General features: G+C 72.1%; 201 protein-coding genes, 1 tRNA gene and 2 pseudogenes (1 of these 204 only partly in view). 80 read left to right on the top strand and 124 right to left on the bottom strand.

Annotated elements, in window-relative coordinates:
* The 6 genes from ACFC51_RS17415 to ACFC51_RS17390 form a co-directional block, all read right to left on the bottom strand.
* Positions 1-350, bottom strand: the 5' portion of a protein-coding gene (locus ACFC51_RS17415; protein WP_376529457.1) for an arginine repressor. The gene continues 196 nt to the left of window position 1, outside the view; the window shows 350 of its 546 coding nt (coding positions 1-350); it begins with the start codon at positions 348-350; its stop codon lies off the left edge, out of view.
* A 25-nt stretch (positions 351-375) separates the two neighbouring features.
* Positions 376-1,572, bottom strand: coding sequence for an acetylornithine transaminase (locus ACFC51_RS17410; RefSeq protein ID WP_376372495.1), 1,197 nt, complete (start codon positions 1,570-1,572; stop codon positions 376-378).
* Positions 1,569-2,495, bottom strand: a complete 927-nt coding sequence (gene argB, locus ACFC51_RS17405; protein ID WP_376372498.1) for an acetylglutamate kinase — start codon at positions 2,493-2,495, stop codon at positions 1,569-1,571. Before argB ends, ACFC51_RS17410 begins: the two co-directional genes overlap by 4 nt.
* A complete protein-coding gene (argJ, locus tag ACFC51_RS17400; RefSeq protein ID WP_376372500.1) occupies positions 2,492-3,646 on the bottom strand; it encodes a bifunctional glutamate N-acetyltransferase/amino-acid acetyltransferase ArgJ in 1,155 nt (384 codons plus the stop codon). Before argJ ends, argB begins: the two co-directional genes overlap by 4 nt.
* An 88-nt stretch (positions 3,647-3,734) precedes the next feature.
* A complete protein-coding gene (gene argC / locus ACFC51_RS17395; protein ID WP_376529455.1) occupies positions 3,735-4,763 on the bottom strand; it encodes an N-acetyl-gamma-glutamyl-phosphate reductase in 1,029 nt (342 codons plus the stop codon).
* 217 nt (positions 4,764-4,980) lie between these two features.
* Entirely contained in the window at positions 4,981-5,370 is a 390-nt protein-coding gene (locus ACFC51_RS17390) for a hypothetical protein (RefSeq protein ID WP_376372505.1), read from the bottom strand.
* 153 nt (positions 5,371-5,523) lie between these two features.
* Here ACFC51_RS17390 and ACFC51_RS17385 point away from each other — a divergent pair, with 153 nt between their 5' ends.
* Positions 5,524-6,156: an SRPBCC family protein gene (locus tag ACFC51_RS17385; protein ID WP_376529452.1), complete on the top strand. Its 633-nt coding sequence runs from the start codon at positions 5,524-5,526 to the stop codon at positions 6,154-6,156.
* A 291-nt stretch (positions 6,157-6,447) separates the two neighbouring features.
* Here ACFC51_RS17385 and ACFC51_RS17380 read toward each other — a convergent pair whose 3' ends face one another.
* On the bottom strand, positions 6,448-6,846 hold the full coding sequence (locus tag ACFC51_RS17380; protein WP_376372510.1) for a DUF5997 family protein: 399 nt from the start codon (positions 6,844-6,846) through the stop codon (positions 6,448-6,450).
* Between the two features lie 58 nt (positions 6,847-6,904).
* Between ACFC51_RS17380 and ACFC51_RS17375 the strand changes: the two genes are divergently transcribed.
* The 5 genes from ACFC51_RS17375 (at position 6,905) to ACFC51_RS17355 (ending at position 11,912) form a co-directional block, all read left to right on the top strand.
* The gene (locus ACFC51_RS17375; RefSeq protein WP_376372512.1) at positions 6,905-7,681 is read left to right on the top strand and encodes a LysR family substrate-binding domain-containing protein; all 777 of its coding nucleotides are present in this window, start codon (positions 6,905-6,907) and stop codon (positions 7,679-7,681) included.
* Between the two features lie 135 nt (positions 7,682-7,816).
* A complete protein-coding gene (locus ACFC51_RS17370; protein WP_376529449.1) occupies positions 7,817-8,776 on the top strand; it encodes an alpha/beta hydrolase in 960 nt (319 codons plus the stop codon).
* Complete coding sequence (locus ACFC51_RS17365) at positions 8,769-9,956, top strand: acyltransferase (RefSeq protein ID WP_376372515.1); 1,188 nt, start codon at positions 8,769-8,771, stop codon at positions 9,954-9,956. Before ACFC51_RS17370 ends, ACFC51_RS17365 begins: the two co-directional genes overlap by 8 nt.
* Positions 9,949-11,247: a sensor histidine kinase gene (locus ACFC51_RS17360; RefSeq protein WP_376529446.1), complete on the top strand. Its 1,299-nt coding sequence runs from the start codon at positions 9,949-9,951 to the stop codon at positions 11,245-11,247. Before ACFC51_RS17365 ends, ACFC51_RS17360 begins: the two co-directional genes overlap by 8 nt.
* The gene (locus ACFC51_RS17355) at positions 11,244-11,912 is read left to right on the top strand and encodes a response regulator (protein ID WP_376372519.1); all 669 of its coding nucleotides are present in this window, start codon (positions 11,244-11,246) and stop codon (positions 11,910-11,912) included. Before ACFC51_RS17360 ends, ACFC51_RS17355 begins: the two co-directional genes overlap by 4 nt.
* Here the strand turns inward: ACFC51_RS17355 and ACFC51_RS17350 are convergent.
* The 4 genes from ACFC51_RS17350 to ACFC51_RS17335 all read right to left on the bottom strand — a co-directional run bounded on the left by ACFC51_RS17350 (position 11,906) and on the right by ACFC51_RS17335 (position 15,700).
* A complete protein-coding gene (locus ACFC51_RS17350) occupies positions 11,906-13,069 on the bottom strand; it encodes a serine hydrolase domain-containing protein (RefSeq protein ID WP_376372521.1) in 1,164 nt (387 codons plus the stop codon). The genes ACFC51_RS17355 and ACFC51_RS17350 overlap by 7 nt on opposite strands.
* 95 nt (positions 13,070-13,164) lie before the next feature.
* Entirely contained in the window at positions 13,165-13,740 is a 576-nt protein-coding gene (locus ACFC51_RS17345) for a histidine phosphatase family protein (RefSeq protein ID WP_376372523.1), read from the bottom strand.
* A 32-nt stretch (positions 13,741-13,772) separates the two neighbouring features.
* Positions 13,773-14,243, bottom strand: coding sequence for a GNAT family N-acetyltransferase (locus ACFC51_RS17340; protein WP_376372526.1), 471 nt, complete (start codon positions 14,241-14,243; stop codon positions 13,773-13,775).
* The gene (locus tag ACFC51_RS17335; protein ID WP_376372529.1) at positions 14,240-15,700 is read right to left on the bottom strand and encodes a PLP-dependent aminotransferase family protein; all 1,461 of its coding nucleotides are present in this window, start codon (positions 15,698-15,700) and stop codon (positions 14,240-14,242) included. The genes ACFC51_RS17340 and ACFC51_RS17335 overlap by 4 nt, the downstream gene beginning before the upstream one ends.
* Here ACFC51_RS17335 and ACFC51_RS17330 point away from each other — a divergent pair.
* The gene (locus ACFC51_RS17330; RefSeq protein ID WP_376372531.1) at positions 15,699-16,670 is read left to right on the top strand and encodes a DMT family transporter; all 972 of its coding nucleotides are present in this window, start codon (positions 15,699-15,701) and stop codon (positions 16,668-16,670) included. The two genes, ACFC51_RS17335 and ACFC51_RS17330, sit on opposite strands and share 2 nt — an antisense overlap.
* A gap of 42 nt (positions 16,671-16,712) precedes the next feature.
* Positions 16,713-16,916, top strand: a complete 204-nt coding sequence (locus ACFC51_RS17325; protein WP_376372534.1) for a DUF1918 domain-containing protein — start codon at positions 16,713-16,715, stop codon at positions 16,914-16,916.
* 124 nt (positions 16,917-17,040) lie between these two features.
* On the opposite strand, the gene ACFC51_RS17320 is transcribed toward ACFC51_RS17325, so the two are convergent.
* On the bottom strand, positions 17,041-18,297 hold the full coding sequence (locus tag ACFC51_RS17320; protein ID WP_376372536.1) for a glycoside hydrolase family 10 protein: 1,257 nt from the start codon (positions 18,295-18,297) through the stop codon (positions 17,041-17,043).
* A gap of 198 nt (positions 18,298-18,495) precedes the next feature.
* On the opposite strand from ACFC51_RS17320, the gene ACFC51_RS17315 reads away from it, so the two are divergent.
* Complete coding sequence (locus ACFC51_RS17315; protein ID WP_376372538.1) at positions 18,496-19,356, top strand: 3-hydroxybutyryl-CoA dehydrogenase; 861 nt, start codon at positions 18,496-18,498, stop codon at positions 19,354-19,356.
* 395 nt (positions 19,357-19,751) lie between these two features.
* The gene (locus ACFC51_RS17310; protein WP_376372541.1) at positions 19,752-21,941 is read left to right on the top strand and encodes an NACHT domain-containing protein; all 2,190 of its coding nucleotides are present in this window, start codon (positions 19,752-19,754) and stop codon (positions 21,939-21,941) included.
* Between the two features lie 135 nt (positions 21,942-22,076).
* On the opposite strand, the gene ACFC51_RS17305 is transcribed toward ACFC51_RS17310, so the two are convergent.
* The 9 genes from ACFC51_RS17305 to infC all read right to left on the bottom strand — a co-directional run bounded on the left by ACFC51_RS17305 (position 22,077) and on the right by infC (position 31,968).
* A complete protein-coding gene (locus ACFC51_RS17305; protein ID WP_376372543.1) occupies positions 22,077-22,607 on the bottom strand; it encodes an NUDIX domain-containing protein in 531 nt (176 codons plus the stop codon).
* A gap of 87 nt (positions 22,608-22,694) precedes the next feature.
* Complete coding sequence (locus ACFC51_RS17300) at positions 22,695-24,035, bottom strand: transcriptional regulator (protein WP_376529444.1); 1,341 nt, start codon at positions 24,033-24,035, stop codon at positions 22,695-22,697.
* A 366-nt stretch (positions 24,036-24,401) separates the two neighbouring features.
* Positions 24,402-26,912: a phenylalanine--tRNA ligase subunit beta gene (gene pheT, locus ACFC51_RS17295; RefSeq protein ID WP_376372549.1), complete on the bottom strand. Its 2,511-nt coding sequence runs from the start codon at positions 26,910-26,912 to the stop codon at positions 24,402-24,404.
* Positions 26,912-28,039, bottom strand: coding sequence for a phenylalanine--tRNA ligase subunit alpha (gene pheS, locus ACFC51_RS17290; RefSeq protein ID WP_376372552.1), 1,128 nt, complete (start codon positions 28,037-28,039; stop codon positions 26,912-26,914). The genes pheT and pheS overlap by 1 nt, the downstream gene beginning before the upstream one ends.
* A 114-nt stretch (positions 28,040-28,153) precedes the next feature.
* A complete protein-coding gene (locus ACFC51_RS17285) occupies positions 28,154-29,308 on the bottom strand; it encodes an ATP-binding protein (RefSeq protein ID WP_376372555.1) in 1,155 nt (384 codons plus the stop codon).
* A 140-nt stretch (positions 29,309-29,448) separates the two neighbouring features.
* The gene (locus ACFC51_RS17280; protein WP_376372558.1) at positions 29,449-30,288 is read right to left on the bottom strand and encodes a TrmH family RNA methyltransferase; all 840 of its coding nucleotides are present in this window, start codon (positions 30,286-30,288) and stop codon (positions 29,449-29,451) included.
* A gap of 161 nt (positions 30,289-30,449) precedes the next feature.
* Positions 30,450-30,833, bottom strand: coding sequence for a 50S ribosomal protein L20 (gene rplT / locus ACFC51_RS17275; protein WP_003970214.1), 384 nt, complete (start codon positions 30,831-30,833; stop codon positions 30,450-30,452).
* Between the two features lie 112 nt (positions 30,834-30,945).
* Entirely contained in the window at positions 30,946-31,140 is a 195-nt protein-coding gene (gene rpmI, locus ACFC51_RS17270) for a 50S ribosomal protein L35 (protein ID WP_030918579.1), read from the bottom strand.
* 120 nt (positions 31,141-31,260) lie between these two features.
* Positions 31,261-31,968: a translation initiation factor IF-3 gene (gene infC / locus ACFC51_RS17265; RefSeq protein ID WP_376529442.1), complete on the bottom strand. Its 708-nt coding sequence runs from the start codon at positions 31,966-31,968 to the stop codon at positions 31,261-31,263.
* Positions 31,969-32,310: 342 nt separating this feature from the next.
* Here infC and ACFC51_RS17260 point away from each other — a divergent pair, with 342 nt between their 5' ends.
* Complete coding sequence (locus ACFC51_RS17260) at positions 32,311-32,676, top strand: DUF1844 domain-containing protein (protein ID WP_014157243.1); 366 nt, start codon at positions 32,311-32,313, stop codon at positions 32,674-32,676.
* 58 nt (positions 32,677-32,734) lie between these two features.
* On the opposite strand, the gene ACFC51_RS17255 is transcribed toward ACFC51_RS17260, so the two are convergent.
* Positions 32,735-33,499 (bottom strand): SseB family protein, encoded by a 765-nt coding sequence (locus tag ACFC51_RS17255; RefSeq protein ID WP_376529439.1) that lies wholly within the window; start codon positions 33,497-33,499, stop codon positions 32,735-32,737.
* A gap of 86 nt (positions 33,500-33,585) precedes the next feature.
* Between ACFC51_RS17255 and ACFC51_RS17250 the strand changes: the two genes are divergently transcribed.
* A complete protein-coding gene (locus tag ACFC51_RS17250; protein WP_376529436.1) occupies positions 33,586-34,494 on the top strand; it encodes a serine hydrolase in 909 nt (302 codons plus the stop codon).
* Between the two features lie 20 nt (positions 34,495-34,514).
* Here the strand turns inward: ACFC51_RS17250 and mycP are convergent, their stop codons facing one another.
* On the bottom strand, positions 34,515-35,759 hold the full coding sequence (gene mycP, locus ACFC51_RS17245) for a type VII secretion-associated serine protease mycosin (RefSeq protein WP_376529433.1): 1,245 nt from the start codon (positions 35,757-35,759) through the stop codon (positions 34,515-34,517).
* Complete coding sequence (locus ACFC51_RS17240; protein ID WP_376529666.1) at positions 35,756-36,619, bottom strand: hypothetical protein; 864 nt, start codon at positions 36,617-36,619, stop codon at positions 35,756-35,758. The genes mycP and ACFC51_RS17240 overlap by 4 nt, the downstream gene beginning before the upstream one ends.
* Positions 36,620-37,117: 498 nt before the next feature.
* Between ACFC51_RS17240 and ACFC51_RS17235 the strand changes: the two genes are divergently transcribed.
* Positions 37,118-38,320, top strand: coding sequence for an amino acid deaminase/aldolase (locus ACFC51_RS17235; protein WP_376372571.1), 1,203 nt, complete (start codon positions 37,118-37,120; stop codon positions 38,318-38,320).
* 142 nt (positions 38,321-38,462) lie between these two features.
* Here ACFC51_RS17235 and ACFC51_RS17230 read toward each other — a convergent pair whose 3' ends face one another.
* Genes ACFC51_RS17230 through ACFC51_RS17220 form a run of 3 tightly spaced genes read right to left on the bottom strand, consistent with a single transcriptional unit; the run spans position 38,463 to position 41,995 of the window.
* Positions 38,463-39,254 (bottom strand): 3-oxoacyl-ACP reductase, encoded by a 792-nt coding sequence (locus ACFC51_RS17230; RefSeq protein ID WP_376529430.1) that lies wholly within the window; start codon positions 39,252-39,254, stop codon positions 38,463-38,465.
* A 6-nt stretch (positions 39,255-39,260) separates the two neighbouring features.
* Positions 39,261-40,625 carry an aldehyde dehydrogenase family protein gene (locus ACFC51_RS17225; RefSeq protein ID WP_376372576.1) on the bottom strand — a complete coding sequence of 455 codons (1,365 nt, stop codon included), beginning with the start codon at positions 40,623-40,625 and terminating at the stop codon, positions 39,261-39,263.
* 8 nt (positions 40,626-40,633) lie between these two features.
* Positions 40,634-41,995: a glutamine synthetase family protein gene (locus ACFC51_RS17220; RefSeq protein ID WP_376372578.1), complete on the bottom strand. Its 1,362-nt coding sequence runs from the start codon at positions 41,993-41,995 to the stop codon at positions 40,634-40,636.
* A gap of 95 nt (positions 41,996-42,090) precedes the next feature.
* Here ACFC51_RS17220 and ACFC51_RS17215 point away from each other — a divergent pair, with 95 nt between their 5' ends.
* Entirely contained in the window at positions 42,091-42,828 is a 738-nt protein-coding gene (locus tag ACFC51_RS17215; protein ID WP_376529427.1) for a FadR/GntR family transcriptional regulator, read from the top strand.
* Positions 42,829-42,940: 112 nt separating this feature from the next.
* A complete protein-coding gene (locus ACFC51_RS17210; protein WP_376372583.1) occupies positions 42,941-43,654 on the top strand; it encodes a gamma-glutamyl-gamma-aminobutyrate hydrolase family protein in 714 nt (237 codons plus the stop codon).
* Between the two features lie 20 nt (positions 43,655-43,674).
* Here the strand turns inward: ACFC51_RS17210 and ACFC51_RS17205 are convergent, their stop codons facing one another.
* Positions 43,675-44,613 carry a LysR family transcriptional regulator gene (locus ACFC51_RS17205; protein WP_376529425.1) on the bottom strand — a complete coding sequence of 313 codons (939 nt, stop codon included), beginning with the start codon at positions 44,611-44,613 and terminating at the stop codon, positions 43,675-43,677.
* Between the two features lie 70 nt (positions 44,614-44,683).
* On the opposite strand from ACFC51_RS17205, the gene ACFC51_RS17200 reads away from it, so the two are divergent.
* Positions 44,684-45,838, top strand: coding sequence for a TDT family transporter (locus tag ACFC51_RS17200; protein ID WP_376529422.1), 1,155 nt, complete (start codon positions 44,684-44,686; stop codon positions 45,836-45,838).
* Here the strand turns inward: ACFC51_RS17200 and ACFC51_RS17195 are convergent.
* From ACFC51_RS17195 to ACFC51_RS17180, 4 genes are all read right to left on the bottom strand, one after another.
* Complete coding sequence (locus ACFC51_RS17195) at positions 45,777-46,481, bottom strand: helical backbone metal receptor (protein ID WP_376529419.1); 705 nt, start codon at positions 46,479-46,481, stop codon at positions 45,777-45,779. The genes ACFC51_RS17200 and ACFC51_RS17195 overlap by 62 nt on opposite strands.
* A 14-nt stretch (positions 46,482-46,495) precedes the next feature.
* On the bottom strand, positions 46,496-47,041 hold the full coding sequence (locus ACFC51_RS17190; RefSeq protein WP_376372592.1) for a helix-turn-helix domain-containing protein: 546 nt from the start codon (positions 47,039-47,041) through the stop codon (positions 46,496-46,498).
* A gap of 191 nt (positions 47,042-47,232) precedes the next feature.
* On the bottom strand, positions 47,233-49,860 hold the full coding sequence (locus ACFC51_RS17185; protein WP_376529417.1) for an ABC transporter permease/substrate binding protein: 2,628 nt from the start codon (positions 49,858-49,860) through the stop codon (positions 47,233-47,235).
* Positions 49,853-50,944, bottom strand: coding sequence for a glycine betaine/L-proline ABC transporter ATP-binding protein (locus tag ACFC51_RS17180; RefSeq protein ID WP_376372597.1), 1,092 nt, complete (start codon positions 50,942-50,944; stop codon positions 49,853-49,855). The genes ACFC51_RS17185 and ACFC51_RS17180 overlap by 8 nt, the downstream gene beginning before the upstream one ends.
* Before the next feature lie 263 nt (positions 50,945-51,207).
* Between ACFC51_RS17180 and ACFC51_RS17175 the strand changes: the two genes are divergently transcribed.
* Positions 51,208-52,116, top strand: coding sequence for a 5'-3' exonuclease H3TH domain-containing protein (locus ACFC51_RS17175; protein ID WP_376529664.1), 909 nt, complete (start codon positions 51,208-51,210; stop codon positions 52,114-52,116).
* A 65-nt stretch (positions 52,117-52,181) separates the two neighbouring features.
* Positions 52,182-53,024 (top strand): siderophore-interacting protein, encoded by an 843-nt coding sequence (locus ACFC51_RS17170; RefSeq protein ID WP_376414655.1) that lies wholly within the window; start codon positions 52,182-52,184, stop codon positions 53,022-53,024.
* A gap of 108 nt (positions 53,025-53,132) precedes the next feature.
* Here ACFC51_RS17170 and ACFC51_RS17165 read toward each other — a convergent pair whose 3' ends face one another.
* Positions 53,133-53,798 carry a MerR family transcriptional regulator gene (locus tag ACFC51_RS17165; protein WP_376369589.1) on the bottom strand — a complete coding sequence of 222 codons (666 nt, stop codon included), beginning with the start codon at positions 53,796-53,798 and terminating at the stop codon, positions 53,133-53,135.
* Between the two features lie 104 nt (positions 53,799-53,902).
* Here ACFC51_RS17165 and ACFC51_RS17160 point away from each other — a divergent pair, with 104 nt between their 5' ends.
* The 6 genes from ACFC51_RS17160 (at position 53,903) to ACFC51_RS17135 (ending at position 59,827) form a co-directional block, all read left to right on the top strand.
* A complete protein-coding gene (locus tag ACFC51_RS17160) occupies positions 53,903-54,865 on the top strand; it encodes a hypothetical protein (RefSeq protein ID WP_376529414.1) in 963 nt (320 codons plus the stop codon).
* The gene (locus tag ACFC51_RS17155; protein ID WP_376369591.1) at positions 54,862-55,332 is read left to right on the top strand and encodes an ABA4-like family protein; all 471 of its coding nucleotides are present in this window, start codon (positions 54,862-54,864) and stop codon (positions 55,330-55,332) included. Before ACFC51_RS17160 ends, ACFC51_RS17155 begins: the two co-directional genes overlap by 4 nt.
* Before the next feature lie 96 nt (positions 55,333-55,428).
* The gene (locus tag ACFC51_RS17150; protein ID WP_376369592.1) at positions 55,429-56,013 is read left to right on the top strand and encodes a sigma-70 family RNA polymerase sigma factor; all 585 of its coding nucleotides are present in this window, start codon (positions 55,429-55,431) and stop codon (positions 56,011-56,013) included.
* Positions 56,010-56,765, top strand: a complete 756-nt coding sequence (locus ACFC51_RS17145) for an anti-sigma factor domain-containing protein (protein WP_376529411.1) — start codon at positions 56,010-56,012, stop codon at positions 56,763-56,765. The genes ACFC51_RS17150 and ACFC51_RS17145 overlap by 4 nt, the downstream gene beginning before the upstream one ends.
* A 193-nt stretch (positions 56,766-56,958) precedes the next feature.
* Positions 56,959-57,477 carry an SRPBCC family protein gene (locus ACFC51_RS17140; protein ID WP_376529408.1) on the top strand — a complete coding sequence of 173 codons (519 nt, stop codon included), beginning with the start codon at positions 56,959-56,961 and terminating at the stop codon, positions 57,475-57,477.
* Positions 57,478-57,517: 40 nt separating this feature from the next.
* Positions 57,518-59,827 carry an FdhF/YdeP family oxidoreductase gene (locus ACFC51_RS17135; protein ID WP_376529407.1) on the top strand — a complete coding sequence of 770 codons (2,310 nt, stop codon included), beginning with the start codon at positions 57,518-57,520 and terminating at the stop codon, positions 59,825-59,827.
* On the opposite strand, the gene ACFC51_RS17130 is transcribed toward ACFC51_RS17135, so the two are convergent.
* Entirely contained in the window at positions 59,817-60,461 is a 645-nt protein-coding gene (locus ACFC51_RS17130) for a DUF1345 domain-containing protein (RefSeq protein WP_376529404.1), read from the bottom strand. The genes ACFC51_RS17135 and ACFC51_RS17130 overlap by 11 nt on opposite strands.
* 100 nt (positions 60,462-60,561) lie before the next feature.
* On the opposite strand from ACFC51_RS17130, the gene ACFC51_RS17125 reads away from it, so the two are divergent.
* Positions 60,562-62,358, top strand: a complete 1,797-nt coding sequence (locus ACFC51_RS17125; protein WP_376369601.1) for an FUSC family protein — start codon at positions 60,562-60,564, stop codon at positions 62,356-62,358.
* A gap of 37 nt (positions 62,359-62,395) precedes the next feature.
* On the opposite strand, the gene ACFC51_RS17120 is transcribed toward ACFC51_RS17125, so the two are convergent.
* The 5 genes from ACFC51_RS17120 to ACFC51_RS17100 form a co-directional block, all read right to left on the bottom strand.
* Positions 62,396-63,205 carry a DUF1295 domain-containing protein gene (locus ACFC51_RS17120; RefSeq protein WP_376369602.1) on the bottom strand — a complete coding sequence of 270 codons (810 nt, stop codon included), beginning with the start codon at positions 63,203-63,205 and terminating at the stop codon, positions 62,396-62,398.
* A complete protein-coding gene (locus tag ACFC51_RS17115; RefSeq protein WP_376529401.1) occupies positions 63,202-64,569 on the bottom strand; it encodes a class I SAM-dependent methyltransferase in 1,368 nt (455 codons plus the stop codon). The genes ACFC51_RS17120 and ACFC51_RS17115 overlap by 4 nt, the downstream gene beginning before the upstream one ends.
* Positions 64,566-65,792, bottom strand: coding sequence for a class I SAM-dependent methyltransferase (locus ACFC51_RS17110; protein ID WP_376369737.1), 1,227 nt, complete (start codon positions 65,790-65,792; stop codon positions 64,566-64,568). The genes ACFC51_RS17115 and ACFC51_RS17110 overlap by 4 nt, the downstream gene beginning before the upstream one ends.
* Before the next feature lie 95 nt (positions 65,793-65,887).
* Positions 65,888-66,613, bottom strand: a complete 726-nt coding sequence (locus ACFC51_RS17105) for a DUF1365 domain-containing protein (protein WP_376529661.1) — start codon at positions 66,611-66,613, stop codon at positions 65,888-65,890.
* Entirely contained in the window at positions 66,607-67,878 is a 1,272-nt protein-coding gene (locus ACFC51_RS17100; RefSeq protein ID WP_376369606.1) for an NAD(P)/FAD-dependent oxidoreductase, read from the bottom strand. The genes ACFC51_RS17105 and ACFC51_RS17100 overlap by 7 nt, the downstream gene beginning before the upstream one ends.
* A 248-nt stretch (positions 67,879-68,126) precedes the next feature.
* Here ACFC51_RS17100 and ACFC51_RS17095 point away from each other — a divergent pair, with 248 nt between their 5' ends.
* The 4 genes from ACFC51_RS17095 (at position 68,127) to ACFC51_RS17080 (ending at position 72,028) form a co-directional block, all read left to right on the top strand.
* A complete protein-coding gene (locus ACFC51_RS17095; RefSeq protein ID WP_376369607.1) occupies positions 68,127-69,662 on the top strand; it encodes a molybdopterin-dependent oxidoreductase in 1,536 nt (511 codons plus the stop codon).
* 69 nt (positions 69,663-69,731) lie between these two features.
* Positions 69,732-70,379: a fasciclin domain-containing protein gene (locus ACFC51_RS17090; RefSeq protein WP_376369609.1), complete on the top strand. Its 648-nt coding sequence runs from the start codon at positions 69,732-69,734 to the stop codon at positions 70,377-70,379.
* Positions 70,380-70,436: 57 nt separating this feature from the next.
* The gene (locus ACFC51_RS17085; protein ID WP_376369611.1) at positions 70,437-71,447 is read left to right on the top strand and encodes an ADP-ribosylglycohydrolase family protein; all 1,011 of its coding nucleotides are present in this window, start codon (positions 70,437-70,439) and stop codon (positions 71,445-71,447) included.
* Between the two features lie 89 nt (positions 71,448-71,536).
* Complete coding sequence (locus ACFC51_RS17080) at positions 71,537-72,028, top strand: SPW repeat protein (RefSeq protein WP_376369612.1); 492 nt, start codon at positions 71,537-71,539, stop codon at positions 72,026-72,028.
* A gap of 112 nt (positions 72,029-72,140) precedes the next feature.
* Here the strand turns inward: ACFC51_RS17080 and ACFC51_RS17075 are convergent, their stop codons facing one another.
* From ACFC51_RS17075 to ACFC51_RS17020, 12 genes are all read right to left on the bottom strand, one after another.
* Positions 72,141-74,969: a DEAD/DEAH box helicase gene (locus ACFC51_RS17075; protein WP_376369613.1), complete on the bottom strand. Its 2,829-nt coding sequence runs from the start codon at positions 74,967-74,969 to the stop codon at positions 72,141-72,143.
* A 50-nt stretch (positions 74,970-75,019) separates the two neighbouring features.
* Positions 75,020-75,910, bottom strand: coding sequence for a diacylglycerol kinase (locus ACFC51_RS17070; RefSeq protein ID WP_376369615.1), 891 nt, complete (start codon positions 75,908-75,910; stop codon positions 75,020-75,022).
* Positions 75,911-75,928: 18 nt separating this feature from the next.
* Positions 75,929-76,891 (bottom strand): twin-arginine translocase subunit TatC, encoded by a 963-nt coding sequence (tatC, locus tag ACFC51_RS17065; RefSeq protein ID WP_376529399.1) that lies wholly within the window; start codon positions 76,889-76,891, stop codon positions 75,929-75,931.
* A 49-nt stretch (positions 76,892-76,940) separates the two neighbouring features.
* On the bottom strand, positions 76,941-77,234 hold the full coding sequence (tatA, locus tag ACFC51_RS17060; protein WP_376369618.1) for a Sec-independent protein translocase subunit TatA: 294 nt from the start codon (positions 77,232-77,234) through the stop codon (positions 76,941-76,943).
* 214 nt (positions 77,235-77,448) lie between these two features.
* Positions 77,449-77,646: a hypothetical protein gene (locus ACFC51_RS17055; RefSeq protein WP_129261536.1), complete on the bottom strand. Its 198-nt coding sequence runs from the start codon at positions 77,644-77,646 to the stop codon at positions 77,449-77,451.
* A gap of 23 nt (positions 77,647-77,669) precedes the next feature.
* Positions 77,670-77,945: a hypothetical protein gene (locus ACFC51_RS17050; protein ID WP_376369620.1), complete on the bottom strand. Its 276-nt coding sequence runs from the start codon at positions 77,943-77,945 to the stop codon at positions 77,670-77,672.
* 36 nt (positions 77,946-77,981) lie between these two features.
* Complete coding sequence (locus tag ACFC51_RS17045; protein ID WP_329226975.1) at positions 77,982-78,938, bottom strand: WYL domain-containing protein; 957 nt, start codon at positions 78,936-78,938, stop codon at positions 77,982-77,984.
* A gap of 14 nt (positions 78,939-78,952) precedes the next feature.
* Positions 78,953-79,906 carry a helix-turn-helix transcriptional regulator gene (locus ACFC51_RS17040; protein ID WP_376369622.1) on the bottom strand — a complete coding sequence of 318 codons (954 nt, stop codon included), beginning with the start codon at positions 79,904-79,906 and terminating at the stop codon, positions 78,953-78,955.
* A 115-nt stretch (positions 79,907-80,021) separates the two neighbouring features.
* Positions 80,022-80,396, bottom strand: a complete 375-nt coding sequence (locus tag ACFC51_RS17035; RefSeq protein ID WP_376529397.1) for an FKBP-type peptidyl-prolyl cis-trans isomerase — start codon at positions 80,394-80,396, stop codon at positions 80,022-80,024.
* Between the two features lie 43 nt (positions 80,397-80,439).
* Positions 80,440-81,375, bottom strand: coding sequence for an FKBP-type peptidyl-prolyl cis-trans isomerase (locus ACFC51_RS17030; protein ID WP_376369625.1), 936 nt, complete (start codon positions 81,373-81,375; stop codon positions 80,440-80,442).
* Positions 81,376-81,497: 122 nt separating this feature from the next.
* Positions 81,498-82,859 carry a Pup--protein ligase gene (pafA, locus tag ACFC51_RS17025; RefSeq protein ID WP_329226983.1) on the bottom strand — a complete coding sequence of 454 codons (1,362 nt, stop codon included), beginning with the start codon at positions 82,857-82,859 and terminating at the stop codon, positions 81,498-81,500.
* Between the two features lie 9 nt (positions 82,860-82,868).
* Positions 82,869-84,128, bottom strand: coding sequence for an MFS transporter (locus tag ACFC51_RS17020; protein WP_376369636.1), 1,260 nt, complete (start codon positions 84,126-84,128; stop codon positions 82,869-82,871).
* A 129-nt stretch (positions 84,129-84,257) separates the two neighbouring features.
* Here ACFC51_RS17020 and ACFC51_RS17015 point away from each other — a divergent pair, with 129 nt between their 5' ends.
* Complete coding sequence (locus ACFC51_RS17015) at positions 84,258-85,286, top strand: LacI family DNA-binding transcriptional regulator (RefSeq protein ID WP_376369638.1); 1,029 nt, start codon at positions 84,258-84,260, stop codon at positions 85,284-85,286.
* A 150-nt stretch (positions 85,287-85,436) separates the two neighbouring features.
* Here ACFC51_RS17015 and prcA read toward each other — a convergent pair whose 3' ends face one another.
* From prcA to arc, 6 genes and pseudogenes are all read right to left on the bottom strand, one after another.
* The gene (gene prcA / locus ACFC51_RS17010) at positions 85,437-86,276 is read right to left on the bottom strand and encodes a proteasome subunit alpha (protein ID WP_376369640.1); all 840 of its coding nucleotides are present in this window, start codon (positions 86,274-86,276) and stop codon (positions 85,437-85,439) included.
* 55 nt (positions 86,277-86,331) lie between these two features.
* Entirely contained in the window at positions 86,332-87,177 is an 846-nt protein-coding gene (prcB, locus tag ACFC51_RS17005) for a proteasome subunit beta (RefSeq protein ID WP_376529395.1), read from the bottom strand.
* Positions 87,129-87,315, bottom strand: a pseudogene (locus ACFC51_RS17000) (endonuclease domain-containing protein); the annotation flags it as partial. The pseudogene ACFC51_RS17000 and the gene prcB, both read right to left, overlap by 49 nt.
* Before the next feature lie 95 nt (positions 87,316-87,410).
* A complete protein-coding gene (locus ACFC51_RS16995) occupies positions 87,411-87,629 on the bottom strand; it encodes a ubiquitin-like protein Pup (RefSeq protein ID WP_073751996.1) in 219 nt (72 codons plus the stop codon).
* Positions 87,630-87,749: 120 nt separating this feature from the next.
* On the bottom strand, positions 87,750-89,261 hold the full coding sequence (gene dop / locus ACFC51_RS16990) for a depupylase/deamidase Dop (protein WP_329226992.1): 1,512 nt from the start codon (positions 89,259-89,261) through the stop codon (positions 87,750-87,752).
* 228 nt (positions 89,262-89,489) lie between these two features.
* Positions 89,490-91,256: a proteasome ATPase gene (gene arc / locus ACFC51_RS16985; protein WP_376369643.1), complete on the bottom strand. Its 1,767-nt coding sequence runs from the start codon at positions 91,254-91,256 to the stop codon at positions 89,490-89,492.
* Positions 91,257-91,497: 241 nt separating this feature from the next.
* Between arc and ACFC51_RS16980 the strand changes: the two genes are divergently transcribed.
* The gene (locus ACFC51_RS16980; protein ID WP_376369645.1) at positions 91,498-91,809 is read left to right on the top strand and encodes a ferredoxin; all 312 of its coding nucleotides are present in this window, start codon (positions 91,498-91,500) and stop codon (positions 91,807-91,809) included.
* A gap of 25 nt (positions 91,810-91,834) precedes the next feature.
* Here ACFC51_RS16980 and ACFC51_RS16975 read toward each other — a convergent pair whose 3' ends face one another.
* The 3 genes from ACFC51_RS16975 to ACFC51_RS16965 all read right to left on the bottom strand — a co-directional run bounded on the left by ACFC51_RS16975 (position 91,835) and on the right by ACFC51_RS16965 (position 94,831).
* A complete protein-coding gene (locus ACFC51_RS16975) occupies positions 91,835-92,431 on the bottom strand; it encodes a hypothetical protein (RefSeq protein WP_376529392.1) in 597 nt (198 codons plus the stop codon).
* Between the two features lie 198 nt (positions 92,432-92,629).
* On the bottom strand, positions 92,630-93,538 hold the full coding sequence (locus ACFC51_RS16970) for a tRNA (adenine-N1)-methyltransferase (protein ID WP_376369648.1): 909 nt from the start codon (positions 93,536-93,538) through the stop codon (positions 92,630-92,632).
* Positions 93,539-93,580: 42 nt separating this feature from the next.
* Positions 93,581-94,831, bottom strand: a complete 1,251-nt coding sequence (locus ACFC51_RS16965) for a site-2 protease family protein (protein WP_376529659.1) — start codon at positions 94,829-94,831, stop codon at positions 93,581-93,583.
* A 170-nt stretch (positions 94,832-95,001) separates the two neighbouring features.
* On the opposite strand from ACFC51_RS16965, the gene ACFC51_RS16960 reads away from it, so the two are divergent.
* On the top strand, positions 95,002-95,847 hold the full coding sequence (locus ACFC51_RS16960; RefSeq protein WP_376369742.1) for a RecB family exonuclease: 846 nt from the start codon (positions 95,002-95,004) through the stop codon (positions 95,845-95,847).
* Positions 95,848-95,857: 10 nt separating this feature from the next.
* On the top strand, positions 95,858-96,529 hold the full coding sequence (locus ACFC51_RS16955) for a response regulator (RefSeq protein WP_376369650.1): 672 nt from the start codon (positions 95,858-95,860) through the stop codon (positions 96,527-96,529).
* A gap of 84 nt (positions 96,530-96,613) precedes the next feature.
* On the opposite strand, the gene ACFC51_RS16950 is transcribed toward ACFC51_RS16955, so the two are convergent.
* The 3 genes from ACFC51_RS16950 to metH form a co-directional block, all read right to left on the bottom strand.
* The gene (locus ACFC51_RS16950) at positions 96,614-98,206 is read right to left on the bottom strand and encodes an ABC transporter substrate-binding protein (protein ID WP_376369651.1); all 1,593 of its coding nucleotides are present in this window, start codon (positions 98,204-98,206) and stop codon (positions 96,614-96,616) included.
* 382 nt (positions 98,207-98,588) lie between these two features.
* The gene (locus ACFC51_RS16945; protein ID WP_376369653.1) at positions 98,589-99,287 is read right to left on the bottom strand and encodes an HAD family hydrolase; all 699 of its coding nucleotides are present in this window, start codon (positions 99,285-99,287) and stop codon (positions 98,589-98,591) included.
* Between the two features lie 140 nt (positions 99,288-99,427).
* Positions 99,428-102,940, bottom strand: a complete 3,513-nt coding sequence (metH, locus tag ACFC51_RS16940) for a methionine synthase (protein WP_376529390.1) — start codon at positions 102,938-102,940, stop codon at positions 99,428-99,430.
* Positions 102,941-103,181: 241 nt separating this feature from the next.
* On the opposite strand from metH, the gene ACFC51_RS16935 reads away from it, so the two are divergent.
* The 5 genes from ACFC51_RS16935 to ACFC51_RS16915 all read left to right on the top strand — a co-directional run bounded on the left by ACFC51_RS16935 (position 103,182) and on the right by ACFC51_RS16915 (position 109,025).
* Positions 103,182-103,946, top strand: coding sequence for an IclR family transcriptional regulator (locus tag ACFC51_RS16935; protein ID WP_376369657.1), 765 nt, complete (start codon positions 103,182-103,184; stop codon positions 103,944-103,946).
* Between the two features lie 265 nt (positions 103,947-104,211).
* A complete protein-coding gene (locus ACFC51_RS16930; protein ID WP_376369659.1) occupies positions 104,212-105,003 on the top strand; it encodes an MIP/aquaporin family protein in 792 nt (263 codons plus the stop codon).
* Positions 105,004-105,043: 40 nt separating this feature from the next.
* Positions 105,044-106,573 carry a glycerol kinase GlpK gene (gene glpK, locus ACFC51_RS16925; protein ID WP_376369660.1) on the top strand — a complete coding sequence of 510 codons (1,530 nt, stop codon included), beginning with the start codon at positions 105,044-105,046 and terminating at the stop codon, positions 106,571-106,573.
* Positions 106,574-106,585: 12 nt separating this feature from the next.
* The gene (locus ACFC51_RS16920; protein WP_376529387.1) at positions 106,586-108,196 is read left to right on the top strand and encodes an FAD-dependent oxidoreductase; all 1,611 of its coding nucleotides are present in this window, start codon (positions 106,586-106,588) and stop codon (positions 108,194-108,196) included.
* Positions 108,197-108,353: 157 nt separating this feature from the next.
* Positions 108,354-109,025 carry a FadR/GntR family transcriptional regulator gene (locus ACFC51_RS16915; protein ID WP_376369663.1) on the top strand — a complete coding sequence of 224 codons (672 nt, stop codon included), beginning with the start codon at positions 108,354-108,356 and terminating at the stop codon, positions 109,023-109,025.
* Between the two features lie 7 nt (positions 109,026-109,032).
* On the opposite strand, the gene ACFC51_RS16910 is transcribed toward ACFC51_RS16915, so the two are convergent.
* Entirely contained in the window at positions 109,033-109,812 is a 780-nt protein-coding gene (locus ACFC51_RS16910; RefSeq protein WP_376529384.1) for an SDR family NAD(P)-dependent oxidoreductase, read from the bottom strand.
* Positions 109,809-111,182, bottom strand: a complete 1,374-nt coding sequence (locus ACFC51_RS16905; protein ID WP_376529656.1) for an L-fuconate dehydratase — start codon at positions 111,180-111,182, stop codon at positions 109,809-109,811. The genes ACFC51_RS16910 and ACFC51_RS16905 overlap by 4 nt, the downstream gene beginning before the upstream one ends.
* A gap of 230 nt (positions 111,183-111,412) precedes the next feature.
* Between ACFC51_RS16905 and ACFC51_RS16900 the strand changes: the two genes are divergently transcribed.
* Positions 111,413-112,447: a PAC2 family protein gene (locus ACFC51_RS16900; protein ID WP_376369666.1), complete on the top strand. Its 1,035-nt coding sequence runs from the start codon at positions 111,413-111,415 to the stop codon at positions 112,445-112,447.
* Positions 112,448-112,561: 114 nt separating this feature from the next.
* Here ACFC51_RS16900 and mshC read toward each other — a convergent pair whose 3' ends face one another.
* The 4 genes from mshC to ACFC51_RS16880 form a co-directional block, all read right to left on the bottom strand.
* Positions 112,562-113,791, bottom strand: a complete 1,230-nt coding sequence (gene mshC / locus ACFC51_RS16895) for a cysteine--1-D-myo-inosityl 2-amino-2-deoxy-alpha-D-glucopyranoside ligase (RefSeq protein WP_376529382.1) — start codon at positions 113,789-113,791, stop codon at positions 112,562-112,564.
* A gap of 258 nt (positions 113,792-114,049) precedes the next feature.
* A complete protein-coding gene (locus tag ACFC51_RS16890; RefSeq protein ID WP_376369668.1) occupies positions 114,050-114,898 on the bottom strand; it encodes an SCO1664 family protein in 849 nt (282 codons plus the stop codon).
* A complete protein-coding gene (locus ACFC51_RS16885; RefSeq protein WP_329227024.1) occupies positions 114,862-115,452 on the bottom strand; it encodes a DUF3090 domain-containing protein in 591 nt (196 codons plus the stop codon). Before ACFC51_RS16885 ends, ACFC51_RS16890 begins: the two co-directional genes overlap by 37 nt.
* Positions 115,453-115,557: 105 nt before the next feature.
* The gene (locus tag ACFC51_RS16880) at positions 115,558-116,268 is read right to left on the bottom strand and encodes a histidine phosphatase family protein (protein WP_376529380.1); all 711 of its coding nucleotides are present in this window, start codon (positions 116,266-116,268) and stop codon (positions 115,558-115,560) included.
* 52 nt (positions 116,269-116,320) lie between these two features.
* Between ACFC51_RS16880 and corA the strand changes: the two genes are divergently transcribed.
* Positions 116,321-117,307, top strand: coding sequence for a magnesium/cobalt transporter CorA (gene corA / locus ACFC51_RS16875; protein WP_376529378.1), 987 nt, complete (start codon positions 116,321-116,323; stop codon positions 117,305-117,307).
* Between the two features lie 54 nt (positions 117,308-117,361).
* Here the strand turns inward: corA and ACFC51_RS16870 are convergent, their stop codons facing one another.
* Together ACFC51_RS16870 and ACFC51_RS16865 are read right to left on the bottom strand one after the other, a co-directional pair.
* Positions 117,362-118,150 carry a ferritin-like domain-containing protein gene (locus ACFC51_RS16870; RefSeq protein WP_376369673.1) on the bottom strand — a complete coding sequence of 263 codons (789 nt, stop codon included), beginning with the start codon at positions 118,148-118,150 and terminating at the stop codon, positions 117,362-117,364.
* A gap of 253 nt (positions 118,151-118,403) precedes the next feature.
* A complete protein-coding gene (locus ACFC51_RS16865; protein WP_376369675.1) occupies positions 118,404-119,456 on the bottom strand; it encodes an LLM class F420-dependent oxidoreductase in 1,053 nt (350 codons plus the stop codon).
* A 142-nt stretch (positions 119,457-119,598) separates the two neighbouring features.
* Here ACFC51_RS16865 and ACFC51_RS16860 point away from each other — a divergent pair, with 142 nt between their 5' ends.
* Positions 119,599-120,582, top strand: a complete 984-nt coding sequence (locus tag ACFC51_RS16860) for an aldo/keto reductase (protein WP_376369677.1) — start codon at positions 119,599-119,601, stop codon at positions 120,580-120,582.
* Positions 120,579-122,801 carry a helix-hairpin-helix domain-containing protein gene (locus tag ACFC51_RS16855; RefSeq protein ID WP_376529375.1) on the top strand — a complete coding sequence of 741 codons (2,223 nt, stop codon included), beginning with the start codon at positions 120,579-120,581 and terminating at the stop codon, positions 122,799-122,801. The genes ACFC51_RS16860 and ACFC51_RS16855 overlap by 4 nt, the downstream gene beginning before the upstream one ends.
* Positions 122,802-122,889: 88 nt before the next feature.
* Here ACFC51_RS16855 and ACFC51_RS16850 read toward each other — a convergent pair whose 3' ends face one another.
* Positions 122,890-123,552: a hypothetical protein gene (locus ACFC51_RS16850; protein ID WP_376369681.1), complete on the bottom strand. Its 663-nt coding sequence runs from the start codon at positions 123,550-123,552 to the stop codon at positions 122,890-122,892.
* 47 nt (positions 123,553-123,599) lie between these two features.
* Here ACFC51_RS16850 and ACFC51_RS16845 point away from each other — a divergent pair, with 47 nt between their 5' ends.
* A complete protein-coding gene (locus ACFC51_RS16845) occupies positions 123,600-123,788 on the top strand; it encodes a DUF5703 family protein (RefSeq protein WP_053930948.1) in 189 nt (62 codons plus the stop codon).
* 57 nt (positions 123,789-123,845) lie between these two features.
* Here the strand turns inward: ACFC51_RS16845 and ACFC51_RS16840 are convergent, their stop codons facing one another.
* The 3 genes from ACFC51_RS16840 to ACFC51_RS16830 all read right to left on the bottom strand — a co-directional run bounded on the left by ACFC51_RS16840 (position 123,846) and on the right by ACFC51_RS16830 (position 126,526).
* Entirely contained in the window at positions 123,846-124,643 is a 798-nt protein-coding gene (locus tag ACFC51_RS16840) for a chaplin (RefSeq protein ID WP_376529373.1), read from the bottom strand.
* Between the two features lie 139 nt (positions 124,644-124,782).
* On the bottom strand, positions 124,783-125,016 hold the full coding sequence (gene chpH, locus ACFC51_RS16835; RefSeq protein WP_329212748.1) for a chaplin ChpH: 234 nt from the start codon (positions 125,014-125,016) through the stop codon (positions 124,783-124,785).
* Between the two features lie 175 nt (positions 125,017-125,191).
* The gene (locus ACFC51_RS16830) at positions 125,192-126,526 is read right to left on the bottom strand and encodes a M20/M25/M40 family metallo-hydrolase (protein ID WP_376369685.1); all 1,335 of its coding nucleotides are present in this window, start codon (positions 126,524-126,526) and stop codon (positions 125,192-125,194) included.
* Between the two features lie 182 nt (positions 126,527-126,708).
* Here ACFC51_RS16830 and ACFC51_RS16825 point away from each other — a divergent pair.
* Positions 126,709-126,793, top strand: a tRNA-Leu gene (locus ACFC51_RS16825).
* A 356-nt stretch (positions 126,794-127,149) separates the two neighbouring features.
* On the opposite strand, the gene ACFC51_RS16820 is transcribed toward ACFC51_RS16825, so the two are convergent.
* Positions 127,150-127,392: a hypothetical protein gene (locus ACFC51_RS16820; protein WP_376369687.1), complete on the bottom strand. Its 243-nt coding sequence runs from the start codon at positions 127,390-127,392 to the stop codon at positions 127,150-127,152.
* 185 nt (positions 127,393-127,577) lie between these two features.
* Between ACFC51_RS16820 and ACFC51_RS16815 the strand changes: the two genes are divergently transcribed.
* Positions 127,578-128,516 carry a pseudouridine synthase gene (locus ACFC51_RS16815; RefSeq protein ID WP_376529370.1) on the top strand — a complete coding sequence of 313 codons (939 nt, stop codon included), beginning with the start codon at positions 127,578-127,580 and terminating at the stop codon, positions 128,514-128,516.
* Positions 128,517-128,528: 12 nt separating this feature from the next.
* On the opposite strand, the gene ACFC51_RS16810 is transcribed toward ACFC51_RS16815, so the two are convergent.
* The 4 genes from ACFC51_RS16810 to ACFC51_RS16795 all read right to left on the bottom strand — a co-directional run bounded on the left by ACFC51_RS16810 (position 128,529) and on the right by ACFC51_RS16795 (position 133,585).
* Positions 128,529-129,158: an MBL fold metallo-hydrolase gene (locus tag ACFC51_RS16810; RefSeq protein ID WP_376369690.1), complete on the bottom strand. Its 630-nt coding sequence runs from the start codon at positions 129,156-129,158 to the stop codon at positions 128,529-128,531.
* On the bottom strand, positions 129,158-130,243 hold the full coding sequence (locus ACFC51_RS16805) for an S-(hydroxymethyl)mycothiol dehydrogenase (RefSeq protein ID WP_376369691.1): 1,086 nt from the start codon (positions 130,241-130,243) through the stop codon (positions 129,158-129,160). Before ACFC51_RS16805 ends, ACFC51_RS16810 begins: the two co-directional genes overlap by 1 nt.
* 135 nt (positions 130,244-130,378) lie before the next feature.
* The gene (locus ACFC51_RS16800) at positions 130,379-132,019 is read right to left on the bottom strand and encodes an amidohydrolase (protein ID WP_376529368.1); all 1,641 of its coding nucleotides are present in this window, start codon (positions 132,017-132,019) and stop codon (positions 130,379-130,381) included.
* A 54-nt stretch (positions 132,020-132,073) separates the two neighbouring features.
* Positions 132,074-133,585 carry an APC family permease gene (locus ACFC51_RS16795; RefSeq protein ID WP_376529365.1) on the bottom strand — a complete coding sequence of 504 codons (1,512 nt, stop codon included), beginning with the start codon at positions 133,583-133,585 and terminating at the stop codon, positions 132,074-132,076.
* 100 nt (positions 133,586-133,685) lie between these two features.
* Between ACFC51_RS16795 and ACFC51_RS16790 the strand changes: the two genes are divergently transcribed.
* Positions 133,686-134,414 (top strand): TetR/AcrR family transcriptional regulator, encoded by a 729-nt coding sequence (locus ACFC51_RS16790; RefSeq protein ID WP_376529363.1) that lies wholly within the window; start codon positions 133,686-133,688, stop codon positions 134,412-134,414.
* Between the two features lie 106 nt (positions 134,415-134,520).
* On the opposite strand, the gene ACFC51_RS16785 is transcribed toward ACFC51_RS16790, so the two are convergent.
* The gene (locus ACFC51_RS16785) at positions 134,521-135,222 is read right to left on the bottom strand and encodes a FadR/GntR family transcriptional regulator (protein ID WP_376369698.1); all 702 of its coding nucleotides are present in this window, start codon (positions 135,220-135,222) and stop codon (positions 134,521-134,523) included.
* A gap of 144 nt (positions 135,223-135,366) precedes the next feature.
* Between ACFC51_RS16785 and ACFC51_RS16780 the strand changes: the two genes are divergently transcribed.
* Together ACFC51_RS16780 and ACFC51_RS16775 are read left to right on the top strand one after the other, a co-directional pair.
* On the top strand, positions 135,367-135,876 hold the full coding sequence (locus ACFC51_RS16780; RefSeq protein WP_376369700.1) for a gluconokinase: 510 nt from the start codon (positions 135,367-135,369) through the stop codon (positions 135,874-135,876).
* Positions 135,877-135,887: 11 nt separating this feature from the next.
* Positions 135,888-137,285: a GntP family permease gene (locus tag ACFC51_RS16775; RefSeq protein ID WP_376369701.1), complete on the top strand. Its 1,398-nt coding sequence runs from the start codon at positions 135,888-135,890 to the stop codon at positions 137,283-137,285.
* A 6-nt stretch (positions 137,286-137,291) separates the two neighbouring features.
* On the opposite strand, the gene ACFC51_RS16770 is transcribed toward ACFC51_RS16775, so the two are convergent.
* The 4 genes from ACFC51_RS16770 to ACFC51_RS16755 all read right to left on the bottom strand — a co-directional run bounded on the left by ACFC51_RS16770 (position 137,292) and on the right by ACFC51_RS16755 (position 141,274).
* Positions 137,292-137,957 (bottom strand): cytochrome b/b6 domain-containing protein, encoded by a 666-nt coding sequence (locus ACFC51_RS16770; RefSeq protein WP_376369703.1) that lies wholly within the window; start codon positions 137,955-137,957, stop codon positions 137,292-137,294.
* Positions 137,899-138,564, bottom strand: coding sequence for a molybdopterin-dependent oxidoreductase (locus ACFC51_RS16765; protein WP_376529653.1), 666 nt, complete (start codon positions 138,562-138,564; stop codon positions 137,899-137,901). The genes ACFC51_RS16770 and ACFC51_RS16765 overlap by 59 nt, the downstream gene beginning before the upstream one ends.
* Positions 138,565-138,710: 146 nt before the next feature.
* On the bottom strand, positions 138,711-140,273 hold the full coding sequence (locus ACFC51_RS16760; protein ID WP_376529360.1) for an APC family permease: 1,563 nt from the start codon (positions 140,271-140,273) through the stop codon (positions 138,711-138,713).
* Between the two features lie 35 nt (positions 140,274-140,308).
* On the bottom strand, positions 140,309-141,274 hold the full coding sequence (locus tag ACFC51_RS16755) for a hypothetical protein (protein WP_376369707.1): 966 nt from the start codon (positions 141,272-141,274) through the stop codon (positions 140,309-140,311).
* A gap of 241 nt (positions 141,275-141,515) precedes the next feature.
* On the opposite strand from ACFC51_RS16755, the gene ACFC51_RS16750 reads away from it, so the two are divergent.
* Entirely contained in the window at positions 141,516-141,941 is a 426-nt protein-coding gene (locus ACFC51_RS16750) for an ASCH domain-containing protein (protein ID WP_376369709.1), read from the top strand.
* Positions 141,942-142,035: 94 nt separating this feature from the next.
* Here ACFC51_RS16750 and ACFC51_RS16745 read toward each other — a convergent pair whose 3' ends face one another.
* The gene (locus tag ACFC51_RS16745; protein WP_376369711.1) at positions 142,036-143,691 is read right to left on the bottom strand and encodes an FAD-binding dehydrogenase; all 1,656 of its coding nucleotides are present in this window, start codon (positions 143,689-143,691) and stop codon (positions 142,036-142,038) included.
* A 154-nt stretch (positions 143,692-143,845) separates the two neighbouring features.
* Here ACFC51_RS16745 and ACFC51_RS16740 point away from each other — a divergent pair, with 154 nt between their 5' ends.
* Genes ACFC51_RS16740 through ACFC51_RS16725 form a run of 4 tightly spaced genes read left to right on the top strand, consistent with a single transcriptional unit; the run spans position 143,846 to position 145,980 of the window.
* Positions 143,846-144,763, top strand: a complete 918-nt coding sequence (locus ACFC51_RS16740) for a DMT family transporter (RefSeq protein ID WP_376369747.1) — start codon at positions 143,846-143,848, stop codon at positions 144,761-144,763.
* The gene (locus tag ACFC51_RS16735) at positions 144,750-145,280 is read left to right on the top strand and encodes an NUDIX hydrolase (protein ID WP_376529358.1); all 531 of its coding nucleotides are present in this window, start codon (positions 144,750-144,752) and stop codon (positions 145,278-145,280) included. Before ACFC51_RS16740 ends, ACFC51_RS16735 begins: the two co-directional genes overlap by 14 nt.
* Positions 145,277-145,672, top strand: coding sequence for a YidH family protein (locus tag ACFC51_RS16730; RefSeq protein ID WP_376529356.1), 396 nt, complete (start codon positions 145,277-145,279; stop codon positions 145,670-145,672). Before ACFC51_RS16735 ends, ACFC51_RS16730 begins: the two co-directional genes overlap by 4 nt.
* Entirely contained in the window at positions 145,669-145,980 is a 312-nt protein-coding gene (locus tag ACFC51_RS16725) for a DUF202 domain-containing protein (protein WP_376529354.1), read from the top strand. The genes ACFC51_RS16730 and ACFC51_RS16725 overlap by 4 nt, the downstream gene beginning before the upstream one ends.
* A gap of 54 nt (positions 145,981-146,034) precedes the next feature.
* Here ACFC51_RS16725 and ACFC51_RS16720 read toward each other — a convergent pair whose 3' ends face one another.
* Positions 146,035-146,970: an NADP-dependent oxidoreductase gene (locus tag ACFC51_RS16720; RefSeq protein WP_376529352.1), complete on the bottom strand. Its 936-nt coding sequence runs from the start codon at positions 146,968-146,970 to the stop codon at positions 146,035-146,037.
* Between the two features lie 192 nt (positions 146,971-147,162).
* Here ACFC51_RS16720 and ACFC51_RS16715 point away from each other — a divergent pair, with 192 nt between their 5' ends.
* The gene (locus ACFC51_RS16715) at positions 147,163-148,185 is read left to right on the top strand and encodes a phosphotransferase family protein (protein WP_376369719.1); all 1,023 of its coding nucleotides are present in this window, start codon (positions 147,163-147,165) and stop codon (positions 148,183-148,185) included.
* A 7-nt stretch (positions 148,186-148,192) separates the two neighbouring features.
* Positions 148,193-149,407 (top strand): acyl-CoA dehydrogenase family protein, encoded by a 1,215-nt coding sequence (locus ACFC51_RS16710; protein WP_376369721.1) that lies wholly within the window; start codon positions 148,193-148,195, stop codon positions 149,405-149,407.
* Between the two features lie 89 nt (positions 149,408-149,496).
* On the opposite strand, the gene ACFC51_RS16705 is transcribed toward ACFC51_RS16710, so the two are convergent.
* The gene (locus tag ACFC51_RS16705) at positions 149,497-150,804 is read right to left on the bottom strand and encodes a M28 family metallopeptidase (RefSeq protein WP_376369722.1); all 1,308 of its coding nucleotides are present in this window, start codon (positions 150,802-150,804) and stop codon (positions 149,497-149,499) included.
* Positions 150,805-151,191: 387 nt separating this feature from the next.
* Here ACFC51_RS16705 and ACFC51_RS16700 point away from each other — a divergent pair, with 387 nt between their 5' ends.
* On the top strand, positions 151,192-151,833 hold the full coding sequence (locus ACFC51_RS16700; protein WP_376529349.1) for a DUF642 domain-containing protein: 642 nt from the start codon (positions 151,192-151,194) through the stop codon (positions 151,831-151,833).
* 615 nt (positions 151,834-152,448) lie between these two features.
* On the opposite strand, the gene ACFC51_RS16695 is transcribed toward ACFC51_RS16700, so the two are convergent.
* Genes ACFC51_RS16695 through ACFC51_RS16685 form a run of 3 tightly spaced genes read right to left on the bottom strand, consistent with a single transcriptional unit; the run spans position 152,449 to position 155,508 of the window.
* Complete coding sequence (locus ACFC51_RS16695; protein WP_376369724.1) at positions 152,449-153,042, bottom strand: TetR/AcrR family transcriptional regulator; 594 nt, start codon at positions 153,040-153,042, stop codon at positions 152,449-152,451.
* Positions 153,043-153,079: 37 nt separating this feature from the next.
* A complete protein-coding gene (locus tag ACFC51_RS16690; RefSeq protein WP_376529346.1) occupies positions 153,080-154,747 on the bottom strand; it encodes a class I adenylate-forming enzyme family protein in 1,668 nt (555 codons plus the stop codon).
* Positions 154,744-155,508 carry an SDR family oxidoreductase gene (locus tag ACFC51_RS16685; protein ID WP_376369726.1) on the bottom strand — a complete coding sequence of 255 codons (765 nt, stop codon included), beginning with the start codon at positions 155,506-155,508 and terminating at the stop codon, positions 154,744-154,746. Before ACFC51_RS16685 ends, ACFC51_RS16690 begins: the two co-directional genes overlap by 4 nt.
* Positions 155,509-155,680: 172 nt before the next feature.
* Between ACFC51_RS16685 and ACFC51_RS16680 the strand changes: the two genes are divergently transcribed.
* Positions 155,681-156,940: an exo-beta-N-acetylmuramidase NamZ domain-containing protein gene (locus ACFC51_RS16680; protein WP_376529343.1), complete on the top strand. Its 1,260-nt coding sequence runs from the start codon at positions 155,681-155,683 to the stop codon at positions 156,938-156,940.
* A gap of 163 nt (positions 156,941-157,103) precedes the next feature.
* Here the strand turns inward: ACFC51_RS16680 and ACFC51_RS16675 are convergent, their stop codons facing one another.
* On the bottom strand, positions 157,104-159,932 hold the full coding sequence (locus ACFC51_RS16675; protein WP_376529341.1) for a penicillin acylase family protein: 2,829 nt from the start codon (positions 159,930-159,932) through the stop codon (positions 157,104-157,106).
* A 221-nt stretch (positions 159,933-160,153) separates the two neighbouring features.
* On the opposite strand from ACFC51_RS16675, the gene ACFC51_RS16670 reads away from it, so the two are divergent.
* Positions 160,154-160,768, top strand: a complete 615-nt coding sequence (locus ACFC51_RS16670; RefSeq protein WP_376369731.1) for a hypothetical protein — start codon at positions 160,154-160,156, stop codon at positions 160,766-160,768.
* A gap of 142 nt (positions 160,769-160,910) precedes the next feature.
* On the opposite strand, the gene soxR is transcribed toward ACFC51_RS16670, so the two are convergent.
* Entirely contained in the window at positions 160,911-161,381 is a 471-nt protein-coding gene (soxR, locus tag ACFC51_RS16665; protein ID WP_376369733.1) for a redox-sensitive transcriptional activator SoxR, read from the bottom strand.
* A gap of 181 nt (positions 161,382-161,562) precedes the next feature.
* On the opposite strand from soxR, the gene ACFC51_RS16660 reads away from it, so the two are divergent.
* Entirely contained in the window at positions 161,563-162,024 is a 462-nt protein-coding gene (locus ACFC51_RS16660) for a MaoC family dehydratase (RefSeq protein ID WP_376369735.1), read from the top strand.
* Positions 162,025-162,075: 51 nt separating this feature from the next.
* Here ACFC51_RS16660 and ACFC51_RS16655 read toward each other — a convergent pair whose 3' ends face one another.
* The 3 genes from ACFC51_RS16655 to ACFC51_RS16645 form a co-directional block, all read right to left on the bottom strand.
* A complete protein-coding gene (locus tag ACFC51_RS16655) occupies positions 162,076-162,699 on the bottom strand; it encodes a TetR/AcrR family transcriptional regulator (RefSeq protein WP_376529339.1) in 624 nt (207 codons plus the stop codon).
* Positions 162,700-162,783: 84 nt separating this feature from the next.
* Positions 162,784-163,074: a YiaA/YiaB family inner membrane protein gene (locus ACFC51_RS16650; protein ID WP_376373285.1), complete on the bottom strand. Its 291-nt coding sequence runs from the start codon at positions 163,072-163,074 to the stop codon at positions 162,784-162,786.
* Positions 163,075-163,228: 154 nt separating this feature from the next.
* Positions 163,229-164,380, bottom strand: coding sequence for an acyl-CoA dehydrogenase family protein (locus tag ACFC51_RS16645; protein ID WP_376529337.1), 1,152 nt, complete (start codon positions 164,378-164,380; stop codon positions 163,229-163,231).
* A gap of 65 nt (positions 164,381-164,445) precedes the next feature.
* Here ACFC51_RS16645 and ACFC51_RS16640 point away from each other — a divergent pair, with 65 nt between their 5' ends.
* The 4 genes from ACFC51_RS16640 to ACFC51_RS16625 all read left to right on the top strand — a co-directional run bounded on the left by ACFC51_RS16640 (position 164,446) and on the right by ACFC51_RS16625 (position 168,023).
* Positions 164,446-165,120 (top strand): TetR/AcrR family transcriptional regulator, encoded by a 675-nt coding sequence (locus ACFC51_RS16640; protein WP_376529335.1) that lies wholly within the window; start codon positions 164,446-164,448, stop codon positions 165,118-165,120.
* Positions 165,121-165,134: 14 nt separating this feature from the next.
* Positions 165,135-165,908 carry an ArsR/SmtB family transcription factor gene (locus ACFC51_RS16635; RefSeq protein WP_376373294.1) on the top strand — a complete coding sequence of 258 codons (774 nt, stop codon included), beginning with the start codon at positions 165,135-165,137 and terminating at the stop codon, positions 165,906-165,908.
* Positions 165,905-166,873 (top strand): DMT family transporter, encoded by a 969-nt coding sequence (locus tag ACFC51_RS16630; protein ID WP_376373296.1) that lies wholly within the window; start codon positions 165,905-165,907, stop codon positions 166,871-166,873. The genes ACFC51_RS16635 and ACFC51_RS16630 overlap by 4 nt, the downstream gene beginning before the upstream one ends.
* 160 nt (positions 166,874-167,033) lie before the next feature.
* Entirely contained in the window at positions 167,034-168,023 is a 990-nt protein-coding gene (locus ACFC51_RS16625; RefSeq protein ID WP_376529332.1) for an Acg family FMN-binding oxidoreductase, read from the top strand.
* 121 nt (positions 168,024-168,144) lie between these two features.
* Here the strand turns inward: ACFC51_RS16625 and ACFC51_RS16620 are convergent, their stop codons facing one another.
* The 7 genes from ACFC51_RS16620 to ACFC51_RS16590 all read right to left on the bottom strand — a co-directional run bounded on the left by ACFC51_RS16620 (position 168,145) and on the right by ACFC51_RS16590 (position 178,113).
* A complete protein-coding gene (locus ACFC51_RS16620) occupies positions 168,145-169,224 on the bottom strand; it encodes a Zn-dependent alcohol dehydrogenase (protein ID WP_376373301.1) in 1,080 nt (359 codons plus the stop codon).
* Between the two features lie 29 nt (positions 169,225-169,253).
* On the bottom strand, positions 169,254-170,648 hold the full coding sequence (locus ACFC51_RS16615) for an aldehyde dehydrogenase family protein (protein WP_376373303.1): 1,395 nt from the start codon (positions 170,646-170,648) through the stop codon (positions 169,254-169,256).
* Between the two features lie 146 nt (positions 170,649-170,794).
* On the bottom strand, positions 170,795-172,129 hold the full coding sequence (locus ACFC51_RS16610; RefSeq protein ID WP_376529330.1) for an ABC transporter ATP-binding protein: 1,335 nt from the start codon (positions 172,127-172,129) through the stop codon (positions 170,795-170,797).
* Between the two features lie 116 nt (positions 172,130-172,245).
* On the bottom strand, positions 172,246-173,595 hold the full coding sequence (locus ACFC51_RS16605) for an MFS transporter (RefSeq protein WP_376373308.1): 1,350 nt from the start codon (positions 173,593-173,595) through the stop codon (positions 172,246-172,248).
* Positions 173,595-175,025 carry a CitMHS family transporter gene (locus ACFC51_RS16600; RefSeq protein ID WP_376373310.1) on the bottom strand — a complete coding sequence of 477 codons (1,431 nt, stop codon included), beginning with the start codon at positions 175,023-175,025 and terminating at the stop codon, positions 173,595-173,597. Before ACFC51_RS16600 ends, ACFC51_RS16605 begins: the two co-directional genes overlap by 1 nt.
* A gap of 120 nt (positions 175,026-175,145) precedes the next feature.
* A complete protein-coding gene (locus tag ACFC51_RS16595) occupies positions 175,146-177,326 on the bottom strand; it encodes a molybdopterin oxidoreductase family protein (RefSeq protein WP_376373313.1) in 2,181 nt (726 codons plus the stop codon).
* A gap of 157 nt (positions 177,327-177,483) precedes the next feature.
* A complete protein-coding gene (locus ACFC51_RS16590; RefSeq protein ID WP_376373316.1) occupies positions 177,484-178,113 on the bottom strand; it encodes a TetR/AcrR family transcriptional regulator in 630 nt (209 codons plus the stop codon).
* A 137-nt stretch (positions 178,114-178,250) separates the two neighbouring features.
* Here ACFC51_RS16590 and hmgA point away from each other — a divergent pair, with 137 nt between their 5' ends.
* The 4 genes and pseudogenes from hmgA to ACFC51_RS16570 form a co-directional block, all read left to right on the top strand.
* The gene (gene hmgA / locus ACFC51_RS16585; RefSeq protein ID WP_376373319.1) at positions 178,251-179,570 is read left to right on the top strand and encodes a homogentisate 1,2-dioxygenase; all 1,320 of its coding nucleotides are present in this window, start codon (positions 178,251-178,253) and stop codon (positions 179,568-179,570) included.
* Positions 179,571-179,614: 44 nt separating this feature from the next.
* On the top strand, positions 179,615-180,388 hold the full coding sequence (locus ACFC51_RS16580; RefSeq protein ID WP_376529327.1) for a GntR family transcriptional regulator: 774 nt from the start codon (positions 179,615-179,617) through the stop codon (positions 180,386-180,388).
* A 127-nt stretch (positions 180,389-180,515) separates the two neighbouring features.
* The gene (locus ACFC51_RS16575) at positions 180,516-181,739 is read left to right on the top strand and encodes a type ISP restriction/modification enzyme (protein WP_376373324.1); all 1,224 of its coding nucleotides are present in this window, start codon (positions 180,516-180,518) and stop codon (positions 181,737-181,739) included.
* Positions 181,740-181,810: 71 nt separating this feature from the next.
* Positions 181,811-181,936: pseudogene (locus tag ACFC51_RS16570) on the top strand (CoA transferase); the annotation flags it as partial.
* Between the two features lie 49 nt (positions 181,937-181,985).
* Here ACFC51_RS16570 and ACFC51_RS16565 read toward each other — a convergent pair.
* A complete protein-coding gene (locus ACFC51_RS16565) occupies positions 181,986-182,249 on the bottom strand; it encodes a hypothetical protein (RefSeq protein ID WP_104790182.1) in 264 nt (87 codons plus the stop codon).
* A gap of 208 nt (positions 182,250-182,457) precedes the next feature.
* Here ACFC51_RS16565 and ACFC51_RS16560 point away from each other — a divergent pair, with 208 nt between their 5' ends.
* Positions 182,458-183,564, top strand: a complete 1,107-nt coding sequence (locus ACFC51_RS16560) for a serine/threonine-protein kinase (protein WP_376529324.1) — start codon at positions 182,458-182,460, stop codon at positions 183,562-183,564.
* Between the two features lie 81 nt (positions 183,565-183,645).
* Here the strand turns inward: ACFC51_RS16560 and ACFC51_RS16555 are convergent, their stop codons facing one another.
* Entirely contained in the window at positions 183,646-184,455 is an 810-nt protein-coding gene (locus tag ACFC51_RS16555) for an SGNH/GDSL hydrolase family protein (protein ID WP_376373330.1), read from the bottom strand.
* Between the two features lie 408 nt (positions 184,456-184,863).
* On the opposite strand from ACFC51_RS16555, the gene ACFC51_RS16550 reads away from it, so the two are divergent.
* Positions 184,864-185,958 (top strand): DUF5925 domain-containing protein, encoded by a 1,095-nt coding sequence (locus ACFC51_RS16550; protein ID WP_376373333.1) that lies wholly within the window; start codon positions 184,864-184,866, stop codon positions 185,956-185,958.
* A gap of 131 nt (positions 185,959-186,089) precedes the next feature.
* Here ACFC51_RS16550 and ACFC51_RS16545 read toward each other — a convergent pair whose 3' ends face one another.
* A complete protein-coding gene (locus tag ACFC51_RS16545) occupies positions 186,090-186,464 on the bottom strand; it encodes a GntR family transcriptional regulator (protein WP_376373336.1) in 375 nt (124 codons plus the stop codon).
* Positions 186,465-186,560: 96 nt separating this feature from the next.
* On the opposite strand from ACFC51_RS16545, the gene ACFC51_RS16540 reads away from it, so the two are divergent.
* Positions 186,561-187,481 (top strand): GNAT family N-acetyltransferase, encoded by a 921-nt coding sequence (locus ACFC51_RS16540; protein WP_376529321.1) that lies wholly within the window; start codon positions 186,561-186,563, stop codon positions 187,479-187,481.
* A complete protein-coding gene (locus ACFC51_RS16535; protein WP_376373342.1) occupies positions 187,462-187,962 on the top strand; it encodes a DUF402 domain-containing protein in 501 nt (166 codons plus the stop codon). Before ACFC51_RS16540 ends, ACFC51_RS16535 begins: the two co-directional genes overlap by 20 nt.
* 80 nt (positions 187,963-188,042) lie before the next feature.
* Here the strand turns inward: ACFC51_RS16535 and ACFC51_RS16530 are convergent, their stop codons facing one another.
* From ACFC51_RS16530 to ACFC51_RS16515, 4 genes are read right to left on the bottom strand one after another with little or no spacing between them, the layout of a single operon-like run.
* Positions 188,043-189,509, bottom strand: a complete 1,467-nt coding sequence (locus tag ACFC51_RS16530; RefSeq protein ID WP_376373344.1) for a trifunctional class I SAM-dependent methyltransferase/NUDIX hydrolase/VOC family protein — start codon at positions 189,507-189,509, stop codon at positions 188,043-188,045.
* Between the two features lie 34 nt (positions 189,510-189,543).
* A complete protein-coding gene (locus ACFC51_RS16525; protein WP_376529318.1) occupies positions 189,544-191,031 on the bottom strand; it encodes a tripartite tricarboxylate transporter permease in 1,488 nt (495 codons plus the stop codon).
* 3 nt (positions 191,032-191,034) lie between these two features.
* A complete protein-coding gene (locus ACFC51_RS16520) occupies positions 191,035-191,571 on the bottom strand; it encodes a tripartite tricarboxylate transporter TctB family protein (protein WP_376529316.1) in 537 nt (178 codons plus the stop codon).
* A complete protein-coding gene (locus ACFC51_RS16515) occupies positions 191,568-192,551 on the bottom strand; it encodes a Bug family tripartite tricarboxylate transporter substrate binding protein (RefSeq protein WP_376529314.1) in 984 nt (327 codons plus the stop codon). The genes ACFC51_RS16520 and ACFC51_RS16515 overlap by 4 nt, the downstream gene beginning before the upstream one ends.
* A 139-nt stretch (positions 192,552-192,690) precedes the next feature.
* Between ACFC51_RS16515 and ACFC51_RS16510 the strand changes: the two genes are divergently transcribed.
* From ACFC51_RS16510 to ACFC51_RS16495, 4 genes are all read left to right on the top strand, one after another.
* Positions 192,691-193,389, top strand: coding sequence for a response regulator (locus ACFC51_RS16510; protein WP_376529312.1), 699 nt, complete (start codon positions 192,691-192,693; stop codon positions 193,387-193,389).
* Positions 193,390-193,515: 126 nt separating this feature from the next.
* Positions 193,516-195,090 carry an alkaline phosphatase D family protein gene (locus tag ACFC51_RS16505; RefSeq protein WP_376373356.1) on the top strand — a complete coding sequence of 525 codons (1,575 nt, stop codon included), beginning with the start codon at positions 193,516-193,518 and terminating at the stop codon, positions 195,088-195,090.
* A 94-nt stretch (positions 195,091-195,184) separates the two neighbouring features.
* Positions 195,185-195,895 (top strand): hypothetical protein, encoded by a 711-nt coding sequence (locus tag ACFC51_RS16500; RefSeq protein WP_376529309.1) that lies wholly within the window; start codon positions 195,185-195,187, stop codon positions 195,893-195,895.
* Between the two features lie 221 nt (positions 195,896-196,116).
* Positions 196,117-197,154 carry a lytic polysaccharide monooxygenase gene (locus ACFC51_RS16495; protein ID WP_376529308.1) on the top strand — a complete coding sequence of 346 codons (1,038 nt, stop codon included), beginning with the start codon at positions 196,117-196,119 and terminating at the stop codon, positions 197,152-197,154.
* 47 nt (positions 197,155-197,201) lie between these two features.
* On the opposite strand, the gene ACFC51_RS16490 is transcribed toward ACFC51_RS16495, so the two are convergent.
* The 3 genes from ACFC51_RS16490 to ACFC51_RS16480 all read right to left on the bottom strand — a co-directional run bounded on the left by ACFC51_RS16490 (position 197,202) and on the right by ACFC51_RS16480 (position 202,773).
* Positions 197,202-198,092, bottom strand: coding sequence for an esterase/lipase family protein (locus ACFC51_RS16490; protein ID WP_376373364.1), 891 nt, complete (start codon positions 198,090-198,092; stop codon positions 197,202-197,204).
* Between the two features lie 227 nt (positions 198,093-198,319).
* Entirely contained in the window at positions 198,320-199,318 is a 999-nt protein-coding gene (locus ACFC51_RS16485) for a hypothetical protein (RefSeq protein WP_376373367.1), read from the bottom strand.
* Positions 199,315-202,773 carry a DNA polymerase III subunit alpha gene (locus tag ACFC51_RS16480; RefSeq protein WP_376529305.1) on the bottom strand — a complete coding sequence of 1,153 codons (3,459 nt, stop codon included), beginning with the start codon at positions 202,771-202,773 and terminating at the stop codon, positions 199,315-199,317. The genes ACFC51_RS16485 and ACFC51_RS16480 overlap by 4 nt, the downstream gene beginning before the upstream one ends.
* 155 nt (positions 202,774-202,928) lie before the next feature.
* Between ACFC51_RS16480 and ACFC51_RS16475 the strand changes: the two genes are divergently transcribed.
* The 3 genes from ACFC51_RS16475 (at position 202,929) to ACFC51_RS16465 (ending at position 205,488) form a co-directional block, all read left to right on the top strand.
* Positions 202,929-203,975 (top strand): DUF3533 domain-containing protein, encoded by a 1,047-nt coding sequence (locus ACFC51_RS16475; RefSeq protein WP_376529302.1) that lies wholly within the window; start codon positions 202,929-202,931, stop codon positions 203,973-203,975.
* A 344-nt stretch (positions 203,976-204,319) separates the two neighbouring features.
* Positions 204,320-204,817, top strand: a complete 498-nt coding sequence (locus ACFC51_RS16470; RefSeq protein WP_376373374.1) for a phospholipase — start codon at positions 204,320-204,322, stop codon at positions 204,815-204,817.
* A gap of 122 nt (positions 204,818-204,939) precedes the next feature.
* Positions 204,940-205,488 (top strand): hypothetical protein, encoded by a 549-nt coding sequence (locus ACFC51_RS16465; protein ID WP_376373376.1) that lies wholly within the window; start codon positions 204,940-204,942, stop codon positions 205,486-205,488.
* A gap of 81 nt (positions 205,489-205,569) precedes the next feature.
* On the opposite strand, the gene ACFC51_RS16460 is transcribed toward ACFC51_RS16465, so the two are convergent.
* Positions 205,570-206,655, bottom strand: a complete 1,086-nt coding sequence (locus tag ACFC51_RS16460) for a S1 family peptidase (protein WP_376529299.1) — start codon at positions 206,653-206,655, stop codon at positions 205,570-205,572.
* A gap of 437 nt (positions 206,656-207,092) precedes the next feature.
* Between ACFC51_RS16460 and ACFC51_RS16455 the strand changes: the two genes are divergently transcribed.
* Complete coding sequence (locus tag ACFC51_RS16455) at positions 207,093-207,977, top strand: alpha/beta fold hydrolase (RefSeq protein ID WP_376373382.1); 885 nt, start codon at positions 207,093-207,095, stop codon at positions 207,975-207,977.
* A 51-nt stretch (positions 207,978-208,028) separates the two neighbouring features.
* Here the strand turns inward: ACFC51_RS16455 and fxsT are convergent, their stop codons facing one another.
* From fxsT to ACFC51_RS16435, 4 genes are all read right to left on the bottom strand, one after another.
* A complete protein-coding gene (fxsT, locus tag ACFC51_RS16450; protein WP_376529297.1) occupies positions 208,029-211,964 on the bottom strand; it encodes an FxSxx-COOH system tetratricopeptide repeat protein in 3,936 nt (1,311 codons plus the stop codon).
* Entirely contained in the window at positions 211,961-213,265 is a 1,305-nt protein-coding gene (gene fsxC / locus ACFC51_RS16445; RefSeq protein ID WP_376373388.1) for an FxsC protein, read from the bottom strand. The genes fxsT and fsxC overlap by 4 nt, the downstream gene beginning before the upstream one ends.
* Positions 213,266-213,417: 152 nt before the next feature.
* Positions 213,418-215,697: a radical SAM/SPASM protein FxsB, inactivated metallohydrolase extension form gene (gene fxsB / locus ACFC51_RS16440; protein WP_376529295.1), complete on the bottom strand. Its 2,280-nt coding sequence runs from the start codon at positions 215,695-215,697 to the stop codon at positions 213,418-213,420.
* A gap of 647 nt (positions 215,698-216,344) precedes the next feature.
* The gene (locus tag ACFC51_RS16435) at positions 216,345-217,049 is read right to left on the bottom strand and encodes a hypothetical protein (RefSeq protein ID WP_376529292.1); all 705 of its coding nucleotides are present in this window, start codon (positions 217,047-217,049) and stop codon (positions 216,345-216,347) included.
* 309 nt (positions 217,050-217,358) lie between these two features.
* Here ACFC51_RS16435 and ACFC51_RS16430 point away from each other — a divergent pair, with 309 nt between their 5' ends.
* The gene (locus ACFC51_RS16430) at positions 217,359-218,288 is read left to right on the top strand and encodes a DUF4231 domain-containing protein (RefSeq protein ID WP_376529289.1); all 930 of its coding nucleotides are present in this window, start codon (positions 217,359-217,361) and stop codon (positions 218,286-218,288) included.
* A gap of 12 nt (positions 218,289-218,300) precedes the next feature.
* Here ACFC51_RS16430 and ACFC51_RS16425 read toward each other — a convergent pair whose 3' ends face one another.
* From ACFC51_RS16425 to ACFC51_RS16400, 6 genes are all read right to left on the bottom strand, one after another.
* A complete protein-coding gene (locus tag ACFC51_RS16425) occupies positions 218,301-218,780 on the bottom strand; it encodes a hypothetical protein (protein WP_376373398.1) in 480 nt (159 codons plus the stop codon).
* Positions 218,781-218,966: 186 nt separating this feature from the next.
* The gene (locus tag ACFC51_RS16420; RefSeq protein ID WP_376373401.1) at positions 218,967-219,869 is read right to left on the bottom strand and encodes a S1 family peptidase; all 903 of its coding nucleotides are present in this window, start codon (positions 219,867-219,869) and stop codon (positions 218,967-218,969) included.
* Between the two features lie 271 nt (positions 219,870-220,140).
* On the bottom strand, positions 220,141-220,947 hold the full coding sequence (locus ACFC51_RS16415) for a DUF1684 domain-containing protein (RefSeq protein ID WP_376373404.1): 807 nt from the start codon (positions 220,945-220,947) through the stop codon (positions 220,141-220,143).
* 4 nt (positions 220,948-220,951) lie between these two features.
* Positions 220,952-222,241, bottom strand: a complete 1,290-nt coding sequence (locus ACFC51_RS16410; RefSeq protein ID WP_376373406.1) for an NtaA/DmoA family FMN-dependent monooxygenase — start codon at positions 222,239-222,241, stop codon at positions 220,952-220,954.
* Positions 222,238-223,314, bottom strand: a complete 1,077-nt coding sequence (locus ACFC51_RS16405) for an LLM class flavin-dependent oxidoreductase (protein ID WP_376373408.1) — start codon at positions 223,312-223,314, stop codon at positions 222,238-222,240. Before ACFC51_RS16405 ends, ACFC51_RS16410 begins: the two co-directional genes overlap by 4 nt.
* A 111-nt stretch (positions 223,315-223,425) precedes the next feature.
* The gene (locus ACFC51_RS16400) at positions 223,426-224,178 is read right to left on the bottom strand and encodes an amino acid ABC transporter ATP-binding protein (protein ID WP_376529651.1); all 753 of its coding nucleotides are present in this window, start codon (positions 224,176-224,178) and stop codon (positions 223,426-223,428) included.
* Positions 224,179-224,222: the final 44 nt, after the last annotated feature.

Below are 224,222 nucleotides of genomic sequence, written 5' to 3'. Positions count from 1 at the left end.
TTGGCCGAGGCCTCCGCGGAGATGAGGAGCTCGGCGGAGAGCCTGCGCATCCGCTCCTCCTTGGCCGACCCGCCGAGCGGTGCCTGCGGCGTGCGGAACCCGCCCTCGCTCGGCACCGCGTAGATCAGCTCGCCACCCGTGTTGCGGATCTTCACCGCACCGAGCTCGTCCAGGTCGCGGGAGAGCGTCGCCTGGGTGACGCTCAGCCCGTCGTCGGACAGGAGCCTGGCCAGCTGGCTCTGCGAGCGCACCGGCTGCCGGTTCAGGATGTCCACGATCCTGCGGTGGCGTGCTGTGCGGGTCTGTGGCACCGACGGCCCGCCTTGGTCGGTTTCCTGCGCCTCGGTCATCGTCGTCGCCTCATTCTCCGGATCGTCACTCCCCGGATCGTCCGTCCCCGTAAGCCGCGTCGAGAGCTCCCGGCAGAATCCGAAGGAACGCATCCACCTCGGCGTCACCGATGATCAGCGGCGGCATGAGCCGTACGACGTCGGGGGCGGGCGCGTTCACCAGGAGTCCGGCTCCCTGAGCCGCCTGCTGCACCTTCGGTGCGAGGGGCCCGGTGAGCACGATACCCAGCAGCAGTCCTGAGCCGCGGACGTGGGAGACCGCCGGGTGCCCGAGGCCCTCGACGCCGTCCCGGATCCGCTCGCCCAGCCGCTTCACGTTGTCCAGGGTGCCGTCCGCGGCAAGTGTGTCCAGCACCGCGAGACCGGCGGCGCAGGCGACGGGGTTCCCGCCGAACGTCGTGCCGTGCTGACCGGGCTTCAGCAGGTCGGCCGTGGCACCGAACGCGACGGTGGCGCCGATCGGCAGGCCGCCGCCGAGTCCCTTGGCCAGCGTGACCACGTCCGGCTCGACGCCCTGGTGGGCCTGGTGCTCGAACCACTGTCCGCAACGGCCGATCCCGGTCTGCACCTCGTCCAGGACGAGCAGCGTGCCGGTGGCCCGGGTGATCTCCCGAGCCGCCTCCAGATAGCCCTTGGGCGGGACGACGACGCCGATCTCACCCTGGACGGGCTCGATGATCAGCAGTGCGGTGTCGGTCGTCACGGCGGCCCGGAGCGCCTCGACGTCGCCGTACGGCACGTGCGTGACGTCGCCGGGCAGTGGCAGGAACGGGGTGCGCTTGGACTGCTGGCCGGTCAGGGCGAGGCTGCCCATGGTCCGGCCGTGGAAGCCGCCGTCGGTGGCGACCATGTGGGTGCGCCCGGTCAGCCGGCCGATCTTGAAGGCCGCTTCGTTGGCCTCGGCGCCGGAGTTGCAGAAGAAGACCCTGCCGGAGCGCCCGAAGAGCTGGAGCAGCCGTTCGGCGAGCGCGATGGGGGGCTCGGCGGTGTAGAGGTTGGAGACATGGCCGAGGGAGGCGATCTGCGTGGAGACCGCCTCGACCACGGCGGGGTGGGCGTGGCCGAGTGCGTTGACCGCGATACCGCCGACGAAGTCGAGGTACTCGGTGCCGTCCGCGTCCCAGACCCGGGCGCCCGCGCCCCGCACCAGAGGCAGCTGCGGGGTGCCGTAGTTGTCCATCAGCGCGCCCTGCCAGCGCTGCGCGTACTCCTCGTTGCTCATGACTCCCCCTTCGTCCCGGCCGCCGGGCCGGAGTTCACGTCCGGCACGACCATGGTGCCGATTCCCTCGTCGGTGAAGATCTCCAGCAGGATCGAGTGCTGGACCCGTCCGTCGATGACACGGGCCGTCTCGACGCCGTTGCGTACGGCGTAGAGGCAGCCCTGCATCTTGGGCACCATGCCGCTGGAGAGGTCGGGCAGCAGCTTCTCCAGCTCGGTGGCGGTGAGGCGGCTGATGACGTCGTCACTGTTCGGCCAGTCCTCGTAGAGGCCCTCGACGTCGGTGAGGACCATCAGCGTCTCGGCGCCCAGGGCCGCGGCCAGCGCGGCGGCGGCGGTGTCGGCGTTGACGTTGTAGACGTGGTTGTCCTCGGCGGAGCGGGCGATGGAGGAGATGACCGGGATCCGGCCGTCGTCCAGCAGCGCCTGGATCGCGCCCGTGTCTATGGCGGTGATCTCACCCACCCGGCCGATGTCGACCGCCTCGCCGTCGATCACGGGGCGGTGCTGGACCGCGGTGATCGTGTGGGCGTCCTCGCCGGTCATGCCGACGGCGAGCGGGCCGTGCTCGTTGAGCAGCCCGACCAGCTCGCGCTGGACCTGCCCGGCGAGCACCATGCGGACGACGTCCATGGCCTCGGGCGTGGTGACGCGCAGTCCGGCCTTGAACTCGCTGACCAGGCCCTGCTTGTCGAGCTGGGCGCTGATCTGCGGGCCGCCGCCGTGCACGACGACGGGCTTGAGGCCGGCGTGCCGCAGGAAGACGACGTCCTGGGCGAAGGCGGCCTTCAGATCCTCGTCGATCATGGCGTTGCCGCCGAACTTGATGACGACGGTCCTGCCGTTGTGCCGGGTGAGCCAGGGCAGTGCCTCGATGAGGATCTGTGCCTTGGGCAGTGCGTTGTGCTTCCTGGGGGCGCTCATGAGCTGTACGCGCTGTTCTCGTGGACGTACTCGGCGGTCAGGTCGTTGGCCCAGATGACGGCGGACTCGTCCCCCGCGGAGAGGTCCGCGGTGATCCTGACCTCCCGGTAGCGCATGTCGACCAGGTCGCGGTCCTCGCCGACGCTGCCGTTCTTGCAGACCCAGACGTCGTTGATGGCGACGTTCAGCCGGTCGGGCTCGAAGGCTGCCTTCGTGGTGCCGATCGCGGAGAGGACGCGGCCCCAGTTGGGGTCCTCGCCGTGGATGGCGCACTTGAGGAGGTTGTTGCGGGCGATGCTCCGGCCGACCTCGACGGCGTCGTCCTCGGTCGCTGCGTTGACCACCTCGATCCGGATGTCCTTCGAAGCGCCTTCGGCGTCACCGATCAGCTGGCGGGCGAGATCGGCGCAGACGCTCTGCACGGCCTGCTCGAACGCGGCCTGTCCCGGGGTGATCCCGCTCGCCCCGGAGGCGAGGAGCAGCACCGTGTCGTTGGTCGACATGCAGCCGTCGGAGTCGACCCGGTCGAAGGTGGTGCGGGTGGCGGTGCGCAGCGCGGTGTCGAGCGCGGGGGCCTCCACGTCGGCGTCCGTCGTGAGGACGACCAGCATGGTGGCCAGGCCGGGGGCGAGCATGCCCGCTCCCTTGGCCATGCCGCCGACGGTCCAGCCGTCCTGGGTGACCACGCTCGTCTTGTGGACGGTGTCGGTGGTCTTGATCGCGATGGCGGCCCTCTCACCGCCGTGTTCGCTCAGCGCCTCGGCGGCCTTGTCCAGGCCGGGCAGGAGCTTGTCCATGGGGAGGAGCAGACCGATCAGCCCGGTCGAGGCGACGGCGATCTCGCCCGCGCTGTGCCCGGGGAGGACCTCGGCGGCCTTCTCGGCGGTGGCGTGGGTGTCCTGGAAGCCCTGCGGGCCCGTACAGGCGTTGGCCCCGCCCGAGTTGAGGACCACCGCGGTCACCTCGCCGCCCCTGACCACCTGTTCCGACCAGAGGACGGGCGCGGCCTTGACGCGGTTGGAGGTGAAGACGCCCGCGGCGGCGCGGCGGGGCCCGTTGTTGACCACGAGGGCCAGGTCGGGTTGACCGCTCTCCTTGATTCCGGCGGCGATGCCCGCCGCCGAGAACCCCTGTGCTGCCGTGACGCTCACTGCATCTCCTCGTTCGCTTCTCCGCCCGCGCAGCGCAGCGGCGCGGCATTCGTCGTCCCCCGCAGCCCGGCGGCTGCGCGTACGTCGCTCACGGTGCGACTCCGATCGTGGAAAGACCTGTGTCCTCGGGAAGCCCGAGGGCGATGTTCGTGCTCTGCAGGGCGCCTCCGGCGGTGCCCTTGGCGAGGTTGTCGATGGCGCTGATCACGATGATCCGGCCGGCCGCCTCGTCGTGGGCGACCTGGATCTGGACGGCGTTGGAGCCGTACACGGCGGCGGTGGAGGGCCACTGCCCCTCGGGCAGCAGGTCGACGAACGGCTCGTCGGCGAAGGCCTTCTCGTAGGCCGTGCGGAGCGACTCGGCGCTCACCCCGGGCTTGGCCTTCGCGCTGCACGTGGCGAGGATGCCGCGGGGCATGGGCGCGAGGGTCGGTGTGAAGGAGACGGAGACGGGCTCGCCGGCCGCCGCCCCGAGGTTCTGGATCATTTCGGGGGTGTGCCGGTGGACCCCTCCGACGCCGTACGGGGTCATGTTGCCCATGACCTCGGAGCCGAGCAGGTGCGGCTTGGCCGCCTTGCCCGCGCCGGAGGTGCCGGACGCGGCGACGACGACGGCCTCGGGCTCGGCGAGACCGGCCGCGTACGCCGGGAAGAGTGCGAGGGAGACGGCCGTCGGGTAGCAGCCGGGCACGGCGATGCGCTTGGTCCCCGCCAGCGCGGCGCGGGCCCCGGGCAGCTCGGGCAGGCCGTAGGGCCAGGTCCCGGCGTGCGGCGAACCGTAGAACCGCTCCCAGTCGGCGGGGTCCGCGAGCCGGAAGTCGGCGCCCATGTCGACGACGAGCACGTCGTCGCCGAGCTGTTCGGCCACGGCGGCGGACTGCCCGTGCGGCAGGGCCAGGAAGACGACGTCGTGCCCGGCGAGCACCTGGGCCGTGGTCGGCTGGAGCACACGGTCGGCGAGCGGCCTCAGGTGCGGCTGCAGCGGGCCGAGCCGCTCTCCGGCGTTGGAGTGGGCGGTGAGTGCCCCGATCTCGATCTGGGGATGAGTGAGGAGCAGACGGAGCAGTTCCCCGCCGGCGTATCCGCTCGCCCCTGCCACTGCCGCACGTACCACCATCGGAAATGCCTCCTCATTGATGGCATGACTATACGCAACCATGCAGTGTTATGCAAAGATCCCCGGGAATCCGCCGCCGTCCGCCAGGAGGCCCTCGTGGACCACCGGGGCGCCCCGGGTGGTCACCGGTCTCCCCGCCCCGACCGGCGGCCTCGCCCGTCGTACGGGGATCACCGCGCGCCGCGTCCGGGAGACCGCGGCCGCCGTCCTGCCGGCGTCAGCCGTGTGCGGCCGCCGCGCGGAAGCGCTCCAGAAGGGCCCGGGCCGGCGGTGCATCCGCGTCGAAGAACTGTGTGGCCAGGGCGGGCGGCACGGCCGGGCCGTGCATGCGGATCTCATGACAGTGGAAGCAGAACGCCGCCTCGAACAGCGCCGGGCCGAGCGAGTCGTCGTACGCCCGGACGCCCCAGCCCGGCGCGAAGCCGCAGCGGTGCTGTCCGCTGCCGGGCAGGACCTCGAAGGAGGCGAGGGCGTCGGCGGCCTCGCTCCCGGCCCAGTGGGCGACCACCGCTCCGGGGTAGGGGGCGCCGCTCCGGGCCGGAAGGGCCGAGATCCGCACGACCTCGATCAGCGCGGTGGCGTCCACGACACCCACGGGAAGATGCATGGACTCATTCTTCCTCTCCGCCGGTCTCTCCGCCGGTCCTTCGAGCGGCCGGGCGGGGGCGGCCGGCCCGTGCGGTGAGGCGGAGTGCGCGGAACTTCGGTTACATGGCCGACGGAGGCACCGGCGCGGGCGAGCGGAACGGAGTGAGCGGCCATGAGCGAGATCGTCGACGAGATCAGCCGGGTGCACCGGGAGGTCGGCACGCGCCGGGTAGGGCAGGACGAGGCCGGCAGCGTGCTGCTGCGGCGGACCTTCGACGCCGGTCCGGCCGACGTCTGGGACGCGGTGACCTCGCCGGAGCGGATCGCCCGCTGGTTCCTCCCGGTGACAGGGGAGTTCCGGCCCGGCGGGAGCTACCAGCTGGAGGGGAACGCCGGCGGCGAGATCATCGAGTGCGTGGCCCCGGAACGGCTGCGGGTCTCCTGGCGGTTCGGCCCCGACCCCGGCTTCAGCGAGGTCGAAGTGCGCCTGGCACCGGAGAGCGGCAGCCGGACGGTGCTCGAACTGGAGCACGTCTCCGTGGTCCCGGAGGAGTTCCGGAGCCAGTACGGGCCGGGTGCGGTCGGCATCGGCTGGGACCTGGCCCTGCTGGGGCTCGGGTGGCATCTGACGGGGGGCGGGCTCAGCCCTCAGGACGCCGTGGAGTGGCAGACCTCGCCCGAGGCGAAGGCCTTCGTGGCGCGTTCGGGCGAGGAATGGGGCCGTGCGTTCGCCGCTTCCGGCGCGGATCCGGAGACCGTGACCGCGACGACGGTGGCGACGATCGCCTTCTACACCGGGGAATGACCGGTCCGAGGTCCGTCCTCGGCGGTCCGCTCCCACGGACGACGCGCGTACCGCCGGAGCCGTCCGGCACCCGGCTCCCGGCTTCCAACTTCCGGCTCCCGGCTTCCGGCTCCCGGCGTCCGGATGGCACATGGCGCCTCGCGGGCGGCGGAGCGGAGGTCCCGGTCCGCGGGCCCGGCCAGGCAGCGTCCTGACCGGTGGCGCGGAGGCGGGCCGTCGGCCGGGCACGCCCCACCGGCTCCGCGTCCGCGCACGGACGGCGGCGGCCAGCCGGGCGTCGCCGGCGGACGGTCAGTCGCGGTCGGCCTGCTGGGCCCGGGCGGCGTCGCGCTCCTTGATGCGGACCGCTTCCTTGCGGACCTCGGCCTGGGTGGCGCGCTCCTTCTGGAGCCACTCGGGGCCGTCCTGCTTCAGGGCGTCGATCTGCTCGGTGGTGAGGGGCTCGGTGACACCGCCCCGCGCGAGACCGGCGATGGAGACGCCCAGCTTCGAGGCGACGACCGGCCGGGGGTGCGGGCCGTTGCGGCGCAGCTCCTGCAGCCACGGGGGCGGGTCTGACTGCAGCGCGTTCAGCTCGGCGCGCGAGACGACGCCCTCCTGGAACTCTGCGGGGGTGGCTTCGAGGTACACACCCAGCTTCTTCGCCGCGGTGGCGGGCTTCATCGTCTGGGTGGTCTGGTGCGACGTCATGGTGTACAGGGTATCGAGCATGTGCGGCGCCCGGGACCACGGCCGGTAGCCTTGCGGGGTGACAGGCTCGGAAGTACCCCTCGCGTTCCGGCTCGCCTACGTCCCGGGCGTGACCCCGACCAAGTGGGTGCGGATCTGGAACGAGCGGCTGCCCGGTACCCCGCTGACCCTCGTCGGTGTGCCCGCCGCGGAGGCCGCCGCCCTGCTGCGTGACGGCGGCGCCGACGCCGGCTTCGTGCGGCTGCCCGTCGACCGTACGGACCTCAGCGCGATCCCCCTCTACACGGAGACGACCGTGGTCGTCATCCCCAAGGACCACGAGGGGACGGCCGTCGAGGAGATGTCGGCCGAGGACCTCGCCGAGGAGATCGTGCTGCATCCCCTCGACGACACCCTGGACTGGGAGCGTCCCCCGGGCCGGCCCGCGTTCGAGCGGCCCGCCACGACCGAGGACGCCGTGGAGCTGGTGGCCGCGGGCATCGGCCTGCTCGTCGTCCCGCAGTCGCTGGCGCGCCTGTACCACCGCAAGGACCTCACCTACCGCCCGCTGACGGGTGTCCCCGAGTCACGGATCGCTCTGTCGTGGCCGGAGGAGAAGACGACCGACCTGGTGGAGGAGTTCATCGGGATCGTCCGGGGCCGTACGGTCAACAGCACCCGGGGCCGACCTCCGACACCTCCTCAGCCCAAGGCGAAGCGCGCCGACGGCAAGAAGAGCGGCGCCCCCCGGAAGCCGGCCGCCGGCAAGCCGTCCCGCGGCGGCGCGGGCGGCGCCAAAGGGGCGAAGAACGCCAAGGGCGGCACCGGGCGCGGGAAGCCCCGCCGCAGGCCGTAGCGGGTACGCCCCCTACCTGTAGTACTCGCGAGCTACGTGGCGGGTGCGCTCCCGCGCGGGACGCCGACCACACGGATCGCTCCATACCTTCGGTACCGGATTCGACGAGCACCATCCGGTACGGAAGGACTTCCCATGGCGTCCCGCTCACCGAGCAGCCGCGCGCGCCGCGCCCTGCTCGCCGCACTCGTCACCGCGTCCGTGGCCCTGCCGGTCTCGGGGGCGGCCCGCCCCGCCGCGGTTCCCGCGCCCGTCCCCGCCCGCCTCGCGCCGCTGGAGGGGGCGGAGCCCCCGGTGCTGGAGGCCAGGTACGCGGCCGTCCGGCAGGAGATCCGGGCGGCGCGGGACATGGCCACCCGCCACGGCGACCGGCGACGGGCCGCCGCGCTCTCGGGCATGGCGGCCCCGGGGCGCACGTTCCTGATGTTCGACGGGCGCGACGGCGGCCGGGGCGTGGAGGTCTTCGGGGATCTGTCGCGGGCCGGACGGATCGCCGTGCTGGTGCCGGGATCGGGTGTCGACCTCGACCACTACGGCCGTTCACGGCGTGGTGCCGAGGCTCTCCTCGGTGAGCTGGGCCCCGGGACGGCCGTCGTCGCCTGGCTCGGCTACCGGACCCCCACCACGCCGGGCCCCTCCTCCCTGACGGCGGCGCGTGCCGACGAGGCGGCTCCGGGCCTGCGGGCCTTCGTACGGGAGATGCGCCGGGTCAGGCCGGCCGCCCCGGTCTCCCTCCTTTGCCACTCCTACGGTTCCGTGGTCTGCGCCCGGGCCGCTTCCGGGCTCGATGTGGCGGCCATCGTCCTGTACGGAAGTCCCGGCACCGGCGCGGACGACGCGGCCGCCCTGGGCACCCGGGCCACGGTCTGGGCGGGACGGGGCGGGGACGACTGGATCGGCCGGGTCCCGCACCTGGTCCTGCCGCTGCCGTTCGGCGCCGTCGGGTTCGGGACGGGCCCGGTGTCGCCGGAGTTCGGCGCGGAGTTCTTCGACGCGGGCGGCGCCGGGCACGGCGACTACCTGAGACCGGGGAGCGTGGCCCTGCGCGGCATCGCCGCGATCGTCGCGGGGACGGCAGAGGTCCGTCATGCGTGACCTCGTGAGAGGCGCGGAGGTGCGGGCCCTCGTCCGGCGGATCGAGGCGGCCACTCCCCCGGACCGCGATCACGCGGTCGACGCCCTGCGCGCCTTCGCCGTCCTGGGCGTGGTGTGCGGCCACTGGCTGGTGACGGCACTGGTCGCCGACAGCGGCACCGTCCGCGGTGCGAGCCCTCTCGCGTACATGCCAGGACTCACTCCCGTCTCCTGGGTGTTCCAGACGCTCGCCCTGTTCTTCCTGGTGGGCGGCCGGGTGGGCGCGACGGGATACGCCTCGGCACGGGCCAGGGGCGAGTCCTACGGTCACTGGCTGAGGGTCCGGATGCTGCGCCTGTTCCGGCCGGTCGGCGTGGTGACCGCCGTGTGGGCCGTGGCTGCGGCCGTGATGTCGGCCTCGGGTGTGGACGAGGGGACGCTGCGCGCGCTGGGCTCGCTGGTGTGGTCACCGCTGTGGTTCCTGCTGGTGTTCGCCGCGCTGACGGCGGCGACCCCGCTGGTCGCACGGCTGCACCCGCTCGTGCCGCTCGTCGTCGTCCTGTACGTCGACCTGTTCCGTCTGGGGCTCGACGGCCCCGCCTCCCTGGGGTGGATCAACGTGGCCGCGGGCTGGCTGGTCCCCTACTGCCTGGGTGCGGCCTGGGCACGGGGCGGGCCGAGCGGCCGCCGGACCGGATGGATGCTGCTGCTGGGGGGTGCGGGGGCGACGGCCGGGCTGGTGCTGTTCGCCGGGTATCCCGCCTCCATGGTCGGGGTGCCGGGCGGGGCTCTGTCCAACCTCGACCCGCCGTCGCTCGCCGCCGTCACGTTCGGCCTCGCCCAGTGCGGGGCGGCCTTCCTCCTGCTCGGACCGCTACGGCGGGTCCTCGCGCGGCCGGTGGTCCGGGCCCCGGTGATCCTGCTGAACCTGTCCGCGATGACGGTGTTCCTCTGGCACCAGACCGCGATGATCGCGGTCACGTCGACCGTGCTCTTCCTGGGCGGCCCGGTCCCCGGCCTGCACACGGTCCCCGACGGCCCCGGCTGGGTGCTCGCCCGGCTCGCGTGGCTGCCGGTGTTCGCCCTGGCGCTGCTGCTGTGCCGGTCCGCGTTCGGGGTGTACGAGCAGCGGAGCGGCGGCAGTTCGACCGTCGTGCGCTCCGGTCCCCCCGCCCGGGAACAGGAGTCGCACCGTGCCTAAGCTGAACGCCATGACGGGGGTCGGGACACGGATGTGGACCGCGGTGCGCGGTCTGCCGCGGATGCTGCGCGAGGACCTGTGGACCGCTCCCGTCGATCCCGTACCGCCCATGGGCGCCCCCGGATCCCCGGTATGGCGGCCGGCGTTCGGGATGCTGCTGCTGCTCGGGGTGACGCTCGTCGCCGTCTGGCACGTGCCCGACCTGGTGCCCCGGGGTGCGGCCGTGCCCGAGTACGCGGTGCTCCTGGTCGTGTGCCAGGCGATCGCGCTCCTCGCCGGCATGTGGCAGCCCCTGTACGCGTGGTGGGCCTCGCTGGGTCTGATGGCCGTCAGCGTGCGGATCGCGGAGTCCGCCGTGACGCCCGGCGATCCGTTCCCGTGGACCGGCCCCGAGATGGCGTTGCAGGGCGGGGCGCTGTTCCTGCTGGCACTCCGGGTCCATCCGCGCCGGGCGGTCCTCGCGCTCGCGCTGAGTCTGCTGACGGGGCTGGTGAGCAGCACCGTCACCACGCAGGCCCACCACTACTCCCTGGGCGTCGGCGCGCCCGTCGTCATCGCGGCCGTGGGAATCGGCGCGGCGCTGCGCGCTCTGCGGGTGGCCCGCAGCCAGCTCGTCGTGCAGTCCGGGCTCACGCGTGAGGAGCGGTCCCGGCGCACCCTCCTGGAGGAGCGCAACCGGATCGCACGTGAGCTGCACGACGTGGTCGCCCATCACATGTCGGTGATCTCCATCCAGGCGCAGGTCGCCCCGCACCTCGTCGCACACCCCTCGGACGAGCTCAGGGAGAACCTCGCCGGGATACGGGAGAACGCGGTGCAGGCCCTGGCCGAGCTGCGCCGGGTGCTGGGCGTGCTGCGCGCGGAGGACGCGGCGGCGGACGGGGTGCGGCACGCCCCGCAGCCCACGCTGGATCGGCTGGACGAGCTGATCGGCACGGTGCGGAGCACGGGCGTGTCCGTGACGACGGGGACCACGGGCAGGCGCAGGCCGCTTCCTCCCGGGGTGGAGCTGTCCGCGTTCCGGATCGTGCAGGAGGCGCTGAGCAATGTGCTGCGGCACGCTCCGGGGGCCGGCGCCCGGGTCGAGGTGGGCTATCACTCCGCCGCCGTCACGGTCCGGATCACCAACACGGCCCCGGACGCGCCGGGGCGGCCGACGGGCGGCGTCGGACACGGTCTGCTCGGGATGCGCGAACGGGCCGCCATGCTGGGCGGCGACCTCGCCCACGGCCCCACCCCCGGTGGGGGTTACGAAGTAGTGGCGACACTCCCCCTGGAGGAACCTTCATGACCATCCGCGTACTGATCGCCGACGACCAGATGATGGTCCGCCAGGGCTTCACCGTGCTCCTGGACGCCGAGCCGGGCATCGAGGTCGTCGGTCAGGCGGTGGACGGGGTGGACGCGCTGGAGAAGGCCGCCGAACTGGGCCCGGACGTCGTGCTGATGGACATACGGATGCCTCGCCTGGGCGGCATCGACGCCACGCGCCGTCTCACCGGGGAGCACGGTTCCACGGTGAAGGTGCTCGTCCTGACCACCTTCGACCTCGACGAGTACGTGTACGAGGCGCTCCGCGCCGGCGCCTCCGGGTTCCTGCTGAAGGATGCCTCTGCCGACGAACTCGCTCAGGCCGTGAGGGTGGTGGCGGCCGGGGACGCGCTGCTCGCCCCGAACATCACCAAGCGCCTCATCGCCGAGTTCTCCCGGGTGAGCGCCGGGCCGCGCGCGCCCCGGAGGGAGCGCGTGGGCGACCTGACGGAACGGGAGACGGAGGTGCTGTCCCTGATCGCGCAGGGCCTATCGAACGCGGAGATCGCGGCGGGCCTGGTGGTGGCGGAGCAGACCGTGAAGACCCATGTGAGCCGGATCCTGGTGAAGCTGGGCCTGCGCGACCGCACCCAGGCGGCGGTGTTCGCGTACGAGTCGGGGCTGGTGCGCCCTGCGGGTCACTGAGCTGCGGGGAGCGCCTCGTACACCGCGTCGACCAGCGCCATCTTGCGCGGGTCGTCCGCGATGTCCGGGCCCATGCGGTTCATGACGTAGCCGAGGGCGATCCCCGCCTCGGGGTCGGCGAGACCGCAGGAGCCGCCCGCCCCGTCGTGGCCGACGGCGCGCGGGTTGGGGCCGTAGGAGCCGTTCGGGCCGCTCAGCCAGAGTCCGAGGCCCAGCTCCGTCTCGTGGGCGAAGCCCGCCCCGAGCACCAGGTCCCGGCAGCTCCCCTGCCCCTCCCGGACCCGCTCGGCCGCCTCCTCGGACAGGATCCGGTGGCCGTCGAGGGTGCCGCGTCCGGCGAGGATTCCGTAGAGGGAGGCGACCGCGCGGGCCGTGCCGTGACCGTTGGCGGCCGGGATCTCGGCGGCGCGCCAGCCTGGGGTGTTGGCGGCCGCGATGCCCGTGCCGGGGTTGAGCAGTGAGGCGATGGCCACCGGTTCCATCGCCGCGAACAGGGCGGCCTGTTCGCGGGAGACGGCCTTCGGCTGGACGAGTTCGGCGACGCGTCCGGCGTCCTCCTCCGGGAGGCCCACGGTGAAGTCGATGGAGAGGGGCCCGGTGATCTCCTGGCGGAGGAACTCCCCCGGCAGCAGGCCCGTGATCCGGCGGACCACCTCACCGACGAGGAAGCCGTAGGTGATCGCGTGGTACCCGGAGCGGGTGCCCGGCTCCCACCAGGGCTCGGTCGCCGCGAGACGGGCCGTGGTCAGCTCCCAGTCGTAGAGCTCGGCCAGGGTGTGCGGATCGCGCAGCCCCGCGACGCCGGAGCGGTGCGAGAGCAGATGCCGTACCAGCACGGACTCCTTGCCCTGGGCGGCGAATTCAGGCCAGTACGCCGACACCGGGGCGTCCAGGTCCAGGAGACCCCGGTCGACGAGGACGTGGGCGCAGAGCGCCGTCGGCCCCTTCGTGGTGGACCAGACGTTGACCACGGTGTCCCGCTCCCAGGGGCGGATCCGCTCCCCGTCGGCCCAGCCGCCCCAGAGGTCCACCACGGGAGCGCCGTCGAGCAGGACGGTCACCGCCGCACCCAGTTCATCGCGCTCGGCGAAGTTGGCCTCGAACGCGTCGCGCACCGCCGCGAACCGGTCGTCGCAGTGGCCTTGGATCTGGGGCACGGGTCTCTCTCCTCGTCTCGGTGCCACGCACCGTACCGACTGGTCGGACCGGCGGGAAGACGCCGTACGGCCCGTTCCTTCGACCGGGTGACCGGTCAGCGCGGGACCGCCTCGAAGCTGACGCTCCAGCGCCCGGGGAGTCCGGTGATCGTCACGGCGGAGAGCGGCCGGACGTCGACGTTCCAGTACGTCGACGGCGGGGCCTTCAGGGCGTACACCAGAGCCGCGCGTACGACCGCGGGTTCGGCCACGGCGACGAGGGCGCCCTCCTGGACCGGCCGGGTGTCGAGCCAGCTCCCCACCCGGGATATGAAGGCGAGCAGGGATTCCCCGCCGTGCGGGGCGGAGCGCGGATCGGCGAGCCAGGCGTCCACGGCGGCCGGTTCGCGGGCGGCGACCTCGGAGAGGGTCAGCCCCCTCCAGCGGCCCATGTCGCAGTCGCGCAGGGCGAGCTGGACGAGCGGGGCGAAGCCCAGGGCGTCGCCCGTGGCGCGGCTGCGCGGGGTCGGCGAGCAGTAGCGCAGCTCGGCGGCGCCGAGCTGGACCAGGGTGTGGGCGGCGAGCTGGACCTCACGCCAGCCGGCGTGGTCGAGCGGCCGGTCGTCGTCGAAACGCTCGGCGAGGAGGGCGGAGCTGCGTGCTGCGGCGACCATGGACACCCGAACACTCATGGGCGCGATCGTGGGGCCCGGCGCCGCGCCGGTCAAGAGGGCGGTGGGCCGGGGGCGTCCGCGCCTCGGCCCACCTGGAGGGCCATCCACATGTCCGGGTCGGGGAGCGGGGTGAAGCCGAGCTTCGCGTAGACCCCGTGGGCGTCCCTGGTGGCGAGCAGGAATCTGCGCACGCCCAGCGGGGACAGGACGTCGCGGACGGTGGTGACGAGCCGGGTGCCGAGGCCGTGGCCGCGGGCCGCGCGGTCCACGTAGACGTCGCAGATCCAGGCGAACGAGGCGCGGTCGGTCACCACCCGCGCGTAGGCCGCCTGCTCGCCCGAAGCGACGTCGTAGGCACCGAAGTTGAGCGAGCCCGCCATCGCCCGGTCCTGCATCTCCCGGGTGCGTCCGAGCGCCCAGTAGGCGTCCGTCGACAGCCAGCGGTGGACGCGGGCCGGGTCGATCCGGGTGAGGTCGTCGGAGATCTCGTAGGACCGCCCGGCGGTGTCGTTGCCGTTCATCCCGGGAGGCTATCGCCCGGCCCCTGCAGTTCGTCGACCGCTTTACGCAGCCTGCGCACCCCCTCGGCGATCTCGGCGGGGCCGGAGAGGGCGGCGAAGCTGAGCCTGATGTGCCCGGCGGGGGGTTCGGCGCAGTGGTACGGGCGGCCGGGCGCCACGGCGACGCCGGCCCGCAGCGCGGCGGCGACCAGTGCGGGCTCACCGGCCACCGGGCCGGGCAGCCGGAGCCAGAGGCTGCCGCCGCCCGACGGCACGTGCGGCAGGGCGAGTTCGGGCAGTCCGCCGCGCACGGCGGTCGTCATCGCAGTGCGGCGCGCGGCGAGTTCGGCGGCCACGGTGCGCAGATGGCGCTCCCAGGAAGGGGAGCCGACGAGTTCGAGCGCGGCCTCCTGGAGAGGGCGCGGCACGAAGAAGCTGTCGACGACCTGGATGGCGCGCAGCCGTTCCAGCACGGGCCCGCGAGCAGCCAGGGCGCCGACCCGGAGGCTGGGCGAGGTGATCTTGGTGAGGGAGCGCACATGGACGACGGCACCGTCCGGGTCGTGTGCGGCCAGGGGCTCGGGCAGGGGGCCCGCGTCCGCGTGGACGAGATGGCGCGCGAAGTCGTCCTCGACGACGAAGGCGCCGGCATCCCGGGCGGTCCGCACGATCCGTTCGCGCCGCTCAGCGGCGAGGACCGCGCCCGTCGGGTTCTGGAAGAGCGGCTGGCAGACGAACACCCTGGCCCCGGTCGCGCGGAACGCGGCTTCGAGCAGGTCGGGCCGCACCCCGTCGGCGTCCACCGGCACCGGGACCGGCCGCAGGCCGGTGGCGCGGGCGGCGGCCAGCATGCCCGGATAGGTGGGCGATTCGACGAGGACGGGGGCGCCGGGCGGGGCGAGCGCCCGCAGCGCGGTGGCCAGGGCGCTCTGCCCTCCGGCGGTGACCAGGACGTCGGCCCCGGTGAAGGAGGGGCCGATCTCCCGGGCGAACCAGGAACGCAGCTCGGCCAGGCCGTCGGTGGGCGGCCTGCCCCACGCGCCCGGCCGTCGTCCGGCCCGGGCCAGGGCGGCGGCGAGGGCGCGCTCGGGCTGGAGGCCGGAGTGGAGGTAACCGCCGTTGAACTCGATCACGCCGGGCGGCGGTGCGGCGAGCGTGACGAGGACCCCCGACGCGTCGACGGTGCGCGGCACGACCTCGGGTCCGCCACCGCCGCTGAGCGACACCTCCTGCCAGGAGGTGTCGCCCGGTGCGGGGGCTGCTCCGCGGGTCTCGGCCCGGAAGGCCCCGGAGCCGGGCCGGGTGACGACCAGGCCCTCGGCTGCGAGCTGCGCGACGGCCCGGGAGACGGTCACCGGACTGACCCTGAAGCGCTCGACGAGCGCACGGCTCGACGGCAACTTCTCACCTGGCGAGTAGCGGTTCAGCTCACCTTTCAGGGAAAGCACCAGTTCTGCCACACTGCTACGCTCATGCATGACAGCACAGAATAGCGCTACTGCACCCTCGGCGATAGCGGTCGGGACTCCCCTCCCCGTGGTGCACCGCGGCCCCGGAAGCGGTGTCCTCCTCGCCGGCCTCGGTGTGCTCGCCTTCTCACTGACCTTCCCCTCCACGGTGTGGGGGCTGGAGAGCTTCGGCCCCTGGTCCCTGGTCGCGCTGCGCACCGTGCTCGCCGCACTGATCGCCGGATGCGCCCTGCTCGCGGGCCGCGTCCCGGTGCCCGAGCGCCGCCACTGGGCGGGGCTCGCGGTCGTCGCGGGCGGCGTGGTCGTGGGATTCCCCCTGCTGACCTCGCTGGCGCTCCGGACCTCCACGAGTGCGCACGCGGCCGTCGTCGTGGGGCTGCTGCCCCTGACGACCGCCCTCTTCTCGGCCCTGCGCACCGGGTCGCGCCCTCCCCGCGCGTTCTGGGCCGCCGCCCTGGCCGGTGCGGCCGTGGTGATCGCCTTCACCGTCCAGCAGAGCGGCGGTGCGCTCTCCGGCGGCGATCCGTACCTGTTCGCGGCACTGCTGGTCTGCGCGGCGGGCTACACCGAGGGGGGCAGGCTGGCCGGGGTGATGCCGGGCTGGCAGGTGATCGGCTGGGCCCTCGTCCTCTGCCTGCCGCTCGCGGTGGCCGGCGCGGCGGTGGCGCTGCCGCACGAACCGGTGCACCTCACGGTCCACGGGGTCGTCGGGCTGGTCTGGGTGGCCGTCGGGTCGACCTTCCTCGGGCTGTACGTCTGGTACCGGGGCATGGCGGAGATCGGAGTGCCGCGGGCCAGCCAGCTCCAGCTGGCGCAGCCGCTGCTCACCCTGGTCTGGTCGCTCCTCGCCCTCGGCGAGGAGGTGTCCCCCGCCGCCCCGGTGGCGGCGGTGGCCGTGCTGGTGTGCATCGCCGTCACCCAGCGCGCGGGGAGCCGGGGTAGGCGCCGGCCAGGAGCCGGGGAACCTGTCCGGTCATAGAATTGTCGACATGGACCGCCACCCGTGAGGAGGTCATCCCCGATGGAGGCACACACGGGCGACCATCTGCTGACGCACGGCAGGACCGTCGGACAGCACGACCGGGTCGCAGAGATCGTCGAGGTGCTCGGCGACGGGGGCAGCCCCCCGTACCGCCTGCGCTTCGAGGACGGGCACGAATCGATCAGGTCCCCGGGCCCCGACAGCGTCGTCCGGCCCGCCGTCCCGGAGGACGGGGACCGGTAGAGCGCGCGTGCGCCGGGGGCACGAGCGGTTCCCGGCGCACGCGCCCTGCCGTACGGGCGGGGCCGTGCGGGCTGTCGGACGGGCGGACCCGTGCGGGCTGCCTGAAGGCCGCGGCCGTGCGGACTCAGTGCGGCGCGCGGGCCCGTACCTGGTAGTGGTCGGCGACCACCCGGGCCATGGCGCCGATGGGGTCGGCCTCGACCTGCTTCGCGGAGAAGAAGATGTGGCCGCCCGCCTCGGGGTGACCGGCCGCGAGATCCAGATGCCGGGACAGCTCGGCGGGATCCTGCCAGGCGGCGGGTTGCGCCGGGTCCCCGGCCTTGTATAGCGCCTCCCCGACGTACAGCCCGACGCCGGTGCCCCGGACCGTCTCGGCCCACCACGGCAGCAGCTTCGCGTAGTCGGCGGCGGAGAAGCCGATGTTCCAGTAGATCTGCGGGCAGATGTAGTCGATCCAGCCCTCCTTGACCCACTTGCGGGTGTCGGCGTGCAGGTCGTCGTAGGTCTGCACGCCGGCCGCGGTGTCGGAGCCCAGCGGATCGGTCGAGGCGTTGCGCCACACCGCGAAGGGGCTGATCCCGAAGCGGACGCTGCTCCTCACCTCCTTGATCCGCGCGGCGGTCTCCTTCACCAGGCGGTCGGTGTTGTCGCGGCGCCAGGACGCCTTGTCGGTGAAGTCCTCCCCGTACAGCTCGTACGCCGCGTCGTCGTCGAAGGCCTGGCCGGCCACCGGGTACGGGTAGAAGTAGTCGTCCCAGTGCACCGCGTCGACCTCGTAGCGGCTCACCGCGTCGAGCATCGCGTCCTGGACGAACTCCCTGACCTCGGGCAGTCCCGGGTTGTAGTAGAGCTTCCCGCCGTACGGCAGCACCCATTCCGGGTGGAGCCGGGCGGGGTGCGAGGCGACGAGACGTGAGGGGTCCGTGTGGTTCGCGACCCGGTACGGGTTGAACCACGCGTGCAGCTCCAGACCGCGGGCGTGGGCCTCGCGCACCGCGGTGCCCAGCGGGTCCCAGCCTGGGTCCTTGCCCTGGACGCCGGTGAGGCACTGGGCCCAGGGCTCGTACGACGAGGGCCACAGGGCGTCGGCGCTCGGCCGGACCTGGAGGACCACGGCGTTCAGCCGGAGGTCGACCGCGCGGTCCAGATGGGCGATCAGCTCCGCCTCCTGGGCGGCCGCGCTCAGCCCCGCCGCCGACGGCCAGTCCAGGTTGGCGACCGTGGCGATCCACACCCCACGCATCTCGCCCCCGTCCGCCCTGCGGTGCCGGCGCCGGGCGGGACCCGGCCGGTGTGCCGCGACGGCATCACCCGCCGTCATCAGCGCGGCCACCGTGCTCGCCGCGCCCAGAACCAAGGACCTCCGGCCCATGCGACGCATATGTGTACCTTTCTTACCGCTTGGTGTCGTATGCCATGTCAGCAGTGCGTGACGCAGATCATGCCCGCCGCCGGACCGTTCGACCCGCGGCTCACCGGAACCTGAACGCGGGTTAACGTCATGGGGTCGAGGCGGGCACCGGAACCGAACGGGAACTGCCGCACGAAGATCAGCGAAAGGCACGAGGTGACGGACTCTATGGCCGACATTGCACGCGTCGGAGTGGTCGGCTGTGGCCAGATGGGCGCAGGCATCGCCGAGGTGTGCGCCCGCAGCGGTCTCGAGGTCAAGGTGGCCGAGACCACCGGCGAGGCGCTGGAGATAGGGCGTACCCGCCTCCACAACTCCCTCTCCAAGGCCGCCGAACGCGGCAAGATCACCGTGGAGGAGCGCGACGAGACCCTCGCCCGCCTCAGCTTCACCACCGACCTCGGGGAGTTCTCCGACCGCGATCTCGTGATCGAGGCCGTCGTGGAGAACGAGCAGGTCAAGACGGAGATCTTCCAGGTGCTCGACCAGGTGGTGACCCGCCCGGACGCCATCCTCGCCTCGAACACCTCCTCCATCCCGCTGGTGAAGCTGGCCGTGGCCACCTCCCGGCCGGACCAGGTCATCGGCATCCACTTCTTCAACCCGGCACCGGTGCAGCGGCTCGTCGAGCTGATCCCGGCGCTGACGACGTCCGACGAGACGATAAAGCGTGCCGAGGCCGTCGTGCAGGACGTGCTCGACAAGCACGCGATCCGCGCCCAGGACCGTTCGGGCTTCGTCGTCAACGCGCTGCTGATCCCGTACCTGCTCTCGGCGATCCGGATGTTCGAGTCGGGCATCGCCAGCCGCGAGGACATCGACAACGGCATGGAGATGGGCTGCGCCCACCCCATGGGGCCGCTCAAGCTCGCCGACCTGATCGGCCTGGACACCGTGGCCTCGGTCGCCGACTCGATGTACGCCGAGTACAAGGAGCCCCTGTACGCCGCTCCCCCGCTGCTCCAGCGGATGGTCGACGCGGGGCGCCTCGGCCGCAAGACGGGGTCGGGGTTCTACCCGTACGACTGACCGTTCCTCCGAGGGCCCCGCTGCGCACGCCGCGGGGCCCGCGAGGGCGCGTCACCCTGGGTCAGGACCTGTCATCCACCCCGGTGATGGGTGGTTCGGAAGGACTCGCGCCCACCAGGACCGCCTGCCAGTGCTCCGCCACCCGTCGCACGACGTCGGCCACCATGCCGCTGGTGCCCCGCAGGGTGGCCCCGGCCGGCGTCGACGGCTCGGCCGCCCACGCGTCGAGGTCCTGCGGACCCGGTAGGCGATCGTCACCATGGCCCGGTCCTGCTCTGGATCTGACCTTTGAAGACGATCTCTGGTGACAACCGCTTCATTCCGAAGATCCAGGGACTTGCGACTGTCCGCTGCGTCAAGATGTCGGCATGATGTCTCGAGGGCGCGCTGGGACCGTGGCGGCGGCGGCGTTCAGCGTCGCACTGTGCTTGCTCGGCTTGCTGTGGACCCTGCATGCCCTGCCGGGCGCGAAGGGGGATTCCGACCCGGCAGGGGTGCTGGCCCTCCTGCCCAGCCTGGTGAGCATGGTGCTCGGGGGCTGGGGGACGTGGGCAGGATTCCGGTCCCTGCAGAAGACGGCCGAGGCCATCGCAGAGGACCTCGCCACGTCGGTGGCAAGGACGGAGGGCGCCCAGTACCGGCAGTTGCTGGGCAGCGGGCAGGCGGCGGCGGACGGGCGCATCGATCTTGCTTTCACGGCCGGGTCCACCACCTTGAGCGGTTCGCGCGCCGAGGGAACGCTGGAGGGGATCAGCGACTACTACCGGGAACTGCGGCCCGGTCGGATGGTCATCACCGGTACACCGTCCGACGGTCGATACGGGCCGGCCGGCGGTGACGCGGGCACAGGGAAGACCGTGCTCGCCCTGGCCCTGATCCTGGGGCTCGCCACGGAACGCTCCTCACGGGATCCGGTTCCGGTACGGCTGACGGCGGCATCCTGGCCAGGCGGCAGAATCCGTGACTGGCTTCGGACACACCTCACCGAAGTCCACCGCCTGTCCCGCGGCAACGCCGCCCGTGTCGTCGAAGCCGACCTCGTCCTGCCGGTCATCGACGGCCTGGACGAGATGGACCAGAGCACGGCGCCCGGCTACACCTCACGCGCTGCCGCGCTCCTGCGCGAGATCAATCGCTTCGAACGCGCCGGCAGGCACTGCCCGGTCGTCGTCACCTGCCGACTCACGCAGTATCAGGCACTGGTGGAAAGAGAGGTGGAGTCGGGGAGCGTGGCACACATCGCCGTGGCCCGCGTCGATGCTGCCCGCGCTCACCACTACCTGTCACAACGTGTGGCCGCGATGGAACGGAGCCGGGCCCGTTGGCAGCCGGTCCTCTCCGCTCTGGAAGGGGCAGCGGCGGGCTCACCCGGTGCCGTACCTCCGGAACATGCCCTGCTGGCCGAGACGCTGGACACACCCTGGCGACTGACTCTGGCAACCACTGTCTTCCAGGAGCGTGATCCCGAGGGGGAATACCTGCGTGACCCCGCCGACCTCCTCGTGCTGGCCGACAGCGGGCGTTTGTACGAAGACCTGTTGGATCGCTACATCAGTGCCGCTGTGACCGCAGCCCACCGGGGCTCGGACGACGCCTCCCACCGCTCGGGCGCTGACACCCCGGCGCAACTTGATGCCGATACCACTTGGCGCCGCCTGGCATTCCTCGCCCGCCACCTCGACGACAACAGCGACTCCGGCGACGGATCGCACCGCCGTGTCGCAAGACGTGTGCTGAGCAGCACCGACCTGCTCCTGCACGAACTGTGGCCCCTGGGAGGGCAGCATCGGACCCGGTGGACCGAACGGCTCCTGGCCATGGCGGCGTTGTTTCCTGTGGCCACCTTGGCCGCGTTGGCACTGATCCCCTCCGGTCAGACAAAAGCCCTCCTGGTTTTCTTGCTCGTCCTCCTGGTTGCGGCGCTTTACCGCCCGACGTGGCCGAAGCCGCGGCGGATCGACGTCGGCCGTCTCCGCACCCCGGCCGGTAGACGCGCTCTCATCGTGACCACCACCGCAGTGTTCTCCATTGTTTTCGTGATCATTTCCAGCATGGGAATGTATGCGGGAGGGCCCCATCGAAATGTTTTCGTGATTGCCGCAGGAGCCGGGCTCGCGACCGGAGTGCCGGCCGGACTCGCACGCGGGCTCATGATGAATCAGGAGAACGTAGGAATCTCTCCACGGCACACCATCCGCATGGACCTCACCGCCGCGCTCGTGTTCGGACCCGTGGCGGGGGTCGGAGCATCGTTCCTGTTCTCCTTGATGCTTGTCCTTTTCGCCACGGGCGACACCGATGCCTCATTCCTTGACTATGCGCTCTTCCTTTTCGCGACAACCATGGTCGGGCTGACGGCTGGGGCCATCATTTTCATTCTCCCTGTCGGAGGAGGAGCGGCATCTCTGCGGTATCTCGCGTTCCTCCTCCACACGCGCAGGAGGTTGCCGTGGCGGCTGGGGCACTTTCTCGATACCTGCTACGAACTCGGCATCCTGCGTGTGTCAGGGATGGCATGGCAGTTCCGCCACCGTGAGCTTCAGAACCACCTCGCCGCCCGTCCGACACCACCGTCACCTTCTTGAGGGATGGCGGCGGAGTCCTGTGCGACGGCTCGCCCTCCGAGACGGGGGCGAGCCGCCAGGCGTACGGCTGAGCCGTCCTGCCGGTGCGGCGGACCCCCGGACTCTCCGGCGGGACCGCCGCACCGGCATGTGCCGTCAGCCCAGCTGCATGTGATGGAGCATCAGCAGCCCCGCCGCCATGTTGGCCGCGGGGATCTCGCCGCGCGCGACCATGTCCGGCACGAGTTTGAGCGGCACCCACGCGCGGCGCGATGACTCGAAGTCGTCCGCCGGGTGCCCGGTGTACGTGGCCTCGCGGGACCAGAAGAGGTGGTGCCGGGCGTCGATGAGGCCGTTGGCCGGTTCGACGGTCATCAGGGGGCGCAGCTCACCGGGGCGCCAGCCGGTCTCCTCCTCCATCTCCCGTGCCGCCGCGGCGGCGATGTCCTCGCCGTCCTCGACGACGCCCGCGGCCAGCTCCCAGCCCCAGCTGTCGGTGATGAAGCGGTGCCGCCACAGGAGCAGGACCTCGTTGGCCTCGTTCACTACGGTCGCCGCGGCGACGGCCCGGAGCCGGATGAGGAAGTGGTCCAGGTGCCGGCCGTCAGGGAGGGCGACATTCGCCAGATTGACCCGGAACCAGCGATTCTCATACACGGTCTGTTCGTTTAAGTTCGTCCACTGCACAGTTCTGCCACCTTCCGACTGGTCGATGGCAACATCGCAGCAGGGTCCGCCCCGCAGGGGAACGCGTGGAGGACTCCGGGACGAGGCTCACAGGGGCACGCGGAGCGCTCCGTCGATGAGGACGGCCGCAGCCGTGGCGTCCGCGCTGCCGCTCGCGGCCAGGTGCTCGCGTACGGAGCGCAGCCGGTCACGGAGCCGCTGGGATTCCATCCCCCAGGCCCGTTCCGCCATCTCCGAGGCCGTGCGGGCCGCTCTGTCGGCCTCGCCCTGGAGCAGTTCGAGATGGGTGAGCAGGGCGAGCCGGTGCACGGCCCCGCGGTCGTGCGCGGGGGAGCGTACGGCCGCAGCCGCGTGCTCCCGGGCACCGGCGAGGTCCCCGAGCCGCAGCAGGGCCTCCGCCACCTGGACGTTGACCAGACCGGGCTGGACGTACCCCGTCTCGTCCGGCTCGCTCCCGCTGCCGATGCGTCCGGCCTCCGCCTCCGCCCTGCGGATGCACTCCAGGGCGCTGCGGTGGTCGCCGAGCCGGGCGTAGGCCTTGGCCTGCATCGCGTGCAGATCGGTGGCCAGCGCCGGGGTAATGTGCGGGCCCGCGGCGCGCAGGGCGGCCTCGGCGAACGCGACGGACCGGCGGAATTCGGCCAGGTACAGGGACTGGTTCACGAGCAGAGCGATCACATAGCCGCCGAGCCCCCGGTCCCCGCTGGCCTTGGCCAGGCGCAGGGCCTGGTGGAAGTACCGCTGGGCGAGCCCGTGGGCGTCGGAGTCGTAGGCGCAGATGCCGGCGACGGCCACCAGACCGGCGGCCGCCCGGTGCAGCCTGCGGCCCGTGGCGTCGCTGTACCCGCCGCGCAGCAGCGGCGCCGTCTCGGCGTTGAGGAAGCCGACGACGCGGGGTCTGGTCGCGATCCCTCCGGCCTTCCGGTACATCTGCTCGTAGTGGGCGCGGGCCGCGCGCAGCATCGCTATGTCCGCCGGGCTCACGCGGGACGGCCCGGGGCGGGAGACGTCGGCGTCCTCGGGAGGGTTCTCCCACTCCCAGACGGGCATCACCGCCGTGGTGCCCGTCACGGCCGCCGCGGTGGCGAGGTGCGGGCGCTGCTGTTCGTCGGAGCGCCACACGGCGGTCGCGTGCTCGACGAATCCGGAGAGCCCGGTGCTCGGCGCCGTCGCATGGAGCCCGGCGACGCCCATGCCGATGTCGTCGAGGGTGACGGGCCGGTCCAGCCGGCCCGCGAGCACCTCGCAGATCAGGTCGGGGACCTGCCCGCGCGGCCGCTGGCCCTTGAGCCAGCGGGAGACCGCCGTGTGTTCGTAGCGCAGGCACAGCCCCCGCGCGCGGCCGGCCAGGTTGACGTGCAGGGCGAGCCCCGCACGGGACACACCCGCCTCGTCGATCAGGGATTCGAGCAGGACGTTGGGCTCCATTGCCCCCCCAAGTGCGCGTCGCGACGAGCCTAGTCCAGCACGATTCACACGGGGTGTGAACGGAATGCCCGAACCGTCCTGCCGTGCGCCCTGCCGCTCCGGTGGACCGCCCGGTTGACTGAGTGCCTCGCAAGAGGCGGCCGGGTCGTCGGCTCCCCCTCGTACAGTTCGACGACCCGCACCCGCGCCGTTCGTCCTGCCGGCCTGCCCGACACTCCGTGGCAGGGCGGGCGGCGCCGGATCGCACGGCCCACTGCCCCGATGACAGACGGGCCGTGTGCGGTCCCCCGCCGTCCGGCGAGAACAGAAGGGGCGTATCCGGTGGCCGGATACGCCCCTTCTCACCCTTCGGGTGCCAGGCAGTTTCTACGCGCCGCGCAGCACCGCGCCGGTGCGCTCCGTGGCCAGGGCGACCGCCGTGTCGCGGGCCGCGGAGGCCTCCTCCACGGTGAGCGTACGGTCCGGGGCACGGAACCTCAGCGCGTACGCCAGGGACTTGTTGCCCTCGCCGATCTGCTCGCCGGTGAAGACGTCGAACAGCCGCAGCGACTCGAGGAGGTCGCCGGCGCCCTCACGGAGCGCCCCCTCCACCGCGTCGGCGGGCACGTCCGAGGCGACGACGAGCGCGACGTCCTGGGTCGCCACCGGGAAGGTGGAGATCCGGGGCGCCTGGAGCGCACCGTCGACGGCCCGCTCCAGGACGTCGAGCTCGACCTCCATGGCGCAGGTCCGCTCGGGCAGGTGGAGCTCCTTGACGACCCGGGGGTGCAGCTCGCCCGCGTGGCCGAAGAGGGTCTCCTCGCCGTCGACCGTGACGTACAGCGCGGCGCAGCGGCCGGGGTGCCACGGTGCGTGCCGGCCGGCGCGGACCGTCAGCTCGACGCCGGCCTCACCGGCGACGGTGCGGGCCGCCTCGACGGCGTCCGCCCAGGTGGCGGTGCGTGCCTTGCCCCACCAGCCGGCCTGCTCGCGGGCGCCCGCGAGGACGACGGCGGCGCGGCGCGGCTGGCGCGGCAGTGCCGCGTCCAGTCCGGCGATCTCCTCGTCGGTGGGGCGGCGGTCGACCGGCAGCCGTACGGCCCTGGTCTCCTCGCCGGTCGGCCGGAAGACGAGACCCGTCTCGAAGAGCGCCAGGTCGTGGCTGCCCCGGCCGTCGTTGCGCCGCAGCGCACCGAGGAGGCCCGGCAGCAGCGTGGTGCGCAGCGCGGGCTCCTCGTCGGAGAGCGGGTTGACGAGGGTGACCGTACGGCGGCGGGCGTCGTCCTTCTCCAGGCCGAGCTGGTCGAGGACGGCGTCACCGATGAACGGGTAGCTGAGCGCCTCGACGTAACCGGCGCCGGCCAGGGCCCGGCCGATGCGGCGGTGCAGCCGCTGGCGGTCGGTGAGCCCGCGCCCGGAGGGCGGGGTCGGCAGGGTGGAGGGGAGGTTCTCGTACCCCTCCAGCCGGATGACCTCCTCGGCCAGGTCGTTCGGCGCGTTGAGGTCGGGGCGCCAGGACGGCACGGTGACGATCAGCTCGTCCTGCCCGTAGACGTCGCAGCCGACCTGCTGGAGGCGGCGCACGACCGTCTCGCGGCCGTACGCGACGCCGGCCACCCGGTCGGGGTGGTTCGCGGGCATCGCGATGGTGCGGGGGGCCGACGGGGCGGTGATCTCCGTGACCCCGGCCTCGGCGGTACCGCCCGCGAGGAGGACCAGGAGGTCGACCGTGCGCTGGGCGGCGGCCGCGGCGGCCTGCGGGTCGACGCCGCGCTCGAAGCGCTTGGACGCCTCCGAGCTCAGCTTGTGGCGGCGCGCGGTCCGGGCGATGGCGATCGCGTCGAAGTGCGCGGCCTCGATGACGACCTCGGTGGTCGCGGTCTCCTCGGCCACGTCGGCGATCTCGGTGTCGGCACCGCCCATGACGCCCGCGAGGCCGATGGGCCCGCGGTCGTCGGTGATGACGAGGTCCTGGGCGTCCAGGACGCGCTTGGCGCCGTCGAGCGTGGTGAGCTTCTCGCCCTGCTGGGCGCGGCGCACCCCGATCGGGCCCTCGACGCGGCCGCGGTCGTAGGCGTGCAGCGGCTGGCCGAGCTCGAGCATCACGTAGTTGGTGATGTCGACGGCGAGCGAGACGGTACGCATCCCGGCCTTCTGCAGCCTGCGCTGCATCCAGATCGGGGTACGCGCCTCGGGCCGCAGACCGGTGACCGTGCGCGCGGTGAAGTTGCTGCATCCGATCGGGTCGGACACCTTCACCGGGTAGCCGTGCGCGTTGGGCGGCGGCACGTCCAGGAGCGCCGGGTCGCGCAGCGGAAGCCCGTACGCGGTGGCGGCCTCCCGGGCGACCCCGCGCATCGAGAGGCAGTAGCCGCGGTCCGGCGTGACGGCGATGTCCAGCACCTCGTCGACGAGCTCGAGGAGCTCGATCGCGTCGGTGCCCGGCTCGTACTCGGGCGGCAGCACGATGATGCCGTGCGTGCCGTCGTCGCCCATGCCGAGCTCGTCGGTGGAGCAGATCATGCCGTGCGAGGTCTTGCCGTACGTCTTGCGCGCGGCGATCGCGAAGTCGCCGGGCAGCACCGCGCCCGGGAGGACCACGACGACCTTGTCGCCGACGGAGAAGTTACGGGCGCCGCAGACGATCTCCTGCGGCTCGCCGGTGCCGTTGGCCGTGCCGACGTCGACGGTGCAGAAGCGGATGGGCTTCTTGAAGCCCTCCAGCTCCTCGATGGTCAGCACCTGTCCGACGACCAGGGGGCCCTTGAGGCCGGCGCCGGTCTGCTCGACGGTCTCGACCTCGAGGCCGACGGAGACGAGCTCGGCCTGCACGTCGCGGCCGGTCGCCGTCGCCGGCAGGTCGACGTATTCCCGCAGCCAGGAAAGCGGGACGCGCATCAGATCTCCATCCCGAACGGCCGGGTGAACCGGACGTCACCCTCGACCATGTCTCGCATGTCTTCGACGTTGTGGCGGAACATCAGCATCCGTTCGATGCCGAACCCGAAGGCGAAGCCGCTGTACTTCTCGGGGTCCACACCGCAGGCGACGAGCACCTTCGGGTTGACCATGCCGCAGCCGCCGAGCTCGATCCAGCCCTCGCTGCCGCAGGTGCGGCAGGGGCGGTCCGGGTTGCCGACGGACTCGCCGCGGCAGACGTAGCAGACCATGTCCATCTCGGCGGACGGCTCGGTGAAGGGGAAGAAGTTCGGCCGCAGCCGGGTCTTCATGTCCGGACCGAAGAGCGCCTGGACCATGTGGTCGAGGGTGCCCTTGAGGTCGGCCATGGTGAGGCCCTCGTCGACGGCGAGCAGCTCGATCTGGTGGAAGACCGGGGTGTGCGTGGCGTCGAGCTCGTCGGTGCGGTAGACCCGGCCGGGGCAGACCACGTATACGGGGGGCTTGCGGCTGAGCAGCGAGCGGGCCTGGACGGGCGAGGTGTGCGTACGCAGCACGACACCGGACTCGTCGTTCCTGGCACCGTCGGCGCCCTGGACGAAGAAGGTGTCCTGCATCTGCCGCGCCGGGTGGTCGGGCACGAAGTTCAGGGCGTCGAAGTTGAACCACTCCGCCTCGACCTCGGGGCCCTCGGCGATCTCGTAGCCCATGGCGACGAAGACGTCGGCGACGCGCTCCATGATCGTCGTCAGGGGGTGCCGCGCACCGGCCGGGACGCGGTCGTAGGGCAGCGTGACGTCCACCGCCTCCTCGACCAGCACCCGGGCGTCACGCTCGGCCTCCAGCTCGGTCTGGCGGGCGGCGAGCGCCTTGGAGACGGCGCCGCGGGCCTGGCCCACGCGCTTGCCCGCCTCGGCCTTGGCCTGCGGCGGCAGCGCGCCGATCTCCCGGTTGGCGAGCGACAGGGGCGAGGTACCACCGGTGTGCGCGGTCTTCGCCTGGGCGAGCGCGTCGAGGTCGCCCGCGGCGGCGAAGGCGGCGAACGCCTCGTCCCGCATGCGCTCGATCTCTTCCGGTTTCAGTGCCTCGACCTCGACTGGGTCGTACGACTTGTTCGGTGCCGACATCTCTTCCCGTGCTTCCGATTGGCTGGTGGCGACCCTGGTTCGACGACTGAGGACGCAAAGGTGCCAAAAGTCGAGTCTACGGGCCGCCGGGGGGCGAAGAAGCCCGTGGGCCGCTCAGGCCAGATAGGCCGGCGCGCTCACGGGCAGGATAAATCGGAATTCGGCGCCTCCGCCGGGCGCGCGGTCCACCGTGATGGTGCCGCCGTGGGCCTCGACGATGCCCTTGACGATGTAGAGGCCCAGGCCGGTCCCGCCGCGCTTGCTCCCCCGCCAGAAGCGGGTGAAGACGCGGCCCATCGACTCCTCGGGGATGCCGGGACCTTCGTCGCTCACGGTGACTGCCGTTCCGCTCTCGTCGTCCTTGCCCGGTGCGGGTGCAGGGGCGATGTCAATGGTGACGGTTCCCTCGCCGTGCCGCACCGCGTTTTCCAGGAGGTTGCCGAGCACCTGGTCGACCTTGTCCGGATCGGCCCAGAGCGCGGGCAGCGGCTGCCGGGTGTGGACGAGGAAGCGGTCGGGGGCCTGGCCGTTCGCCGTGAGCGCCTGGACGTGGCGTTCGACGGCGGCGGAGATGTCCACGGGCTGGCGGCGCAGCTCGAGCCGGCCGGAGTCGATGCGGGAGATGTCGAGCAGCTCGGCGATGAGCCGGGTGACGCGGTTGGCGTCGGCGTCGACGGTCTCCAGCATCAGCCGCTTCTGGTCGTCGGTGAACCGCTCCCACTTGGCCAGCAGCGTGGCGGTGAAGCCCTTCACCGAGGTCAGGGGGGAGCGCAGCTCGTGGGCGACGGTGGCGATCAGCTCGGCGTGGCTGAGCTCGGTGCGCCGGCGGGCCTCGGTGCCGCGCAGCGAGACGACGAGCCGCCGGACCGGCCCGGTCGGGGCCTCCCGTACGTAACGGGCGGAGACCAGGACCTCGCGTCCGCCGGGCAGCAGCAGATTCCGCTCCGGCTGGCCGACCCGGGTGGCGAGCCCGCCGTAGGGGTCGGTCACCTCCCACCAGCGGCGTCCCTTGAGGTCCTCGAGGGGCAGCGCCTGGTCAAGGGAGTGGCCGAGGGCGTCGGCCACGGGTGTGGCGGTGATCCGGGAGGCGGCTCTGTTGAAGCAGACGACCTTGCCGTTCTCGTCGGCGACGACGAGTCCGTCGGGCAGATCGTCCGGGTCGATGCCCGCCGTGGGATCCCCGAAGGCCCGGCTCTCGCCGGCCCCGTCGGCGAGGGCGCGCACGGCGGCCGTGTGTGCCGCTCGCGGCCTGCTCATGCCGACTGCCATCTTCCCGTACCCCACCTCTCGAACCGGTGCAGTGGGCCCCCGAGTTCGCCACCCTACTAGGCGTCAGCAGCCGGGCGACACCCTCAGGGCGGGCACCGGCCGGGTGTGGCCCGTATCGATCGGTGGGACGGCGGGCGGGATCAGCGGGCGCGCCGGGGGCGCTGGGCCCGCGCGGAGGCGTAGAGGCACACGGCGGCGGCGGTGGCCAGGTTGAGGCTCTCGGCCCTGCCGTGGATCGGGACCCGGACCACGGCGTCCGCCAGGGCCCGCGTCTCCTCGGGCAGGCCCCACGCCTCGTTGCCGAACACCCAGGCGGTGGGGCCGCCCATGGTGCCCGCGTCGAGCTCGTCGTCGAGGTCGTCCTCACCGGCGCCGTCGGCCGCCAGGATGCGCACACCGGCGTCCCTGAGGCCCTGCACGGCCTGCTCGACGGGCACGCCTACGGCCACCGGCAGGTGGAAGAGCGAGCCGACGGAGGCCCGCACCGACTTGGGGTTGTAGAGGTCCACGGAGGCGTCGGTCAGGACGACGGCGTCCGCGCCGGCGGCGTCCGCGCACCGCAGTACGGTGCCCGCGTTGCCGGGGTCGCGTACGTGGGCGAGCACGGCGACCAGGGTGGGCTTCGCCGCGAGGATGTCCTCGAAGGGCGAGTCCAGGAAGCGGCAGACGCCGATGAGGCCCTGGGGCGTGACGGTCTGCGAGACGTCGGCGAGCGCGTCGCCGTCGGCGAGGTGCACGCGGGCGCCCGCGGCGCGGGCGGCGTCGATGATGTCGGCGTACCGCTCGGCCGCCTCGACGGTGGCGAAGAGTTCGGTCAGTGTGGGCTCGCCGTCGCCGCCCCGGTGTGCGGCAGCCTCCCGCACGGCCTGCGGCCCCTCGGCGATGAACCTGCGCTCCTTGCCGCGGAAGTTACGCCTGGCCAGCCGGCGTGCGGCGGCGATCCGCGGCGATCGGGCGGAGATCAGTTCGGGGGTGCCCATGGTCGGCGGCGAGCCTCTCTGCGTATGTCAGCTTCTCTGCGTACGTTTCTCTGCGTACGGCTGACTACGTACGCGACACGTCGTGCAACGCACCGGACCCGCAGACGGCACACGCCTGCGGGTCCGGCTCGGAACGCTGGGACGCCGAGGTCCTGCCTGGATCAGGCGGCCTTCGGGGCGTTGACGTCGCTCGGGAGGGCCTTCTGGGCGACCTCGACGAGCGCGGCGAACGCATTGGCGTCGTTGACCGCGAGCTCGGCCAGGATCTTGCGGTCCACCTCGATGTTGGCGGCCTTCAGACCCTGGATGAGGCGGTTGTACGTCATGCCGTTCTGGCGGGCAGCCGCGTTGATGCGCTGGATCCAGAGCTGACGGAAGTCGCCCTTGCGCTTCTTGCGGTCGTTGTAGTTGTAGACCAGGGAGTGGGTGACCTGCTCCTTGGCCTTGCGGTACAGGCGCGAACGCTGACCGCGGTAACCGCTGGCGGCCTCGAGGATCGCCCGGCGCTTCTTGTGGGCGTTTACTGCCCGCTTGACGCGTGCCACTTTTAACTCCTTGCAGCGGGGGCGGGTGGTCGCAGTTCAGACTCACCCGACCCGGAAACGAATTGGTCCCGGTCGGATCGAGGGCGTCTCCGGGTTCACCGGAGACGGCGCCTCACTTGCCGAGAAGCTTCTTGATCTTCTTGGCGTCGGCCGGAGCCACGACGACCGTGCCGGTCAGCGAGCGGGTCTTCTTGGACGACTTGTGCTCGAGCAGGTGGCGCTTGCCCGCCTTCTCGCGCAGCACCTTGCCGGAGCCGGTGATCTTGAAGCGCTTGCTGGCACCGCTGTGCGTCTTGTTCTTCGGCATAACGCCGTTATCTCCTCGTCAGTGGCGCCCCTCTCGGTGCGGGCACCGGACTGCAGGGGCGTCAGATCTTTGGGTGGTTTCCGAGGGACCCGGGGGCGCCTGGGTGGCTGCCCCCGGAGGTCACGCCTCGGAAGGTGTCTCGGCCGGAGCCTCGGCCGCTGCGGCCGGAGCCTCAGCGGTGTCACCCTCGCGCTCGGCGTCAGGGGTGGATCCCTGGCGCTCCGCCTTGCGGGCGGCCTGGGCCTCGCGGGCTTCGGCCATGGCTTCGGTCTTCTTCTTGTGCGGGCCCAGAACCATGATCATGTTCCGGCCGTCCTGCTTCGGGTTGGACTCGATGAACCCAAGGTCCTCGACGTCCGAAGCGAGACGCTGGAGCAGACGGAAGCCCAGCTCGGGACGGGACTGCTCACGACCGCGGAACATGATCGTGATCTTGACCTTGTCCCCCTGCTTGAGGAACCGGACGACGTGACCCTTCTTGGTGTCGTAGTCGTGCGGGTCGATCTTCGGCCGGAGCTTCATTTCCTTGATGACCGTGTGCGCCTGGTTCTTGCGCGCCTCACGGGCCTTCATGGCCGACTCGTACTTGAACTTCCCGTAGTCCATGAGCTTGCACACGGGGGGACGGGCTGTCGCCGCCACCTCGACCAGGTCGAGGTCGTACTCCTGTGCGAGCTCCAGGGCCTTGGCAAGCGGAACAATCCCGACCTGCTCGCCGCTGGGACCGACAAGTCGCACCTCGGGAACGCGAATCCGGTCGTTGATGCGGGGCTCGGCGCTGATGGATCCTCCTCGGTAGCACCACGCGACCGCCTGGCGGACAGCCACGTAACGTCTTCTGTGAGACCAACCGAGCCGGGAAAAGCACAAAAGCCCCGGACGGGACACAGGCGGGGCTCCAGGAACTACCGGAACACCGCCGCGTGCAATCGCGGGGCGCTATCGGGCGGCCCCATCGTCCGTACGGAACGATGGCTGCCACCTGACCGGTGACCCGCCGTCCCGGAGGACGGTCAGGTGGGAGATCGGAGCCTCCACTTGTGGGCCGGTCACATAGGTGTCCGGCCGGTCGTTACACAAGGTTAGCAGCTCCCCGGGGCCACGGCGAACCAGCTGTCCGTACGGCTCCCGCAGGAAGGTCCGCGCCGGCGTGGCCTTATCGTGTGGGGCATGAGCGACGCGACCACCCCCAGCACCGAGAACCCCGGCTTCGACGACATGGCCCGCGACATCGCGGAGGTTCCCGCGGTCGAGGTGATCGTGACCGTCGCCGTGAACCTGATGAGCGCGGCCGCCGTGAAGCTCGGCCTGACGGAGGAGGGCGAGCAGCACAAGGACCTGGACGAGGCCCGCAAGCTGGTCCAGGCCCTCGCCGGGCTGCTCGACGCGAGCGCGACCGAGATCAGCACCTTCCACGCCTCCCCGCTCCGCGACGGCCTCAAGTCGCTCCAGCTGGCCTTCCGCGAGGCCTCGCTCGTCCCGGACGAGCCCGGTCACGGCCCGGGCGAGAAGTACACCGGCCCCGTCTACGGCTGACCCTCCGGCCGTACCCGCACGAGCCCGCCGCCTGCGACAGGCGGCGGGCTCGTGCGCGTCAGCGGCTGAACAGCGGCTCGCCCGGCGCCTCGGCACCGGCCGGCAGGAGCGCCAGGTCGATGCCGCGCACGAGCCGCGCGCGCAGCACCTCGCTGGCCGAGAGGGCGTCGGCGACCCGGCGGGCGGCCTCGGCGACCACCGCGTCCGGGGCGAGGACGAGGGCGAGGGTGCCGTCGGCACGGCCGGGGCCGAGGTGGGCCCGCAGCACCGCGGGCTCGGCGGCGACCGCCTCCCGCACCGCGGCGACGACGGCGGGGTCGTCGAGAGGGTCCGCGCTCACCCGGTTCTCGGCCAGGGCCAGCAGGGCCGGGCCGGTGAGCTCGAAGGCGACGGGCCCCGCCAGGTCCAGCACCACCGTGTCCGCCTTCTCGTGCGCGGCGGCCTGGAGGGCCTGGTGCAGGGGTACGGCGACGGGCCGCGCCTCGGAGTCCCAGCGGGCCAGCGAGGCGGTGGAGGTGAAGGCGGGCAGCGCGCGCCGGTCGCCGGCCTGGAGGGTGGGTACCGCCATGTCGCTCGTCTTCTCGCGGCGCAGTCCGCCCGCCTTTCGCCCGCCACCGTCCTTCCCCGGAGCTTCGACGTCCTCCTCCACCTCGCCCAGGACGGCGACGACCGGCACGAGCAGCCGGGCGTCGCGGAGGGCCGCGAGGACCGGGCCGACGGCCGTCCGGTCGGCGGCCCAGGCCGCGAGGGCCGCCGCCAGTTCGGGCGAGGCAGTGCCGTCGTCGTCGGAGAAACCGGAGTCCGGGATGTTCTTGAGCGCCACACGACGAGCCTAGTGGGTCGCGTCTCTCACCTGGGCGACAGGTCGGGCACAGGCTGCTGCCAGGTGGGCTGCCTGGCGTCCCGGCCATGCCCCGTCACAGAACGCGCAGGCGCGCGCCGTCCTCCCTCGTGACCGCAGCCGCCGCCGTGCTGCTGGCCGGTTCCGCCGCGGGAGGTGTGTATCTGGTGGGTCGTTCGCCCGATGACGCGCACGCGGCCGTGGCCGCCGTATCGTCCGCGTCGAGCCCGCCCGCCGCGACGGGCCCGAGCGAGGAGCCCGAGGTGGATCTCGACGCGGAGCTGGCCGGCGCGCTGGCGCCCCTGGCCGACGGGGCCGATGTGTCGGTGGCCGTGCTGGACACGGAGAGCGGTGCGGGCGGCACGTACGGCGACGGGACGTACGACACCGCCAGCATCGTGAAGGTGGACATCCTCGCGGCGCTGCTGCTGCGCGCACAGGACGAGGACCGGGAGCTGAGCGGCGCCGAGCACGCGTACGCGGAGGCCATGATCCGGCGCAGCGACAACACCTCGGCCACCGAGTTGCTCAAGGTGGTCGGTGGCGAGGAGGGGCTCGACACGGCCAACGAGCGGCTGGGCCTCACCGGGACGAAGGCCGCCCACGCGTGGGGGCTGACGCAGACCACCGCCGCCGACCAGGTGCGGCTGCTGCGGGCGGTGACCGGTGCGGATTCGGCGCTGTCGCAGCCCTCCCGCGCCTATCTGGCGGAACTGATGGGCCAGGTCGAGGCGGACCAGCGGTGGGGGGTGTCGGCGGCGGGCACCGGCGCGGTGCTGAAGAACGGCTGGATGCCCCGGACCACGACGGGGCTGTGGGACATCAACAGCATCGGCTCGGTGGAGAGCGGCGGGCACACCCTGCTGCTGGCGGTGCTGTCCCGCGGCCACGCGACGAAGGAGGCGGGGATCGCCCTGGTGGAGTCCGTCGCCGAGGCGGCGGCCGGTGTGACGGGCGCGGCGGCCGGTTCCGACTGAGCGGGACGGACGGACGTCCGTCAGCGGAGGGGGCCGCCGGGGAACGGGGTGTACACGGGCCCGGCGGGGCTCCTGCCCTGGATGTTCCGGCCGCCGGCGTTCCGGCCGCGCCACAGCACCACGGCCAGGGCGAGGAGTACGGCGCCGAGCCCGCCCGCCGAGGGGGCGAGCCAGCCGGCGGGGCCGCCGTCGTCACTCCGCGGGGTGGGGCCGGAGCCGAAGTACTCCGTGTGGTGGCCGGCCTCGGCGGCCCGTGCGGCCAGGTCGTCGGGGCGCAGCTTCGCCCCGGCCTCGATCGCCGCGGCGGGGTCGACCAGGCCGTACCCCCGGGCGTCGTCACGGCCCCCGGAAGGGGCGTCGCGGGCGGTGTCGGCGAGCAGCGTCTTGATCTGCGCGGGCGAGAGACCCGGGTGCGCCGCGCGCACCAGGGCCACGGCCCCGGAGACGTACGCCGAGGCGGCGGACGTCCCCCACTCGATGTAGTAGTGCCGGTCGGGGTTGGCCACGACGACGTCGACGCCGGGTGCGCTGACGGTGGCGTACCAGCGGCGGGTGGAGAACGCGGCGTGTGTGCCGTACTTGTCGACGGCTGCGGCGGCGATGACCCCGGGGTAGGCGGCGGGGTAGGAGACCCGGTCGCCCTTCTCCCCGCCGTTGCCCGCGGAGGCGACGACGGCGACGCCCTTGCCGAGGGCGTACTGGACGGCGGCGTCCTCGCCGGGCTCCGGGTGGGCCGACTCGCTGTCGTCGCCGAGGGAGAGGTTGATGACGTCGGCACCGTGGTCCGTCGCCCAGCGGATGCCGTCGGCGAGCGCGGTGCCGCGCGAGGCGCGGGCCCTCTTGCGCGCGGGGTCGCCGGACTCGAGGATCACGCGCACGGGGAGGATCTTCGCCTCCGGGGCGACGCCGAGCACGCCGTCGGCCCGGCCGGGGCCGCTGCCGCGGCCCGCGATGATCCCGGCCATCGCCGTCCCGTGCAGGGCCCAGCTGCTGTCCCCGCGTCCGGCGCCGAACCCGATGAGGTCCTTGCCCGGGAGCACCTGGCCGTCGAGGTCGGGGTGGTCGTCGTCGACCCCGGTGTCCAGGACCGCGACCGTGATGCCCTTGCCCTTCGTGGTCTGCCAGGCGGTGCCGGTGTGCAGGGCTTCCAGTCCCCACTGCTGGTCGCGGATGGCGTCCGCGTGGGCGGGGACGGCGGGCAGCAGGGCGAAGGCGGTGGCCGTGGCCACGGCGGCGAGGCGGCGGAGCCGGCGGGGACGGGTCATTCCGGCTGCTCCGTGAGGTCGGTGACGGACCTGCGCAGGGCGCGCTCCACCCGGTCCGCGACGCCCTTCGCCTCGTGGCCGAGCCCGGCCTGCGCGACGGCCGTGGTGGCACCGGCGGCCATGGCCTCGGCGGCGGGCTGGGGCTCGGTGACCGTACGGCCGTCCGCGAAGCCGGAGACGGCGAACACGACCACGGGCACCTCGGTCAGGACGTGGACCGTCCAGCTGGCCCGCTGACGGTCGCCGAATCCTGCGGCCACGGTGTCGTCGGCCGGGTAGGTGCGGGGCATCAGGTCGGAGCGGGCCGCGAGGTCCTGGGTGGTGAACCGGGTGCTCAGCGCGCCCATCGCCGCGGCGTCCGCCTCGGTGAAGACCATGCCGACGGTGGTGACGCTGCTGCGGGTGGCGTCGGTGTAGGTGGCCCGCACCAGCCGTTCGCAGCCGACCGGGCCGAGCGTCTTGAGCAGCAGGGGGTCCAGGCCCGCCGCGCAGTCGCTGTCGCTCGCGACGGCGACCCGGGTCCAGACCCGGTCGGTGGAGCCCGGGCCGGCGCCGTCGCCGTCGAGGGTGCGCGGGAAGAGGGTGTCGACGGGCGCGCTGTGCCAGAGGGAGCGGGTCACGGTGTACGCGCTGTCGTCGCCCGGCTCGGCCGCGGAGTCTCCGGTGAGCCAGCTGCCGGTGACCGCACCGCCGATGAGGCCGAGGCCGAGCACCGCGCAGACGGCGGCCGCCGCGGTTCTGAAGGGGTTCCGCGCCTTGACGGGGCGCAGCCGGGTGGTGGTCTCCGCGGGCGTCTCGGCGGGGACGTGGTACGCACCGGGCCAGGCCTGTGCGGCTCCGGGGCGCGGGGTGAGGTCCACGGCGCCGACGGGCCTGCGCCGGGTGGCGGAGGGCGGTGGCGGCGGGCCGGACCGGGCGGGCGGCGCCGGCGGTACGGGGCGGAGCCGCGTGGTCGTCTCCACGGCGGGCACGGGCTCGGCGCGGGGCGCGGGCGGGTCGGACGGCGGACGCGGAGGCTGCGGGGCATCCGCCGCGCCGGCAGACGCGGGCGCGGGCGCCGCGCCGGGCGCGGGAGGCGGGGTCCGGGGGACCGGCGGGGCAGGCGTGGCGCCCGGGACGGACGGCGGGCCGGCCGGGCGGGGCGGCACGGGAGCGCGCTGCGCCTCGGTACTCATCCGCCCCCCTGGTCCACGCCCCGTACGGCCGGAGGACCGCCGTTGCGCGCGGGCCGTCGGCCGATCGTGTGACCGTCACTCTACGGGGTGGGTGGCACCCGGTGGGAACGGGACCGAGGGTGCGGGACGATCTGCACCGAACATCCCCTACCCAGTGGTACGGCCGTCTGGCAAGCTGCCGCCATGACTGTCCGCACCGCTGACCGGAGCCGTTACGACCGGGCCACCGCCCATCTCGACGCCCCCGTGGCCGTCGTCGATCTGGACGCCTTCGACGCCAACGCCGACGACCTGGTGCGCCGGGCCGGCGGGAAGCCGATCCGGGTGGCGAGCAAGTCGGTGCGCTGCCGCGCCCTGCTGGAACGCGTGCTCGCACGTCCGGGCTTCGCCGGGATCATGTCGTTCACCCTCGCGGAATCGCTGTGGCTGGCCCGGGCGGGATTCGACGACGTACTGCTGGCCTACCCGTCGGCGGACCGGTCCGCGTTCGCCGAACTGGCGGCCGATCCCAAGCTCGCGGCCGCCGTGACGGTGATGGTGGACGACCCGGCGCAGCTGGAACTGATCGACGCGGCACGGGCCGGCGGCACGGAGGAGATCCGGGTCTGCCTGGAGCTGGACACCTCGCTGCGGCTGCTCGGGGGCAGGGTCAGGATCGGTGCGCTGCGCTCCCCGCTCCGCTCCCCCGCCCAACTGGCCGGGATGGCCCGCTCGGTGGACCGCAGGCCCGGTTTCCGGCTGGTCGGGATCATGGCCTACGAGGGCCATGTGGCCGGTGTGGGCGACTCGGTGGCCGGCCGGCCGCTGCGGTCGCGCGCGGTCCGGCTCATGCAGGCGGCGGCGCGCAAGGAGCTGGCGGCCCGGCGTGCGGAGGTCGTGCGGGCGGTCCGCGCGGTGGCACCCGGCCTGGAGTTCGTGAACGGGGGCGGAACCGGCAGCGTGCAGCACACCGCCGCCGAGTCCGCGGTGACGGAGATCGCGGCGGGTTCCGGGCTCTTCGTGCCGCGGCTGTTCGACAACTACACCTCGTTCACGGGCCGTCCGGCGGCCCTGTTCGCCCAGCCCGTGGTGCGGCGGCCGGGCGTGGGCGTGGTGACGGTGCTCGGCGGCGGTTACCCGGCGTCCGGCGCGGCGGGACCGGACCGGCTGCCGGTGCCGTATCTGCCCGAGGGGCTGCGCTACGACCCCCAGGAGGGTCCGGGCGAGGTCCAGACCCCGCTGCTGGGCGCGCCCGCGGACGATCTGCTGATCGGCGACAAGGTGTGGTTCCGGCATGCCAAGGCCGGTGAGCTCTGCGAGCGCTTCGACGAGCTGCGGCTGATCGAGGGTGAGCGGATCACGGCGACCGTGCCGACGTACCGGGGCGAGGGCCGCACCTTCCTGTAGGGGCGTCTCAGGGACCCTGGTGCCCCCCGCCCCCGCCGTCGGCCGTCACCGACGGCGGACGGGCTCGGTGCCGGTGTCCACCGGGGGTGAACGGGTGCCGGGCGTGCCCTCGTCCGGCACCCGTTCACGGCGGCGGTGGGCGTCAGTCGAGCGGTGTCACGTACGCCCCCGCGATCCCGCCGTCGACGAGGAAGTCGGTGGCGTTGACGAAGGAGGAGTCGTCGCTCGCCAGGAAGGCGACGGCGGCCGCGATCTCCGTCGCCTCGGCGAACCGGCCGAGGGGGATGTGGACGAGCCTGCGGGCGGCGCGCTCCGGGTCCTTGGCGAACAGCTCCCGGAGCAGCGGGGTGTCGACCGGTCCGGGGCAGAGGGCGTTGACCCGGATCCCCTCCCGGGCGAACTGCACCCCGAGCTCGCGGGACAGGGCGAGGACGCCGCCCTTCGACGCGGTGTAGGAGATCTGGGAGGTCGCGGCGCCCATCCGTGCCACGAAGGACGCGGTGTTGATGATCGAGCCCCGGCCCTGGCGCCGCATGTAGGGGAGGGCGGCCTTGCAGCAGAGGTAGACGGAGGTGAGGTTGACGTCCTGGACGCGTTTCCACGCCTCCAGCCCGGTGGTGAGGATGGAGTCGTCCTCGGGCGGCGAGATGCCCGCGTTGTTGAAGGCGACGTCGACGGAGCCGTAGGTGTCGTACGCCGCCGCGAAGAGCGCCTCGACCTGGTCGGGATCGGTGACGTCGACGCGTACGAAGGTGCCGCCCGCCTCCTTCGCCGCGGCCCGGCCCGCGCTCTCGTCGATGTCGCCGCAGACGACATGGGCTCCTTCGGACGCCAGCCGGCGGGCTGTGGCGAGCCCGATGCCGCTGCCCGCTCCCGTGATGACGGCGGTGCGGCCGGTCAGGCGGCGGCAGATGTTCCCGGATTCGGTGGTCATGTGTGCTCAGGCCTCCGTGCCGATGAAGACGTTCTTGGTTTCGGTGAAGGCCGCGAGGGCGTCGGGCCCCAGTTCACGGCCGAGCCCGGACTGTTTGTACCCGCCGAAGGGGGTCCAGTAGCGGACGGCGGAGTGGGAGTTGACCGAGAGGTTGCCGGCCCGCACCGCCCGGGAGACCCGCAGGGCGCGGCCCACGTCCCGGGTCCAGACCGAGCCGGCCAGTCCGTGTTCGGTGGCGTCGGCCAGCCGTACGGCGTCGTCCTCGTCCTCGAAGGGCAGCACCACGGCCACCGGGCCGAAGACCTCCTCGGTGGCCACGGGGGCGTCGGGGGCGGTGCCCGTCAGGACGGTCGGGGGGAACCAGAAGCCGGGTCCGGTGGGGGCGCTGCCCCGGATGCCGTCGGCGTCCGGGGGGACGAAGGCGCGGACGCGCTCCAGCTGGGCGCGGGAGATCAGCGGGCCCATCTGTGTCTTCTCGTCCGACGGATCGCCCACGACGACGGAGGCGACGGCCGGGACGAGGAGTTCCAGGAAGCGGTCGTACACGGACCGCTGGACCAGGATGCGGGTCCGGGCGCAGCAGTCCTGGCCGGCGTTGTCCAGGAAGGACATGGGTGCGGCGGCCGCGGCGGCCTCGATGTCGGCGTCGGCGAACACGATGTTGGGGCTCTTGCCGCCGAGTTCGAGGGTCAGCCGCTTCACGCGGTCCGCGCACCTGGCCATGATCTGCTTTCCGACGCGGGTCGAGCCGGTGAAGACGATCTTGGCGACCCCCGGGTGCTCGACCAGGGCGTTGCCCGCCACGTCCCCCGCACCGGGGAGCACCTGGAAGAGGCCCTCGGGGAGGCCCGCCTCCAGGGCCAGGCGGGCCAGTCGCTGTGCGGTGAGCGGGGTGGTCTCGGCGGGCTTGAGGAGGACGGCGTTCCCCGCGGCGAGGGCGGGGGCGAATCCCCAGGCGGCGATGGGCATGGGGAAGTTCCACGGGGCGATCACACCGACGACGCCCAGCGGTTCCAGGAAGGTGAGGTCGATCCCGCCCGGTACGGGGATCTGCCGCCCGGTCAGACGTTCCACTCCCCCGGCCGCGTAGTCCAGCAGGTCCCGGACGTTGGCCGCCTCCCAGCGCGCGTTGCCCAGGGTGTGGCCCGCCTCGGTCACCTCCAGCAGGGCGAGCCGTTCGGCGTGTTCGTCGACGAGGACGGCGAAGCGGCGCAGCAGCCGGGCCCGGTCGGCGGGGGCGAGGCCGGCCCAGACCCGCTGCGCGGCGGCGGCGCGGGTGACGGCGGCGTCCACCTCTTCGGGTGTGGTGGCGGGGACGGTGGCGACGAGCTCTTCGGTCGCCGGGTTCAGGACGCGGTGTTCGGTGGTCACGGGGTGCCTCACAGGCGTTCGAAGGAGCGGCGGAGCTCCCAGTCGGTCACCGCGGCGTCGAAGGCCTCCAGTTCGACGCGCGCCATGTTGCGGTAGTGCGCGACGACGTCGTCGCCGAAGGCCTCCCGGGCGGTCCCGCTGTCCTCCCAGAGGCCGGCGGCCTCGCGGAGCGTGGTGGGGACCTGGTCGTATCCCGCCGTGTAGGCGTTGCCCTCGCAGGCCTCGGGGAGTTCCAGTTCGTTCTCGATGCCGTGGAGTCCCGCGGCGACGAGGCCGGCGACGGCGAGGTACGGGTTGACGTCGCCGCCGGGCAGCCGGTTCTCGAAGCGCAGCGAGTGGCCGTGGCCGACGACGCGCAGGGCGCAGGTGCGGTTGTCGTGGCCCCAGGCGACGGCGGTGGGGGCGAAGGAACCGGGCTGGAACCGCTTGTAGGAGTTGATGTTCGGTGCGTACAGGAGGGAGAAGTCGCGCAGGACGGCGAGCTGGCCCGCCAGGAAGTGCCGCATGACGGGGGACATCGTGCCGTCCTCGCCGGCCATGACGCTGTGCCCGTCGGCGTCCTGGAGCGAGAGGTGGATGTGGCAGGAGTTGCCTTCACGCTCGTTGAACTTGGCCATGAAGGTGAGCGAGACGCCTTCCTGCGCGGCGATCTCCTTGGAGCCGGTCTTGTAGACGGCGTGCTGGTCGCAGGTGACGAGGGCCTCGTCGTAGCGGAAGACGATCTCGTGCTGGCCGGGGTTGCACTCGCCCTTGGCCGACTCGACGGTGAGCCCGGCGGCCGCCATCTCGTTGCGGATGCGGCGCAGCAGCGGTTCGATGCGGCCCGTGCCGAGGACGGAGTAGTCGATGTTGTACTGGTTGGCCGGGGTGAGGCCGCGGTAGTCGCGGTCCCACGCCTGCTCGTAGGTGTCCTTGAAGACGATGAACTCGAGTTCGGTGCCGACGTGCGCGGTCAGTCCGTGTGCGGCGAGGCGTTCCAGCTGCCGACGGAGGATCTGACGGGGCGCGGCGACGACCGGTGTGCCGTCCTCCCAGGCGAGATCGGCCATGACCAGGGCGGTTCCCTCGTGCCAGGGGACGCGGCGCAGGGTGGCGAGGTCGGGGCGCATCGCGAAGTCGCCGTAGCCGTTGGACCAGGAGGACATGGCGAATCCGTCGACGGTGTTCATGTCCGTGTCGACGGCGAGCAGGTAGTTGCAGCCCTCGGTGCCGTGCTCCAGCACCTCGTCGAGGAAGAAGGCGGCGGCGAACCGCTTGCCCTGGAGCCGCCCCTGCATGTCGGGGAAGGCGAGGACGACGGTGTCGATCTCGCCCCGCTCCACGAGCACGCGCAGCTCGTCGGTCGCCAGCGGGGGTGTGCGGTCTGCCACGGGGCACTCCTCGTTCGGTCAGCCGGAAGGCAGGCGGCCTCCCCCGGGATCGCTAAGGTATGGGAGAAAACCATTGGGGGGAAGGGAATCGGGACGTGGCGGAAGAGACCGGGGGGCCTTGGTCCGCCGACCGGCTGCTGCCCAGGCTGCGGCCGGTCCGTGCGGGCAACGGCTTCGAGGAGGCGCTGGAGCAGATCCTCCAGGTGCTCAGGCTCGGACTGGTGCCGGACGGCGGGCGGCTGCCGGCCGAGCGTGAGCTGGCCGCGCTCCTCGGCATCAGCCGTGTCACCCTGCGCGAGGTCCTGAAGGTGCTTCAGGACCAGGGGCTGATCGAAGCGAGACGCGGCCGGTACGGCGGTACGTTCGTGCTGCCGCGCACCGGTCCTGCCGACGGTGAGGAGCTGCGCCGCCGGGTGACCGGCACCGACCTCGAGGACGTCCTGCTGTTCCGCGAGGTCCTGGAGTCGGGGGCGGCCGGGCTCTGCGCGTCGCGCGGCCTCGACGACGGGGGCACGGACCGGCTGCGGGGGGCTCTGGCTGCGACGCACGAGGCACCTCTGCCCGACTACCGCCGACTCGACACCCGCTTCCACCTGACGCTCGCCGAGCTCTCCGGGTCGCCCTCCCTCGCCGCCCGGTACGCGGCCGTACGGGCGACCGTCAACGACCTGCTGGACTGCATCCCCCTGCTGGTGCGGAACCTCGAACACTCGCAGCACCAGCACACCGTCCTCGTCGAGGCGGTGCTCGACGGGGACGAGGAGGCCGCCCGCGCGGTGGCGCGCGAGCACTGCGCGGGGACGGCCGCGCTGCTCCGGGGCTTCCTGGCTTGATCTTGCTCTTCCGGTTCACCTCTCTTGCGCGGCGGCTCCGCACGAACAAAGGTATGACGCATCACCATTGCACCGGGCCGGCCCGCAGACCGGCCGCCGGAGGGACCGCACCATGCACGAACCGCTCATCGGCATCACGACCTACCTGGAGCCGGCGGCTCGCTGGGGCGTCTGGGAGCTCCCGGCGGCGGTGCTCCCCTCCGCCTACCCCCGGCTGGTCCAGCGCTCCGGCGGCCTGGCCGCCCTGCTGCCGCCCGACGACCCGGCGCGGGCGGGGGCGGCCGTCGCCCGGCTGGACGGCCTCGTGATCGCGGGCGGAGCCGATGTGGACCCCGGGCTGTACGGCGCGGAGCGCGACTTCAGGACGGGACCTCCGGCGCACGAGCGTGACAGCTGGGAGGTGGCGCTGCTGCGCGCGGCAAGGGCGGCCGGCACGCCGGTGCTCGGCATCTGCCGCGGTATGCAGCTGCTCAACGTGGCGCTGGGCGGCACGCTGACCCAGCATCTGGACGGGCACGCGGGGCCGTTCGGCAAGGCGGGGGTCCTCGGCGAGCACATGGTGACGCCGGTGGCGGGGACGCTGTACGCCTCGCTGGTCCCCGAGGAGGCGTCCGTGCCCACCTACCACCACCAGGCGGTGGACCGGCTCGCACCCGGCCTGGTGGCCTCCGCGCACGCGGCGGACGGCACGGTGGAGGCCGTCGAACTGCCGGGCGAGCAGTGGGTGCTCGGGGTCCAGTGGCACCCCGAGATGGGTGACGACCTCCGGATCATGCGGGCCCTGGTGGACGCGGCCCGGGCCGGGGCGCCGGTGCCCTCGGTCTGAGGCGGGCGGACCGGCCGCTCTCAGGAGACGCCGGTGTCGCGCGCGGTCAGGGAGAGCAGGTCGCGGGCGGGTCCGGTCGGCCGGTGCCCGGACGGCCAGACCGCGCGCAGCTGACGGCGCAGGCGTACGCCCTCGACCGGGACCTTGACCAGACGCCGTGCGGAGAGCTCCTCCCCCAGCGCGAGTTCGCTCAGGACACAGGGGCCCGCACCGCTCTCCGCCGCTCCCTTCACCGCGGTCGTGGAGGAGAGTTCGAGCAGGGGGCTCGCCAGGCCGCCGTGGACGGCGAGTGCGGCGTCCAGGACCTGGCGGGTGCCCGAGCCGTGTTCACGCAGGATCAGCGGTGTCGCGGCGAGTTCGCCCGCGGTCAGGCGGCGTCCCCTGCGGGCCCACGGGTGGGACGGGGCGACCACGACGACGAGCCGGTCGTGCGCGATGACGGTGCCGTCGAGCCCCTCCGGTATCGAGAGGCCCTCGACGAAACCCAGGTCCGCCTCGCCCGCCAGGAGCCGCAGGGCGACCGCGGCCGAGTTGCCCGCGACCAGGGACACGGCGGTCCCGGGGCGGTCGGCGCGCAGCGCGATCAGCCAGCCCGGCAGCAGGTACTCCGCGATGGTCATGCTCGCGGCCACCCGCAGCCGGGAGTCGCGCCGGTCCCGCAGCGCCTGGGCGCCCGCGTCGAACGCCTCGGCCGCCTCGACGACCCTGCGGGCCCAGTCGGTGACGAGGGCGCCCGCGTCGGTCAGCCGGGAACCGCGCGGGGAGCGGTCCAGGAGCGCGACGCCCAGCTGCCGTTCCATCGAGCGGATGCGGCCGGAGGCGGCGGGCTGGCTGATGCCGACGTCCCGCGCCGCCCTGCCCAGACTTCCGTGCCGTGCGACGGCGAGCAGGAGCACCATGGCTCCCAGGTCGGGGACCCGGTAGGACAGGGAGGGGGGCGGTGAGGCGGGGCTGGACATAACCCCAGCCTATGACCTCATAGGCCCGTGCTCCCTGGTGGGCGGTGGCCCTCCCGCGGAGAATCGTGGCATGGCCATCTTTCCGCGGACCCAGACCGGGAGTCCCGTCTCCTCCCCTCCTGACGTACGGTTCCCGTCCCTGCGGCATCTCGGCCCCAACTGGTACGCGACGGTCATGGGGACCGCCGTCGTCGCGACGGCGGGCTCGGCGCTGCCCGTGGACGTACCGGGCCTGCGGGCCGCCTGTGTCGTGGTGTGGGCCCTGTCCGCCGTGGCGCTGGCCGTCGTGCTGACGGCCCGGGCCGGGCACTGGGTCCTCCACCGCGACCAGGCTCGCGCCCACCTCATGGATCCGGCCGTCGCCCCCTTCCACGGCTGCATGTCCATGGCGCTGCTCGCGGTCGGCGCGGGCACCCTGGTGGTCGGCCGGGACGTGATCGGGCATCCGGCGGCCGTCGTCGTGGACACGGTCCTGTTCACGGCGGGCACGGTCGCCGCCCTGGCCGTCGCGGTGGTCGTCCCGTACCTGATGGTCGTGCGCCACCGTCTCGCCCCGGGTACCGCCTCGCCGGTCTGGCTGCTGCCGCTGGTGTCTCCCATGGTCTCGGCGGCGGTCGGTCCGCTGCTGGTGCCGGAGCTGCCCCCGGGGCAGGGACGCGAGGCGCTCCTGCTCGCCTGCTACGCGATGTTCGGGCTGTCCCTGCTGGGCACCCTCGTGGTCGTGCCGCTCGTCTTCGCCCGGCTGGTCCACGAGGGCCCGCTGCCCCTGGCCATGACTCCGACGCTGTTCCTCGTGCTCGGTCCGCTCGGCCAGTCCACGACCGCCGTCAACCAGCTGGCCGACGTGGCGCCGGGCGCGATCGGGGCGACCTACGCGTCCGCGTTCGGCGCCTTCGCCGTCCTGTACGGGGTGCCGGTGATGGGATTCGCCCTGCTGTGGCTGGCCCTGTCCGCGGCGATGGTGGTGCGCGCGATGCGGCGCGGCATGGGGTTCACGATGACGTGGTGGGGCTTCACCTTCCCGGTCGGTACGTGCGTCACCGGTGCGGCGGGCCTCGCGCGGCACACCGGTCTGGACGCGTTCACCTGGCTGGCGGTGGGCCTCTACGCGCTGCTGGTCACCGCCTGGGCGCTCGCCGGCGTACGGACCCTGGGCGGGCTGTTCAGCGGAGTGCTGCTCGCAGGGCCCCGGCCGCTTCGGCCAGGGACGGTCCGTACCACGTGAGGTGACGTCCGTCGACGAGCACGCAGGACAGCCCGGGGAAGGCCTCGGGGCCGTCGGCGGCGGTGAACCGGTAGGGCTCGTCGGGCAGCACGACCAGCTCGGCACCGGAGGCGTTCAGCTCGTCCAGGGGGACGCGCGGGTAGCGCTCGGGATGGCCGGCGTACACGTTCCGGACCCCGAGCCGGGCCAGCAGGTCGCCGGCGAAGGTGTCGCGGCCCAGCACCATCCAGGGCCTGCGCCAGACCGGCACGATCGCGGGGCGGGGCGCGGGAGCGGCGGGCAGCGCCGCCCAGGCCGACTCGGACTCGTCGAGCCAGCGCGGCCGCCCCAGGCCGCAGGCGGTGAGGGTCCGTCCCAGTTCCGCGAAGGCCTGGTCGAGGGTGCGGACCTCGGTGACCAGGACGTCCAGCCCCGCGTCCCGCAGGGCGGCCAGGTCCGGCTCCCGGTTCTCCTCCTCGTTGGCGAGGACGAGGTCGGGGCGCAGGGCGGCCACGGCTGCGGTGTCGGGGTTCTTCGTGCCCCCGATCCTGGCAGCCCGCAGCCCGGCCGGGTGGCTGCACCAGTCGGTGACCCCCACCAGCAGTCCCGGCCCGGTGACGGCCACGGCCTCGGTGAGCGACGGGACGAGGGAGACGACACGCATCGGCGCTCCCCCGGTCAGCGGCGCGAGTCGTAGGTCGCGTCGATGTGCTCGGCGACCGAGACGACCAGCAGGCGTGTGCCCGGGACGGTCGCCCGCCACCGGTGCCGGACACCGCCGGAGAGGAAGAGGGTGTCGCCCTTGCCCAGCCGGTGGGCCTGCCCCTCGGCCTCCACCTCGACGGCGCCCTCCACGACGTACATCACCTCGTCGTTGCGGTGCTGGAACTCGCGCCCGAGGTCCTGTTCGCCGATGAACTCCAGCGCGCTGAGCTGGTGCCGCCCGCGCACCAGACGGCGTACACCGTCCTCGTCGTCCGCGCGGACGACGTCCACCGCGCGGGCCGAGTCGGCCGCTGCCCGCAGCCGCTCGGTCGTGGTCTCCAGCGCCTCCGCCACCCGGTCCAGCGAGCGGGGGCTGGGTCTGGCCCGTTCGTTCTCGATCTGGCTGAGGAACGGTACGGACAGTCCGCTGCGCCCGGCCACCGCGGCCAGGGTGAGTCCGAGCGTCCTGCGGCGTCGGCGAACCGCGGCACCCACTCGAAGGGCTTCCTTGTCGTCCATGTCCGGCTCCCTCCCCGGATCGCCATCCTCCCGGTTGCCAGCACCCTACGCATGTCGTTCGCGGCACGGAGGGGGAAGCGGGCGGCCGGGGAGGGACGAGAACCTTCGGGGACTCCTCCTGACAAGCCTGAAGGGGACGGCCCCGGTGCGCTACCGGGGCCGTCCCCTCCGTCGTGGCGGGAAGGCGTGGATCAGCTGCCGACGGGCGCCAGCTTCGCCACCACGTCCGGGTTGGCGTCCATCCAGCGGCGGGCGGACTCCTTCTCCTTGCCCGCGCCGCCCTTCTGCATCTCCACCTCGAGCGAGGCCAGCTGCGCCTCGCTGAGCTCGAAGTCCTTCAGCCAGCCCGTCAGCTCCGGGAAGTCCTTGGCGAAGTCCTTCTTGGCGACCGTGTGGATCTGGTCGCCCTTGCCCCAGGCACCCTTCGGGTCCTCGAGCTTCTTCAGGTCGTGCTTGCCGTAGGCCCAGTGCGGCGACCACAGGGTCACCACGACCGGCTCCTTCTTCTTGATCGACCGGTTCAGCTCGGCCAGCATCGAGGACGTGCTGGAGGAGACCACCTCGTACTCACCTTCGAGGCCGTACTCCTTGAGCACCTTCTTGTTCAGCACGCCCATCATCCCGGCGCTCGACTCGATACCGATGATCTTGCCGTTGAACTTCTTGCCCTGGCCCTTGAGGTCCTCGAGCGAGTCGATGCCCTTGACGTACGAGGGGACCGTCAGCTCCAGGGAGGTCGGCCCGTACCAGGAACCGAGATCCGTGAGGTTCTCCTTGTACTGGTTCCAGTAGTCCTTGTGCGTCGTCGGCAGCCACGAGTCGAACTGGACGTCGAGCTGGCCCTGCGCGAGTCCCGTGTAGAGCGGGCCGGGGTCGAGCTGCTTGACCGAGGTCTTGTAGCCGCGGTCCTCCAGCATGTTCTGCCACAGGTAGGTGGAGGCGATGGCCTCGTCCCAGGGGAAGTACCCCAGGTTGACGGTCTTGCCCGCGTCCTTGCCCTGCTGCGCGCCGCCGCCGCCCGGCACCGGTGCCAGCTTGTCGACGAGGCCCGGGTTCTTCTTCAGCCAGCTGCGGACGCCGTCCTGCTCCTTGCCCTGGCCGGCTCCCTGGATCTCGTTCTCCAGGCTGGTCAGCTGCTTCTCGCTGAGCTTGAAGTCCTTCAGCCACTTGGCGACCGTGGGCGACTTCTTCGCGAAGCCCTTGTGGGCGACGGTGTGGACCTCTTCGCCCTTGCCCCAGGCACCCTTCGGGTCCTCGAGCTTCTTCAGGTCGTGCTTGCCGTAGGCCCAGTGCGGCGACCACAGGGTCACCACGACCGGCTCCTTCTTCTTGATCGAGGCGTTGAGCTCCGCCAGCATCGAGGAGGTGCTGGAGGAGACCACCTCGTACTCGCCCTCCAGGCCGTACTCCTTGAGCACCTTCTTCTTCAGGGTGCCCATCATCCCGGCGCTCGACTCGATACCGATGATCTTGCCGTCGAACTTCTTGCCCTGGCCCTTGAGGTCCTCGAGCGAGTCGATGCCCTTGACGTACGAGGGGACCGTCAGCTCCAGGGAGGTCGGCCCGTACCAGGAGCCGAGGTCGTCCAGCTGGTCGCTGTACTTGTCCCAGTAGTCCTTGTGCGTGGTCGGCAGCCAGGAGTCCGTCTGGAAGTCGATGTCGCCGCGGGCGACACCCGAGTACAGCGGTCCGGCGTCGAGCTGGGTCATCCCGGTCTCGAAGCCGCGCTGTTCCAGGATCTCCTTCCACAGGTAGGTGGAGGCGATGCCCTCGTCCCAGGGGATGTACCCCATGTTGATCTTCTCGCCCTTGCCGACGTCCGTGCCGCCGGCCTGCGAGGCCCCGGAGTCCGAGGAACCCGCGATGTTGAGGCCGCCCGCGACGAGCGCGAGGACGACGACACCGGTCATGGCGACGGCGGTGCCCGGCTTGTAGTGCGCGAACTTCAGCTTCCGCGCACCGGCGGCGACCTTGGCGGCCGCGCGGCGGCCGAGCGGGGAGACCCGCTCGTTCAGCGCACCGGTCATCCGGTCCAGGTACATGGCGAGGATGACGACGGCGATCCCGCTCTCGGCGGCCAGGCCGACCTGGAGCTGGGTGATCGCGGCGTAGACCTTCTCGCCGAGACCGCCGGCGCCGGCCATGCCGCCGATGACGACCATGGAGAGCGCCAGCATGATGACCTGGTTGATTCCGGCCATGATCGTCGGCAGCGCGAGCGGGAGCTGCACCCGCGTGAGGGTGTGCTTCGGCGTGGTGCCGAAGGCCTCGGCGGCCTCGACCAGCTCGCTGTCGACCTGGCGGATGCCGAGCTCGGTCATCCGGACGCCGGGCGGCATCGCGAAGACGATCGTGGCGATCACACCGGGCGTGACGCCGACGCCGAAGAACATGACGCCGGGGATCAGGTAGACGAAGGCGGGCATCGTCTGCATGACGTCGAGCACCGGCCGGAGCGCGGAGCTGACGCGGTTGTTGCGCGCCGCCCAGATGCCCGTGGGCACGGCTATCACGATGGTGATGACCGCGGCCACGACGACCAGGGACAGCGTCGCCATCGCCTCGTCCCAGAGGGCGAGGGAGTCGATGAGCGCGAAGCCCACGAAGGTGAGCACGGCGGGGACGACACCGCGCAGCCAGAACGCGATGACGGCGAAGATCCCGGCCATCAGCAGGGGCTCACCCCCGCCGAGCACGGCGTTGACGCCGTCGTACATGCCGCCGAGGACGGTCTTGATGAAGTCGAAGATCCAGGTGAGGTTCGACTGGAGCCAGTCGACCGCGTCCTCGACCCACGCGCCGAAGGTGAACCTAGGCACCGGCGATCACCTTCTTGACCTCACTCTGTACCGGTATCTGCTGGTGGACCTGCGGTTCCTCGCCGAGGGCGGCCAGCAGCCTGTCCCGCGGCACGACACCGATGACCCCGCCGTCCTCACCGGTGACGGCGACGTCCGCGCCGCTGGTGGAGCACGGGGTGAAGAGCTCGGCGATGGGGGTCTCCGAGGTCACCGTCGCGGGGGCGTCCGCCAGCACGTCGTCGTGGGAACGGCCCGCATCGGGCGTCTCCATGATCGAGCCGGCCGTGAGCACCCGGGAGCGGTCGACGTCCTGGATGAAGGAGGCGACGTAGTCGTTGGAAGGCCGGACGAGGATGTCCTCGGCGGTGCCCTGCTGCACGATCTCGCCGTCCCGCATCACGGCGATGCGGTCGCCGAGGCGCATGGCCTCGTTGAGGTCGTGGGTGATGAAGACGATGGTCTTCTTCAGACGCTTCTGCAGTTCGAGGAGCTGGTCCTGCATGTCACGGCGGATCAGCGGGTCGAGCGCGCTGAAGGACTCGTCCATCAGCAGCAGGTCGGCGTCGGTGGCGAGCGCGCGGGCCAGGCCCACACGCTGCTGCATGCCGCCGGACAGCTCGTCGGGCCAGGACTTCTCCCAGCCGGCGAGGCCGGTCATCTCCAGCGCCTCAGCGGCACGCGCCTCCCGCTCGGCCTTCGGGACACCCTGGACCTCGAGGCCGTACGCCGCGTTCTCCAGCACGCTCCGGTGCGGGAAGAGCGCGAAGTGCTGGAAGACCATGCTGATCTTGGTGGAGCGGACACTGCGCAGCTCGCGGGGGCTGAGCGCGGTCAGGTCCTGACCGTCGAACAGCACCTGGCCGGCCGTGGGCTCCAGCAGGCCGTTGAGCATCCGCAGCAGGGTGGACTTCCCTGATCCGGAGAGCCCCATGACGACGAAGATCTGGCCCGGCTCCACGGTGAACGAGGCGTCGATCACCGCTGCGGTCGTTCCGTCGGCGCGCAGCTCGTCGCGGTGGGTACCGCCTTCGAGCTTCCGCACGGCTTGATCGGGTCGTCTGCCGAACACCTTGTACAGGTGCTCCGCTTGCAGCCTTGACACATACACCTCACGCGTTGAACCGAGAACGGTCTGCCACCCCCGTGGGCAGAACGTGGAGCGGCGCGGATTCGGCCCGCAGAACACGCGCATCGTTGAAAATGGACGTGATCCGCTCCGGTGCCGCGCCTGCCCTCGCTTATACGACCCAAACACGTGTGTGATCCAGTTCACTCGCGTGAATTCGCCATTCCGGGAACCGCGCCCTCCACCCCGCCCGGGGTGTCGGCGGGGTGCGGCATCATCGGGGTGTGACGCGACGCCTGATGCTCCTCGACACCGCCTCCCTCTACTTCCGCGCCTATTTCGGCGTCCCGGACTCGGTGCGCGCACCGGACGGCACCCCGGTCAACGCCGTGCGCGGCCTGCTCGACTTCATCGCCCGGCTCGTCCAGGACCACCGGCCGGACGACCTGGTGGCCTGTATGGACGCCGACTGGCGCCCGCAGTGGCGGGTCGACCTGATCCCGACGTACAAGGCCCACCGGGTGGCCGTCGAGACCACCGCGGGAACCCCCGACGAGGAGGAGATCCCCGACACCCTCTCGCCGCAGGTCCCGGTGATCGAGGCCGTACTGGACGCGCTGGGCATCGCCCGGGTCGGTGTCTCCCCCTACGAGGCGGACGACGTGATCGGCACCCTGGCCGGGCGCGCCGGCGGCCCCGTGGACATCGTCACCGGGGACCGCGACCTCTACCAGCTGGTCGACGACGCCCGCGAGGTGCGGGTGCTCTACCCGTTGAAGGGTGTGGGGACGCTCCAGGTCACCGACGAGGCGTGGCTGCGGGAGAAGTACGGCGTGGACGGCGGCGGGTACGTCGATCTGGCCCTGCTGCGCGGCGACCCGAGCGACGGGCTCCCGGGGGTGCCCGGCATCGGCGAGAAGACGGCGGCGAAGCTGCTGGACGCCTTCGGCGACCTGGCCGGGATCATGGCCGCGGTGGACGACCCCGCGGCCAGGCTGACGCCGTCGCAGCGCAAGCGGCTGGACGAGGCCCGGGACTACGTCGCGGTCGCCCCGAAGGTCGTCCGTGTCGCCGGCGACGTCCCCCTGCCGGAATTCGACCCCGCACTCCCCCGCGAACCCCGCGACCCCGCCGCCCTGGAGGCCCTCGCGACGCGGTGGGGCCTGGGGAACGCGCTCCAGCGCCTTCTCCTGACGCTCCAGACATGAAGGTGCTAGCTTAGGTAATCCTAAGTACGCCGATCCTCATATATGTCCAGAGCAGGGAGAACCTCGTGGCAGAGCGGCCGCAACGCCAGGCACCCAAGGCGCAGGGGGCGCAGGTTCTGCGCACCGAGCAGATCACCCCGCACATGGTGCGTGTGGTCCTCGGCGGCGAGGGCCTGGCCGGCTTCACGCTCGCGGGACACACCGACCACTACATCAAGCTGTGTTTCGCCCCCGAGGGGGCGGAGTACACCCACCCCTTCGACATGGCGGCGATCCGCGAGGAGCACCCGCGCGAGCTGTGGCCCACCACCCGCACGTACACGGTCCGCTCCTGGGACCCCGACGCCCGTGAGCTCGCGGTGGACTTCGTGGTCCACGGCGACGAGGGCCTGGCCGGCCCCTGGGCGGCGCGGGCGCTCCCCGGCGACCAGGTGACCTTCCTGGGCCCCGGCGGCGGATACGCCCCGGACGCCTCGGCGGACTGGCACCTGCTGGTGGGCGACGAGAGTGCGCTGCCCGCCATCGCCGCCTCGCTGGAGCAGATGCCCGAGGGTGCGCTGGTGCACGCCTTCGTGGAGGTTCCGGACGCCTCGGAGGAGCAGAAGCTCGCGGCACCCGAGGGCGTCTCACTGACGTGGTTGCACCGCGGCGGTCGTCCGGTCGGCGAGTCCCTCGTCGCGGCGGTGGCCGGGCTCGACTTCCCCGAGGGCGAGGTGCAGGCGTTCGTCCACGGCGAGGCGGGCTTCGTGAAGGAGATCCGGCGCCATCTCCGCCTGGAGCGCGGCATCCCCCTGCGGCAGCTGTCGATCTCGGGTTACTGGCGCCTCGGCCAGAACGACGACGCCTGGCGCGCGGTGAAGCGCGAGTGGAACGAGCAGGTGGAACGCGAGCAGGAGAGCGCCGCCTAACCCTCCCCCCGGAACCCGGCCGCCGTCCTGGACGGCGGCCGGGTTCCGCTGTTCCGCCCCGGCGGCCGGCCCGCCTGGAAGCCGCCCGGCCCCGCCGGCCGGCCCGCCTCACGGCCTTCCGGCCTCCTCCGCCCCGTCCGTCTCCCCGTACGCGCGGGCGGAGGCATCCACGTGGGCCAGCCGTCGCAGGGCCCCGAACATGGCCTCCCCGAGCACCGTGCCGACGACGACGCTCTCCACCAGGTCCTCGCGGGCCACCCGCCGCCGGACGTAGTCGAGGTCGGCGTGGGCCACGGGCTCCGCCGCGTCCGCGTAGACGTCGAGCAGTTCGGTGAATCCGCCGTGGCCCGCCCTGTGCAGCGCGGCCAGCACGCCCGCCAGGGACAGCGCCGCCGGATTGTCCTCGCTCACCCGCCAGCCACGCCGTGCCAGCAGCGCGGCGACCTCCTCCCGCGCCTCGGCGGACTCGGCCGCCACCTCCCCGGACTCCGCAGCCTCCGCGGAGGTGATGCGGTTGGCCGCCACGCCGAGCACCTCGTGCACCGGCTGCCCGGGGTCGTCGATCGCCCTCAGGACCTCCGCGATGGCGGACAGGGAGAGCCCCCCGACGTCCAGGAGGGCCCGCACCAGCCTCAGCCTGCGCTCGTGCCCGTCGCCGTAGCGCGCCTGGTTCGGGCTGGTCAGTTCGCCCGCGGGCAGCAGCCCCTCTCGTACGTAGTACTTGATCGTCGGTACGGGCACCCCGGACCGACGGCTCAATTCACCGATGCGCACTGTGCGTTCACCTTTCGGAAGCTTGCCAGGCCGACCTCCATCATAGATAGTTCCCCTATCGGATAGCGGAAAGCACCACTATCCATTTTTCAGGGGGGGTCCCCATGCAGTCCTGGCGCACCTGGCACCGGCCGTTAGTCCTCTTCGCCGTCTCGATGACCGTGATGTCCGCCGTCGGCGCGGTGGGGATCCTGGTGGACGACCGCGTCCTCGAAGGCGCACCCGTCTGGGCCAAGCCGTTCAAGTTCGCCGTCTCGTTGGGGGCGTACACACTGACCCTCGCCTGGATGCTGACGCTCCCGACCCGTGCCCGGCGCGTCGGGTGGTGGGCGGGGACCGTCGTCGCCCTCGCGTGCGCGGCGGAGACGGCGGTCATCACCGTTCAGGCGATCAGGGGGAGGCGGAGCCACTTCAACCACGCGACCCCGCTCGACTCGACGCTCTACGAGGTCATGGCCGTCACCGTCGTGATCCTCTGGGCGGGCACCCTCGTCATCGCGCTCCTGCTGCTCCGGGCACGGATCGCCGACCGCGCCTCCGCCTGGGCCGTGCGGTCCGGGGTGCTGATCGCCCTGGTGGGTGCCGCGTTCGGTTTCCTCATGACCCGGCCCTCCTCCGGCCAGCGTGCGGCGGGCGGCCTCGACACCGCCGACGTGGTCGGGGCCCACGCGGTCGGCGTGCCGGACGGCGGCCCCTCGATGGCCCTGACGGGCTGGTCGACGACCGGCGGCGACCTGCGTGTCCCGCACTTCGTCGGCATGCACGCCCTGCAGGTGCTCCCGCTGTTCCTGCTCGCCCTGATGTTCCTCGCCCCCCGGATCACCCGGCTGCGCGACCCCCGCGTGCGTCAGGGTCTGGTGCTCGTCGCCTCCGGCACCTACGCAGCCGTCGTCGCCCTGGTGACCTGGCAGGCGCTCCGCGGCCAGCCGCTGGTCCACCCCGACGGTGCGACGCTCGCCGCCGCGGGACTGATCACCGCTGCCACGGCCGCCGGAGCCCTCGTGGCGCTGCGGCCGGGCGCCGACGCCCCGCGTGCCGGTGCGCCCGGGAAGGAGCCCGTGTCGTGACCGGAGCGCTCTTCGAGATGACGTTCATGGCCGTCGCCCCGTTCTGGCTGCTCATGATCCTCGCACCGCGATGGCGCCCCACACGGCGCCTCGCCGCCTCCCCGCTGACCGTCCTGCCGGTGCTCACCCTCTGGGCGGTGATGGCCGTCCCGGTGTTCCCGGAGTTGTGGGCAGCGGTGAGCAGCCCCGGCATCGACACGTTCCGCGAGCTGACGGCACTGGCGAACGGCGCCGGGGCGGTCTGGGCGCAGATCATCGCGTGGGATCTCCTGCTGGGCCAGTGGATGTTCCTGGAGTCCCGCAGGCTGGGGCTGTCCCCGCTGGTGACGGGCCCGCTGCTGGTGCTGACGATCCTGCTCTCCCCGCTAGGGCTGCTGGTCCTCCTGGTCGTCCGGGCGGCCGTAGGATCCAGGTCCCGGAGGCCGGAGTCCGCGTACGCGCACTCCGGTCCGCCGGAGGGCCGGTAGCCGGCCGGGCGGCCGGTGGAACCTCCGACCAATCCGCGGGCGCTCCGGCTCCGAATCACACAGGAATCCGATGCGTGCTCCGGGAGGACCGTCCGCGTGAGAGAAGCCGTACACATCAGTGGGGTCCCTTCGCAGGGCCCCGGCCTGGAGGATCTGCTCGTCCAGGTCGCCCGTGGCGACCAGGACGCCTTCACCCGGGTGTACGACCATGTCAGCGGGCCGGTCCTCGGCCTGGTGCGGAGCGTGCTCCGTGACCCGGCCCAGTCCGAGGAGGTGGCCCAGGAGGTCCTCGTCGAGGTGTGGCGGACCGCTCCCCGCTTCCAGCCTGCCCGCGGCAGCGCCATGAACTGGGTACTGACGCTCGCCCACCACCGCGCCGTGGACCGGGTCCGGTCGGCCGAGGCGACCGCTGCCCGGGAACACAAGGCCGCGCTGCTCGACCGCACCCCGGACTTCGACGAGGTCTCGGAGCAGGTCGAGAGCCGGCTGGAGAGAGAACAGGTCCGGCGCTGTCTGCGGACGCTCTCCGAGCTCCAGCGGGAGTCGGTGACGCTGGCGTACTACCGCGGACTGACCTACCGGGAGGTCGGCGAGCTCCTGTCCGTACCGCTGGGAACCATCAAGACACGGCTGCGTGACGGCCTCATCCGCCTGCGCGACTGCCTGGGGGTGAGCGCATGAGCACGGCCGAACTGCACACGCTGACCGGGGCCTACGCCCTGCACGCGCTGCCGGAGGACGAGCGCCTCGCGTTCGAGCGGCATCTGGGCGCCTGCGAGGCGTGCGCCCAAGAGGTACGGGAGCTGACCGCCACCGCCGCCCGGCTCGGGCTCGCCGTGACCGCCGCTGCGCCGCCCGCGCTGCGGGACCGGGTGCTGCGGGACATCACGACCGTACGGCAGGAACCGCCGCCCCACGGGCGGGGCTCCCGCTCCGGGGCCTCCCCCGGCCGGACCGGCCGCTGGTCGCGCTACGCGCTCGCCGCGTGCCTGGCCGCGGCCGCCGCCCTCGGCGGGGTCGCCGTCTGGCAGAACCAGGTCGCCCAGGACGCCCAGCAGGAGACCGCGCGGGCCCAGCAGCACAACGAGGAGGTGGCGAAGGTGCTGACCGCGCCGGACGCCACCACCCGTGCCGCGGACCTCGGCAGCGGTGCCCGGGGCACGGTCGTGGTCTCGCAGAGCGTGGACCGGGCGGTGTTCCTCACGTCGGACCTGGCGCCGCCGCCCGGCGGCAAGGTGTACCAGCTGTGGTTCGACGACGGCGGCACCATGCGATCGGCCGGTCTCATGAATCCGTCGGCGAAGGACGACGCGGTGCTGCTGGACGGGCCCGTGGGCCGCGCCTCCGGCATGGGCATCACCGTCGAGCCGGCGGGCGGATCCGAACAGCCGACCTCGGCCCCGGTGGCCCTGGTGGCGTTCCAGGACGCCTGAACCCGCCCCGTCCGAGCGTGCCCCGACGCCCGGCCACGCTCCGTACACACCCGTACGGAGCGTGGCCGGGCGTTCGTCGTCCTGAGTGGCGGTGACCGGGAAGCCGGTGCAGATTGGGCAAGGACGCGTCCCGAGGTGGGGGCCGTGGCGCGTGGCGTCACCGACCAGCGCAGCGCCCGAGGACAGGTGGGCCATGAGCACCGTTGCAGAGACGATCGATGTGGCCGTGCCGGTGAGCACCGCCTACAACCAGTGGACCCAGTTCAAGAGCTTCCCCCGGTTCATGACCGTCGTGAAGAAGGTCGAGCAGATCCGTCCCAACCTCACCCGCTGGGTGATCGGATTCGGTCCGCTGCGCCGCGAGTTCGACGCGGAGATCGTGGATCAGCAGCCCGATTCCCGGGTGGCGTGGCGGAGTCTGGGCCGGCGTTCGGATCACCGGGGTGAGGTGTCGTTCCGCGCGACGGAGCCGGGCCGCACCACGGTCACCCTGAGCATCACCCACGGGCCCCACGGCGGCGCGGCCCTCCTCGCGCACGCCCCGGGGCTCACACGCCGCCTGGTCCGCGCCGAACTCGGTCACTTCAAGGAGTTCATCGAAGGGCTGGGGCAGGAGGGCGGCGCCTGGCGGGGAACCATCCGTGACGGCCACGTCCGGCCCGCGGAGCCCGAGCCCGCCAGGAGCCGGGTTCCCCACTGGCCCGTCGGCTGACCGTCCCGTCCGAGAGCGAGAGACCGAGAGGGCACGTCCGATGAAGAAGGCCCCGCGCGAAGAGCCGGACGAACGGCTGACCGTGAACCCGCCCGAGAAGTGGGCGGCGGGAGTACCCGCCGTGACGCACGCCCTGGAGTACTCCCTCGCGCAGACGTCGGTCCGCCGGACCGCACTGACGCTGCTGTCCATGAACCAGGTGGGCGGGATCGACTGCCCGGGGTGTGCCTGGGCGGACCCGTCCCCCGGGCACCGGCACCTCAACGAGTACTGCGAGAACGGCGCCAAGCACATCAACGACGAGGCGACGACGCGGCGCGTCACGGCCGGCTTCTTCCGGGACCACACCGTCTCCGCACTCGGCCGGCGGTCCGACCTCTGGCTCAACCAGCAGGGCAGGCTGACGGAGCCGATGGTGAAGCGGCCCGGCTCGGACCACTACGAGCCGATCAGCTGGCACGACGCCCTGGGGCTGCTGGCCGACGAGCTGAGGGCGCTGGACTCACCGGACGAGGCGGTCTTCTACACGTCGGGCCGGGTCAGCAACGAGGCCGCGTTCCTCCTCCAGCTCTTCGCGAGGGCCTTCGGCACCAACAACCTGCCCGACTGCAGCAACATGTGCCACGAGTCCAGCGGTTTCGCCCTGCACGAGACCCTGGGCACCGGCAAGGGCACGGTGAGTCTGGAGGACATCCACCACGCCGACCTGATCCTCGTGGTGGGCCAGAACCCCGGGACCAACCACCCGCGCCAGCTCTCGGCGCTGGAGGAGGCCAAGCGCAACGGCGCCCGCATCATCGCGGTCAACGCCCTGCCGGAAGCCGGTCTCCTGAGGTTCAAGAACCCCCAGCAGCCGAACGGGGTCGTCGGCCGCGGTGTCCGGATCGCCGACCAGTTCCTCCAGATCCGCAGCGGTGGCGACCTCGCACTGTTCCAGGGACTGAACCGGCTGCTGCTGGAGGCGGAGGACGCCCGGCCGGGCAGCGTCCTCGACCAGGACTTCATCCGCTCCGACACCAGCGGTTTCGAGGAGTTCTCCCGCCACGCCCGGACCGTCGCGTGGGAGGACGTCCTCGCCGCGACCGGGCTGACCCGCGCGGAGATCGAGAAGGTCAGGGACGAGGTGCTGCGCAGCGAGCGCGTCGTCGTCTGCTGGGCCATGGGGGTGACGCAGCAGAAGCACGGGGTGCCCACGATCCGGGAGATCGTCAACTTCCTGCTGCTGCGCGGAAACCTGGGCAGGGCCGGGGCGGGGGCGTGCCCGGTGCGCGGGCACAGCAACGTCCAGGGCGACCGGACGATGGGCGTGTGGGAGCAGATGCCCGACTCCTTCCTCGACGCCCTGCGCGACGAGTTCGGCTTCGAGCCTCCGCGCGCCCACGGGCTCGACTCGGTGAACGCGATCCGGGCGATGCGCGAGGGCCGGGTCACGGTGTTCGTCGGCGTCGCGGGCAACTTCGTGCGGGCCGCTCCGGACAGCGACGTCACCGAGGCGGCCATGCGGCGGTGCGGTCTCACCGTGCACGTCTCCACCAAGCTCAACAGGTCCCACACGGTGTGCGGCCGGACCGCGCTGATCCTGCCGGCCCTGGGCCGTACCGAGCGGGACATCCAGGCGACAGGTGAGCAGTTCGTCACCGTGGAGAACTCGATGAGCGAGGTGCACAGCTCCCACGGACGTCTGGAGCCGGCCTCCAAGGTCCTGCTCAGCGAGGTCGCCATCCTGTGCCGGCTCGCCGCCCGGACCCTCGACGGCAGCGCGGGAATCCCCTGGGCGGAGTTCGAGGCGGACTACGGCACCATCCGGAACCGGATCGCCCGCGTCGTGCCCGGACTCCACGACTTCAACCGCCGGGTGGCCCGGCCCGGTGGCATCAGGCTGCCCAACCCGGTCAACGAGGGCGTCTACGCCACCGCCACGGGCAAGGCCATGTTCACCTGCAACGCCTGGGAGATGCTGCACGCCCCCGAGGGGCACCTGCTGCTGCAGAGCCTGCGTTCCCACGACCAGTGGAACACCGTTCCCTACACGGACGACGACCGCTACCGGGGCATCCACGGGAGCCGCCGCGTGGTCCTCGTGAACCCGCAGGACGTGACCCGTCTCGGACTGACGGCGGGGCAGAACGTCGATCTGGTGAGTGTGTGGGCGGGCGGCGCGGACCGCCGCGCTGCGGACTTCACGGTGGTGCCCTACCCGACGGCACCCGGCTGCGCCGCCGCCTACTACCCCGAGACCAACGTCCTGCTGCCGCTGGACAGCGTCGCCGATTCCAGCAACCAGCCGACGGCCAAGGGCATGGTCGTACGGCTGGAGCCCGCGGGGGAGGGAGCGGGCGTCAGCCGGTGACGAGGCTCGCCACGAGGTTGATGGCCGTGGCGAGGATGCTGGTCCCGAACACGTAGGACATCAGGGTGTGGCGCAGCACGATCGCCCGGATCGCCGGGCTGGAGACGTCGGTGTCGGACACCTGGTAGGTCATGCCCAGGTTGTAGCTGAAGTAGAAGAAGTCGAGGTACGCCGGCTGCCGGCGGGAGTTGAAGTCGATGCCGCCCTCTCCCTCCCCGCCCTCGTCGTAGTAGACGTAGGCGTAGCGGGTGGCGTACATCAGGTGCAGTGCGGCCCAGGCCATGAAGACACCGAAGAGGGCGGTGGCGGCCCCGGCGTGGCCCCGGTCGGCGTCCCCGAGCAGGAGCAGCAGCACGATGGCCAGCAGGGCGCACAGGGCGACCACCACGACCACGAGTTCCTCGATCAGGGGTCTGAAGTCCTCGCGGCGGGCGTTGCGGTGGGTGGCTGCGGCGTCCATCGGCCACAGCACCGCCCATCCCGCGACGACGAACGCGAACTGGGTCGCGGCGATTCCGGCGAGCACCCCCAGTGCCGTCTGGGTGGACCATCCGACGACCGCGCCCACCACGACGCCCAGACCCACCGCACGGACCAGCCGGGGCACGGCGTCCAGCGGCGACCAGATGCTCATGCGTCGGAGGGTATCCCCGGGGCCGCACACCGGCCCGGCACCGGGGGCCTCCCGGGCGAGGCGCGCTGCCGCGGGCACGTGCGCGAGGTACACATCAGGCATGCCGAACCCGCGCAGATCCGCACGCCCCGCGCCTGTGCACGGTGGATGGCGGCCACTCGCCGGGGCGGGTCTCCGCCTGCTCTCCCCGCGCGGTGCGCTGGCCCTGGCCGACGCGGAGGGATCCCTGCTGTTCGCCGCGCGGGCCGCCCTGGCCGTGGGGGTGATCGCCGTCCCGCTCGTGTGCACGGGGCACCCCGGCCTCGCGGTCCACGCGATGCTGGGTTCCTTCACCACGACCTTCGGCCGCGACCTGCCCTACGCACGTCGCGCACGCGTCCTGGCCGCGACCGCCGTGGCGATGACGGCGTGCGTGGGCTGCGGTGCGGCTCTGGCGGCATGGGCCGGCCCCGGCGACGCGGGAGCCGTCGCCGTGGTGGTCGCGGCGACCGCGCTGGTCGCGGGAGCGGCGAAGTTCGCCTGCGACGCCACGCGGCTCAGCGGGCTCGGCGCCGTCATGCTGCTGTTCTCGTTCGCGGTGGCGGCCAACGGCCCGGCGACCGGCGCGGACGTGCTTCCCTTCACGGCGCTCGCGGCGGCGGGGGCGGCGTCGGCCTGGCTCCTGGCGGCCGCCGACTGGCGCCTCCACCCGGACCGGCCGCAGCGCCTGGCCGTGGCCACCGCGCTGCGCAGGGTCGCCGCTCTGCTGGAGACGGACGAGGCCGGGAGCGTGCCGCGTCCCACCCGCCATCGGGCGACCGTGGCCGTCCTCCACGCCTACCAGTGCCTCGGATACCCGCCGCCGGCCTCCGCGGCGCGGACCGGGCCGGCGCGCGACGCGGTCTTCATGCGGCTCACCGACCTGTGCTGGACCCTCCTGGTCGACTCCGCGCAGGCCACGCCCGGCGCGCGGCTCCTGACCGCCGGCCGTCTGCGCCGCCAGGCGCGCCTGCTCGGTGCCGGGCGCAGGACGGTCCTCGTCCTTCCTGAGCTGCGCTCCCGCCTCGGCGCGACGGCGCCGTTCCAGGAGTCCGGGCGGGGCGGGGACCTCGGTCCCGCACAGCCTCCGGCGGTGCCGGCCGACAGCGCCGCGCTGCGCGCGACCGAACTGCTGATCGGGCCGCCGGGCAACTCCCGCCACTACGGCCCTCTGGTCGTCTCCGCCCTGCGGATGACGCTGGGCACCGGGGTGGCGGGAGGTCTGGCCGTGCTGCTGGACCTGGAGCACGGCTACTGGGCGGCGATCTCGGCCGCGGCGGTCCTGCACTCCGTCAACCTCCGCACCACGGCGCAGCGCGCGGCCCAGCGGGCCCTGGGCACAGCCGTCGGGCTGCTGCTCGCACTCGCCGTCCTGGGGGCGCGTCCTGAGCCCCTCGTGCTCGTCCTGGCCATCGTGGGTCTGGAGTTCCTGCTGGAGTGCGTCGTGGCCCGGAACTACGCCCTCGGGGTCGTCTTCCTCACGCCGCTGGCCCTGCTGCTGAGCGATCTGTCGGCGCCCGCGCCGGCCGGGGACCTGGTCCTGGACCGTGTGCTCGGCAGCGGCCTGGGCATCGCCGTCGGGCTGGTGTGCGCGCTGCTGGTCGTCCACGACCGTGCGGCGGTGCGGGTGGACCGTGCCCTGGCCGCGTGCACGGAGGCGGCCGACCTCGCCGAACGGTCGCCGGCCGGGGACGGCGGGCCCCGGCCCTCGCCCGTGCAGATGCGACTGGTCGCGGCGGCCGTGGAACTGCGGGAGGCCGACGACGCGGCGGCCGGTGAACTGCTGCCGGCCGGGATCGACCCCGCACGCCTCGCGGCCGCCGAACGGCGTGCCTACGCATTGCTCCGCCGGCTGGAGCGGCACGGGCCGGGGCGCTGACGGACGCCCCGGACCCGCTGCCTCACCGAACCCTCCGTCAGCGCCCGTGTCCGCGGGGCGGGCGGGGGAAGAAGCCGCTGGTGCGGGCCCTGTACTCCTCGTATCCCGGCCGTCCCGCCATGTGCCGCTCCAGCAGCGCCTTCCCGCTGCCCAGGGTCAGCAGGAGGCTCATCACGACGGGCGAAACGAGCGTCGTGGCGGCCACCGCGGGTTCCTGGCAGACGAGGAGGAACAGTCCCCACCAGACACAGAAGTCCCCGAAGTAGTTGGGGTGCCGGGTCCAGGACCACAGGCCCCGGTCCATGATCCGCCCCTTGTTCGCGGGGTCGGCCTTGAACCGGGCGAGCTGGGCGTCCCCGACCGCCTCGAAGCCGATCCCCACCGCCCACAGCGCGGTCCCGGCCAAGGCCCACCAGGTCAGAGGCCCCGTCAGGTAGCAGGCGGCCTGCACCGGGAGGGAGATCAGCCAGACGAGGGCGCCCTGCAGGAGGTAGACCTTGCGCAGGGCGTAGAGGCCGGGGCTGCCGGGTGCCTTGGCGAGCATCGCCTCGTAGCGCGGATCCTCGCCGTGGCCCCGGCCCCGCCGGCCGATGTGCACGGCCAGCCGCAGGCCCCAGACGACGGTGAGCGCGGTCACCAGGAGCCGGCGGCCGGCGTCCCCGTCACCGGCCGACATCGCGTACGAGGCGAGGGCGACGGCCGCGAAGCCGATCCCCCAGGCCACGTCGACGATCCGGTGCAGGCCCTTGCGCAGGGCGATCAGGAACGTCACGAGCATGACGCCGAGGGCCGCTCCGGCCGCCACCGCCAGGTTCTGGGCGAACTCCCCCCATCCGAAGGCGCTCACGGGGCGTCCGCCCGGTCCGGGGCCACGGCCTGGTGCGGAACCTGCGCGCTCTCCGCGTACCAGCCGTGCCGGGTGGCGGGGAGACCGGCCGAGCCGTCCGTGTCGGGCCGCACCGAGAGGATCTGGTCGACGCCCATGCGCCGTTCCTCGAAGGCGAGGGCGCCGCCGACCAGGTACAGGCGCCACACCCGGGCGGTCTCCTCCCCCACGAGCGCCACGAACTCCGGCCAGCGCTCCTCCAGGGTGCGGCGCCATGCCTCGACGGTCAGGACGTAGTGCTCGCGCATCGACTCGACGTCACGCACCTCGAACCCGGCGCCCTCCAGCAGCCCGACGGTCTCGCCGAGCGGGCGCATGTGCATGTCGGGCGCGATGTACGACTCGATGAACGCCCCGCCGCCCGGGGCGGTCGTCCCGCGGGACATCTGCTGGACCAGGGCGCGCCCCCGCGGCCGCAGCACCGAGTGGAGCAGCGCGGTGAAAGCCGGGTACTCCGCGTCGCCGACGTGCTCCCCCATCTCGATGGTGGACACGGCGTCGTACCCGCCTTGGAAGCCGGGCAGGCCCGCGACGTCGCGGTAGTCGCAGCGGTGCACCTCGACGAGGTCCTTTAGGCCGCGCGCCTCCACCTGGCCGCGTACGTGGGCGGCCTGTTCGGCGGAGAGTGTGACGGCGGTGACCCGCACCCCGTGCCGGGCGGCCGCGTGGAGCGTCAGGGAACCCCAGCCGCATCCGATGTCGAGCAGCCGGGCGCCGGACGTCAGGCCCAGCTTGCGGCAGATCAGTTCCAGCTTGTCGCGCTGCGCGTCGGCGGGTCCGTAGCCGGGGGCGTCGCTGGTCCAGTAGCCGCAGGAGTAGGCCATGGTCTCGTCGAGCAGCAGCGAGTAGAAGGCGTTGGACAGGTCGTAGTGGTGGCTGATCGCGGCCCGGTCGCGGGCCCTGCTGTGCAGCGCGCCGCTCAGCCCGGCCCGGGACCCGGGGACCGGCGGACGGGGCCCGACGGCGCCGAGGCGCAAGGCGGTTCGCAGGGCCCGGAGGCGGTCGGACAGAGCGGGCCGGGGAGCTTGCATGCCGTGCTCGCGCCCGGCGCGGCGCAGCGCCCGCAGACCGTCCGCCAGGTCGTCGGCGAGGTCGATGTCACCCGTGATGTAGGCCTCGGCGAGGCCGAGTTCGCCGGGCTGCCACAGCAGCCGGCGCAGCGCCCGCCGGGAGCGTACGTGCACGGTGGGCGCGTCCTCGGGTCCGGTCTCGCTGCCGTCCCACATCCTGATCCTGACCGGCGGCGGGCCGCCGAGGAACTGCTGGACGACCGGCGCGATCCGCTGCGCCGCTCCGGTGGCCGGGGTGGGGGTCGTGGTGGTCACGCGGTGTCCTCACGGGTCAGGAGAATCTGCTGCACATCGAGGTAGCCGGACCGGAATCCGGCCTCGGAGTAGGCGAGGTAGAAGGTCCACATCCGGCGGAACGTGGCGTCGAAGCCCAACGCGTCCACCTGGGCGGCCCGCTCCTCGAAGCGTTCCCGCCAGAGCCTCAGGGTCTCGGCGTAGTGGGTGCCGAAGCCGTCGCGCTGTCGTGTCCGCAGACCGGTGTGAGCGGTGGTGACGCGCTCGACGGCCTCGGTGGAGGGGAGCAGTCCGCCGGGGAAGATGTACTTCTGGATCCATGTGTAGGTGCTGCGACTGGCGAGCATCCGGTCGTCCGGCATCGTGATGGCCTGGAGTGCGATCCGTCCGCCGGGGGCGAGGCGGCTCTCCAGCGTCCGGAAGTACTGGGGCCAGAACTCCGCGCCGACCGCTTCGATCATCTCGACGCTGACGATCGCGTCGTACTCCCCGGTGACGTCCCGGTAGTCGCAGAGCCGCACGTCGACCCGGTCCTCGTGGCCGGCCTCGCGGATCCGGGCCCTGGCCAGCTCCCGCTGTTCCCGGGAGAGGGTGACGGTGGTGACACGGGCGCCCCGCGCGGCAGCGCGCACGGCGAGTTCGCCCCAGCCGGTGCCGATCTCCAGCAGCTCGGTGCCGTGGCGCACTCCGGCCAGGTCCAGCAGTCTGTCGATCTTTCGGTGCTGGGCGGCGGGCAGCAGGTCCTGCTCGGCCGGGAATCCGCGGAAGACGGCGGAGGAGTACGTCAGGGTGTCGTCGAGGAAGAGAGCGAAGAGGTCGTTCGACAGGTCGTAGTGGTGGCTGATGTTGTCACGGGACCCCTCGGGGGTGTTGGCCTGGGAGGCGGGCTGCCGGAGCGCCCACAGGCTCCGCAGCTTCTGGAGCGGGGCCGGCACGAGGTCGGCCGCGTTCCCGGCGAGGACGGTCAGGACGCCGACGAGGTCGGGCGAGTCCCACTCGCCCGCCATGTACGACTCACCGAAGCCGATGAGCCCGCCCGCCCCGATCCGCCGGAAGAAGGCGTCGGGCCGGCGGATCTCCATGAGCGGTCCGCCCCGCCCGATGCTGTCGCGTCCGGCGAGCCTGACGCGCAGCGGCAGCCGGGAGAGGGCGTGCCGGACGAGCCGTTCGGCCACGGCGGTCCGCACTCCGGAGGCCCGCGGCTGGGCGGCCACATCGGGCCACCGGGCCGGGTCCACGCGCACCCGGGAGGGCGGGGCGGACCGGGCCTGGGCCGGGACGGTGCCGTTGCGGACGGGAGCCGCGGACGAGGTGGGAGGGGTGGGAGAGGTGGGCACCTTCACTGCATGCCTTCCTGGGTCTGGTGAGGGGGACGTGGCTGCACGGGCAGCCGGCGCAGGAACAGCCGGATGCCGTGGAGCCTGATGGCGGCGGACACCACCGCGGTGGAGAAGGGGTGGCGCAGGAAAAGCCGGAGCAGGTGGGCGGGGGTACCGGGGCGGCGGGTGCCTCGTACGGTCGCCGTGAACGGACGGGCTTGACCACGCTCCAGATGGACCGTCAGGTTCAGCTGCGGGCCGGGCTCGGGAAGCCGCATCCGGTAGTCGCCGTCCACCGGGAAGAACGGCGACACGTAGAAGTCCTTGCCGGTCACCGCGCGGTCCGCGGCGTCCGGGTGCAACAGGTAGCAGTGGCGCTCGCCGTAGGTGTTGTGGACCTCGGCGACGACGCAGAGGGGGGCGCCGTCAGGGCGGTGGCACCAGTAGACGGTCAGCGGGTTGAAGACGTGGCCGAGGACCCTGGCCTGGGTGAGCATGGTGACGGTGCCGCCGGCGAGGTCCACACCCCGGGCCGCGAGGAACCGTTCGAGTCCCGCCCGCACGGTGGGCGCCGTGCCGCCGAAGTGGTCGCGGGCGTCGAAGCGGGCCAGGGGGCGCAGCGGGGCAGGCAGCCGCGGCGGGCTGTCCGGGTCGATGAGCCACAGATAGGTGCGGTGCCGCAGCGCGTACCTGCGGGGTGCGGTCCGTACGTGGGTGATGGTGCACGGGTAGAGGGCGCTCACCAGACCACCCCGAGTGCGGCCGCGGCCTCGACCCCGGAACGGCAGCCGTCCTCGTGGAAGCCCCAGCCGTGGTAGGCGCCCGCGTAGGCGGTGACCGGGCCCGAGAGCGCGGGCAGCCGGGCCTGGGCGGCGACCGATTCCGGGGTGAAGACGGGGTGTTCGTAGACCATGCGGGCCCGTACCCGCTCCGGGTCGACGCGGTCGGCGCCGTTCAGGGTGACGACGAACCGATCGGGGGCGTCCAGGCGCTGGAGGCGGTTCATGTCGTAGCTGACGGTGACCCGGTCGGCGTCGGCCGCGCACGAGGGCATCAGGTAGTTCCAGGAGGCCGCGGCGCCCCGGCTGCGCGGCAGGAGCGTGGTGTCGGTGTGCAGCAGCGTGGGGTTGCGGGAGTAGCGGAACGCCCCGAGCGTCCGCCGCTCCTCGTCGGTGGGATCGGCGAGGAGCCGGAGCGCCTGGTCGGGGTGGGTGGCGAGGACCACCGCGTCGAACGCCTCGGTGGTGCCGTCCTCCGTGACGACGTCCACGCCGTCCCCGTGCCGGCGGACCGTCCTGACCGGGGTGGCCGTGCGCAGGGAGTGCACCTGCTTGGTGACGCGGTCGACGTACTCGCGTGAGCCGCCGGTGACGGTCCGCCAGACCGGGGAGTCCCCGATCGAGAGCATCCCGTGGTGCTCCAGGAACCGGAAGAGGTAGCGGGCCGGGTAGCGCATCGCGGTGACCGGGTCGCAGGACCAGACGGCGGAGACCATGGGCGTCAGGAAGTGGGCCGAGAAGTACGGGGAGAACCGCCCCCGCGCCGCGAAGTCGCCGAGGGTCGTCGGCCCCGTGCCCTCGGGCAGCGCGAGCAGGGCCCGGGCCGCGCGGTGGAAGCGCGGCACCTCGGTCAGCATCCTGAGGTAGGGGCCCCGGAACACGGACCCCGGCCGGGCGAACAGTCCGGCGGCGCCCCGGGCGCCTGCGTACTCCAGGCCGCAGCCCTCGCAGCGGACGGACATGCTCATCTCCGACTCCTGCGTGGCCACGCCGAGTTCGCCGAAGAGCCGGAGGAGGTGCGGGTACGTCCGCCTGTTGTGGACGATGAATCCCGAGTCGACGCGGTGCGTCCGGCCGTCCGTCGAGGTGAGGTCGTGGGTGTGCGCATGCCCGCCGGGCCGACGGTCGGCCTCGAAGAGCGTCACGTCGTGCGCCTTGCCCAGTACGTGCGCGGCGGTGAGGCCCGCCACCCCGCTGCCCACCACGGCTGTGCGCCGCCGCTCCCTTGTCATTCGGTTCCCTCCGGTGTTCCGCCTGGCCGGGGCGTTGCTTCAGCGCCCCTCAGAGGTCATTCGGGGCCGAGGGCGCCGCGGATTGGCCGATGATCGGACTTCCTTCGATCGAGTGAACGACCAATCCGCCGGACGGTCGGTGCCGAAATACCGGTGTGAGAACAGACCGATACGTTTCGCAGAAGCAAGGGACCTCCGGCTCCCGGCGGACCCGCTGGGCGCGTGCGGCTTCCGCTGCGCTCAGCGGTGTGATCGCCGGGTTCACCGCCCTGTGCGTCGCCGAACTGGTCGCCGCTGCCGTGCGTCCCGAGGCGGGTCCGGTCACGGCCGTGGGCGGGGCGGTCATCGACCGCACTCCCCCGGCTGTCAAGGACTTCGCCGTACGGAACTTCGGCACCGACGACAAGCTGGTGCTGCAGCTCGGGATCCTCGTCCTCCTGGCGCTCTTCGCCATGGCGGTGGGGGTGCTGGCGCTGCGGCACCGGTGGACCGGCGCTGCGGCCGTACTGGTCTTCGGCGTGGTCGGGGCGGTCGCGGCGAACGGGCGGCCGGAAGGCCGGCCGCTCGACGCACTGCCCTCGGTCGTGGGCGCGCTGGTGGCCGCAGGAGTGCTGTATCTCCTGGCCGGACGGCTGGCCCCGGTGGCCGCCCCGTCTCCCGCGGCTGGGGAGACGGGCGGTGGGGAACAGGGCGCCTTCGACCGCCGCGGATTCGTCATCGCGGCGACCGCGGCGGCGGCGGCCTCGGCCGGCGCGGGACTCGTGGGGCGACGGCTCCAGGCGTCCCGGCTGGCCGGGGTCTCCGCCTCGCGCGGTGACATCGTCCTTCCGTCCCCGGCCTCGGGCGCACCCGCGATACCGGGCGGAGCGGATCTGGGCATCCGGGGTCTGAGTTCCTTCACCACCCCGAACAAGGACTTCTACCGGGTGGACACCGCTCTGGTGGTTCCGCGCGTCGACGCCGACCGGTGGCGGCTGCGGATCCACGGCAAGGGGGTGGCGCGCCCCCTCACCCTCGGGTTCCAGGACCTCCTGGAGCGCGAGCTCGTCGAGCGCGACATCACGCTGACCTGCGTCTCCAACCAGGTGGGCGGCCCCTATGTGGGCACGGCCCGGTGGATCGGCGTGCGGCTGGCCGACCTGCTGCGCGAGGCCGGGGTGAAGCCCCCGTCGAAGGGCGGCCGGGCGGACCAGCTCGTGTCGCGCTCCGTGGACGGGATGACGATCGGGACGCCGGTCGAGGACGTCATGGACGGCCGTGACGCCCTGCTCGCGGTCGGTATGAACGGCGAACCGCTGCCGTTCGACCACGGCTTCCCCGTCCGGATGGTCGTCCCCGGTCTGTACGGCTACGTCTCGGCGTGCAAGTGGATCCAGGACATCGAGCTCACCACGTTCGACGCGTACGACGCCTACTGGGTCAAGCGCGACTGGTCCCGCGAGGCGCCGATCAAGACACAGTCACGGATCGACACCCCGCGCCCCTTCGCCGCCCCGCGAGCGGGGAAGGTGCCGGTCGCCGGTGTCGCCTGGGCCCAGCACCGGGGCATCGCCCGGGTCGAGGTCCGGGTGGACGGCGGCGAGTGGCACACCGCGCGGCTGGCCGCCGAGGCCGGCCGCGACACCTGGCGCCAGTGGGTGTGGGAGTGGCCCGCCACGACCGGCCACCACACCCTCGAGGTCCGCGCGACGGACCGGACCGGCGCCACCCAGACCGACAAGCGGGTCGGCACCGTGCCCGACGGTGCGACCGGCTGGCACTCGGTGGTGGTCGACGTGACCTGAATCCCGCCGCCCACCGAACCCTCTCTTTCCTTTCCTCTGTCGAACAACGATCCACTACAGGAGAACACCATGAACAACCGTCACCTCCGCCGCATCGCCGTCACCGTCTCCGCCGCGGCGCTCCTGCCGCTCGCGCTGACCGCCTGCTCCGGCGACTCCGACACGTCCTCGTCCGACTCCGGTGCGGACAAGGCCGCGTCGAGCGCGCCGGCGAAGGAGACCGAGTCGGCTGCGGCGATGGACAAGCCGTTCGGCCCGGGCTGTGCGTCGGTCCCGAAGGAGGGCGCGGGATCCTTCGACGGCATGGCTCAGGACCCGGTCGCCACGGCCGCGTCGAACAACCCGGCGCTCTCCACGCTGGTCGCGGCGGTCAAGCAGGCCGGCCTGGTCGACACCCTGAACAGTGCCGAGAACATCACGGTGTTCGCTCCCACCAACGACGCCTTCGCCAAGATCCCGAAGGCCGACCTGGACAAGCTGCTCGCGAACAAGGCCGAGCTCACCAAGGTTCTCACCGCGCACGTGGTCGGCCAGAAGCTGACGCCGCAGCAGCTGGAGAAGGGCTCCTTCGACACGCTGGCCAAGACCAAGCTGACGACGGCGGGTTCGGGCGAGGAGTACACCGTGAACGACTCCTCCAAGGTCGTCTGCGGCAACGTGCCGACCGCCAACGCCACGGTCTACATCGTCGACACCGTCCTGATGCCGGCGAGCTGATCCCACACCGTCCTGATGCCGGCGTGCTGATCCCACGCCCGTCGGTACGCTGACGGCATGACCCCGACGAGCCCCGAGGACCGCGCTCTCCGCCCCCATGGCCGGAGCGGCGCGGACCGCGGGGCTCGTGCCGTGGGCGCGGTCGTCGGGTCCGCGGTGGGCGACGCGCTGGGCGCCCCCTTCGAGTTCGGGCTCCCGGGCGTCTACAGCGCCAGGTTCCCGGACGGGGCGGGCACGATGTGCGGGGGCGGCGGCTGGGATCCGGGCGAGGCGACGGACGACACGCAGATGGCCGTCCTCGTCGGGGAGTCGCTGCTGGAACGGGGCGGCCTCGACCTCCCCGACCTGTTCGGCCGCTTCCGCCGGTGGGCGGCGGGCGAGCCGAAGGACATCGGGCTGCAGACCGAGGACGTGCTCACGAGCGGCGATCCCTGGGACCTGGCCGCAGCACTTCACTTCCAGATCAACACCCGTGCCGCGGGCAACGGTTCACTGATGCGCGCCGCTACTTCTGCGGTGTACTTCGCCCGGGCGGGGCGCACGGCCACGATGGACGCCGCCCGACGCATCGCGGCGCTGACGCACGGCGACCGGGCCGCGTGGGAGGGCACCGCCGTCTTCCACGAGCTGGTACGGGTGGCACTGGAGGGCGGCGACCCGCTCACGGCCGTGGACGGCGCCCTGGCCGAGGTCCATCCCGCCCACCGGGAGCGCTGGGCGTCCGTACTCACCCCGCAGTGGCGGCCGGACGACGCCACCGAGTTCAACGGCGCGGTGTGGCCGTGCCTCGCCACCGCCGTGTGGGCGCTGCGCACCACGAGCGGATTCGAGGCGGCGCTGTCCGCCGCCGTGGACGTGGGCGGGGACACCGACACCGTGGCCGCGGTGACGGGCGGCCTGGCGGGCGCCGTGTACGGCATCGGTGCCGTGCCGGAGCGCTGGACGCGCCCGCTCCACGTACCGCTGCCCGGATACGGGAACCGTCTGCTGCGGGCCGGGGACCTGGAGGTACTGGCCCGCCGGCTCGACGGATCCGCAGAATCCGGCCGCCAGAAAAACTACACATAAGGGACAGGTAAGAGCACACTGGTCTCAAGAGCTGATGACCGCACTTCTCCACCGCGGTCGCTCCGGCAAGTCCGAAGGAGACCATCCTCATGAGTAACCTCTCGCACACCGGAAGGGACGTTTCCGGGAACACCAGAGACGTCTCCGGACACACCGGAAGGGACATCTCCGGGCACCCCGACGCCGAGGAGATGCGGGCACGTCACGACCGCGTGATCAGCGGCGGCGGCCGTACGACGGCCATGGCGGACGCGCCGGTGTTCCTGCTGGGTCTGTTCTGCGCCGTCTCGCCGTGGGTGCTCCACTTCACCGCGAGCCAGCCCGCCCTGGTGACGCACAACCTGGTCATCGGCATCGCGATAGCCGTGCTGGCACTCTGCTTCACCGCCATGCCGGAACGGATGACCGGGATGAGCATGGCCATCGTCGCCCTGGGCGCGTGGCTCATCGTGTCGACCTGGGTCGTGGGCCAGAGCCCCGACATGGGCGTCATCCTCAACAACGTGATCGTCGGTGGTCTGGCGATCGTGCTGGGGGCCGCCTGCGCGGGACTCTCGATGAAGAACAGGAAGAGGACCTGACAGGAGAACGCGCGGAAGTGGCCACAGGCACGCACAGACCGCCTGTGGCCACTTCACCGCTCTCACGACGTCACGACACCGTCGTACGGCAGGGTGCCGAACGGGCCGGGCCTCAGCCCACCGAGCTGTACGCCACCACGCCCCGCAGCACCGCGTCGACCGCCTTGTGGGCGTTCTTCGCGACCGAACTCCCGTCCCTGGGCGCGGCGGCCGCGATCTGACCGAGCACGTCGATGACCTGCTTGCACCACCGCACGAAGTCCCCGGCCGGCATCTCCGCCTCGCGGAGCACCTCGTCCAGCGTCCGCCCGGAAGCCCACATGTAGACCGACCAGGCGAAGCCGAGATCGGGCTCCCGCTGCCCGACCCCTTCCGTCTGACTGATCTTGAAGTCCTCCTCCAGGGCGTCGAGCCTGCCCCAGATGCGGACCATTTCCCCCATCGCGGCCTTCGCCGGCCCGGACGGCAGCTTCGGCGCGACGGCGTCGTCCGCCTGGCGCGCCTCGTAGACCAGCGCGGAGACGCAGGCGGCGAGTTCGGCGGGGTTGAGCCCCTCCCAGACGCCCTCCCGCAGGCACTCGCTGGCCAGCAGATCGAGCTCGCCGTAGAGCCGGGCCAGCCGCCTCCCGTTGTCGGTGACCTCGCTGCCCCGCAGGTAGTCGAGCTCGGTCAGAAGCGCGACGATGCGGTCGAAGGTCCGGGCGATGGTGTTCGTCCGGCCCTCGATCCGGTGCTCCAGCTGCCGGGTGTCACGCTGAAGCCGGTGGTAGCGCTCCGCCCAGCGGGCGTGGTCCTCACGCTCGTCGCATCCGTGGCAGGGGTGGGCCCGCAGCTCCGTGCGGAGCCTCGCGATCTCCCCGTCGTCGGCCGCCGCGGCCCGCTGCTTGCGGTGCCGTCCCGGGTCGATGTGCCCCGCCTTGCTCCGGAGCGCGGAGGCCAGGTCGCGACGGGACTGGGGTGAGCGCGGGTTGAAGGACTTGGGTACCCGCATCCGCTCCAGCGCCTCGACGGGCACCGGGAAGTCGATGCCGGCCAGCCGCTTGACCTGCCGCTCCGCGGTGAGCACCAGGGGGCGGGGCCCGTCGTGGTACTCCAGTCCGCGGTGGCCGTTCGTCCGGCCGGCGGGCAGTCCCGGGTCGAGGACCAGGGCGAGCCCGGCGAACTTGCCGGTGGGCACGTGGATGACGTCACCGGGCTTCAGCTTCTCCAGGGAGGAAGCGGCGGCCGCGCGCCGCTGGGCAGCACCCTGCTTGGCCAGGTCAGTCTCGCGGTCCTTGAGGTCGCGGCGCAGCTGCGCGTACTCCTCGAAGTCCCCGAGGTGGCAGGTCATGCCCTCCTTGTAGCCCTCGAGGCCCTCCTCGTTGCGCTGGACCTGACGCGAGATCCCCACGACGGACCGGTCGGCCTGGAACTGCGCGAAGGAGGTCTCGAGCAGCTCACGGGAGCGGTGCCGCCCGAACTGCTGCACGAGGTTGACGGCCATGTTGTACGAGGGCCGGAAGCTGGACCGCAGCGGATACGTACGCGTGCCGGCGAGCCCGGCGAGCGCCCCGGGGTCCATGCCCCGCTGCCACAGGACGACCGCATGGCCCTCGACGTCGATCCCACGGCGCCCGGCACGCCCGGTGAGCTGGGTGTACTCGCCCGGTGTGATGTCGGCGTGCTGCTCGCCGTTCCACTTGACGAGCTTCTCGAGCACCACGGAGCGCGCGGGCATGTTGATGCCGAGCGCCAGCGTCTCGGTCGCGAAGACGGCCTTGACCAGGCCGCGGACGAACAGCTCCTCCACGACCTCCTTGAACGTCGGCAGCATCCCCGCGTGGTGCGCGGCGATGCCCCGCTCCAGCCCTTCCAGCCACTCGTAGTAGCCGAGGACGTGCAGGTCCTCGCCGGGGATGGACGCGGTCCGCTCCTCGACGATCTCCCGCACCAGTCGGCGCTTCTCCTCGTCGTTCAGCCGCAGTCCGGCCTGGAGGCACTGCTGCACGGCTGCCTGGCAGCCGGCCCGGCTGAAGATGAACGTGATGGCGGGCAGCAGCCCCTCGGCGTCGAGCCGGTCGATGACCTCGGGCCTGGACGGGGTCCAGATACGGCTGCGCTGGCGGCGCTCGCGCTCGCGGTCGGCCTCGCGGACCATCTTCCCGCGCCGGCGCTCCCGCGGGTTGTACCCGCGCTGGTTCTCCATCCGGGCGAGCCGGACGAGGTCGGTGTTGACCTCGCGCCTGCCGGTGCCGCGGCCGCCGTGGTCCGTCTCCTCCTCGAAGAGGTCGTACATCCGCCGCCCGGCCATGACGTGCTGCCACAGCGGCACGGGCCGGTGCTCGGAGACGATCACCTGGGTGTCACCGCGCACCGTGTCCAGCCAGTCACCGAACTCCTCGGCGTTGGACACGGTCGCCGACAGCGACACCAGGGTCACCGACTCCGGCAGGTGGATGATCACTTCCTCCCACACGGCGCCCCGGAAACGGTCGGAGAGGTAGTGCACCTCGTCCATGACCACGTACCCGAGGCCGGTGAGGGACTGGGAGCCCGCGTACAGCATGTTGCGCAGGACCTCGGTGGTCATGACGACCACCGGCGCGTCCGCGTTGACGCTGTTGTCACCGGTCAGCAGACCGACCTTGTCCGCGCCGTAGCGCCGGACGAGATCGGTGAACTTCTGGTTGGACAGAGCCTTGATCGGCGTGGTGTAGAAGCACTTGCGGCCCTGCAGCAGGGCGAGGTGCACGGCGAACTCGCCGACGATCGTCTTGCCCGACCCCGTGGGGGCCGCGACCAGCACCCCCTTGCCTGCCTCCAGGGCCTGGCAGGCCTCGATCTGGAACGGGTCCAGCCCGAACTCGTACATCTCGCGGAAGGGCCCGAGGGCCGTGGCCGCCTCGGCCGCACGGACCCGGGACGCCTGGTATCGCTCAGCTGGTGAGAGGTCCTCTGTCATCTTGCTACGAGCCTACCCGCCTCGTATGACAGTCAGCCCGATCTTTCTTTTCACGGTGCCAGGACCCGGACCGCGCCGGGCACGCAGGTCGCGGTGAGCGGCAGCGGGCCCAGCGGCTCACCGTCGGCGTAGGCCGTGACACCCGCGGCGGCGAGCTCGATGGACGCGACCCGGTGCACCGTGACCACCGGGTGGTCGAGGTGCGTTCCCCGGTACACCTTCGGAAACACCTTGAGCAGCGTGGTCCGGCTGCACTCGCCGACGACCGTCACGTCGAAGAGCCCGTCGTCCATGACCGCGTCCGCACAGATCCGCATCCCGCCGCCGTACGTGGTCCCGTTGCCCACCGCGATCAGAGTCGCCTCGATCTCGCGGACCGGGCCACCGTCCAGCCGCAGGCGGTACGGGATGGGCCGGAAGGCCGCCAGCTCGGCCAGGATCGCCAGGTCGTACTTGAAGCGCCCGCCGACCCGGCGCATCCGGTTGCCGCGGTCGTTGACCCGCGAGTCGAAGCCCGAGGCCAGCACGGAGCCGAACCACCGGTCCCCGACCCGGCCGAGGTCGATCGTGCGTACCGTCCCGGCCTTGAGCGCCTCGGCGGCGAACCGTCCGGCGGCGGCCGGATCGCGGATCGGGAGCCCGAGGGCACGGGCGAAGTCGTTGCCGGTGCCGACGGCCACGGCGCCGAGCGGTGTCGAGGTGCCCGCCACGGCCTGCAGGGCGAGGGACATCATGCCGTCCCCGCCCACGGCTATGAGCGCGCCGGTGCCGCCCGCCACGGCCTCGCGGGCCCGCCGCAGGGCGTCGTCGGCGTCCTCGCCGAGCACGGTACGGACGGAGAATCCCGCGTCCCGCAAAGCCGAAGCGGCCGGCTGCGCGGCACGCGCGCCCCGGCCGCTTCCCGCGGTGGGATTGACGAAGAGGGTGATCTCGCTGGTCACCCGCGGGACCTTACAAGGTCAGGTGATGTCGTCGTAACCGTTGAGCCGGGGGGACCGGCCGCCGTCCGCGTCGCCGGATGCCTGCTCGGGCAGCGCGGCCCGGGAGGACACCTGATCGATGGCGCCGACGGGCTCGGGGGTGAGGTCCAGCTCGGACGCCTCGTCGTCGTCGAGCTCGGCGTCCGGGTCCTTGCGGCGCCTGCGCTTGTCGTTGAGGAGCGAGAAGCCGACGGCGACGAAGTACAGCACCGCCAGCGGGCCCGCCAGCAGGAGCATCGAGAGGGGGTCACCACCCGGGGTGGCGATGGCTCCGAAGGCGGTGAGCCCGACGATCATCCCGCGCCACCAGGCCAGCATGCGCTTACCGCTCAGCACCCCGGTCATGTTCAGCAGGATGAGCAGCAGCGGCAGCTCGAAGGCCAGGCCGAAGACGAGCACCATGCGGGTGATCAGATCGAGGAAGTCGTCGAGCGGCAGCAGGTTCTTCACGTTGTCGGGCGTGAAGCCCAGCATGATCTCGGCGGTCTGCGGCAGGATCCAGTAGGCGATCCAGGCGCCGGCGACGAAGAGCGGGACACCCGCCGCCGCGAAGGCGAAGGAGTAGCGCTTCTCCTGCTTGTGAAGGCCCGGGGCGACGAACGCCCACAGCTGGTAGAGCCACACGGGAGTGGCCACCAGCACACCCGTCATCAGGGCGACCTTCAGGGCGATGGTGAACGGCGACAGCAGACCGTTGGTGGTCATCTCCGCGCAGGGACGACCGTTGACCATGGTCACGGCGCCGTCCCTGCAGCCGACCGAGTCCAGGATCGGCTTCATCAGGAACTCGAAGATTTCCTTCTGGAAGAAGGCCGCCACGACCACGGCGACCAGGATCGCCAGGACCGACTTCAGCAGACGGTTGCGCAGCTCACGCAGGTGATCGAGAAGGGGCATCCGCCCCTCGTCGTCCTTCTCCTGCTTGCGGGCAGACTTGAGCAACCCACTTCCCTCGTCTCGTGCGGCAGCTTCCGGTGGTGCGGGTCAGCTGTCAGCTCTGGGTGGTGGGCTTGGCGTCGCTGACCGGCCGGGAGCTGGTGACGTCTCCCGGAGCGGCCTGGATCGTACGGGCAGTGGTGGCCGGCGGGGTGGTGTCGGCCACGTTCTCCGCGGTGGGTGCCGCGGGCTCCGCGTCGTCCTTCTTCATGGCCTTGGCCTCGCTCTTGAGGATGCGGGCCGACTTGCCGAGCGAACGCGCCATGTCGGGAAGCTTCTTGGCACCGAAGAGCAGCAGGATGACAGCGATGATCAGAACGATCTCGAGGGGCTTCAGATTGCCGATCATGTGCGACTTCCTTCTCACTGAGGCGTCCGGAGGGTGGGCTCGCCGCCCGTTCGACCGGACAGTTGTCCGACCTTCGCGCTGGCAGCGATCGTAACCCGCAGGGGTAAACGCGAGGCAATGCCCGTGCGTACACCCGCTTGCGGCCCGCACCTCCCTGCCTGGGCCGCTCAAGCAGCGTACCCCCCTGGCCGGTGGATCTGGAGGCCGCGCCCTGCTAGCGCAGGGCCTCTCCGGTGTCGGCGAGGGTGGTGGCCGCTCGTTCGAGATCCTCGGCCGCTCGGTTGATCCGCCGCGTGGTCGCGGCGACCTGTCCGGCGAGGCGCTGTGCCTCGACGAAGACCTTGACGGCCAGCACACCGAGCACGGCGAGGCCGGCGAATCCCAGGGCGATGGCGAGCATGGGCCAGAACATGGACGGATCCTCGATCGTGTTCGTCACCGCAGGGCGGTGTGCAGGCGCAGCGTCCGCACCCCGCCGCCGCTCAGGAGCTCCACTATGCGCTCCCCGGCGGGCTTGCGGACCGCGGTGCCGCACGCGGGGCAGGTGAAGGAGTAGAAGGTCGTACGGTGGCTGGCTCCTATCGCCAGTCGCAGCGCACCCGCCCCCAGCTCGAACCGCTCACGGCAGTCCGGACAGGCGGCCCGGAAGCGCACGGTGTCGGGCACCGGGACCGGAGCCGGTCCGGTCTGCGTGCTCGGTATCGCGGTCATGTGACCTCGGTCCCCTCGGTGCACGGTGGCCGCCCTTCAGAGTGCGCCGTCGTAGGCGGCCAGTGCCTCACGCGCCGCCGCCCTGGCGCTCTCGGCGAGCTCCGGGGGCGAGGTGATGCGTCCTTCGCCGCCCAGCCGCAGGGCGAGCCTGCGCAGGGAGGCCGGGTCCGGGGTGCGCAGCGTGATCCGCAGACCGCCGTCGGGCAGTTCCTCCGCGCTGTCGTGCGGGTAGTACTCGGCGACCCACCGGCCGCCGGGGCCGACCTCGATCACGACCTCCGGGTCCTCGGCCGCGGGCTGCACCAGCCCCTCGGAGAGATCGCGCAGCTCCAGCTCGGGCGGGGCCGACGGGGCGTCGAGGAGCCTGATCTCGGCGACCCGGTCGAGCCGGAACGTGCGCCGCGCCTCGGTGAGACGGCACCAGCCCTCCATATAGGTGTGGCCGACGGCGAACAGCCGGATCGGGTCCACCTCGCGCTCGGTCAGTTCGTCGCGGGCGGGCGAGTAGTAGCGCAGCCACAGCCGGCGCCGCTCGGAGATCGCCCGGTCCACGTCGGCGAAGACCCCGCCCTCGGACTCGAAGGTGACCGAGAGCCGGGAGCTCGCGGCCCCCACCTCACCGGCCGCCGTCTCCAGCTTCGCGGTCGCGCGCACCAGCGCCTGCCGGTCGCTCTCCCGCAGGCCGGGGAGCGTGGCAACGGCACGGGCCGCGACGAGCAGCGCGGTCGCCTCGTCGGCGGCGAGCCGCAGCGGCTCGGCGACGTCGTCCGGGTTGTGCCACCAGATCCGGTCGCCGTCGGTGTCGATGTCCAGCAGGTCCCCGCCCCGGAAGCTGGTCCCGCACATGGGGAGCACGTCGAGGTCGGAGATCAGCTCGTCCTCGGTGATCCCGAAGGCACGGGCCACGTCCTGGACGTGGGCGCCGGGGCGCTCGCGCAGGTACGTGACCAGGGAGAGCATCCGCCGGGTCTGGTCGATGGCGTTCGTGGCCACGGGCAGGGGTCCCCTCAGTCCTTGGCCACGGCGCGCAGCCGGTCCATCACGTCGGCCCGCAGGTCGGCGGGCTCGCTCACGGTCACGTCGGGCCCGAACTCCACGAGCCAGGCGTCCAGGCCGTGTCCGTACGGGATCTCCAACTCGTCCCAGCCGTCCCCGAGTTCCCGTACCGATATCGCGCGGGAGCGCAGCGGGTAGCCGGATCCGGCGCGCAGCCTGATGCGGGCGGTCCTGGTGGCGGTCTCCCCCGCCCAGCTCTCCACGGTCTCGCGGACGGTGACGGCGTCGGGCACGAGGGCGGTGAAGGCTCCTGCGCGGGAGCGGACCCGGCCCGAGATCCGGGACAGCCGGAAGACGCGCTCGGCACCCCGGTCGCGGTCCCAGCCGGCCAGGTACCAGTGGCCCCGCCAGCATTCGAGCGTCCAGGGTTCGACCTGGCGCTGCTCGGGGTGGGCCGCGTTGCCCTTGCGGTAGTCGAAGGTGACCGGGCGGCGGTCGCGGCAGGCGAGCATCAGGGGCTCGAAGGCGGCCTCGTGGACCGGGATGCGGGGTTCGAGGGCGCTGTGCACCTCGTAGGCGTCCTCGGCCTCCGGCATGCCCGCGGCGCGCAGCTTCTGCAGGGCTCCGCTGGCGGCCCCGGCGAGCCGGGCCTGCTGCCAGACCTTGGCGGCGAGCCCGAGGGCCGCGGCCTCCTCGGCGTCCAGGGTGATGGGAGGCAGCCGGTTGCTGTCGCGGCGGGCGAGGTAGCCGGTGTCGCCGTCCAGGTTCTCCACGGTCTCGATGACCAGGCCGAGTTCGCGCAGATCATCCTTGTCGCGCTCGAACATCCGGTTGAAGGACTCGTCGGAGCCCGCCTCCAGATAGGCCTCGATGGACCCGCGGAGCTCACGCTTGCTGAGCGGACGCCGGGTACCCAGCAGACACAGCGCCAGGTTCATCAGCCGTTCGGCCTTGGCAATCGCCATCGACGCCCTTTCTCGACGTGCTCTCCGACCGTCGACCGTACCGCCCCGGGGTGTCCGGACCAAAGCGAGGGCCCGTGCCTTGCGGCACGGGCCCTGACTGCGGTAGACGGACGGATCAGACGCCGACGAGGTCGCAGACGAAGATCAGCGTCTCGCCCGGGGCGATCGTGCCGCCGCCGGCGCCGCGGTCGCCGTAGGCGAGGTGCGCGGGGATGGTCAGCTGGCGGCGGCCGCCGACCTTCATGCCCTGGACGCCCTGGTCCCAGCCGGCGATGACCTGGCCGGCACCGAGCTGGAACTGCAGCGGGGTGCCGCGGTTCCAGGAGGCGTCGAACTCCTCGCCGGTGGAGAAGGCCACACCGACGTAGTGCACGGAGACGGTCTGACCCGCCTTGGCCACCGGTCCGTCGCCCTCCCAGATCTCCTTGATCTCCAGGTCGGCCGGCGGTTCGCCACCCGGGAAGTCGATCTCGGGCTTATCGATGCTCACTGAACTGCTCCTCTTGACTGTGAACTGGGCAACCGGGACAGTCTTACATCTTCGTCAGAATGTCCACGGCCCACACGAGCGTCGAGTTGGCGGGGATGGTCTGCTGGGCCTGGTCCCCGAACGCCTGGTCCGGCGGCATGACGAGCAGGACGCGACTGCCGACCTTCTTGCCGACCAGACCGGCCTTGAGTCCCTTGACGGTGACCTGGGCCAGCGGGAAGCTCGCGACCTTGCCCGTGTCGTACGTGCTGTCGAACTTCTTCGCACCCTTCCACAGGTAGGCCTCGTAGTTGACGACCACTGTGTCGCTCTCCTTGACGGCCTCACCCTTGGACTCGAGGATGTAGTTCGAGACCAGCTTCTTGGGCGGGTCGCTCTTCGGGATCGTGACCTTCGGCGCCTTGCCATCGGTGTTGTCGCCGACCTTGGGCAGGTCGATGTCGTCCTGGGCGACCGCGGTGCCCTCCGGGGACTTCGGAACCGGCTTGCCGTTCACCACGTCGACGACGAAGACCAGGGTGGCGTTGGGCTTGATGTCCTCACCCTGACCCTGCTCCCCGTAGCCGAGCTCCGGCGGGATGACCAGCTGGACGCGGCTGCCGACCTTCTGGCCGACGAGCCCCTGCTCCCAGCCGGGGATGACCATACCGGCACCGAGGATGAGCCCGAACGGCTGCTTGCGGTCGAAGCTGTTGTCGAACGGCTTGGTGGAGTCCCACGCCTGCCCGAGGTAGTTGACCTGGATGGCGTCGCCGTTCTTGAGCTTCGCGCCGTCACCCTCACTGATGACGTCGGTCTTCAGTTTCTTGGGGGGATCACCCTCGCCCTTGGCCAGGGTGGGCTTCTCACCGAATTTCGCCCCCGCGGTGATCGCGGGGTCGCCCTTGGATGAGGCGGAGTCGGAGGCCTTGTCGTCGCCGCATGCCGCCATGGACAGCAGCAGTAGGGGGACGACGAGAAGGCCGGCAAGTCGGCGCACGGGTTCCTCAGATCTCAGACGGCACGTGAATGGTCCCCCGACACTCTAGGCGGAGCGAAGGGCCCCGTACGAGGAATGTACGGGGCCCGGTCGCATTCGGGGCGGGACGGCTTCGTCCCGGATCACATGCCCGCGATCAGCTTCTCCACCCGTTCGTCGACGGAACGGAAGGGGTCCTTGCACAGCACGGTGCGCTGCGCCTGGTCGTTGAGCTTGAGGTGGACCCAGTCGACGGTGAAGTCCCGCCGCTGTTCCTGGGCGCGGCGGATGAAGTCGCCGCGCAGCCGCGCCCTGGTCGTCTGCGGGGGCACCGACTTGCCCTCGAAGATCTTCAGGTCGTTGCAGATGCGGGCGACCTGGCCCTTGCGCTCCAGGAGGTAGTAGAGCCCGCGCCGCCGGTGGATGTCGTGGTAGGCGAGGTCTATCTGAGCGACCCTCGGATTCGACATCGTCATGTTGTGCTTGGCCCGGTACCGCTCGATGAGCTTGTACTTCATGACCCAGTCGATCTCGGTGCCGATCCGGTCGAGGTCCTCCGCCTCGATGGCGTCCAGCGTGCGGCCCCACAGTTCGAGGACCTGGTCGACGGTGCCGGTGCGGATGCCCCGGCGCTCGACGAAGTCGACGGCCTTCTCGTAGTACTCGCGCTGGACCTCGATGGCCGACGCCTCCCGGCCGCTGGCCAGGCGCACCTTCCGCTGTCCTGTGATGTCGTGGCTGACCTCGCGGATGGCCCGGATCGGGTTCTCCAGGGTCAGGTCGCGCATCACCGTGCCCGCCTCGATCATGCGCAGCACGAGGTCGGTGGCACCGACCTTGAGGAGCATGGTCGTCTCGGACATGTTCGAGTCGCCGACGATGACGTGGAGGCGGCGGTACCGCTCCGCGTCGGCGTGCGGCTCGTCGCGGGTGTTGATGATCGGGCGGGAGCGTGTCGTGGCGGAACTGACGCCCTCCCAGATGTGCTCGGCCCGCTGGCTCACGCAGTAGACGGCTCCGCGCGGCGTCTGCAGCACCTTGCCGGCACCGCAGATCAGCTGGCGGGTGACGAGGAACGGAATGAGGATGTCCGCGAGCCGGGAGAATTCTCCGTGCCGGGCCACGAGGTAGTTCTCGTGGCATCCGTAGGAGTTTCCTGCCGAGTCGGTGTTGTTCTTGAAGAGATAGACGTCGCCCGCGATTCCCTCCTCGTGCAGGCGGCGTTCGGCGTCGACGAGCAGGCCTTCGAGAATGCGCTCGCCCGCCTTGTCGTGCGTGACCAGCTCGGTCACGTTGTCGCATTCGGGTGTCGCGTATTCCGGATGCGATCCCACGTCGAGGTAGAGGCGGGCGCCGTTCCGCAGGAAGACATTGCTGCTGCGGCCCCATGACACAACACGGCGGAAGAGGTAGCGCGCCACTTCGTCAGGTGACAGTCGGCGCTGTCCCCTGAACGTGCACGTGACGCCGTACTCGTTCTCCAGCCCGAAAATGCGGCGGTCCATGACTGAACATTACGCCTTATGGCCTGAGCTGAAACCGGGTTCGGCAGCACCGTTTCGATCATTTTCCGAACCGGCCACAACTGCGGGCGTACGCCCGGGAGCTGCGAGGACCCTTCCGGTGGCCAGCAGCACCAGCAGGGCGGCCACTCCACCGGCCCCGGCGACGGCGAAACTCCACGCCGTCCCGCCGAGCTCGACCGCCGGTCCCGCCACCGCCGTACCGGCCGCAGCGCCGACGCCGAAGGTCGTCACGAGCCAGGAGAACGCCTCGGTGACGGTGCCCCGCGGCGCGTGCCGGTCGACGACGATGAAGGAGCAGGCGATCGCCGGGGCGAGGAAGACCCCGGCGAGGGCCGCCAGCGCGGTCATGGCGGGCACACCGGGGGTGAGCATCAGCGGCAGATAGCCCAGCGCCAGCAGCGCGACGATGACCCGCAGCCTGCGCTCGGGCGCCCCCGCCCACTGCCGCGCGCCGTACACCGCTCCGCCGATCAGCGCACCGAGGCCGAGCGCGGCCATCAGCCAGCCGTACACGGACTCCCGGCCGTGATCGTCGGCGTAGGCGACACCGGCCACCGTGATCGATCCGAGGGCGAGCCCGACGAAGAAGAAGGCGCCCAGGAGGGCGAGCAGACCCGGGGAGCGCAGGGCCCCGAGCCAGTGGGCCTCGCGCGGCGCCGAACGCCAGGTCCTGGAGGGCTCGGAGAGGACGACGGAGAGCGCCCCGAGCACTCCCACGGCGTTGATGACGAGGAGGGCGGCGGCGGGCGACCAGAGCGACACCAGGACCGTCACGAGCAGCGGCCCCACGGTGAACATGACCTCCTGCGCCACCGCGTCCATGGCGTACGCCCGGTGCACCCGGTCCTCCCTGCCGAGGACCGTCGGCCACAGGGCGCGCAGCCCGCCCTCCAGCGGGGGCGTGAACAGGCCGGCCACGACGACGGCCGCGTAGGCCGCGGGGAGCCGGCCGAGGCCCGTCAGGGCCAGGGCGGCCATGCCGAGCGCGGAGACGACCGCTGCGGGGAGCTGCACGCGCGGCTGGCCGTACAGGTCCACGGCGCGGCCCAGCAGCGGCTGCCCCACCGCCGTGGCGAGCCCGTAGGCCGCCGCGAGGGCGCCCGCGAGGGTGTAGCTGCCGCCCTCGGCCCGGGTGAACAGGACGATCGCGATGTGGGCGGTGCCGTTCGGCAGCCGCCCCACCAGCGTCCCCGCCAGCAGCCGGGCGGCGTGCCGCGCCCTGAGGATGTCCAGATATCCCGCGGCCATGTCCGCCCCTCTCCCCCGCCGGTGTCGCAGCCTCGGGGTTTTACGTATAACGTCGCTGGTCATACGTACCATGTGGGCAGCCCGGGAGTCCATCCCGCCGCATCCGACCCGGCCAGCACGGAGGCACGAGTGAGCAGCGCGCGGCAGCCCGCCCCACCCCGGCCCACCAGCCGTGACGTGGCACGGGCCGCGGGTGTCTCGCAGGCCACGGTCTCGCTCGTGCTCGGCGGGAAATGGCAGGGCCGCGTGTCGGCCGCCACCGCCGAGCGGGTCCGCGCCGGCGCACGGGACCTCGGCTACCGGCCGAACCTCGCCGCCCGCAGCCTCCGCATGGGCCGCACCCGCACGGCGCTCCTCGTCGTCCCCGCGCTCACCAACGAGTTCTTCGCGCGGGTGTACACGGGCGCCGCCGCCGTCGCCGCGGAGCACGACTTCGGCGTGGTCCTGTATCCGTCCCCCGACGGCACCGGCCCGGCCAGGGACCCGTTCGCCTCGGCCCGCGCGGCGCTCGACGGGGTGATCGCCTCGTCGATGGCCGCGGACGCCCTGGGTGCGCTGCGGGGCGCGGACCTGCCACTGGTGATGCTGGACAGCGACCCCGGGGACGGCGGCGCCGCGGCGCGCGTGAACCTCGACATCGCGGACGGCATGCGCCAGGTGACGGACCATCTGCTCGGGCTGGGCCACCGCCGGATCGTGCACCTCGCGTCCGCCGTGGACACCTGGACCTTCGCGGTGCGCGCCAGGGCGCTGCGGGAGGCCGTGGCGGAAGCCCCCGGCGCGGTCCTGCGCACGGTGACCGCCCCGCTGGACGTACGGTCGGGGCGCGAGGCGGCCGAGGCGGTCCTGGCCTCCCCCGGCCCCCTGCCCACGGCGATCGTCTGCGACGACGACATCCTGGCCGCCGGCGCCTGCAAGGCGGTGCGCAGACGGGGACTGCGGGTGCCCGACGACATCTCGGTGACCGGCTTCGACGACCTGGCGCTCGCCACGGCGGTGGAGCCCGAGCTCACCACCGTGCGCCTGCCGGCCGAGCAGGTGGGCGAGCGGGGCATGACGGCGCTGCTGGACGTCCTGGAGGGCCGCCGGGCGGAGCACCGCGACCTCCCGGTCACCCTCGTGACACGCGGTTCCACCGCTCCCCCGCCCACCGCGTGACGGAGCCGCCCACCGCGTGACGGAGCCGCCCGCCGCGTACGGAGCCGCCGCCCGCCCACCGCATGACGAGCTCTCCGTCCACCGCGTGACGGAGCCCTCCGGCCGCCGCGCGAGGCGGCCGGAGGGCTCCGTCATGAGGACGTCGCGGGGCTACTCCTTCGTGGTCCCGCCCGAGTCCCCGGCAGGACCGTCCGGGTCCTTGCCGGGAGTGTCGGTACCGGCGGCCGGGGTGCTGCCGCCCTCGGGCTCCTCGGTGTCGGACGGGGCGTCCGTCGGGGTGGCCCCGGCGCCGTCCGCGCCCAGCAGCCTCGCCAGCTGCCGGCCGACGATCCGCTTGAACTTGCGCTGCTGCGGCCTCGTGCGGTCCAGGACCGCGACCTCGAGCCGCTCAGCGGGGATCTCCCGCTCGTTCCCGTTGGCCTCACGGGACAGCGCCTGCACGGCCAGCTTCAGCGCCTCCGCGAGGGACATCCCGTCGCGGTGGCGCTGGTCCAGGAAGCTGCTGATCTGCTCGGCGTTCCCGCCGACCGCGACCGAGCCGTGCTCGTCGACGATCGAGCCGTCGTGCGGCAGCCGGTAGATCTGGTCCCCTTCGGGGCCGGCACCGACCTCGGCGACCACCAGCTCCACCTCGTACGGCTTCTCGGCGGCGCTGGAGAAGATGGTGCCGAGCGTCTGCGCGTAGACGTTGGCCAGGCCACGGGCCGTCACGTCGTCGCGGTCGTAGGTGTAGCCCCGCAGATCGGCGTAGCGGACCCCGCCGATCCGGAGGTTCTCGTACTCGTTGTACTTGCCGGCGGCGGCGAAGCCGATCCGGTCGTAGATCTCGCTGAACTTGTGCAGCGCGCGGGACGGGTTCTCGCCGACGAACACGATGCCGTCGGCGAACTGCAGCACAACCAGGCTGCGACCACGGGCGATGCCCTTCCGGGCGTATTCCGCCCGGTCGGCCATGGCCTGCTGGGGTGAGACATAGAACGGCGTCGACACCGGCTATCCGTCCCTTTCTGTCAGTGACGAGTGCATCGGAGAGGCATCGGACCGGTCAGAGCAGCGCGGCACGGGGGCCGTCGGGCTGCTCGAGCCGGCGCTCCAGGATCGCGCGGGCGATCTCCGAGGATTCCGTGTCGTCGAGCTTGCGGAAGCCCTCGTCGGTGATGACGGTGACGATCGGATAGATGCGGCGGGCCACGTCCGGGCCGCCGGTCGCCGAGTCGTCGTCGGCGGCGTCGTACAGTGCCTGCACGACCAGGGTGAGCGTCTGCTCCTCCGTCAGGTCGTTGCGGTACAGCTTCTTCATCGACCCGCGCGCGAAGACGGAGCCGGAGCCGGTGGCCGCGTAGCCGTGCTCCTCGGAACGCCCGCCGGTGACGTCGTACGAGAAGATCCGGCCCTTCTCGCGGTCGACGTCGTACCCCGCGAAGAGCGGGACGACCGCCAGGCCCTGCATGGCCATCGCCAGATTGCTGCGGATCATCGTGGAGAGCCGGTTGGCCTTGCCCTCGAGGGAGAGCGTGGCGCCCTCGACCTTCTCGAAGTGCTCCAGCTCCAGCTGGAACAGCTTGACCATCTCCACGGCCAGACCCGCCGTGCCGGCGATCCCCACCGCCGAGTACTCGTCGGCCGGGAACACCTTCTCGATGTCGCGCTGCGCGATCATGTTGCCCATGGTCGCCCGCCGGTCACCGGCAAGCACCACTCCGCCGGGGAAGGAGGCCGCGACGATCGTGGTGCCGTGCGGCGCCTCGATCGCGCCCTGCAGCGGCGGCAGGCTGCGGTTGCCCGGAAGGATCTCGGGCGAGTGGTCGGACAGGAAGTCCATGAACGACGACGAACCCGGCGTCAGGAAGGCAGCTGGTAGACGCCCGGTGCTACGAGTGTTGGCTTCCACGCGTTTCCCTCCAGGTATGCGATGGCCCTGCGTAAGCAGTCAGGAACATCCCCCAACGTGCCGATGGCCGCATTGCAGTTGAAGCAGTACGCCAGGGACCCTACCCGCACTGTGACGGTGATCAACATGATCCCGGGGCCAGAAGCGCTTGCGCGGGATGCCCCGGTTGCCGGGGCATCCCACAGAAGACGCCGGCCGACTCGGCGAGCGGTCCGGACCCGATCTCCGGGCTGTTACTCGCCGCCCTTTTGGACGAACGAGCGGACGAAGTCCTCGGCATTGGACTCGAGCACGTCGTCGATCTCGTCCAGGACGTCGTCCACGTCGTCGCTGAGCTTCTCCTGCCGCTCCGCGAGGTCCTCGGACGCCTGCGCCTCCTGCGCCTGCTCCTCGGTCTCCTCGGTGGAACGCGTCGCCTTCTGCTGTCCGCCGCCGGTGTCCTTGGTCGCCATATAGCTCACCCCGCTCGGTTCGAAGCACTTGATCAGACCCTACCTACGGGGTCCGACATTGGCCCGGTACTTTCCTCAACGTCCGGAGGTCATCTGATTGATTCCCAGCCGGAGGGCCTTTCAGCCCCCCGTGAGTGTCCGGACCAGCTCTTCCGCGGTGCGGCAGCGGTCCAGTAGCCCTTCGACATGAGCACGTGTACCGCGCAACGGTTCCATCGTGGGCACCCGCTGCAGCGAGTCGCGGTCGGGCAGGTCGAAGATGACCGAATCCCAGGAGGCCGCGGCGACGTCGTCCGCGTACTGCTCCAGGCAGCGGCCCCGGAAATAGGCCCTGGTGTCCTCGGGCGGCTTCGTACGGGCCCGCTCGACGTCGCTCTCGTCGAGCAGCCGCTTGATCTTCCCCCGGGCCGCCAGGCGGTTGTACAGGCCCTTGTCGGCCCGTACGTCGGCGTACTGGAGGTCCACGAGGTGCAGGCGCGGGGCGTCCCAGTCCAGGCCGTCACGGCGCCTGTAGCCCTCCATGAGCTCCCGCTTGGCGATCCAGTCCAGCTCGCCCGAGAGGCTCATGGGATCGTTCTCCAGGCGGTTCAGGGTGTCCTCCCAGCGCGCCAGGACGTCCTTGGTCTGCTCGTCGGCGTCCGCGCCGTACCGCTCCTCGACGTATTTGCGGCCCAGCTCGAAGTACTCCATCTGGAGCTGCACCGCGGTGAGTGTCCGTCCGCTACGGAGCGTGACCAGCTGCTTGAGCGTCGGGTCGTGGGAGACCTGGTGCAGGGTGCGGACCGGCTGGTCGACGGCCAGGTCGACCTTGATGAAGCCGTCCTCGATCATGGCCAGGACCAGCGAGGTGGTGCCGAGCTTCAGGTACGTCGAGATCTCGGAGAGGTTCGCGTCGCCGATGATCACGTGGAGCCTGCGGTACTTCTCGGCGTCGGAGTGCGGTTCGTCGCGGGTGTTGATGATGGGGCGCTTGAGCGTGGTCTCGAGGCCGACCTCGACCTCGAAGTAGTCGGCGCGCTGACTGATCTGGAAGCCGTGCTCGTGGCCGTCCTGGCCGATGCCCACGCGGCCGGCGCCGGTCACGACCTGGCGGGAGACGAAGAACGGGGTCAGATGGCGCACGATGTCCGAGAAGGGGGTCTCCCGCTTCATCAGGTAGTTCTCGTGCGTGCCGTAGGACGCGCCCTTGTTGTCGGTGTTGTTCTTGTAGAGGTGGATCGGCTGGGCGCCGGGGATCGCGGCGGCGCGTTCCGCCGCCTCCGCCATCACCCGCTCTCCCGCCTTGTCCCAGAGCACGGCGTCCAGCGGGTTGGTGATCTCCGGTGAGCTGTATTCGGGGTGCGCGTGGTCGACGTACAGCCGCGCACCGTTCGTGAGGATGACATTGGCCAGGCCGATGTCCTCGTCGGTGAGCTGACTGGAGTCTGCGGTCTCACGGGCGAGGTCGAAGCCTCGCGCGTCGCGCAGCGGATTCTCCTCCTCGAAATCCCAGCGGGCGCGCCGCGCCCGGTGCATCGCCGCCGCGTAGGCGTTGACGATCTGGGACGAGGTGAGCATGGCATTGGCGTTGGGTTGACCGGGAACGGAGATCCCGTACTCCGTCTCGATGCCCATTACTCGCCGTACGGTCATGCGGCCCTCCTTGCCCGGCGGCGCTCCCGTCCGGGAGCGGCGCTCAAGTACCGCTGCTGGTCCACGGTGCCCGTCCCCGCACTGCGCGACTCGGCGGTACGGCAGAGCCTAGAGCGCCTCCGCGCCGGTGGGGAGATCAATTACGTCATTGTTCGGGTGTGGCCGGACCCTGCCGGGAAAACGGCCGGCTGCGGACACCCTGCCGGGCATCCGCAGCCGGTCTGCGATTTACAGGTACTGTCCGGTATTTGCCACCGTGTCGATGGACCGACCGGTGTCCGCGCCCTGCTTTCCGGTGACGAGTGTGCGGATGAAGACGATCCGCTCGCCCTTCTTTCCGGAAATCCTGGCCCAGTCGTCCGGGTTGGTCGTGTTGGGCAGGTCCTCGTTCTCCTTGAACTCGTCCACGCACGCCTGGAGGAGATGGGAGACGCGCAGGCCCTTCTGGCCCTGCTCGAGGAATGCCTTGATGGCCATTTTCTTCGCCCGGTCCACGATGTTCTGAATCATCGCTCCGGAGTTGAAGTCCTTGAAGTACAGGACTTCCTTGTCACCGTTGGCGTAGGTGACCTCGAGGAACCGGTTCTCCTCCGATTCGGTGTACATCCGCTCCACGACGGACTGGATCATCGCGTGGGCGGCGGCTTCCTTCGATCCCGTGTGCTCGGCCAGGTCGTCCGAGTGCAGCGGCAGCGACGGCGTGAGGTACTTCGCGAAGATGTCCTTCGCCGCCTCCGCGTCCGGACGCTCGATCTTGATCTTCACATCGAGACGGCCGGGCCGCAGGATCGCGGGGTCGATCATGTCCTCGCGGTTGGAGGCACCGATGACGATGACGTTCTCCAGGCCTTCCACACCGTCGATCTCGGCGAGCAGCTGGGGGACGATGGTGTTCTCCACGTCCGAGCTGACACCGGAACCACGGGTGCGGAAGAGGGATTCCATCTCGTCGAAGAAGACGATGACGGGGGTACCCTCGCTCGCCTTCTCCCGGGCACGCTGGAAGACGAGACGGATGTGCCGCTCGGTCTCACCGACGTACTTGTTGAGGAGCTCGGGGCCCTTGATGTTGAGGAAGTAGCTCTTCCCCGCGGGCTGTCCGGTGACCTCGGCGACCTTCTTGGCCAGCGAGTTGGCGACGGCCTTGGCGATCAGCGTCTTGCCGCAGCCCGGAGGGCCGTAGAGCAGGATGCCCTTCGGCGGACGCAGTTCGTGCTCCTTGAAGAGGTCCGGGTGGAGGTACGGGAGCTCGACCGCGTCGCGGATCAGTTCGATCTGGTCGCCCAGGCCGCCGATCTTCTCGTAGTCGATGTCCGGGACCTCTTCGAGGACGAGCTCCTCGACCTCGCTCTTGGGGACCACTTCGTAGACGTAGCCGGACCTGGGTTCGAGCAGCAGGGCGTCGCCGGGACGGATGGTGATGTCCAGGAGGGGCTCGGCGAGCCTCACCACCCGTTCCTCGTCGGTGTGCCCGACGACCAGGGCGCGCTCGCCGTCCTCGAGGATCTCCTTGAGGGTGACGATGTCCCCGGCCCGCTCGAATTCCATGGCCTCGACCACGTTGAGCGCCTCGTTGAGCATGACTTCCTGGCCTCGCCGGAGGCCTTCGAGCTCGACGCTGGGGCTGACGTTCACCCGGAGCTTGCGGCCCCCGGTGAAGATGTCGCAGGTGTCGTCCTCGTTGGCCTGCAGGAAGACACCGAAGCCGGCCGGCGGCTGTGCGAGCCGGTCGACCTCCTCCTTGAGGGCCACGATCTGGTCGCGGGCCTCCCGGAGCGTATGGGCGAGCCGCTCGTTCTGTGCGGACACGCCTGCCAGGTTGGTCTGCAACTCGACGATCCGCTCTTCGAGAATCCTCGTATGACGCGGAGAGTCGGCGAGCTTACGTCGCAGGACGGCGATTTCCTGCTCGAGATAGGCAACCTGGCCGGCTGGGTCTTCTGACCCCCGCCCGGGCCGGATGCCGCGGTTGATGTCGTCGTCGTGGGCTGCCACGGTCCTCACCTCCTCCAAGGGGAGCTGGACGCTTCCTGACCCTACCTGGGTGGGTGATGATTGAAACCCCTAGATCACAAAGACCCGGGAGTGTGTCCGATCTTCACCCTTGCGCTCTCCCTCACGCCAAGGGAATACCCACCCTTCGGCACCGGAAAGCAGCCGGTTGTATCGTCGAAGCGTTCAACACCCGTCAGGGCTGGCTTCAATTGGTGCAGATACGCAGGGAACGGCAGGACACATGACCGTGCAGCAGGACCGTCCGGGCGACAGTGACACGCAGGACCTCGAGGTCTGGATCGACCAGGACCTCTGTACGGGCGACGGCATCTGCGTGCAGTACGCACCTGAGGTGTTCGAGCTGGACATCGACGGTCTCGCCTATGTGAAGAGCTCCGACGACGAGCTCCTCCAGGACAAGGGCGCCACCACTCCGGTGCCGCTGCCCCTCCTCCAGGACGTGGTGGACTCGGCCAAGGAGTGCCCGGGCGACTGCATCCATGTACGTCGCGTTTCGGACAACGTGGAAGTCTTCGGGCCGGACGCGGCGTGACGCGCGCCGGAGGCGCCGGCGGGGCTCAGACGCCCTGTGCCGTGCTCCCGGCGGGGCCGGCGGTCCTGATGAACGCGTTGCCCTTCCACTGCCAGGCGGCGTTCTCCAGCTCGTCGGGGCAGCAGCGCGGCACGTCGGCCGAGGAGTAGCCGAGCAGAGTGGCCGAGATCTTCCCGTCCCGTACGGTGAGGCCGGTGACACTGAGCTTCTGAGCGGGGTCCACCAGGGTCGCCACGACCCGCGGTGCGGCCCCGCTCCGCCGTGTCACGACGTAGATGCCGCTGGGCGGGGTGCCGGACCCCGCGGCGCAGCGGACCACGGCCACGGTCTCGGGCCCGCCGTCCCCGTCCAGGTCGCCCTGGGCGCTGTCGGCCACGGTCCGCCCCGCGGCGCCGCAGTCGAGCGGGAAGGTGACTCCGGCCGGATCGGGCGCCGTCGCAGCGGGCGCGCCCTCGTGCCGCTCGGTCACACGGTGCTCGGACGCCGAGGCGGTGGCGGTGGCCGCTTCGGGCTGGAGCAGCCCCGCGGCGGCGACGACCGCGGCCATCGCGGTCGCCGTGGCGAGCCAGTGCACCGGCTTGGCGTCGGTGTGCGCGAGGTCCGGGAGCGCGGAGGTCTGCACGCGGTATGTCTCCTGTGGTTCCTGGAGCCTGGATAGGCGGTGCCGAGCGGACGTCGGCGGGCGGGGGGTGGCCAGCATCGTGCCACACCTCACACCCGAGGGGAACGCCGGGGTCCGCGCGGGCAGCGGAAAGGCGCCGCCGCCGGGCTCCCGGGTCGGTCCGGGAACTCGGCGACGGCGCCTGCTCGTTGCGCGACGTCAGTCGCGGGGGGCGGATCCGCTCCGGCTGCCGGGGCCGTCGTAGTCCTCGCCGTAGGCGCCCTTGGAGGGGCGGCGGCGGCGCGGCGGCGGCGTGACGCCGTCCGCGAGACGGCGGGCGGTGACGAGGAATCCGGTGTGGCCGATCATCCGGTGGTCGGGCCGGACGGCCAGACCCTCGACGTGCCAGTTGCGGATCATCGACTCCCAGGGCTGCGGCTCGGCGAAGCAGCCGATCTCGCGGATGGACTCGACGGTCCGCGAGAGCTGGGTCGTGGTCGCGACGTAGGCGCAGAGGATGCCGCCGGGCACCAGGGCCTTGGACACGGCCTCGAGGCACTCCCACGGGGCGAGCATGTCCAGGACGACACGGTCGACGTCGGTGTCCGAGAGGTTGTCCTGGAGGTCGCCGACGGTGAGCTGCCAGGCGGGGTGCGGGGAGCCGAAGTAGCGCTCGACGTTCTGCTGGGCGATCTCGGCGAAGTCCTCGCGGCGCTCGTAGGAGTGCAGCATGCCCTGCTCGCCGATGGCGCGCAGCAGGAAGGTGCTGAGCGCACCCGAGCCGACGCCGGCTTCGACGACGCGGGCGCCGGGGAAGATGTCACCGAAGGCGAGGATCTGGCCCGCGTCCTTCGGGTAGACCACGGCGGCACCGCGGGGCATGGACAGGACGTAGTCGGGGAGCAGGGGGCGCAGCGCGAGGTAGGCGACGTTTCCCGTGGTACGGACAACACTGCCCTCGGGAGCACCGATCAGCTCGTCGTGCGGGAAAGAACCCTTGTGGGTGTGGAAGTTCTTTCCGGCTTCGAGCGTGAAGGTGTAGTGGCGTCCCTTGGGGTCGGTGAGCTGGACCTGGTCCCCGACTGTGAATGGGCCGCGACGGCGGGCGGCACCGGTCGGTTCGGACATGTGACCAGCCTACCGGTAATTCGGGGGCCGCTTTCCGGGGCGTCAGGCCGACGGACGGGCCATGGCCTTGACGAAGGCGCGCTCGACGTCGGCGGTGGAGAGGACGCCGTAGATCTCGCCGGTGTCCTCGACGACCAGGTACTCCGTCGCGGGGGTCGCCTTCAGCCGGTCCAGGAGCGCCTCGCCCGCGAGCTCGGCGGGGACCTTCATGCCCTCGGTGAGGTCCTGGGCGAGGCCGCTGACGGCCACCCAGGGCCTGCGGTGCTCCGGGACGCCGACGATGGCCGCCTCCCGCACGACGCCCTTGGGGCTGCCGTGCCCGTCGACGACGACCAGCGCGCGGGCGCCCGCCTCGTTGGCGCGGCGCAGGGCCTCGGAGAGCGGGGTGGCGGACTCGACGGGGACGGCGCGCCGGGTGAGGGTGCGGGCCCGCAGGTCGGGGAGGTGCTCGCGGAGGCGGGCCATCCGCAGGCTGTTGCCCGCGCCGGTCCAGATGATCCCGGCGAGGATCGCGGCGAGCAGGGCGTCGGTGACAGTCTCCACACCGCTGATCTCGCTGGTGGAGTTGCCGAGGGCGCCGGTGTGGGTGAGGAGGGGGAGCCCGATGAGGACGGTGACGGCCAGTCCGCGGCCGACCCACGCGGCGGCGACGGTGCCGCTCATGGGCTTGCCCGTGATCTTCCAGACGACGGCCCGGAGCATGCGTCCGCCGTCCAGCGGCAGGCCGGGCAGGAGGTTGAAGGCCGCGACGATGAGGTTGGAGACCATCAGTCCGGCGAGGAGCACACCGGGGACGGTGCCGGCCTCGACGAACTGGAGCGGGATGTAGAAGAGGCCGCCGAGCACGAGGGAGAGCAGCGGCCCGACGAAGGCGAGGACGAACTCGCGGCCGGGGGTCTCCGACTCCTTCTCGATCTCGGAGACGCCGCCGAAGAACTGGAGCTGGATGCGGCGCACCGGCAGCTTGTAGCGCAGGGCGGCGACGGTGTGGGCCAGCTCGTGGACCAGTACGGAGGCGTAGAAGGCGATCGCGAAGAAGAGAGCGACCAGGTAACGGGCGCCGCCGAGCTCAGGCAGGACGCGGTCGAGCTGGCCGCCGAAGACCCAGGTGATCAGAGCCGCGACGACGAACCAGCTGGGTGCCACATACACCGGTACGCCGAAGGGGCGGCCCATGAGGAGGCCGCCGCCGGGCTCTGCCGGACGTCGTGGTTCGCCCTTCTTCGGTCCGGTGCCGGGGTCGGTGCCCCCTGCGCCGGGCTGCGGGCGCCCGCTGTCGCCGCTCTCGTCCACGGGGTCCCTCCGGTCGGTGGCCTCTGCCACGATCATGCTGTGCGCGAGCTCTGTCGTCGATGGTATGCCGCTGGGTGTCGGTGGCGGGCCGTAGGGTCTTCGGCATGACGTCCGTACCGCGCCCGCCTCAGCCACCTTCGTCCCTGTCGCCCTCGCGCGCGAACGATTTCATGCAGTGCCCTCTGTTGTACCGCTTCCGGGTCATCGACAAGCTGCCCGAGAAGCCCAGTGAGGCGGCTACCCGGGGCACGCTGGTGCATGCGGTGCTGGAGCGGCTGTTCGACGCCCCCGCGGCGGACCGTACGGCGCCCAGGGCGAAGGCCCTCGTCCCCGGCCAGTGGGACCGGCTGCTCGCGTCGAAGCCCGAGCTGACGGAGCTGTTCGACGGGGATCTCGAGGGGGAGCGGCTCGCGGGGTGGCTGGGCGAGGCCGAGCGGCTGGTGGAGCGGTGGTTCTCGCTGGAGGACCCGACCCGTCTGGAGCCGGCCGAGCGGGAGCTGTTCGTCGAGACGGAGCTGGATTCGGGGCTCCGGCTGCGCGGGGTGATCGACCGTGTCGACGTCGCGCCGACGGGCGACGTCCGCATCGTCGACTACAAGACGGGCAAGGCGCCGCGTCCGGAGTACGCCGAGGGCGCACTCTTCCAGATGAAGTTCTACGCCCTGGTGGTGTGGCGCCTGAAGAACGTGGTGCCGCGCCGGCTCCAGCTGGTCTACCTCGGCAGCGGGGACGTACTGACGTACGACCCCGTCCCCGCCGACCTCGAGCGGGTGGAGCGCAAGCTGCTCGCGCTCTGGGAGGCGATCCGGCTCGCCACCGAGACGGGCGAGTGGCGGCCCCGGCCGACGAAACTGTGCGGCTGGTGCGACCACCGGGCGGTCTGTCCGGAGTTCGGCGGGACTCCCCCGGTCTATCCGCTGTCCGTGCGCCCGGCCGAACCGGTGGAGGCTGTGCAGGGCAGAATGGAGCCGGCCCGGTCCGAGGCCGGCCTACCGGTGGCCCTCGAAGGCCCTTGAAGGAGATCACGTGGCTATCCGCGTCCTGCTCGTCGACGATCAGCCGCTGCTGCGCACCGGCTTCCGGATGATCCTGGAGGCGGAAGGCGATCTCGCGGTGGTCGGTGAGGCCGGTGACGGCCTGCAGGCCATCGACCAGGTCCGGGCGCTGCAGCCCGATGTCGTGCTCATGGACATCCGGATGCCCCGGATGGACGGGGTGGAGGCGACCCGCCAGATCACGGGCCCCGGCCGGGACGGACCGGCGAAGGTCCTGGTCCTGACGACGTTCGACCTCGACGAGTACGTGGTGGAGGCGCTGCGTGCCGGCGCCAGCGGCTTCCTCCTGAAGGACGCGCCGGCCGACGAGCTGGTGCAGGCCATCCGGGTGGTGGCCGCGGGCGAGGCGATGCTGGCGCCGAGCATCACGCGCCGGCTGCTCGACAAGTACGCCGACCACCTGCCGTCGGGCGAGGAGCCCGTCCCGGACGCCCTGCACACCCTCACCGAGCGTGAGGTCGAAGTGCTGAAGCTGGTGGCGCGCGGCCTGTCCAACGCGGAGATCGCGGCCGATCTCTTCGTGAGCGAGACGACGGTGAAGACGCATGTGGGCCACGTGCTGACGAAGCTGGGTCTGCGCGACCGCGTGCAGGCGGCCGTCTACGCGTACGAGAGCGGGCTGGTGCGCCCCGGCGCCCAGTAGCGGAGGCGGGGAACGGCGGACGGGACCGGCGCGGTCCGGGGCCGACTGCCCCGGACCGCGCCGGTCCCGTTCGCGGGTGCCGGGTCAGGACTCGCCGCGGCCCAGCTCCCAGAGCTGGAGGTCGGCCGAGGAGTTGACGGCGTACTCGACTCCGGTCAGTCCGTCGAGCGAGGCGACGTACTGCTTGCCCTGCCAGACGGGGAGGACCGGGACGTCGTTGGCAACGATGTCCTGGAGCCGCTCGAAGGCCGGGCTCGCGGCGCTGCGGTCGGCCTCACGGCGGGACTGCGGGATGAGGGAGTTCTGCGCGACGGCCGACTCGTACGGCGAGTTGAGGAAGTTGTTCTTGTCCAGGAACGGCGCGGTGTAGTTGTCCGCGTCGGGGAAGTCCGGGAACCAGCCCATGCCGTAGACCGCGTAGTCACCCTTCTTCTGAGCGGGGCGGTACTCGGACCACGGGGTGCCCTCGACGTCGACGTCGAACAGCTTCGAGTCGTTGAGCTGCTTCGCCAGCGTCTCGAACTCGGCCTTGGTGGCGGGGCCGTAGTGGTCGGTCGTGTAGTGCAGGGTGAACTTCACCGGGGTGTCGATGCCGGCCTTGTCCAGGGTCGCCGCGGCTCCGGCGACGCTGGGCTCGCCGTACTTGTTGAAGAACGAGTTGGTGTGGCTGGTGATGCCCGAGGGGATCAGCGAGTAGAGCGGCTCGGCCGTGCTGCCGTACACCTTGCTCGCGATGGGTCCGCGGTCGATGACCTGTGCGATCGCCTGGCGTACGGCCTTGTCCTCGACCACGGGGTCCTCGGTGTTGAACGCGAGGTAGCTGATGGCGAGGCCGGGCATCTCGGTGAGCTTGACGCCCTCCTCGGGCTCCGCGAGCATCGTCTGGGCCTGCTCGGGCGACATGGTGCGCGTCATCATGTCGATCTTCTTGTCGTCGAGCGCCTTGCCCATCGCCGCCGCGTCGGGGAAGAGGTCCAGCTCGACCTTCTCGTTGTTGATCTTCAGGTCGCCCTTGTACTTCGGGTTCCTGGTGAAGACCACCTTGACGACCTGGTCACCCTCGACCTCGGGCTTCATCGTGTAGGGCCCCGAACCGTCGACCTGGAAGCCCTCGCGGGGGGTCTTCGCCGGGTACTTGTCCTTCTGGACGATGCCGGCGGACGGCGTGGCGAGCTTGTACGGGAAGGTCGCGTCCGGGGTGCTCAGGTGGAAGACGACCTGATCCTCGCCCTTGGTCTCGATCGTGTCGATGTTGGCGAGCAGGCCGACGGGGCCGCTCTCGTCCTTGATGTCGATGACCCGCTGGATGGAGTACTTCACGTCCTCCGGGGTGACCGGGGTGCCGTCCGCGAAGGTGAGCCCGTCACGCAGCGTGCAGCGGTAGCTCTCGTTCTCCGTGTCGGTGAAGGCGCAGCTCCTGGCGGCCTCGGGCACCGGCTCGCCACCGCCGCGCGGTATGTGCGTCAGGGTCTGCACCGTCTGGCGCAGCACGTTCCACACGCCCGCCTCGTAGCCGATGGCCGGGTCGAGCGGCGCCGGGTTGTCCTTCGAGGCGATGAACTGGTCCGTCGTCCCGACCGCGATGGCATCGCCCCCGTCGTCCGACCCGCCACAGGCGGCGAGCACGGGCGCGAGCAGGCCCACTACGGCCGGCAGCACCAGCGTCTTGCGGTTCATCTGGACGTTCTCCCTCGGTCCGGCATGTGAGAAAACCGAGGTTAGTAGGCGCCGCGGGAGGGCTTGACCGGCGCCTTTCAGCCCCGTATCCACTCGGTGATCAGCGATGACGGGTTGTCCATGTACCCCTCAGGAATGTTTCGTGCACCAATCCATGAACCCGGACGTATGGGTCCGCGGAACGGGCAGCCGGACGGGCCCCGGGGCCGCCCGGACGTCACGTCGAGTGACGAACGTCACGGCACGGGACCGACGCCCGCATTGACATGGACCTGATCCGGCCAGGGAGGGGAGACGCGGAACGGGCGGAGTGCGGAGTGGAGTTCCCGGTATCCGGTGGCGCAACCCCCTCAGCGGCGGACCGCTCCGGACGTGGGGGCGGTCACTCGTCCGAGACCAGGCCGCGCAGGAACGCCAGGTCCACCTGTTCCAGCGAGGGCACGACCACTCTGCCCGGCGCGGGGGCGATCGGCGCCACGGACGGCACGGCGACGACACGGCACCCGGCGGCCTCCGCGGCGGCCACCCCCGTCGCGGTGTCCTCGATGACCGCGCAGCGCCGGGGGTCGGCCCCGAAGCCGGCCGCGGCCGCGAGGTAGGGCTCGGGGTGGGGCTTGGTCCGCGTCACCTCGTCCCCGGCCACGGTGAGCGCGAAGTGGTGGTGCCCCACCGAGTCCAGGACGCGGTCGATGATGCGCCGGTGCGAGGCGGAGACGAGGGCGGTGGGCACCTCGTGCGCGGCGAGTTCGGCAAGCAGCCGTGCCGCGCCCGGCATCAGCGGGACACCGCGCCCGATGCGCTTCTCGAAGCGGTCGTTGAGCAGCACCGTGAGCTCCTCGATGGCGATGCCGGCGCCCGTGACCTCGATGAGGTAGCCGGCGCTCCGGGTCATCGGGCCGCCGACGACCACGTCGCGCCATGCCTCGTCGAGCCGGTGACCGAGGTCGGCGAAGACCTCGACCTCCACGTCCCACCAGAATCCTTCGGTGTCGACCAGTGTGCCGTCCATGTCGAGAAGGACCGCTTGCAGCGCCGACCCTTCGGCCGTGCGGGTCAGGGACGCGGGGACCGTACTGGTCATCCGGCACACCTCCATGAGGGACGAGAAGGCCGGCCGCCTTCCCGGTGGGAACGGCGACCGGCCTGCACTGGACCGACCAGTCTACGACTCGTGCGCTCATGGCGCGCGGACTGGTGCATGACCGCGCGTCGAACGGATGCCTACCGTGCGTTGAAGTACTTCGCTTCGGGGTGGTGGATGACGATCGCGTCCGTGGACTGCTCGGGGTGCAGCTGGAACTCCTCGGAGAGCTTCACCCCGATCCGCTCGGGCTCCAGCAGCTCGGCGATCTTCGCCCGGTCCTCCAGGTCGGGGCAGGCCCCGTAGCCGAGGGAGAAGCGGGCCCCGCGGTACTTCAGCGCGAACATGTCCTCGACGTCGGAGGGGTCCTCGCCGGCGAAACCGAGCTCGCTGCGCACCCGGGCGTGCCAGTACTCGGCGAGCGCCTCCGCCAGCTGCACGGACAGTCCGTGCAGCTCCAGGTAGTCCCGGTAGGAGTTCGACTCGAAGAGCTCGGCGGTCGCCCCGCCGATCTTCGAACCGACCGTGACGACCTGGAGTCCGATCACGTCCGTCTCCCCCGACTCCTCCGGCCGGAAGAAGTCCGCGAGGCAGAGACGGCGCCCGCGCCGCTGACGCGGGAACGTGAAGCGGGTGCGCTCCGATCCGTCCTCGTGGAGCAGGATCAGGTCGTCGCCCTTGGAGACGCAGGGGAAGTAGCCGTAGACCACGGCGGCCTCCAGCAGGTTCTCCGTGTGGAGCTTGTCGAGCCAGCCACGCAGATGCGGGCGGCCCTCCTGCTCCACGAGCTCCTCGTACGTCGGCCCGTCGCCGGCGCGGGCCTGCTTGAGACCCCACTGGCCCTTGAAGAGGGCACCCTCGTCCAGCCAGGAGGCGTACTCCTTGAGCTGGATGCCCTTGACGACCCGGGTGCCCCAGAACGGGGGCTCGGGTACCGGGTTGGTGACCGAGACGTCCGACCGCACACCCTCCTCGGGCTCCTCCGCCTCCGGAACGGCGACGTCCCGCTTGGGCACCCGGCGCTGCTTCAGCTCGGGGAGGACGACGCCGGGGACCCCGCGCTTGACCCCGATGAGCGCATCCATCAGGCGCAGCCCCTCGAAGGCGTCGCGGGCGTAGCGGACCTCACCCTCGTAGATCTCGTGGAGGTCCTGCTCGACGTAGGCCCGGGTGAGCGCCGCACCGCCGAGGATGACCGGGTACTCGGCGGCCAGCTTGCGCTGGTTGAGCTCCTGGAGGTTCTCCTTCATGATCACGGTCGACTTGACCAGGAGACCGGACATGCCGATGACGTCGGCCTTGTGCTCGTCGGCGGCTTCCAGGATCGCGGAGACGGGCTGCTTGATGCCGATGTTGACGACGTTGTAGCCGTTGTTGGACAGGATGATGTCGACGAGGTTCTTGCCGATGTCGTGGACGTCGCCACGGACGGTGGCAAGGACGATGGTGCCCTTCCCCTCGGCGTCCGTCTTCTCCATGTGCGGCTCCAGGTGAGCCACCGCGGACTTCATGACCTCGGCGGACTGGAGCACGAACGGCAGCTGCATCTGGCCGGAGCCGAAGAGCTCGCCGACGACCTTCATGCCCTCCAGCAGGGTGTCGTTGACGATGTCGAGTGCGGGACGGGTCTGCAGGGCCTCGTCGAGGTCGGCCTCCAGCCCCTTCTTCTCGCCGTCGATGATCCGGCGCTGCAGGCGCTCGTCGAGCGGCAGCGCGAGGAGTTCCTCGGCCTTGCCCTCCTTCATCGACTTCATGTTGACGCCCTCGAACAGCTCCATGAGCCGCTGGAGGGGGTCGTAGCCGTCGGCCCGGCGGTCGTGGATCAGGTCGTGGGCGACCTTGACCTGCTCCTCGTCCAGGCGGGCGATCGGAAGGATCTTCGAGGCGTGCACGATCGCGGAGTCCAGACCGGCCTTAACGCACTCGTCGAGGAAGACGGAGTTGAGTACCACGCGGGCAGCCGGGTTGAGGCCGAAGGAGATGTTCGAGAGGCCCAGCGTCGTCTGGACGTCCGGGTGGCGATTCTTCAGCTCGCGAATGGCCTCGATGGTGGCGATGCCGTCCTTGCGGGACTCCTCCTGACCCGTACAGATGGTGAAGGTGAGGCAGTCGATGAGGATGTCCGACTCGCTGATCCCCCAGTTGCCGGTGAGGTCCTCGATGAGCCGCTCCGCGATGGCGACCTTGTGCTCGGCGGTACGGGCCTGGCCCTCCTCGTCGATGGTCAGGGCGATCAGTGCGGCACCGTGCTCGGCGGCCAGCTGCGTCACCTTCACGAAGCGCGACTCGGGTCCGTCGCCGTCCTCGTAGTTCACCGAGTTCAGGACCGCGCGCCCGCCGAGCATCTCCAGACCGGCTCGCAGCACGGGCAGCTCGGTGGAGTCCAGCACGATCGGCAGGGTGGAGGCCGTGGCGAACCGTCCGGCCAGCTCCTTCATGTCGGCGACACCGTCGCGGCCGACGTAGTCGACGCAGAGGTCGAGCAGGTGCGCGCCTTCGCGGATCTGGTCGCGGGCCATTTCCACGCAGTCGTCCCAGCGGGCCTCCAGCATGGCCTCGCGGAACTTCTTGGACCCGTTGGCGTTCGTCCGCTCGCCGATGGCGAGGTACGAGGCGTCCTGGCGGAAGGGCACGGTCTGGTAGAGCGAGGCGGCGCCGGGCTCGGGGCGCGGGTCGCGGACCGCGGGAGTCAGCGCGCGGGCCCGCTCGACGACCTGGCGCAGGTGCTCGGGAGTCGTCCCGCAGCAGCCGCCGATCAAGGAGAGACCGTAGTCGGTGACGAAGGTCTCCTGGGCGTCCGCCAGACCCTCCGGGCCGAGCGGGAAGTGTGCGCCGTCCTTGGTCAGCACGGGCAGGCCCGCGTTCGGCATGCACATCAGCGGTGTGCGCGAGTGCTGGGCCAGATAGCGCAGGTGCTCGCTCATCTCGTCCGGGCCCGTCGAGCAGTTCAGCCCGATCAGGTCGATGCCCAGCGGTTCCAGGGCGGTCAGCGCGGCGCCGATCTCGGATCCGAGCAGCATGACGCCGGTCGTCTCGAAGGCGAGCGAGCAGATCAGCGGCACGTCGACGCCCAGGGCCTCCATGGCCCGGCGCGCGCCGATGAGGCTGGACTTGGTCTGCAGCAGGTCCTGCGTGGTCTCCACGATCAGGGCGTCCGCGCCGCCGGCGAGCAGCCCCTCCGCGTTCTGCTGGTAGCCGTCCCGCAGCACGTCGTACGCGACGTGCCCGAGCGAGGGCAGTTTGGTGCCGGGACCGATGGAGCCGAGGACCCAGCGCTGGCGGCCGTCCTTCGCGGTGAACTCGTCGGCGACCTCACGAGCGATGCGGGCACCGGACTCGGACAGTTCGACGATCCGGTCAGCGATCTCGTACTCGTTGGCCGCCGAGTGGTTCGCGCCGAACGTGTTGGTCTCGACACAGTCCACACCGACCGCGAAGTACTCCTCGTGCACCGACCGGACGATGTCGGGACGGGTGACGTTCAGGATCTCGTTGCAGCCTTCGAGGTTCTCGAAGTCCTCGAGGGTGGGGTCCTGGGCCTGGAGCATGGTGCCCATCGCGCCGTCGGCCACCACCACCCGGGTGGCGAGCGCCTCACGGAGCGCTGCGGCTCGGTTCCGGCTGTCAGCTGAGGGGGTCGGCGACGAGGCCATGGATGTTCTCCCTGGGATGCGACGGCTGTCGGCTTTGCGCCCTTCTGCGGAGAGGGGCACGCGGCCAGCGTAGCCGGGAGGCGCCCGGGCCGGTCATCGCGTCCCACGGGGCGGACTGCATGCTGTGCGGGGAACAGGCCCCGCTCGCGCGGTGACGCATAATGTGCGCGCCACCGGACAGAGGTCGGCATCGACCGATAGTGTTCAGCATTGTCGAACCGAGGTGGAGGAGTACGGCGCGATGGCGAAGAACATCCAGTCGCTCGAGCGGGCAGCCGCGATGCTGCGTCTCCTGGCCGGCGGCGAGCGCCGGCTCGGACTGTCCGACATCTCGTCGTCGCTGGGTCTGGCCAAAGGTACCGCGCACGGCATTCTGCGCACCCTCCAGCACGAGGGCTTCGTCGAGCAGGACACCGCGTCCGGCCGCTACCAGCTCGGCGCCGAGCTGCTGCGCCTGGGCAACAGCTATCTCGACGTGCACGAACTGCGGGCCCGGGCACTGGTGTGGACGGACGACCTGGCCCGCTCCAGCGGCGAGAGCGTCCACCTGGGCGTGCTCCACCAGCACGGCGTCCTGATCGTCCACCACGTCTTCCGCCCCGACGACAGCCGCCAGGTGCTCGAGGTCGGCGCCATGCAGCCGCTGCACTCCACGGCCCTCGGCAAGGTTCTCGCCGCCTACGACCCCGTCGCCCACAGCGAGGCCACCGAGGTGGAGCGACGCTCCTTCACCCCGCGCACCGTGACGGACGAGGAGGAGTTCGAGTCGCTGCTCGACCTGATCCGGGCGCAGGGCTGGGCCGCCGACGTCGAGGAGACCTGGGAGGGCGTGGCGGCGGTCGCCGCCCCCGTCCACGACCGGCGCAGGATGCCGGTCGGCGCCGTGGCCGTGACGGGCGCCGTGGAGCGCGTCTGCGCCGGCGGCGAGCTGCGGCCGGAGCTCGTCGCCGCCGTACGGGACTGCGCCCGTGCCGTCTCCCGGGATCTGGGCGCCGGGCGCTTCTGAGCCTGCTCCCGCGACGTCGTAACGATCGAGTCGCGTGTCACACACCTCTTGACGCACCCCCCTTCAGGGAGAAACATTGCCGCTCACCGGTCGGCATTGCCGAACACCTAACGGCAATACGCGTTAGGGTGTGACAGTGCCGAGGGCCGGTCAAGCCCTGCACAGGTGACGTGCCCCGCTCCTCACGGGTACCCACCTCGGGCGCGATCCACCGGAGGGACCCGGTGTTTCGCCTTCCCCTGGACGAAGGACAAAGGAGTCGCGGGTGTCCAGCTCCGACATCTTCATCGGCGAGACCATCGGTACCGCCATACTCATCCTGCTCGGCGGCGGTGTCTGTGCCGCCGTCACGCTCAAGCGCTCCAAGGCGCAGAACGCCGGCTGGCTGGCCATCACCTTCGGGTGGGGCTTCGCCGTGCTGACGGGCGCCTACATAGCCTCCGGCGTGTCCGGAGCGCACCTCAACCCCGCGGTCACGATCGGCCTCGCGATCCAGGGCGGCACCGCGTGGAGCGATGTCCCTCTGTACCTCGCCTCCGAGCTGCTCGGAGCGATGATCGGTGCCGTGCTCGTCTGGGCCGTCTACTACGGACAGTTCCACGCGCACCTCACCGATCCCGAGATCGTGAAGGACCAGCCGGCCGAGGAAGGCCTGGTGGACCAGACATCGGCCCCGAAGGCCGGCCCCGTGCTCGGCATCTTCACCACCGGTCCGGAGATCCGGAACGCGGTGCAGAACGTCGTCACGGAGGTCATCGCCACCTTCGTGCTGGTCCTGGCGATCCTCACCCAGGGCCTCAACGACGAGGGCAACGGCCTCGGCGCCCTGGGTGCCCTGATCACCTCGCTGGTGGTCGTGGGGATCGGTCTGTCGCTCGGCGGCCCGACCGGTTACGCGATCAACCCGGTGCGCGACCTCGGCCCGAGGATCGTGCACGCCCTTCTGCCTCTGCCGAACAAGGGCGGGTCGGACTGGGGCTACGCCTGGGTACCGGTGGTAGGACCGCTCATCGGGGCCGCACTGGCCGGCGGGCTCTACAACCTCGCCTTCGCCTGAGCCGCACCCTCCACACCACACAGACTTCCGGGAGCCAACCGTGACCGACGCACACACCACCGGCCCGTTCATCGCGGCCATCGACCAGGGCACCACCTCCAGCCGCTGCATCGTCTTCGACAAGGACGGCCGGATCGTCTCCGTCGACCAGAAGGAGCACGAGCAGATCTTCCCCAAGCCGGGCTGGGTCGAGCACGACGCCAAGGAGATCTGGGAGAACGTCCAGGAGGTCGTGGCCGGGGCGATCGTCAAGGCAGGCATCACCGCCGCCGACGTCAAGGCGATCGGTATCACCAACCAGCGCGAGACCACCCTGCTGTGGGACAAGAACACCGGTGAGCCGGTGTACAACGCCCTCGTCTGGCAGGACACCCGCACCGACGCCCTCTGCAAGGAGCTCGGCCGCAACGTCGGCCAGGACCGCTTCCGCCGCGAGACCGGGCTGCCCCTCGCCTCGTACTTCGCCGGCCCGAAGGTCCGCTGGCTCCTCGACAACGTGGAGGGCCTGCGCGAGCGCGCCGAGCGGGGCGACATCCTCTTCGGCACCATGGACTCCTGGGTCATCTGGAATCTGACCGGCGGCACCGACGGCGGCGTCCACGTCACCGACGTCACCAACGCCTCGCGCACCCTCCTGATGAACCTGCACACGATGCAGTGGGACGAGAAGATCCTCAGTTCCATCGACATCCCCTCCGCACTGCTGCCGGAGATCCGGTCCTCCGCCGAGGTCTACGGCACCGCCAAGGGCGGCGTGCTCGACGGTGTCCCGGTGGCCTCCGCGCTGGGCGACCAGCAGGCCGCACTGTTCGGCCAGACGTGTTTCGCCCAGGGCGAGGCGAAGTCCACGTACGGCACCGGCACCTTCATGCTGATCAACACCGGCGAGACCCCCGTCAACTCGTACAACGGGCTGCTGACGACGGTCGGCTACCGGATCGGCGACCAGAAGGCGGTGTACGCGCTGGAGGGGTCCATCGCCGTCACCGGCTCGCTCGTCCAGTGGATGCGCGACCAGATGGGCCTGATCAAGTCCGCGGCCGAGATCGAGACCCTCGCCTCCTCCGTCGAGGACAACGGCGGGGCCTACTTCGTCCCCGCGTTCTCCGGTCTGTTCGCCCCGTACTGGCGTCCCGACGCCCGTGGTGTCATCGCCGGCCTCACCCGGTACGTCACCAAGGCGCACATCGCCCGTGCCGTGCTCGAGGCGACCGCCTGGCAGACCCGCGAGATCAGCGACGCCATGACCAAGGACTCCGGCGTCGAGCTGACCGCGCTCAAGGTCGACGGCGGAATGACCTCCAACAACCTGCTGATGCAGACGCTCTCCGACTTCCTGGACGCGCCCGTGGTGCGTCCGATGGTCGCCGAGACGACCTGCCTCGGCGCGGCCTACGCCGCCGGCCTCGCCGTCGGCTTCTGGCCGGACACCGACGCGCTGCGCGCCAACTGGCGCCGAGCCGCCGAGTGGACCCCCCGCATGGACGCGGCCACCCGTGACCGCGAGTACAAGAGCTGGCTCAAGGCCGTCGAACGGACCATGGGCTGGATCGACGACGACGAGAGCTGAGGAGCAATCGACATGACCACCCTGCAGAGCGTCCCCGCCCTCGGGACGCATCCGGCCTCCGGCTCCCTCCCGAGCCGTGCCGAGACCCGGGAGCAGCTTTCCAAGGCGACGTACGACCTCCTGGTGATCGGCGGCGGCATCCTGGGCATCTCCACCGCCTGGCATGCCGCGCAGTCCGGGCTGCGGGTGGCCCTGGTGGACGCCGGCGACTTCGCCGGCGCCACCTCCTCCGCCTCCTCCAAGCTGCTCCACGGCGGTCTGCGCTACCTCCAGACCGGCGCGGTGAAGCTGGTCGCGGAGAACCACTTCGAACGCCGCGCGGTCTCCCGCCAGGTCGCCCCGCACCTGGCCAGCCCGCTCACCTTCTACCTGCCCGTCTACAAGGGCGGCCCGCACGGCGCCGCCAAGCTCGGCGCGGGCGTCTTCGCCTACTCGGCGCTGTCCGCCTTCGGCGACGGCGTCGGCCATGTGATCAGCCCGGCACGGGCGCAGCGCGATGTGCCCGAGCTGCGCACCGACAACCTGAAGGCCGTCGCGGTCTACGGCGACGACCAGATGAACGACGCGCGGATGGCACTGATGACGGTCCGCGCGGCCGTCGACGCCGGCGCCGTCGTCCTCAACCACGCGGCGGTGACCGGGCTGCGGTTCACCAGGGGCCGGGTCACCGGCGCCGAGCTGGAGGACCGTCAGGACGGTACGGAGTTCGGCGTCGACGCCCGCCTCGTGCTGAACGCCACCGGCCCGTGGGTCGACCACCTGCGCAAGCTGGAGGACCCGAACGCGGCGCCTTCCATACGCCTGTCCAAGGGCGCGCACCTGGTCCTCAGGCGGACCCGCCCGTGGAAGGCGGCGCTGGCGACCCCGATCGACAAGTACCGGATCACGTTCGCCCTGCCGTGGGAGGACATGCTGCTGCTCGGCACCACCGACGAGGAGTACGAGGGCGACCCGGCCGACGTCGCGGTCACCGAGAAGGACACGGCGCAGATCCTCGACGAGGCCGCCTTCTCCGTACGGGACCAGCAGCTGTCCCGTGATCTGATCACGTACTCCTTCGCGGGACTCCGGGTGCTGCCCGGCGGCCCGGGTGACACGTCCAAGGCCAAGCGCGAGACGGTCGTGACCGAGGGACGCGGCGGGATGCTGTCCGTCGCGGGCGGCAAGTGGACGACGTTCCGTCACATCGGCCGTACGGTGATGAACAAGCTGGCCGAACTTCCCGGCCACCCCCTCGCCGAGGACATGGAGCCGATGGCACGGCTGCCCAGGAAGATGCCGCTCCCCGGGATCGCCAACCCGAACGCGGTGGCACACCGGCTGCTGGTCGACGGCGGCGCGCCGGGTCCGCGGATGTCCGCCGACACGGCCCGGCACCTCGCCACCCACTACGGCTCGCTCTCCTTCGACATCGCGCGGCTGGCGAACGAGAACCCCGCGCTGGCCGAGCGCGTCCACCCCGACGCCCCGGAGATCTGGGCGCAGGTGGCGTACGCACGCGACCGCGAGTGGGCCGAGACGGCGGACGACGTGTTGCGCCGCCGTACGACCCTGACGATCCGGGGCCTGGCCACGGACGACATCCGGGGCAGGGTCGAGTCCATGCTGGCCGACGGGCGCTGACCGCGGGCAGGACGCACGCGCGGGGGCGGTCTTCCGGACACGGGAGGCCGCCCCCGGGCCGTGTGCCCTCCTTCACCTCCCCATGGGGATCGGGCTCCGCCGTGGGGCCGCATAATGAGGTCATACATCGGATGTCTTGTGCGCGAGGAGGCCCTGCATGGCCGTCACCGACGAAGCGATCGAGAAGATCAAGGGAATGATCGTCTCGGGTGCGCTGGCCCCGGGCGACCGGCTTCCCAAGGAGAGCGAACTCGCGGCCGAACTGGGACTGTCGCGCAATTCGCTGCGCGAGGCGGTGCGCGCCCTCTCGCTGATCCGGATCCTCGACGTCCGTCAGGGCGACGGCACCTACGTCACCAGCCTGGACCCGCAACTCCTCCTGGAGGCGCTCAGCTTCGTGGTGGACTTCCACCGCGACGACACGGTGCTGGAGTTCTTCGCGGTCCGCCGGATCCTGGAGCCCGCGGCCACCGCGATGGCGGCGCTGCGCATCGGTGAGGAGGAGCTGGACGCCCTGGACGCCCAGCTGGACGCACTGGGTCCGAACCCCTCGGTGGAGGCGCTCGTCGCCGGCGATCTGGAGTTCCACCGCGGCATCGTCCGGCACTCCGGCAACTCGGTGCTCTGCTCCCTGCTGGACGGCCTCTCCGGCCCCACCACCCGCGCCAGGGTGTGGCGCGGGCTGACCCAGGAGGACGCGGTCGGCCGCACCCTGCGCGAGCACCGGGCGATCCTCGCCGCGATGCGGGACCGGGACGCGGAGGCGGCCCGGTCCTGGGCGACGGTGCACGTGGCGAGCGTGGAGCAGTGGCTGCGCTCGACCCTCTGAGCCCCGGTCAGCCCCGTGCGGGGCGCAGCCGCAGTCCCTGCATCCCCCCGTCGACGGCGAGCGCGGTGCCGGTCACGGAGGCGGCCGCCGGGCTCGCCAGGTAGACGACGGCGGCGGCGACCTCGTCCGCGGAGACCAGCCGCCCCAGGGGCTGGCGGGCGTCGAGCGCGGCGCGTTCCGCCGCCGGGTCCTCGGCCCGGTCGAGCAGGCGGCCGATCCAGGGGGTGTCCGCGGTACCGGGGTTGACGCAGTTGACCCTGATCCCTTCCCGGACGTGGTCGGCCGCCATGGCGAGGGTGAGGGAGAGCACGGCGCCCTTGCTCGCGCTGTAGAGCGCGCGTTGCGGCAGACCGGCGGTCGCCGCGATGGAACAGGTCTGGGTGATCGACACGGCCCCCGGGTGTCCGGCGGCGGCCCGGCGCAGATGTGGCAGGGCGTGGCGGGCGGTGCGGACCATGCCGAGCACATTGACGTCCAGCACCCGGGTCCACTCCGCGTCGGTGTTCTCCTCCACCGTGCCGATCGCGCCGACTCCGGCGTTGGAGACCAGGGTGTGGAGGCCGCCCAGCTCCTCGGCGGCCCGGTCGACCGCGTTCCGCACGGCATCGTCGTCCGTCACGTCCGCCCCGAGTGCGAGCACCCCTCCGGGGGCCCCCTCCGGATCGAGGTCGAGCACCGCGACGCGCGCCCCGCGGGCGAGCAGCAGGGCTGCCACGGCGGCCCCGATGCCGGAGGCGCCCCCCGTCACCAGGGCGGACAGTCCGTCGAAATCCTGCGTGCCGGTCATCGGGCGGTCTCCTCGGGGGTACGGCGGGCCTGCCAGACGGGGCCCTGCGGATAGCGGTGCCCGGCGATCGAGGCCGGGAGCATCCGGGCCGAGAAGCCCGGCGCGCGGGGGGTGACGTAGTGGCCTTCCTCGACGACGGCCGGGTCGGCGAAGTGCTCGTGGAGATGGTCGACGTACTCGATGACGCGGTCCTCCCGGCTGCCGGAGACCGCGACGTAGTCGAACATCGAGAGGTGCTGGACCAGTTCACACAGTCCGACGCCTCCGGCGTGGGGGCAGACCGGGACGCCGTACTTCGCGGCGAGCAGCAGGACCGCGAGGTTCTCGTTGACGCCGGCCACGCGTGCGGCGTCGATCTGCACGAAGTCGACGGCGCCCGCCTGGAGCAGCTGCTTGAACACCACCCGGTTGGCGACGTGTTCGCCGGTGGCGACCTTGACGGGCTGGCCGGCGCGTACGGCGGCGTGGCCGAGCACGTCGTCGGGGCTGGTCGGCTCCTCGATCCAGTACGGGTCGTACGGGGCGAGCGCGGTCATCCACTCCACCGCGCCGGCCACGTCCCAGCGCTGGTTGGCGTCGACGGCGATCCGGATGCCGGGCCCGACGGCCTCGCGCGCGAGCCGGAGCCTGCGGACGTCGTCGTCCAGGTCGGCCCCGACCTTCAGCTTGATCTGGGTGAAGCCGTCGGCGACGGCCTCCTTGCACAGACGCACGAGCTTGTCGTCGTCGTACCCCAGCCAGCCGGGCGACGTCGTGTACGCCGGATATCCCTCGGCGAGGAGCCGCCCGGTGCGCTCGGCACGGCCCGGCTCCGCGGTGCGGAGGATGCCGAGCGCCTCCTCCGGGGTGAGGGCGTCCGTGAGGTAGCGGAAGTCGACGAGGGAGACGAGCTCCTCCGGGGTCATCTCCGCCAGGAACTGCCAGACGGGCCGGCCCGCGAGCCGCGCCGCGAGGTCCCAGGCCGCGTTGACGACGGCCCCGGCCGCCATGTGCATCACCCCCTTCTCGGGGCCGAGCCAGCGCAGTTGCGAGTCGTGCGTGAGTCTGCGGTGGAGGGCGGCCAGGTCGGCGGCGGTCCGTGGGGCCGGGCGGCCGACGACATGGGGCCGGAGCGCGCCGATGGCGGCGGCCATGACATCGTTGCCGCGGCCGATGGTGAAGCAGAAGCCGTGCCCCTCCTCGCCGGGGCCGCGCGTGCCGTCCGGGCCCTCGGTACCGACCGTCGTGCCGTGGGTCGCGCCGTCCGTGCGCAGGACGACGTAGGCGGCGGAGTAGTCCGGGTCGGGGTTCATGGCGTCCGAGCCGTCCAGCTCTTCCGAGGTGGGGAACCGGACGTCCTCGACCTCGAGATCCGTGACGGTCAGAGTCATGTGCGCCCCCAGGAAAATAACATCGGATCTCTCAATGGTCATCCGATGTATAGCCCCCCGTGACCTGCGGAGTCCAGGGCTCAGCCGAAAATTGATCACTTTCGACCGGTACAGCTCGGATGAATCAAGGGGTGGCACGGTTCACCTCCGCACGCAAACGGGCTGCGGCGGAACAGGGTGGAAGCCGTAAGGTTGGTCCGTACACAAGGGAACTTCGGAAGGAGGCCTGGGTGATCGAGCTCGAGGGGGTACCCGAGCTGATCGACCCGGTCATGGTGGCCGCGTTCGAGGGCTGGAACGACGCCGGTGACGCCGCCTCCACAGCGGTCGCGCATCTGGACCGGGAGTGGAAGGGCGAGGTCTTCGCGGCGCTCGACGCCGAGGACTACTACGACTTCCAGGTCAATCGGCCCACGGTGTGGCTGGACGGCGGGACACGCAAGATCACCTGGCCCACCACGCGACTCTCCGTGGTCCGGGTCGGCGGCGAGAAACCACGTGACCTGGTGCTGATCCGCGGCATCGAGCCCTCCATGCGCTGGCGTTCGTACTGCAACGAGATCCTGGGCTTCGCCCATGAGCTGGGCGTCGAGATGGTCGTGATCCTGGGGGCGCTGCTCGGCGACACCCCGCACACCAGGCCGGTGCCCGTCAGCGGCGTCACCTCGGATCCCGACCTGGCCAGGACGATGGACCTTGAGGAGACCCGCTACGAGGGTCCGACCGGCATCGTGGGCATCCTCCAGGAGGCGTGCACGCATGCGGGGGTGCCCGCGGTGAGCCTGTGGGCGGCGGTGCCGCACTACGTGTCGCAGCCGCCGAACCCGAAGGCGACGCTGGCGCTGCTGAACCGTCTCGAGGACCTCCTCGGGATGCGCATCCCGCTGGGCGAGCTGCCCGAGGACGCCCGCGCCTGGCAGCTCGGGGTCGACCAGCTGGCCGCGGAGGACAGCGAGGTCGCGGAGTACGTGCAGACGCTGGAGGAGGCACGGGACACCGCAGAGCTGCCCGAGGCGTCCGGCGAGGCGATCGCGCGCGAGTTCGAGCGCTATCTGCGGCGCAGGGACGTCAACGGTCCCGGCCAGGCGCCGGGCGGTCATGCCACGGAGAGCGGCGACGTGCCGTATCTGCGGGACACCTCCGGCGGCCGCACGAGACCGCCGAAGCCGCAGCGCCCGGAGAAGGGGCGGCCGAAGGACGGCGACGGGAGCACGGCGCCCGAGGATCCGCCCGCGGGCCCGGACGAGGACTCCTCGGACGGCTGACCGGGCCGCCGGCCGCATGTGCGACGGCCCCGTACCTCGCGATCCCTCGCGAGGTACGGGGCCGTCCGGCGTTCCGGGGGGGGGGCGGGCCTACCGGCGTTCCGGGAGTGCGGGCTAGAGGGCGACGCCCAGCAGGGCGTCGACGGTGCGCGAGACCAGGCCGGGCGCGCCCTCGTCCGTGCCGCCGCCCGCGCTCTGCCGCTCGGCCCAGCGGTCCACGGCGGCGAGTGCGGCCGGGGCGTCCAGGTCGTCGGCCAGGGCGTCGCGGACCTCCTCGACCAAGGCGTCGGCGGAGATCCCGTCGGGCCGGGAGACGGCCGCACGCCAGCGGGCGAGACGCGCGACGGCGTCGGCGAGGACCTGGTCGGTCCACTCCCAGTCGGCCCGGTAGTGGTGCGCGAGCAGGGCGAGCCTGATCGCGGCGGGATCCACGTCGGCCCGGCGCAGCGCCGACACGAAGACGAGGTTGCCCTTGGACTTGGACATCTTCTCGCCGTCGAGGGCGACCATGCCGGCGTGCACGTAGGCGCGGGCGAACGGGTGCTCGCCCGTCAGCACCTGGGCGTGCGAGGCGCCCATCTCGTGGTGCGGGAAGGCGAGGTCGGAACCGCCGCCCTGGACGTCGAAGGTCATGCCCAGGTGGTCGAGCGCGATGGCGACGCACTCGATGTGCCAGCCGGGGCGGCCGGCGCCGAGCGTGCCGCCGTCCCAGCTCGGCTCGCCCTCACGGGCCGCCATCCAGAGCATCGGGTCGAGGGGGTTCTTCTTGCCGGGGCGCTCCGGGTCCCCGCCGCGCTCGGCGGAGAGCAGCCGCATGGCCTCGGCGTCGAGGCCCGAGACCTCTCCGAAGTGCGGGTCGCAGTCCACGGAGAAGTACACGTCGCCGTCGAGTTCGTAGGCGGCACCCGCGTCACGGAGGCGTTCCACCAGCGGGACGATGCCGGGTATCGCCTCCACCGCGCCGATGTAGTGCTTCGGGGGAAGCATGCGCAGCGCGGTCATGTCCTCCCGGAAGAGCGCCGTCTCGCGCTCCGCGAGCTCGGTCCAGTCCTCGCCGTCGCGCACGGCCCGCTCCAGCAGCGGATCATCCACGTCGGTCACGTTCTGGACGTAGTGAACCTGCCGCTTGGTGTCGAGCCACACGCGCTGAACGAGGTCGAACGCGTTGTAGGTCGCCGCATGACCCATGTGGGTCGCGTCGTACGGCGTGATGCCGCAGACGTAGATGCGGGCGACGGGACCGGGGTCAAGGGTGATCCGTCCGCCGGTCGCGGTGTCGTGGATCCGAAGGTCGCGGCCCTTGCCAGGAAGGGCGGGGACCTCAGAAGCGGGCCAGGCATGCATGTCATGAGCGTAACCGGACGATGCTTCCGGATACGAACCGGATGGCAGATCGTGGCCGAGGAGGCGGTCTTGCGCGCGGGCCGCTCTTCGTGCGGCCGGCCGGGGCGGAGGACCGCGGGGCCGGGGCGCCGTCGGGCCCGCCGCACGCCCGCCGCCCGCCCGGGGCCGGGTGCGCACGGCGGAGGGGCGGCTCACCGGTGGTGGGGCGGCTCACCGGCGGCAGGGCGGCTCATGGCGCGGGTGGCAGGGCCGTGCACGTCACACGGGGGGCCAGGGGATCGGCGGCCAGTCCCCGCTCGGCTGCGGGTGCCGGCCGGCCGTGCGGAGACCCTCCACACGGCCGCGCAGGGCGTCGAGTTCCGCAGCCGTGATCAGTTCCCCCAACCGGGTGGCGAGCGCCGCTCCCGGTTCGAGGCCGGCGGACAGCCGGCCGAGCACCTCGGTGGCCTCCGGGGTCAGCGGCTCGCCCGCCCACCCCCAGAACAGCGTCCGCAGCTTGTCGTCCGCGTTGAGGGTGACACCGTGGTCGATCCCGTACAGCCGCCCGCCGGGTGCGGCGAGCAGGTGTCCGCCCTTGCGGTCACCGTTGTTGATCACCGCGTCGAGGACCGCGAGCCTGCGCAGCCGGGGGTCGTCGGCATGGACCAGCAGCGCCGTCCTCCCCTCCCCCACGTCGGCGAGGCCGACGGCCTTCCAGCCGTCGCCCGGTTCCTCGGTGTCGACGAGCGCGAGCAGGGGCGGCAGCCCGTCGGAGGGGGTGGCCTCCTCGTCCGCCTCGATCCACAGCTGGCACATCCCCTCGCCGTAAGGGCCCTCCCGCAGCACCGTGGGCGGCACGAGGCCCCAGCCGGTGGCCTCGGAGATCTCGTACGCGGCGACCTCGCGCTGGGCGAGCGTGCCGTCGGGGAAGTCCCACAGCGGCTGCTCCCCGGCGACCGGCTTGTAGACGCAGGTGCGCTCCTCGCCCTCATGGGCGACCGTGCAGTACAGGACCGCGTTCGACGCGCCCCTGACCTGGCCGAGGACCGTGAGCTCCCCCTCGGCGAGCAGGGTGCGCAGCCCGGCCTCCGTCAGGCCCCGCGACGGTATCCGTTCTGGCGCGGGCATACGTGTCCTTCCGGATCGAGGGGGAGGCTGCACAGCGGGCAGGGCGGGCGGCCGGCGTTCACGACGTCCAGGGCGCGCTTGGCGAACGCGCGCGCCTGGGCACCGCTCAGCCGGACGCGCAGCATCGGCGGGCCGTTCTCCTCGTCCTGCAGAAGCCTTTCCTCGGCCTCCGCGAGATCGTCGTCGGAGTCGGCGTCCAGCTCGACGAGAGCCTGCGCCTCGACGATCATGCGCTGCTCCTCGCCGTCCCAGGCGAGGGCCATCGTGCCGACCCTGAACTCCTCCTCGACGGGGGCGTCGAGCGGCGCGGTGTCGGTGACGTCCATGGGCGCCACCGCGGGCACCGGTGAGTTGCCGCCGGTACGCCGTACGACCTCGTCGAGGAGTTCGTCGATCCGCTCGGCCAACGCGGAGACCTGGGTCTTCTCCAGGGCCACACTCGTGACCCGTCCTCGCGAGGATGCCTGCAGGAAAAACGTACGGCGGCCAGGCAGCCCGACCGTACCGGCCACGAAACGGTCCGGCGGGTCGTAGAGGAACACCTGACGGGACACGTCCTGTCTCCCTTGGAATGAGATGGCGGATGGGGGGCGGCCCCGGGGCCCGGCGGGAGGTCCCGCACGGGCTCTACGGCGCGTCCACCCTACTGCGCGGAGCGATCACGGTGCCCCAGCGCCGCCCCCGACGGCCGCGTCCGTCCCCGTGTCCCCCGCCGCGTCGGCCCCGATGGCCTGCTCACGCGGTGCGAGGGAGGCGAAGTCGCCGGTGTCGCCGAGGCGGAGGAGGAAGGGCCGCAGCCGGGTGTAGCGGATCGCGGTGACGGAGCAGGGGTCGGCCTGGACACGCTGGAAGAGGTCGAGGTGCATGCCGAGGGCGTCGGCGACCAGCGACTTGATGATGTCGCCGTGCGAGCACATCACATAGGTGGCCTCCTCGCCGTGTTCCGCCTCGACACGGGCGTTCCACTCCCGCACGGCGTCGACCGCCCGCGCCTGCATGGCGCGCATGGACTCGCCGCCGGGGAAGGCGGCGGCCGAGGGGTGCTGCTGGACGACCTTCATGAGCGGTTCGTCGGAGAGTTCGGCGAGCTTGCGCCCGGACCAGTCCCCGTAGTCGCACTCGCTGATCCGGTCCTCGGTGTGCAGCGGAAGCTCCGGGCGGGCGTCGAGCAGCGGCTGGAGCGTCTCCCGGCACCGCTGCAACGGGCTGCTGACCGCGGCGACGAGATCGAGGGCGGAGAGCCGGCCGGGCAGCGCAGCGGCCTGTGCGGCACCGCGTTCGTCGAGGGAGACCCCCGGGGTCCGGCCCGCGAGCACTCCGGAGGTGTTGGCGGTCGAGCGTCCGTGACGTACAAGGATGAGCGTGGGCATACCCGCCAGGGTAGAGGTGCGTGAACCCGGAGCGGCAGGGAACAATGCGCGGGTGATCGTCGACTGCGGAATCTACCGGGACGGGCGCCGGACCGAGGGCCCCTCCGACTTCTCCGATGCCCTCGACGAGGCACGGGCTGCCGGGGACGCCTTCGTCTGGATCGGCCTGCACGAGCCCACCGAGAAGGAGTTCGACCTCGTCAGCAGCGAGTTCGCGCTGCATCCGCTGGCGGTGGAGGACGCCCTGCGGGCCCATCAGCGGCCCAAACTGGAGATCTACGACGACTCGCTGTTCGTGGTGATCAAGCCCGTGGTCTACGAGCAGGAGAGCGACACCGTGAGCGCCGGTGAGCTGATGCTGTTCATAGGCGATTCCTTCGTGGTGACGGTGCGGCACGGCGAGGGCGCGCCCCTCGCCGCGGTGCGGAGCCGGCTGGAGGCCGAGCCCGAGGTCCTCAGGCACGGGCCGACGTCGGTGCTCTACGCGGTGAGCGACGCGGTCGTCGACCACTACATCGAGGTCGCCGCCGAGCTCCAGGTCGACCTGGAGGAGCTGGAGGCCCAGGTCTTCGCCCCGACGGGGTCCAGGGACACCGCGAACACCGCCGCGAGCATCTACACCTTCAAGCGGCAGGTGCTCGAGTTCCGCCGGGCGACCAGCCCGCTGGGCGCCCCGATGGCGCGGCTGTCGAGCGCGGGCGTGCCGTTCGTCGACACCGGCTCGCAGCCCTTCTTCCGGGACGTGAACGACCACCTGACGCGTGCCGTCGAGCACGTGGAGGGGCTCGACCGGCTGCTCTCGGACATCCTGTCGGCGCACCTGGCGCAGGTGGGGGTGCGGCAGAACGACGATATGCGGAAGATCTCGGCGTGGGCCGCCATGGCCGCCGTTCCGACCATGGTGGCCGGGATCTACGGGATGAACTTCCGCCACATGCCGGAGCTCGACTGGGCCTGGACCTATCCGGCGGTGATCGTACTGATGGGCGTCGCGGTCGCCGGGCTCTACCGCCTGTTCAAGCGCCGCGGCTGGATGTAGGGCAGCCTCCCCCGGCCGGCGCCCGTCACGGGGCTCCCCCGGCCCGCGCCGGTCTCAGGCGTACTCGGTCTCGGGCGCGGGCGTGCCGCCCAGCGCGTCGCGCAGGGCGGGATGCCGGAGGCTGACCATGCGCCGCCACCCCAGCAGCCGCTCGTAGCGGTACATCGCGTGGATGCCCGCGGCCAGCAGGGCGGACTTGGCGCGGGGCCAGCCGAGCACGGCGCCCATGTGGCTCATGACGGCGAGGCTGACGTCCCGGTACACCCGGATCTCGGCCTCGGCACACTCCCGCAGCACGGACTGGATCGTCCTGCCGTGGCCGGCGCGGGCGAAACGGAGGAGTTCCTCGTGGCAGTACGCGAGGTGGTTGTCCTCGTCCCGGGAGATCATTCTCACCGCGCGGCCGAGTACGGGGTGGTCGGCGAAGTGCCTCAGCAGGAGACGCATCTGCTCGGAGGCCCGCTGCTCGGTGACCCTGCTGTGGGCCAGGTAGACGATGACGTCCCGCTCGGTCAGCGGCTCCTCACGGCTGAGCCGGTCGTGGGCGAGGCCGATGCCGTGGCGCTCCAGGAGGAGGGTGTAGTCGGTCTCGTACGGCACCGCCACGGGCTGGAGTCCGCGCTGCTTCAGCAGGGCGTTGAAGATCCGGCCGTGCTTGTCCTCGTCGGCGCCGTGCCGGGCGACCTTGGGGGCGAGCTCGCTCAGTGACGGGGGGACGAGTGCCGCGATGCGCCCGTTCTCCCAGCCGCCCTGCGACTCGCCGCCGGCAGCGATCGAGCAGAACAGCCTGAACGACTCGTCGTTGTCGAGGATCTCCTGGAACAGACTCTTTGCCGAGAGCATCACTGCCACCTTTCGCACCGGTGTCCGCAGAGGCACAGTCAAATTCGGTACGCGTCGGTAGGCAACACGAAGGGGATCCGGCAGGGCCGAACGGGCTCCGTACGAGGGCCGGACCTGCCCGGGCGTCCCGGGAGGAGTACGGGGCGTAACCCGCGGACCGCCGTGGGCGTTGTTCCGTACGACGGCCGTGGCGGGGAGGACCCCCGAGCCCCCACCACGGCCGTAGTGCTGCGCCGGTGCCGTTTCTAGTGGCTCACGCCGCGAGGCCGGAACGCTCCAGGGCGTCCGTCCCGGCGCGCAGGGCCGCGAGCCGCTCGTCGAGCGTGAAGCCGGCGGGGGCGAGCGTCAGGGTCGTGACCCCTGCCGCCGCGTAGGCCTGCATCCGGTCGGCGATCCGGTCCACGGAGCCCAGCAGCGTGGTCTGGTCGATGAGCTGGTGCGGCACGGCGGCCGCCGCGCCCGCCTTGTCGCCGGACAGGTACTTGTCCTGGATCTCGGCGGCCTCCTTCTCGTATCCCATGCGCTGGGCGAGCTGGTTGTAGAAGTTCTGCTTCCGGCTGCCCATGCCGCCGACGTAGAGCGCGGTGTACGGACGGAACATGTCGGCGAGGCCGTTGATGTCCTCGCCGACCGCCAGCGGGAGGGTCGGACAGACGTCGAAGCCGTCCATCGTCCTGCCGGCCTTCTCGCGTCCGGCCCGGATGTGCCGCACCGCGGTCTCCTCCAGGTGCTCGGCGGACGGGAAGATCAGCAGGGCTCCGTCGGCGATCTCGCCGGTCTGCTCCAGGTTCTTGGGGCCGATCGCCGCGATGTAGAGAGGGATGTGCTCGCGCTGCGGGTGGACGGTCAGCTTGATGGGCTTGCCGGGCCCGTCGGGCAGGGGCAGCGTCCAGTGCTCGCCCTCGTAGGACAGCCGCTCCCGGGACATCGCCCTGCGCACGATCTCGACGTACTCACGGGTGCGGGCCAGCGGCTTGTCGAACTTGACGCCGTACCAGCCCTCGGAGACCTGAGGGCCGGAGACGCCCAGCCCGAGGCGGAAGCGGCCTCCGGAGAGCGAGTCGAGGGTGGCGGCGGTCATCGCCGTCATGGCGGGCTGACGGGCGGGGATCTGCATGATGGCGGAGCCGACGTCGATGGACTCGGTCCGGGCCGCCACCCAGGCCAGCACCGTCGGTACGTCGGATCCGTACGCCTCGGCCGCCCAGCAGACGTCGTAGCCGAGCCGGTCGGCCTCCTGGGCGACGGCGAGGTTGTCGCCGTCCATCCCCGCACCCCAGTAACCGAGATTGATGCCGAGCCGCATACCCACGCTCCTCTACTGATCAGTAACGTTCCTGTGCCCGGGACTCTAGCGCGGGGCGCCGGAATCCGGCAGGCTCGCCCAGGGCGGCCGGTTGTCCACAGGCTTCCACCCCGTGGGGCCTTGGCCAGTAATCTCAGCGCCCATGGAGCAGAGGCATCTCGGCCGTACCGGCCTTCGCGTGTCCCGGATCGGGCTGGGCACCCTCACCTGGGGCCGGGACACGGACGAGCACGACGCCGCGGACCAGCTCAAAATCTTCTGGGACGCGGGCGGCACGCTCGTCGACACCGCCGACGTCTACGGCGGCGGCGAGGCCGAATACCTGCTGGGGCGCCTCCTGGACAACCTGGTCCCGCGGCGGGATCTGGTCGTCGCGACCAAGGCGGGCAGCGTCGCGGACCCCTACCGCCGCTTCGACGGATCGCGCGGGCACCTGCTCGCGGCGCTCGACGCGTCCCTGCGACGGCTCGGGACGGACTACGTCGACCTGTGGCAGATCCACGCCTTCGACCCCGTGACCCCGCTGGACGAAACCCTGCAGGCACTCGATCTGGCCGTGTCCTCGGGACGCGTGCGGTATGCCGGAGTGGCCGACTACAGCGGCTGGCAGCTGGCCAAGGCGGCCACCTGGCAGCTCGCCGCGCCCGGCCTGCGCACCCGCATCGCCTCCACCCAGATGGAGTACTCGCTGCTGCAGCGCGGCATCGAGCGGGAGGTACTGCCGGCGGCGCTCGACCTGGGAGTGGGCCTGCTGCCGTCGTCCCCGCTGGGCAGAGGGGTCCTGACCGGGAAGTACCGCACCGGCACGCCCTCGGACTCGCGGGGGGCCTCCGAGCAGCTGGCCCCCTTCGTCGAGCCGTACCTAGACGACGCGGCGAGCAGGATCGTGGACGCGGTGGCCACCGCCGCCGACGGCCTCGCCACCACCCCTCTCCAGGTCGCGCTCGCCTGGGTCCGGGACCGGCCGGGTGTGGTGGCCCCGGTCGTCGGTGCGCGCAACGCGCGGCAGCTGACGGAGGCGTTGTCAGTGGAGGCGCTTAGTCTTCCTGACGAGATCTGCCAGGCGCTCGACGACGTGTCGGCGCCCGTGCACCGCTATCCCGACCAGGACTGGAGCACGCTGTGACTGCGCATCCCCGGGGAGAGACCCCGGACCCCGCCGCCGGGGACCACGAGGCCGGCGAGGACACCGGTGTCCGGGCCGCCGACCCGCCCGCCACGCCCGACGAGGGCGGCGCGGAGGCAGCGGACGACAACGGGGGGAGCGAGGAGAGCGCACCGGGCACGCAGGAGGCGCCCGAGGCGCCCGCGCTGTCGGAGGCCGAGGCGGAGCTGGCCGCACAGCGCGAGCTGCGCCGGCGGATCGAGCAGCGCAAGGCGGAGAAGGCCGGTCCCGTCGCCGCGGGCACGAAGCTGAGCGGAACGGCCGCGGATCTGCTCGCGGCCGTGCGCGCGGTCGAGAGCGGTGAGAAGCCGGGCACCGACTTCTTCGACTCACCCGTGTCGGCGCCCGCGCCGCGCCGTACCGCCCCGGCCGCCGCGGCCGCCCCTGCCGCCCGTCCTTCCCCCGCCGCCGGGCAGCCGGCCGCGCGGGCCGCGTCCCCCGAGGCCGCGGCCGCCGTCGCGGCGGTGCTCGCCGAGGGCGGGGCCCCCGAGGCCCTGGCAGGCCCGGCGACGGCGACGCTGGGCGAGGGGGCCGCCGTTCTCCTCCGGGAGGACCCGTGGCAGCTGCTGTCCCTGCCCGGTGTCCGGCCGGAGCAGGCGGACGGCTTCGCGCGGGCGCTGCTGGGCGCGGAGTGCGGACCCGACGACGAGCGGCGCGCGGCCGCCCTGGTGGGCTGGCTGCTGGAGCGGGCCGCGCTGCGGGGGCACACCGCGCTCGACGCCGACGAGGCACGGAAGGCGCTGGAGGGGTTCGCGGTCACCGACCCAGGGGAAGCGGTCCAGCACGCCGTCGCCGAGGGCGTCGTCCTGGTCTTCCAGGACGGTGTGGACGCCACGGGGGCGGAGGAGCCGGGCGGGACCGGCGAGGAGGCCGGTGAGGAGGGACCGCAGGCCGGTGAGGAGCCGGTGAGGGTCCTGCTCGGCCTCGACCGGTACGCCCTCGCGGAGGAGAGTCTCGCCGACGGCCTGGGCCGGCTGGTCAACTCGTGCGACAAGGGCGCCGACTGGTCGCAGGCCGCCGCCGCGGCCCCGTCCCCTTCGGCGGGTGAGCTGATCCGCGCCGCCTCGACCTCGGGTCTGGTCGCCCACAGCGGGGGCGAGAGCGCCCGTGCGGAGCCCGCCGCCCTGATCGCGGCCGCCCACGGCCTCGGCCTGCGGGCCCTCGGCACCGCGCACAGCGCCGACGGGCGGCGCCGGCTCGCCGAAGCGGTCGGCGACGCCCGCTCGGCCGTCACGCTCTCCGCCCTGCTCTCCGGCGAGGACGGTCCCGGCCGGGACGCGGACGGGGCCTTCGCCCTCGACCTGCTGGTCGTGCTGGACGCCCCGCAGCTCGACGTGGAGACGGCCGCGATGCTGGTCGAGTCCCTCGCCGACGGGACGCGGCTGGTCCTGAGCGGCGATCCCGGGGTCCTCGGGTCGGCAGGCGCGGGCCGGGTGTTCGCCGATGTGATCGCGGCGCGCGCCTGCCCGTACGTGGTCTCGCGCACGCCCGACCCCGGACCGATCGGCGAGCTGGTCTCCGGCATCGGCATCGGCGAGCTCACCCAGGTCGAGGCGCCCGGCAAGGAGGTCGTGATCGTGCCCGTACGTGACGCGGGCGAGGCCGTCCACCGCACGGTGCAGCTGGTGGCCGACTCGGTGCCGCGCGCCATCGGCGTCCCCTCGTCCGACACCCAGGTGATCACCGTCGGGCACGGCGGATCGGCGGGTACCACCGCGCTGAACGCGGCGCTCAAGCAGCGGCTCAATCCGGGGCCTGGCCGCTTCGGCGGGTTCGACCCGGGCGACCGGGTGGTCCACGTCCCCGCACCCGGCAGGGCCGTGCCCGGATCGGTCGTCTCCGCGGACGCCGAGGGCCTGCACCTCGACTGCTCCGGCACCCCCGTCGTGGTGGCCCCGGACCGGGTGGAGGCCTCCGTGCGCCACAGCTGGGCGCTCAGCGCCCACCAGGCGGCCGGGATGCGCTGGCCCGCCGTCGTGGTCGTCCTGCCGGGAGACGCCGCTCAGGGGCTCAGCAGGCCCTGGGTCTACACGGCGTTCAGCCGGGGGGAGCGGCACCTGTCCGTGGTGCACGGGGTGGACCAGGCCCTGCCCCGCGCCGTGGCCGAGGTCCCGGCCCAGGAGCGGACCACCCGGCTGCGCCCCCTGCTGGAGGCGCTTCCCGGCCCGGACGCCTCGTAGCCCTCCCTCCGGCCCTCCCCGACACGTGGACGGCCCCGGCGCGCCAGGCGCCGGGGCCGTCGGTCGTCCGTGCCGTCGGATGGCGGGGTCAGGGGCGTTCCGGGACGAAGGCGTCCGGCTCCCCGTCGAGCTCGTCCTCCTCGTCGAAGACCGCGCTGACGTCGAAGCGGCAGACCACCAGTGCGGGATCGGCCTCCTCGAACGGCGCTCCGAGCCACTCCCCCGGCTCGGGAAGCTCGTCCACGGCGGCGACCCAGAGGGTCGAGTCCCCCTCCTCCAGCCCGAACTCCTGGTGCCGGGAGGCGATCTCGTCCGCCTCGTACTCGCCGAACACCACGCCCAGCGCGGCGTGGACGCCCGCGTCGGCGACCGTCGGGACGCCGGCGTCCCGGCCGTCCGGGTCCAGCTCGGCGAGCCGCTGCGCCTGGGCGATCAGCCGCGCGGGCTCCGCCACCGCGTAGTCGCGCCTGATCAGCACGCTGACGGCGTGGGGCTCCTCCGGGCCCGCGTAGGGCGGGAGGGAGTCCTCCGCCCCGGGGATCTCGAAGGGGGTGACCTCGTCGTAGCGGTCGTAGAGCAGTTCGTCGTAGACCTCGGCCGCAGCGGCCAGTGCGTTGAACGCGTCGTAGACAGTGGGGTCGTCGTCCCCGGTACGGCGTTCGACTGCCTGGAGGTGGCGGTCGAGCGCGGTTTTGACTGCATCGGCGGCGGCGCGTACCTCGGCAGCGGTGGGCTGCGCAGCATCAGACATAGGAGAGACGCTATCCGTACCGGGGGTCTGCCCGCACAATAGATGCGATGCCGGAATACGAATTCATCGACGTGTACGTGCCGCGCGGGGTGTCCCGCAAGGAGGCGGCCCGACTGCTGACCGACCATGCCGAGTACGGGCACTGGGAGTTGGACCGGCTGACGCTGCGCCGTGACGGCAGCCGCCGGGTGCGGCTGCGCCGCCGCATCATCCGCCAGCTCCGGCCCACCTGGTAGGACGGAGCGGGTTCCGCACACACGGAACCCGCTCGTCGTGCCGGTCTCGCGGTGCGTCTACGCAGCGCTGCGCGAACGCCGGTACAGGACCGTGCCCGCACCCGCGAGCAGCAGGCCCGCGCTCGCCGGGACGAGCAGGCCGGGCCCGCTCCCACCGGTGTGGGCGAGCTCCACGCCGGGCACGAGCTGGGTCTCGGGAGCCGGGGGCGCGGGCGGGGTGACCGGCCGCTCCGGGGTGTGCGGCGTCTCCGGCACGACGGGAGGCGGGGCCGTCTCCGAGTCGTTCTCGCAGGAGTTGCCGAAGACCGGGTTGAGCAGACCGCCGACGGTGACGCTGTTGCCGCAGAGGTTCAGGGCGATCTCCACCGGCGCCTGCACCTGGTTGCCGGAGAGGATGCCGGGGGATCCGGTGGTCTCCGCCTGCGCCGAGGTGCCGGAGGCCCGGTGCCTGCCCGTTCCGGCCCCGCTGTCGCGCGCGGTGTCGTGCCCGGACGGCCCGCCGCCGCGTGCGCTGTCGTGCCCGTGTCCGCGTCCGTGCCCGGACGCCTCGCTGCCGGAACCGTGACCGGACGAGGAACCACCGTCCGGGGCGTACGCGTGACCGGAGCCCGAAGATCCGTTTCCGCAGTCGTTTCCGCTTGCGGGGTTGAGCAGACCGACGACGTCCACGGAGTTTCCGCACACGTTGACGGGTACATCGATCGGGACCTGGATCGAGTTCCCCGAGACCACTCCCGGTGAGCCCGACGCGGCGCCGGCCGCACCCGCGTCGGCGTGCGCGTAACCGCCGCCGAGCGCCAGCACTCCGCCCGCCGCCGCCATCGTGATCAGGCCTTTGCGTGTGACCTGTCGCATAGGTTGTCTTCCTGCCTTCTGCCTACCGAAATGCCCCTGTCACAGCAGTGACGGGGCCGAATGCCCAGCGGCCCCGGAGTGCATGGCGCGCACTCCGAGGCCGACCGGACTCACACCCTTACGGGTTGGGTGCTCAACGTCAGTCGTTGACGCAGGCGTTGCCGAAGGCGGGGTTCAGCAGCCCGATCACGGAGATCGTGTTGCCGCACACGTTCACCGGAACGTGGACCGGAACCTGGATGACGTTGCCCGAGAGCACGCCGGGGCTGCCGATGGCGGCACCCTGGGCGCCGGCGTCGGCGGACGCCATACCCGCACCCGCGAGCACGAGACCACCGGTAGCAGCCGCGATTGCGACGACCTTCTTGATCATTATTCCTCCTGGTTGACAAGTGCGGTCCCAGCCGCGGACCGCATCACCTGTAACGAGGAGGGAGAGCCGGGGCTACGAGTCGGTGATCCCTTTCACCCTTTCCGGTGAGATACGTACGGACGGTCGAATCCGGTCGCCCGAGGGGCGGTCACCACGCCAGGAGGAGGTCTCGGGGTCAGGAGTGGTCGATGAACCGGTCGAGCACGCGCGCGCCGAACTTCAGGCCGTCGACCGGGACCCGCTCGTCCACACCGTGGAACATGCCGGCGAAGTCGAGCTCCGGCGGCAGCTTCAGCGGGGCGAAACCGAAGCAGCGGATGCCGAGGTCGTCGAAGGACTTCGCGTCGGTACCGCCGGAGAGCATGTAGGGCACGGCCCGCGCGATCGGGTCCTCGGCCTTCAGAGCGAGCTGCATCGCGTCCACGAGGGACCCGTCGAAGCTGGTCTCCAGGGCCTTGTCGCCGTGCACGTCCTCGCGCTTCACCCGGGGCCCCAGGATCCGGTCGAGGTCGGTCAGGAACTCCTCCTCGAAGCCCGGCAGGAACCGGCCGTCCACGTGCGCGGTGGCCTGCCCGGGGATCACGTTCACCTTGTAGCCGGCCCCGAGCATGGTGGGAGCGGCGGAGTTGCGCAGGGTCGCGCCGATCATCTTGGCGATCCCGCCGAGCTTGGCGAGCGTCGCCTCCATGTCCTCCGGGTCGAGCGGGGTTCCGAGGGCGTCGGAGAGCTCGTCGAGGAAGGACCGCACGGTCTTGGTCACCCTGACCGGCCACTGGTGCCGGCCCAGCCGGCCGACGGCCTCGCAGAGCTCGGTGATCGCGTTGTCCGTGTTGGTCATCGAACCGTGCCCGGCGGTGCCGTCCACGGTGAGCCGCATCCAGTGCATGCCCTTCTCCGCGGTCTCCACCAGATAGAGGCGCAGGTTCTCGTTGACGGTGAACGAGAAGCCGCCGACCTCGCCGATCGCCTCGGTCACGCCGTCGAAGAGGTCCCGGTGGTGGTCCACGAGGTGGCGCGCCCCGTAGGTGCCGCCGGCCTCCTCGTCGGCGAGGAAGGCCAGGACGATGTCGCGCGGGGGCTTGCGGCCGCTGCGCATCCGGTCGCGTACGACCGCGAGGGTCATCGCGTCCATGTCCTTCATGTCGACCGCACCGCGGCCCCAGACGCATCCGTCCGCGATCTCCCCGGAGAACGGGTCGTGGGTCCAGTCGGCGGCGTTGGCCGGGACGACGTCGGTGTGCCCGTGGATCAGCAGGGCCGGCTTGGAGGGGTCCTCGCCCTCGATCCGGGCCACGGTGGAGGCCCGCCCCTTATGGGACTCGATGATCTGCGGCTCCAGCCCGACCTCGGCGAGCTTCTCCGCGATGTACTCGGCGGCGGCCCGCTCCCCGGGCCCCGAGTGGTCGCCGTAATTGCTGGTGTCGATCCGGATCAGGTCACGACAGAGGTCGACGACCTCGTTCTCGGCTGACTCACCGATGCCGGTCCGGGCCGTGTCGGTCTCGCTCACACTGCTTCCTTCCACTGTCGCGGTGGTACTCCCCCTCATCCTCGCGCGCCCGCCCCGCACACCCAAGACCGCCCGCCCCCTGTCACGCGCCTTTCACATGCCCTGGGGGTGATCGAGCACCCTCGAATGTTTGCTATGGTTTTCCACGTCGGAACGGGCACCGCCCGAACGGCAGACACCCGGTCCGGGTGGCGGAATGGCAGACGCGCTAGCTTGAGGTGCTAGTGCCCTTTATCGGGCGTGGGGGTTCAAGTCCCCCCTCGGACACAGCGGAAAACCCCCAGGTCACCCTGGGGGTTTTCGCTTTTCCCGGCCCTTGTCCCCAGGGCGCGGGAAGGCCACGGGGGCGGGGGGGCGTGGACACCGCGCCGTCGACGCGCAGGGGCGATCTCCGCGGTGCCGCCTGGCGGTCCTCGGCGGTGTTCACGGCGTCCGGGGCCGCCCGGAGGGTGGTGGACCGGGCGGCCCCGGACGGTCGGCCGCACCCACGGGCCGACGCGGGTCCCGGCGCCCGCCGCCCGGGCGTTCACGGCCTCGACGACGGGTTCACCGGTGGCGCCGTCCTGGGTGGTCACCTGCCGGGAGGCTCGTCGGCGGGGCGGGGGCGCGACGGCCGGCGCCGCTCACCGGACCGCGCAGAAGGCGACGAGCCCCTGCCCGCGGAGCTCGCCGAGGACGAGTGCGGCGTATGCGGTGGCTCCGCGCACCGAGGTGTGGGTGTGGTCGCGCTTCTCGTCGTGGAGGCAGAAGGCCTTCGAGCCCTCGGGGCCGAGCGCCTCGGCCCTGGCCCTGGTCAGCGCCGTGAGGTCGACGAGGGGGACGTCCTGCTCGGCGGCCAGGGTGCCCACCTCGGCAGGCAGGTCCACGCCCAGGCCGTGCCGCCGGCTCCACCGACCGGGGCCGGTCGCACGCGCGCAGTCCGGCGGGCCGGACGCGGTGCGCGGAGGGTGCCGCCCTGGCTGCGGGCGCGCACCGGCGCCCCGTGCCCGATGGGATGATGGGGGGCCACGCCCGTCTGTGCCGGGCCCCTCCGGCGACAAGGAACCGTGCCATGAGAGGACGGGCGAGACCGCCCGCCGCCCCCCTCCCCCAGCGCGCGGGGATCGACCCGGTCCGGGTGCGCCTCCCCGCGGATCCGGCCGGGGCCTGGCCCACCGTCCGGGACCACCTGCTGGACAGGTTCGCGGGGGCGGTCGGTGCCGGGCGGGTGGACGCCATGCTGGCCGGGGGACGGTTCGTCGGTGCGGACGGCGGTGCGGTGCGGGCGGACGAGCCGTACACGGCCGGGCGCCACCTCTGGTTCCACCGTGACTTCGCGCCCGAGGAGCCGGTGCCCTTCCCTATCGGCATCGTCCACCGCGACGACCGCCTCCTGATCGCGGACAAGCCGCACTTCCTGGCCACCACCCCGCGCGGCCGGCACGTCACCCAGACGCTGGTCGCGCGGCTGCGCGACGAGCTGGGCCTGCCCGAGCTGCAGCCCGCGCACCGGCTGGACCGGATGACGGCGGGCCTGGTGCTCTGCGTCGTACGGGCCGAGGACCGCGGCGCGTACCAGACGCTGTTCCGGGACCGGCTGGTGCGCAAGGAGTACGAGGCGGTCGCCCGCCACGACCCGGAGGTCGCCCTGCCCCGGACCGTGCGGAGCCGGATCGTCAAGGAGCGCGGGGTCATCGCCGCACGCGAGGAGCCCGGTACCGCGAACAGCGAGAGCCGGGTCGAACTGCTGGAGCACCGGGGCGGGTGGGGACGCTACCGCCTGCTGCCCGCCACCGGCCGGACCCATCAGCTGCGCGTCCACATGAACGCGCTGGGACTGCCGTTGGTGAACGATCCGGTCTATCCGGTGGTGGAGCCCGAGCCGGAGCACGAGGACTACAGGCGGCCGCTGCAACTTCTTGCCAGGGTGCTGGAGTTCACCGACCCGGTCACGGGTGCGCCGCACCGCTTCGAGAGCGGGCTGCGGCTCTCCGCGTGGCCGGGCCGGTGAACTCCGCCGCGGTCAGTGGCCGCGGGCGATCCAGTCGTCCAGGTGCGGGGACTCCGCGCCGATGGTGGTGGGGTCCCCGTGGCCGGTGCGCACGGCGGTCTCCGGCGGGAGGGCGAGCAGCCGGTCCCTGATCGAGTCGATGATCGTCGGGAAGTGCGAGAACGACCGTCCCGTGGCTCCGGGGCCGCCCTGGAAGAGGGTGTCGCCGGTGAAGACGGTACCCAGTTCCGGGGCGTACAGGCAGACGGCTCCGGGCGCGTGGCCCGGGGTGTGCAGCACCGTCAGCCGGGTCCCGGCGACCTCGATCTCCTGGCCGTCGGCCAGTCCGGCGTCGGGGGCGCGGTCCGGGTGGGTCTGCTTCCAGAGCGGCAGGTCGTCCGGGTGGAGCAGGATCGGCGCGCCCGTCGCGTCGGCGAGGGCGGGGGCGGCGTCGACGTGGTCGTTGTGCGCGTGGGTGCAGATGATCGCGCGCAGCGTGCGGCCGCCGAGCGCCGCCTCGATGGCGGCGGCGTCGTGGGCGGCGTCGATGACGACGGCCTCCGTGTCGTCGCCGACGATCCAGACGTTGTTGTCGACGTCCCACTCGCCCCCGTCGAGGGCGAAGGTGCCGGAGGTGACCAGGTGGTCGATGCGGGCGGCCATCAGAGGACCACCACCGAGCGCAGGACGTCACCGTCGTGCATCCGGGCGAAGGCCTGCTCGATGTCGCCGAGGCCGATGGTCTCGGTGACGAAGGCTCCCAGGTCCAGGCGTCCCTGCTGGTGCAGGTCGATCAGCATCGGGAAGTCGCGCGAGGGCAGGCAGTCGCCGTACCAGGAGGACTTGAGCGAACCGCCGCGGCCGAACACGTCGAGCAGCGGGAGTTCGAGCTGCATCTCCGGCGTGGGCACGCCGACGAGGACGACGGTGCCGGCGAGGTCGCGGGCGTAGAAGGCCTGCTTGTACGTCTCCGGGCGGCCGACCGCCTCGATGACGACGTCCGCGCCGTTGCCGCCGGTCAGCGCGCGGATGGCCTCGACGGGGTCGCCGGAGCGGGAGTTGACGGTGTGGGTGGCGCCCATCGTCTTGGCCGTCTCCAGCTTGCGGTCGTCGATGTCGACCGCAATGATCTTCGCCGCGCCCGCGAGCCGGGCACCGGCGATCGCCGCGTCGCCGACTCCGCCGCAGCCGATGACGGCGACGGAGTCGCCGCGGCCGACCTGGCCGGTGTTGATGGCGGCGCCGATGCCTGCCATGACCCCGCAGCCGAGCAGTCCGGCGACGGCCGGGGAGACCTCGGGGTCGACCTTGGTGCACTGGCCCGCGGCGACGAGGGTCTTCTCGGCGAAGGCACCGATGCCGAGCGCCGGGGAGAGCTCGGTGCCGTCCAGGAGGGTCATCTTCTGCTTCGCGTTGTGGGTGTCGAAGCAGTACCACGGGCGTCCGCGCAGACAGGCCCGGCACTGGCCGCACACCGCACGCCAGTTGAGGACGACGAAGTCGCCCGGTGCGACGTCGGTGACGCCCTCGCCGACGGACTCCACGACCCCCGCGGCCTCATGGCCGAGCAGGAAGGGGAAGTCGTCGTTGATGCCGCCCTGCTTGTAGTGCAGGTCGGTGTGGCAGACGCCGCACGCCTGGATCGTGACCACGGCCTCGCCGGGGCCGGGGTCCGGAATCACGATGGTCTCGACCCGTACCGGCTCGTTCTTTCCCGGAGCGATGACCCCTTGTACGTGCTGCGGCATTCCCGTGGACTCCCTTTCCCGACTTTTCCTCTGAGATCGATCACGAACAACCGTACGCGGTCCGAGGGTGCCGTGGGAGCGCGCCGCATCGGCGCAGCACGGTGCTGTACTCCCCCGCCGGGTGCGCCGCGTTCGTCAGTGGTCCCCGTGCACCCGGCGGCCGCCCACGTAGGTGGCCAGGACCCGTGTGGCGGCGATCTCCTCCGCGGGAGCGGCATAGGGGTCGCGGTCCAGGACGACCAGGTCGGCCAGGGCGCCGGCACGGATGCCGCCGGTGTCGTCCAGGTGGTTCACGTACGCGGATCCGGCCGTGTAGGCGGTGAGCGCCTCGGTCAGGGAGATGCGCTGGTCCGGGAGGAACACGGGCCCGTCGCCGCCGGGCGCGACGCGGTTGACGGCGGTGTGGATGCCCTCCAGCGGGTCGGCACTGCTGACCGGCCAGTCGGAGCCCGCGGCGACGGTGGCGCCGGAGCGCAGCAGCGCGGCGAACGGGTACTGGAGCGCGGCTCGTTCGTCTCCGAGGAAGGGGATGGTCAGCTCGTCCATCTGGGGCTCGTGGGCCGCCCAGAGCGGCTGGATGTTGGCCGTCGCGCCGAGGGTGCGGAAGCGGGGGATGTCGTCGGGGTGGACGATCTGGAGATGGGCCAGGTGGGGGCGGGTGTCGGTGTACCCGTTGGCGGCGCGGGCCGCCTCGACGGCGTCCAGGGCCTCGCGCACCGCGCGGTCGCCCAGGGCGTGGAAGTGGGTCTGGAAGCCGAGGGCGTCCAGTTCGGTGACGTAGCGGCACAGCGCCACGGGGTCGACGAAGCTGGTGCCGCTGTCGGCCGTGGCGCAGCCGCAGGCGTCGAGGTACGGGGCGAGGAGCGCGGCGGTGCCGGTCTCGGCGACCCCGTCCTGCATGATCTTCACCGTCCCGGCCCGGAGGTTCCGGCCGTTCAGCTCGGAGCTCCGGGCGAGGAGTTCGGGGATCTGCTCGCTGCCGCGTTCGCGGTCCCACCACAGGGCGCCGGAGACGCGGGCGGTGAGCGAGCCGTCGCGGTCCGCCGTCAGGTAGGCGTCCGAGACGTCGTCCATCGAGCCGTACTCCCCGATGATGGCGTCCTGCCAGGCGGTGATGCCGTGGGCGTGGAGCAGGCGCTGGGCGCGGAGGAGGGCGGCGAGCCGGTCGGCGGGGGTGGAGCGGGGCGTGTGGCGGGCGACGAGGTCCATGGCTCCCTCCTGGAGGAGTCCGGTGGGCTCGCCCCGTTCGTCGCGTTCGATACGGCCGTCGGCGGGATCGGGGGTGCGGGCGGTGATGCCGGCGAGGGCGAGGGCCCTGCTGTTGGCCCACGCACCGTGGTGGTCGCGGTTGACGAGGTAGGCGGGGCGGTCCGGGACGACGGCGTCGAGCTGCTGCCGGGTGGGGGCTCCTCCGTCGAACGCCTCCATGGACCAGCCTCCGCCGGTGATCCACTCCTGGTCCCGCTCGGCGTCGGCGTAGGCCCGTACGGCGGCGGTGGTGGCTGCCGCCGTACGGGCTCCGGTGAGATCGCAGCGGGCGAGCTCCAGGCCGGCGGTGACCGGGTGGACGTGGGCGTCCTGGAAACCGGGGACCAGGAGCCGTCCGGCGAGGTCGACGACCTCGGTGCGGGGGCCGACGAGTGCGCGTACCTCGTCGTGGCCGACGGCCGTGATCCGGTCTCCGGTGACGGCGACGGTGGTGGCGCGGGTGTGGGCGGCGTCCGCCGTGTGGACGGGGCCGCCGGTGAACACGAGGTCGGCGGGGGTGCGGTGCATGGGAAGGTTCCGTTTCGTCGTACGGGCGGACGGGGTGGGTGGGGAGAGGGGCCGTCAGGCGGGGTCGCGGACGGGCTCCGGGGCGCCGTCGGGTGCGAGGGAGCGGCCGGTGGCGAAGTACGGCGACTTCCTTGCCCACTTGGCCCAGGCGGCGGCGACGACCCCGGTCAGCAGCATCACCGCCGGGCACATGAGCATGAACCAGCCGTTGTCCGGGCTGATCTCGAAGTGGTCGGCGGACGTGTAGAAGGTCCAGCAGAGGTAGCCGCCGAGGGCGAGCAGGACGAGGGCGCTGACCACGGGGAGCACCACCGCGCGCAGCGCCTGGTTCCAGCCCTCCCGCACGGTGCCCCGGAAGCGTGCCGCGGCGGCCAGCGCGGTGAGGGCGTAGTAGAGCGCGACGACGACGCCGATCGCGTTGACGGAGGCGAGGATCAGGTCGCCGACCTTCGGGATGACGAGCGAGAGCACGGCGACGGCGGCGGCGACGCAGCCCACGGCGACGGTCCCCGCCGCGGGTGTGCCGTACCGGGGGCTGACCCTCGTCCAGAACGGCCCGAGCGTGCGGTCGCGGCCCATCGCGAACATACCGCGGACCGTGGGGATCACTCCGGACTGAAGGGACGCCACGGCGGAGAAGGTGAGGGCGATCAACGGCAGCGCGGCGAGGGGCTGGTCGGCCAGCCGGTCCCCGAAGTAGGTGAGGCCCTGGGCGCCGTGGCCGGTGAGCTCGTCGAGGGAGAGGACGCGCTGGAAGGCGAAGGAGCCGAGCAGGAACAGCCCGAGCATGGTGAAGAGCGTGATGATGCCGGCCCTGGAGGCGTCCCGCGGGTCGCGGACCTCCTCGGTGACGCTGAACGAGGCCTCGAAGCCCCAGAAGCAGAAGACGGAGAGCAGGAGGCCCTGGGCCAGCTGCTGCCCGGAGGGGATGGTGAACGGGTTAATCCAGTCGAGGCTGAAGGGGTGCGGGCCGGCGAACAGGCCGTATCCGCAGAAGCCGAGGAGGACCACGTACTCGAACACCAGCAGGTACTTCTGGAGGTTGGCGGCCGACCGGATGCCGGTGACCGCGGTGAGGGTGACGGCGACCAGGACCACGATGCCGAGCACGGTCGACTGCGCGGTGGAGTCCGGGTCGAGCCGTAGCCCGGCCGCCTCGTGCACCCCTGCCTCGCCGGCCAGCTGGAGCAGGGCGGATCCGGTGACGGTGGTGGTGTAGGCGAGGAACACCATCGTGGCGACGATGCCGATCCAGCCGACCAGGAAGCCGAGCCAGGGGCTGAGGGAGCGTCCGACCCAGACGTAGCCGCTGCCCATGTTCGGCTCGACCCTGTTGAGCCGGGAGTAGGCGCTCGCGATGCCCAGGACGGGCAGGAAGGCGAGCAGCATGATGATCGGCAGGTGCAGTCCGACGGCCCCGGCGGTGACACCGAGTCCGATGCCGATGCTGGTGGTGGCCGCGGTCGACGAGGCCGCGATGGCGAACCCGTCGATCACGCCGAGATTCTTGTTCAGACCCGCGGGTGCCGGCGGTACGCCGCCGGAGCTTGTACGGGGGGACGCCATGGCCACTCCTTCACCGAGGGGCGCTCGTCGGCCCCGATGGCGGCACATCGAACTCCTCGGGGCTTCCACACGTCAACGCTGTTGTCATAAGGTGCCCGGCATGAACGCGAGCCAGAGAGTCGTCGCCGAGGGCGCGCGTCGCCGCCGGCGGCCCACGAAGCAGGGCACGGTGCTGTCGGAACAGCTGATCGTGGAGACGGCGCTGCGGCTCATCGGCGAGCACGGGGCGGCGGCCCTCACCGTGCGCAGGCTCGGCGCGGCCCTGGGCTGCGATCCGAGCGCCCTCTACCGGTACTTCCGTGACACGGACGAGCTGCTCCTGGCGGTGGCCGACGAGCTGATCGGACGGACCCTGCGCGCCTGGCGGCCGACCGGCGACTGGCGGGCCGACCTGCGGTCCCTGGGACTTCGGATGCACGCGGACTACCTGGCGCACCCGCAGGCGGCGATGCTGACCTGTTCACGGGTGACCGGCCGGACGCACGAGGTGCGGTCGGTGGAAGCGATCCTCGGGGTGCTGCGCGGGGCCGGCTTCCCGGACGCCGAGGCCGTGCGGATCTACCACGTCTTCGTCGACCAGACACTGTCGTTCGCGGCGCTGGACGCCTCGACGCTGGTGCTCTCGGAGCAGGCGCGCGCCCAGGAGGTCCGGGCCTGGCCGGAGGTCTACGCCCGGCAGCCGGAGGCGACCCACCCCCACATCGCGGCGACCGCCCCGGTACTGGTGGCGGAGATGGGCCGCAGCGGGTATCCGGCGGCGCTGGAGATGATGCTCGCCGCCGCGTCCGCACGGCTGCTGCACCTCGACCAGGCCGGGTCCCACGACTGAGGGCGGAGGGCGGAGGGCGGCTGAGGGCGTTTCAGGGCGCGTACGTCCCGGCCGGGTGGTCCGGGGTCCGCCGGGGCTCGGGTACGCCCCTCCCCGGGACCTGGCGTCAGGGCGCGAGTACGTCCAGTTCGTGCAGCGCGCCGACCGCGATCTCCTTGGTCAGCCGCTCGGCGCCCGCAGCGTCCCCCTCGCGCACGGCTTCGGCGAGCCGGACGTGGAGCGTGACGGCGGCGGGATCGGGGTCCTCGAACATCACCTGGTGGTGGGTGCGCCCGGCGAGTACCTCGGCGACGACGTCGCCGAGCCGCGCGAACATCTCGTTCCCGGACGCGTTGAGCACGATGCGGTGGAAGGCGATGTCGTGCCGGAGGTAGCCCTCCAGCTGCTGGCCGCGCGAGGTCGCCACCATGCCGAGGGCGCATTCGGTGAGCTCCGCGCACTGCTCGGCCGTGGCGTGCCGGGCCGCGAGGCCCGCGGCGACGGGTTCGACGGCGGATCGCAGCACGGTCAGGGAGCGCAGCTGGCGGGGCCGGTCCGCGCCGGCGAGCCGCCAGCGGATGACCTGGGGGTCGTAGACGTTCCACTCCTCGGTGGGCCGCACGGTCACCCCGACCCGGCGCCGGGACTCGACGAGGTGCATGGACTCCAGGACGCGGACCACCTCGCGCACGACGGTGCGCGACACGTCGAAGCGCTGGGCGAGCTCGTCGGTGCGCAGGACCAGACCGGGCGGGGACTCACCCGCGGCGATCTCCAGGCCCAGGGTGTCCAGCACATGCGTATGGAGCCCCTGGGCAGGTGTGGTCATGCCCACAAGCCTACGGGGCGGCCTGGAGGAACAAAAAGTACGACGTTTATGTCACAGCCTCTTGAATAAGTCGTATGTAATGGGTTTCAGTAGCGCGACGGACCGATGTCGCGGACCGATGTCGATGAAGACAGCGAGGCACCAATGAGCACCCCCCACGTCGTCGTGGTGATGGGCGTAGCAGGGACCGGCAAGACCACGATCGGCCCTCTGCTCGCCGACGCCCTGGGCGTCCCCTATGCCGAGGGCGACGACTTCCACCCGCCGGCCAACATCGCCAAGATGTCCGCCGGTACGCCCCTGGACGACGACGACCGCTGGCCGTGGCTGGACGCGATCGGGCAGTGGGCGCACGGCCGGGCGGGGCTCGGCGGCGTCGTCAGCAGCTCGGCGCTCAAGCGTGTCTACCGCGACCGCCTGCGGGCCGAGGCTCCTGGTGCCGTCTTCCTGCACCTGACCGGCGACCGGTCCCTCATCGAACACCGCATGGCGGACCGCAAGGGCCACTTCATGCCGACCGCGTTGCTCGACTCCCAGTTCGCGACCCTGCAGCCGCTGCAGGAGGACGAAGCGGGCGTCTCCGTCGACGTGTCCGGCACCCCTGAGGAAATCACCGGACGAGCCGTCGCCGCGCTGCGCCGGCTCGCGAACTAAGGATCACCACCGTGACCAGTCTCAGCGTCGAGATGCTGGCAGCGGACGCCGTCGAACCCATCACTTCGGCCGGCAACGCACAGCTGGGCATCGCCGTCCTGGCGGGCATCGCCGTCATCGTCCTGCTCATCACCAAGCTCAAGATGCACGCGTTCCTCGCGTTGACCATCGGCTCGCTCGCGCTCGGTTCGTTCGCCGGCGCCAACCCGGCGAAGACGATCACCAGCTTCACCGCGGGCCTCGGCTCGACCGTCGCGGGTGTCGGTGTCCTCATCGCCCTCGGCGCCATCCTGGGCAAGCTGCTCGCCGACTCCGGCGGCGCCGACCAGATCGTCGACACGATCCTCGCGAAGGCGAGCGGGCGGGCCATGCCGTGGGCGATGGTCCTGATCGCCTCGATCATCGGGCTTCCGCTGTTCTTCGAGGTCGGAATCGTGCTGATGATTCCGGTGGTGCTGCTGGTCGCCAAGCGCGGCAACTACTCCCTGATGCGGATCGGCATCCCGGCGCTCGCCGGCCTCTCCGTGATGCACGGGCTGATCCCCCCGCACCCCGGCCCGCTGGTGGCGATCGACGCCCTCGGTGCCAACCTCGGCATCACGCTGGCCCTCGGTGTGCTGGTGGCCGTCCCGACCGTGATCATCGCGGGCCCGGTCTTCTCCCGCTACGCCGCCCGCTGGGTGGACATCCAGGCGCCGGAGAAGATGATCCCGCAGCGCCCGTCGGAGGACCTGGAACGCCGTCCCAGCTTCGGCGCGACCCTGGCGACGATCCTGCTGCCCGTCGTACTGATGCTCGTCAAGGCACTCGTCGACATCGTGGTGGACGACCCGGAGAACCACGTCCAGCGGGTCACCGACGTCATCGGCTCGCCCCTGATCGCGCTCCTCGCAGCCGTGATCGTCGGCATGTTCACCCTGGGCCGGGCCGCCGGGTTCACCAAGGACCGTCTCGCCGGCACCGTCGAGAAGTCGCTCGCCCCGATCGCGGGCATCCTCCTGATCGTGGGCGCGGGCGGCGGGTTCAAGCAGACCCTCATCGACGCCGGTGTGGGCCAGATGATCCTGGAGTTCTCCGAGAACTGGTCGATCCCCGCCCTGCTGCTCGGCTGGCTGATCGCCGTGGCGATCCGTCTGGCGACGGGCTCGGCGACGGTGGCCACCATCTCGGCGGCCGGCCTGGTCGCTCCGCTGGCCGCCGACCTGTCGACCTCGCACGTTGCGCTGCTCGTCCTCGCGGTCGGTGCCGGTTCGCTCTTCTTCAGCCACGTCAACGACGCGGGGTTCTGGCTGGTGAAGGAGTACTTCGGCATGGACGTCCCGCAGACGATCAAGACGTGGTCGGTGATGGAGACGATCATCTCCGTCGTCTCGCTCGGCTTCATCATGCTGCTGTCGCTGGTGTTGTAGACGGGGCTACTCCTCCGGCTCCCGCCACAGCGGGTGCTCGGAACGGGCCCAGGGGCGCTCGACCGACCCGGTGCGCATGCCACGGCGTGCCTCCGGGTCGGCGAGCGCCTTCGCGATGTGTCCGGCGAGGACGACGCCGACGGCGAGCGCGAGCCAGTCGTGCACGAAGGTCGCGCCCGTGCGCCACACGAGCGGGGCGAGCCCGGTGAACCACATGAGCAGCCCCGTGCCGGTCATCACGAGCACGGCGCCCGCGATCCAGGCGGCGTAGAGCTTCTGGCCCGCGTTGAACTTCCCGGCCGGGCGGGAGCCGGGGGTGCGGTCGCGGCGCAGCGCGGCCCTGAGCCACCGGCGGTCGTGGGGACCGAACCGGTTGAGCCGCGAGAGGTCGGCCCGCAGGGCCCTGGAGGCCAGCCCCGCGAGGAGCGGCAGGGGGATCAGGATCCCGGACCACTCGTGGACGGTCACCACGAGGTGGCGGCGGCCGACGAGCTGGGCGAGCGGGGCCACGTACAGGCAGGCCGCGGTGGCCACGCAGAGCAGGACCAGCCACGCCGTGGTGCGGTGCACCCAGCGCTCGGCGGGTGTGAACCGCCGGACCCTCGGGCCGTGTTCAGACAGTAGGGGTGTCGTCCCGTCCGTTCGAACGGCCCACCCAGGCGTCGACGTCATAGCCGAGCTCCTCCCAATAGCCGGGTCGCACGGAGTCGGTGACGGTGATCCCGGAAAGCCATTTCGCGGACTTGTAGAAGTACATGGGGGCCACGTACAGCCGGACGGGGCCGCCGTGGGCGTGGGCCAGCGGCTTGTCCTGCATGCGCAGGGCGACCAGGACGTCCGGCCGGCGGGCCTGCTCCAGGGTGAGGCTCTCGCTGTAGGCCCCGTCGAAGCAGGTGAAGCGGATCGCCTTCGCGCCGGGCCGTACCCCCGCCGCGTCCAGCAGTGCCGAGAGCCTGACCCCTTCGAACGGAGTCTCGGGCACCCGCCAGCCGGTGACGCACTGGACGTCCCGTACGAGCCGGGTCTGCGGCAGCGCCTTCAGGCGGTCCAGCGTGTACGTCGCCGGGCGGTCGACCAGGCCGTCCACGGTCAGCGCGTAGTCCGCGGAGGTCCTGCGCGGCACCGAGGAGGTGACGGAGTAGTAGCGGAAGCCGCCGCCGTTGGGCAGCAGACCGGTCAGCCCGGTCGGGTCCTTGTCGGCGACGGCGCCCAGGCCGCTCTCCAGCGAGCGCTGCAGCATCGGGGCGGCCGCCACCCCGACGGCGCCGAGGCCGAGCATCGTCAGGACCAGACGGCGGCCGACGGGCGCGCCGTCGTCGGGTGAGGGGCCGGTCGGGGGACTGTTCACCCGCTCATTCGAACACCCGCGGCCGCCCTTCACCAGGGGCCGCGGGTGCACGTCACGCTTCGGTAAGAACCGGTGGCTCAGCGCGGCACGGCCGTGCCCTCCGCCGCCTTCTCCAGCTGGAACGCCTCGTTGCCCAGTCCGATCCTCGCGTGGACCTCCGGCTTCGTGCGGCGCAGCACCGCCCCGTAGGCCAGCCCGCCGGCGAGGGCCAGGACGATGACGCCGGGCAGCAGCCAGTTCAGCGACGATCCGGGGCCCGAGCCGACCAGGACGTCGAAGTCCCGCACGGTGAGGACGGCTATGGCCAGCAGCGCCAGGCCGGCGAGTCCGGAGGCCACCAGCCGGGGTGCCTGGACCCGGCCCGCGCCGCGCCGCACGAAGAAGGCGATGACCGCGAAGGAGGCGGCGGCCATCAGCACGATGACGCCGAGCGCGCCGACGTTGCCCATCCAGGTGAACAGGTGCAGGACGGGCGCGGTGGGGTCACCGGCAGGGAGGTCGTCGGCGAGGGCGAAGGCGAGCACGATCACGGCGGAGAGCCCGGACTGGAGCATGGAGCCGGTGGCGGGGGCGCCGCTCGCCTTGCTGGTACGGCCGAAGGCGGCGGGCAGCAGCCCTTCGCGGCCCATGGCGAACGCGTAGCGGGCGACCACGTTGTGGAAGCTGAGCAGCGCCGCGAACATGCCGGTGACGAAGAGGACGTGCAGGACGTCGGTGAAGGTGGCGCCGAGCCGCTCCTCGGTGAGGCCGAAGAGCATGCCCGGCCCCTGCTTGAGCGAGCTGTCCGCGATGGAGGCGGGCCCGGCGGCCACCGTCAGGGCCCAGGAGCTGACGGCGAGGAACAGGGCGGCGTAACCGACCGCCATGAACATCACGCGCGACACGACGACCTGCGGGCGGCTGGTCTCCTCGGCGTACACCGGGGCCTGCTCGAAGCCGACGAACGCGGCGATGCAGAAGCAGAGCGCGGTGCCGAGGCCCGCTCCGGTGAGGGTCTCCGGGTTGAACGCGTGGAAGGACAGCCCCTCGGGGCCCGGCTTGCCGACGGCGGCGATGTCGAAGATCACGACGAGGGCGCACTCGATGACGAGCAGGACGCCGAGTACCTTCGCGTTGAGGTCGATCTTCAGCCAGCCCAGGACCCCGACGACGGCCACGGCGGCCAGGGCGGGGATCCACCACGCGACCTCGGTGTCGAGGTAGGTGGCGAACAGGCCGGAGACCTCGAAGCCGAGGATGCCGTAGATGCCCACCTGCATGGCGCTGTAGGCGACGAGGGCGACGAACGAGGCGCCCGCCCCCGCCGTGGCGCCGAGGCCGCGTGCGATGTAGGCGTAGAAGGCCCCGGCGTTGTGGACGTGCCGGCTCATCTCCGCGTAGCCGACGCCGAACAGCATGAGGACGACGCCGAGGATGACGTAGAGCAGGGGCTGGCCGACGATGCCCATCACGCCGAAGACCGTGGGCATCACCCCCGCGACGACCATCAGGGGCGCGCTCGCGGCGAGGACGGAGAGGAGCAGCCCCGGGGTGCCGAGCCGGTCGGCGCGCAGGGCGCGTTCCTCGCCCTTGTAGGTGCTGATCCCGCCGGTGTCGCCGACGGCTCCGGTCTCGCTCGTATCTGTTCTGCCCGTCGACATGGCGGGGATGGTCCCTTCGTCGATAACAACGTGCGTCAGGGGGCACCGAGCGCGAGGGCGCGCGCGGCGAGGAATGCGGGGTACGCGTCGCGGCCGCCGTAGGACCACGGTGCCTCGGTCGCATGGGTGCCGATGCGGTGGAACAGTGCGGCGGCCTCGGCGGGCCGGCCCTCGCACGTCTTGGCGTGGGCGAGGAAGTTGAGGTCGGCGCGGTGGCGGGGGTGGTCCTCGCGTTCCCATTCGAGCCACCAGTCGAAGGCGGCCTTCATCACCTGACGGGCCCGGCGTCCCGACCAGTGGCCGGAGGCGGCCGGGTCGTCGGACACGACGCCTGCGGCGGCCAGGACCCGGTAGCGCTCGGCGTGGGCGACGACGGGCAGGACGGCGAGCGGCGAGTCCGCCGGGGCCTGTTCGGCGGCCCACGCGGCGAAGTCGTAGACCTCGTGGAGCGGATCGCTCTCGGGACGGGCCTCGGCGAGGGCGGCCGTCATCAGGTGGTGCGCATGGTGGTGTTCGGGGTGGCGCGCCCGGATCTCCTCGAAGTGCCGGGCGGTCCCCTCCTGGGTGCCGTGCGTGCGCTCCAGGACCATCAGACCGAGCCAGGGCGTGGGGTCGGCGGGGTCGAGCGCGGCGGCGGCCAGGCAGGCCTCGCGGGCCCGGCCGCTCTCCGCGGCGGCCGCCTTGGGGCGCTGGGCGCGGGCGACGGCGGCGCAGGCGAGGAGCGTCGTGGCGTCCGGGCTGCCGGGTTCGGCGAGCAGCCAGTCGCGCGCCCACCCGGCGGCGGACGGGACGGCGGCGAGCGCGAGGAAGCGATGGCCCCGGCGGTCCCAGTCCGTCCCCGTCGCGACGAGCAGGGAGCGCGCCCGGGTCCACCGACCCTGCGCGAACTGACCTCGTACGTCGATGAGTGCGGTGTCGTCGAGCGCCGGGTCGAAGGCGTGGTCCGAGCGTCCGCTCCTACGGCGGGAACGGCCGAGGGGCGGCGGCGGAGGCGGAGACATCCGCAGGGTTCCTTTTCGACTTCGACATGACACCAGCACGTTTCGATGCGGTGTGCGAGCAAACGATCGCGCACAGCAAAGCGGTAGGCAAGGCTCTCCGTCAAGCGCGACCCGTCCCCAACTATGTGCACATTGAAGGCAGTTGGGCGCCCGGAGGGGCTTCCCGCACGATTCACGCAGTTCGCGCAGGCATCACGCGAGTGATGCACGAGGGGAGAGTGACGCGTGCCACACTGCCGCCATGGAGAACCGCGAACCGCTCAAGCCCTACCTCCTCGCCTTCCCCGGGCCGCTGCGCGACCGGCTGGTGGCCGCCGTCCTCTCGGGCGAGAAGGTCTCCACCTCCGGGCTGCTCCTGGAGTACGAGGCCGAGCGCGAGGAGCTCCCGCCCGTGGGCGAGCGGTCCGCGCTCATCGACTCCGACGGACGGGAGGTCGCCGTGGTCGAGCTGACGGAGGTGCGCGTGCTGCCCCTGGGGTCGGTGGACCTGCGGCACGCGCTCGACGAGGGCGAGGGGTACACGTCGGTGGCCGAGTGGCGGGCGGGGCACGAGGGGTTCTGGCACAGCGAGGAGATGCGGGAGGCGCTCGGGGACCCGCTGTTCACCGTGGACGACTCGACGATGATCGTCGCGGAGCGCTTCCGGGTGGTGGAGCGGCTCGTCTGACGGCGGATCAGGACCCCGGCGGCGAGCCCCTCCCCGCCACCGCCACCCGCACCGCTCAGCCGGTCGCCTCCGCCACCGCCACCGCCCGCCCTGCTCAGCCGGTCGCCTCCGCCGCCGCCCGCCCCGCCGCCCGCCCCGAGAAGATGCAGCCGCCGAGGAACGTGCCCTCCAGGGAGCGGTAGCCGTGCACCCCGCCACCGCCGAAGCCCGCCGCCTCCCCCGCCGCGTAGACCCCGTCGAGCGGGGTGCCGTCCCCGGTCAGGACGCGGGAGGACAGGTCCGTCTCCAGCCCCCCGAGGGACTTGCGGGTCAGGATGTTCAGCCGTACGGCGATGAGCGGGCCCGCGGCCGGGTCGAGGATGCGGTGCGGCTTCGCCGTGCGGATCAGCTTGTCGCCGAGGTAGGTGCGGGCCCCGTTGATCGCCGTGACCTGGAGGTCCTTGGTGAAGGGGTTGGCGATCTCGCGGTCGCGGGCCGTGATCTCGCGGCGCAGGTCCTCCTCGTCGATGAGCCCTTCGCCGGTGAGCGCGTTCATGCCGCGCACGAGCGCACCGAGGTCCTTCTCGACGACGAAGTCGGCGCCGTTGTCCATGAAGGCCTTCACCGGCGCGGGGACCTCGGCCCGTGCCCTGCCGATGACGCCGCGCACCGACTTCCCGGTCAGGTCCGGGTTCTGCTCGGAGCCGGAGAGCGCGAACTCCTTGCCGATGATCTTCTGGTCGAGGACGAACCAGGTGTAGCCGTGACCGGACCTCATGATGTGTTCGAGGGTGCCCAGCGTGTCGAAGCCCGGGAAGAGCGGGACCGGCAGCCGCTTGCCGCGGGCGTCCAGCCAGAGGGAGGACGGGCCGGGCAGGATCCGGATGCCGTGCTTGTCCCAGATCGGGTTCCAGTTCTCGATGCCCTCGGTGTAGTGCCACATCCGGTCGCGGTTGATGTGGTGGGCGCCCGCCTTCTCTGCGATGCCCAGCATCAGACCGTCGACGTGGGCGGGTACCCCGGAGAGCATCTTCTCCGGCGGGGTGCCCAGCCGTTCCGGCCACTGGGCGCGGACCAGGTCGTGGTTGCCCCCGATGCCTCCGGAGGTGACGATCACGGCCTGGGCCCTGAGCTCGAAGGCGCCGGTCACCTCGCGACTGCTGGCGGTGCCCCGCTCGGCGCCGCTCTCCTCGAGGATCTCGCCGGTGACCGTGTCGACCGCTCCGGCGGAGCGGCCGAGGCCGGTCACCCGGTGCCGGAAGCGCGCCTGGACGAGCCCCCTGGCCATGCCCTCGCGGACCCGCCGCTCGAACGGGGCGACGACACCGGGTCCGGTGCCCCAGGTGATGTGGAAGCGGGGGACGGAGTTGCCGTGGCCGTTCGCGTCGTACCCTCCGCGTTCGGCCCAGCCGACGACGGGGAAGAACCGCAGCCCCTGGGCGTGCAGCCAGGACCGCTTCTCCCCTGCCGCGAAGTCGACGTACGCCTCCGCCCACTTCCGCGGCCAGTGGTCCTCGTCGCGGTCGAAGCCGGCCGTGCCGTACCAGTCCTGGAGGGCCAGGTCGTGGCTGTCCTTGATCCGGAAGCGGCGCTGTTCGGGCGAGTCGACGAGGAAGAGCCCGCCGAAGGACCAGTGCGCCTGGCCGCCCAGGGACTGCTCGGGCTCCTGGTCGAGCAGGATCACCGTGCGGCCCGCGTCGACGAGTTCCGCGGTGGCCACCAGCCCCGCGAGTCCTGCCCCGATCACGATCACATCAGCGTCGTACGCCATGGGTTCCATCCTTCGGGGCGGTGCGGGGCAGCGGCGGGCGCGGCGGATCACGTTACTTGTGGGTCAGATCTTCGGTACGGGCCGCCTCCACGTCAACCGTCCGGTCGGCGGCGCCCTCACCGATCCCGTACGTCTGCCGGGCTATCGTCGGATCGTGTCGGTGCTGGTAATCCTGCTGTCCGTGGGCGCCGCCTGCTGCCTGGGCTTCGGCTTCGTGTTCCAGCAGGACGCGGCCCGCCGCGCGCCCCTGAGCGACTTCCTCTCGCCCCGTCTGCTGCTGGACCTGATGCGGGTGCCGAGCTGGCTGGCCGGGCTGGGCCTGATGGTCTGCGGGATGGTCCTCGGGGCCCTCGCCCTCGGCCAGGGCGAGGTGTCCGTCGTGGAACCTCTCCTGGCGACCAACCTCCTCTTCGCGATGGCGCTGTCACGCCACCGCACGGGCCAGAGCCTCGGGCGGCAGGGCTGGGGAGGGCTCTGCCTGCTGGCGGGCGGTGTCACCGCCTTCCTGCTGGCGGGCGAGCCCCGGGGCGGCGAGGCGGAGACGTCGTCCCTGAGGCAGTGGCTGGTCATCGGCGTGGTGGCGGGACTCGCCCTGGTCCTGACGGCATGTGCCCGACACCCCCGGACACGGGGGACCCCGGTCCTCCTCGGTCTCGCGGCGGGGCTGCTCTACGGCTTGCAGGACGCCCTGACCCGGCTCAGCGGGGAGCGGCTGTCGGCCGACGGCTGGGACGCGCTGGTGACCAGCTGGTACCCGTACGCCGTACTCGTCATGGGGGTGACCGGGCTGCTCCTGGTCCAGAGCGCCTTCGAGGCGGGGCCGCTGCGGATGTCCCTGCCGGCGCTCACCGCCGCGCAGCCGCTGTCGGGGATCCTCTGCGGGATCGGGTTCCTCGGCGACCAGGTGCGGACGGACACCGGCGCCCTGGCCTGGCAGGCGGCGGGGCTCGCGGCGATCGTGGCCGGGATCGTGCTGCTGGGGCTGCACCCGGCCATGCCGGAGGGGAAGGACCGGCACGGTTCCACGGCCGCGGACCGGTTGATGTTGGATGGGCCCCATGAATCCGGCTGACGAGATCCTGGACATCGTGGACGAGAACGACGAGGTGGTCGGGCAGGCGTCCCGCGGCGAGGCCACCGCGCGCGGCCTGCGCCACCGCTGCGTCTTCATCGAGGCCAGGGACCCGGAGGGCCGGCTCTTCGTCCACCGCAGGACGGCCACCAAGCTGGTCTTCCCCTCGCACCACGACATGTTCGTCGGCGGGGTCGTGGGCGCGGGCGAGTCGTACGACGAGGCCGCGCTGCGGGAGGCCGAGGAGGAGCTGGGGGTCTCCGGTCTCCCCCGCCCGATCCCCCTCTTCAGGTTCCTCTACGAGAGCCCGCCGCACCGCTGGTGGTCGTACGTGTACGAGGTGCGCTGCCCGGTGCCGGTGGACCCGCAGGCGGAGGAGGTCGCCTGGCACGCCTTCCTGACCGACGCCGAGGTGGAGGAACGCCTGGACGCGTGGACGTGGGTGCCGGACGGGCTGGAGACCTACCACCGGCTGCGGGAGTTCCGGGCCGCGGGCGGCCGGGGTACCGGCGCGTGAGCGGCTTCGTGCGGGGCCTGCGGCTGTGGTTCGCGCCGGAGCGGATCCGCGAGGAGGGCGACACCCCCGACTACCGCTTCTCCCTCGCCAACGAGCGCACCTTCCTCGCCTGGATCCGTACGGCGCTGGCACTCATCGGCGGCGGCTTCGCCGTCGACCAGTTCCTGCCCGGACTGGCCTGGGGCATACGCGCGGGGCTGGCCCTCGGGCTGCTGGCGGCCGGGGTGCTCTGCTCCCTGCGCGCCGTCGACCACTGGGTCCGGTGCGAGCGGGCGATGCGGCGCGGCGAGGACCTGCCGGCGTCGCGCTTCCCCGCGCTGCTCAGCCTGGTGGTCGCGGTGGTGGCGGTCGCGATGGTGGTGGTGGTCCTGTTCGGCTGGGAGGGCCGGTGACCCCCGCGGAGCGTGACCCCGGCCTCCAGCCGGAGCGGACGCGGCTGGCCTGGCGGCGCACCACCCTGTCCTGCACCGTGGTGGCCCTGCTCGCGGCGCGGCAGGCGCTGCACGACGGGACGACCACGCCCGGGGTGCTCGCGGTGGCCCTGTCCCTGCTGGCCTGGCTGGGGTTCCTCGCGGTGGCGCACCGCAGGGTCACCGGCATGGGGAGCGCGGAGCCCGCCCCGCTGTCGGCGCGCCGGGCACTGACGGCGGCCGGCTGCACGGTCGCGCTCGCCGTGTTCGCCGCCGTGACGATGTTCTGAGGGGCCCGGCTGCCGGTGTGCGGGGGCGGCCGGTGACGCCCGGCGCGGGTGGCCTCACTCCTCCCAGTCCACGGAGACGACGATCTTGCCCCGGGTGCGGCCCTCCTGGTTGAGCCGGTAGGCGTCGGCGGCCTGCTCCAGGGGGAACACCCGGTCCACGTGGACGGAGACGATGCCCTGCTCGGCCAGGCCCGCGAGGTGGGCGAGGTCCGCGGCGTCGGGCCGTACGAAGGCGTAGCGCCCGCCGTAGGAGAACACCTCGCCGTCGGCGATGGACGCGAGCCGGCCTCCGGGGGCGAGGGTCTCCGCGGAGATCCGGAGCGCCTCCCCGCCGACGGTGTCGAACGCGGCGTCGAAGCCGCCGGGGGCGAGCTCCCGCAGCCGGCCGGCCAGCCCCTCGCCGTACTCGACCGGTTCGCCGCCCAGCCGGCGCACGTAGTCGTGGTTGTGCGGTCCGGCGGTGCCGACGACCCGGCAGCCCGCGTGGCGGGCGAGCTGGACGGCGAGCGAGCCGACCCCGCCGGCGGCCGCGTGGACGAGGACGGTCTCGCCCTCCCGGATCTTCAGGGAGTGGTACAGCACCTGGTACGCCGTGAGCCCGCACAGCGGGAGGCCCGCCGCTTCCTCGAAGCCGATGCTCAGGGGCTTGCGGGCGAGGGTGCGCACGGGTGCGGCGACGTATTCGGCGAAGGTCCCGCGCGAGAGGAAGTCCTCGCGCACGTAGCCGATCACCTCGTCCCCCACCGCGAACTCGTCCACGGCGGCCCCGGGCTGGACCACGACACCGGCGACGTCCCAGCCGGGGATCACGGGGAACACCGCTTCGAGCCCCGCCTGGAGATAGCCCTCGCGGGCCTTCCAGTCGACGGGATTGACCGCGGCGGCCCGCACCTTCACCAGGACGGAGTCGGGGCCGACCTTCGGGTCGGGCCGTTCCCCGTACTCCAGGACGTCGGCCGAGCCGTACCTGCTGTAGCTGATCGCCTTCATCCTCCGACGATCGGCGCGCCCGGGGGTCCCCGCAACTCAGGCCGTGGCCACGCCGGAGGGCGGCAGCGGGGCACGCGGGCCATGCCCGGAGGAGCCGGAGATCACTTCTCGGATTCCGGGCGGACACTGGACGACATACCGACTGGTCGGCATCATGGTCCCGACCGTTCAACCGCCCCGGAGGTGCGCACCATGAGCCCAGTCCACCCGCCAGGTCTCGATCTCGACCTGCTGCGCGGCCATCTCGACCGCGAGCGGCCGGGGCTGGTGAACGGACCGCTCGACGCCCGGGTGATCGAGGGCGGCCGGTCGAACCTCACCTACATCGTCACCGACGGGTCCGGGCAGTGGGTCGTGCGCAGGCCTCCCCTGGGGCATGTCCTCGCCACCGCGCACGACATGAAGCGCGAGCACCGGGTGATCAGCGCCCTCCACGCGACGGCGGTCCCGGTCCCCGAGACGCTGCTGCTCTGCGAGGACGAGGCCGTCATCGGCTCTCCCTTCTACGTCATGGAGTACGTCGAGGGCACCCCGTACCGCACCGCCGAGCAGCTCGCCCCGCTCGGCGCCGAGCGCACCAGGGCCGTCGTCCTGGGGCTCGTCGACACCCTGGTGGACCTGCACGCCGTGGATCCGGCAGCCGTCGGTCTCGGCGACTTCGGGCGGCCGGACGGCTTCCTGGACCGGCAGCTGCGGCGCTGGGGCAAGCAGCTCGACGCCTCCCGCAACCGTGAGCTCGCCGGGATCGACGAGCTGCACGCGGCGCTCGGCCGGGAGCTCCCCGTCTCCCCCGCGCCCACCGTCGTCCACGGCGACTACCGCCTGGACAACGTGCTCATCGGTCAGGACGACCGGATCAAGGCGGTGCTGGACTGGGAGATGTCCACGCTCGGCGACCCGCTGACCGACCTCGGCCTGCTGGTGATGTACAGCTCCGACCTGGACCTGCCCGCGTCCCCGGTGTCCACCACGAGCGGCGCGCCCGGCCACCCCAGCCCCGCCGAGCTGATCGAGCGCTACGCGGCCCGCTCCGGCCGCGACACCTCCGCCATCTCCTGGTACACGGCCTTCGCGTGGTTCAAGCTCGCCGTGATCCTCGAGGGCATCCACTACCGCTACACCCTCGGCCAGACTGTCGGAGCCGGCTTCGACCGCATCGGCGACCTGGTCCCCGTCTTCATCGCGCACGGCCTCACCACCCTCCAGGAAGGCTGATCCCCCTATGGACTTCGCATTCGACGCCCGCACCGAAGAGCTGCGCACGAAGCTGCTCACGTTCATGGACGAGCACGTGTACCCGGCCGAGCAGGTCGCCGAGGAGCAGCGCGCGGCGCTGGCGTCCCCGTGGGACACCCCGCGGATCGTGGAGGAGCTGAAGGCCGAGGCGCGCGGGCAGGGGCTGTGGAACGTCTTCCTGCCGGACGCGGAGTACGGCGCCGGGCTGACGAACCTCCAGTACGCCCCGCTCGCCGAGATCACCGGCCGCAGCCCGCACCTGGCGCCGACCGCGCTGAACTGCGCGGCCCCGGACACCGGGAACATGGAGGTGCTCTTCCAGTTCGGCTCGGACGAGCAGAAGAAGCAGTGGCTGGAGCCGCTGCTGGCCGGGGAGATCCGCTCGGCGTTCGCGATGACGGAGCCCGAGGTGGCCTCGTCGGACGCGACGAACATCGAGACGCGCATCGCCCGGGACGGTGACGACTACGTCATCAACGGCCGCAAGTGGTACATCTCAGGGGCGATGAACCCGGACTGCGCGGTGTTCATCGTGATGGGCAAGACGGACCCGGACAGCGAGGACATCCGCCGCCAGCAGTCCATGATCCTCGTCCCCCGCGACACCCCCGGCCTCGAAGTGCGCCGCGCGATGCAGGTGTACGGCTACGAGGACCACTCCCACGGCGGCCACGCCGAGGTGGTCTTCACCGACGTACGCGTGCCCGCCGCGAACCTGATCGGTGAGGAGGGCGGCGGCTTCGCCATCGCGCAGGCGCGGCTGGGTCCGGGCCGGATCCACCACTGCATGCGGCTGATCGGGATGGCGGAGCGGGCGATCGAGCTGATGTGCAGGCGCGCCGTGGCCCGTACGGCCTTCGGCAAGCCGCTGGCCCAGCAGGGGGTCGTCCAGAACTGGATCGCCGACGCCCGGGTGACGGTGGAGCAGCTGCGGCTGCTGGTGCTGAAGACGGCCTGGCTGATGGACACGGTGGGCAACCGCGGCGCGCACACCGAGATCCAGTCGATCAAGATCGCCACCCCGCGGGCGGTCGTCGGCATCCTCGACCAGGCGGTGCAGCTGTACGGTGCCGGCGGCGTGAGCCAGGACCACCCGCTGGCCGAGCTCTGGGCCTCGGCGCGGACGCTGCGGCTGGCGGACGGGCCGGACGAGGTGCACCAGCGGTCGCTGGCCCGGCGCGAGATCAAGAAGTACCTCTGATCCCGGTGGCCCCCGGTGCGGGGAGGCGCCTTCCGGCGCCTCCCCGCGGGTGCCTTACGCGGGTCTTCCCGGCGGGTGACTCCGGCAGGTCAGAAGGTGAGCTGCCAGCTGTCGATGTAGCCGGTGTCCTGCGCGGCGACGTCCCGGACCTGGAGCTTCCAGGTGCCGTTGGCGGTCTCGCTCGACGCGTTGACCGTGTACGTCGCGATCACGTTGTCGGCGGAGTCGCTGCTGCTGGAGTTCTTCAGCCGGTAGGCCGTGCCGTCCGGCGCCAGCAGGTCGACGACGAGGTCACCGCGGTAGGTGTGCTTGATGTCCACTCCGACCTTGAGCGCGGACGGCGCGTTGCCCGTGCGTCCGGTCACCGCGACCGACGAGGTCACCGCGGCGCCGTTGTCGGGGACGTTGACGTTGGCGGCGTTGCTGAAGACGGTCCCGGTCGGCGGGGTGACCGTCCCCGCGGACAGGGTCCACACCGCGTGGGCCACCGCGTCGCTGTTGCGGTCCAGCGCCGTGTCGTTGATGTTCGCCGTCGTGTCGCACGAGGAGTGGTAGCACCGGTCGAAGGCCTGGCCGGCCGTCCCGCCCCACTTCTGGGCCTGGGCGCTGGTCTTGGTGTAGTCGGCGCCGGAGAACAGTCCGCCGACCGGGACTCCCGCGCTCTTGAACGGGGCGTGGTCGGAGCGGCCGTCGCCCTCGGTCTCGATCTCGGTGGGTATGGAGAGCCCGGCGTAGTAGTCCTTGAAGGTCTGCTCGATGACCGGGTCGTCGTCGTACACGAAGTACCCGGGGTTGGGCGAGCCGATCATGTCGAAGTTGAGGTAGCCGGCGAGCTTGGCGCGCTCCGCGGAGGCCAGGTTGTTGACGTAGTACTTCGAGCCCACGAGGCCCAGTTCCTCGGCTCCCCACCAGGCGAAGCGCAGGTGCTTGTCGGGGGCGAGCTGCGCCCGGGAGACGGCGAGGGCGGTCTCCAGCACGGCGGCCGATCCGGAGCCGTTGTCGTTGATCCCGGCACCCGAGGTCACCGAGTCCAGGTGGGACCCGGCCATGAGGACCTGGTTCGGGTCTCCGCCCGGCCAGTCGGCGATCAGGTTGTACCCGGTGGCTCCGCCGGAGGTGAACTGCTGGAGCGCGGTGGTGTACCCGGCGGCGTCCAGCTTGGCCTTCACGTAGTCGACGGAGGCCTTGTAACCGGCCCGGCCGTGGGCCCGGTTGCCGCTGTTGGCGGTGGCGATCGACTGGAGCTGGGTGAGGTGCGCCTTGACGTTGGCGAGCGGGATGTCGGGGGCGGCGGCGGCCCTCGTGGGCGCGGCCTGGACGACCGGTGCGGCGGTCGCCAGCAGGGCCGCGACGGCCAGTGCGGCGGCGGACAGGGATCTGAGTCGTACGGGTCTCATCTGGGGCTCCGGATTCCGTTCGGGGACTGACGGAACGTGCGGGGGGTCCCAGGGCGGTGCACGGCCCTGGACCTGGAGCGGTGGGGCTGGAAGTGCGCCCCCGATGCTCTGGTAGATGACCGAGCACCGTCAAGGGTGGAATCCGGACAAGGGTGTTCGCTGACCGGACACCGCGTCATGGGGAGCCGGCTAGCCCGTGTGCCGGAGCACCGGGCACCGGGCCGCGCGCCGGGGGCGCTCGTCCGGGGAGTTCTTCCTGCTCAGCGCGATTCGCGCGCCGTGGTGCGGCCTCTTGGCGGGGTCGGCCGGGGGCCGCACACTCCGAAGGGGATCCCTGCCGGGAGACCCGATCACGACATCCCCGTAGCGTGAAACGAGAGGCCCTCCATGTTCCCGCTCCGCCTGTCCGCCGCGTCCCTGTCCGCCGCGGCTCTCCTGCTGGCCGCCGCCTCCACGACCGCGTCGGCGCACCCGCACGACACGCAGTCGCACGACACGCAGACGCACACCACCGTGCCGGACCTCGCCGGCGGAGGGTTCGAGGCGCCCGTCGTCCCGGCGCCGTCCCCCTTCACCAGCCACCTCGGCGGGACGGCCCTCGGGCCCTGGGCGGTCGGCGGCCACAGCGTCGACCTGACCTCCGACCGCCTGTGGGACGCCGCCGAGGGCAGCCAGTCGCTGGACCTCAACGGCAGTACGTCCGGCAGCGTCTCGCAGGAGATACCGACGCACCCCCTGACCTCGTACATCGTCAGCTTCGAACTGGCAGGCAACCCCGCCTGGGCCCCCGCCCTGAAGACGGGTGAGCTCAGAGTCGACGGCGTGCCGGTGAAGACGTTCACGTTCGACGTGACGGGCCACGGTTTCCGGACCATGGGGTACACCCGGCAGACCGCCGTCTTCACCAGCCTCCTGAGGAACTCCGTGACCCTCACCTTCGCAAGCACCAGTCCCGGGCCCGGCGGCCCGGTCATCGACGACGTACAGGTCCGCAGCTGCCTGCTGGTGCTCTGCCCGCACGTCTCCTGACGCCGGACGCACGGAGGGCTGTCAGTGCAGTGCCGTCCCCCAGGTTCCGGCCATGGGACATTCCCGCGGAGCACCGACGACCCGGTCCGTGGCCGGCCTGCGCGGCCTCATGGAACCGGCCGGCTTCACCGAGGTCGAGGACGCCGGGTCACCGGCGCAGGGCCGGCAGGCGGCCGAGTTCGCGGAGTGCGGCGGACGCAGCCTGGCGGATCTCGTACGCGCGACGGGCTCCCCGACGATCGGACGATCACGGTGTCCTGCCCGGACAGCGATGCCGGTTTCGTCGAGGCGGTCACACCCGGGGGCGGGGCGTGGGGGCCCTGCTCAATCGCGGCACGGCCGAGGAGTACGGGATACCGCTGGAGCGGTTTCCGGTCGGAGCCGCAGCACAGGAGGCGCAGGCCTGGGCGACCGCCGCAGGCCTGACGCCCGACGAGGTGCTCGTGCGCCAGGCCTCACGGGGTCGGCGGCGTTCGCGGAGGAGGCGGCCTCGCTGCTGCCCGTCGCTCCGGGCCTGCCGGACCGGAGCTGACCGTCCAGGAGCGGGACGACGCCCGGCGGGGTCCCTCCCGGGCCGGTCGTGCTGTGCGGACGGCGGGGGCGCGTCCGAGACCTTCAGGGGCGCAGGGCCCTCAGGAGCAGGTCCGCCAGGTGGTCCGCGACCTCCCGCTGGGTGAGCGGGCCGTCCGGGCGGTACCAGGTGGACAGGTGGTGGACCGAGCCGAAGTGGTAGTCGACGACCAGGTCGGCCGGGGTCGCGGAGGAGAACACCCCGGCGCGCTGGCCCTCCTCGATCAGTGCACGGAAACGCTCGTGGTAGCGGCGTCTCTCCACCCTGACCTGCTTGTTCTTCTCCGGGCTCAGGTGGTGCATCGAGCGGAAGAAGATCGAGGCGTCGTCCAGGTTGTCGATGGTCGTGACGACCACGTCCGCCGCCGCGTCGCGCAGCCGCTGCTCGATCGGCGCCTCGGCGTTCGCATAGGCGTCGAGGCGCTCCTGCTGGAGCCGCAGCACCCGGGCGTACACCTCCTGGAGGAGGTCCTCCTTGGAGCCGAAGTAGTGGTAGAGCGCCCCCTTGGTGACACCCGCCGCCTCGACGATCTCCTGGACGGATGTGCGGTCGTAGCCGTTCTCCGCGAAGAGCCGGGTGGCGGCGGCCAGCAGCCTCTGGGGGACGGGTGCACCGTTCCCGTCCGTCGCCTTGGCCATTGCCGCCACCTGCCCTCTCGTACCGTGCGTGACTGTTCTACCGGGGGGAACGCAGTTCCCGCCTGAGGATCTTCCCACTCGCCGTCTTCGGGAGTTCGGCCAGGATCTCGACCTCGCGCGGGTACTTGTACGCGGCCAGCCGCTCCTTGCAGTACGCGCCCAGCTCGCCGTCGGTGACCTCGGCGCCCGGGCGCAGGCTGACGTAGGCCCGAACGGTCTCGCCGCGGTAGGCGTCGGGGACGCCCACGACGGCCGCCTCGCGGACCGCCGGGTGGGTGTAGAGGACGTCCTCGACCTCCCGGGGCCAGACCTTGAAGCCGGAGGCGTTGATCATGTCCTTCTTGCGGTCCACGACGTAGAGCCAGCCCGCCGTGTCCATGAACCCGATGTCGCCGGTGCGCAGCTCCCCGTCCGGGAAGCCGGCGGCGGTGGCCTCCGGCAGGTTCCAGTAGCCGGAGACGACCTGGGGTCCGCGGACGGCGATCTCGCCCAGTTCGCCGAAGGCGACGTCGTCGCCCTTCTCGTCGATGATCCGCACCACGGTGTCGGGCCCGGGGACACCGACGGACAGGGTCCCCGAGACGGGGTCGACGGGCGCCTCGTGCTGCGGCGGTACGGAGGCGCAGGGCGCGGTGCACTCGGTGAGGCCGTAGCCGTTGCGGATGTAGGGGCCGAACCCCTCGCGGAACTTCTCGACCAGGGCGGGCGGCAGCGGGGCGCCGCCGGAGGAGATGACCTGGAAGGAGGCGAAGTGCTCCCGGGTCGCCCCCGGGTGGGCGGCGAGCGCCATGAAGGCGGTCGAGGGGCCCACGGTGTAGGCGGGGCGGTGCTCGGCGAAGGCCTCCAGGACGACGCTCGCCTCGAAGCGGTAGGCGAGGACCAGGGTGCCCGCGTTGGCCACGCACGCGGCGAGCTGGCAGACCATGCCGGTGATGTGGAAGAGCGGGGCGAGGGCGAAGTAGGCGGAGCCCTCGGCTATGGGGTGGCCGGATCGCTGCCGCTCGGCGTTGACCATGATGTTGCCCTGGGAGTTCATGGCCCCCTTGGGGGTGCCGCTCGTCCCGGAGGTGTAGCTGATCAGGGCGGTGTCCGAGGCGGTGAGCTCGCGGTCCGCGGGGGCCGCGAGGCCCTTGCGGGCGACGGCCACGAGGTCGGAGGCCAGATCGTCGGCGCCGGGTGCGGGGATCCGCTCGAAGCCGAGCACGCGCGGGTCGTCGGCCGACTGGAGGTCGAGTTCGCACGCGGTGAGGGCGATCCGCACGTTCGGGGCGGCCTCGGCGGTGGTCCGCAGGTAGGACCCCCAGGCGCGGTCCGAGCAGATCAGCGCGGTCACCTCCGCATCCTTCAGCACGTGCCCGACCTCGCCCGACTTGTACATCGGGTTGAGCGGGACGACGGTCGCGCCGGCCTTCCAGGCACCGAGGAGGGCGAGCACGAAGTGCGGGGTGTTCTGGAGCATGATCGCGACGCGGTCGCCGCGCCGCAGGCCCTCGGCCGCGAGGTGTCCCGCCACGGAGTCGGACAGCTCGTCGGTCTCGCGGTAGCTGAGGCGTCCGTCGAAGTAGGCGAGCGCGGTGTGGTCCGGGGCCCTCCCGACGGCCGCCCGGAAGGCGTGCACCATCGTCTCGGCCGGGTGGACGGGGGCGAGCTGGGCCTCGGTGAGCAGCGAGGTCCAGGGCTTCGTCGCGTAGATCGACTCGGTCATGCGCCGGCCGCCTCCCACTTCTGCTGCAGGTGGTTCATGTTGCCGATCCAGTGGTCGGGGTCCTTGGCGCGGGCGCGGTAGTAGCCGGCCACCTCGGGGTGCGGCAGGACGAGGAAGCGGTCCTCGTCCATGGCGTCGAAGAGGGCGTCGGCGACGGCCTCCGGCTCGATCGCGGTGGGTGCGAGCACCAGGTCGCCCGCGCTGCCGGCCGCCGTGAGCATGTCCGTACGCACGCCCTGGGGGCAGATCGTGTGGACCTTGACGCCGCGGTGCCGGTACGTCAGCGAGAGCCACTCGGCGAAGGCGACGGCGCCGTGCTTGGTCACGCTGTACGGGGCCGCGCCGATCATCGTCAGCAGCCCGGCGGCCGAGGCGGTGGACACGAAACGGCCGCTGCCGCGCTCCAGCCAGTCCGGCAGCAGCGCCTTGGCCGCGCGGACGTGCGCCATCACGTTGACGTCCCAGGCCCTGGCCCAGACGTCCTCCTCCGCGAAGGCGTCCCCGCCCGACGCGAGGCCCGCGTTGGCGCAGTAGACGTCGATCGTGCCGTCGAGCGCGTCGCGCGCGGCGTCCACGACGGTGGAGGCGTCGCCCGCCACGACGATGCCGCCGATCTCATCGGCGAGGGACCGGACCCGGCCGGCGTCGAGGTCGTTGACGACGACCCGCGCGCCCTCCGCGGCGAATCTGCGGGCCAGGGCGGCTCCGATGCCGCCTCCGGCTCCGGTCACCACTACGCCAGCGCCCTGCACCGTACTCATCGGTCCCGCCTTTCTCAGCAGTCGTCCCAGGCAGACTAACCAGTCGGTATGTGATCGGGGAAGGGGTTCGGGGCAGGACTGGGAATCTGCCCAGTCGTGGCCGTTCCACCTGGCCCGGACCCGCGCTAGCGTGCGTGACCATGACAGTCGTCGCGATCATGGAGGTAGCGGAATGACCTTGTCCAGGCGTGGTGTGCTGGCCGTCGGCGGCGCGATGGGGGCCCTCGCGGCGACCGCCGCAGGGCCAGGGACGGCCGCGGCCGCCGGCCGGGGACACGGGGCCGGTGTGCGCACCGGCTTCGATCGGCTGGCCGCCGACGGCTACCGGCTGCTGGCCGGGCAGAAGGTCGGCATCGTGACCAATCCCACGGGGATCACCTCGGACGTCCGGCACATCGTCGACGTCATGCACCCCGACGACCGGGTCGACCTGACCGCCGTCTTCGGCCCGGAACACGGCTTCCGCGGGACGGCGCAGGCAGGCGGTTCCGAGGGGCGGTACGACGACCCGGCGACCGGGCTGCCGGTCTACGACACGTATCTGAAGAGTGGACAGCCCCTCGCCGACATCTTCACGGCCTCAGGTGTCGACACGGTGGTCTTCGACATCCAGGACGCGGGCGCCCGCTTCTACACGTACATCTGGACCCTGTACGACTGCATGGAGGCGGCCGCGCTCGCCGGCAAGCGGTTCGTCGTCCTGGACCGGCCCAACCCGGTGACCGGCAGGGCGGCCCTGGGGCCCGTGCTGGATCCGGCGTTCGCGTCCTTCGTGGGCCGGCGCGAGATCTCGCAGGCGCACGGCATGACGGTGGCGGAGCTCGCACTGCTCTTCAACGCGGAGTTCCTGGCCTCCCGCCCGGTGGAGCTGGACATCGTGAAGATGTCCGGCTGGCGGCGCGACGACTTCTTCGACGCGACCGGCCTGCCGTGGGTGCCGCCGAGCCCCAACATGCCGACGCCGGAGACGGCGGTGGTCTACTCCGGGACGTGTCTCTTCGAGGGGACGAACCTCTCCGAGGGACGCGGGACGACGCGGCCGTTCGAACTGCTGGGCGCGGAGGGGATCGACCACCGCTGGGCGGCTGCGGCGAACGCGCTGGACCTGCCCGGAGTGGCCTTCCGCGAGGCGTACTTCGCGCCGACGTTCTCCAAGTTCCAGGGGAAGACGGTGGGCGGCGTGCAGGTGCACGTCCAGGACCGGAAGGTCTTCGACCCCGTACGCACCGGAATCGGCCTGCTGGTCACGGCCAAGCAGACCTGGAGCGGCTTCGCGTGGCGGGCGGACAACGCGATCGACCGTCTCTCGGGCAACACCCGGGTCCGCACGATGATCGACGCGGGCGCGGACACGGACGAGGTCGTCGGCGCCTGGTCGGCGGATCTGGCGGCGTTCCGGGCCGTCCGCAGGAGGTACCTCCAGTACCGGTGAGCGACCGGGTGCGGGGGTGCCGCACGCGGAGGCGGGGTGGCCCGGGCTCGGCCCGTGCCACCCCGCCCGCGTCTCACGTCACGTCCCCCGCACCGCTCTGAACGGCGGTACGGGGAACGGTTCCTGTGCGTGTGTCACGCACGGCGGGCATGCACCCGCGGACTCAGCGGTGCGAGGGGAACTCCACGACCTGCTGGTAGGTGGGCCTGTTCTGCCAGTGGATGGACTTCTGCGAGATCCCGCCCAGCGGGCGGTGGATGATCGCGTCGGTGCACCACTGCTCACCGGCCTTGCAGCTGTCGTCACCCGGGTAGACCGTGGACGCGGGCACCGCCGCCGCCTCCTTCAGGGTGCTGAGCAGCGCGGAACGGCAGGCGCTCAGGTCACCGTTGCCGCAGTAGGTCTTCCCCAGCGGCCCCTTGACGGGCTGTCCGAGCACTTGGCGCAGGTCCTTGTCGGCGAAGCCCCACCAGCCGTACTGGAAGGCGGAGCCGCTGTGCGCCCCGCTCGGTCCGTGGCTCGCGGCAGGCGACTCGTCCGTGGCCAGGCTCGCGGTCAGCGCGGTGTAGAGGGAGTCCCCCAGTCCGGGACGGAACTCCGCCTCGACCAGCTTCGGCCACCACGCGTCCATGATCCGGACCGCGTCCGCGTGCGTGTACGTGTGCGATCCCGGGCTGGTCTCCTTGCGCTGCGCCCCGGCGGCCCGCCAGGAGTCGAGCTGCTGCACCACCGTGTTGAGCGCCGGGTCGGTGACCGGCTGGGAGCGCAGCACCTTCAGGAGCTCCGGCAGCAGCTGTTCGCCGCGCAGATCGGTGAGGGCCGCCTCGGCCATGGCACGGGTGAGGGAGGCACGGGTCACTCCGCCCGCCTCGACCAGTGCGGACACCCGGTCGTCGAGCAGGTCGCCCCGGTGGACGGCACCGAAGCCGAAGCCCGCGCTGTTGTAGTCCTTGGCCTGGCGGTTGTTCCAGGAGATGTAGTAGTCCTGACCGCTGGAGTGCGGGTGCGCGGCGAACGGAGTGTAGTCGGTGGTGTTGGCCTCCGGGTCGTACCCCCGCCATTCGTACGCCTTCTCGGCCTTCACCGGCAGCGCGGCGTCCACGCCGTCCGCCCGCACCGGGTTCATGCCGCTGTTGTAGTAGGCCGCGGTGCGCGAGTCGGCGTAGAACCAGTTGAAGGCGTAGTCGATGTGGCTCGCGGCCTGCTGGAAGGAGGCCGCGTCCGTCACGTACGCCGGGTCGTTGAGCATCTGGAAGCCGATGATCGAGTCGGCCTCGTGCCGGTAGGTGGTGCGCAGCGAGGTGTAGGCGACGGGCTTGCCGTCCACCGTGGCGCGGTGGGTGACGATGCCGTAGTCCGTGCGCCACACCTGCATCCGGTAGGAGCCCTTGGCCGTGGAGTCGGCGACGGTCGGCTTCCAGGAGTTGGTGCGCTCCATCTTCTCCATGGCCGTGCAGGCACCGTCGTTGCGGTAGTGGGTGGAGTCCTTGGTGGGCGCTGATCCGTCGGGTTCGCAGAGTTCGACGGCGTAGGTGTCCGTGATGTCCTGGGCCGCCGACGTGGCGCTCCAGGCGTAGTCCTGCCCCCGGCCCATCTGGATGTACATGCCGACCCCGGCGAAGGACACCCCGCGGGCGCTGATGCCGGGGCCCTGGAGCTCCTGGAGCATCATCAGCTGGGGCGCGAAGTAGCCGGTCTGGGGGCCCATGACGGCGATCGGGTTGCCGCTCGCGGTGTGCTTGCCGGACACCAGGAGTGCGTTGGACATCCCGCGCTTCTGGGCGCCCTCACCGGAGCCGGGCAGCGACCCCTCCGGGACCACCCCGTCGTCGAACATGCCCTGCAACGGCTTCAGCGCGGACGGTGCCTTCACCGGGGCCTTGACGCCGCTGCCGGCCGACCCGGTGCGGTCGTGAATCAGGGGTTCGGGTGTGACGGAGCCGGGGTCGGGGAGCGCGGTCCCGCGGGCCTTGTCGGGCTTGGCCGCGTACGGGAAGGAGGTCCCGTCGTGGACGGTGAGGACGGCCTCGGGGTCGTTGCGCTGACGGAAGGACTCCCAGACGCGGGTGCCCTCCTCGACGCCGTACTTCTGCTGTGCGGCGAGCAGCGAGAGGGCCGCCTGGACCTCCCCGCCGCCTCCCCCGCCGAACTGTCCGCCGACGACCGAGGCGATCGAGATCAGGTCCGTCAGCCCGAACGGCTGGATCTCGCCGATGTTCGTGATGGAGTCGATCTTCCCCGTGAGCACGTACTCGCCGGGGAAGTAGCGGCCGTTCTTGGACTTCACCCGGTAGGCGTTGATGCCGTCGACGTAGGCCTGGGCGTCGGCCATCGCCTGCTCACCGCGGGCGCCCTCGGTGGTCCTGATCCGTTCGACCTGCGCCTGGAGGTCCGCCTCGGTGTAGGGCGCCTGCGGCCAGAACTGCTGCTCCAGGCCCTGATTGGCCAGTGCTCCCCCGGCGAAGGAGGTCAGCTGGCCACGGCCGATGTGGCGGAAGAGGTCCATCAGCCACAGCCGGTCCTGGCCTGCGGCGAACCCGGCGCCGAATTCGGTTCCGTAACGGGTGGTCCCCTGGATGTGGGGCACGCCGCTCTTCTTGTCCCGCGTGATGGTGACGTCCTCACGCGGCTTCGTCACCGACTCGATCTGGTCGGCGGCGACCCCGAAGGAGGCGTCGTTGAAGAAGTCCGTGAGCTTCTGGTCGGTGAGGCCCGTATGGCCGGCGACCAGGCCGTTGTAGCGGTCGAGCTGGTCGTCGCTGTGGGCGGGGTGGGTGCCGAACGCCTTGTTCCCGAGGATCTCGACGAGCGTGGCGTTGCCGTTCTCGCCGGGCGGCAGGATGTCCGCGCACTGACTGCGGCAGTGGTCGGTGAGGGCGAGGGGCTCGGGTTCCGCCGCGCCGGCCGAGGGGGCCGAGGCGAGAAGGGACGTACCGAGAGCAAGAACAGCCGCGATGGTGGCGGCTCCGAGCGTGCGGGTGCGTGGGGGCATGCGTGCTCCTCCGGGTGGCCGATGCGCCGGAGGTTACTGGCGGTACGCCCCGTCGGTAAGGTGAACATCAGTCACTTTTTCCGAATCACCACACGCCGCCGCAGGGTCTCACATGGAACGTCTCGATCCGTGGACGCTTTTCACCTTTCAAGGGAGCCGAATCGGGCAGTCGTACGTCCATCCCTTGACGCCGAAGTACGAGCGACGGAGGTGGCAGTGCCATGGCCGGTTTCCGGAGTCTTGCGAGACAGGTCCGCGATCCGCGGGGCGATCTGGCTTTGCGGCGGTATTCGCTGCGCAAATGCCTGGAGAGATTCGCCCCGTACGGTCACCGGGCGACCTGGGATCATCTGTGCGCCCGGCACGGGATCGAGCCCGAGGACCGGGCCCCCGACCCGGTGCGCCTGATCCGCGCACTGGACGAACTGGAGGAGGCGCGGGCCGTCTGGCTCGCGTACGAGACAGGCTTCGCCGAGCGGCGCCGCCGTGAGAAGCACGACGGGCTGCGCCGGCCCGGCACGTTCGACGACTGGCACCGGCTGACCTGGGGCGGCAACGGCATCGCGCACTGCGAGGATCCGGGGATCCACCCCAGCGCCCCTCTCGGTGACGTCCTGGGACGTCTGATCTCGGCCCTCGGCGCGAAGCCGGGCACCGCGTGCCCGGTCTGCACGGCGACCGGGATCGTCTGGCGGCAGGACCTGGACCGCGAGCCCTGGGCCGGCCCGGTCTGCACGGGGTGCGGCATCGTGGTCCCCCGGCCCGTCCTGACGGCGGGGGCGCTGGCCAGGGCCAGGAGCATCCGGCCGAGGGGTCTGGCCGCGTCGGCGGCCTGAGAGACGCGGGGCCGCGGTGGGACCGGCCGGAGGCGGGCCGCCGCGCCCCGCCCACGCACACCCGGAAGCGGTTCACCGCGCCCTGCCGACGGTGCGTCGCCCCCTGCACGCACCCCCCGAGCGGTCCGCCGCGCCCGCCCGCTCAGCTGCTCCTCGCGCCCCGTTCGGGCATGAGTCGCGAACCGCTCATCCGGTCGCCGACGGCGTCGTCGGGGTTGGACAGCACGCAGGCCTCCAGCGACAGGCAGCCGCAGCCGATGCAGTCGGTGAGGTGGTCGCGCAGGCGCCCCAGCTGCTTGATGCGCTCGTCCAGCTCCGAGCGCCACACCAGGGAGAGCCGGGCCCAGTCCTCGCGGTTCGGCGTGCGCTCCTCCGGCAGCTCGGCCAGCGCCTCCCGGATGGTCGCGAGCGGGATGCCCACCCGCTGCGCGGCGCGGACGAACGCCACCCGGCGCAGGGCGTCCCTGGTGTAGCGGCGCTGGTTCCCACTGGTACGGCGGCTGCTGATCAAGCCCTTGGACTCGTAGAAGTGCAGCGCGGACACCGCTGCACCGCTACGGGCGGAGAGCTGACCGACGGTGAGTTCCTGGAATGTCTGCGGGATCTGTGGCACTCCCCCCACCCTAATGGCCGCACCTCGCCGCCTGCCGCCACTTCGGTCATCCCCTGCCGCGACGCCGAAAACCCGGGCGGCCCGTCGTTGACAGGGACGCCCGGCCGAACCATGCTGAGCAAGCGCTTAGACACCGTCCCGGAGAGGGGCGGCCGACAGTCGGAAGGCAGGGACCAGCACCATGGCAGAGCCGAAGATCTACACGTCCGCACAGGAGCTGCGGGACGCCGTGGGCGAGGAGCTCGGGCACAGCGACTGGCTGGAGGTCGAGCAGAAGAGGATCGACCAGTTCGCCGAGGCCACGGGCGACCACCAGTGGATCCACGTGGACCCGGAGCGCGCCGCGAACGGCCCCTTCGGGACGACGATCGCGCACGGCTACCTGACCCTGTCGCTCCTCCCGGTGCTCGTACCGCAGATCCTGCGCGTCGACGGCGCGAAGATGGGCATCAACTACGGGACGAACAAGGTCCGCTTCCCCTCGACCGTGCCGGTCGGCTCGCGGCTGCGCGCCACGGCCGTCCTCAAGAACGTCGAGGAGGCGGGCGGCGGCGTGCAGGTGACCGCGCTCGTCACGATCGAGCGCGAGGGCGGCGACAAGCCGGCCTGCGTCGCGGAGTCGGTGTCGCGCTACTACTTCTGAGCCGTCGCGTCCGGGAAGCCGCGTGTGGGACCGCGCGGCTTCCCGGACGCGCTACTTCTGGGCGCCCACCATGCGCAGGACGAGGTCCGCGTAGAGGTCGCCGACCTCCTCGGGCGTCCGGCTGCCCTGCGCGTTGAACCAGCGCGCCACGTCGATGCAGAGGGACAGGACGGCGAGCGTGGTGCCCGGGACGTCCGGGACGTCGAACTCGCCGGCCCGGACCCCCTCGCCGATGATCCGGCGCACCGCGGCGTCGCTGCGCCTGCGCAGCGCGACGATCTCGGCGCGGTGCTCGTCGCCCAGGGCCTCCAGCTCGTACTGCACGACCCGGGCCGTGGTGTGCCGCTCGGCGTGCCAGCTGACGAAGGAGCGGACCGCGTCGGCGAGCCGCTCGGACGCCGTGCCGCCCTTGTCCGCCGCCGTCTCCAGGAGGAGCAGGGCGCGGTCGTGCCCGATCCTGCTGATGCGGTGGAGCAGCTCTTCCTTGGTCTTGTAGTGGATGTAGAGCGCGGCCGGGCTCATCCCCGCCCGGCCGGCGATGTCCCGCGTGGTGGTCGCGTGGTAGCCACGCTCGGCGAAGGCCTCGACGGCCGCGACGAGCAGCCGCCTCGCCGCCTCGGGTGTGACCTCGCTCCACGGCGTGCTGTCGCCGTCGGTCTCCTCCGCCGTACTCATCGCCACGTGCCCCTTTCCGCTGGCAGGACGAACACCATACCGCGAACCTGAGCAAGCGCTTAGAGCGCTCGTGCGACGAGACGGTCAGAGCTTCTGGAAGGGGTCGTGCTCGGCGAGGATCTTCTCCAGCCTGGCCTGGTCGACCCTGCTGACGATCTGCCCCGCCTCCTGCCGGTCCCTGATGACCTTGGCGAGGGTGAAGCACGAGGTGACGAGGTAGAGGACGCCGATGGCGAGGAACGCCCGCACCCAGGCGTCGGCGTCGAGGAAGAAGATACCGAGGGCCACCGCGCCCGTCGCCACCCCGAAGGAGAGGACGGCCTGGCCGTAGAAGGCGGCGGTGCTCTGCTGCTTGACCGATGATGTCTCACTCATGTCGCACAGCATCCGGCGCGGTGGCGTGCCCCGGTATCCGCCGGCGTACTCACCCGGTACTCAGGGAGCAGGAGGGCCGGACCGCCGCGAGGACAGCACCGCCACCAGGGCCGGACCGCCGCGGAGGGGACGGGAGGGCCGGCCGGCGGCCGCCTCAGAAGGCGGAGACCCCGGTCAGCGCGCGGCCGATGATGAGCTTCTGGATCTGGCTGGTCCCCTCGTACAGCGTCATCACACGGGCGTCCCTGACCAGCTTGCCGACGGGGTACTCGTCGATGTACCCGTAGCCGCCGAAGACCTGCAGGGCGTTGTTCGCGGCCCGGACCGCGGCCTCGGAGGCGAAGAGCTTGGCGGTGGACGCGGCCGTGGCGAAGTCCTGGCCGCGGTCGATGAGGTCGGCGACGCGCCAGGTCAGCATCCGCGCGGCGTCGACGTCCACGGAGATGTCGCTGATGAGTTCCTGGACGAGCTGGTAGTTCGCGATGGACTTGCCGAACTGCTCGCGCTCACCCGCGTACCGCACGGCCGCGTCCAGGGCGGCCTGCGCGATGCCGACACAGCCGGCCGCGACGGACATCCGGCCCTTCGCCAGGGCGGACATGGCGACGGAGAAGCCTTTTCCCTCCGGCCCCAGGAGGGTCGACGCGGGGACCCGGACGTCCTCCAGGGACAGTTCGGCCGTGGCCTGGCCGCGCAGGCCGAGCTTGCCGTGGACCGTGCGCCGGGTGAGGCCCGGGGCGTCGGCCGGCACCAGGAAGGCCGAGACGCCCCGGTGGCCGGGGGTGTCGCCGGTACGGGCGAACAGCAGGACGACGTCGGCCCAGGTGCCGTTGGTGATGAACATCTTGGAGCCGTTGATGACGTAGTCGTCGCCGTCGCGCACGGCCCTGGTCGTCAGGTTCCCTGCGTCGGACCCGGTGCCCGGCTCGGTGAGCCCGAAGCAGCCGACCGCCTCGCCCGCGGTGAGCTTCGGCAGCCACTGCTGCTTCTGCTCCTCGCTGCCCCAGGACGCGATCGTCTTGGCGACCAGGCCGAGCGAGACGGACACGATGCCGCGCACCGAGGAGTCGCCGCGGCCCAGCTCCTCGGTCACCAGGCAGTATGCGAGGTGGTCCCCGCCGGAGCCGCCGTACTCCTCCGGGATCGTCAGTCCCAGGAAGCCGAGGGCGCCCAGCTTCTTCACGATCGACTTGTCGACACTCTCGGCACGGTCCCACTCGACGACGTGCGGAGTGATCTCCCGTGCGACGAAGTCCTCGGCGAGCCGCCGGACGGCGTCCTGCTCCTCGCTCAGCTCCAGGTTCATCCTGCGGCACCCCACTTTTAATTAGCACTGCTAGTTTTAACCTTGCAGGCCCTACTATGTGCCGCATGGCCCGACCGCGCAAGCCCCTCCTCAGCAGAGACCGCATCGTCGAGGCGGCGGGCTCGCTCGTGGACGCCGAAGGGCTGGACGCCGTCTCGACGCGCCGCCTCGCCGCCGAGCTGGGGGTCAGCGGGCCCTCGCTCTACAACCACTTCCGGAACAAGGACGAGATCCTCGACGCGGTGGCCGACGCGGTGTCCGCGCAGGTCGACCTGTCGATGTTCGAGGAGTCGGACCCCCGCGACTGGCCCGCCGCCCTGCACGACTGGGCCGTCTCCTACCGCGCGGCCCTCGCCGCCCACCCGCACATCGTCCCGGTGCTCGCCCAGGGGCCCGGCCGCAGACCGGCCGGCCTGCGCGTCGCCGACGCGGTCTTCGGCGCCATGGTCAGGGCCGGCTGGCCGCCCGCCCAGGCGACATACATCGGCGCACTGATGCGCTACTTCATCACCGGGTCGGCGCTCGGCTCCTTCGCCCGCGGCTTCGTCGACGACGAGACGGCGTACGACCCCGCCGACTACCCCCACCTCGGCCAGGCCCACCTGCTGGCCGACCGCCGCCAGCAGGTGGACGAAGGCGCCTTCGAAACCGGGCTGCGCGCCCTGCTGGACGGCCTGGCACTCCAGTACGAGCAGACGGCCGCGGGCCGCACGGTTCGGCACGCGCCGAACCGTGCCTGACGCATCCTGGACGGATGACCCGTACGACACCGCACGATCCGGCTGCACCCCGGCTCGCCGCGCTGGCGGCCCTGCTCGCCGACGAGACCCGCGCCTCCTTCTGCCTCGCCCTGCTCGACGGCCGGGCCTGGACCGCCGGCGAGCTGGCCCGCGGAGCGGGGGTGGCCGCCTCGACGGCCAGCGAGCACCTGGGCAAGCTGGTCGCCGGCGGGCTGCTGGTGGAGGAACGCCAGGGCCGTCACCGCTACGTGCGGCTCGCCGACGGGCGGACCGCCCAGCTGGTCGAGGAACTGGCCGCCCACGCCGGCCCGGGGACCCGGACGCCTCCGCGCACCCTGCGCGAGACGGGACTCCGGCACGCGCTGGCGCGGGGACGCACCTGCTACGACCACCTCGCGGGGAGGCTCGGGACGGGCATCACCGAAGCGATGACCGGACGCGGCCTTCTGCGGCAGGACACCGGGTTCGCGCTCACCGACGACGGTCTGGCGTGGTTCGCCGCCCTCGGCGTCCCGCTCGACACGGCGTCGCGGCGCCCCCTGGCGCGCGGCTGCCTCGACTGGACCGAGCGGCGGCCGCACCTGGCGGGTTCCGCGGGTGCCGCCCTGTGCCGGCACGTGCTGGACGCCGGGTGGTGCGAACGCGTCGGCACGGGACGGGCGGTGCGGGCGACGCCCGCCGGGCTGATCGCCCTGCGGCGGCACCTGGGCATCGAGCCCGCCGCCCTCGACGCGGACCGGCAATTCGGTGGGCACCGAAGTGTCACCGGCCTACCGTCGTGGTCATGACGACGACATCGACAGCGCGCCCCGCCACGTCCGCCGCCCCGGGACGCGACTGGCGCGCCCCCGCGGCCGCGTGCACCACGGTCATCCTGTGGGCCTCCGCCTTCGTCTCCATCCGCAGCGCCGGTGAGGCGTACTCGCCCGGTGCGCTGGCCCTGGGCCGGCTCCTGGCGGGCACACTGGCCCTCGGCGCGATCCTGCTCGTGCGCCGCGAGGGCCTGCCGGCCCGGGCCGCCTGGCCGGGGATCATCGTCTCGGGGCTGCTCTGGTTCGGGCTCTACATGGTGGTGCTCAACTGGGGTGAGCAGCAGGTGGACGCGGGCACCGCCGCGATGGTCGTGAACATCGGCCCGATCCTGATCGCCCTGCTGAGTGCCGGGATCCTCGGCGAGGGGCTTCCCCGGCGGCTGCTCGTGGGCATGGCCGTGTCCTTCGGGGGCGCGGCGGTGGTCGGCCTCTCCATGTCGGGGCACGGGGGCTCGTCGGTGCTCGGTGTCGTGCTCTGCCTGGTGGCCGCGGTGGCGTACGCGGGCGGTGTGGTCGGGCAGAAGCCCGCGCTCCGCCACGGGTCGGCCCTGCAGATCACCACGTTCGGCTGTCTGACCGGCACGGTCGCCTGCCTGCCGTTCGCCGGCGTGCTGGTCTCCGACGCGGCCGACGCCCCTCTGTCCGCCACGCTGAACATGGTCTACCTCGGTGTCTTCCCGACGGCCCTGGCCTTCACCACCTGGGCCTACGCGCTGGCGCGGACCACCGCGGGGCGGATGGGCGCGACGACGTACGCGGTGCCCGCGCTGGTGGTGCTGATGTCCTGGCTGCTGCTCGACGAGGTCCCCGCGCTGTTCACCGTCGCGGGCGGACTGCTCTGCCTGGCGGGGGTGGCGGTCTCCCGGACCCGTGGGCGCGGTCGCGGCGCCCTCGGCGGCGCGACGGTGGCGGCGGATCCGCCGGCGGACGCCGGCAGGTGAGCGCACCCGCGCCGGGAGCAGCCGGGCGGGCCGAAGGTCCTGCGCACAGGTGACCGAGGTCCCTCCCGGCGGCCCGGCCCGCGTCGCACAGTGGGAGATACGTCACACCGCGCGGGCCGCCCCGCACGGCCGAACCGAACTCCCGGGAGGCACCCGAGTCATGCCGTACACCGACCACGCCGTGCTCAACGCTTCGGAACAGCTCGTCGTGGCAGCCGCGGCGGCTGCCGCTCCGTCGGTGTTCAACACCCAGCCCTGGTCGTTCGCCTTCGCCGACGGCGGGCTGGAGGTGCGCGCCGATCCGCACGACGCCTCCATGCCGACGGCGTCCGCGGGACGCGACGTGCGTCTGTCGTGCGGGGCCGCCGTGTTCAACGCGCGCGTCGCCCTCGCCCGCCTCGGCCACGGGTCCCGGGTGTCGGTGCTGCCGGATGCCGCAGACCCGCTCCTGGTCGCCCGGGTCACCCTGACCGGCGAGGCCCCCGACCCGGCACTGGACGAGCTGTACCGCTGGGTGGACAGCCGCCGCACGAACCGCTACCCCTTCCGGCCCGAGGGCGTGCCCGCCGGCGTGCTGGCCCTGCTGCACGACGCGGCCCGGCTCGAAGGGGCGACCCTGCGCCTCCTGGACGGGGAGCCCGAGTACCAGGGGATGCTGACGACCATCCGGCGCGCGGTGTGGACCGAGGACGAGTCGGTCCGCGAGGACCGGGAGGCCCGCCTGTCGCCGGGCGGGGGCGGGCCGGCCATCCCGGTCGGCAACCTCGGGCCCGAGCCCCGGCGGGAGCTCCCCGACGACCCTCCGGTGCGGGACATGGCCGAGGGGATTCCCGTGGCCGGAAGGGGAAGCGCGGTCTTCGAGCCGCATCCGGACCTGGCCGTGCTGGAGACCGCGGACGACGACCCCGGTTCCTGGGTCGCGGCCGGCCAGGCGCTCCAGCGGCTCCTGCTGGAAGCGACCGGACACGGCATCGCCGCCTCGTTCGCCAACCAGCCCCTGGAGGACTCCGAGCTGCGCCCCGACGTGTCCAGCGGCGCCGCGCACCACGGCAGCCCCCAGATGGTCCTGCGGCTCGGGTATCCGACGGCTCAGCCCCCGGTGCCGCCGCGCCGGCCGCTGAGCGAGGTGCTGCGCGGGGTGCGGAGCTGAGGCTGCGGGCCGGGGCGGTCGACGCCCCGGCCCGCCCGGCTGGAACACGACGGGCGCCCCCGCTGGAACACGACCGGCGCGCGCCCGCCCCGGCCCGCCCCGCCGGAACACGACCGCCCCGCTAGAACACGACCAGCGCGCGTCCGCCCTTGCCCGCGATCATGTTCTCGAACGCCGCCGGAATGCCGTCCAGCGAGATCCGCTCCGTCACCAGCATGGAGAGGTCGAACCGTCCGGCGCGGATGTGTTCGGCGAGCACCGGCAGGTCGCGGGCCGGGTCGCTGTTCCCGTAGACGCAGCCGGTGAGGGAGCGGCCCCAGTGGAAGATCTCCAGGGCGTTGAAGGTCACGGGCTGGTCCTTGCCGCCGATGCCGACGACCGTGGTGCGGCCGCCGCGGCGGGTCGACTCCCAGGCCGCGCGGATCGTGGCGGCCCGGCCGACGCATTCCACTGCGACGTCCGCGCCCTGGCCGCCGGTGAGCTTGCGGACGGCGCGCGGTGTGGTGTCCGAGGCGACAACGTAGTCGGTGGCACCGGCCCGGCGGGCCAGCTCCTCCTTCTCCGGCGAGACGTCCACCGCGATGATCTTCGACGCCCCGGCGATGCGGGCGGCCTGGAGCACGGCGAGGCCGACCCCGCCGATCCCGAAGACGACGACGTTCTCTCCCTCGCGCACCCGGGCGGAGTGGTGGACCGCCCCGTAGCCGGTCAGGACCGCGCAGCCGAGCAGGGCCGCGTCGTCGAGCGGGATCCCGGCCGGTGCGGGCAGCACGCAGTTCGCGGCGACGACCGTCTCCTGGGCGAAGGCCGCGACGTTCAGGCCGGGGTGGAGCTCGGTGCCGTCCGCCGTGCGGGCGTGAATGTTCGCCGCGCCCTTGAGCGCGTCGGCGCAGAGCCAGACCTCGCCGATCCCGCAGTGGAAACACGCCCCGCAGGACGGGGCCCAGTTGAGGACGGCCGCGTCGCCGGGGGCGACGTGGGTGACGCCCTCGCCGACTGCGAGCACCGTGCCGGCGCCCTCGTGGCCGAGGACGGCAGGCACGGGCAGCCTCATGGTGCCGTTGGACAGGGACAGGTCGGAGTGGCATACACCGGCGGCGGCGAGCGAGATGCTCACCTGGCCGGGTCCGGGCTCCGGGAGTTCGATGTCGGTGATCTCCAGGGGAGCTCCGACGGCGGGCAGTACGGCGGCGCGGACCACGAACAGACTCCTCGGTGGATCGGCGGGGATCAGAACTGCAGGGACTTGGTCTGGAGGTACTCGGAGAGGCCGTGCGGGCCGAGCTCGCGTCCCACCCCCGACTGCTTGTAGCCGCCGAAGGGGGCCAGCGGGTTGAAGCGGCCGCCGTTGATGTCGACCTGCCCGGTGTCCATGCGGCGGGCGAAAGCCACGGCCTCCGCATCGTCCGCGCCCCAGACGGCCCCGGCCAGCCCGTACACGGTGTCGTTGGCGATGCGCAGGGCGTCGTCCACGTCCTCGTACCGCAGGATCGAGAGCACCGGGCCGAAGATCTCCTCCTGCGCGATGGTCATGCCGGGCGTCACGTCGGCGAACACGGTGGGGCTGACGTAGTAACCCTGGTCCCGGGGCGCCTCGGGGCCCCCCGCGACGAGCCGGGCGCCCTCCTCGACGCCCTTCTCGATGTAACTCCGCACCCGGGCCTGCTGCTTGGCGTTGACGACGGGGCCGACGCGCTCCCCCGGCACGTACTTCGCCACAGCGGTGGCGGCGAGGGCCACGGCTTCCTCGTACCGCTCGGCGTCGACCAGCATCCGGGTCCACGCGCTGCACGTCTGGCCGGAGTTGGACATCACGTTGGCCACGCCGACGTTGACGGCCTTGGCGAGGTCGGCCCCGGGCAGGATCACGTTGGCGGACTTGCCGCCGAGCTCCAGCGCGACGCGCTTGACCGCCGCTCCGGCGGTGGCCCCGATCTGCCGGCCGACGGCCGTGGAGCCGGTGAACGAGACCAGGTCGACCCCGTCGTGCTCGGCGAGCGCCTGGCCCGCGACCGTGCCGATGCCGGTCACCAGGTTGAAGACGCCGGCGGGCAGGCCCGCCTCCTGGGTGGCCTCGGCGAAGAGCTGCGCGGTCAGCGGGGTGTCCTCTGCGGGCTTCAGGACGACGGTGCAGCCCGCCGCCAGCGCCGGGGCCACCTTGGCGACGATCTGGTGGAGCGGGTAGTTCCAGGGCGTGATCGCGCCGACGACGCCCACGGGCTCCAGCAGGACGGTGGAGTTGCCCAGCTTCTCCTCGAAGGAGTACGAGGCCGCCAGTTCGGCGTACGAACCGGCGACCAGGACCGGTACGCCCGCGTGCACGGCCCGGGAGAGCGGCAGCGGCGATCCGAGCTCGGCGGTGACCGTCTCGGCGATCTCGTCCTGGCGGGCGGCGAGCACGTCACGCAGGGCGCCGATCCTCGCGGCGCGCTCGGCGGGCGGGGTGGCGGCCCAGCCGGGGAAGGCGGCGCGCGCGGCGCGCACCGCGGCGTCGACGTCCTCGGCGGTGCCCGCCGGGACGTGGCCGATGACCTGCTCGTCCGCCGGGTTCACGACCGCGATCGTGTCCTGGCCCGAGGCGGGCCGCCATTCCCCGCCGATGTACATCCCGTCATGCGCCTTCATGGCTGTTCCTCCCGGGCTCGCTGTGCCTGCCGCCGAAGCCGTGCGTCGTACGGACGGATCCGTCCCGGCCCCAAACTAGCGCTGTTAGTTTTTTGGCGCCAGGGAACCGCCGGAGACACAGATCACGCACGGGCCGTGGGCCGCGGTCACACGTCGAACCCGGGAATGTCCCTCGGCAGGGGGCAGATCCTGCGCCCGGAGTGGTCGAAGACGTACAGATGGGCGAGATCGACGAGGAGCGGCACCTGCCCGCCGGTGCGAAGCCGCATGTCGGGGCCGGTGCGGACCACGAGGTCGCTCGCCGTGACCGCAGGACGGTCGGGACTGCGCACGGCGTAGGGCTCCGGGGCCGGCGGGTCGAGTACGGCGACGGAGCCGGTGGCACGCCGCTTGAGGCGGTCCAGCACACCGGTCCCGCCGCTCCCCGCACGGCGGCGCTGAGGGGTCTGCGGCCGGGCGGACTCCAGGTCGGGCACCACGGCGGGCCGGGAGCCGGTGTTGAGGTGGACGAGCGCCTCGTGCCCCTGGTACTCGACGTGTTCGACGATGCCGCTGAGTGCCACCTCCCCGGGGCGGGCCTGGCTGCGCGGGGCGATCCGGACAGCCTCGGAGCGCAGGCCCACGATGACCGGGCGGCCCTGCTGGATGCGGAGCAACTGGTGGTCGGGGCTGAGCGGTTCGGAGAGCGGGAGGCGCTGCCGGCCGAGGTCGATCGACATCCTCCCCTCCAGCGGGGCATGGACGACGGCCTGGAGCAGATTGATCCGCGGGGTGCCGATGAACGCGGCGACGAACACGTTCTCGGGCAGCGCGTAGACCTCCCGGGGTGTGCTCACCTGCTGGAGGACCCCGCCGCGCATGACGGCCACCCGGTCGCCGAGCGACATCGCCTCCGCCTGGTCGTGCGTGACGTACACGGTGGTGACGCCCAGTTCGGCGGTGAGCTGGGCGATCTCGGCGCGCAGGTGGTTGCGCAGTTTGGCGTCGAGGTTGGAGAGCGGTTCGTCCATCAGGAAGGCGGACGGCCGCCGCGAGATGGCCCGGCCCATCGCGACCCGCTGGCGTTCACCCCCGGAGAGCTGGCGGGGGTAGCGGTCCAGCACGCTCTCGATGCCCAGCATCCTGGCGGTGGACTCCACGCGCTCGGTGTGGTCGTGGCGGGGGTTCTCCAGCTTCAGCGGGAACCCGATGTTGGACCGGTTGGTCATGTTCGGGTAGAGCGCGAAGTTCTGGAAGACCATGGCCATACCGCGTTCGCGCGGCGAGAGCGCGTTCGCCGGCTCGCCGTCGAGCAGCAGTTCCCCCTCGGAGATCTCCTCCAGGCCCGCGAGCATCCGGAGCACGGTCGACTTGCCGCAGCCCGAGGGGCCCAGCAGCACCACGAACTCGCCGGGGGCGACCGAGAGCGAGAACCGGTCGACGGCGCGCGGGGACCTTCCGTACGTCTTGCTCACACTGTGCAGGGAGATGGCACGAGACATGGTTCCGCCCGGGAAGGAGGGAGCGTTCGCGTGGGGAGCGGCTGCGTGGCCTGAAGCTAACCCACCCGGCGGGGTGTGGGAACGGCTCGTGCAGGACCCATCGGTTCCGGGAACTGTCAGGCGTGGTTCCGGTTGGCCGGGGGTTTCTCGGCACGGTGGGCGGGGGCGGAGTCCCCGGGGCGGGAGGCGGGCACGTCCGGGCCGGGGTCCCGGGGGCCGGAGACCGGCACGTCCCGGTCGGCGTCACCGGGGCGGGAGACCGGCGCCTCCGGACCGGGGTCCCGGGGCGCGCTCCGGGCTCCGCGCAGACCGAGTCCGGCCGCCGCGATCAGTAGTGCGCCCAGCATCACGAACGGCGCGGCGGTGCCCCCGATCCCGGCGATCAGCCCGGCGGAGGCGGGCGCGGCGACCTGGCCGAGCCGGTTGCCCGTGAGCCTGAGGGCGAGCGCGGTGGAGCGGGCCGCCGCGGGCGCCGCCCGGACGACGGTGGTCATCGAGAGCGGCTGGCCGACCCCCAGGCAGAAGCCCAGCACGGCGAGCATCACGGCCAGACCCCATACGGGCACCGGCAGGGCGATGGCCGCGCACAGCAGACCGCCGAGCAGACAGGTCGTGGTGAGCAGGGCGGTGCGGCCCACGAGGCGCAGCATCGGCGTCATGACGAGCCGGCAGGCGATGGTCGCGGCCGCCCGCAGACTGAGCAGCAGTCCGACCGTGGAGGGCGCGACGCCGCGGTGTTCGCCGACGACCGGCAGGTACGCGGTGAGGATGTCGGTGGCGCTGAGCACGGCGAGGCTGATGAAGATGCCGGCCGGGACGCCGCGGGTGCGCAGGATGCCGGCCACCGGGACCTTCCCGTCGGCCCGGCGGGGCGCACGGGACGCCCCGCGGTGCTCGATGCGCCACAGCGAGGTCAGGGAGACGGCGGCGACGACCGCCGAGACGAGCAGGGCGAGCGCGCTCGTCCGGGCCATGGCGCCGTCCCGCTCGGAGATCACGTAGCCGGCGGCGATGGGTCCGACGAGCTGGCCCAGCGACGCGCCGATGGTGAAGTGGCCGAAATTGCGGTCCTGTTCGGCAGGCGCGGACTGCCGGGCCACGAGCGACTGGGCGCCGATCACGAAGCAGAGGTGACCGAGGCCCATGATCCCGCTCCAGGCCGCCAGGGCGGCGAGGGAGCCCGAGGTGCCGCTGAGCGCGCAGCCGCCGCCGATCAGGAGGACCCCGACGGGCAGCAGGGGCGCGCAGCGGCCCTGGTCGGTCCGCCGGCCGAGCGGTACGGCGGCGAAGAGCGGCAGCAGCGCGTAGACCCCCGCGATGACGCCGATCGCGCGCTCGTCGGCCCCCAGCGAGAGAGCCCGGTAGGAGACGGCGGGCCGCGCCATCGACACCGCTCCCTGCGCGAAGGCGAAGGCGATGACGAGGCGCAGCAGCCAGCCCCTGCCGGGCTCGGGTTCCGGAGGCATCAGATCGTCCCGAAGACGATCCCGGCGGCAAGGACCACCAGCGAGGTGAGCACGGCCCACTTGACGGTGAAGCGCGTGTGGTCGCCGAACTCGACCTTGGCCATGCCGACCAGGACGTAGACGGCGGGCACGAGCGGGGACGACATGTGCAGCGGCTGTCCCACGATGGAGGCGCGGGCCACTTCCAGGGGGGAGACGCCGTGGGCGGCACCGGCCTCGGCGAGCACGGGCAGCACCCCGAAGTAGAAGCCGTCGTTGGACATGAAGTAGGTGAGCGGGAGGCTCAGCACACCGGTGACGACGGCCATGTGCGGTCCCATGGCGTCGGGGATCGCCCCGACGAGCCAGTCCGCCATGTGTTCGACCATGCCGGTGCCGGTGAGCACGCCGGTGAAGACGGCCGCCGCGAAGACCATGCCGGAGACGTTGAGGACGTTGTCGGCGTGGGCAGCGATCCTGGCCCGCTGGTCGGGCATGTGGGGGAAGTTGACGGTGAGGGCGAGGGCCGCGCCGAGCAGGAAGAGCACGGGGATCGGCATGAGTTCCAGGATCATCGCCGCCAGCAGGGCGACGGTGAGGCCGGCGTTGAACCAGTAGAGCTTGGGGCGCAGGGTGGACCTGTGGGGGTCGAGGCCCTTGAACTCCTCGTCCGATGCGGCCGGTTCGGCGTCGTCGCCGCCCGTGGTTCCCGTACCGGTCGCGGTTCCCGCACCGCCGCCCGTGGTTCCCCGCGGTGCCTTCGTGAGCCGGTCGCCGCCGGCCGCGCCGACCAGGACGGTCTCGGGCTCGGTGACCAGTGCCTCGTCGAGGGTGAGCACGCCGAGGCGCTTGCGCTCGCGGCGCCCCAGGACACAGGCGAGGAGGACGACGGCGAGGAGGCCGACGGCGAGCGCCGGGATCATCGGGACGAAGATGTCGGCCGCGTCCACCTTGAGCGCCGTGGCGGCGCGGGCCGTGGGACCGCCCCACGGGAGTGTGTTCATGACCCCGTTCGCCGTGGCGGCGACGCCGGTCATGACCACGAGGCTCATCTTCAGCCGCTTGTAGAGCGGGTACATCGCCGAGACGGTGATCATGAAGGTGGTGGAGCCGTCACCGTCCAGCGACACGACTGCGGCGAGCAGCGCCGTGCCCACGACGATCCGCATCGGGTCCGCCCTGCAGAAGCGCAGGATGCCCCGGACGACGGGGTCGAAGAGGCCGACGTCGATCATCACGCCGAAGTAGACGATCGCGAACATCAGCATCGCCGCGGTCGGCGCGAGGGTGCCGACCCCTTCGATGACGTAGTCACCGAGCTGGGCGCCCTGTCCGACCGCCACACAGAACAGGGCGGGGATCAGGACCAGAGCCGCGATCGGCGACATCTTCTTCGTCATGATCAGGACCAGGAAGGTCGCGATCATGACGAAGCCGAGGATTGTCAGCATGGGGATACCTCACGTTCACCTTTGAACTCGCACCGGTGCCGGCGGTCCGGATGACGTTAGGGGTCCCGAAGTGGCGTTAACAAGATGTTGACGCGTGAGCAATACGAGCAGAACCCCAGGTCAGCGCGCTGGTGCGACGGAGACGGGTACGGCGTTGAGCACCGCGGTGCCGGACAGCGGGTCCAGGAGGGTGCCGTCCAGCAGCTGGTTCACATTGACCCCCGGGTCCGCACCGGCGACCGACATACGGGTGCCGGGACGGCTGTGGCCCCAGCCGTGCGGGAGGCTCACGACCCCGGAGCGCACCGAGTCCGTGATCTCGGCGGGCGCCTCGACCTCGCCGCCCGCCGCGGTGATCCGGGCCGTGTCGCCCTCGGCGAGTCCGATCCGCGCGGCGTCGTCGGGGTGGATCTGCAGGGTGCAGACGTTCGTGCCGCCGCGCAGCGAGGCGACGTTGTGCATCCAGCTGTTGTTGGACCGCAGGTGGCGTCGGCCGACCAGGACGAGCCCGGCGGGCCGCGCACCGAGCGCGGCGCGCAGGCGGGGCAGATCGGCGGCGATCGGCGCGGGGAACAGTTCGATGCGGCCGCTGCGGGTCCTGAGCACCTGCGGTACGCGGGGCTTCAGCGGGCCGAGGTCGATGCCGTGCGGGTGCGCGAGGAGCTTCTCCAGCGTGAGGTCGTAGGGGCCGAGGCGCAGCATCAGGTCGAGGCGCCGTTCCCCGCCGGTGCTGCCCGTCAGTTCGGCGGCGTACTCCTCGGGCATCCCGGCCCGGGAGAGCGCCGCGGCGACGGCGAGGTCGTCGACGGTCCCGGGGGGCGCGCCGTGCCGGCCGCCGACGGCGAGGACGAGCCGGGCGAGGATCTCGCTCTCGTCCATCCGCCCCTCGTCCAGGGGCACGGCGGGGCGGCTGTAGCGCACCTGGTTGCGTACGGCCAGGGAGTTGAGGGCGAAGTCGAAGTGGGCGCTCTGCGAGGGCGGCGGCGGAGGCAGTACGACGTCCGCGTGGCGGGCGGTCTCGTTGAGGTACGGATCGACGCTGACCATGAAGTCGAGCCCTTCGGCGAGGGCGCGGTCCAGACGGTTCCCGTCGGGGGCGGAGAGCACCGGGTTGCCCGCGACGACGATCAGCGCCCGGATGCGGCCCTCCCCCGGCGTCTCGATCTCCTCGGCGAGCGCGGCGACGGGCAGTTCACCCTTGGCCTCGGGGTACCCGGAGACCCTGCTCGTCCAGCGGCCGAGCGCGAAGCCCTTGCCGGGCGCGGCGGGGCGCGGGGCGCGGGCGGTCGCGGAGAGGGGGAAGAGGGCCCCGCCGGGACGGTCCAGGTTGCCGGTGAGGATGTTGAGCACGTCGACGAGCCAGCTGGCCAGGGTGCCGTGCTCGACGGTGCAGCTGCCGATGCGCCCGTACACCGCGGCGGCGGGGGCAGCGGCCAGTTCGCGTGCGATCTCCCGGATGGTCTCCGCATCCAGGTCGCAGGCCGCGGCCACCGCCTCGGGGGTGAAGTCCGCGATGGCCTCGGCCAGTTCGTCGTAGCCGTCCAGGTGTTCGGCGAGTACGCCGGGGTCGGTGAGCTTCTCCTCGACGAGGACCTGGGTGAGCGCGGCGAGCAGCAGGGCGTCCGTGCCGGGCCTGATGGCGGCGTGGCGGTCGGCGAGACGCGCGGTGCGGGTGCGGCGCGGGTCGATGACGGTGAGGGTGCCACCGCGCCTGCGGAGCGCCTTGAGCTTGCCGGGGAAGTCGGGGGCGGTGCACAGACTGCCGTTGGACTCCAGCGGGTTGGCGCCGATCAGCAGCAGGTGGGCGGTGCGGTCCAGGTCGGGTACGGGGATGGCGTGGGCGTCACCGAAGAGCAGTCCGCTGGAGACGTGCTTGGGCATCTGGTCCAGGGTGCTGGCGGTGAAGACGTTGCGGGTGCCGAGCGCGGACAGCAGCAGCGGCGGATAGAGGCCGCCCGCCGTCGTGTGCACGTTGGGGTTGCCGAGGAACACTCCGACGGCCTGGGCACCGTGCTCCTGGACCAGGGCCGGGATCCTCGCGGCGATCAGGTCGAAGGCCTCGCTCCAGGTCGCCTCGCGCAGCACGCCGTCGGTGCGGACGAGCGGGGTGCGCAGCCGGTCCGGGTCGGCGTCGAGCCCTCCGAAGGAGGCGCCCTTGGGGCAGATGAAACCCTGGCTGAAGACGTCGTCGCGGTCACCGCGGGCGCCGGTGACCTCGGTCCCCTCGATGGTGAGGGTGAGTCCGCAGGTGGCCTCGCAGAGCGGGCAGACACGCAGGGCGGTACGGGATTCGTGGGACATGGGCCCTCCCCGGGGCGGCGGCGGTGGCGCGCGGGCGCGGTCCGGCGCCCCGCGGCACGCTCGGCGGGTGCGGGCTCCCGGCGGACCGAGCATACCGACCGGTACGGATGCTGGCGAGGGCCTGGAGCGGCCGGTTGCACCGGCCGCCCGGGGGTCCCTACTCGAGGACCCGCGCCAGGTACGCCTGGAGCAGGAGGCGGGTCTCGGCGATCAGGTCCGGGTCACCCGAGGGGTCGGTGCGGAAGGCCAGCTGGAGAAGGGCGTCGGCGGCCTGGACGCAGACCAGGACCGTGCGGTGCAGGGCGGCGTCGGAGGCGGCCCCGTCACGGCCCTGTCCGAGGTGACCGGAGAGCAGTTCCCCGAGGCGTTCCGCGACGCGGCGGTTCACCTCCGCGTCGAGCGGGCCGGCGGCGGGCACCGGCGGTCCGAAGTCCACGAGGGCGAAGCCGGGGACGGAGCGCTTCATCGCCAGGTACTCGTCGAGCACGGCGTCGATGGCCGCACGCCACTCCTGCTCCGGGATCGCTTCGAGTCCCGCGACGACACGCTCGGCGAAGACCTCCAGGTTGCGCTCGGCCAAGGCGTCGACGAGTGCTCTCTTGTTGGGGAAGAAACGGTAGACGGAGCCGATGGGGACACCGGCACGGTCGGCCACCGCCCGGGTGGAGAGCTGTTCGTAGCCGGCCTCGTCGAGAAGCGCGGCGCCGGCGTCGAGGATGCGGGCGAGACGGTCGGCGCTGCGCTGCTGCACGGGGACGCGTCGGAGGTTCGAATGAGCGTGGGACACGACCCCATGATGCCCGTATGCCGTTGACGGGCCACGTTTCGATTCCTACGGTGTTCCATAGGATTCTTCGTCAGGGGATCCACGGGATTCCCCGTACACCGGGATCCACGGGATTCCCCATCCACCGGGAGCGCATGATGAGCGGCATCGAGCAGGCGAGAAAAACGGCGGAGAATCTCGCCCACCATTCCGGCTTCGGCAACGAACACAGCTCGGAGGCCGTCCCCGGCGCACTGCCGCACGGCCGCAACTCGCCCCAGCGCGCCCCTCTCGGTCTCTACGCGGAGCAGCTCAGCGGCTCGGCCTTCACCGAACCCCGCGCCCACAACCGCCGCTCCTGGCTCTACCGGATCCGCCCCTCGGCCGCCCACCCCGCGTTCGTCCGTGTCGACAACGGAACCCTGCGCACCGCGCCCTTCACCGAGGCGGTCCCCGACCCCAACCGGCTGCGCTGGGACCCGCTCCCCGACCCCGCGCCGGGCACGGACTTCCTGACCGGCCTGTGGACACTGGGCGGCAACGGCGACGCCACCCAGCGCACCGGGATGGCCGTGCACCTCTACAGTGCGAACGCCTCCATGACCGACCGGGTGTTCAGCGACTCCGACGGGGAGCTCCTGATCGTGCCCGAACACGGCGGACTGCTGCTCCGCACCGAACTGGGCCTGCTCGCGGCCCGTCCCGGTCAGGTCGCGCTGATCCCCCGGGGCGTCCGCTTCCGTGTCGAACTGCTCGACACCGCGGCCCGCGGCTACGTCTGCGAGAACTACGGCCGGCCCTTCGTCCTGCCCGACCTCGGTCCGATCGGCGCCAACGGACTGGCGAACGCCCGGGACTTCCTGGCGCCGGTCGCGGCGTTCGAGGACCGCGAGGGCCCGGTCGAGGTGGTCAACAAGTTCTGCGGGAACCTCTGGTCGGCGACGTACGGGCACTCCCCGCTCGATGTCGTCGCCTGGCACGGCAACCACACCCCGTACGTCTACGACCTGCGCCGCTTCAACGTCCTCGGCACGATCAGCTACGACCACCCGGACCCGTCGATCTTCACCGTGCTGACCTCTCCGTCCGACACCCCGGGGCTGGCGGGCGTCGACTTCGTCGTCTTCGCCCCCCGCTGGCTGGTCGGGGAGGACACCTTCCGCCCGCCGTACTTCCACCGCAACGTGATGAGCGAGTACATGGGCCTGATCGAGGGCGCGTACGACGCGAAGGCGGGCGGTTTCGTCCCGGGCGGCGGCTCGCTCCACAACATGATGTCGGCGCACGGCCCGGACCGGGAGACCTTCGACCGGGCGAGCACGGCCGAGCTGCGCCCCCAGCGGATCGACGACGGCCTGGCGTTCATGTTCGAGACCCGCTGGCCGGTCACGGCGACCGCGCAGGCGGCGGGCGCCGGGCATCTCCAGCGCGGGTACGACGAGGTGTGGCAGGGTCTGAGCCGCAACTTCCGGCCGTGAGAGGCCCGCGGCCTGCCGCACCGCAGAGAGATCGGGTGAACCGGATGGACCAGGTGAACGAGGCGGCTCGGCCCGGCTTCGCCCCCGACTCCCTGGTGCTGAACCGGAAGCTGCCCCTCTGGTACCAGGTCTCGCAGTCCCTGCGGGCCTCCATACTGGGCCGCCCCCAGGACGCCTCGACGCGGCTGCCCACCGAGGAGCAGCTCGCCCTCCACTACGGCGTCAGCGTCCTCACCATGCGCCAGGCCCTCAAGGAGCTGGAGAGCGAGGGGCTGATCAGCCGGCACCGGCGGCGCGGCACCTTCATCGAGCCGCGCGCCCGGCGGGTGTCGCCGGTCCGGCTGCTGGGGTCGATCGACGCGATCGTCGCCCAGCAGTCGGGCGAGCGGACGGCCGTGCTCGACCACGGCCGGACGCCCGTCCCCGGCGACCTCGCCGAGTTCTTCCCGGACTGCCCCGAGGTGGTCAGCTACCGGCGGCTCCGCTGCGACGACGGGTCGGGCGAGCCCACCAACTGGGCGGAGAACGCCGTGCGTCCGGAGATCGCGGCCCGGATCGACGTGACCGACCTGGAACGCTGGCCGATGACGAAGGTGCTGCGTGACGCCGTCGGCGTACGGATCTCCCGGATCACCGACACCGTCGAGGCGCGCCTCGCCGACCCCGTCACGGCCGAGCTGCTCCAGGTCCCGCTGCTCAGCCCGATCCTGCACTACACCGGCGTGACATACGACGACGACGGCACCGTGGTCGACGTGGCGCGCATCCGCTACCGGGGCGACCGCTTCTCCTTCTCCGTGACCGTCGACGCGCACTGAGGCCGCCGTCCCGGCTGCGGGGCGGCCGTCGGCGCCGGTGTCCTCTCACCGGCCGGCCCCCCGGGGCGCGGCGGACTGTCGTTACGATGCCTGGGGCGGCGGACGTGGCGACGGGGAGGACGACACGGTGGCAGCACGGGTGGCGGCCGGGACCGGCGGGGGCGGGCAGATCCCGCTGCTGGACGACCTCATGCCCTGGTCGGTGCGGCCCCTGAGACCGGGCCGCCCGTGGGTGACGGCTCCCGACGCCTCCTCGCTCCGCGCCCGCTGGGACCTGCTCGTAGGGGCGGAGGGCGTCGAGCGCGACCGGCTCTTCCTGCCCAGCCGCTCGCGCACACCGCTGACCCCGGCCGCGGCGCTGCCGGGCAGGTCCACGGCGACGAGCGCCTTCGCCCGGGACCCCGGCCCCTACCCGGAACCGGTGCGGATCCTGCACGGGCCGTTCGACGAGCAGTGGCTGATTCCCGACCACCGGCTGCTCGACGCCGCCCGCCCGGAGCTGTGGCGGGTCGCCGACGGGCACCAGCTCTTCGCCGTCGAGCACGGATTCGTCCCCCAGGACGGTGGGCCCGCCCTGTCGGCGACCGCACTCCTGCCCGACGGGCACTCCCCCGCGGGGCGGCCCGGGCGGATCCGTCCGCTCTACCGGCGGCCGGGCGGGCGGGAACCCAATCTCTCGCCGGGCCTGCCCGCTCTGCTGACCGCACGGTACGGGGAGCCGGTCGGCGCCGAGGCCGTCCTGGCCTGGGTCCTCGCCGCCGCGATCCCTGCCCCGGGCGGGCCTCTCGTCCCGCTGCCCGCCGACGGCGGCCTGTGGACCGAGGGGGTGGAGCTCGGACGGGAACTGCTGCGGCTCCACCTGCGCGGCGCGCGCGGCGGGGAGCGGCCGCGGCTGCCGGGCGGCCGTCGCCCGTACGTGCGGGCCGCGATCCCGCCCCGCCCCGACGGACTGCGCTACGAGGCCGCGGAGGAGGCCGTCGTCCTCGGTGAGGGACGCGTCTCCCCCGTTCCCGCCGGAGCCTGGGACTTCCGGGTCAACGGGGTGCGGATGCTGGAGCTCTGGTTCGGACGGCGCACCGCGGCGGCGGAGGGGCTGGCCGCGGTCGGCCCGCGCGGCTGGCCGCAGGAGCGGACCTCGGAGCTGCTGGAACTGATCACCGTACTGGCGCTGCTCGCCGCGCTGCGGCCCCGGCAGCAGGCGCTGTGGGGCCGGATCGCGGGGGCACCGGCGCTGACGCGGGAGGAACTGCACGCGGCCGGGGTTGTTCCGGTGGCCGCGTCGGCCCGTCGGCCCGCGTCCGTACTGGATCACCAGGAGGAGGGACCGGAAGGGCAGTTCGCGCTGCTGTGAGCATCCCGCCGTCACGGCGGGCGGGGTCCGGGACGCGGAGGCCGTCGGGCCGGCCGGGGTGATGGCATCCGCTGAGGGGCGGGACGCCGGCGCCGGTGGGTGCCGTACCGGCGGTGAGGGAACACACCGACGCAACGCCGCGGGCCCTGGGGATGACGGACGGGCTTGCAGCAGCACTGCGCCGGGACGGAGTGATCGTGGACACGGCCCCGAGCGGGGGGCCGGACCGGTCGGGACAGCCGTCGGTCAGCGGCGGCTGCCGAAGAGCGAGCGCCGCAGTCGCCGCAGCGGGGCGAAGAGCGAGACACGCGCGCTCCTGCTCCTGCGGGTGTGCGCGGCGTCGCGCGAGGTGAGTTCGAGCATCAGCAGCGTCGCTTCCGCCGACTCGCGCTGCGGAACGGCGGGGCCGCCCAGCACTGCGAGATGGCGGTCGAGGCGCGAACTGGTCGCACCGCTCCCACACGTGATGGCAGGCACACGCGGCCTGCTGCGCACCGTTATCTGTTCCATGTCACTCCCCACCCGTACGAGGGCACCCGGCCCGGGCAGGTTAACCCTATCGTCCCGCGGTGACACACGTGTATCCCGGCCGCAGGATTGCACACCCGTATACGGGTGTTGACGTCCCGTTACCGCATCCTGTCGGTTCCGGGACGGGTTGAGTTAGCTTGGAGGGGATTCGTCCTTACTGCGCAACGCTGCTGATGGAGGGTCACCGATGAGCGAGGTCCCCGGAACCGGACGTGTGATCGCGGATCGATACCGCCTCCTGGACGCCCTCGGCGAGGGAGGGGCCGGCATCGTGTGGCGGGCTCGTGACGAGGTGCTGGGGCGCGAGGTGGCCGTGAAGGAGGTGCGGGCAGCCGCGGGCCTGACCGGTGCCGAGGCCGAGCGGCTGCACTCCCGTCTGGAGCGGGAGGCCCGCTCCGCGGCCCGCGTCTCGCACCGCAACGTCGTCGCCGTCCATGACGTGGTCACCCAGGACTCCCGCCCATGGATCGTCATGGAGCTGGTCCGCGGACTCACCCTGTCCGACGTGCTGGACGCCGACGGCCCATTGTCCCCGCGGCGGGCGGCCCGCATCGGCGCGGAGGTGCTCGCGGCGCTGCGCGGCGCCCACGGGGCCGGCGTGCTGCACCGCGACGTGAAACCGGGCAACGTCCTGCTGGGGAACGACGGACGGGTGATGCTGACGGACTTCGGCGTCACCACGGCCGAGGAGTCGTCGGCGCTCACCTCGGCGGGAGAGCCGATCGGCTCGCCGGAGTACCTGGCGCCCGAGTGCGCGCTGGGGCGTACGCCGGGACCCGAGTCGGATCTCTGGTCGCTCGGAGTGCTTCTGTACGCCGCCACCGAGGGCAGGTCGCCCTTCCGGCGGGACACCCCGCCGGACACCCTGCGCGCGGTGACCGACGAGGAGCCGCCGCCGCTGCGGCGAGCGGACGCCCTCGCCCCCGTCGTCGAGGAGTTGCTGCGCAAGGACCCGGCCGCGCGGCTCACCGCCCCGGAGGCCGAGCGACGGCTGAGGATCCTGGCCGCGGGCGGGACCGGATCACCCGGCGCCGGGGCGGCGGGCACCGCGCTCCCGGCGGGTGGTCCGGCCGCTGCGGGCGAACCCGCCACGGCGGACGGGGCGCCCGTTCCCCCGGCGGATCCGTCAGCCCCGGAAGGGAGTTCGACGCGCACGGGTGTCCTGGTGGCGCTGGCAGCGGTGGTCGCCCTGCTCCTCGCCGGAGGCCTCGTCTGGGCACTGTCCGGCGACGACTCGGGCGGGAGGAACGACGGGAGGGGCGCGACGAGCGTGTCGGCGACGTCCTCCCTGTGACACGCGACGAGAGGGGTCCCGCAGCACGGGCCCCCTCCCCCGTCGGCGGCCGGGCGGGCCGGCCGCACCGCGGACGTACGCTCAGTCGTTCGCGTTGAGCACGGGGAGATAGCCGCCCGACTGCCCGGCGGCGGTGGGGTGGTAGGACTCACCGATGTTGAGCCAGTTCACGCTGTGGAGCCAGGCGCTGCCCGAGCAGATCTCGTGCCCGGTGAAGGTCGAGGTGACGTCGCCGAAGGTGAAGCCGTGATCGGCCGCACGCTTGGCCGTGGCGGCGTTGAGGTAGTCGGCGGCGCCGTTGATGGCGGAGCGCTCCTTCTCGCTCAGACCGGCGATGCAGCCGCCGCCGAGCTTGTAGAAGCGGGGGTAGCCGAGGACGACGACACGGGCCGAGGGTGCTTTCGCGCTGATCGCCGTGTACACGGAGTCCAGTTTGCCGGGGAGGGTCGAGTCGACGTAGGCGCGGGCCGTGGCGACCCGGCTCAGACAGGTGGCCTCGGACTGCAGGACGCAGGTGGTCATGACGTCGGCGAAGCCCGCGTCGTTGCCGCCGATGGAGATCGAGACGAGGTCGGTCGCGGAGGTGAGGGGCCCGAGCTGACCGGCCGTCACATCATTGGTCCTGGCCCCCGAGCATGCGGTGAAGGCGAACGAGGCGGGCTTGTTGGCCGCCTGCCAGAGGGCGGGGTAGGCACGGGTGCTGCGCTTGCAGTCGCCGCTCGCACTGTCGTAGCTGCCGGCGCCGACACCTGATGAGTACGAGTCACCCAGGGCCACGTAGTCGACCGACGCCGCGGAGGTCTGAGCCTGTGCCACGCCCGCGCCCGCCAGGGCGAGAACGGTGCCGAGCAGAAGAGAGGACGAGAACGCCACGAGTCTGGACATTTTCATGGAACCTCCTTGGGCAGGATCTCTGCCTACTCCGTGGTAGCAGTACCGGCCGGTATTCAGGAAGTGTCCATGCCAAAATTGCCCCAACAGGACTGCGCTGCTTGTGTCATGACGGAGCGTGGTGGTTGACCACGGCATCCGGGGGCACAGCGGGGCAAAGCGGCTGATGACGTTCATGCACCGTGCGACAGGGACACTCAGGGCGTATGCCGTGTCCGCCCGGGCCGACGGAGCCGACGCGGCGACAGGGCCGGGAGCCGCCCTCTCGTTCGTGGGCATCAGGGCGCCTGGTGGTCCCACCGGCCGTCGCGGACAGGCGCCCAGGCGCCCCGGGGCTCCCTCCGCCACCCGGGGGCAGCTCCGGAAACCTGGGTGCGCGGGGTGGCACCGTGCCGGATCATGGGCGCCATGTCTGCCAACCCCGAGTCCGCCCTGCCGATCCGGCTCAACGTCGACGACAGCGACTCGCCGTCCGATGTCGTGGACGCTCTGTTCCTGGGCCGCTTCGCGACGGGCGAGCAGCCGTATTCGCACAGTCGCTCCCTCGACCGGGTCAAGTCGGGGGCGACCCTGCTGCCCCCGGCGGCCGAGGTGCTGAGGGCCGCACGGGACGACGACCGCACGGCGACCCTCGCCGAGGGCGACGGATGGACCGTGCTCGTCTCGCGGTGGAACCGCGGCGCCGACGTCACGGTCACCGCCACCACCCCCGAACTGGCGCAGAAGGTCCTCTCCGAGGCGACCGACGGCGCCCAGGACGAGCCGGAGCCGCAGCCGGAGAACGTGACGATGGGCTTCTGGTACGTCTCCCCGCGCCGGGGGCCGCACCGCACCACCCGGCAGATCGCCGCGGGCACATGGGACGAGGTCCGGCCCAACTACACCGCTCCGGTGGCCGATGCGATGGACCGCCTGATGAAGGTCACCCCCGACGACATCTCCGGCCGGCTGCTCCTCCTGCACGGGCCTCCGGGCACCGGGAAGACCTCCGCGCTGCGCACCCTCGCCCGGTCCTGGCGCGACTGGTGCCAGGTCGACTGCGTCCTGGACCCGGAACGGCTGTTCAACGACGTCGGCTATCTGATGGACATCGCCATCGGTGAGGACGACGGTTCGGCGAAGGGCCGGTGGCGGCTGCTGCTCCTGGAGGACTGCGACGAGCTGATCCGGGGCGAGGCCAAGCACACGGCGGGCCAGGCGCTGTCCCGGCTGCTCAACCTGACGGACGGGCTGCTGGGCCAGGGGCGCAACGTCCTGGTGGGGGTGACGACCAACGAGGATCTGGAGCGGCTGCACCCCGCCGTCGTCAGGCCGGGCCGCTGCCTGGCCCGCATCGAGGTGGGCCCGCTCACCCGCGCGGAGTCGGCCTCCTGGCTGGGCACGGAGGAAGGGCTCGGCCGCGAGGGCACGACGCTCGCGGAGCTGTACGCCCTGCGGCGCGGCAGCGGCCCCGCCTCGGTGCCGAAGCAGGACGCGGGGGCGGACGCGGGGCTGTACCTCTGAGTGGGGCCGCCCGCCCGGGACCACCCCGGGCGGTGGTATCCATCGCCTCCCGCCTCCAGCTCGACGTCCCGGCCGACGGCCGCATCGGGGGCTCCCCCTGCTGCCGGTACGCGTGCTTCTTCGTCGGACTGCTAGCGCGCGTAGACCGCCCGCACCGCGTCCTCGGCCAGCGCGAGCGCGTCGGCCCGCGCCAGGCCGAGGCGCCGGGCCTGCTCGGCGTACTCCTGCGCGGCCGCCGCCGCGTGGCGGGCCGCGGCGTCACCCGCGGCGGCGACGAACGTCCCGTTGCGGCCGCGGGTCTCGATGACGCCGTCGGCCTCCAGCGCACGGTAGGCCTTGGCCACGGTGTTGGCGGCGAGGCCCAGTTCCCCGGCGAGACCGCGCACGGTCGGGAGCCGGTAGCCGACGGGCAGGGCGCCGGAGCGGGCCTGCCCGGACAACTGGGCACGCAGTTGCTCGTACGGGGCGGTGGCGGAGTCCGGATCAACAGCGATCTTCAGGGTCACCCGGCGATTCTCCCCCACCGGGCTGCGCACCGCCCGGCCCACCGCCCGAAGGAAATAGGGAGGCGTCCGGCCCGGGGCCCGGGTTAGCGTCCGCCCATGACAGTCCTCGTGCGTGACTTCCTGCCTGCCGACGCGGAGGCGTGGGTCCACGTACGGCGCGCCGCGCTGCCGTACATGGTGACGACTCCCGAGCAGGTCCTGAGCGACCTCGCCGACGCGCATCCCGACCGGCGGTACCGCCTGCTGGTCGCCGAGGATGACGGCGAGGTGATCGGGACCGCGCAGGTGGGCATCTCCCACGAGAACCCGAAGCCGGGGCAGGGATTCTGCAACCCGTACGTCCATCCGGACCGCAGGGGCCGGGGCGCGGGGTCGCTGCTGGTGCGGTCAGGCGAGGAGCATCTCGCCGCCGCCGGGGCGACCGACGTGTACACGTGGGTGCTCGACGAACCCGCGCACCGCGCCTTCGCGGCGAAGCGCGGATACTCGGCGCGACGACCGGCGCACTTCCTCCGCCTCGACCTGACGGACGGTCCTCTGCCGCCTCTCCGGGAACTCCCCGCCGGGGTCGCCCTGCTCACGGCCGCCGACTTCGCGGACGACCCGCGCCCGCTGTTCGAGGCCGACGCGGAGACGACCGCGGACGAGCCGAGCGACACCCCGGTGGAGTTCTCCGACTACCAGAACTGGCTGGACTCGACCTGGCGGCGGCCCGGCTTCGACCACGCGCTCACGTCGGTGGTGACCGTGGACGGGCGCATCGCGGCGTTCAGCGCGGCGGAGACCGACGGGCTGACCCGCTACTGGTCCGCCATGACCGGCACCGTGCGCGCCTTCCGTGGCAGGGGTCTGGCGAAGCTCGCCAAGAACGACTCTCTGCACCGGGCGCGCGCCGCCGGGTACACCGACGCCTACACCGGGAACGACGCGGCCAACGGCCCGATGCTGGCGGTCAACCGCTGGTTCGGCTACGAGATCTGCGCCACGGAGGTACGCCATGTCCGCACCATCGGCTGAGCCCGCTTCCCTCCTGACGGTGGCCCTGGTCAAGGGAGGCCGCACCAAGATCCGCTATCCGGCCGAGCAGGTCGGCGACGACGGGACCCGGATCACCGTACGGGCGCCGTGGGCGGCCCCCGGCGTCCGGGACTTCGGATTCGTGCGGTTCGAGCCGGGCGATGTCCTCACCGAGCACTACTGGCGCGACCGGTGGTACGCGGTGAAGGAGGTCCGCACCGGTGGCGGGGAGCTGAAGGGCTGGTACTGCGACATCACCCGGCCCGCCGTGCTGCGCGGCACGGAACTCCTGGTCGAGGACCTCGACCTGGATCTGTGGGTGTCCGCGGACGGCAGGTCCGTACTGCGCCTGGACGAGGACGAGTTCGAGGAGAGCGGGCTCGCCGGCCGCGATCCCGTGGCCGCCCGGGCAGCCGTCCGGGCCCTGGACGACCTGGAGCGCCTCGCCCGCACGGAGGGACTCGCGGGGCTCCTTCGCTGATCCCCGCCCCTCCGGCTCCTCGGGCGCCCCTCCCGCCCGCGGTGCGGAGGGCCCCGCCCCCACCCGGTCCGGACGGTGGCCTACGGCGCCACCAGCTCCACCTCGTCTCCCGCCGTGTTCGCCAGGCGCGCGACGTGGGGCCCTGCGCCGTCGGCGTACACATGGCAGTCCGGTGCCTGGAGGCGCCAGCCGTGGTCCGGGGCCTGGGCCACCAGGATGTCCAGCTGGGCGCGGTCCCCGACGTGGAAGGCCAGCCGGCCGGCGCCGCGGCGCGGGGCGGTGGGCGGGCCGGACGACTCCTCGACGACCACATAGCCGTCGCCGCGCCGCCAGCTCCGGCCCTGTGCCCAGCGCTGGTACGGGACATGACCGAGCAGACCCAGCAGCCATCCCCACTCCGCCTCGGCCACCACGAGGTCGGGCACCCGCAGCTCGACGTGGTGCAGCCGGCCGGTGGGGGCCGCCGCCACGGGCAGCGGAACGGCGCGCCGCACCGCGCGCGGGGCGTGGGCCACGGTGTCGCCGTCCTCGTGCCAGTGGATCAGGAAGCGCTGCTCGGCGCGGTATCCGTCGAGGCCGGCACGGCAGTACGCGACCATGTCGTCGGGCAGCGCGTCCAGCGGGAACCAGTCCAGCTCGGAGCACTTGTCCGGCTCCGCGTTGCGGGGCGGCCGGGCGGGGTCGTAGGACGCCTCGAAGAACCAGCCGATCCGGGGGTTGCCGCCCGGACCCCGGTGCTGCATGACCAGCGCGACGCGCAGCTCGTCAGGATCCAGCTCGACGCCGATCTCCTCGGCGGTCTCCCGGATCATCGCCGCCCGGACGTCCTCGCCGTCCTCGGTGTGACCGGAGGGGGCGTGGAGCAGCCCGTCCGCGTATCCCGTACCGGACCGCCGGGCGAGGAGCACGTCGGAGCCCCTGCGCAGGATCAGGTGGACGTCGACGACCTCGCGGTGCCGGAGGGGCGGCTCGGCGCGGGCCACCAGGGCGTACCGCTCGTCGTCGACCTCCTTGCCCCAGAGCAGCGGGTCGCCGGAGAGCGGCTCGTGGTGGACGCGCTCCGTGTGCGCGGCGAGGAGCTCGGTGAGGCGGGCGGCGCTGAGCCCGGTGCCGTTCCACACGCCTTCGATCAGCACGAGCCGCCCGCCCGGCCGCAGCAGCGAGAACCAGTGCCGGAGGACCGCGGCGGGATCGGGCAGCAGCCACACCACGTGCCGGGCGAGGATCACGTCGAACCGCTGCTTGCCGACGGGAGGGTGCCCCGCGTCGCCGACGAGCACCTCGGTGCCGGTCCCCGCCAGCTTGGCCCGCGCCTGCTCCACCATGCGCGGGGACCGGTCGACGGCGGTGACCCGGTGGCCCTGCCCGGCGACGAGCAGGGAGAGGGTGCCCGTACCGCACCCGAGGTCGAGGACCGCGGAGCGCGCGGTGGGCAGCCAGGTCTCCATCCTCCGGGCCCAGGCGCTGCGGACCACCGGATCGAGGAGCCCGTGGTCGGGCTCCTCGTCGAAGGAGTCGGCGGCGGCGTCCCAGTCGATCGTGGTCATGCCCGACATCCTCTCAGCCGCCACCGACAGTCCGTCATGCCCGACCGAGCCCCAGCGCCTTCCGCACCAGGGGCCACGCGAGGATCAGCGCGACGACGACGTACACGGTCACGGAGAACGGCGTGTCGACGAGTCCCGCCGCGCTGCCGTCGCTGATCTGCAGGGCGCGACGCAGCTGCTGTTCGGCGGACGGGCCGAGGATGACGGCGATGATCGCGGGCAGCACCGGCAGTCCGTAGCGCCGCATGCCGAACCCGATCAGCCCGATCACCAGCAGGATCACCAGGTCGACGGCCTCTCCGCCGACGGCGTACGCGCCGACCGCCGCGAAGAACAGGATGCCCGCGTAGAGATAGGGGCGCGGGATGCGCAGCAGCTTCGCCCACACCGGTGCGAGGGGCAGGTTCAGTGCGAGGAGCAGCACCATGCCGACGAAGAGCGAGGCGATCAGGCCCCAGACCAGCTCGGGTTCACGCTCGAACAGGAGCGGGCCGGGCTGGATGCCGTACTGCTGGAAGGCGGCCAGCATCACCGCGGCGACGGCCGTGGTGGGCAGGCCGAGCGTGAGCATGGAGACCAGGGTTCCGGCGGCGGAGGCGGAGGCCGCGGACTCCGGTCCGGCGACGCCCTCGATGGCGCCCTTGCCGAATTCGTCCCGGTGCCGGGAGAGCCGCTTCTCGGTGACGTACGAGAGGAAGGTGGGGATCTCCGCCCCGCCCGCCGGGATCGCGCCGAACGGGAAGCCGATGAGCGGGCCGCGCAGCCACGACTTCCAGGTACGCCGTACGTCGTCCCGGCCCAGCCAGGGGCGGCCGACGGGGATCGGCTTCCCGGAGGTGCGGCGCAGGTGTGCGGCGACCCAGAGGGCCTCTCCGATGGCGAAGAGACCGACCGCCACGATCACCACGTCGATGCCGTCGGCCAGTTGGAGCGAGCCGAAGGTCAGCCGCTGCTGGCCGGTCATCTGGTCGAGGCCGACGAGGCCGATGGTGAGGCCGATGAGCAGCGAGGCGAGGCCGCGGATCCGTGAGGAGCCGAGGACGGAGGTGACGGCGATGAAGGCCAGCACCATGAGGGCGAAGTAGTCGGGGGCGCCGATGTCGACGGCGAGCGAGGCGACGGTGGGGGCGAGGACGACCAGCAGGACCGTGCCGATCATGCCGCCGGCGAAGTGGCCGATGGCGGCCGCTGCGAGCGCCTGCGCGCCGCGCCCGGCCTTCGCCATCGGGTTCCCCTCGATCGCGGCGACGACGGCCGCGCTCTCCCCCGGGGTGTTGAGGAGGATCGAGGTGGTGGAGCCGCCGAACATCGCGCCGTAGTAGATCCCGGCGAACATGATGAAGGCGCCGGTCGGTTCGAGTCCGTACGTCACGGGCAGCAGCAGGGCCACTGCCATGGCGGGGCCGATGCCGGGGAGCACGCCGATCGCGGTGCCGAGCAGGACGCCGAGCGCGGCCCAGAGCAGGTTGACCGGTGTGAGCGCCGTGCCGAAGCCGTCGACGAGGGAGTTGAGGGAATCCATGGGTCAGAGCACCCCCATCAGCGGGCCGCCCGGGAGGGGCACCCCGAGCAGGTTGTCGAAGACGACGTAGGTCACCAGGGACAGTCCGGCGGCGATGAGCGGATCGCGGTCGTGGTGGCGGCTGCCGAGCGCGTAGGCCGAGCCCCAGAAGAGCAGGGCGCCGGAGACCGGGAAGCCGAGCGGACCGATGAGAGCGGCGAAGGCGAGGAAGACGCCCGTGAGCAGGGCGACGGTGCGCCGGTCCGCGGGTTCGTCCAGGTCGACGTCCTCGCCGGCCTCCGCCTCGCCGCGGCCGCCCCGCAGGACGTCGACGGCCAGCAGCACGGCGACGGCCAGCAGTCCGATGCCCACGACGACGGGGACGGTCCTCGGGCCGACGGGCCCGCGCTGGGTGAGGTCGACGCTCATCGTCAGTGCGTCGGTCAGGACGAGGACGCCCAGCACGAGCAGCAGGACGCAGACGCCGAGTTCGGAGTGCTCGCGCAGCCAGGCGCGCGCGCCGGCGGGGCGGGTGGGGGTGGGGATGGTCCCGTCGCTCACAGTCCCAGCTCCTCGAGGACGGTGGCGACACGGCGGTCCTGTCCGTCCAGGAACGCGCCGAAGTCGTCGCCGGTGAGGAAGGCGTCGTCCCAGCCGTTCTTCCCCATGGAGTCGTGCCACTCCTTCGAGTCGTGCAGTTCGCTCACCAGCCCGACGAGCTTGTCCCGTTCGGCCTCGGAGAGCCCGGGCGGGGCGACGATGCCGCGCCAGTTGGTGAAGTCGGTGTCGAGGCCGGCCTCGCGGAGCGTGGGCGCGTCGAGGCCCGGGACCCGCTTCGGCCCGGTGACGGCGAGCAGCCGCAGCTCACCGGCCTCGATCTGGTCGAGGTACTCGCCGACACCGGAGACGCCGAAGCCGACCTTGTTGCCGAGGATCGAGGCGAGCAGCTCGCCGCCGCCGTCGAAGGGGATGTAGTTGACCTCCCTGGGCGCGATCCCGGCGGCCTTCGCCATCAGCATCGGCGCCAGGTGGTCGGGTCCGCCCGGCGAGGACCCGCCGCCGACCGGGATCTTCCCCGGGTCCTTCTTCCATGCGGTCAGCAGATCGCCGATCGTCCGGTACGGGGAGTCCTTCGCGACGACGACGATGTCCTGCTCCTCGGTGAGCCGGGCGATCGGGGTGGTGTCGGCCAGGGTCGCGGGCGAGTTGTTGGTGCGCACGGCGCCCACGACACCGAGGCCCATGGACATGGCCAGCTTGCCGTTCCCGTGTTCGGCGACGAGCCGGGTCACCCCGACGGTGCCGCCCGCGCCGGGCAGGTTGAACACCTCGATGCCATGGGTGAGTCCCGCGTCCTCGGCGTTCTTCGCCGCGGTGCGGGCCGTGATGTCGTATCCGCCGCCGGGTGTGTTGGGAACCATGAAGCGCAGTCCGGGGATCTGCGTGCCGGTGTCGGAGCCGCTGCCCGAGGAGAGCAGGGGCGGCCCGACGACCACCAGCAGCGCTGCCCCGAACAGGGCGAGGGGAGTGCGCAGTCGCACCGGTGTCCGCCTTTCGTCCGCGTGGAGGGGTGTGTACGGGTGTGAGGTGGCCCACATGCTGCCCGCGCGCCGGCGAGCTGTCGCCGTTCCGCAACCAATGGACGTTGTGGTCCTTGTGGTCGCGCCCTACCGTGTCGGCGTGACGAAAGTGCTGGTGGTGGACGACGACTTCATGGTCGCCAAGCTGCACAGCCGGTATGTGTCCGCCTTGGACGGTTTTACGGTCGTGGGCGTGGCCCACACGGGCACCGACGCCCTGCGTGCGGCCCGCAGCCTGCGTCCCGATCTGGTCCTGCTCGACATCTACCTCCCCGACATGGACGGCATCCAGGTCCTGCGGGAGCTGCGCGCGGCGGAGGAACGGGACGGCGGCGGCCACAGCGCGGACGCCCTCTTCATCACGGCCGCCCGCGACGCCGTGGTGGTCAGGGCGGCCCTGCGGGCGGGCGCCCTGCACTACCTGATCAAGCCCTTCCACCGCTCGGCGCTGCAGGAGCAGTTGCAGCACGTGGCCTCGCTGCGCCACCGCCTGGAGACGCTGGACGAGTCCCGCCGGGAGGCCCGGCAGGAGGACGTGGACCGCATCTTCGGCACGCGCCCGCCCGGCTCCCGTGAACTCCCCAAGGGCCTGGCCGCCCACACCGCGGACCTGGTCGAACGCGTCCTGCGCGACCACCCGGCAGGCCTCTCCGCCTCCGAGTGCGCCGAGGCCGGCGCCCTGTCCCGGGTCAGCGCGCGCCGCTACCTGGAGTACTTCGCGGTGACGGGGCGGGCCGAGGTGTCCCTGCGGTACGGCGGCACGGGCCGCCCGGAACGGCGTTACCGCGCGGTGCCCTGAGCCGCTCCGGCCGTATGGCTGTCCTGTTCACGTATCGCTCGGCCCCCGGCCATACGTTGCGCGTGAGCATGACATCAACCCCCGGCACCGTGGTTCCCGTCGGCGCAGATCAACCGAGGAGGACCCGTGGTCGCCCATTCCGTGTCCCGCAGGCAGATGTTCGGATTCGGCGGAGCCGCAGCCGCAGCGCTGATGCTCGGGACGGGGGCGTGGGAGGCGCAGTCCGCGTTCGCCGCACCCCCTCTGAAGGGTGATCCGTTCACCCTGGGCGTCGCCTCGGGGGACCCGGCGTCGGACGGCTTCGTGCTGTGGACCCGCCTGGCGCCCGACCCCTTCGCCCAGGACGGCATGGGCGGGATGCCGGCGAAGCCCGTCAGCGTCGCGTACGAGGTGGCGCTCGACGAGCGCTTCCGCCGTGTCGTGCGCCGCGGCAGCGTCGTGGCGTCCCCCGAACTCGCGCACTCCGTCCACCCCGAGGTGCACGGGCTCGCGCCGGACCGCACGTACTGGTTCCGGTTCAAGGCCGGCTCGTCGATCTCCCCCGTGGGACGCACACGCACCACGCCCGCGCCGTGGCACTCCCCGCGCGAACTCACGTTCGCCTTCGCCTCCTGCCAGGCCTGGCAGGACGGCTACTTCACGGCGTACCACCACATGGCGCAGGAGGACCTGGACCTGGTGGTGCACCTCGGGGACTACCTGTACGAGTCCGGCGTCAAGACGAACAAGCGCGGGGTGACCACCGATCCGAAGTTCCACACGGAGACCATCGACCTCGCGCGCTACCGCCTCCAGTACGGTCTCTACAAGTCCGAGGCGCCGCTGCGCGAGGCGCACGCCGCCTTCCCGTGGATCATGACCTTCGACGACCACGAGGTGGAGAACAACTGGGCGGACGAGACCTCCGAGAACAACGAGGACCCGAAGACCTTCCTGCTGCGCCGCGCCGCCGCCTTCCAGGCCCTCTACGAGCACGCGCCACTGCGCCGCACCCAGCTGCCCGACGGCCCCGACGTGCAGATGTACCGCCGGCTCCCGTACGGCCGGCTCGCCGACTTCACGATGCTCGACACCCGTCAGTACCGTGACGACCAGGCGTGCGGCGACGGCACTACGTCCGACTGCGCCGACCGCTTCGACGAGAACCGCACGCTGCTCGGGTCCCGGCAGCGGGACTGGGTCCTCAACGGCTTCAGCCGGTCCCAGGCACGCTGGCAGATCCTCGGCAACCAGGCGCCGATGGGCCAGACCGACCAGGACCCCGGCGCCGGCACGACGGTCTGGACCGACCCCTGGGACGGCTACGTCGCCGAGCGCAACCGGCTGCTGGCGGAGGCCGGCACCCGTGGTGTGCGCAACCTGGTCGTCGTCACGGGCGACCGCCACCAGAACTACGCCTGGGACCTCAAGCGCGACTACGCCGACCCGGAGTCGGCGACGGTCGGATCGGAGTTCGTGGGCACCTCGATCACGAGCGGCGGCGACGGGGCCGACATGACGGCCCAGGGCGAGACGTTCCTCGCGGCCAACCCGCACATGAAGTTCTTCAACAGCCAGCGCGGCTACGCACGCGTCACCGTGAACCGGGAACGCTGGACGACCGACTTCCGCGTCCTGCCCTTCGTGACGAAGCCGGACGCCACGATCAGCACCCGCGCGAGCGTGGTCGTGGAGGACGGGACCCCGGGAGTCCAGGTCTGACCCGCCGTCGTCCACGCCGCCGGGCGGTCCCGTCGGGGCTGCCCGGCGGCCTAATCCGGTTTCCCCCCGGCAAGGACGGTGCGACCATCTGCGCATGAGCGACGACGAGCCGTACCTCTGCGACCTGCTCGGCAAGCGCCTGCTGGGCGCGGCCCTCTCGCACGACGGTCCGGTGGGCAACTCGTCGTCCCTGGTGCTCCGCACGGAGGAGCAGGCCCCGGTCCGCCTCGTGCCGCAGGGCTCCGCCCTGTTGCTGACGGCCGCCCCGCCTGCCGGCGTCGCCCCTGTACCGGCGGCCGGGCAGGACCCCGCCATGGCCCGTTTCATCGGTACGCCGATCCGCTCGGTCCGGGAGATCCGCCACCGGCAGGACGGCAGCGACCTGGTGGCCGGCCTCACGTTCCAGTTCCCTGACGGGAACGTCCGCGTACTCGTCCTCGACGGCGAACTGGTCGTCGCCCACGACCGCCACCTGGGCGAGGTGGAGGCGCGCCTCCACGAGGACGTGACCGTGGCACGGGCCGTACGGACCTGCCTGGCCAGCCCCTCGCAGTGGGACGCCTGGACGACGGAGGGCCAGTACCTCTACTTCCGCTACCGGCACGGCGAAGGCACCGTCGAGCAGCACCCGAGCGAGGACACCGACACCTGGGACCTGGGCGGCGGTTCCAGGCTCTGGACCCTGTGGAACGACGGCACCGACGACGGGGAGATCGCGCTTCCCGAATTCCTCGCCCTGGCCGGCCTCCGGCTGGCCCCGGACGCGGAGGTCTCCGTCCTGTCGTCCTGGAAGGGGAGGAGATGAGGCTGCGGTGATCCCTGTCCACCGGGTCCCCCGGCTGCGCGGACGCCCGTCGCTCCCGGCGCCTTCCTGAGCCCTCCCCTAACCGTCCCTTAAGACGACCATAACGATCCCCACCTGCGCCTTTTCACGCCCGGATCCCCTCTCCGCGGCGGCTAGTTTGCTGATCACCAGACCTGGTCGACAGCAGTCGACAGCCGTGCCGCCGAAGGAGAACCACCACCATGGCCGTCCTCACCACCGCCCGCCGCAGGGTTGCCGGAAGCATCGTCGCGCTCGGCGTCGCACCGCTCGCGCTGACCGGGCTCGCCGCCGCTCCGGCCGCCGCGCACGGTTCGCTGAGCGACCCGGTCAGCCGGGTCTCGGCCTGTTTCGCGGAGGGACCGGAGAACCCGCAGTCAGCGGCGTGCAAGGCGGCGGTGGCGGCCGGCGGGACCCAGGCGCTGTACGACTGGAACGGCGTGAACATCGCCAACGCGGCGGGCAACCACCGTCAGCTCATCCCGGACGGCAAGCTGTGCAGCGCCGGCAACGACAAGTTCAAGGGGCTCGACCTGCCGCGCGCCGACTGGCCGTCCACGCCCATGAAGGCGGGCAGCCACACCTTCAGGTTCCGGGCGACCGCTCCGCACAAGGGCACGTTCGAGCTGTACCTGACCAAGGCGAGCTACGACCCGTCGCAGCCCCTGAAGTGGTCGGACCTCCAGGAGAAGCCGTTCGCCACGGCCACCGACCCGTCCCTGGTGGACGGGTCGTACGTCTTCGACGGCACCGTGCCGCAGGCGTCCGGACGGCAGTTGGTCTACACGGTGTGGCAGCGGTCGGACTCCCCGGAGGCCTTCTACGCCTGCTCCGACGTGGTCTTCGGCGGTGAGAGCTCCGGCGGCGGCGAGGACTCCGCGGAGGCGGCTACCGCACCCGCCGCCTCCGCCCCGTCCGAGGAGGAGATCGACGAGGGCGCCGGCCAGTCGTCCGTCGAGCACGGCGGCCATGGCGACGACGACGCGGCGACCGGCGCGGAGGTCACCGAAGCGGCCCCCGCCGCCGAGGCCGAGGACACCGGGGCGAACGCGCCCGAGCCGAACGACGTCGCCGCCTCCCCGGTGGGCGCCGTGCCCGGCGACGACGCGCTCGCCGAGACCGGTGGGAGCGGCAGCACCTCGTACCTCGCGATGGGCGGAGCCGCCGCGCTGGCCCTGGGTGCGAGCGCCCTGTTCGTCTCGGTCCGGCGGCGGTCCTCGGGCGGCGCGCACCGCGCCTGATCACGCGGCTGCCGGGCCCCCGTCACCGGGGGCCCGGCAGCGCGTTCTCAGCTCACGGCCGAGGCACAGGTGGTCGGGGTCGCGCGCGCCGGGTCGAGGGCGTTCGCCACTTCGTGGAAGGCGATCCTGTCGATGGTCCCGATCGCCACGTGCTCGGACAGGTCGACCGGGCACAGGTCCTGGAGCAGGACGTTGCGTACGTTCGGTCCGTCGAGGTACTGCGTGCGGTACGGGGTGACGACCTCGTCGTACCGCGTCGCGATGACGGTGTAGCGGACCCCGGGCACGGTGTCGGCACCCGCGGTGAGCTTGGTGATGAAGGCCGAGCCGGCGACCTGGTCGGCGAGACCCGGGGTGTTGGTGGTGAGGAGGTCCTCGACACCGGGGAAGTAGGGCAGCAGCTTCGTGAGGCCCAGGAGCGTGGTGCCGTGGTTGTCGGGGGCGATCCCGACGAGGGCGTTCACCTTCCCCGCGCCCCCGAGGAACTTCAGGTAGTAGTTGGGCATCATCCCGCCCTGGGAGTGGCCGACGAGGTCGGCCTTCGGGGCGCCGGTGGCGCCGAGCACCTTGTCGACGAAGACGTCGAGCTGTCCTGCCGACTTGTCGATCGGGCCGAGTCCGTTGAAGAGCGGCACGCCCGGGAGCTGGCCGTAGTCGAGCGAGAAGACGCAGTAGCCCCGGCTGACGAGGTACGGCGCGAGGACCAGCCAGTTGTCGATCGAGTTCCCGAAGGTCCCGTGGACGAGGACGACCGGGCGGGGATGGGCTGCGGACGGCTTGCAGGAGTAGTCGTTCCATCCACGGGAGGGAGCGGCGGCCTGCGCGGGAGCGGCGGTCGCGGCCGCCGTGGGGGCGACGAGCGCGGCGAGGGTGAGGAGCAGCGCGGCGAGCGTTCGGCGGGCGCGTGGGGCGCGCGGGGCGGGGGTCCAGGGCAGCATCGGGTGTTCTCCTTGCGGCTCAAGGGAGTTGCGATGTCGGTGCGCCCTGCGGTCCGGACCACAGCGAACTACGTTGTTCTCTACGTGCTCATGCCAAATTACGCATGAGTAAGGTTGCTGGGGAAGTTACGCGTCGGTAAAAAGATTCCGGTGCGCCGGGCGAGGGCGGGACCGCGCGGTCCCAGCCTACGAGCGGCCCCGGGACCGGGCCGCGAGCCACGCCGGGGTCAGGCCGCGAGCCGCCCCGGCTTCACGGCCTGCGGACCGAACCTGGCCCGCAGCTCGTCGGCGACCGCCTCGATCCTCCGCACCCGTTCGTCCACCGGGTCGAAGGTGAGCTGGTGGGCGGCGCGTTCCGCGTCGTGGAGCCCTTCCGCCCGCAGCCCGATCCCCCTCACCCGCGCCCGCTGCAGGGCGAACGAGTCCTGAATCCGGTACGCGAGCGAGGTGAGCGCCACCGAGTGGGCGGTGGGCTCCGTGAGCGTACGGCTGCGGGTCAGCGTCGCGTAGCCGGTCCGGTCGGCGTAGCGCACGGAGACCGCGAGCGAGCGGCACACCTGCCCGTCGACGCGCAGCCTGGCACCCAGCTCCTCGGTGAGCGAGAGCAGCGCGCGGCGGTGCTGCTCCGGGTCCAGTTCGTCGCGGGGGAAGGAGCGTTCGGCCGCGACCGACCGGGCGGCCGCGTTGGGGACGACCCGCGTACGGTCGATGCCGTTGGCCCGCTCCCACAGCTCGCGCCCGGTCCGCACCCCGGTGATCCGCTGCAGGGTGGCAAGTGGCGCGTCGGCGATCCGGCCGATGGAGTCGAGCCCGTAACCGCACAGGGTGCGCGCGGTCGCCGCCCCGACGCCGTCCAGCGCCGCGGCGGGCTGGGACGCGAGGAACCCGGCGTGCTCGCCCGGGGGCACCACGAAGGTGGTCCCGCCCGCCGCCCGGCGCGCCGCCATCCTGGCCAGCATGGGGTTGGCGGCCGCCCCGATCGCGCAGTCCACGCCGTGCAGGGCGAGGGCGCGCACCCGGATCACGGAGGCCAGGCCGGCCACGTCCTGCCCGAAGTAGCGCAGCGCGCCCCCGACGTCGGCGAGCGCGGCGCCGGGCGGGGCCGCCTCGACGACCGGGGTGAACGCCCCGAGGAGGGCGAGCAGTCCCTCGTATCCCGCGCTGTCCGGCGGTCCGCCGCCGATCCGGCGGAACCGCAGGCACAGGACGGCCGGCTGGTCGCTCATCCCGCGCTCCCCTGGCTCCGGTGCCACAGTTTCCTTCCGGTGGGCGTCCCCTCTCCGGCCGGCTGGAGGTCGGACCAGGGGTTCATCTCGTAGCCGGTCGGCAGCTGGATGCGGCGGCCGTCGTCCGGCGCCTCCTCCTCGCCGGCGGCGGGCTCCTCCGCCAGCCGTGCCGCGACCGCGTCGAGGCCGCCGGTGTCCCGGAGTTCGGCCAGCTCCGCCAGATTCCAGGCCGCCGAGCCGACCACGCTCATGCTGCGCGCGCCGCGCCGCTGGACCACCCCGCGCACGAGCAGCAGCCAGGAGTGGAAGACGGTGTGGGCGCAGGCGGCGTGGCTGTCGTCGAAGAAGGCGAGGTCGACCAGGCCCGTACCGTCGTCCAGGGTGGTGAAGATGACCCGGCGGCCGGAGCGGACCGGCGGGGTCTGGGTGGCCACCTTGGCGCCCGCGACCAGCACCGTCTCCCCGTGCGCGGCCTCCCGCAGCCGCTTGGCGGAGACCGCGCCGAGCTCCTCCAGGAAGGCGTGGTGATCGCCCATCAGATGACGGGACACGTCCATGCTGAGGACGCCGAGCTCGGCGCTGAGGCGTTCGGCGTCGTTGAGGTCGGGCAGCCCGACGGTGCCGGTCCGGTGTCCGCCGCCGAGCGGGAGCTGGGCGCCCGCCGCGCCGGAGCCGGAGCTCCGCTGGGCGCGGTGGAGTTCGGACAGGTGCAGCAGCAGGTCCCTGCGGTTGGCGCCGAAGGCGTCCAGCGCGCCGACCTGCGCCAGCCGCTCGGCGGCCGGCTTCCCTGGCCTGGCCCGCTGCCAGAAGTCCAGCAGCGAGGTGTAGGGCTGCCCGGCCTCGATCCGGGCGACCTCGGCCTCACTGATGCCGTGGACGTCCGAGAGCGCCAGCCTCAATCCCCATTTATCACCGTTGTCGCCAGACACCAGTTCGATCCGATGGGTGGCGGCCGACCGGTTCACGTCCAGCGGCAGCACCGGCACCCCACGCCGCCGCGCGTCCGCGAGGAGCAGCCGCTTCGGGTACATCCCGGGGTCGTGGGTGAGCAGCCCGGCGTAGAAGGCCGCCGGGTGGTGCGCCTTGAGCCAGGCCGACTGGTACGTCGGCACGGCGAAGGCGACCGCGTGCGCCTTGCAGAAGCCGTAGCTCCCGAACGCCTCGATGATCTCCCAGGCGCGGGCGATCACCTCGGCACCGTACGTCCGCCCCGCCGCACGCCGGGCGAACCAGGCCTTGATCCGGGCCTGCGACTCGGGGTCGGAGAGCCCCCGCCGCACACGGTCGGCCTCGCCGCGCCCGCAGCCGGTCATGATGTTCACCATCTCGATGATCTGCTCGTGGAAGACGACCACCCCGTAGGTGCCGCGCAGCGCGTCCTCCAGGTCGGGGTGCGGATAGCGCACGGGCGCGCGGCCGTGCCTGGCCTCGATGAACGGCCGCACCATGTCGGCGGCGACGGGCCCCGGCCGGAACAGCGAGATGTCGACCACCAGGTCGTGGAAGGTGGCGGGCTGGAGCCGCCCGACCAGGTCGCGCTGGCCCGGCGACTCGATCTGGAAGCAGCCCAGCGTCTCGGCGCTCCTGATCAGCCGGTACGTCTCCGGGTCGCCCTCCGGCACGGCGTCCAGGTCGATCTCCTGCCCGGAGGCCCGCTTCACCTCCGTCACGGCGTGCGCCATCGCCGACTGCATCCGCACGCCGAGCACATCGAGCTTGAGCAGCCCGAGGTGCTCCACGTCGTCCTTGTCGAACTGCGCCATCGGGAAGCCCTCGCCGCTGGTGGGCATGACCGGCGTACGCCGCAGCAGCGAGTCGTCCGAGAGGAGCACCCCGCACGGGTGCATGGCGATGCCGCGCGGCAGCGCGTCCAGCGACTCCACCAGGTCCCATAGCCGGCCGTACCTCTCCTTCCGTCCGGCCACGGCCCGCAGCTCGGGCAGTTCCTCCATCGCGGCGCGGGCGTCCCTGGCACGGATGTGCGGGAAGGCCTTGGCGAGCCGGTCGGTCTCGGCCGGGTCCATGGAGAGCGCGGCACCGACGTCGCGGATGGCGTGGCGCACCCGGTAGGTCTCGGGCATGGAGACGGTCGCGACCCGCTCGGCGCCGAAGCGGCCGATGATCGCGCGGTAGACGTCCAGGCGCCGGGCCGACTCCACGTCGATGTCGATGTCGGGCAGCACGAAGCGCCGCTCGGACAGGAAGCGCTCCATGAGCAGTCCGTGCTCGACCGGGTCCGCGTGGGCGATCCCGAGCAGGTGGTTGACCAGGGATCCGGCCCCGGAACCGCGCGCCGCGACCCGTATGCCCATCCTCTTCACGTCGTCGACGACCTGGGAGACCGTCAGGAAGTACGTGGCGAAGCCGTGGTGGCCGATGATGTCCAGCTCGTGGTGCATCCGCTCCCAGTAGTCGCGCCTGCGGTCGTAGCCGTGCCGCACCATGCCCGCGGCGGCGCGTGAGGCCAGCACCCGCTGGGCTGTGCGCAGCCCGGCCCCGACGAGACGCGGCTCGGGGAAGTGGACGCTGCCCAGCCCCAGGTCGCCCGCCGGATCGACGACGCAGGCGTCGGCGGTGCGCCGGGTCTCCTCGAACAGCCGCTCCCCCGCACCCTGCCCGAGCCCCGCGGCGGAGGCGATCCGCTCGGCGGCCTCCCGCATGGCGCGGGCGTCCTTGAGCCAGCGCTCCCCGCTGTCGAGGGGGGAGCGGCGCGGGTCGACGGGGACGAGCCTGCGCGCCGAGTCGAGCACGTCGGCGACGGGTCCCTGCCCGGGGTCGGCGTACCGGACGGCGTTCGTCAGCACGGCCCGCACGCCCTGTTCGGCGGCGAGGCCGACCGTACGGGCGGCGAGCCGCAGCGACCCCGGGCCGGTGCCCCCACGGCCGTGGTGGACGACTTCGAGGCGCAGGGCGTCGCCGTAGATCTCCCGCCAGGGGGCGAGCAGCGCGGCGGCCCGGTCCGGCCTGCCCGCGGCCAGCGCGGCGCCCACCTCGGACGCGGGGCCGAGCAGCACGGTGAGCCCTTCGGCGGGCAGCGCGTCCCGGCCGACCAGGGGCCGGCCGGCGTCCGGGCCGCCGGCGTCGGAGGTGTGGGCGGCGGTGACCAGCCGGCACAGCTCGGCCCAGCCCCGTGCGCCGTCCCGGGCGAGAAAGGTGGCCCGGGGTGCCGATTCATCGACAAAGGAACCCCCACGGGCCGGCGTGCGCGGCCTGCGTGCAGCTCCCCCTCCCCCGGGCTGCGGTGCCACCGCGAGCTCCGCCCCGAAGAGCGGCCGGATCCCGGCCTTCTCACAGGCCCGGGCGAAGCGGACCGCGCCGGCGAGACTGTCGCGGTCGGTCAGCGCGAGGGCGCCCATCCCCCGCTCGGCGGCACGCTCGGCCAGCCGCTCGGGGTGCGACGCCCCGTACCGCAGGGAGAACCCGGAAACGGTATGCAGATGCGTGAACCCTGGCATCCGCACCTCCTGGACCGATCCGTACTCGCCACCCCCTCGCTCTCCACCATAGACCAAGTTTCGAACGTTCGTACGATAACCGGGTGCGCGGCCACCCCTCCGCCATTCGGCCCGTCCCGCCTGCACGGAAACCGCCCTCCCATGACTGTGGGGGCATGACTTTCGCTGACGAGGTGAAGAACGCCGTCACCGCACGGGCCGCCCTGCTGGTCGTCGGCGTCCTGGCGCTGCAACTGCTCTTCATCGCTTCCTACGTCGGCGCGCTGCACCGGCCCGACCCGACGGACGTCCCCTTCGGGGTCGTCGCCCCGCAGCAGGTGTCCGGGCGGCTCGTGACCCAGCTGGACGGCCTGCCGGGCGGACCACTGGACCCGCGCGCGGTCTCCGACGCGGCCGAGGCCCGCCGGCAGATCGAGAACCGGGACCTCGACGGCGCCCTGATCGTCAGCCCCACCGGAGCCACCGACACCCTGCTCGTCGCCTCCGGGGGCGGCACCGTGCTGGCCACCTCACTGACCGCGATCGTCAAGGAGGCGGAGGGGCCCCGGCAGCGCACGGTGCGGACCGTGGACGTGGCCCCCGCCTCCCCGGACGACTTCGACGGCCTCTCCTCGTTCTACCTGGTCGTGGGCTGGTGCGTCGGCGGCTACCTCTGCGCCTCGATCCTGGCGATCAGCGCGGGCACCAAACCCGCCAACCGGCAGCGCGCGGTGATCCGCACCGCGGTGATGGCGCTGTACTCGGTCGCGGGCGGGATCGGCGGCGCGGTCATCATCGGACCGATCCTCGGGGCGCTGCCGGGCAGCGTGTGGGCCCTGTCCGGCCTGGGCGCCCTGGTCGTCTTCGCGGTCGGCATGATCACGCTCGCCCTGGAGGCACTCACCGGCATCGTCGGCATCGGCCTGGCCGTCCTGCTCATCGTCGTCGCGGGCAACCCGAGCGCGGGCGGCGCCTTCCCCCTGCCGATGCTGCCGGACTTCTGGCGGGCGATCGGCCCGGCCCTGCCACCCGGCGCGGGGACGTGGACCGCCCGCTCCATCGCGTACTTCCACGGCAACGCGGTCACCGGCCCCCTGCTGGTGCTCTCCGCCTGGGCGGTGGTGGGTACGGCCCTGACCCTGCTGCTGTCGATGCGGCGACGGGACACGGAGGAGCCCGGGCGGACGGCGACGGCCCCCGGCGGGGGCGCGCACCCCGCCTGAGACCGGCACCCGGAAGACGCCGGCCTGGGACACGGCCCCAGGACCGACGACTCCAGGACCTGCGGCACCACGGCACCAGAGCCCCCAGGCCCACGGCACCGCCGCACCGCCGCACCGCCGCACCGCCTGGAAGCATCACGCCGCGAACACGGGGTCCGGAGTCCGGTCCGCCCCACGAGCCGGGGACCTCCGGCTGAACACCGCCCGAGCGGGGGCGAACTCCGGACGACCAATCGGCACACCCTCTAGGCATGACAGGTGCATGGCGTCATTCTGGGGACGGCCTCGCGCGGCCCGCGAGGAGCACGGTCGCACAACCCCCTTCCGCCCACCGGAGGTTGCCCATGCGTCGCAGATTCACCGTCCCGCTCGCCGCGGTCGCCCTGTCGCTCCCGCTCGCCCTCGTACCCGCCGTCTCCGCTTCGGCCGCCCCCTCGGACAAGCCGCAGGTCCTCAGCTCCTGGACCCAGACGAGCGCCTCCAGCTACGCCGCGTGGAACTCCGCCCGCGGCAACCAGGGCGCGTGGTCCGCGTACGCCTTCGACTGGTCGACGGACTACTGCAGCACCTCCCCCGACAACCCGTTCGGCTTCCCCTTCCAGACCGCGTGCGCGCGCCACGACTTCGGCTACCGCAACTACAAGGCCGCGGGCACGTTCTCCGCGAACAAGTCCCGCATCGACTCCGCGTTCTACTCGGACCTCAAGCGGGTGTGCGCCGCCTACTCCGGCGCCAAGCTGACCTCGTGCAACAGCACGGCGTGGACGTACTACCACGCGGTGGACATCTTCGGGGTGGCGCCGGCCAAGGGCTCCCTCGCCGGACAGCCCCAGGCCGCCTGACGGCAGACGTCCCGAGCCTGACGACGACGTCGCGCCCCTGTCCCGGCCGAGCCGGTGCGCCTTACCGTGGGCGCTCGCACGCAGGGGCGTGCGCCGTACGGCCTGTCGTCTCAGGGGGAGCCATGAGCACTGGGGTCATCGCGTTACTGGTCGCCGTGGTCGGTGTGGCGGGCACCCTGCTGGCACCGATCACCACCGCCTGGGTGAGCGCCCGCTCGCGCCGGCAGGAGTTCGAGCTCCAGGAGCGCTCCGACCGGACCAGACGGCACATCGACGCGGCCGAGGCACACCTGGAACGCCGGCGCGAGACCTACGTCGCCCTGAACAGCGGCGCCCGGCGGTACCGGTTCCGGATGCTGGAGGACCTCTACGCGCTGCGCTCCGGAGCAGACCCGGACCCTGCGACGGAGGCGGTCCGTATCGAGTTCCAGGACACCTACGCGCAGGCCCAGATGCTCGTCCCCGACGACGTCCTGCACGCGTGCCAGACCGTCCGTGTGGCACTCGCGGACGCCAGGAAACTCCTGGAAGCGCTGGCCGGGGACAGCGCACACGACGAGCAGAAGTGGCAGGAGACCCACACCTTCCTGCTCCGGATGTGGGACGCGATGGGAGAGATGCAGCTCGCCATGCGCCGGGACCTGGGCATCACGGCACCACCCGGCCCGTGAGACGGGAGCGCCACCCGGACGCGACGAGCCCGCCCCCTCCTGCGAGGGGGCGGGCTCGTCGGCGTACCGATGGACCTGAGGTCAGCCGATCTCGGCGCCGAACGCCGCCAGCGCCTCGGGCACCGGCTGGAAGAACGTCTCGCCCCCGGCGGAGCAGTCGCCGCTGCCGCCCGAGGTCAGGCCGAGCGCGGTGTCGCCCGCGAAGAGCGAGCCGCCGCTGTCGCCGGGCTCCGCGCAGACCGTGGTCTGGATGAGGCCGTTGACGATGTCGCCGTTGCCGTAGTTGACCGTGGCGTCCAGGGCGGTGACCTCGCCGTCGTGGACCTGGGTGGTGGAGCCGCTGCGGGTCACCGTCTGGCCGACGGTCGCGTCGCCCGCCTTGGTGATCGCCTGGGTGGAGCCGTTGTAGAGGTCCACCTCGCTGGGGTGCGGCGTGTCGGAGGTGTACTTCACCAGGCCGTAGTCGTTGTCCGGGAAGCTGGAGCCCTCGTTGGCGCCGATCTCGCCGCCGCCCTGCGAGTCGGACCAGCTGGTGATCGACTCGGTGCAGTGCCCGGCGGTCAGGAAGTAGGGCTCGCCTCCCTTGACGACGTTGAAGCCGAGCGAGCAGCGTCCGCCGTTGCCCCAGATCGCGTCGCCGCCCGCGATCAGCGGCTTGAACTCACCCTTGGACTTGTTGAGTTCGGCCTTGGACCCGAGCCCTTCGACGACCTTGCTGAGCTTGTCCCAGGCCGCGCCGTCCACCGTGCGGTCGGCCGTGACGACCACCTTGTTGCTGACCGGGTCGACGGCCCAGGAGGTCCCGGGGATGGTGGCCTTGTCGGCGAGGGTCTGCCGGGCGTTCGTCAGCTCGGCGAGCGTGTGCTGGACGAGTCTGGCCTTGCCGCCCGCCTGGCGGACCTGCTCGGCGGCGGCGTCGTCGACGACGTTGACGACGAGGTGGTCCGAGTCGGCGTCGTAGTACGCACCGGCGGTGTCGCCGCCCAGGGCCTTGTCGAGCGTGGTGGCGAGATTTCCGGCCGCGTTCGCGGTGAGGGTCCGGGGGGTGAACTGGGGTACGTCGTCACTGGCGTTCGCGGTCTGGAACGTGACTCCAGCCGAGACCAGGGCGAGGACGGCCGATCCGGCCATGGCCACGCGCTTCCTGGATATGCGTCGGTGCTTCAACTTCGACCTCCTGTGGGGCCGTGTGGCGGGCACGTGGGGTACCCGGAACACGGAGGATGGGGCGCCCACTATTCCGATGCGGCCGATAGCACACAAGGTCGACTTCCGGACGCACACATGACGACACCGGTTCACCCGCGCCGTGTTCACAACCGGGGTGTCCCACCACGTCGGTTCCGATTGCGAACACCCGCTGCAATCACACTTCGGCAGCGGGTGAGGACTAGTCCTGTCCTGAAACAGCGTACGGAGTCCGGATGCCGCGCAGAGCACTCCTGAAGACGAACACCCCCCGAATGCCTCCGAACGTCCCGAACACCACCGGCGCGTTCCGACAGGGAGTGCCGCTATCGCGCCGGATGGGTCATCATCGAACAGGCAGTGCATACCGGGTGGTTGACACCCGGACCGAGCGGGACGACCGAGCGGAGGAGCGGGTGCGTAACCGGGTACGCGTGGCGGACGGGCGGCATCTGATGGTCGAGCGTCAGGGGGACCCGCGGGGCAGACCGGTGTTCCTCCTGCACGGGATGCCGGGCAGCCGTCTGGGCCCGGCTCCACGCGGGATGGTGCTCTACCAGCGCAAGATGCAGCTGATCTCCTACGACCGGCCGGGGTACGGCGGCTCCGACCGGCTGCCGGGACGGCGGGTGAGGGATGTCGTCGAGGACGTGCGGGCGATCGCCGACTCACTCGGCCTGGAGCGCTTCGCCGTGGTCGGCCGCTCGGGCGGCGCACCGCACGCCCTGGCGTGCGCCGCGCTGATGCCGGACCGTGTCACCCGCGCGGCCGCCCTGGTCAGCCTGGCTCCCCGGGACGCCGAGGGGCTCGACTGGTTCGACGGCATGGCCGCGTCCAACGTCCTCGCGTACTCCAGGGCGGTGGACGACCCGGACGGACTCGCGGAGTCCTTCATCAGCCGCTCGGCGGCGATCCGCCAGGACCCGGCCCGGCTCCTGGACGACCTGCGCAGGGAGCTGACCGACTCCGACCGTGTCGTCGTCAACGACGCCGGGATCCGCATGATGCTGCTCGCCAACTTCCGCGAGGGACTGCGCACGTCGGCGTACGGCTGGATCGACGACGCGTTGGCGTTCTGCCGGCCGTGGGGGTTCGATCCGGCCGACATCAAGGGGCCGGTGATGCTGTGGCACGGCGAGAAGGACGTCTTCTCGCCCGTGGGTCACTCCCGCTGGCTGGCCGGGCAGATCCCGGGCGCCACCGCCGTCCTGGAGCCCGCAGCGGCGCACTTCGACGCGCTGTCCGTGCTTCCCACCGTGCTCAACTGGCTGCTGGACGAGAGGGAGGCAGCGGCCTGCTGACCGCTGCGGCGGCTCCGGTGCCCGGCCGTGCCGGACCCCGGAGCCGGCGGCTCACACCGACATCGGTTCCAGCTCGCGCTGGAACCTCTCCTCGGTCCTCGCTATCCGCGTCAGCGGGTGATCGTCACCGAGCTGGCGGGCCAGCTCGTCCCCCGTCTCCATCCGCAGCCTCAGCGCCTCGTCACCGCGTCCCATCGCGTCCAGCGTGACCGCGATGTTCGACGTCATGGCCAGGGTCTCCGGGTGGTGCGCCCCGAGGACCTCCCTGAGCTGCCCGGCCACCTTGCGCTCCGTCTCCAGCACGATGTCGAGCTCGCCCCGGTCGGCCGTCGCGTTGGCCAGGTTCATGACGCAGAGCAGGGTGTTCGGGTGATCGCGCCCGAACACCTCGCGCATCGAGGCGACCACCCGCGTCAGGAGCTTCTCCGCCTCCTGGGACGCGCCCGCCCCGGAGAGGTAGACGCCGAGGTTGTTCTGCGCGGCCAGGGTGTACGGGTGCTGCTCGCCCGGCACCTTCATGTACTGGTCGACCACCTCCTGCGCGGCGTCCCTGGCCGCCTCGGCGTCCGCCGCGGCGAACAGGTCGGCCGCCATGTTGAGGTCGCAGGCCAGCGACTCCGGGTTGGCCGAGGTGTACTTGGCCCGGTACCTGGCCCGGGTGGCCACGGTCAGCCTGCGCGCGTCCTCCAGCTGCCCCGCCCTGCGCAGCGAGACCGCCAGGCTCTTGGCGGCGCTGAGCGTGGTGGGGTAGGTGCGGCCGAGGGTCGCCTTGAGGCTGTCGTAGGTACGGCTGAGCAGCGCGACGGAGTCCTCGTACCGTCCGACCTCGCGCAGGTCGCGCGCCAGGTTCAGGGCGGAGGACAGACTGTGCGGGTGCTCCTGCCCCAGCACCTCGGACCGCAGGTCGTAGCAGTCCTGGTCGATCTCCCGGGCCTTGGCGTACTGCCCGATGCTGCGCAGGTTCAGCGCCAGGTTGTTGGCCGCCGCCAGGGTCCGGGCGTGCCGCTCGTGGAAGATCTGGTTGAAGCCGTCATGGGCTTCGGTCGCCAGCTCGATCGCCCTCCCGTACTCCCCGAGCAGCCCCAGGTCGATGGCGAGGCCGCTGGTGGTCATGTACGTGTGCGGGTGCTCCGGGCCCAGCACCTCCCGCTGCAGCCGCAGGGTGAACTCGTCGAGCTCCTTCGCCTCGACGTACCGCCCGCGGGTGCGCAGGATGTTGGACAGGTGGAAGCAGAGGTACAGGTACTGGATGTCCCGCTCCCCCAGCATCTCCAGCCACGTCGCGCGGAGGTCCTCCCCGAGCGTGCCCGCGGTCCTCACGTCCCCGCGCTTCCAGAGGTAGCGCACGCGGTCGATGAGCAGCCTGCGGGTCTCGTGGTCCCGGCAGTTGCGCGCGTCGGACGGGCCGAGGTGCGGCCAGATCGTGGCGAAGCGCGGCCAGTTCTCCGGGTTGTCGATCGGCTCGGTGTCATCGGGCCGGGCACCCGCCAGGATGAGGTGGACGACGTGCCGGGCCTCCGCCTGCTCCTCCTCGCTGAGCTGGGCCCTGATCACCGCCTGCACCAGCCGGTGCACCTGGATGGAGTTCGACACCTGGTCGACCTTGGCGAGGGCGAAACGGCCGATCTCCCTGATGACCCGTCCGAGCACCAGCTTCTCCTGCAGCGAGGAGTCGTAGGGCTTCAGCGCTTCGATCATCTCCTTGCTGTAGAGGAGATTCGCGGAGATGGGTTCGGGGGCGAAGAAGGCGCAGAGCTGGAGCAGGCGTACCGCTGCCGGTGAGCGCTCCTTGAGCCGCTCGATGGAGATGTTCCAGGTCGCGGCCACGGGCTGCGGATAGCCGGCCGGCTGGTTCAGCGCGAGGACCTGCGGGGCCTGCTGGGCGAGCTGTTCGAGATAGGTGTCGATGGGCGTCGCGGTCTCCGCGATCCAGGCCGCCGCCTGTTCGACGGCGAGCGGCAGGTCACCGACGGCCGTGGCCACCTGGGCGGCGTCCTCGACGCTGAGCCCGGGGGCGCGGCGCTGCAGATGCTCGATCGACTCCTCACGCAGGAAGACGTCGACCGGCAGCGCGTCACCGTGCTGGGACCACGCCTGGTTCCGGGAGGTGACCAGGATGTGGCCGGAGCCGCCCTGCGGGAAGTAGCGCCTGAGGCGTTCGGGGTCGTCGGCGTTGTCGAAGACGAGCAGCCACCGGTCCGACGGCACACCGCGCCTCAGCAGGTCGACCGCCTCCTGGGAGGCCGCCGCCATGTCGTCGCCGCCCTGGGCACCGAGCCGTACGGCCAGCTCGGCGAGCCCGGCGATCACGTCGTCCGTCTGCTCGGAGGATATCCACCACACCAGGTCGTAGTCGGCCATGAAGCGGTGCACGTACTCCAGCGCCACCTGGGTCTTTCCGACGCCGCCGAGGCCGTACAGGGTCTGCGGCTGCGGCAGCACGACGGCCATGCCGCCGCCGAGCTGGTCGCGCATCCGCTCCAGGACCAGGGAGCGGCCGGTGAAACCGGGGTTCCGCGGGGGCGCGTTCCAGATCCTGGGCACGGTGCCGGGGAAGCGGGGACCGGGCGACACGCCGTCGCCGAGCTGCACCGGCCGGTCCAGGGCACGCATGAGTGCCGTCGTCGCCTGGACCTCGTCCAGCCGGAACAGGTCGACCGGGTTGCGGTCGATGTACGGGGCGGAGAGGCGGACGTCGCTGATCCTCAGGGGGAGCAGCTGGCGCCGTCCGCCGCCCGGGTCCTCGGCGACCGCCCGCTCCCACAGGTCCACGGCCCGCTGCGACTTGAGGTAGGCGCTGGAGAGCAGCACGACGGTGCGGGCCGCGTTCTCGGCCGCCGTCTGGGCGGGGTCCGCCGGCCCCGTGTCGGCGGAGACGTCCCGCGGCACCACCCGGAACCCGGCCCGGGTCAGGACCGATTCGATCCAGTCCGCCCACATCCGGTTCTCCGCCACGTAGCTGAGGAAGAGATCGGCGGGCAGCGCGGGCCTGCGCCGGGTGAAGGCGTCGCGGATCCGCAGCCGCACCTCTTCGCCCACCGGGGGCATCGAGGTGATCTCCTGCTGGGTGATGACCGCGGTGAGACGTTCGAACGCGGACAGCAGGGAGTTGCTGAGCCCGGCCTCGTCCCCGAAGGTGGCGAGGGTCTCCTCGTAGGCGTAGTAGGGGCGGTAGGGAATCTCCACCGCCCCCCAGTAGGCGGTGAGTTCGTCCCCGGAGAGGTCGCGGGGCAGCCGGTCGAACTTCAGCCGGGCCAGGGCGCGGCCTGCGTCGGCCTTCTCCTTCTCCCCTTCGTCGATCCGCATCGGGACGGGGAAGATGGAGATGGGCCGCCCGGTGTAGCGCTCGGCGATCTGCCGGGCGACGGAGGCCGCTCCGTCGATGGACTGGTCGCTGAGGGTGAAGCAGTCGACGAGCATGTCCGGGAGGTGGACGGTGCAGATGTCGGCGATGTCGCTGAGGCCGGTACGGCTGTCGATGAGGACGTAGTCGTAGTTGGCCTTCATGTCGTCCCGCAGGGCGTCGAAGAAGTGGCCGCCGCCGAGCCGGTCGTAGAAGTTGTCCCAGTCGAAGGTGGAGACGGTCGCGGAGTACTCGCGGTTCTGCCGCCCCGCGGAGACGAAGTCGAGGGTGCCGCCCCTCGGGAACTCCCAGCCCAGCGCCTCGGGGTTGAGCGAGACCGCATGGGGCTGGATGCGGGCGTAGTCGCGGTGCCAGTCGTCGGCGCGCTGCGCGGGGTTGGTCGCGGCCCAGGCGAATTCGGTGATCAGGTCGATCACCCCGGTGGTGGCCCCGAGTGTCGACGGGTCGAGGAAGGGGTGGAAGAACCGGTGCAGCCCCGGTGCCTCCAGGTCCCAGTCGACGGCCAGCACCCGCTTGCCGTTGGCGGCCAGGATCCAGGCGGTGTTGGCCAGGGCCATGGTGCGCCCCGTGCCGCCCTTGTACGAGTAGAAAGTGACGATGCGCCCGTCACGACCGGCTGTCATACGTCCTCCGCATCCGTCGCAGGGTCGTGCATGTCGGGTATGAACTGGGTGTTGCCCATGGGCCCCATGAGCCGCGTCCGTTCGCTGTGCCGTCCGCCGGCCGGTGGATAGACCGTGGCGTGCCTCAGATACTGCTGGGCGGCCACCTCGACCACCTGGGGAAGGATCTGGCCGAACGCCTCCATGCTGGGTACCCCCTTGGCCGCGACACGGCAGAAGGCCCGCCCCTGCCGCATCTTGACCGGCATCGTCTGTTCGAGTTTCTCGGTCAGTTCGGCCTCGGCGGCCCTGCTCTGGTGGTCGTCCCGGCACCAGGGGACGACCATGGTCACCCAGGGCCGGTTCTCGGCGTCGAAGGCGGCCAGCCGCCGTCTCAGGTCCTCGTCCTGGAGCGCCCAGCGGTCGACCAGCAGGATCTCCGGAGTGCTCGGCGACTGCTTGCCCTCACGCTGCCCGCTGTCCTCGTCGAACGGGGTCACGACGGCCTGGTAGTTGAGGGAGCGCACCAGCTCCTCCGCCACGTAGGCCAGGGGCCGGGCGGCAGCCGGGTGGTAGGGGTTCCATTCCTGCGGGTTGTCGCCGTAGTACTCGGGGTTGCGGCCTTCCGGCAGGTCGTGCCGGGTGGGTGCGGCGATGGTGATCCGCATGGGCCTCGGGGCGCCCGCTCCGCTGCCCGGTGCGCCGAAGGCGCTGGGGACGAGGCGGAAGTCGAGTGGCCGGCCCGAGCCGATCTCCACGGTGTCGGCGACGTGGACGATCCGCTTCGCCAGGTGGTAGACGGCCTGTTCGTAGTCCTGGGCGAACAGGGTGAGCTTGATCAGCCCGTAGAGCCCGTCGCTGACGTAGCGGTCGCCGAAGTCCCGGTGGTTGAACTGCAACCGTTCGGCCGGGCCCGGCAGTTGGCTGGCGGGCACCGGGACCCAGAGGGCGGGCACGATCGCCTCGGCCGGCTGGTTCGACCGGGCCCGGTGATGGATGGCGCGCTGTTCGAAGGCGTACCACTCCTTGCCGCACATCTCGCTGGCGAAATAGCGCGGCGAGAACAGCGGTACGAAGACCCGGCAGTTGGCCAGGACATTCCCCAGCCTCTCGGACCAGCCCTCACCCGAACGTATCTCTCGGTCCATGAAACCCGCCGACGCCCCCGCCGGGAGGTTGGTCATGGCCATCACATGTCCGCAGAGATCTTGGAATAGCCGTTCGACCCACATATCCGGGTCCGAACCACCGCCGTACCCCGGTGTGTGCGCGTAACTCAGAAAGAAGTACGGCCGATGGTCCGCCGCTCGCTGATGCGTCATGCGTGCACACGACCCCCGTCCTGTGTGAGCACCCGCATCCCAGGTCTGTGGCGCGAGGGTGCGAGCGAATTCATCATTCCGGAGCGGACCGTGCTCCACCCCCATGGCGTTCGGTCAATCAACGCCGCTTTCCAGTCATCCCTACCCAGGATTCATCGAACAGGTTCTTGATCCATGACATTCGTGAGGATGTTCATCCCACTTGTCCCTTGTACACCTCTCGCTTCCTCCCGGAGCGACTTCAGGAGCCGCATTCCTCCGGCCGTCGGTTCGGCCGCCCCTTCCATCATGTCGAGTGCCTCGGGGACACCGTCCAGGAATCGGGGCGCGAGGAAGGAAAGTCCCACGCGTTCATATGTATCGGCAAGTAGCCCGGAAAAGGGGACCTCCGCATTCCGGTCCCAGGGGGGCCGGTACTCCCAGGCCCCGTCCAGGGCGTAGAGATCGGTGAGATCCAGGAGAGCCCGCAGCCTGGCCCGCCGCAGACCCCGCAGGAGCTGGAGCGCGAGCCCTTCCGCGTCCGCCGTCGGCGCGAGCCCCACGGCGCCGTGGCCGTGCGGCCGTTCCGCGTTCCGGCCGGCGACGAGCGGGGTCAGCGTCGTCAGGTCCCTCGCAGCCTGCGCCGCCTGCCCGGGCGCGGCCGACTCCAGGAGCCGCCACGCTCCCCCGACGGCTTCGGTCCAGGCCTTCGCCTCCGTCCCGCCGAGACGGGGCGCCGCCGGAGCCCCGAAGCAGTCGCGGTAGGGATCCAGATCGTCGAGGGCGTAGCGGGGCACGCCCTCCTCGGCGACGTACCGCACGGGGAGCCAGTCAGGACCGTCCGCCCCCCTCGGGACGGTCCGGCGGCCGCCCCCGCCCTCCCGCTCCACCGAGAAACCGTCCTCGGCGGTCCGCACCGAGACCCGGCCGGCCTCACCGGGCCCGGCGACCCGCAGCTCGCCGAGCGTGGGGAGGAAGAGCCTGCCGTCCCGGTAGTCCACGGACACCGGGAGGTCGAGACCGGACCGCACGGCGGCGGCCGCCACGTACGAGGAGAGCCGCAGCGCCTGGCCGGCCGCTCCGGGCCGTCCGGCGTGCAGCCCTTCCAGGGCGTCCAGCAGCCAGGTACGCGTGTACGGGTGGGCGAGGACGTGGTCGAGTCCGTCGGCGACGTCACCGGAGGCCTCCAGTACGCCCGCGAGCCCCCACGCCTCGTCCCAGCGGTCGCCGCCGCGGCCGTCCAGCGCGTCGTGAAGGCCGGCGAGGAGCGTGCGGGTGAGATCGTGCTGCTCGGAGCCCAGGTCGAGCGCGCCGGTCAGCACCGGGGACACCGTGAGCGCGGCCGTGCGCGCCCCGATCCCCCGCACCAGGGCAGCCAGGTCGTGGCAGTAGACGGACGGGTTGTCGAAGCCGTTGGACGAACGGTAGCGGTGCGTGTAGAGGCCGCCCCCGCACGACCGTACGACGGGGCATGAGCGGCAGGCCTCGCTGACGCCGGCCAGTCCGAGCTGCCGTGTCCTGACTCCCGGGTGGGCAGCCACCTCGTCGAACGCGTGGTGGAAGACGTCGAACCCGGTGGCCGCCGCGCCCTCGTAGGCGCTCTTGAGGGAGTCCACCTGCTCGATCTGGCCGTCCGTCTCGATGACGACGAGGTCCGTGGGGGCGAGTCCGAGGGACTCGGTGAGGCTGGGGCCGCCGCTCAGGGTGGAGTGGACCGACTCGAAGAGCCGCACCGGCATCGGCCGTCCGCGTTCCGTCCAGCGGTCGAAGACGGCCAGGAGCCAGTCGGCGTACGCGGTCGGCGAGCCGTCGGGCCGCAGTGGGGGCTCGTCCCAGGTGGCGTGCGGCAGGAGGAAGTCCACACGCGGGGGTTCGAGCTCGGCGAGGGCGTCGAGCACCGCGACCGGGTCGTTCCGGATGTCGATGGTGCACAACAGCCCGAGGTCCAGGTGCCGGTAGCGGTCCTGGCGCAGGAGCTCGACGGCCCGGAGGACCAGGGGATGGCTGCTGCGGCCGTTGGCGAAGACACGGTGCCGGTCGTTCGCGGCGCGGTCGCCGTCGAGGGAGATGCCGACCTTGACGCCGAACTCGTCGAAGAGGTCGAGATACCGGGGGCTGAGCTGGACACCGTTCGTATGGATCCTGAGGTCCAGCTCAGCGATTCCGTCCAACGCCGCCGTGAGCTCCTCGCAGACTCGGCGCAGTCGCGCAGGGCCGGCCAGGAGCGGCTCGCCTCCATGCAGGATCACTGACATCGAATCGAGTGCATGCTCCGAGGCATGCTCGGCCAATCGTCGAGCTGTCCATGAAATCGCTTCGTCAGAGATGGACTTAGGGCGGGTGCGCCAGCTCTGATCTGCATGTTCATAGATATAGCAATGGTCACACGCGAGATCGCACCTGCTGTGCACCTTGAGCACAATCTCGCGAAAGGGGACCAGGGGTCCTGTCATTCCCCCAGTCTAGCCACCTCGGTCTTCGACTCAGAGTGACGAACTGAAGGTCGAAGTCCCCGCGGGCCGAACCGTGGAGGTACCGATTACCCGCCCGATCTTCCTGGAGGCGTCGGCGCCACGGGCGTCGATCTTGGCGAGTGGCACGCGACTCTTCTTCGCAATGGCGAAGGAGGGAGAGGTTTCGTAGGTCTTCACGGCCGTCCTTGATGATTGTTTCTGGACACTGGATCACAGCCGGCGCCTGCGTATTCACAGTGTCCGGCGGCATGACTTTACTCTCCCGGCAGGCCCCGGCAAACGCCACTGCGGGACGACATCGCGCGTTTACGCCGAATTGCTCAGCCCGAAACCCCGGGGCGGATTGGACCGATCGGGTGAGAATCGCGTACGCACTCCATGAGCCGGCCGCTGGAACCACCATCCGTCGAGCCGTCACCCCGCCCCGTGAAGTGCCTGATCGCCCCCGCACACCCCTGGTCGCCGCACAACCCGTGCGGCACCCGGAACGGCACCCGGGGAGCACGCTCCGGCCCTGACGGCACTGCGCACCACAGGGCTCCCGGACGGGTGACTTTCACTCATTCGGCGCTCATTTCACGTCAGTTCGCACCGGAACGCCCCGTGGTGCGCGGCGGCCGGCGCCGTCAGTCGAACCGGGTGGCCACCCTCGCCCCCTTCATGCAGTCGCCGATCCGCTCGTGGGTGTCGCCCACGACGTCGGTCACCCGGACCCGCACGTAGAGCGCGTCGACACGTTCGACGAACTCCCTCGAGAAGGCACCCACCAGGACCGTCTCGTAGGTACCGGTCCCCACCAGCGGGAAGCCTCGCCCGAACTCGATGAGCCGGAAGTCCTCGGCGGCCGCCAGACCCGCCCCGACCAGTTCGGCGACGGTCGAGGAGAGGTCGTTCCAGCGAGGCCGGGAGGGGGCTTCGCCACCCGCCAGGACCACCGCGTAGGCGCAGGACTCGACGGCCGCGATGTGCTGACCGCCGTTCAGCATCCCCACCCTCCATGCCTCGGCGTCCCCGCTCAGCGGGTCCTTCACCCACCTTCCCCGCCACCCCAGGTAAGGCCGCACGGTGCGGGCGTACTGGGCACGCGCCAGGACCCCTCCGGCCGCGACGGCCAGCAGGCTGCCGAGCACGTCCGTGTCGAGCAGCTGCAGCCGCCAGGGCCAGTCGTCCTGTGCCCCGGGACCGATGTTGGCGCGGACCGACTCCCAGACCAGGACGAGGACCAGCAGGACGAGGAGCACCAGTGGAGCCGTGAACAGCAACGGGCTGCGCCGGATCCTGCGTTGGTCGGAGGGCAGCGGCCCAGCGCCTCCCGGACGTGCGTCGACCACGCGTGCTCCCCCCGGGCGTCAGAGGAATGCGCCCCTCGGACGACGTCAACTCCCCTTTTACATAACGATGTTGATTGATCCTTGCACAGGAGCAGACCTCGCACGAGGGCGCCTTTCCCGCCCCGGGACGCGCCACCCGCCCGAGGCGCCATTGCCGTACACCTGGACGCGACCTACTCTCATGGCCCCGGCAGGCCTGCGCGCGCTTCCTCCAGAGCCCCCGGACAGCACCTCGCGGGTCGCGGTCGTCCACGGCAGGCCCGGACGTACTCCCTACCAGACGTGCCACAACCGCAGACGGGGGTGAACATGACGGCGATTCCAGGACCGCTGCAGAGCATGGTCTTCAGGAGCGCTGACCTGCCCGCACTCTTCCATCACACCGACGCCGTCGCCGTGGCGCGCCAGCGCGAGGCGGTCAACACCACCCGCGGCCAGCTCGTCCTGCTCGTCCTGGGCACGGTGCCCGCCGCGCTCCCCTGGCACGCCGAGGTCGGGTCCGGCGTCCAACTCCTCGACGCAGTAGCGGTGTTGGCGTACCTCGGCGTTCTTGTCACGACGTATGCGGCCTCCCGGCGCAAAGCAAAGTCGCATTGGCAACTCAACCGTTCCGCAGCCGAGTTCATCAAGTCGAACTGCTGGCGCTACGCGGTCCACGGCTCCCCGTTCGACTCCTCGGTCCAGCATCCCGAGGCGGTGTTCGCCAGCCGGCTGGAGGAGGGGCTCCAGGAGCTGCGCAAGGTCGGCTGGGACGACCCCAGGGAGGAGCTCGCGGACTCCGGGGGCGGTCTCATCACCCCGTCCATGCGGGAGTTACGGGACAAGGCGTTCACCGTCCGCAAGGAGACCTACGTCCGCGACCGGCTGATCGAGCAGCGGCGCTGGTACCGGAGGCGCAGGGTGGTGTCGCGGCGTGGCGCGCTCGTCTGGTCGAGCACCGTCGCCGCACTGACGCTCCCGGCGCTGGTCCTGGCCTTGTCGCAGACCTTCGGCGGTGCCGGGTCGTTCGCGCTGACGGGGACGTTCTCCGCAGCTGCCGCCGCCTGTCTCGCGTGGAACGAGATGCGTCGTCACCATCCCCTGCTGACCGCGCACTCACTGGTCGAGGACGACCTGGAGAGCATGCAGGCGGCGATGGAGACCACCCTTACCGAGCGCCAGTGGGCGGCCGCCGTCTTCGAGACCGAGCGGATCGTCTCCCCCGAGCACACCGACTGGCTCGTCAGGCACCGGATGTGAGCGTGCGCGGGGTCAGCCGCGCTCCACTCCGTCACGCCAGATGACGGTGACCGGCCGCCCGAGGCTGCGGGCGTACGTCACGATGTCGCCGGTGCCTCCGAGGCCGCGCGCGGGCAGGCCGTCCCAGACCGCGAGCAGTCGGTCGCAGTGGTCCGCGATGTAGGCGCCCGCGGCGTAGTAGGCCTCGTCGGTGGAGTGCGGGAAGTCGAGCCGGACCTCGCGCACCGCCCTGGCCTTGAGCGCCCGGTAGCGTTCGAGCTCCGTGGCGTCGGCGAACCCTGACTCGTAGTCCCCGCTGGGGATGACCGCGGTCAGCTCGGCACCGTGGGCCAGGGCGAGGTCGGCGAAGAGCTGGTCGGCTCCGACCGCCAGGCTGGAGAGCGCCTCCAGGGAGCCCTCGTGTCCACGGAGTGCCGCTCGCAGACCTTCCCGCACATGCGCGTGGAGCTCCTGGGGGATGGAGCGGTGACCGGTCACACCGATGCGTTTCACGGACCTCGAACCCCCTGGTGTCTGCGGGGGCTCCCGGAGGGCGCGCCTCCGGACGGGCACGGCGTCCGCCCCCCGTGGTGCCTCTGCGACGACCGTCCCGACATCCTCTCAAAGGCGTGGGGCCGAAGGGGAGCCCCCGCCGTGGACCGGCGGGGGCTCACAGGAGTGCGACGGTGGCCGGACGGGTCAGAACACGCTGACGCCGTAGGCGCTCAGCGCCTCCGTGACCGGCTGGAAGAACGTCGTCCCGCCCGAGGAGCAGTTGCCGCTGCCGCCCGAGGTGAGGCCGATGGCCCGGGTGCCCGAGTAGAGGGGGCCGCCGGAGTCGCCGGGCTCGGCGCACACGTTGGTGCGGATCATGCCGTAGACGATGTCGCCGCCGCCGTAGTTGACCGTGGCGTTGAGGCCGGTGACCGTGCCGCTGTGGATGCCGGTGGTGGAGCCGCGGCGGGTGACGGACATGCCGACGGTGGCGTTGGCCGCACTGGTGATGTCCTGGCTGCCGACGGTGCCGGACTTGGTGACCGAGGTGTTGGTGTACCGCACGATGCCGTAGTCGTTGGTCGGGAAGCTGGAGCCCGTCGTGGTGCCGAGGACGGTGGTGTGGGCGGAGTCGGACCACCAGGTCCCGGCTCCGTCGGTGCAGTGACCGGCGGTCAGGAAGTAGTAGGTGCTGCCGCTGCGGACGTTGAAGCCGAGGGAGCAGCGCCAGCTCGACGCGTAGATGGCGTCACCTCCCGAGATCAGCTTGCTGAACGTCCCGGGGGTGCGCTCGATGCGCAGGGCGCCCGCGTTGGCTCCCGCGGACTCCTTGATCGTGTTGATCTCCGCCTGCGAGACGGTGCTGTCGACGGTGACGAGGAGGCGTCCGGTCGACGGGTCGACGTTCCAGGCGGTGCCGGCGACGTCGGCGTCGAGTACGGCTTCTCCCGCCGCGCCGAGCTGGGCGGCGCTGTAGGTTCCGGACTGGTCGGCGTTGGCCGCGGGGACGGTGAGAGCGGCGACGGCGACGAAGCCCGCGGCGACCGCGGTGATCCGCATGCGTCTTGCCGTGCTGCCGGTGCGGGGGGTGATGCGCTTGATCCTCACTTTACGTTCCTCCCGAGGGGAATCGGGGGCCCGCCTGTGGGGTGGCCGGACCCGTGAGGCGCGGTCATGGGGCGCTGCCGCTCTCCGGGAACAGGTTCGGATTCCGGATGCGTCGTGCTCCTGACGAGCGCTGATCGGGAGTATTGGGGGCCTCGACGGTGCGCCGCAAGGAGGCGTTTTCAGCCGTTTCCGCGCATGCGGGCACCGGCCCCGACAGCCGTGGGGCTGCTGGGGCCGGTGTGCTCGGCTCTCGTGTCCGGGGTGGGACGGGTCAGCCGTCGATACGGTTCCGCTCCCCGGCCGGCACGGCGACCGTCAGGGTGTTGCCGGGTGGCGGGAAGGGGCAGATGAAGTGGTCGGCGAACGCGCACGGCGGCAGCAGGGTGCGGTTGAAGTCGACCCGGACCCTGCCCTCGTCGTCGGGTGCGGCGGGCCGCAGGAAGCGGAAGCGGTAGCTGCTGTCGCCGCTGGTGGCATCGGCGAAGACGGCCCAGAGCGAACCGTCGGGCTCGACCGCGACCTGGAGCGTGTGCTCGGCCCCGTCCACAGTGAAGGCGATCTCGCCCCCGAGCCCCAGCCCCCGCTCGCGCCCGTCGGCGTTCTCGACGCGCACGGTCCGGTCGGAGCCGTACGGACGGAAGGTGCCCTCCAGCGACCACTTCGGGTCGTACGGAGTGGCGTCGATGGTCCGGAAGGCGTGCCGGGCCGGGGACTGCGGGTCGAAGTCCCGTACCGCCCAGAGGCCTTCCCGGCTCAGCACGACCAGCCGGCGCTCTCCCTGCGCCACCCGTGAGGCGTCGATGGGACCGCGGTCGGCCCCCAGGCGGATCTCGCCGGCCAGCGGCTTCGCGTCGACCGTGAGTCCGTCGTCGGGCGTGGCGGCGAGCACCACCTCGTCGCCCTCCTCGCGCCACAGCCCGGGTACGGCCGGAATTCGACCCTCCGGATGGTCCGCGAGCCAGTGCGTGCCGGTGAGGGAGAGCGGGCCGTGCGGAGCGGCCACGGCGACGATGCGCCCCTCGTGCCAGCGCTGCCAGGCGTGGAACTCCTCGCTGTCCTGCTGTGCGTCCGTGCTCATGCGGTCAACCTTTCCATACCGGCTCCGCCAGGCCGAGGTGCGACCTCAGTGTGGATCCGGTGTATTCGGAGCGGAATGCTCCGCGTTCCTGGAGGAGCGGGACGACCCGGTCGACGAATTCGTCGAGGCCGCCAGGGGTGAGGTGCGGTACGAGGATGAAGCCGTCGGCCGCGTCCGCCACGACGAACTTCTCCATCTCGGCGGCGACCGTCTCCGGGGAGCCGATGAAGGACTGCCGGGCCGTCGACTCGATGACGGTCCTGCGGATGGACAGTCCCCCGGCCTCGGAGAGCGCCCGCCACCGCGCGGCCACGGCCAGGGGGTCGGCGACCCGCACCCTCCCCTGGACCAGGCCCGATCCGGGGTCCGGGTCGATGTCGGGGAGAGGCCCGTCGGGATCGTACGAGGAGAGGTCGCGGCCCCAGACCTGTTCGAGGGCGACGATCGCGTTCTGCGGGGAGACCTGGAGCCGGCGGATCTCCGCGGCGTTCTCCTGGGCCTCCGCGTCCGTGTCGCCGAGGACGACGGTCACCCCGGGCATGATCTTCAGGTCGGCCGGCTGCCTGCCGTACGTCGCGAGGCGCGCCTTCACGTCGGCGTGGAAGGCCCGGCCGGCCTCCAGGGTGCCGTGCCGGGTGAAGACGACGTCGGCGGTGGACGCCGCGAACTCCCTGCCCTCTGCGGAGTCCCCGGCCTGGATGACGACGGGGTGGCCCTGCGGCGAGCGGGGGACGGTGAACTCCCCGGAGATCTCGAAGTGCTGCCCCGTGTGCGCGAACGGCCGCGAGGTGCCGTCCGGTGTCCAGGAGTCCCACAGCTCGCGTGCGGTGGCCACGAACTCGGCGGCACGGGTGTACCGGTCGGCCCGGTCGAGGTAGCCGCCTCGGCGGAAGTTCTCGCCGGTGAAGGCGTCCGAGGAGGTCACCACGTTCCACGCGGCGCGGCCCGCGCTGAGGTGGTCGAGCGTGGCGAGGCGGCGGGCGAGTTCGTAGGGCTCGTTGAAGGTGGCGTTGACCGTGGCGGCCAGCCCGAGGCGTTCGGTGACGGCGGCCAGGGCGTTGAGGACGGTGAGGGACTCGGGCCGGCCCATCACGTCCAGGTCGTGGATCCGGCCGTTGTGCTCACGCAGCCGGAGCCCTTCCGCCAGGAAGAAGAAGTCGAACTTCCCGCGTTCGGCGGTCCTGGCGAGGTGGTCGAAGGAGCTGAAGTCGATCTGGCTCCCGGAACGGGGGTCGGTCCACACGGTGGTGCTGTTGACGCCCGGGAAGTGGGCGGCGAGATGCATCTGCTTCATGAGGTCCCTCCCTCTGTCCTTGCTGCCGCGTAACGGTTGGCGGGTCTGCTCAGGCCCAGGTGCTCGCGGAGGGTGCCGCCCGGGTGGAACGTGCGGAAGAGGCTGCGGTGCTGGAGCAGCGCCACGGTGCCGTTGACGATCCGTTCGAGGTCGCGCTCCGGGGAGACGGGCGTGAGGTGGAAGCCGTCGACGCCTCCCTCCCGGTGCCACCGGGTGATGAGTTCGGCGAGGTCGACCGGGCCGCCGCGGAAGTAGGTCCCCCGCCCGGCGAGCTGCGGACCGCTCTCCAGACCCGGTTCGGGTGTCGTCTCGGCGTCCCCGAGGTCGACGGTGAGGGAGACCAGGACCCGCAGACTGTCGGGGTCCCTGCCGTGTGCGGCCGCGCCGCGGCGCAGTTCGTACGCGAGCGCGGCCGCCTGTCCGGGAGAGGTGGCCCGTACGTGGACGACGTCGGCGTGGCGCGCGGCGGTCTCCCTGGCGGGAGCGCTCGTCCCGTCGACGACGGTGACGGGACGGCCCTGCGGGGGCCGGGGCACGATGGCCGGGCCCCGGACGGAGAAGGTGCTGCCCTCGAAGTCGATGTGGTGGAGCTTCCCGCGGTCGACGAAGCGGCCGGTGGCGGCGTCCCGGATCTCGGCGTCGTCCTCCCAGCTGTCCCAGAGCCGTGCCCCGGCGTCGGCCACCTCGCCCGCCTCCTGCCACAGGGCGGCGGGGGGTGCGGCGGTGCGGCGGCCGAACAGCCGGGCCTCGGCCTCGGTCGTCGACACGTCGGCGTGCCAGCCGGCCCTGCCCTTGCTGACCCAGTCGAGGGTGGCGACGGCGGACGAGACGTGGAAGGGCTCGGTGTGGGTGGTGGTGACGGTCGGCACGAGTCCGATCCGGGTCGTGGCCGGGGCGACGCGGGCCATGACGGCGAGCGCGTCGGGACCGGGGCGGGCGAAGGAGTCGTTCAGGGTGACGAAGTCGAGCGCGCCTCCCTCGGCGAGCCGGGCGAGCGCGACATGGGAGGCGGCGTCGTAGCGCGGCGGGCCGCCGATCTCGGCGGCGAGGTGGAGTGGCCTGATGGCGGACATGCGGGACCTCTCGGGGTCAGTTCTCGGTCTCGGACGGGCGGGGCGAGCCCTCCTCCGCGGTGCGGGTCCGGCGGGCGGGAGGCGGCTGCTCCTCGGTCGGGGGGCCATGGCTCAGAGGACCTTGGAGAGGAAGGCGCGGGTGCGTTCCTGGGCCGGGCGGTCGAGTACGTCGCAGGGCGTGCCCTGCTCGACGATCCGTCCCTCGTCCATGAGAACGACGGTGTCGGCGACCTCGCGGGCGAAGCCGATCTCGTGCGTGACGACGATCATCGTGGTGCCCCTGCGGGCGAGGTCCCTGATGACGTCGAGGACCTCGCCGACGAGTTCGGGGTCGAGCGCGGAGGTGGGCTCGTCGAAGAGGAGCAGCCTCGGCTCCATGGCGAGGGCTCGGGCGATCGCGACGCGCTGCTGCTGGCCGCCGGAGAGCCGCTCGGGGTAGGCGCCGGCCTTGTCGGCCAGTCCGACCCTGGCCAGGAGCTTCTCCGCTGCCGCGACCGCGGCCTCGCGTGGGCGGCCGAGCGCCGCGATCGGGGCCTCGATGACGTTCTCGAGGACGGTGAGGTGCGGGAAGAGGTTGAAGCGCTGGAAGACGAAGCCTATGCGGGTGCGCTGACGCAGGACCTCGCGCTCGCGCAGCTCGTACAGCTTGTCTCCGGACCTGCGGTAGCCGACGAGGGTGCCGTCGACGCTGATCCAGCCCCGGTCGACCTTCTCCAGGTGGTTGATGGTGCGCAGGAGGGTGGACTTCCCCGACCCCGAGGGGCCCAGGACCACGGTCACCTCACCCGCGCGGACGGACAGGTCGATGCCGCGGAGCACCTCGAGCGGACCGAAGCTCTTGTGGACGGACCGGATCTCGACCATGGGGACGCCGGCGACTTCTTCCGTGGGTGCGCTCATCGCGCGGC

Source organism: Streptomyces sp. NPDC055962 (genome assembly GCF_042270185.1).
GTDB lineage: Bacteria > Actinomycetota > Actinomycetes > Streptomycetales > Streptomycetaceae > Streptomyces.
This window is presented reverse-complemented; position numbering and strand designations above follow the sequence as displayed.

What these genes read in the sequence shown, in the direction of transcription:
- ACFC51_RS17410 (WP_376372495.1), bottom strand. Translation starts at nt 1,572, where the DNA reads ATGAGCAACGAGGAGTACGCGCAGCGCTGGCAGGGCGCGCTGATGGAC.
- argB (WP_376372498.1), bottom strand. Translation starts at nt 2,495, where the DNA reads ATGAGCGCCCCCAGGAAGCACAACGCACTGCCCAAGGCACAGATCCTC.
- argC (WP_376529455.1), bottom strand. Translation starts at nt 4,763, where the DNA reads ATGGTGGTACGTGCGGCAGTGGCAGGGGCGAGCGGATACGCCGGCGGG.
- ACFC51_RS17390 (WP_376372505.1), bottom strand. Translation starts at nt 5,370, where the DNA reads ATGCATCTTCCCGTGGGTGTCGTGGACGCCACCGCGCTGATCGAGGTC.
- ACFC51_RS17385 (WP_376529452.1), top strand. Translation starts at nt 5,524, where the DNA reads ATGAGCGAGATCGTCGACGAGATCAGCCGGGTGCACCGGGAGGTCGGC.
- ACFC51_RS17380 (WP_376372510.1), bottom strand. Translation starts at nt 6,846, where the DNA reads ATGACGTCGCACCAGACCACCCAGACGATGAAGCCCGCCACCGCGGCG.
- ACFC51_RS17370 (WP_376529449.1), top strand. Translation starts at nt 7,817, where the DNA reads ATGGCGTCCCGCTCACCGAGCAGCCGCGCGCGCCGCGCCCTGCTCGCC.
- ACFC51_RS17365 (WP_376372515.1), top strand. Translation starts at nt 8,769, where the DNA reads ATGCGTGACCTCGTGAGAGGCGCGGAGGTGCGGGCCCTCGTCCGGCGG.
- ACFC51_RS17355 (WP_376372519.1), top strand. Translation starts at nt 11,244, where the DNA reads ATGACCATCCGCGTACTGATCGCCGACGACCAGATGATGGTCCGCCAG.
- ACFC51_RS17345 (WP_376372523.1), bottom strand. Translation starts at nt 13,740, where the DNA reads ATGAGTGTTCGGGTGTCCATGGTCGCCGCAGCACGCAGCTCCGCCCTC.
- ACFC51_RS17340 (WP_376372526.1), bottom strand. Translation starts at nt 14,243, where the DNA reads ATGAACGGCAACGACACCGCCGGGCGGTCCTACGAGATCTCCGACGAC.
- ACFC51_RS17330 (WP_376372531.1), top strand. Translation starts at nt 15,699, where the DNA reads ATGACAGCACAGAATAGCGCTACTGCACCCTCGGCGATAGCGGTCGGG.
- ACFC51_RS17335 (WP_376372529.1), bottom strand. Translation starts at nt 15,700, where the DNA reads ATGCATGAGCGTAGCAGTGTGGCAGAACTGGTGCTTTCCCTGAAAGGT.
- ACFC51_RS17325 (WP_376372534.1), top strand. Translation starts at nt 16,713, where the DNA reads ATGGAGGCACACACGGGCGACCATCTGCTGACGCACGGCAGGACCGTC.
- ACFC51_RS17320 (WP_376372536.1), bottom strand. Translation starts at nt 18,297, where the DNA reads ATGCGTCGCATGGGCCGGAGGTCCTTGGTTCTGGGCGCGGCGAGCACG.
- ACFC51_RS17315 (WP_376372538.1), top strand. Translation starts at nt 18,496, where the DNA reads ATGGCCGACATTGCACGCGTCGGAGTGGTCGGCTGTGGCCAGATGGGC.
- ACFC51_RS17300 (WP_376529444.1), bottom strand. Translation starts at nt 24,035, where the DNA reads ATGGAGCCCAACGTCCTGCTCGAATCCCTGATCGACGAGGCGGGTGTG.
- pheT (WP_376372549.1), bottom strand. Translation starts at nt 26,912, where the DNA reads ATGCGCGTCCCGCTTTCCTGGCTGCGGGAATACGTCGACCTGCCGGCG.
- pheS (WP_376372552.1), bottom strand. Translation starts at nt 28,039, where the DNA reads ATGTCGGCACCGAACAAGTCGTACGACCCAGTCGAGGTCGAGGCACTG.
- ACFC51_RS17285 (WP_376372555.1), bottom strand. Translation starts at nt 29,308, where the DNA reads ATGGCAGTCGGCATGAGCAGGCCGCGAGCGGCACACACGGCCGCCGTG.
- ACFC51_RS17280 (WP_376372558.1), bottom strand. Translation starts at nt 30,288, where the DNA reads ATGGGCACCCCCGAACTGATCTCCGCCCGATCGCCGCGGATCGCCGCC.
- rpmI (WP_030918579.1), bottom strand. Translation starts at nt 31,140, where the DNA reads ATGCCGAAGAACAAGACGCACAGCGGTGCCAGCAAGCGCTTCAAGATC.
- ACFC51_RS17260 (WP_014157243.1), top strand. Translation starts at nt 32,311, where the DNA reads ATGAGCGACGCGACCACCCCCAGCACCGAGAACCCCGGCTTCGACGAC.
- ACFC51_RS17250 (WP_376529436.1), top strand. Translation starts at nt 33,586, where the DNA reads ATGCCCCGTCACAGAACGCGCAGGCGCGCGCCGTCCTCCCTCGTGACC.
- mycP (WP_376529433.1), bottom strand. Translation starts at nt 35,759, where the DNA reads ATGACCCGTCCCCGCCGGCTCCGCCGCCTCGCCGCCGTGGCCACGGCC.
- ACFC51_RS17235 (WP_376372571.1), top strand. Translation starts at nt 37,118, where the DNA reads ATGACTGTCCGCACCGCTGACCGGAGCCGTTACGACCGGGCCACCGCC.
- ACFC51_RS17230 (WP_376529430.1), bottom strand. Translation starts at nt 39,254, where the DNA reads ATGACCACCGAATCCGGGAACATCTGCCGCCGCCTGACCGGCCGCACC.
- ACFC51_RS17210 (WP_376372583.1), top strand. Translation starts at nt 42,941, where the DNA reads ATGCACGAACCGCTCATCGGCATCACGACCTACCTGGAGCCGGCGGCT.
- ACFC51_RS17205 (WP_376529425.1), bottom strand. Translation starts at nt 44,613, where the DNA reads ATGTCCAGCCCCGCCTCACCGCCCCCCTCCCTGTCCTACCGGGTCCCC.
- ACFC51_RS17200 (WP_376529422.1), top strand. Translation starts at nt 44,684, where the DNA reads ATGGCCATCTTTCCGCGGACCCAGACCGGGAGTCCCGTCTCCTCCCCT.
- ACFC51_RS17195 (WP_376529419.1), bottom strand. Translation starts at nt 46,481, where the DNA reads ATGCGTGTCGTCTCCCTCGTCCCGTCGCTCACCGAGGCCGTGGCCGTC.
- ACFC51_RS17190 (WP_376372592.1), bottom strand. Translation starts at nt 47,041, where the DNA reads ATGGACGACAAGGAAGCCCTTCGAGTGGGTGCCGCGGTTCGCCGACGC.
- ACFC51_RS17175 (WP_376529664.1), top strand. Translation starts at nt 51,208, where the DNA reads ATGCTCCTCGACACCGCCTCCCTCTACTTCCGCGCCTATTTCGGCGTC.
- ACFC51_RS17160 (WP_376529414.1), top strand. Translation starts at nt 53,903, where the DNA reads ATGCAGTCCTGGCGCACCTGGCACCGGCCGTTAGTCCTCTTCGCCGTC.
- ACFC51_RS17145 (WP_376529411.1), top strand. Translation starts at nt 56,010, where the DNA reads ATGAGCACGGCCGAACTGCACACGCTGACCGGGGCCTACGCCCTGCAC.
- ACFC51_RS17140 (WP_376529408.1), top strand. Translation starts at nt 56,959, where the DNA reads ATGAGCACCGTTGCAGAGACGATCGATGTGGCCGTGCCGGTGAGCACC.
- ACFC51_RS17135 (WP_376529407.1), top strand. Translation starts at nt 57,518, where the DNA reads ATGAAGAAGGCCCCGCGCGAAGAGCCGGACGAACGGCTGACCGTGAAC.
- ACFC51_RS17130 (WP_376529404.1), bottom strand. Translation starts at nt 60,461, where the DNA reads ATGAGCATCTGGTCGCCGCTGGACGCCGTGCCCCGGCTGGTCCGTGCG.
- ACFC51_RS17125 (WP_376369601.1), top strand. Translation starts at nt 60,562, where the DNA reads ATGCCGAACCCGCGCAGATCCGCACGCCCCGCGCCTGTGCACGGTGGA.
- ACFC51_RS17100 (WP_376369606.1), bottom strand. Translation starts at nt 67,878, where the DNA reads ATGACAAGGGAGCGGCGGCGCACAGCCGTGGTGGGCAGCGGGGTGGCG.
- ACFC51_RS17090 (WP_376369609.1), top strand. Translation starts at nt 69,732, where the DNA reads ATGAACAACCGTCACCTCCGCCGCATCGCCGTCACCGTCTCCGCCGCG.
- ACFC51_RS17085 (WP_376369611.1), top strand. Translation starts at nt 70,437, where the DNA reads ATGACCCCGACGAGCCCCGAGGACCGCGCTCTCCGCCCCCATGGCCGG.
- ACFC51_RS17080 (WP_376369612.1), top strand. Translation starts at nt 71,537, where the DNA reads ATGAGTAACCTCTCGCACACCGGAAGGGACGTTTCCGGGAACACCAGA.
- ACFC51_RS17075 (WP_376369613.1), bottom strand. Translation starts at nt 74,969, where the DNA reads ATGACAGAGGACCTCTCACCAGCTGAGCGATACCAGGCGTCCCGGGTC.
- tatA (WP_376369618.1), bottom strand. Translation starts at nt 77,234, where the DNA reads ATGATCGGCAATCTGAAGCCCCTCGAGATCGTTCTGATCATCGCTGTC.
- ACFC51_RS17055 (WP_129261536.1), bottom strand. Translation starts at nt 77,646, where the DNA reads ATGTTCTGGCCCATGCTCGCCATCGCCCTGGGATTCGCCGGCCTCGCC.
- ACFC51_RS17050 (WP_376369620.1), bottom strand. Translation starts at nt 77,945, where the DNA reads ATGACCGCGATACCGAGCACGCAGACCGGACCGGCTCCGGTCCCGGTG.
- ACFC51_RS17040 (WP_376369622.1), bottom strand. Translation starts at nt 79,906, where the DNA reads ATGGCGATTGCCAAGGCCGAACGGCTGATGAACCTGGCGCTGTGTCTG.
- pafA (WP_329226983.1), bottom strand. Translation starts at nt 82,859, where the DNA reads ATGGACCGCCGCATTTTCGGGCTGGAGAACGAGTACGGCGTCACGTGC.
- ACFC51_RS17020 (WP_376369636.1), bottom strand. Translation starts at nt 84,128, where the DNA reads ATGGCCGCGGGATATCTGGACATCCTCAGGGCGCGGCACGCCGCCCGG.
- ACFC51_RS16995 (WP_073751996.1), bottom strand. Translation starts at nt 87,629, where the DNA reads ATGGCGACCAAGGACACCGGCGGCGGACAGCAGAAGGCGACGCGTTCC.
- dop (WP_329226992.1), bottom strand. Translation starts at nt 89,261, where the DNA reads ATGACCGTACGGCGAGTAATGGGCATCGAGACGGAGTACGGGATCTCC.
- ACFC51_RS16980 (WP_376369645.1), top strand. Translation starts at nt 91,498, where the DNA reads ATGACCGTGCAGCAGGACCGTCCGGGCGACAGTGACACGCAGGACCTC.
- ACFC51_RS16970 (WP_376369648.1), bottom strand. Translation starts at nt 93,538, where the DNA reads ATGTCCGAACCGACCGGTGCCGCCCGCCGTCGCGGCCCATTCACAGTC.
- ACFC51_RS16960 (WP_376369742.1), top strand. Translation starts at nt 95,002, where the DNA reads ATGCAGTGCCCTCTGTTGTACCGCTTCCGGGTCATCGACAAGCTGCCC.
- ACFC51_RS16950 (WP_376369651.1), bottom strand. Translation starts at nt 98,206, where the DNA reads ATGAACCGCAAGACGCTGGTGCTGCCGGCCGTAGTGGGCCTGCTCGCG.
- ACFC51_RS16945 (WP_376369653.1), bottom strand. Translation starts at nt 99,287, where the DNA reads ATGACCAGTACGGTCCCCGCGTCCCTGACCCGCACGGCCGAAGGGTCG.
- metH (WP_376529390.1), bottom strand. Translation starts at nt 102,940, where the DNA reads ATGGCCTCGTCGCCGACCCCCTCAGCTGACAGCCGGAACCGAGCCGCA.
- ACFC51_RS16935 (WP_376369657.1), top strand. Translation starts at nt 103,182, where the DNA reads ATGGCGAAGAACATCCAGTCGCTCGAGCGGGCAGCCGCGATGCTGCGT.
- ACFC51_RS16920 (WP_376529387.1), top strand. Translation starts at nt 106,586, where the DNA reads ATGACCACCCTGCAGAGCGTCCCCGCCCTCGGGACGCATCCGGCCTCC.
- ACFC51_RS16915 (WP_376369663.1), top strand. Translation starts at nt 108,354, where the DNA reads ATGGCCGTCACCGACGAAGCGATCGAGAAGATCAAGGGAATGATCGTC.
- ACFC51_RS16910 (WP_376529384.1), bottom strand. Translation starts at nt 109,812, where the DNA reads ATGACCGGCACGCAGGATTTCGACGGACTGTCCGCCCTGGTGACGGGG.
- ACFC51_RS16905 (WP_376529656.1), bottom strand. Translation starts at nt 111,182, where the DNA reads ATGACTCTGACCGTCACGGATCTCGAGGTCGAGGACGTCCGGTTCCCC.
- mshC (WP_376529382.1), bottom strand. Translation starts at nt 113,791, where the DNA reads ATGCATGCCTGGCCCGCTTCTGAGGTCCCCGCCCTTCCTGGCAAGGGC.
- ACFC51_RS16890 (WP_376369668.1), bottom strand. Translation starts at nt 114,898, where the DNA reads ATGCCCGCGCCAGAACGGATACCGTCGCGGGGCCTGACGGAGGCCGGG.
- ACFC51_RS16880 (WP_376529380.1), bottom strand. Translation starts at nt 116,268, where the DNA reads ATGCCCACGCTCATCCTTGTACGTCACGGACGCTCGACCGCCAACACC.
- ACFC51_RS16870 (WP_376369673.1), bottom strand. Translation starts at nt 118,150, where the DNA reads ATGCTCTCGGCAAAGAGTCTGTTCCAGGAGATCCTCGACAACGACGAG.
- ACFC51_RS16865 (WP_376369675.1), bottom strand. Translation starts at nt 119,456, where the DNA reads ATGCGGCTCGGCATCAATCTCGGTTACTGGGGTGCGGGGATGGACGGC.
- ACFC51_RS16860 (WP_376369677.1), top strand. Translation starts at nt 119,599, where the DNA reads ATGGAGCAGAGGCATCTCGGCCGTACCGGCCTTCGCGTGTCCCGGATC.
- ACFC51_RS16850 (WP_376369681.1), bottom strand. Translation starts at nt 123,552, where the DNA reads ATGTCTGATGCTGCGCAGCCCACCGCTGCCGAGGTACGCGCCGCCGCC.
- ACFC51_RS16845 (WP_053930948.1), top strand. Translation starts at nt 123,600, where the DNA reads ATGCCGGAATACGAATTCATCGACGTGTACGTGCCGCGCGGGGTGTCC.
- ACFC51_RS16840 (WP_376529373.1), bottom strand. Translation starts at nt 124,643, where the DNA reads ATGCGACAGGTCACACGCAAAGGCCTGATCACGATGGCGGCGGCGGGC.
- chpH (WP_329212748.1), bottom strand. Translation starts at nt 125,016, where the DNA reads ATGATCAAGAAGGTCGTCGCAATCGCGGCTGCTACCGGTGGTCTCGTG.
- ACFC51_RS16815 (WP_376529370.1), top strand. Translation starts at nt 127,578, where the DNA reads ATGAGAGGACGGGCGAGACCGCCCGCCGCCCCCCTCCCCCAGCGCGCG.
- ACFC51_RS16810 (WP_376369690.1), bottom strand. Translation starts at nt 129,158, where the DNA reads ATGGCCGCCCGCATCGACCACCTGGTCACCTCCGGCACCTTCGCCCTC.
- ACFC51_RS16805 (WP_376369691.1), bottom strand. Translation starts at nt 130,243, where the DNA reads ATGCCGCAGCACGTACAAGGGGTCATCGCTCCGGGAAAGAACGAGCCG.
- ACFC51_RS16800 (WP_376529368.1), bottom strand. Translation starts at nt 132,019, where the DNA reads ATGCACCGCACCCCCGCCGACCTCGTGTTCACCGGCGGCCCCGTCCAC.
- ACFC51_RS16795 (WP_376529365.1), bottom strand. Translation starts at nt 133,585, where the DNA reads ATGGCGTCCCCCCGTACAAGCTCCGGCGGCGTACCGCCGGCACCCGCG.
- ACFC51_RS16790 (WP_376529363.1), top strand. Translation starts at nt 133,686, where the DNA reads ATGAACGCGAGCCAGAGAGTCGTCGCCGAGGGCGCGCGTCGCCGCCGG.
- ACFC51_RS16785 (WP_376369698.1), bottom strand. Translation starts at nt 135,222, where the DNA reads ATGACCACACCTGCCCAGGGGCTCCATACGCATGTGCTGGACACCCTG.
- ACFC51_RS16780 (WP_376369700.1), top strand. Translation starts at nt 135,367, where the DNA reads ATGAGCACCCCCCACGTCGTCGTGGTGATGGGCGTAGCAGGGACCGGC.
- ACFC51_RS16770 (WP_376369703.1), bottom strand. Translation starts at nt 137,957, where the DNA reads ATGACGTCGACGCCTGGGTGGGCCGTTCGAACGGACGGGACGACACCC.
- ACFC51_RS16765 (WP_376529653.1), bottom strand. Translation starts at nt 138,564, where the DNA reads ATGCTCGGCCTCGGCGCCGTCGGGGTGGCGGCCGCCCCGATGCTGCAG.
- ACFC51_RS16760 (WP_376529360.1), bottom strand. Translation starts at nt 140,273, where the DNA reads ATGTCGACGGGCAGAACAGATACGAGCGAGACCGGAGCCGTCGGCGAC.
- ACFC51_RS16755 (WP_376369707.1), bottom strand. Translation starts at nt 141,274, where the DNA reads ATGTCTCCGCCTCCGCCGCCGCCCCTCGGCCGTTCCCGCCGTAGGAGC.
- ACFC51_RS16750 (WP_376369709.1), top strand. Translation starts at nt 141,516, where the DNA reads ATGGAGAACCGCGAACCGCTCAAGCCCTACCTCCTCGCCTTCCCCGGG.
- ACFC51_RS16745 (WP_376369711.1), bottom strand. Translation starts at nt 143,691, where the DNA reads ATGGCGTACGACGCTGATGTGATCGTGATCGGGGCAGGACTCGCGGGG.
- ACFC51_RS16735 (WP_376529358.1), top strand. Translation starts at nt 144,750, where the DNA reads ATGAATCCGGCTGACGAGATCCTGGACATCGTGGACGAGAACGACGAG.
- ACFC51_RS16720 (WP_376529352.1), bottom strand. Translation starts at nt 146,970, where the DNA reads ATGAAGGCGATCAGCTACAGCAGGTACGGCTCGGCCGACGTCCTGGAG.
- ACFC51_RS16715 (WP_376369719.1), top strand. Translation starts at nt 147,163, where the DNA reads ATGAGCCCAGTCCACCCGCCAGGTCTCGATCTCGACCTGCTGCGCGGC.
- ACFC51_RS16710 (WP_376369721.1), top strand. Translation starts at nt 148,193, where the DNA reads ATGGACTTCGCATTCGACGCCCGCACCGAAGAGCTGCGCACGAAGCTG.
- ACFC51_RS16705 (WP_376369722.1), bottom strand. Translation starts at nt 150,804, where the DNA reads ATGAGACCCGTACGACTCAGATCCCTGTCCGCCGCCGCACTGGCCGTC.
- ACFC51_RS16700 (WP_376529349.1), top strand. Translation starts at nt 151,192, where the DNA reads ATGTTCCCGCTCCGCCTGTCCGCCGCGTCCCTGTCCGCCGCGGCTCTC.
- ACFC51_RS16695 (WP_376369724.1), bottom strand. Translation starts at nt 153,042, where the DNA reads ATGGCCAAGGCGACGGACGGGAACGGTGCACCCGTCCCCCAGAGGCTG.
- ACFC51_RS16690 (WP_376529346.1), bottom strand. Translation starts at nt 154,747, where the DNA reads ATGACCGAGTCGATCTACGCGACGAAGCCCTGGACCTCGCTGCTCACC.
- ACFC51_RS16685 (WP_376369726.1), bottom strand. Translation starts at nt 155,508, where the DNA reads ATGAGTACGGTGCAGGGCGCTGGCGTAGTGGTGACCGGAGCCGGAGGC.
- ACFC51_RS16680 (WP_376529343.1), top strand. Translation starts at nt 155,681, where the DNA reads ATGACCTTGTCCAGGCGTGGTGTGCTGGCCGTCGGCGGCGCGATGGGG.
- ACFC51_RS16675 (WP_376529341.1), bottom strand. Translation starts at nt 159,932, where the DNA reads ATGCCCCCACGCACCCGCACGCTCGGAGCCGCCACCATCGCGGCTGTT.
- ACFC51_RS16670 (WP_376369731.1), top strand. Translation starts at nt 160,154, where the DNA reads ATGGCCGGTTTCCGGAGTCTTGCGAGACAGGTCCGCGATCCGCGGGGC.
- ACFC51_RS16660 (WP_376369735.1), top strand. Translation starts at nt 161,563, where the DNA reads ATGGCAGAGCCGAAGATCTACACGTCCGCACAGGAGCTGCGGGACGCC.
- ACFC51_RS16655 (WP_376529339.1), bottom strand. Translation starts at nt 162,699, where the DNA reads ATGAGTACGGCGGAGGAGACCGACGGCGACAGCACGCCGTGGAGCGAG.
- ACFC51_RS16650 (WP_376373285.1), bottom strand. Translation starts at nt 163,074, where the DNA reads ATGAGTGAGACATCATCGGTCAAGCAGCAGAGCACCGCCGCCTTCTAC.
- ACFC51_RS16645 (WP_376529337.1), bottom strand. Translation starts at nt 164,380, where the DNA reads ATGAACCTGGAGCTGAGCGAGGAGCAGGACGCCGTCCGGCGGCTCGCC.
- ACFC51_RS16640 (WP_376529335.1), top strand. Translation starts at nt 164,446, where the DNA reads ATGGCCCGACCGCGCAAGCCCCTCCTCAGCAGAGACCGCATCGTCGAG.
- ACFC51_RS16635 (WP_376373294.1), top strand. Translation starts at nt 165,135, where the DNA reads ATGACCCGTACGACACCGCACGATCCGGCTGCACCCCGGCTCGCCGCG.
- ACFC51_RS16630 (WP_376373296.1), top strand. Translation starts at nt 165,905, where the DNA reads ATGACGACGACATCGACAGCGCGCCCCGCCACGTCCGCCGCCCCGGGA.
- ACFC51_RS16625 (WP_376529332.1), top strand. Translation starts at nt 167,034, where the DNA reads ATGCCGTACACCGACCACGCCGTGCTCAACGCTTCGGAACAGCTCGTC.
- ACFC51_RS16615 (WP_376373303.1), bottom strand. Translation starts at nt 170,648, where the DNA reads ATGAAGGCGCATGACGGGATGTACATCGGCGGGGAATGGCGGCCCGCC.
- ACFC51_RS16610 (WP_376529330.1), bottom strand. Translation starts at nt 172,129, where the DNA reads ATGTCTCGTGCCATCTCCCTGCACAGTGTGAGCAAGACGTACGGAAGG.
- ACFC51_RS16605 (WP_376373308.1), bottom strand. Translation starts at nt 173,595, where the DNA reads ATGCCTCCGGAACCCGAGCCCGGCAGGGGCTGGCTGCTGCGCCTCGTC.
- ACFC51_RS16600 (WP_376373310.1), bottom strand. Translation starts at nt 175,025, where the DNA reads ATGCTGACAATCCTCGGCTTCGTCATGATCGCGACCTTCCTGGTCCTG.
- ACFC51_RS16595 (WP_376373313.1), bottom strand. Translation starts at nt 177,326, where the DNA reads ATGTCCCACGAATCCCGTACCGCCCTGCGTGTCTGCCCGCTCTGCGAG.
- hmgA (WP_376373319.1), top strand. Translation starts at nt 178,251, where the DNA reads ATGAGCGGCATCGAGCAGGCGAGAAAAACGGCGGAGAATCTCGCCCAC.
- ACFC51_RS16580 (WP_376529327.1), top strand. Translation starts at nt 179,615, where the DNA reads ATGGACCAGGTGAACGAGGCGGCTCGGCCCGGCTTCGCCCCCGACTCC.
- ACFC51_RS16565 (WP_104790182.1), bottom strand. Translation starts at nt 182,249, where the DNA reads ATGGAACAGATAACGGTGCGCAGCAGGCCGCGTGTGCCTGCCATCACG.
- ACFC51_RS16560 (WP_376529324.1), top strand. Translation starts at nt 182,458, where the DNA reads ATGAGCGAGGTCCCCGGAACCGGACGTGTGATCGCGGATCGATACCGC.
- ACFC51_RS16555 (WP_376373330.1), bottom strand. Translation starts at nt 184,455, where the DNA reads ATGAAAATGTCCAGACTCGTGGCGTTCTCGTCCTCTCTTCTGCTCGGC.
- ACFC51_RS16550 (WP_376373333.1), top strand. Translation starts at nt 184,864, where the DNA reads ATGTCTGCCAACCCCGAGTCCGCCCTGCCGATCCGGCTCAACGTCGAC.
- ACFC51_RS16540 (WP_376529321.1), top strand. Translation starts at nt 186,561, where the DNA reads ATGACAGTCCTCGTGCGTGACTTCCTGCCTGCCGACGCGGAGGCGTGG.
- ACFC51_RS16535 (WP_376373342.1), top strand. Translation starts at nt 187,462, where the DNA reads ATGTCCGCACCATCGGCTGAGCCCGCTTCCCTCCTGACGGTGGCCCTG.
- ACFC51_RS16530 (WP_376373344.1), bottom strand. Translation starts at nt 189,509, where the DNA reads ATGACCACGATCGACTGGGACGCCGCCGCCGACTCCTTCGACGAGGAG.
- ACFC51_RS16525 (WP_376529318.1), bottom strand. Translation starts at nt 191,031, where the DNA reads ATGGATTCCCTCAACTCCCTCGTCGACGGCTTCGGCACGGCGCTCACA.
- ACFC51_RS16500 (WP_376529309.1), top strand. Translation starts at nt 195,185, where the DNA reads ATGAGCGACGACGAGCCGTACCTCTGCGACCTGCTCGGCAAGCGCCTG.
- ACFC51_RS16495 (WP_376529308.1), top strand. Translation starts at nt 196,117, where the DNA reads ATGGCCGTCCTCACCACCGCCCGCCGCAGGGTTGCCGGAAGCATCGTC.
- ACFC51_RS16490 (WP_376373364.1), bottom strand. Translation starts at nt 198,092, where the DNA reads ATGCTGCCCTGGACCCCCGCCCCGCGCGCCCCACGCGCCCGCCGAACG.
- ACFC51_RS16485 (WP_376373367.1), bottom strand. Translation starts at nt 199,318, where the DNA reads ATGAGCGACCAGCCGGCCGTCCTGTGCCTGCGGTTCCGCCGGATCGGC.
- ACFC51_RS16480 (WP_376529305.1), bottom strand. Translation starts at nt 202,773, where the DNA reads ATGCCAGGGTTCACGCATCTGCATACCGTTTCCGGGTTCTCCCTGCGG.
- ACFC51_RS16475 (WP_376529302.1), top strand. Translation starts at nt 202,929, where the DNA reads ATGACTTTCGCTGACGAGGTGAAGAACGCCGTCACCGCACGGGCCGCC.
- ACFC51_RS16470 (WP_376373374.1), top strand. Translation starts at nt 204,320, where the DNA reads ATGCGTCGCAGATTCACCGTCCCGCTCGCCGCGGTCGCCCTGTCGCTC.
- ACFC51_RS16465 (WP_376373376.1), top strand. Translation starts at nt 204,940, where the DNA reads ATGAGCACTGGGGTCATCGCGTTACTGGTCGCCGTGGTCGGTGTGGCG.
- fxsT (WP_376529297.1), bottom strand. Translation starts at nt 211,964, where the DNA reads ATGACAGCCGGTCGTGACGGGCGCATCGTCACTTTCTACTCGTACAAG.
- fsxC (WP_376373388.1), bottom strand. Translation starts at nt 213,265, where the DNA reads ATGACGCATCAGCGAGCGGCGGACCATCGGCCGTACTTCTTTCTGAGT.
- fxsB (WP_376529295.1), bottom strand. Translation starts at nt 215,697, where the DNA reads ATGACAGGACCCCTGGTCCCCTTTCGCGAGATTGTGCTCAAGGTGCAC.
- ACFC51_RS16430 (WP_376529289.1), top strand. Translation starts at nt 217,359, where the DNA reads ATGACGGCGATTCCAGGACCGCTGCAGAGCATGGTCTTCAGGAGCGCT.
- ACFC51_RS16415 (WP_376373404.1), bottom strand. Translation starts at nt 220,947, where the DNA reads ATGAGCACGGACGCACAGCAGGACAGCGAGGAGTTCCACGCCTGGCAG.
- ACFC51_RS16410 (WP_376373406.1), bottom strand. Translation starts at nt 222,241, where the DNA reads ATGAAGCAGATGCATCTCGCCGCCCACTTCCCGGGCGTCAACAGCACC.
- ACFC51_RS16405 (WP_376373408.1), bottom strand. Translation starts at nt 223,314, where the DNA reads ATGTCCGCCATCAGGCCACTCCACCTCGCCGCCGAGATCGGCGGCCCG.
- ACFC51_RS16400 (WP_376529651.1), bottom strand. Translation starts at nt 224,178, where the DNA reads ATGGTCGAGATCCGGTCCGTCCACAAGAGCTTCGGTCCGCTCGAGGTG.